The sequence below is a fragment of the Variovorax sp. V213 genome, assembly GCF_041154455.1.
In the GTDB taxonomy this organism is placed as follows: domain Bacteria; phylum Pseudomonadota; class Gammaproteobacteria; order Burkholderiales; family Burkholderiaceae_C; genus Variovorax.
This window is the reverse complement of the sequence record NZ_AP028664.1, coordinates 1,108,336-1,332,241: the sequence shown is the minus strand read 5'-3', so window position 1 is coordinate 1,332,241 and position 223,906 is coordinate 1,108,336. Positions and strand designations below refer to the sequence as shown.

General features: G+C 67.1%; 208 protein-coding genes, 4 tRNA genes and 3 pseudogenes (2 of these 215 running past the window's edge). 105 read left to right on the top strand and 110 right to left on the bottom strand.

Features of this window, described 5'->3' with window-relative positions:
- The 7 genes from ACAM55_RS06495 to ACAM55_RS06465 all read right to left on the bottom strand — a co-directional run.
- Positions 1-2,070, bottom strand: partial view of an SDR family NAD(P)-dependent oxidoreductase gene (locus tag ACAM55_RS06495; RefSeq protein WP_369655219.1) — the 5' end (the start) only. It extends 2,514 nt beyond the left edge of the window; only the first 2,070 of its 4,584 coding nucleotides appear in the window; it begins with the start codon at positions 2,068-2,070; the stop codon falls past the left edge of the window.
- The gene (locus ACAM55_RS06490) at positions 2,070-7,358 is read right to left on the bottom strand and encodes an amino acid adenylation domain-containing protein (protein ID WP_369655218.1); all 5,289 of its coding nucleotides are present in this window, start codon (positions 7,356-7,358) and stop codon (positions 2,070-2,072) included. The genes ACAM55_RS06495 and ACAM55_RS06490 overlap by 1 nt, the downstream gene beginning before the upstream one ends.
- A complete protein-coding gene (locus tag ACAM55_RS06485) occupies positions 7,355-8,047 on the bottom strand; it encodes a 4'-phosphopantetheinyl transferase superfamily protein (protein ID WP_369655217.1) in 693 nt (230 codons plus the stop codon). The genes ACAM55_RS06490 and ACAM55_RS06485 overlap by 4 nt, the downstream gene beginning before the upstream one ends.
- On the bottom strand, positions 8,025-8,762 hold the full coding sequence (locus tag ACAM55_RS06480) for a thioesterase II family protein (RefSeq protein ID WP_369655216.1): 738 nt from the start codon (positions 8,760-8,762) through the stop codon (positions 8,025-8,027). Before ACAM55_RS06480 ends, ACAM55_RS06485 begins: the two co-directional genes overlap by 23 nt.
- A 5-nt stretch (positions 8,763-8,767) precedes the next feature.
- Positions 8,768-9,022, bottom strand: a complete 255-nt coding sequence (locus tag ACAM55_RS06475; RefSeq protein WP_369655215.1) for an MbtH family protein — start codon at positions 9,020-9,022, stop codon at positions 8,768-8,770.
- Positions 9,023-9,121: 99 nt separating this feature from the next.
- Positions 9,122-9,325: a DUF4880 domain-containing protein gene (locus tag ACAM55_RS06470; RefSeq protein WP_369655214.1), complete on the bottom strand. Its 204-nt coding sequence runs from the start codon at positions 9,323-9,325 to the stop codon at positions 9,122-9,124.
- A 90-nt stretch (positions 9,326-9,415) separates the two neighbouring features.
- The gene (locus ACAM55_RS06465) at positions 9,416-9,961 is read right to left on the bottom strand and encodes a sigma-70 family RNA polymerase sigma factor (RefSeq protein ID WP_369655213.1); all 546 of its coding nucleotides are present in this window, start codon (positions 9,959-9,961) and stop codon (positions 9,416-9,418) included.
- A gap of 306 nt (positions 9,962-10,267) precedes the next feature.
- Between ACAM55_RS06465 and ACAM55_RS06460 the strand changes: the two genes are divergently transcribed.
- Positions 10,268-11,119: a plasmid replication/partition related protein gene (locus ACAM55_RS06460; RefSeq protein WP_369655212.1), complete on the top strand. Its 852-nt coding sequence runs from the start codon at positions 10,268-10,270 to the stop codon at positions 11,117-11,119.
- 24 nt (positions 11,120-11,143) lie between these two features.
- On the opposite strand, the gene ACAM55_RS06455 is transcribed toward ACAM55_RS06460, so the two are convergent.
- Both ACAM55_RS06455 and ACAM55_RS06450 read right to left on the bottom strand, forming a co-directional pair.
- Positions 11,144-11,728: a YSC84-related protein gene (locus ACAM55_RS06455; protein ID WP_369655211.1), complete on the bottom strand. Its 585-nt coding sequence runs from the start codon at positions 11,726-11,728 to the stop codon at positions 11,144-11,146.
- 184 nt (positions 11,729-11,912) lie between these two features.
- Positions 11,913-12,857, bottom strand: coding sequence for a LysR family transcriptional regulator (locus tag ACAM55_RS06450; RefSeq protein ID WP_369655210.1), 945 nt, complete (start codon positions 12,855-12,857; stop codon positions 11,913-11,915).
- Between the two features lie 70 nt (positions 12,858-12,927).
- Between ACAM55_RS06450 and ACAM55_RS06445 the strand changes: the two genes are divergently transcribed.
- From ACAM55_RS06445 to ACAM55_RS06430, 4 genes are all read left to right on the top strand, one after another.
- Positions 12,928-14,070 (top strand): DSD1 family PLP-dependent enzyme, encoded by a 1,143-nt coding sequence (locus ACAM55_RS06445; RefSeq protein ID WP_369655209.1) that lies wholly within the window; start codon positions 12,928-12,930, stop codon positions 14,068-14,070.
- 8 nt (positions 14,071-14,078) lie between these two features.
- Positions 14,079-14,465 (top strand): RidA family protein, encoded by a 387-nt coding sequence (locus ACAM55_RS06440; RefSeq protein ID WP_369655208.1) that lies wholly within the window; start codon positions 14,079-14,081, stop codon positions 14,463-14,465.
- Positions 14,466-14,716: 251 nt separating this feature from the next.
- A complete protein-coding gene (locus ACAM55_RS06435) occupies positions 14,717-16,789 on the top strand; it encodes a TonB-dependent siderophore receptor (RefSeq protein ID WP_369656346.1) in 2,073 nt (690 codons plus the stop codon).
- A gap of 82 nt (positions 16,790-16,871) precedes the next feature.
- On the top strand, positions 16,872-18,167 hold the full coding sequence (locus ACAM55_RS06430; protein ID WP_369655207.1) for an ArgE/DapE family deacylase: 1,296 nt from the start codon (positions 16,872-16,874) through the stop codon (positions 18,165-18,167).
- Between the two features lie 12 nt (positions 18,168-18,179).
- Here ACAM55_RS06430 and ACAM55_RS06425 read toward each other — a convergent pair whose 3' ends face one another.
- The 3 genes from ACAM55_RS06425 to ACAM55_RS06415 form a co-directional block, all read right to left on the bottom strand.
- Positions 18,180-18,812 (bottom strand): OmpA family protein, encoded by a 633-nt coding sequence (locus tag ACAM55_RS06425; protein ID WP_369655206.1) that lies wholly within the window; start codon positions 18,810-18,812, stop codon positions 18,180-18,182.
- Between the two features lie 32 nt (positions 18,813-18,844).
- The gene (locus ACAM55_RS06420; protein ID WP_369655205.1) at positions 18,845-19,090 is read right to left on the bottom strand and encodes a GlsB/YeaQ/YmgE family stress response membrane protein; all 246 of its coding nucleotides are present in this window, start codon (positions 19,088-19,090) and stop codon (positions 18,845-18,847) included.
- A gap of 134 nt (positions 19,091-19,224) precedes the next feature.
- Positions 19,225-19,872 (bottom strand): OmpA family protein, encoded by a 648-nt coding sequence (locus ACAM55_RS06415; protein WP_369655204.1) that lies wholly within the window; start codon positions 19,870-19,872, stop codon positions 19,225-19,227.
- Positions 19,873-19,943: 71 nt separating this feature from the next.
- Between ACAM55_RS06415 and ACAM55_RS06410 the strand changes: the two genes are divergently transcribed.
- Positions 19,944-20,660 carry a response regulator transcription factor gene (locus tag ACAM55_RS06410; protein ID WP_369655203.1) on the top strand — a complete coding sequence of 239 codons (717 nt, stop codon included), beginning with the start codon at positions 19,944-19,946 and terminating at the stop codon, positions 20,658-20,660.
- Between the two features lie 24 nt (positions 20,661-20,684).
- On the opposite strand, the gene ACAM55_RS06405 is transcribed toward ACAM55_RS06410, so the two are convergent.
- From ACAM55_RS06405 to gabT, 8 genes are all read right to left on the bottom strand, one after another.
- Positions 20,685-21,122 carry a DUF4019 domain-containing protein gene (locus ACAM55_RS06405; RefSeq protein WP_369655202.1) on the bottom strand — a complete coding sequence of 146 codons (438 nt, stop codon included), beginning with the start codon at positions 21,120-21,122 and terminating at the stop codon, positions 20,685-20,687.
- Between the two features lie 126 nt (positions 21,123-21,248).
- Positions 21,249-22,727 carry an NAD-dependent succinate-semialdehyde dehydrogenase gene (locus ACAM55_RS06400; RefSeq protein WP_369655201.1) on the bottom strand — a complete coding sequence of 493 codons (1,479 nt, stop codon included), beginning with the start codon at positions 22,725-22,727 and terminating at the stop codon, positions 21,249-21,251.
- Between the two features lie 52 nt (positions 22,728-22,779).
- Positions 22,780-23,775, bottom strand: coding sequence for an agmatinase (gene speB, locus ACAM55_RS06395; RefSeq protein ID WP_369655200.1), 996 nt, complete (start codon positions 23,773-23,775; stop codon positions 22,780-22,782).
- The gene (locus ACAM55_RS06390; RefSeq protein ID WP_369655199.1) at positions 23,751-24,569 is read right to left on the bottom strand and encodes an ABC transporter permease; all 819 of its coding nucleotides are present in this window, start codon (positions 24,567-24,569) and stop codon (positions 23,751-23,753) included. Before ACAM55_RS06390 ends, speB begins: the two co-directional genes overlap by 25 nt.
- A gap of 22 nt (positions 24,570-24,591) precedes the next feature.
- Complete coding sequence (locus ACAM55_RS06385) at positions 24,592-25,851, bottom strand: ABC transporter permease (RefSeq protein WP_369655198.1); 1,260 nt, start codon at positions 25,849-25,851, stop codon at positions 24,592-24,594.
- Between the two features lie 14 nt (positions 25,852-25,865).
- Positions 25,866-26,894, bottom strand: a complete 1,029-nt coding sequence (locus tag ACAM55_RS06380) for an ABC transporter substrate-binding protein (RefSeq protein WP_369655197.1) — start codon at positions 26,892-26,894, stop codon at positions 25,866-25,868.
- A gap of 49 nt (positions 26,895-26,943) precedes the next feature.
- Positions 26,944-28,041, bottom strand: coding sequence for an ABC transporter ATP-binding protein (locus ACAM55_RS06375; RefSeq protein WP_369655196.1), 1,098 nt, complete (start codon positions 28,039-28,041; stop codon positions 26,944-26,946).
- Between the two features lie 25 nt (positions 28,042-28,066).
- Positions 28,067-29,359: a 4-aminobutyrate--2-oxoglutarate transaminase gene (gabT, locus tag ACAM55_RS06370; protein WP_369655195.1), complete on the bottom strand. Its 1,293-nt coding sequence runs from the start codon at positions 29,357-29,359 to the stop codon at positions 28,067-28,069.
- Positions 29,360-29,519: 160 nt separating this feature from the next.
- Between gabT and ACAM55_RS06365 the strand changes: the two genes are divergently transcribed.
- Positions 29,520-30,929, top strand: a complete 1,410-nt coding sequence (locus ACAM55_RS06365) for a PLP-dependent aminotransferase family protein (protein WP_369655194.1) — start codon at positions 29,520-29,522, stop codon at positions 30,927-30,929.
- 75 nt (positions 30,930-31,004) lie between these two features.
- Here the strand turns inward: ACAM55_RS06365 and ACAM55_RS06360 are convergent.
- The 9 genes from ACAM55_RS06360 to folC all read right to left on the bottom strand — a co-directional run bounded on the left by ACAM55_RS06360 (position 31,005) and on the right by folC (position 38,282).
- Positions 31,005-31,081 (bottom strand) — tRNA-Asp (locus tag ACAM55_RS06360).
- Between the two features lie 69 nt (positions 31,082-31,150).
- Positions 31,151-31,226, bottom strand: a tRNA-Glu gene (locus ACAM55_RS06355).
- A 54-nt stretch (positions 31,227-31,280) separates the two neighbouring features.
- A tRNA-Ala gene (locus tag ACAM55_RS06350) sits at positions 31,281-31,356 on the bottom strand.
- A 36-nt stretch (positions 31,357-31,392) separates the two neighbouring features.
- Positions 31,393-32,781, bottom strand: coding sequence for a glutamate--tRNA ligase (gene gltX / locus ACAM55_RS06345; protein ID WP_369655193.1), 1,389 nt, complete (start codon positions 32,779-32,781; stop codon positions 31,393-31,395).
- Between the two features lie 8 nt (positions 32,782-32,789).
- The gene (locus ACAM55_RS06340) at positions 32,790-34,010 is read right to left on the bottom strand and encodes an O-succinylhomoserine sulfhydrylase (RefSeq protein ID WP_369655192.1); all 1,221 of its coding nucleotides are present in this window, start codon (positions 34,008-34,010) and stop codon (positions 32,790-32,792) included.
- An 8-nt stretch (positions 34,011-34,018) separates the two neighbouring features.
- On the bottom strand, positions 34,019-35,521 hold the full coding sequence (purF, locus tag ACAM55_RS06335) for an amidophosphoribosyltransferase (RefSeq protein WP_369655191.1): 1,503 nt from the start codon (positions 35,519-35,521) through the stop codon (positions 34,019-34,021).
- A 12-nt stretch (positions 35,522-35,533) separates the two neighbouring features.
- Entirely contained in the window at positions 35,534-36,019 is a 486-nt protein-coding gene (locus ACAM55_RS06330; protein ID WP_369655190.1) for a CvpA family protein, read from the bottom strand.
- Positions 36,020-36,037: 18 nt separating this feature from the next.
- Complete coding sequence (locus ACAM55_RS06325; RefSeq protein WP_369655189.1) at positions 36,038-36,913, bottom strand: SPOR domain-containing protein; 876 nt, start codon at positions 36,911-36,913, stop codon at positions 36,038-36,040.
- A gap of 61 nt (positions 36,914-36,974) precedes the next feature.
- Entirely contained in the window at positions 36,975-38,282 is a 1,308-nt protein-coding gene (gene folC / locus ACAM55_RS06320) for a bifunctional tetrahydrofolate synthase/dihydrofolate synthase (RefSeq protein ID WP_369655188.1), read from the bottom strand.
- A gap of 57 nt (positions 38,283-38,339) precedes the next feature.
- Between folC and ACAM55_RS06315 the strand changes: the two genes are divergently transcribed.
- The 4 genes from ACAM55_RS06315 (at position 38,340) to argG (ending at position 41,194) form a co-directional block, all read left to right on the top strand.
- Positions 38,340-38,696 (top strand): ArsC family reductase, encoded by a 357-nt coding sequence (locus ACAM55_RS06315; protein WP_369655187.1) that lies wholly within the window; start codon positions 38,340-38,342, stop codon positions 38,694-38,696.
- A gap of 57 nt (positions 38,697-38,753) precedes the next feature.
- The gene (locus ACAM55_RS06310; RefSeq protein WP_369655186.1) at positions 38,754-39,371 is read left to right on the top strand and encodes a hypothetical protein; all 618 of its coding nucleotides are present in this window, start codon (positions 38,754-38,756) and stop codon (positions 39,369-39,371) included.
- Positions 39,372-39,506: 135 nt separating this feature from the next.
- Positions 39,507-39,833, top strand: a complete 327-nt coding sequence (locus ACAM55_RS06305) for a pyrimidine/purine nucleoside phosphorylase (protein WP_369655185.1) — start codon at positions 39,507-39,509, stop codon at positions 39,831-39,833.
- A 20-nt stretch (positions 39,834-39,853) separates the two neighbouring features.
- A complete protein-coding gene (gene argG / locus ACAM55_RS06300; RefSeq protein WP_369655184.1) occupies positions 39,854-41,194 on the top strand; it encodes an argininosuccinate synthase in 1,341 nt (446 codons plus the stop codon).
- Positions 41,195-41,267: 73 nt separating this feature from the next.
- On the opposite strand, the gene ACAM55_RS06295 is transcribed toward argG, so the two are convergent.
- Together ACAM55_RS06295 and murB are read right to left on the bottom strand one after the other, a co-directional pair.
- Positions 41,268-42,113, bottom strand: a complete 846-nt coding sequence (locus ACAM55_RS06295) for a hypothetical protein (protein ID WP_369655183.1) — start codon at positions 42,111-42,113, stop codon at positions 41,268-41,270.
- Positions 42,113-43,165 (bottom strand): UDP-N-acetylmuramate dehydrogenase, encoded by a 1,053-nt coding sequence (murB, locus tag ACAM55_RS06290; RefSeq protein ID WP_369655182.1) that lies wholly within the window; start codon positions 43,163-43,165, stop codon positions 42,113-42,115. The genes ACAM55_RS06295 and murB overlap by 1 nt, the downstream gene beginning before the upstream one ends.
- A 45-nt stretch (positions 43,166-43,210) precedes the next feature.
- Here murB and ACAM55_RS06285 point away from each other — a divergent pair, with 45 nt between their 5' ends.
- Positions 43,211-43,696 carry a YajQ family cyclic di-GMP-binding protein gene (locus ACAM55_RS06285; protein ID WP_015866547.1) on the top strand — a complete coding sequence of 162 codons (486 nt, stop codon included), beginning with the start codon at positions 43,211-43,213 and terminating at the stop codon, positions 43,694-43,696.
- 7 nt (positions 43,697-43,703) lie between these two features.
- On the top strand, positions 43,704-44,345 hold the full coding sequence (locus ACAM55_RS06280) for a TIGR02281 family clan AA aspartic protease (protein WP_369655181.1): 642 nt from the start codon (positions 43,704-43,706) through the stop codon (positions 44,343-44,345).
- Positions 44,346-44,354: 9 nt separating this feature from the next.
- Here the strand turns inward: ACAM55_RS06280 and ACAM55_RS06275 are convergent, their stop codons facing one another.
- The 4 genes from ACAM55_RS06275 to ACAM55_RS06260 form a co-directional block, all read right to left on the bottom strand.
- Positions 44,355-44,708, bottom strand: coding sequence for a RidA family protein (locus ACAM55_RS06275; RefSeq protein ID WP_369655180.1), 354 nt, complete (start codon positions 44,706-44,708; stop codon positions 44,355-44,357).
- Positions 44,709-44,721: 13 nt separating this feature from the next.
- Positions 44,722-45,357, bottom strand: a complete 636-nt coding sequence (gene plsY, locus ACAM55_RS06270; protein ID WP_093015637.1) for a glycerol-3-phosphate 1-O-acyltransferase PlsY — start codon at positions 45,355-45,357, stop codon at positions 44,722-44,724.
- Positions 45,358-45,440: 83 nt separating this feature from the next.
- Complete coding sequence (locus ACAM55_RS06265; protein WP_369655179.1) at positions 45,441-45,938, bottom strand: aminoacyl-tRNA deacylase; 498 nt, start codon at positions 45,936-45,938, stop codon at positions 45,441-45,443.
- A complete protein-coding gene (locus tag ACAM55_RS06260; protein ID WP_369655178.1) occupies positions 45,935-46,996 on the bottom strand; it encodes an aldo/keto reductase in 1,062 nt (353 codons plus the stop codon). Before ACAM55_RS06260 ends, ACAM55_RS06265 begins: the two co-directional genes overlap by 4 nt.
- A 115-nt stretch (positions 46,997-47,111) precedes the next feature.
- Between ACAM55_RS06260 and ACAM55_RS06255 the strand changes: the two genes are divergently transcribed.
- Positions 47,112-48,041: an alpha/beta fold hydrolase gene (locus ACAM55_RS06255; RefSeq protein WP_369655177.1), complete on the top strand. Its 930-nt coding sequence runs from the start codon at positions 47,112-47,114 to the stop codon at positions 48,039-48,041.
- A gap of 3 nt (positions 48,042-48,044) precedes the next feature.
- Here ACAM55_RS06255 and ACAM55_RS06250 read toward each other — a convergent pair whose 3' ends face one another.
- Positions 48,045-48,752 (bottom strand): aspartate/glutamate racemase family protein, encoded by a 708-nt coding sequence (locus tag ACAM55_RS06250; RefSeq protein ID WP_369655176.1) that lies wholly within the window; start codon positions 48,750-48,752, stop codon positions 48,045-48,047.
- 44 nt (positions 48,753-48,796) lie between these two features.
- Positions 48,797-49,807: an aldo/keto reductase gene (locus ACAM55_RS06245; protein ID WP_369655175.1), complete on the bottom strand. Its 1,011-nt coding sequence runs from the start codon at positions 49,805-49,807 to the stop codon at positions 48,797-48,799.
- 129 nt (positions 49,808-49,936) lie between these two features.
- Between ACAM55_RS06245 and ACAM55_RS06240 the strand changes: the two genes are divergently transcribed.
- Positions 49,937-50,836 (top strand): LysR family transcriptional regulator, encoded by a 900-nt coding sequence (locus ACAM55_RS06240; protein WP_369655174.1) that lies wholly within the window; start codon positions 49,937-49,939, stop codon positions 50,834-50,836.
- A 45-nt stretch (positions 50,837-50,881) separates the two neighbouring features.
- Here the strand turns inward: ACAM55_RS06240 and ACAM55_RS06235 are convergent, their stop codons facing one another.
- Genes ACAM55_RS06235 through ACAM55_RS06220 form a run of 4 tightly spaced genes read right to left on the bottom strand, consistent with a single transcriptional unit; the run spans position 50,882 to position 53,634 of the window.
- Positions 50,882-51,238: a hypothetical protein gene (locus tag ACAM55_RS06235; protein ID WP_369655173.1), complete on the bottom strand. Its 357-nt coding sequence runs from the start codon at positions 51,236-51,238 to the stop codon at positions 50,882-50,884.
- A 20-nt stretch (positions 51,239-51,258) separates the two neighbouring features.
- The gene (locus tag ACAM55_RS06230) at positions 51,259-52,080 is read right to left on the bottom strand and encodes a MetQ/NlpA family ABC transporter substrate-binding protein (RefSeq protein ID WP_369655172.1); all 822 of its coding nucleotides are present in this window, start codon (positions 52,078-52,080) and stop codon (positions 51,259-51,261) included.
- A 29-nt stretch (positions 52,081-52,109) separates the two neighbouring features.
- Positions 52,110-52,772: a methionine ABC transporter permease gene (locus ACAM55_RS06225; RefSeq protein WP_055803217.1), complete on the bottom strand. Its 663-nt coding sequence runs from the start codon at positions 52,770-52,772 to the stop codon at positions 52,110-52,112.
- Positions 52,765-53,634, bottom strand: a complete 870-nt coding sequence (locus ACAM55_RS06220) for a methionine ABC transporter ATP-binding protein (RefSeq protein WP_369655171.1) — start codon at positions 53,632-53,634, stop codon at positions 52,765-52,767. Before ACAM55_RS06220 ends, ACAM55_RS06225 begins: the two co-directional genes overlap by 8 nt.
- Before the next feature lie 236 nt (positions 53,635-53,870).
- On the opposite strand from ACAM55_RS06220, the gene ACAM55_RS06215 reads away from it, so the two are divergent.
- From ACAM55_RS06215 to ACAM55_RS06185, 7 genes are all read left to right on the top strand, one after another.
- Positions 53,871-54,683, top strand: a complete 813-nt coding sequence (locus tag ACAM55_RS06215; RefSeq protein ID WP_369655170.1) for a MetQ/NlpA family ABC transporter substrate-binding protein — start codon at positions 53,871-53,873, stop codon at positions 54,681-54,683.
- A gap of 204 nt (positions 54,684-54,887) precedes the next feature.
- A protein-coding gene (gene prfB / locus ACAM55_RS06210; RefSeq protein ID WP_369655169.1) for a peptide chain release factor 2 occupies positions 54,888-55,992 on the top strand; the annotation gives its coding sequence in 2 pieces (ribosomal slippage) (positions 54,888-54,968 and positions 54,970-55,992; 1,104 coding nt in all).
- A gap of 3 nt (positions 55,993-55,995) precedes the next feature.
- Positions 55,996-56,685 carry an HAD family hydrolase gene (locus tag ACAM55_RS06205; protein ID WP_369655168.1) on the top strand — a complete coding sequence of 230 codons (690 nt, stop codon included), beginning with the start codon at positions 55,996-55,998 and terminating at the stop codon, positions 56,683-56,685.
- A complete protein-coding gene (gene pepN / locus ACAM55_RS06200) occupies positions 56,669-59,365 on the top strand; it encodes an aminopeptidase N (protein WP_369655167.1) in 2,697 nt (898 codons plus the stop codon). The genes ACAM55_RS06205 and pepN overlap by 17 nt, the downstream gene beginning before the upstream one ends.
- Complete coding sequence (locus tag ACAM55_RS06195; protein ID WP_369655166.1) at positions 59,346-60,188, top strand: hypothetical protein; 843 nt, start codon at positions 59,346-59,348, stop codon at positions 60,186-60,188. The genes pepN and ACAM55_RS06195 overlap by 20 nt, the downstream gene beginning before the upstream one ends.
- Positions 60,189-60,240: 52 nt before the next feature.
- The gene (locus tag ACAM55_RS06190; RefSeq protein ID WP_369655165.1) at positions 60,241-61,251 is read left to right on the top strand and encodes a class 1 fructose-bisphosphatase; all 1,011 of its coding nucleotides are present in this window, start codon (positions 60,241-60,243) and stop codon (positions 61,249-61,251) included.
- Between the two features lie 25 nt (positions 61,252-61,276).
- Positions 61,277-61,352: transfer RNA gene (locus tag ACAM55_RS06185), tRNA-Thr, on the top strand.
- A gap of 519 nt (positions 61,353-61,871) precedes the next feature.
- Here the strand turns inward: ACAM55_RS06185 and ACAM55_RS06180 are convergent.
- Positions 61,872-62,009: a hypothetical protein gene (locus ACAM55_RS06180; RefSeq protein WP_369655164.1), complete on the bottom strand. Its 138-nt coding sequence runs from the start codon at positions 62,007-62,009 to the stop codon at positions 61,872-61,874.
- Positions 62,010-62,027: 18 nt separating this feature from the next.
- Here ACAM55_RS06180 and ACAM55_RS06175 point away from each other — a divergent pair, with 18 nt between their 5' ends.
- The 3 genes and pseudogenes from ACAM55_RS06175 (at position 62,028) to ACAM55_RS06165 (ending at position 66,571) form a co-directional block, all read left to right on the top strand.
- A complete protein-coding gene (locus tag ACAM55_RS06175; RefSeq protein ID WP_369655163.1) occupies positions 62,028-62,429 on the top strand; it encodes a hypothetical protein in 402 nt (133 codons plus the stop codon).
- A 207-nt stretch (positions 62,430-62,636) separates the two neighbouring features.
- Entirely contained in the window at positions 62,637-65,639 is a 3,003-nt protein-coding gene (locus ACAM55_RS06170; protein WP_369655162.1) for a transglycosylase domain-containing protein, read from the top strand.
- A gap of 3 nt (positions 65,640-65,642) precedes the next feature.
- Positions 65,643-66,571, top strand: a pseudogene (locus ACAM55_RS06165) (SMP-30/gluconolactonase/LRE family protein).
- Positions 66,572-66,629: 58 nt separating this feature from the next.
- Here the strand turns inward: ACAM55_RS06165 and ACAM55_RS06160 are convergent.
- On the bottom strand, positions 66,630-67,598 hold the full coding sequence (locus ACAM55_RS06160) for a LysR family transcriptional regulator (RefSeq protein WP_369655161.1): 969 nt from the start codon (positions 67,596-67,598) through the stop codon (positions 66,630-66,632).
- Between the two features lie 87 nt (positions 67,599-67,685).
- Here ACAM55_RS06160 and ACAM55_RS06155 point away from each other — a divergent pair, with 87 nt between their 5' ends.
- Entirely contained in the window at positions 67,686-69,179 is a 1,494-nt protein-coding gene (locus ACAM55_RS06155; RefSeq protein WP_369655160.1) for an MFS transporter, read from the top strand.
- A gap of 30 nt (positions 69,180-69,209) precedes the next feature.
- Here the strand turns inward: ACAM55_RS06155 and ACAM55_RS06150 are convergent, their stop codons facing one another.
- Entirely contained in the window at positions 69,210-70,436 is a 1,227-nt protein-coding gene (locus ACAM55_RS06150; protein WP_369655159.1) for an acetate/propionate family kinase, read from the bottom strand.
- A gap of 89 nt (positions 70,437-70,525) precedes the next feature.
- Here ACAM55_RS06150 and ACAM55_RS06145 point away from each other — a divergent pair, with 89 nt between their 5' ends.
- Positions 70,526-71,545: a LysR family transcriptional regulator gene (locus ACAM55_RS06145; RefSeq protein WP_369655158.1), complete on the top strand. Its 1,020-nt coding sequence runs from the start codon at positions 70,526-70,528 to the stop codon at positions 71,543-71,545.
- A gap of 67 nt (positions 71,546-71,612) precedes the next feature.
- On the top strand, positions 71,613-72,083 hold the full coding sequence (locus ACAM55_RS06140) for an N-acetyltransferase family protein (RefSeq protein ID WP_369655157.1): 471 nt from the start codon (positions 71,613-71,615) through the stop codon (positions 72,081-72,083).
- A 14-nt stretch (positions 72,084-72,097) separates the two neighbouring features.
- On the opposite strand, the gene ACAM55_RS06135 is transcribed toward ACAM55_RS06140, so the two are convergent.
- On the bottom strand, positions 72,098-72,442 hold the full coding sequence (locus ACAM55_RS06135) for a hypothetical protein (RefSeq protein WP_369655156.1): 345 nt from the start codon (positions 72,440-72,442) through the stop codon (positions 72,098-72,100).
- Positions 72,443-72,661: 219 nt separating this feature from the next.
- On the opposite strand from ACAM55_RS06135, the gene ACAM55_RS06130 reads away from it, so the two are divergent.
- The gene (locus ACAM55_RS06130; RefSeq protein ID WP_369655155.1) at positions 72,662-72,808 is read left to right on the top strand and encodes a hypothetical protein; all 147 of its coding nucleotides are present in this window, start codon (positions 72,662-72,664) and stop codon (positions 72,806-72,808) included.
- A 29-nt stretch (positions 72,809-72,837) separates the two neighbouring features.
- Entirely contained in the window at positions 72,838-75,999 is a 3,162-nt protein-coding gene (locus tag ACAM55_RS06125; protein WP_369655154.1) for an autotransporter outer membrane beta-barrel domain-containing protein, read from the top strand.
- Positions 76,000-76,017: 18 nt separating this feature from the next.
- Here ACAM55_RS06125 and ACAM55_RS06120 read toward each other — a convergent pair whose 3' ends face one another.
- The 5 genes from ACAM55_RS06120 to ACAM55_RS06100 form a co-directional block, all read right to left on the bottom strand.
- On the bottom strand, positions 76,018-76,677 hold the full coding sequence (locus ACAM55_RS06120; protein ID WP_369655153.1) for an FABP family protein: 660 nt from the start codon (positions 76,675-76,677) through the stop codon (positions 76,018-76,020).
- Between the two features lie 62 nt (positions 76,678-76,739).
- Positions 76,740-78,089: an adenylosuccinate synthetase gene (locus tag ACAM55_RS06115; RefSeq protein ID WP_369655152.1), complete on the bottom strand. Its 1,350-nt coding sequence runs from the start codon at positions 78,087-78,089 to the stop codon at positions 76,740-76,742.
- A gap of 7 nt (positions 78,090-78,096) precedes the next feature.
- A complete protein-coding gene (locus tag ACAM55_RS06110) occupies positions 78,097-79,071 on the bottom strand; it encodes a VWA domain-containing protein (protein WP_369655151.1) in 975 nt (324 codons plus the stop codon).
- 34 nt (positions 79,072-79,105) lie between these two features.
- On the bottom strand, positions 79,106-80,083 hold the full coding sequence (locus ACAM55_RS06105) for a protein kinase family protein (protein ID WP_369655150.1): 978 nt from the start codon (positions 80,081-80,083) through the stop codon (positions 79,106-79,108).
- A 7-nt stretch (positions 80,084-80,090) separates the two neighbouring features.
- On the bottom strand, positions 80,091-81,401 hold the full coding sequence (locus ACAM55_RS06100; RefSeq protein ID WP_369655149.1) for a hemolysin family protein: 1,311 nt from the start codon (positions 81,399-81,401) through the stop codon (positions 80,091-80,093).
- Between the two features lie 23 nt (positions 81,402-81,424).
- Here ACAM55_RS06100 and ACAM55_RS06095 point away from each other — a divergent pair, with 23 nt between their 5' ends.
- Positions 81,425-82,276, top strand: coding sequence for a symmetrical bis(5'-nucleosyl)-tetraphosphatase (locus ACAM55_RS06095; protein ID WP_369655148.1), 852 nt, complete (start codon positions 81,425-81,427; stop codon positions 82,274-82,276).
- 6 nt (positions 82,277-82,282) lie between these two features.
- Here the strand turns inward: ACAM55_RS06095 and ACAM55_RS06090 are convergent, their stop codons facing one another.
- Positions 82,283-82,999 (bottom strand): GNAT family N-acetyltransferase, encoded by a 717-nt coding sequence (locus tag ACAM55_RS06090; protein ID WP_369655147.1) that lies wholly within the window; start codon positions 82,997-82,999, stop codon positions 82,283-82,285.
- A 120-nt stretch (positions 83,000-83,119) separates the two neighbouring features.
- On the opposite strand from ACAM55_RS06090, the gene ACAM55_RS06085 reads away from it, so the two are divergent.
- The gene (locus ACAM55_RS06085; RefSeq protein ID WP_369655146.1) at positions 83,120-84,601 is read left to right on the top strand and encodes a PLP-dependent aminotransferase family protein; all 1,482 of its coding nucleotides are present in this window, start codon (positions 83,120-83,122) and stop codon (positions 84,599-84,601) included.
- Here the strand turns inward: ACAM55_RS06085 and ACAM55_RS06080 are convergent, their stop codons facing one another.
- Genes ACAM55_RS06080 through ACAM55_RS06045 form a run of 8 tightly spaced genes read right to left on the bottom strand, consistent with a single transcriptional unit; the run spans position 84,602 to position 92,639 of the window.
- Complete coding sequence (locus ACAM55_RS06080; protein WP_369655145.1) at positions 84,602-85,579, bottom strand: ABC transporter substrate-binding protein; 978 nt, start codon at positions 85,577-85,579, stop codon at positions 84,602-84,604.
- A gap of 38 nt (positions 85,580-85,617) precedes the next feature.
- The gene (locus ACAM55_RS06075; RefSeq protein WP_369655144.1) at positions 85,618-86,775 is read right to left on the bottom strand and encodes a cytochrome c; all 1,158 of its coding nucleotides are present in this window, start codon (positions 86,773-86,775) and stop codon (positions 85,618-85,620) included.
- Between the two features lies 1 nt (position 86,776).
- On the bottom strand, positions 86,777-87,565 hold the full coding sequence (locus ACAM55_RS06070) for an ABC transporter ATP-binding protein (protein WP_369655143.1): 789 nt from the start codon (positions 87,563-87,565) through the stop codon (positions 86,777-86,779).
- A complete protein-coding gene (locus ACAM55_RS06065) occupies positions 87,559-88,641 on the bottom strand; it encodes an ABC transporter permease (RefSeq protein WP_369655142.1) in 1,083 nt (360 codons plus the stop codon). Before ACAM55_RS06065 ends, ACAM55_RS06070 begins: the two co-directional genes overlap by 7 nt.
- Complete coding sequence (locus tag ACAM55_RS06060; protein WP_369655141.1) at positions 88,638-89,639, bottom strand: ABC transporter substrate-binding protein; 1,002 nt, start codon at positions 89,637-89,639, stop codon at positions 88,638-88,640. Before ACAM55_RS06060 ends, ACAM55_RS06065 begins: the two co-directional genes overlap by 4 nt.
- Before the next feature lie 23 nt (positions 89,640-89,662).
- Positions 89,663-90,487 (bottom strand): class II aldolase/adducin family protein, encoded by an 825-nt coding sequence (locus tag ACAM55_RS06055; RefSeq protein ID WP_369655140.1) that lies wholly within the window; start codon positions 90,485-90,487, stop codon positions 89,663-89,665.
- A gap of 3 nt (positions 90,488-90,490) precedes the next feature.
- The gene (locus ACAM55_RS06050; RefSeq protein WP_369655139.1) at positions 90,491-91,600 is read right to left on the bottom strand and encodes an LLM class flavin-dependent oxidoreductase; all 1,110 of its coding nucleotides are present in this window, start codon (positions 91,598-91,600) and stop codon (positions 90,491-90,493) included.
- Positions 91,601-91,637: 37 nt separating this feature from the next.
- The gene (locus tag ACAM55_RS06045; RefSeq protein WP_369655138.1) at positions 91,638-92,639 is read right to left on the bottom strand and encodes an ABC transporter substrate-binding protein; all 1,002 of its coding nucleotides are present in this window, start codon (positions 92,637-92,639) and stop codon (positions 91,638-91,640) included.
- Positions 92,640-92,748: 109 nt separating this feature from the next.
- Here ACAM55_RS06045 and ACAM55_RS06040 point away from each other — a divergent pair, with 109 nt between their 5' ends.
- From ACAM55_RS06040 to ACAM55_RS06020, 5 genes are all read left to right on the top strand, one after another.
- Positions 92,749-93,999 carry an acyl-CoA dehydrogenase family protein gene (locus ACAM55_RS06040; RefSeq protein WP_369655137.1) on the top strand — a complete coding sequence of 417 codons (1,251 nt, stop codon included), beginning with the start codon at positions 92,749-92,751 and terminating at the stop codon, positions 93,997-93,999.
- A complete protein-coding gene (locus ACAM55_RS06035) occupies positions 93,996-94,976 on the top strand; it encodes an ABC transporter substrate-binding protein (RefSeq protein WP_369655136.1) in 981 nt (326 codons plus the stop codon). Before ACAM55_RS06040 ends, ACAM55_RS06035 begins: the two co-directional genes overlap by 4 nt.
- Complete coding sequence (locus ACAM55_RS06030; RefSeq protein WP_369655135.1) at positions 94,973-95,602, top strand: cysteine dioxygenase; 630 nt, start codon at positions 94,973-94,975, stop codon at positions 95,600-95,602. Before ACAM55_RS06035 ends, ACAM55_RS06030 begins: the two co-directional genes overlap by 4 nt.
- Positions 95,599-97,230, top strand: coding sequence for a rhodanese-related sulfurtransferase (locus ACAM55_RS06025; protein WP_369655134.1), 1,632 nt, complete (start codon positions 95,599-95,601; stop codon positions 97,228-97,230). The genes ACAM55_RS06030 and ACAM55_RS06025 overlap by 4 nt, the downstream gene beginning before the upstream one ends.
- Before the next feature lie 136 nt (positions 97,231-97,366).
- On the top strand, positions 97,367-97,588 hold the full coding sequence (locus ACAM55_RS06020; protein ID WP_369655133.1) for a hypothetical protein: 222 nt from the start codon (positions 97,367-97,369) through the stop codon (positions 97,586-97,588).
- 133 nt (positions 97,589-97,721) lie between these two features.
- Here the strand turns inward: ACAM55_RS06020 and ACAM55_RS06015 are convergent, their stop codons facing one another.
- The 6 genes from ACAM55_RS06015 to ACAM55_RS05990 form a co-directional block, all read right to left on the bottom strand.
- Positions 97,722-99,188, bottom strand: coding sequence for a DEAD/DEAH box helicase (locus ACAM55_RS06015; protein ID WP_369655132.1), 1,467 nt, complete (start codon positions 99,186-99,188; stop codon positions 97,722-97,724).
- A gap of 130 nt (positions 99,189-99,318) precedes the next feature.
- A complete protein-coding gene (locus ACAM55_RS06010) occupies positions 99,319-100,197 on the bottom strand; it encodes a neutral zinc metallopeptidase (RefSeq protein WP_369655131.1) in 879 nt (292 codons plus the stop codon).
- Positions 100,198-100,338: 141 nt separating this feature from the next.
- Positions 100,339-100,905 (bottom strand): dCTP deaminase, encoded by a 567-nt coding sequence (dcd, locus tag ACAM55_RS06005; protein ID WP_369655130.1) that lies wholly within the window; start codon positions 100,903-100,905, stop codon positions 100,339-100,341.
- A gap of 95 nt (positions 100,906-101,000) precedes the next feature.
- Entirely contained in the window at positions 101,001-102,287 is a 1,287-nt protein-coding gene (gene guaD, locus ACAM55_RS06000) for a guanine deaminase (RefSeq protein ID WP_369655129.1), read from the bottom strand.
- 77 nt (positions 102,288-102,364) lie between these two features.
- Positions 102,365-103,348, bottom strand: a complete 984-nt coding sequence (locus ACAM55_RS05995; RefSeq protein ID WP_369655128.1) for a hypothetical protein — start codon at positions 103,346-103,348, stop codon at positions 102,365-102,367.
- Entirely contained in the window at positions 103,345-103,950 is a 606-nt protein-coding gene (locus ACAM55_RS05990) for a short chain dehydrogenase (protein ID WP_369656345.1), read from the bottom strand. Before ACAM55_RS05990 ends, ACAM55_RS05995 begins: the two co-directional genes overlap by 4 nt.
- Positions 103,951-104,053: 103 nt before the next feature.
- Between ACAM55_RS05990 and ACAM55_RS05985 the strand changes: the two genes are divergently transcribed.
- Positions 104,054-104,935, top strand: coding sequence for a LysR family transcriptional regulator (locus tag ACAM55_RS05985; protein WP_369655127.1), 882 nt, complete (start codon positions 104,054-104,056; stop codon positions 104,933-104,935).
- Here the strand turns inward: ACAM55_RS05985 and ACAM55_RS05980 are convergent, their stop codons facing one another.
- On the bottom strand, positions 104,936-106,036 hold the full coding sequence (locus ACAM55_RS05980) for a BMP family ABC transporter substrate-binding protein (RefSeq protein WP_369655126.1): 1,101 nt from the start codon (positions 106,034-106,036) through the stop codon (positions 104,936-104,938).
- Positions 106,037-106,110: 74 nt separating this feature from the next.
- On the bottom strand, positions 106,111-107,049 hold the full coding sequence (locus ACAM55_RS05975) for a LysR substrate-binding domain-containing protein (protein WP_369655125.1): 939 nt from the start codon (positions 107,047-107,049) through the stop codon (positions 106,111-106,113).
- Positions 107,050-107,147: 98 nt separating this feature from the next.
- Between ACAM55_RS05975 and ACAM55_RS05970 the strand changes: the two genes are divergently transcribed.
- Positions 107,148-108,455, top strand: coding sequence for an MFS transporter (locus tag ACAM55_RS05970; protein ID WP_369655124.1), 1,308 nt, complete (start codon positions 107,148-107,150; stop codon positions 108,453-108,455).
- Here the strand turns inward: ACAM55_RS05970 and ACAM55_RS05965 are convergent.
- Both ACAM55_RS05965 and ACAM55_RS05960 read right to left on the bottom strand, forming a co-directional pair.
- Positions 108,416-109,477, bottom strand: a complete 1,062-nt coding sequence (locus ACAM55_RS05965; protein ID WP_369655123.1) for an adenosine deaminase — start codon at positions 109,475-109,477, stop codon at positions 108,416-108,418. The genes ACAM55_RS05970 and ACAM55_RS05965 overlap by 40 nt on opposite strands.
- A gap of 76 nt (positions 109,478-109,553) precedes the next feature.
- Complete coding sequence (locus tag ACAM55_RS05960) at positions 109,554-110,357, bottom strand: IclR family transcriptional regulator (protein WP_369655122.1); 804 nt, start codon at positions 110,355-110,357, stop codon at positions 109,554-109,556.
- 186 nt (positions 110,358-110,543) lie between these two features.
- On the opposite strand from ACAM55_RS05960, the gene ACAM55_RS05955 reads away from it, so the two are divergent.
- The 4 genes from ACAM55_RS05955 (at position 110,544) to ACAM55_RS05940 (ending at position 114,158) form a co-directional block, all read left to right on the top strand.
- Complete coding sequence (locus ACAM55_RS05955) at positions 110,544-111,314, top strand: ABC transporter substrate-binding protein (protein WP_369655121.1); 771 nt, start codon at positions 110,544-110,546, stop codon at positions 111,312-111,314.
- A gap of 12 nt (positions 111,315-111,326) precedes the next feature.
- Positions 111,327-111,995 (top strand): ectoine/hydroxyectoine ABC transporter permease subunit EhuD, encoded by a 669-nt coding sequence (gene ehuD, locus ACAM55_RS05950; RefSeq protein WP_369655120.1) that lies wholly within the window; start codon positions 111,327-111,329, stop codon positions 111,993-111,995.
- A complete protein-coding gene (locus tag ACAM55_RS05945; protein WP_369655119.1) occupies positions 111,992-112,747 on the top strand; it encodes an amino acid ABC transporter ATP-binding protein in 756 nt (251 codons plus the stop codon). The genes ehuD and ACAM55_RS05945 overlap by 4 nt, the downstream gene beginning before the upstream one ends.
- 127 nt (positions 112,748-112,874) lie before the next feature.
- Positions 112,875-114,158: an NAD(P)/FAD-dependent oxidoreductase gene (locus ACAM55_RS05940; protein WP_369655118.1), complete on the top strand. Its 1,284-nt coding sequence runs from the start codon at positions 112,875-112,877 to the stop codon at positions 114,156-114,158.
- Positions 114,159-114,185: 27 nt separating this feature from the next.
- Here ACAM55_RS05940 and ACAM55_RS05935 read toward each other — a convergent pair whose 3' ends face one another.
- The 16 genes and pseudogenes from ACAM55_RS05935 to ACAM55_RS05860 form a co-directional block, all read right to left on the bottom strand.
- Complete coding sequence (locus tag ACAM55_RS05935; RefSeq protein WP_369655117.1) at positions 114,186-115,370, bottom strand: glycoside hydrolase 100 family protein; 1,185 nt, start codon at positions 115,368-115,370, stop codon at positions 114,186-114,188.
- Positions 115,371-115,539: 169 nt separating this feature from the next.
- Positions 115,540-115,671: a hypothetical protein gene (locus tag ACAM55_RS05930; protein ID WP_369655116.1), complete on the bottom strand. Its 132-nt coding sequence runs from the start codon at positions 115,669-115,671 to the stop codon at positions 115,540-115,542.
- A gap of 165 nt (positions 115,672-115,836) precedes the next feature.
- A pseudogene (locus ACAM55_RS05925) lies at positions 115,837-117,008 on the bottom strand (BMP family ABC transporter substrate-binding protein).
- A 49-nt stretch (positions 117,009-117,057) separates the two neighbouring features.
- Entirely contained in the window at positions 117,058-117,978 is a 921-nt protein-coding gene (locus ACAM55_RS05920; protein ID WP_369655115.1) for an ABC transporter permease, read from the bottom strand.
- A gap of 1 nt (position 117,979) precedes the next feature.
- On the bottom strand, positions 117,980-119,122 hold the full coding sequence (locus ACAM55_RS05915) for an ABC transporter permease (RefSeq protein ID WP_369655114.1): 1,143 nt from the start codon (positions 119,120-119,122) through the stop codon (positions 117,980-117,982).
- Positions 119,115-120,635, bottom strand: a complete 1,521-nt coding sequence (locus tag ACAM55_RS05910; protein WP_369655113.1) for an ABC transporter ATP-binding protein — start codon at positions 120,633-120,635, stop codon at positions 119,115-119,117. The genes ACAM55_RS05915 and ACAM55_RS05910 overlap by 8 nt, the downstream gene beginning before the upstream one ends.
- A gap of 100 nt (positions 120,636-120,735) precedes the next feature.
- Positions 120,736-122,019 carry an NCS2 family permease gene (locus tag ACAM55_RS05905; RefSeq protein ID WP_369656344.1) on the bottom strand — a complete coding sequence of 428 codons (1,284 nt, stop codon included), beginning with the start codon at positions 122,017-122,019 and terminating at the stop codon, positions 120,736-120,738.
- A 197-nt stretch (positions 122,020-122,216) separates the two neighbouring features.
- The gene (locus ACAM55_RS05900; RefSeq protein WP_369655112.1) at positions 122,217-123,218 is read right to left on the bottom strand and encodes a LysR family transcriptional regulator; all 1,002 of its coding nucleotides are present in this window, start codon (positions 123,216-123,218) and stop codon (positions 122,217-122,219) included.
- Positions 123,219-123,344: 126 nt separating this feature from the next.
- Complete coding sequence (gene xdhB / locus ACAM55_RS05895) at positions 123,345-125,795, bottom strand: xanthine dehydrogenase molybdopterin binding subunit (protein ID WP_369655111.1); 2,451 nt, start codon at positions 125,793-125,795, stop codon at positions 123,345-123,347.
- 2 nt (positions 125,796-125,797) lie between these two features.
- Positions 125,798-127,438: a xanthine dehydrogenase small subunit gene (gene xdhA, locus ACAM55_RS05890; RefSeq protein ID WP_369655110.1), complete on the bottom strand. Its 1,641-nt coding sequence runs from the start codon at positions 127,436-127,438 to the stop codon at positions 125,798-125,800.
- A 113-nt stretch (positions 127,439-127,551) separates the two neighbouring features.
- Positions 127,552-127,746 (bottom strand): hypothetical protein, encoded by a 195-nt coding sequence (locus ACAM55_RS05885; protein WP_369655109.1) that lies wholly within the window; start codon positions 127,744-127,746, stop codon positions 127,552-127,554.
- 105 nt (positions 127,747-127,851) lie between these two features.
- Positions 127,852-128,412: a hypothetical protein gene (locus ACAM55_RS05880; RefSeq protein ID WP_369655108.1), complete on the bottom strand. Its 561-nt coding sequence runs from the start codon at positions 128,410-128,412 to the stop codon at positions 127,852-127,854.
- A gap of 62 nt (positions 128,413-128,474) precedes the next feature.
- Complete coding sequence (locus tag ACAM55_RS05875; protein WP_369655107.1) at positions 128,475-129,137, bottom strand: hypothetical protein; 663 nt, start codon at positions 129,135-129,137, stop codon at positions 128,475-128,477.
- A gap of 167 nt (positions 129,138-129,304) precedes the next feature.
- Complete coding sequence (locus ACAM55_RS05870) at positions 129,305-130,279, bottom strand: hypothetical protein (protein WP_369656490.1); 975 nt, start codon at positions 130,277-130,279, stop codon at positions 129,305-129,307.
- A gap of 372 nt (positions 130,280-130,651) precedes the next feature.
- Complete coding sequence (locus ACAM55_RS05865) at positions 130,652-131,905, bottom strand: NRAMP family divalent metal transporter (RefSeq protein WP_307639805.1); 1,254 nt, start codon at positions 131,903-131,905, stop codon at positions 130,652-130,654.
- 53 nt (positions 131,906-131,958) lie between these two features.
- Positions 131,959-132,873 (bottom strand): LysR family transcriptional regulator, encoded by a 915-nt coding sequence (locus ACAM55_RS05860; protein ID WP_369655106.1) that lies wholly within the window; start codon positions 132,871-132,873, stop codon positions 131,959-131,961.
- A 79-nt stretch (positions 132,874-132,952) separates the two neighbouring features.
- Here ACAM55_RS05860 and ACAM55_RS05855 point away from each other — a divergent pair, with 79 nt between their 5' ends.
- The 7 genes from ACAM55_RS05855 to mgtA all read left to right on the top strand — a co-directional run bounded on the left by ACAM55_RS05855 (position 132,953) and on the right by mgtA (position 141,938).
- Positions 132,953-135,112, top strand: coding sequence for a thiamine pyrophosphate-dependent enzyme (locus ACAM55_RS05855; protein WP_369655105.1), 2,160 nt, complete (start codon positions 132,953-132,955; stop codon positions 135,110-135,112).
- 11 nt (positions 135,113-135,123) lie between these two features.
- Positions 135,124-136,746, top strand: coding sequence for an indolepyruvate oxidoreductase subunit beta family protein (locus ACAM55_RS05850; protein ID WP_369655104.1), 1,623 nt, complete (start codon positions 135,124-135,126; stop codon positions 136,744-136,746).
- 35 nt (positions 136,747-136,781) lie between these two features.
- Positions 136,782-137,771: a Bug family tripartite tricarboxylate transporter substrate binding protein gene (locus tag ACAM55_RS05845; protein ID WP_369655103.1), complete on the top strand. Its 990-nt coding sequence runs from the start codon at positions 136,782-136,784 to the stop codon at positions 137,769-137,771.
- A gap of 39 nt (positions 137,772-137,810) precedes the next feature.
- Positions 137,811-138,230, top strand: coding sequence for an acyl-CoA thioesterase (locus ACAM55_RS05840; RefSeq protein ID WP_369655102.1), 420 nt, complete (start codon positions 137,811-137,813; stop codon positions 138,228-138,230).
- A gap of 22 nt (positions 138,231-138,252) precedes the next feature.
- A complete protein-coding gene (locus ACAM55_RS05835) occupies positions 138,253-138,456 on the top strand; it encodes a hypothetical protein (protein ID WP_369655101.1) in 204 nt (67 codons plus the stop codon).
- A gap of 346 nt (positions 138,457-138,802) precedes the next feature.
- Complete coding sequence (locus ACAM55_RS05830) at positions 138,803-139,003, top strand: hypothetical protein (protein WP_369655100.1); 201 nt, start codon at positions 138,803-138,805, stop codon at positions 139,001-139,003.
- Positions 139,004-139,211: 208 nt separating this feature from the next.
- Complete coding sequence (gene mgtA / locus ACAM55_RS05825) at positions 139,212-141,938, top strand: magnesium-translocating P-type ATPase (RefSeq protein WP_369655099.1); 2,727 nt, start codon at positions 139,212-139,214, stop codon at positions 141,936-141,938.
- Between the two features lie 72 nt (positions 141,939-142,010).
- Here the strand turns inward: mgtA and ACAM55_RS05820 are convergent, their stop codons facing one another.
- The 4 genes from ACAM55_RS05820 to xdhC all read right to left on the bottom strand — a co-directional run bounded on the left by ACAM55_RS05820 (position 142,011) and on the right by xdhC (position 147,252).
- Positions 142,011-143,453 (bottom strand): NAD-dependent succinate-semialdehyde dehydrogenase, encoded by a 1,443-nt coding sequence (locus ACAM55_RS05820; protein ID WP_369655098.1) that lies wholly within the window; start codon positions 143,451-143,453, stop codon positions 142,011-142,013.
- Positions 143,454-143,623: 170 nt separating this feature from the next.
- Entirely contained in the window at positions 143,624-144,964 is a 1,341-nt protein-coding gene (locus tag ACAM55_RS05815; protein ID WP_369655097.1) for a glycerate kinase, read from the bottom strand.
- Positions 144,965-145,026: 62 nt separating this feature from the next.
- Positions 145,027-146,232, bottom strand: coding sequence for a urate hydroxylase PuuD (locus ACAM55_RS05810; protein WP_369655096.1), 1,206 nt, complete (start codon positions 146,230-146,232; stop codon positions 145,027-145,029).
- A gap of 213 nt (positions 146,233-146,445) precedes the next feature.
- Positions 146,446-147,252: a xanthine dehydrogenase accessory protein XdhC gene (xdhC, locus tag ACAM55_RS05805; protein WP_369655095.1), complete on the bottom strand. Its 807-nt coding sequence runs from the start codon at positions 147,250-147,252 to the stop codon at positions 146,446-146,448.
- 52 nt (positions 147,253-147,304) lie between these two features.
- On the opposite strand from xdhC, the gene ACAM55_RS05800 reads away from it, so the two are divergent.
- Positions 147,305-147,799: a hypothetical protein gene (locus tag ACAM55_RS05800; RefSeq protein WP_369655094.1), complete on the top strand. Its 495-nt coding sequence runs from the start codon at positions 147,305-147,307 to the stop codon at positions 147,797-147,799.
- A gap of 59 nt (positions 147,800-147,858) precedes the next feature.
- Here ACAM55_RS05800 and uraH read toward each other — a convergent pair whose 3' ends face one another.
- Entirely contained in the window at positions 147,859-148,209 is a 351-nt protein-coding gene (gene uraH / locus ACAM55_RS05795) for a hydroxyisourate hydrolase (protein ID WP_369655093.1), read from the bottom strand.
- Positions 148,210-148,292: 83 nt separating this feature from the next.
- Here uraH and ACAM55_RS05790 point away from each other — a divergent pair, with 83 nt between their 5' ends.
- The 4 genes from ACAM55_RS05790 (at position 148,293) to ACAM55_RS05775 (ending at position 153,105) form a co-directional block, all read left to right on the top strand.
- Entirely contained in the window at positions 148,293-148,967 is a 675-nt protein-coding gene (locus ACAM55_RS05790) for a GntR family transcriptional regulator (protein ID WP_369655092.1), read from the top strand.
- Positions 148,968-149,096: 129 nt separating this feature from the next.
- Positions 149,097-150,062: an allantoinase PuuE gene (gene puuE / locus ACAM55_RS05785; protein WP_369655091.1), complete on the top strand. Its 966-nt coding sequence runs from the start codon at positions 149,097-149,099 to the stop codon at positions 150,060-150,062.
- A gap of 2 nt (positions 150,063-150,064) precedes the next feature.
- The gene (uraD, locus tag ACAM55_RS05780) at positions 150,065-151,867 is read left to right on the top strand and encodes a 2-oxo-4-hydroxy-4-carboxy-5-ureidoimidazoline decarboxylase (RefSeq protein WP_369655090.1); all 1,803 of its coding nucleotides are present in this window, start codon (positions 150,065-150,067) and stop codon (positions 151,865-151,867) included.
- A gap of 11 nt (positions 151,868-151,878) precedes the next feature.
- Positions 151,879-153,105, top strand: a complete 1,227-nt coding sequence (locus ACAM55_RS05775) for an ArgE/DapE family deacylase (protein WP_369655089.1) — start codon at positions 151,879-151,881, stop codon at positions 153,103-153,105.
- 7 nt (positions 153,106-153,112) lie between these two features.
- Here ACAM55_RS05775 and ACAM55_RS05770 read toward each other — a convergent pair whose 3' ends face one another.
- Entirely contained in the window at positions 153,113-153,796 is a 684-nt protein-coding gene (locus tag ACAM55_RS05770; protein ID WP_369655088.1) for a GntR family transcriptional regulator, read from the bottom strand.
- Positions 153,797-153,935: 139 nt separating this feature from the next.
- Between ACAM55_RS05770 and ACAM55_RS05765 the strand changes: the two genes are divergently transcribed.
- The 8 genes from ACAM55_RS05765 to ACAM55_RS05730 are packed head-to-tail and all read left to right on the top strand — an operon-like array spanning position 153,936 to position 161,671.
- Entirely contained in the window at positions 153,936-155,366 is a 1,431-nt protein-coding gene (locus ACAM55_RS05765; protein WP_369655087.1) for an FAD-binding oxidoreductase, read from the top strand.
- Between the two features lie 2 nt (positions 155,367-155,368).
- Positions 155,369-155,914, top strand: coding sequence for a TRAP transporter small permease (locus ACAM55_RS05760; protein ID WP_369655086.1), 546 nt, complete (start codon positions 155,369-155,371; stop codon positions 155,912-155,914).
- Complete coding sequence (locus ACAM55_RS05755) at positions 155,911-157,188, top strand: TRAP transporter large permease (RefSeq protein ID WP_369655085.1); 1,278 nt, start codon at positions 155,911-155,913, stop codon at positions 157,186-157,188. The genes ACAM55_RS05760 and ACAM55_RS05755 overlap by 4 nt, the downstream gene beginning before the upstream one ends.
- Before the next feature lie 27 nt (positions 157,189-157,215).
- Complete coding sequence (locus tag ACAM55_RS05750; protein WP_369655084.1) at positions 157,216-158,235, top strand: TRAP transporter substrate-binding protein; 1,020 nt, start codon at positions 157,216-157,218, stop codon at positions 158,233-158,235.
- A 16-nt stretch (positions 158,236-158,251) separates the two neighbouring features.
- Positions 158,252-159,031, top strand: a complete 780-nt coding sequence (locus tag ACAM55_RS05745) for an SDR family oxidoreductase (protein WP_369655083.1) — start codon at positions 158,252-158,254, stop codon at positions 159,029-159,031.
- Positions 159,028-159,828 (top strand): SDR family NAD(P)-dependent oxidoreductase, encoded by an 801-nt coding sequence (locus tag ACAM55_RS05740; RefSeq protein ID WP_369655082.1) that lies wholly within the window; start codon positions 159,028-159,030, stop codon positions 159,826-159,828. The genes ACAM55_RS05745 and ACAM55_RS05740 overlap by 4 nt, the downstream gene beginning before the upstream one ends.
- A gap of 4 nt (positions 159,829-159,832) precedes the next feature.
- Positions 159,833-160,702: an oxaloacetate decarboxylase gene (locus ACAM55_RS05735; RefSeq protein WP_369655081.1), complete on the top strand. Its 870-nt coding sequence runs from the start codon at positions 159,833-159,835 to the stop codon at positions 160,700-160,702.
- 51 nt (positions 160,703-160,753) lie between these two features.
- Positions 160,754-161,671 (top strand): dihydrodipicolinate synthase family protein, encoded by a 918-nt coding sequence (locus tag ACAM55_RS05730; RefSeq protein WP_369655080.1) that lies wholly within the window; start codon positions 160,754-160,756, stop codon positions 161,669-161,671.
- Between the two features lie 38 nt (positions 161,672-161,709).
- Here ACAM55_RS05730 and ACAM55_RS05725 read toward each other — a convergent pair whose 3' ends face one another.
- The gene (locus tag ACAM55_RS05725) at positions 161,710-163,026 is read right to left on the bottom strand and encodes an aminotransferase class V-fold PLP-dependent enzyme (protein ID WP_369655079.1); all 1,317 of its coding nucleotides are present in this window, start codon (positions 163,024-163,026) and stop codon (positions 161,710-161,712) included.
- Between the two features lie 2 nt (positions 163,027-163,028).
- Positions 163,029-163,922, bottom strand: a complete 894-nt coding sequence (locus tag ACAM55_RS05720) for an amino acid ABC transporter substrate-binding protein (RefSeq protein WP_369655078.1) — start codon at positions 163,920-163,922, stop codon at positions 163,029-163,031.
- A 143-nt stretch (positions 163,923-164,065) separates the two neighbouring features.
- Between ACAM55_RS05720 and ACAM55_RS05715 the strand changes: the two genes are divergently transcribed.
- Both ACAM55_RS05715 and ACAM55_RS05710 read left to right on the top strand, forming a co-directional pair.
- Positions 164,066-164,986 carry a LysR family transcriptional regulator gene (locus ACAM55_RS05715; protein ID WP_369656343.1) on the top strand — a complete coding sequence of 307 codons (921 nt, stop codon included), beginning with the start codon at positions 164,066-164,068 and terminating at the stop codon, positions 164,984-164,986.
- Between the two features lie 59 nt (positions 164,987-165,045).
- Complete coding sequence (locus ACAM55_RS05710; RefSeq protein WP_369655077.1) at positions 165,046-165,516, top strand: SET domain-containing protein; 471 nt, start codon at positions 165,046-165,048, stop codon at positions 165,514-165,516.
- Positions 165,517-165,538: 22 nt separating this feature from the next.
- Here ACAM55_RS05710 and ACAM55_RS05705 read toward each other — a convergent pair whose 3' ends face one another.
- From ACAM55_RS05705 to ACAM55_RS05685, 5 genes are all read right to left on the bottom strand, one after another.
- The gene (locus tag ACAM55_RS05705) at positions 165,539-166,372 is read right to left on the bottom strand and encodes an IclR family transcriptional regulator (RefSeq protein ID WP_369655076.1); all 834 of its coding nucleotides are present in this window, start codon (positions 166,370-166,372) and stop codon (positions 165,539-165,541) included.
- A gap of 103 nt (positions 166,373-166,475) precedes the next feature.
- Positions 166,476-167,195 carry an SDR family NAD(P)-dependent oxidoreductase gene (locus ACAM55_RS05700; protein WP_369655075.1) on the bottom strand — a complete coding sequence of 240 codons (720 nt, stop codon included), beginning with the start codon at positions 167,193-167,195 and terminating at the stop codon, positions 166,476-166,478.
- Positions 167,196-167,208: 13 nt separating this feature from the next.
- On the bottom strand, positions 167,209-168,192 hold the full coding sequence (locus tag ACAM55_RS05695; RefSeq protein ID WP_369655074.1) for a tripartite tricarboxylate transporter substrate binding protein: 984 nt from the start codon (positions 168,190-168,192) through the stop codon (positions 167,209-167,211).
- Positions 168,193-168,248: 56 nt separating this feature from the next.
- Positions 168,249-168,989 carry an SDR family NAD(P)-dependent oxidoreductase gene (locus ACAM55_RS05690; RefSeq protein ID WP_369655073.1) on the bottom strand — a complete coding sequence of 247 codons (741 nt, stop codon included), beginning with the start codon at positions 168,987-168,989 and terminating at the stop codon, positions 168,249-168,251.
- Positions 168,986-169,513, bottom strand: coding sequence for a 2,4'-dihydroxyacetophenone dioxygenase family protein (locus tag ACAM55_RS05685; RefSeq protein ID WP_369655072.1), 528 nt, complete (start codon positions 169,511-169,513; stop codon positions 168,986-168,988). Before ACAM55_RS05685 ends, ACAM55_RS05690 begins: the two co-directional genes overlap by 4 nt.
- A 204-nt stretch (positions 169,514-169,717) precedes the next feature.
- Between ACAM55_RS05685 and ACAM55_RS05680 the strand changes: the two genes are divergently transcribed.
- The 3 genes from ACAM55_RS05680 to ACAM55_RS05670 are packed head-to-tail and all read left to right on the top strand — an operon-like array spanning position 169,718 to position 172,781.
- Positions 169,718-171,211, top strand: a complete 1,494-nt coding sequence (locus ACAM55_RS05680) for an NCS1 family nucleobase:cation symporter-1 (RefSeq protein ID WP_369655071.1) — start codon at positions 169,718-169,720, stop codon at positions 171,209-171,211.
- Positions 171,212-171,236: 25 nt separating this feature from the next.
- Positions 171,237-171,977 carry an aspartate/glutamate racemase family protein gene (locus ACAM55_RS05675; protein ID WP_369655070.1) on the top strand — a complete coding sequence of 247 codons (741 nt, stop codon included), beginning with the start codon at positions 171,237-171,239 and terminating at the stop codon, positions 171,975-171,977.
- A 48-nt stretch (positions 171,978-172,025) separates the two neighbouring features.
- On the top strand, positions 172,026-172,781 hold the full coding sequence (locus ACAM55_RS05670) for a GntR family transcriptional regulator (protein WP_369655069.1): 756 nt from the start codon (positions 172,026-172,028) through the stop codon (positions 172,779-172,781).
- Here ACAM55_RS05670 and ACAM55_RS05665 read toward each other — a convergent pair.
- Positions 172,778-173,470 (bottom strand): TetR/AcrR family transcriptional regulator, encoded by a 693-nt coding sequence (locus ACAM55_RS05665; RefSeq protein WP_369655068.1) that lies wholly within the window; start codon positions 173,468-173,470, stop codon positions 172,778-172,780. The two genes, ACAM55_RS05670 and ACAM55_RS05665, sit on opposite strands and share 4 nt — an antisense overlap.
- A gap of 150 nt (positions 173,471-173,620) precedes the next feature.
- Here ACAM55_RS05665 and ACAM55_RS05660 point away from each other — a divergent pair, with 150 nt between their 5' ends.
- The 3 genes from ACAM55_RS05660 to ACAM55_RS05650 all read left to right on the top strand — a co-directional run bounded on the left by ACAM55_RS05660 (position 173,621) and on the right by ACAM55_RS05650 (position 177,562).
- Complete coding sequence (locus tag ACAM55_RS05660; RefSeq protein WP_369655067.1) at positions 173,621-174,679, top strand: SDR family oxidoreductase; 1,059 nt, start codon at positions 173,621-173,623, stop codon at positions 174,677-174,679.
- 14 nt (positions 174,680-174,693) lie between these two features.
- Positions 174,694-175,950 (top strand): alpha/beta hydrolase, encoded by a 1,257-nt coding sequence (locus ACAM55_RS05655; protein WP_369655066.1) that lies wholly within the window; start codon positions 174,694-174,696, stop codon positions 175,948-175,950.
- A gap of 124 nt (positions 175,951-176,074) precedes the next feature.
- Positions 176,075-177,562 (top strand): nucleobase:cation symporter-2 family protein, encoded by a 1,488-nt coding sequence (locus ACAM55_RS05650; protein WP_369655065.1) that lies wholly within the window; start codon positions 176,075-176,077, stop codon positions 177,560-177,562.
- A 23-nt stretch (positions 177,563-177,585) separates the two neighbouring features.
- On the opposite strand, the gene ACAM55_RS05645 is transcribed toward ACAM55_RS05650, so the two are convergent.
- On the bottom strand, positions 177,586-178,443 hold the full coding sequence (locus ACAM55_RS05645; protein WP_369655064.1) for an aldo/keto reductase: 858 nt from the start codon (positions 178,441-178,443) through the stop codon (positions 177,586-177,588).
- Positions 178,444-178,758: 315 nt separating this feature from the next.
- Here ACAM55_RS05645 and ACAM55_RS05640 point away from each other — a divergent pair, with 315 nt between their 5' ends.
- From ACAM55_RS05640 to ACAM55_RS05600, 9 genes are all read left to right on the top strand, one after another.
- A complete protein-coding gene (locus ACAM55_RS05640; protein WP_369655063.1) occupies positions 178,759-179,841 on the top strand; it encodes a tartrate dehydrogenase in 1,083 nt (360 codons plus the stop codon).
- A 168-nt stretch (positions 179,842-180,009) separates the two neighbouring features.
- Positions 180,010-180,960, top strand: coding sequence for an ABC transporter permease (locus ACAM55_RS05635; RefSeq protein ID WP_369655062.1), 951 nt, complete (start codon positions 180,010-180,012; stop codon positions 180,958-180,960).
- A gap of 22 nt (positions 180,961-180,982) precedes the next feature.
- Entirely contained in the window at positions 180,983-181,858 is an 876-nt protein-coding gene (locus ACAM55_RS05630) for an ABC transporter permease (RefSeq protein ID WP_369655061.1), read from the top strand.
- A gap of 5 nt (positions 181,859-181,863) precedes the next feature.
- Complete coding sequence (locus ACAM55_RS05625; RefSeq protein ID WP_369655060.1) at positions 181,864-182,859, top strand: ABC transporter ATP-binding protein; 996 nt, start codon at positions 181,864-181,866, stop codon at positions 182,857-182,859.
- Positions 182,856-183,671, top strand: a complete 816-nt coding sequence (locus ACAM55_RS05620) for an ATP-binding cassette domain-containing protein (protein ID WP_369655059.1) — start codon at positions 182,856-182,858, stop codon at positions 183,669-183,671. The genes ACAM55_RS05625 and ACAM55_RS05620 overlap by 4 nt, the downstream gene beginning before the upstream one ends.
- Before the next feature lie 51 nt (positions 183,672-183,722).
- A complete protein-coding gene (locus ACAM55_RS05615; RefSeq protein WP_369655058.1) occupies positions 183,723-185,216 on the top strand; it encodes an ABC transporter substrate-binding protein in 1,494 nt (497 codons plus the stop codon).
- 4 nt (positions 185,217-185,220) lie between these two features.
- Positions 185,221-186,621, top strand: coding sequence for an amidase (locus tag ACAM55_RS05610; RefSeq protein WP_369655057.1), 1,401 nt, complete (start codon positions 185,221-185,223; stop codon positions 186,619-186,621).
- Between the two features lie 24 nt (positions 186,622-186,645).
- A complete protein-coding gene (locus ACAM55_RS05605; RefSeq protein ID WP_369655056.1) occupies positions 186,646-188,094 on the top strand; it encodes an aldehyde dehydrogenase family protein in 1,449 nt (482 codons plus the stop codon).
- Positions 188,095-188,098: 4 nt separating this feature from the next.
- The gene (locus ACAM55_RS05600) at positions 188,099-188,992 is read left to right on the top strand and encodes an NAD(P)-dependent oxidoreductase (RefSeq protein ID WP_369655055.1); all 894 of its coding nucleotides are present in this window, start codon (positions 188,099-188,101) and stop codon (positions 188,990-188,992) included.
- Between the two features lie 89 nt (positions 188,993-189,081).
- On the opposite strand, the gene ACAM55_RS05595 is transcribed toward ACAM55_RS05600, so the two are convergent.
- The gene (locus tag ACAM55_RS05595) at positions 189,082-189,969 is read right to left on the bottom strand and encodes a LysR family transcriptional regulator (protein WP_369655054.1); all 888 of its coding nucleotides are present in this window, start codon (positions 189,967-189,969) and stop codon (positions 189,082-189,084) included.
- Between the two features lie 159 nt (positions 189,970-190,128).
- On the opposite strand from ACAM55_RS05595, the gene ACAM55_RS05590 reads away from it, so the two are divergent.
- The 4 genes from ACAM55_RS05590 (at position 190,129) to ACAM55_RS05575 (ending at position 194,431) form a co-directional block, all read left to right on the top strand.
- Positions 190,129-191,319, top strand: a complete 1,191-nt coding sequence (locus ACAM55_RS05590; RefSeq protein ID WP_369655053.1) for a cache domain-containing protein — start codon at positions 190,129-190,131, stop codon at positions 191,317-191,319.
- Positions 191,235-192,302: a sensor histidine kinase gene (locus ACAM55_RS05585; protein ID WP_369655052.1), complete on the top strand. Its 1,068-nt coding sequence runs from the start codon at positions 191,235-191,237 to the stop codon at positions 192,300-192,302. The genes ACAM55_RS05590 and ACAM55_RS05585 overlap by 85 nt, the downstream gene beginning before the upstream one ends.
- Complete coding sequence (locus tag ACAM55_RS05580) at positions 192,299-192,913, top strand: response regulator transcription factor (RefSeq protein ID WP_369655051.1); 615 nt, start codon at positions 192,299-192,301, stop codon at positions 192,911-192,913. The genes ACAM55_RS05585 and ACAM55_RS05580 overlap by 4 nt, the downstream gene beginning before the upstream one ends.
- A 171-nt stretch (positions 192,914-193,084) precedes the next feature.
- Positions 193,085-194,431, top strand: a complete 1,347-nt coding sequence (locus ACAM55_RS05575) for an MFS family transporter (protein WP_369655050.1) — start codon at positions 193,085-193,087, stop codon at positions 194,429-194,431.
- A 19-nt stretch (positions 194,432-194,450) separates the two neighbouring features.
- On the opposite strand, the gene ACAM55_RS05570 is transcribed toward ACAM55_RS05575, so the two are convergent.
- Complete coding sequence (locus tag ACAM55_RS05570; RefSeq protein WP_369655049.1) at positions 194,451-194,696, bottom strand: hypothetical protein; 246 nt, start codon at positions 194,694-194,696, stop codon at positions 194,451-194,453.
- Positions 194,697-194,826: 130 nt separating this feature from the next.
- On the opposite strand from ACAM55_RS05570, the gene ACAM55_RS05565 reads away from it, so the two are divergent.
- The 5 genes from ACAM55_RS05565 (at position 194,827) to ACAM55_RS05545 (ending at position 200,177) form a co-directional block, all read left to right on the top strand.
- Positions 194,827-196,161 (top strand): C4-dicarboxylate transporter DctA, encoded by a 1,335-nt coding sequence (locus tag ACAM55_RS05565; RefSeq protein ID WP_369655048.1) that lies wholly within the window; start codon positions 194,827-194,829, stop codon positions 196,159-196,161.
- Positions 196,162-196,166: 5 nt separating this feature from the next.
- Complete coding sequence (locus tag ACAM55_RS05560; RefSeq protein WP_369655047.1) at positions 196,167-196,871, top strand: GntR family transcriptional regulator; 705 nt, start codon at positions 196,167-196,169, stop codon at positions 196,869-196,871.
- Between the two features lie 106 nt (positions 196,872-196,977).
- Positions 196,978-198,060 carry an AI-2E family transporter gene (locus tag ACAM55_RS05555; RefSeq protein ID WP_369655046.1) on the top strand — a complete coding sequence of 361 codons (1,083 nt, stop codon included), beginning with the start codon at positions 196,978-196,980 and terminating at the stop codon, positions 198,058-198,060.
- 175 nt (positions 198,061-198,235) lie between these two features.
- Positions 198,236-198,667, top strand: coding sequence for a DUF2141 domain-containing protein (locus ACAM55_RS05550; protein WP_369655045.1), 432 nt, complete (start codon positions 198,236-198,238; stop codon positions 198,665-198,667).
- 13 nt (positions 198,668-198,680) lie between these two features.
- A complete protein-coding gene (locus ACAM55_RS05545) occupies positions 198,681-200,177 on the top strand; it encodes a carotenoid oxygenase family protein (RefSeq protein WP_369655044.1) in 1,497 nt (498 codons plus the stop codon).
- Between the two features lie 18 nt (positions 200,178-200,195).
- Here ACAM55_RS05545 and ACAM55_RS05540 read toward each other — a convergent pair whose 3' ends face one another.
- Positions 200,196-201,098: a LysR substrate-binding domain-containing protein gene (locus ACAM55_RS05540; RefSeq protein ID WP_369655043.1), complete on the bottom strand. Its 903-nt coding sequence runs from the start codon at positions 201,096-201,098 to the stop codon at positions 200,196-200,198.
- A gap of 111 nt (positions 201,099-201,209) precedes the next feature.
- Between ACAM55_RS05540 and gcl the strand changes: the two genes are divergently transcribed.
- The 3 genes from gcl to ACAM55_RS05525 are packed head-to-tail and all read left to right on the top strand — an operon-like array spanning position 201,210 to position 204,749.
- Complete coding sequence (gene gcl, locus ACAM55_RS05535) at positions 201,210-203,003, top strand: glyoxylate carboligase (RefSeq protein WP_369655042.1); 1,794 nt, start codon at positions 201,210-201,212, stop codon at positions 203,001-203,003.
- Between the two features lie 17 nt (positions 203,004-203,020).
- Positions 203,021-203,806, top strand: coding sequence for a hydroxypyruvate isomerase (gene hyi / locus ACAM55_RS05530; RefSeq protein WP_369655041.1), 786 nt, complete (start codon positions 203,021-203,023; stop codon positions 203,804-203,806).
- Between the two features lie 34 nt (positions 203,807-203,840).
- Positions 203,841-204,749 carry a 2-hydroxy-3-oxopropionate reductase gene (locus ACAM55_RS05525; RefSeq protein ID WP_369655040.1) on the top strand — a complete coding sequence of 303 codons (909 nt, stop codon included), beginning with the start codon at positions 203,841-203,843 and terminating at the stop codon, positions 204,747-204,749.
- A 9-nt stretch (positions 204,750-204,758) separates the two neighbouring features.
- On the opposite strand, the gene ACAM55_RS05520 is transcribed toward ACAM55_RS05525, so the two are convergent.
- Positions 204,759-206,096 (bottom strand): NAD(P)/FAD-dependent oxidoreductase, encoded by a 1,338-nt coding sequence (locus ACAM55_RS05520; RefSeq protein WP_369655039.1) that lies wholly within the window; start codon positions 206,094-206,096, stop codon positions 204,759-204,761.
- Between the two features lie 239 nt (positions 206,097-206,335).
- On the opposite strand from ACAM55_RS05520, the gene ACAM55_RS05515 reads away from it, so the two are divergent.
- The 9 genes and pseudogenes from ACAM55_RS05515 (at position 206,336) to ACAM55_RS05475 (ending at position 216,172) form a co-directional block, all read left to right on the top strand.
- Positions 206,336-208,639, top strand: a complete 2,304-nt coding sequence (locus ACAM55_RS05515; RefSeq protein ID WP_369655038.1) for an NADP-dependent malic enzyme — start codon at positions 206,336-206,338, stop codon at positions 208,637-208,639.
- 304 nt (positions 208,640-208,943) lie between these two features.
- Positions 208,944-209,858 (top strand): dihydrodipicolinate synthase family protein, encoded by a 915-nt coding sequence (locus ACAM55_RS05510; protein ID WP_369655037.1) that lies wholly within the window; start codon positions 208,944-208,946, stop codon positions 209,856-209,858.
- A 21-nt stretch (positions 209,859-209,879) separates the two neighbouring features.
- Positions 209,880-210,494, top strand: coding sequence for a TRAP transporter small permease (locus ACAM55_RS05505; RefSeq protein ID WP_369655036.1), 615 nt, complete (start codon positions 209,880-209,882; stop codon positions 210,492-210,494).
- A 1-nt stretch (position 210,495) separates the two neighbouring features.
- Positions 210,496-211,760 (top strand): annotated as a pseudogene (locus ACAM55_RS05500) (TRAP transporter large permease).
- 43 nt (positions 211,761-211,803) lie between these two features.
- Positions 211,804-212,802, top strand: a complete 999-nt coding sequence (locus ACAM55_RS05495) for a TRAP transporter substrate-binding protein (RefSeq protein ID WP_369655035.1) — start codon at positions 211,804-211,806, stop codon at positions 212,800-212,802.
- A gap of 213 nt (positions 212,803-213,015) precedes the next feature.
- Positions 213,016-214,050, top strand: a complete 1,035-nt coding sequence (locus ACAM55_RS05490) for an ABC transporter substrate-binding protein (protein ID WP_369655034.1) — start codon at positions 213,016-213,018, stop codon at positions 214,048-214,050.
- Positions 214,050-214,907 carry an ABC transporter ATP-binding protein gene (locus ACAM55_RS05485; RefSeq protein WP_369655033.1) on the top strand — a complete coding sequence of 286 codons (858 nt, stop codon included), beginning with the start codon at positions 214,050-214,052 and terminating at the stop codon, positions 214,905-214,907. Before ACAM55_RS05490 ends, ACAM55_RS05485 begins: the two co-directional genes overlap by 1 nt.
- Positions 214,908-214,914: 7 nt before the next feature.
- Positions 214,915-215,685, top strand: coding sequence for an ABC transporter permease (locus ACAM55_RS05480; protein ID WP_369655032.1), 771 nt, complete (start codon positions 214,915-214,917; stop codon positions 215,683-215,685).
- A gap of 10 nt (positions 215,686-215,695) precedes the next feature.
- Positions 215,696-216,172, top strand: a complete 477-nt coding sequence (locus tag ACAM55_RS05475) for a nucleoside deaminase (protein ID WP_369655031.1) — start codon at positions 215,696-215,698, stop codon at positions 216,170-216,172.
- On the opposite strand, the gene ACAM55_RS05470 is transcribed toward ACAM55_RS05475, so the two are convergent.
- The 3 genes from ACAM55_RS05470 to ACAM55_RS05460 form a co-directional block, all read right to left on the bottom strand.
- Entirely contained in the window at positions 216,169-216,393 is a 225-nt protein-coding gene (locus ACAM55_RS05470) for an oxidoreductase-like domain-containing protein (protein WP_369655030.1), read from the bottom strand. The two genes, ACAM55_RS05475 and ACAM55_RS05470, sit on opposite strands and share 4 nt — an antisense overlap.
- 47 nt (positions 216,394-216,440) lie before the next feature.
- On the bottom strand, positions 216,441-217,337 hold the full coding sequence (lpxO, locus tag ACAM55_RS05465) for a lipid A hydroxylase LpxO (protein ID WP_369655029.1): 897 nt from the start codon (positions 217,335-217,337) through the stop codon (positions 216,441-216,443).
- Positions 217,338-217,480: 143 nt separating this feature from the next.
- Positions 217,481-218,350, bottom strand: coding sequence for an NAD(P)-dependent oxidoreductase (locus ACAM55_RS05460; RefSeq protein WP_369655028.1), 870 nt, complete (start codon positions 218,348-218,350; stop codon positions 217,481-217,483).
- Between the two features lie 124 nt (positions 218,351-218,474).
- On the opposite strand from ACAM55_RS05460, the gene ACAM55_RS05455 reads away from it, so the two are divergent.
- Positions 218,475-218,807, top strand: coding sequence for a winged helix-turn-helix transcriptional regulator (locus tag ACAM55_RS05455; protein ID WP_369655027.1), 333 nt, complete (start codon positions 218,475-218,477; stop codon positions 218,805-218,807).
- A gap of 13 nt (positions 218,808-218,820) precedes the next feature.
- Here ACAM55_RS05455 and ACAM55_RS05450 read toward each other — a convergent pair whose 3' ends face one another.
- Together ACAM55_RS05450 and ACAM55_RS05445 are read right to left on the bottom strand one after the other, a co-directional pair.
- The gene (locus tag ACAM55_RS05450; RefSeq protein WP_369655026.1) at positions 218,821-219,219 is read right to left on the bottom strand and encodes an OsmC family protein; all 399 of its coding nucleotides are present in this window, start codon (positions 219,217-219,219) and stop codon (positions 218,821-218,823) included.
- Positions 219,220-219,275: 56 nt separating this feature from the next.
- Entirely contained in the window at positions 219,276-219,743 is a 468-nt protein-coding gene (locus tag ACAM55_RS05445) for a winged helix-turn-helix transcriptional regulator (RefSeq protein ID WP_093015244.1), read from the bottom strand.
- A gap of 129 nt (positions 219,744-219,872) precedes the next feature.
- Between ACAM55_RS05445 and ACAM55_RS05440 the strand changes: the two genes are divergently transcribed.
- On the top strand, positions 219,873-221,174 hold the full coding sequence (locus tag ACAM55_RS05440) for a D-amino acid dehydrogenase (protein ID WP_369655025.1): 1,302 nt from the start codon (positions 219,873-219,875) through the stop codon (positions 221,172-221,174).
- Positions 221,175-221,186: 12 nt separating this feature from the next.
- Here ACAM55_RS05440 and ACAM55_RS05435 read toward each other — a convergent pair whose 3' ends face one another.
- Positions 221,187-222,269, bottom strand: a complete 1,083-nt coding sequence (locus tag ACAM55_RS05435) for a Rieske 2Fe-2S domain-containing protein (RefSeq protein WP_369655024.1) — start codon at positions 222,267-222,269, stop codon at positions 221,187-221,189.
- Positions 222,270-222,587: 318 nt separating this feature from the next.
- Between ACAM55_RS05435 and ACAM55_RS05430 the strand changes: the two genes are divergently transcribed.
- Entirely contained in the window at positions 222,588-223,622 is a 1,035-nt protein-coding gene (locus tag ACAM55_RS05430) for an ABC transporter substrate-binding protein (RefSeq protein WP_369655023.1), read from the top strand.
- A 7-nt stretch (positions 223,623-223,629) separates the two neighbouring features.
- Positions 223,630-223,906 carry the 5' portion of a nucleoside deaminase gene (locus ACAM55_RS05425; protein WP_369655022.1) on the top strand. 248 nt of this gene lie beyond the right edge of the window, so only the first 277 of its 525 coding nucleotides appear in the window; it begins with the start codon at positions 223,630-223,632; its stop codon lies beyond the right edge, outside the window.

Sequence of the window (223,906 nt, the reverse complement as noted above, 5' to 3'; positions counted from 1 at the left end):
AAGGTCGCAGCCTGCCGCAAGGAAAGGCGCGAGCTCGGCTTCAGGCAGCGGCACCGCGAGCATGGCGCCGGTCGGCAGCGCCTGCACGAGGCGCGCGCGCTGCGCGACGATGCGCAGCGCGTCTTCCAGAGAAAAGACACCCGCCACGCAGGCAGCGACGTATTCGCCGAGGCTGTGGCCCATCATCAGCGCAGGCTTCACACCGCAATGCAGCCACCACTGCGCCATCGCATACTCGACGGCAAAGAGCGCCGGCTGCGCAACCTCGATGTGGAACAGGCGCTCGTTCGCCAGTGCTTCTTCGCCGGCGGCGGGAAACAGCAGCGGGTGCAGGTCGATGCCGCTTTGCGCGCGCAGCAATGCGATGCAGCGATCGAGTGCCTCGCGGAACACGGCGTGCTCGCGATAGAGTGCCGCGCCCATGAAGGCATGCTGGCTGCCGCTGCCCGGAAACATAAAGACCACCTCCGGCGCGCAGACCGGTGCCTTGCGCGGTGCAGCGGCGGGAGCCGACAGCATCTGTGCGGCCATCTCCGGATCGTTCGCCACCACGGCGCTGCGCCATGCAAAGGCGCGGCGCCCGGTTTGCAGCGTGTGGGCCACGTCTTGCAGAGGCTGTGCGGGCTGTGCCTGCAGATGCGCCGCGAGCTGGGTGCGGCCTTGCGCCCAGGCCGCCTCGCTCTTGGCCGACACGGGCAAGACTTGCCAGCCCGGCGCCGTCGCCGCATTCGCGACAACCGGTGCTTCTTCGAGCACGACGTGCACGTTGGTGCCGCCGATGCCGAAAGAGCTCACGCCCGCACGGCGCGGCATGCGCCCGCCGGCCCACGCGCGCGCCTCGGTGTTCACGTAGAACGGGCTCGCCGCGAAATCGATCTGCGGATTGGGCTGTTCGAAATGCAGGCTTGGCGGCAGCACGCGGTGCTTGAGCGCCATCGTCGCCTTGATGAGCCCCGCCACACCGGCGGCCGCGTCGAGGTGGCCGATGTTGGTCTTCACGGAACCGATGGCGCAGAAACCGCGCCGCTCGGTGTCGGCGCGAAACGCCTGGGTCAGCGCGGCGATCTCGATCGGGTCGCCGAGCGTGGTGCCGGTGCCGTGCGCTTCCACGTAGCCGATGGTGTCCGCCGCCACGCCCGCGATGAGCTGCGCCGCGCGGATGACTTCGGCCTGCCCATCCACGCTGGGCGCGGTGAAGCCGACCTTGGCGGCACCGTCGTTGTTGGCGGCCGAGCCCTTGATCACCGCATGGATCGTGTCGCCATCGCGCAGCGCATCGTCCAGGCGCTTGAGCACGACCACGCCGGCACCGCTGCCGATCAGCGTGCCCGCGGCCTTCGCGTCGAAGGCGCGGCAATGGCCGTCGGGCGACAGGATGGCGCCGGCCTGGTAGCGGTAGCCGCCCTCCTGCAGCAGGTTGAGCCACACACCGCCCGCCAGGGCCATGTCGCAGTCGTGGCCCAGCAGCGCCTGGCACGCGGTGTGCACCGCGACAAGCGATGTCGAGCAGGCGGTCTGCACGGTGACCGCCGGACCGCGCAGGTCGAGCTTGTAGGCGACGCGGGTGCACAGCGAGCCGCCGGAGTTGCCGTTCATCAGCCCCAGCAGGTCGGCGATGCCGCTCTCCGCGCCGAGGCCGAAGGATGGAAGCAGGTTGCGGATCAGGTACAGGTTGGTGCCTTCGCCCGCATAGACGCCGACCTTGCCGGGCCAGCGCGCGACGTCGCAGCCGGCGTGTTCGAGCGAAGCCCAGGCGCACTCCAGGAAGACGCGCTGCTGCGGATCGAGGGTCTCGGCTTCGCGCGGCGTGTAGCCGAAGAAGCCGGCGTCGAACTGGTCGAAGCCGTCGAATGCCACGCCGGCCTTCACGTACTCGGGATCGTCCAGCAGGCTCTGCGGCACGCCGCGCGCGCGCAGTTCGTCGTCGGTGAAACGCGACACCGATTCCACGCCACCCTGCACGTTGCGCCAGAAGGCGTCCACGTCGTCGGCACCGGGAAAGCGCCCGGCCATTCCGACGATGGCGATCTCGATGCCCGTCGGTTCGGAGAGGTCTTGGGAGTTGGACATCAGTTCACTCTCTCTGCCGCCTTGCGGCGTTGAAGCATGGCGGCGCGCTGGCGCAACGCCCGGTCGTCGCCGGCCGTTGCCGCGGCGGCGGACGACGCGGCAACGGCCGGCGCCTGCTCGATCCACTGGGCCAGCGATTCGACGGTGGGGTACTTGAAAAGGTTGACCACGGGGATCGCGGCTTGCAGCCGGTCTTCCAGCAGCCGGTGGGCGCGGACCAGCAGCAGCGAGTGGCCGCCGAGATCGAAGAAGTTGTCGTGCTGCCCGACCTGTTCGACCTGCAGCACCTCGGCCCACACCGCGGCCACGGTTTGCGCAACATGGCCCTGTGGCGCTTCGTAGGCAAGCTCGCTGAAGAAGGCCGGTTCCGGCAGCGCCTTGCGGTCCACCTTGCCATTGGCGTTCAGCGGCAGGCCGTCGAGCACGGCGAAGGCGCGCGGCACCATGTAGTCGGGCAGCACCTGTGCGAGGCGTTCCTTGAGCACCGCGCTGTCGACGGCCCGGCCCGCATGCGCCGCGAGGTAGGCCACCAGGCGTGCGCCCGCCGGGCCGTCCTTCGCCACGACGACGGCCTCGCGCACTTCGGGCTGCGCCAGCAGTTGCGCCTCGATCTCCCCCAGCTCGATGCGCAGCCCTCGGATCTTCACCTGGTGGTCGATGCGGCCCAGGTATTCGAGCTGCCCCTCGGCGTTCCAGCGCACCAGGTCGCCGGTGCGGTACAGCCGGCCTCCACCTTCGCTGTCGAACGGATCGGCCACGAAGCGCTCGGCGCTCAGGCCCGGCCGGTTCAGGTAGCCGCGGGCCAGGCTCACGCCGCCGAGGTACAGCTCGCCCGCGACCCCCTGGGGCACGAGGTTGAGTTCGGCATCCAGCACATGGGCGCTGGTGTGGCTGATCGGCTGGCCGATGGGCACGAGGCTCTGGCCATCGTCCCGGCAGGTCCAGCGCGTGACGTGGATGGTGGTCTCGGTCGGCCCGTAGAGGTTCTGCAGCGTGGCGCCCCTGAGGCGCTGCAGCGTCTCCTTCTGCGTCTCGGCCGGCATCGCCTCGCCGCCGCAGATGATGTGGCGCAGCCGCGTGCTGGCCTCGATGCCTTCGTGCGCGAGGAAGGCCTGCAGCATCGAGGGCACGAAGTTGAGCGTGGTGACCTGGTGGCGCTGGATCAGTTCGACCAGCCGGGCCGGATCGCGGTGGTCGCCAGGATTCGCAACCACCAGCCGCGCGCCCGCGGTCATCGGCCAGAACAGCTCCCACACCGAGACGTCGAAGCCGAACGGCGCCTTGTGCAGCACGGTGTCGCCCTGGGTGAGCCCGTAGGTGCGCTGCATCCAGGCCATGCAGCTGTGCAAGGCATGGTGGCGGATGGCGGCGCCCTTGGGCTGGCCGGTGGAGCCGGAGGTGTAGATGACGTAGGCGAGGTTCTCGCCGTGCAGTGCGACCTGGGGATCGGCGTCGGATTCGCCGCCGAAATCGAGGCTGTCGATTTCCAGCGTGGCCAGGCGGCTGCGGTCGTGCAGGCAGGCGTGCGTGGCGCGGTGGGCCAGCAGCAGTTCGATGCCACTGTCCTGCACCATGTAGGCCAGGCGCTCGGCCGGGTAGTCCGGGTCCAGCGGCAGGTAGGCGCCACCGGCTTTCAGAATGCCGAGCAGGCCCACCACCAGTTCGACCGAGCGCTCCATCGCGATGCCCACCAGTGCGTCGGGCTTGACGCCCAGGGCGATCAGGCGGTGCGCCAGGCGGTTGGCGCGGCGGTTGAGCTCCGAGAAGCTCAATGCCTCGTCGGCGAAGAGCAGCGCGGTGGCGTCCGGCTGCAGTCGGGCCTGCCGCTCGATCATGCGGTGCACGGGCTCGGCCCCTGGCTCGCGATGCGTGTTGACACCCCATTGCGCAAGCCGAGCCTGCTCCGGCGCGCCGAGCAGGTCGATGTCGCCCACCGGCTGTTCGGGACGATCGACCAGCGCCCGCAGGATGGCGACATAGTGGCCGGCCATGCGCTCGATGGTGTCGCGCTCGAACAACTCGGCTGCATAGATCATCGCGAGCGACAGATGGCCGTCGGGCCTCTCGCGTGCTTCGAGCGTGAGCTCGAACTGCGCCGCGAGATCGGGCAGTGCATGGTCCTGTGCCGCGATGCCGGGCAGTTGCGCAAACGCGCGGTAGTCCTCGAACAGGTGGTTGAACATCACCTGGAACAAGGGCGTGTGGCTCAGGCTGCGCTCGGGCTGCAGCGTCTGCACCAGCTGCTCGAAAGGCAGGTCCTGGTTCGCCTGCGCGCCCAGCACGGCGTCGCGGGCCTGCGCCAGCACGCGCGACGCGCTCAGGCGGCCGTGGACCGGATTGCGCAGCACCAGCGTGTTGACGAACATGCCGACCACACCTTCGACCTCCATGCGGTTGCGGTTGGCAATGGGCGCACCGATGCGGATGTCTTCCTGCCCCGTGTAGCGATGCAGCAGCGACTGGAAACCTGCGAGCAGCACCATGAAGAGCGTTGCGCCCTGGGTGTCCGCCATGCCGCGCAGCTTGCCGAGCAGGCTGGCCGGCAGCTCGAAGGCATACCGCGCCGCGCTGTAGCCGGCCTGCGCCTGGCGCGGATGGTCGGTGCGCAGGTCCAGCACCGCCTGCGTGTCGCCGAGATGCGCGCGCCACCAGGCCAGTTGCCGTTCGCCCTCGCCTGCCGCAAGCCACTCGCGCTGCCAGAGCGCGTAGTCGGCGTACTGGATGCGCGGCGCAGGCAGTCGCCTGGCTTCTCCACCCAGATGCGAGGCGTAGCCGGCGGCCAGCTCGTCGATCAGCAACTGCATCGAGGCGCCGTCGGAAATGATGTGGTGCATCACCACGGCGAGCACATGGGTGTCGTCGGCGGTGCGGATCAGCGCGGCGCGCAGCAGCGGGCCCTGCGTCAGATCGAAGGGCTCGGCCTTGAGGCGCCGGGTTTCTTCTGTCAATTGCTCCTCGCGCTCCCCGCGCAAGTCGATCATCGCCAGCGGCACGGTGCCGGAGGTCTTGATCCATTGCTCCGCATGGCCATCGGCGCTGGCGCTGAATACCGTGCGCAGCGATTCGTGGCGCATGACGAGGTCATCGAGCGCGGCGCGCAAGGCATCGGCATTCAACGCTCCCGTGAGTCGAAGCGCGCCGCTCATGTGATAGGCCGCGCTTCGGGGATCGACGCGCCAGAGGAACCATTGCCGCTCCTGCGCATGCGAAAGCGGCATCGGCAGCAGCCGCCGTTCTGCCGAGAGCACGGGAATCGGCGCGAGCTGCGGGCGCACGCCTCGCGCCCGCAGTTGCCGGATGGCCGTTGCGCAAGCCTGCAGGCGCGGCTGCTCGAACAGCATCCGCGCCGGGAAGTCGATCTGCCAATGCGCCGAGATGCGCGCGGCAGCCTGCGTGGCCGTGAGGGAACTGCCGCCGCGGTTGAAGAAGTGGGCATCGCGAGCCAGCGCGCGGTCGTCGTCGCCATGTTTCCAGACCTCGCGCCAGATGTCGGCGACGGCCTGCTCGACCTCGTCCAGCGGCGCCTCGGGGGCCGCCCCGCTGGGCCCGCCCCGCACGAAGGCGCCGTGCTGGTAGACCGCATACGCGTCGGCAGTTCCGTCGATCCAGCCCGCGCGGCAGGCGCTGCGCTGCAGCTTGCCGCTGGTGGTCTTGGGAAGGCCGCCCGGGTTGAGCAGCAGCACGACCGACAGGGGCTCGCCGAACACCTCGCTCACGGCTGCACCCAGCGCATCGACCAGCACCTCTGGCGGCACCAGCTTCTGCATGCTGCGCGACACCTCTGCCGCCACGCCGATGCCTTCGCCGCCGGCACCCTGCACCGCAAAGACCGCGACCCGGCTCTTGCGCACCGCGTCGACCTCGGCCTCGATGAGCCGCTCGATGTCCTGCGGATAGATGTTGTGGCCGCGGACGATGATCAGGTCCTTGATGCGTCCCGTGACGTAGAGCTGGCCTTCGTGCATGAAACCGAGATCGCCGGTTCGCAGCCAGCGCCGGCCATCGCGCAGGACGAAGGTCTCGCGGGTCTCGCGCTCCTTGCCCCAGTAGCCGAGGCAGATGCTCGGGCCGCTGGTCCATATCTCGCCGATCTTTCCGGGTGCCGCCGGCAGCAGCGACTCGACGTCGACGATCTCGACGAGATGGCCTGGGGCCGCGACGCCGCAGCCGACCAGCATCGTGCCCTCGTCGGCCGGCGTGCCGGTGCCACGGGCCAAGCCGTCGGTGGAGAAGGTGCGCGCCGTCATGCCGTCGCCGCGCATACCGCCGGTGACGAACAGGGTCCCCTCGGCCAGGCCGTAGCAGGGGTAGGCCGCGCGCGGATCGAAGCCCGCGGCGGCAAAGCGCGCGATGAATTCGGTTTCAGTGTCTTCGCGGACCGGCTCCGCACCTGTGTAGGCCACGCGCCAGCTCGACAGATCGAGCTGCGCCAGCCGTGCATCGTTCACGCGCTCCAGACAGAGGCGGAAGGAGAAATCGGGCCCGCCGCTGTGAGTGGCGCGATGGCGCGAGATCAGCTCGAGCCAGCGCACCGGGCGCTCGAGAAAATAGCCCGGCGACGTGAGCACCAGCGGAATGCCGTTGTAGAGCGGCAGAAGCAGCCCGCCGATCAGGCCCATGTCGTGATAGAGCGGTGCCCAGCAGACGAACTTGTCTTCGGGCCTCACGCCCATGCCGTGCGTCATGGCCGCTTCGTTGGCGATCAGGTTGCCGTGCGACACCATCACGCCCTTGGGCGCCGAGGTCGAGCCCGAGGTGTACTGAAGGAAGGCAATGTCGTCTTCGGCAGGCTCGAAGGGCTTCCATGTATCGGCAAGCGTCGCGTCCACCGCATCGACGGCGATGATCTCCGCGTCGCCGAACTGGCCGGCGCCCGCGCTCATCGCACGCGAAATGGCGGCGGAGGTCAGCACGCAGCGAGCCTCCGAATCGGCGGCAATGCCGGTGAGCCGCGCCAGGTGCTGCGGCCGCATGGACTCGGGCGGAAACACCGGCACCGCGATCACGCCGCTGTAGAAGCAGGCCAGCATGCACACGGCGTAGTGGTCACCGTTGTCGAGCATGATGAGAGCGCGCTCGCCCTTGGCGAACTGCTGCTGCAGCCGGGCCGCAAGGGCGCGCACGCGGCGCTCGAAGACACCGTAGCTGATCGGGTCTTCGTGGTACTCGCCGTTCACGGTGCCAGCCACGGTGAGCCAGATGTCGCCCGGCCGCGTGCGTGCCAGCGCGCGCAGGTGGCCCACGAAGTTCCTGGGCTGCGGGTTTGCCTTTTGCGGCATCTCGGTCATGTCGTTTCTTCCTTTGCGCGCCAAGCGAGCGCGGCTGCATAGCCGGTGGGCGCCCTGAGCGCCACGGCTTGAAAATTCGTCCATTCGGGAACGGCGCATTCGAGAGCGAAGCGCCCGTTCGTGCCGGGCCGGATGCCGATCGATTTCAGGTGTTCGGCCACGCCGACGCCGATGGCCTTGAGCAGCGCTTCCTTGCCCACCCAGCAGGTGTAGAGCGCATGCAGCCGATCGGCGGCATCGCGTACTTCTTCGCACTCGCGCGCAGTGAATGCCAGTGACGAGATGGCCTCGACGTCGACATCGGCCTTGCACGCTTCGATGTCGATGCCGATCTCGCTCACCGTCCGTGCATCGCCCAGCGCGATGAGTGCATGCGACCCCGAGTGCGAGACGTTGAACTGCGGCGCGCCACCGTCTACACGCTCGATCAGCGGCTTGCCATGCAAGCTCGCCACAAGCGGCACCTCGGCGGGCTTGCAGCCCACGCGCCTTGCAAGCAGATTGCGAAGCGCGGTCCGTGTCGCGGTGAAACGCACGCGGTCGGCGGTTCTCGCGAACCTGTCTGCCTTTGCAAGCTCGTCGGGCGTCAGCACCCGCCGCGCCGCCGGCACCTCGACGGTCAGGCCGAAGTCGAGGCGATACACCTCGATGCCCGCGGGCAGCGGATCAGGCCAGGGCGTGAGATGCATGGCGATCTCGTGCGGCGACCTTGCCGAGGCGCTGCGAGAGCGCCGCCAGGAATGCCGTTTCCTGCTGGCGGAGGAAGAAGTGCCCGCCGCCGAACCAATCGAGCGAAAAGGCGCCACCCGCCTCGGCAGACCACGCGCAGATGCGCTCGGCTTCGATGTCGTCCTCGCGCCCCGCAAAGACATGCACCGGCATTGGCAGCGGCGGCTCGCCCGCGTATCGAAAGCCTTCGCAAACGCGGTAGTCGGCGCCGAGCACGTCGAGGGTGATGCGCATCAACTCGGCGCTGGCAAACACTTCTTCCGGCGTTCCGCCCTGCTTGCGCAAGTCGGCGATCAGCGAGGCTTCGCCGGTCTTGTCCGCGAAGCGGTCGGGATCACGCCGAGACGGCGCGGCGCTGCCCGAAGCAAGCAGCGCAACAGGCAATGCGCGCCCCATCGACCGCCATCGGCACGTCATGCCGTAGGCGAGCAATGCACCCATGCTGTGGCCGAAGATCGCGAACTCGCCACGCATGGGTTCGGCCTGCTCCACGCACAGTTGTGCGACGAGGCTGTCGAAATCCTGAACCAGGCTTTCCGCCAGGCGGCTCCCTCGGCCCGGCAGCTCCACGGGCACGATGCGGATCCAATGCGGCAGCAGGCGGCGCCAGCGCAGGTACATCGTGGCGCTGGCGCCCGCGCACGGCAGGCACAGCAGCGAGACACTCGTCTGCACGTGCGTCAACCGGCCGCGGCTTGGGTGGTCGTCGGATTTTTTTCCTGCTGCGCCATCCACTCGCGCAGCGACCGGGGCCGCATATCGGTCCACGCCTGCTCGACGAAGGCGAGCACGGCCTTCTTGTCGCCGCTCACGCCATCGACCGCGGTCCACCCCTTCGGCACGGCCTTCCAGTGGGGCCAGATGGAATACTGGTCTTCGTGGTTGACCAGAACAATGAAGGTCTCGTCTTCGCGATCGAAGCAGCTCGTCGACATGGATACGTCCTTATACGGTTGAACAGAAGGAGCGAGGCAAAGGCCCGGCGGGCCATCTCTTCGCTCCTGCTCAACAAGACGTTTCAGGACGGGATCTGTTCACTCCGGGGTGGAAGGCGGCACCAGGCCGGCCAGCAGCCACAGGCGGGCTGCCTTGTCGTAGGCCTTGCGATGCAGAGGATCGGCAACGAGCCAGGCCATCATCTCGTCGCGCGCGGCCGCATCGAAGTTCTCGCGGTCGTGCTCGCGCTGCACCCATTGCCATGCGGCGCTCCAGATGGGGTCGTCCTGTTCTTGTGTCATGCGTGAAGGGTGTGTGGCATTGCGCGGCCGCACGATGCGCCGGCGCCAAGGATTTCACCTTACACCAATCCCGCGCGCGTCCGGCCGCGTTCAGTCGTCCTCGAGCAGGCGGCCGCATTCCTTGATCGCCTGCGCCGCTTCGGCGATGAGCCCGTTCACCAGGCCGAGCGCGCAACCCAGGCGCAGCGCAATCTCGCGCTGCGTGAGGCCTTCGAGCCGGTAGAGCTCGAACACCAGCCGCGTTCGCGCGGGCAACGCTGCCAGCACCTTGTCGATCGCATGGATCGCCTGGCGCTCGCGCATCAGGCGGTCCGGCGCAGGAGCGCCGGCCACGTCCAGTGTCTCGACGTCGATATCGAAGGTGCGGTAGCTGGCCTCGACCGTGTGGCGCCGGCAGCAGTCGAGCGCGACGTTGCGCACCACCTGGCAGCAATAGCCGATGGGCCGGTCGGCCTTGCGCACGCAGGGGCCGTCGGCAATCTTCAGGTAGGCGTCCTGCATGACATCGTCGGCGAGCTCCGCAGTGCGGACGATCCTTCGCGCCACGCGCAGCAGCTGCGGACGGTTCGCGATGAAGACCTCCGCGAGCGTGGGTTCGGGCAGATGCAGCGCCATGTCGATGGGTTCTCTCATCATGCGAGGCGGGGCGCAGACCGCCCGGAAGAACGTCGGCGAAGGTGAAGACCTGTGAACATGAAGACGTACTCCTGAACTGCTCAATACAAATGAGAATTATTACTACTTGTGGATACGAAAAAGCTCCATTTCCCAACCCCTTCATGCTCCATACCCAGTAGACGTTTGAGCACGCCAAAGCGAGACAGCCGGCGTGAGGAAATCAGGCAACCAAACGTTCGCCGATGGTGGGACGGCCGCATGACAGAAGGATGATGGCGACGCGCGCGCATCTAGAATTTCGCCCCTTTCCCCGATCCCTCCCTCATGAACATCGTCGTCAACGAAGAACTCAAAGCCTATATCGATCCATTGACTCCGGAGGAACACGAGGCGCTGGAACGCAGCATCCTCACCGAAGGCTGCCGCGACGCGCTGGTGCTGTGGGGCGACGTGCTGGTGGACGGCCACAACCGCTACGGCATCTGCCAGAAGCACGGCCTGCCATTCCAGACGGTGCAGAACACACGCTTCAAGACCATCGAGGACGTGCACCTCTGGATGATCGACCAGCACCTGGGCCGGCGCAGCATCTCCGATTTCCTGCGCGGCGTGCTGGCGCTGCGCAAGAAAGACATCGTCGACGAGCGCCGCGCACGCGCATTGGCCGAGACGGCGCCATCGCACGACGACGATGCGCCATTCGATGCCGACCCGCCCGCAGCCGGACCGTCCGCGGACAACGCCCCTGCCCTGCCCCCGCCCGCGCCTCTCCGCAGCCGCGAAGCCATTGCCCGTGCCGCACGCCTGAGCAGCAACCAGGTCGTGATGATCGAGAAGATCCAGAAGCAGGCCGCGCCTGAACTGGTGGCGGCCGTGAAGTCCGGCGTGATCTCCATCAACACGGCCGCGGCCGTGGCCAGCCTGCCCGCCGAAGAGCAGGTTTCCGCGGCCAACGCGGGCAAGGACGAACTCAGGCAGGCCGCCAAGCGCGTTCGCGAAGCCAGGCGCAAGCCTCGCGAAGAGCCGGCCGAATCCGCGGAATCAAATCCGGTCGATCAGCCCGCAAAGCAGTCCGACGTTGTGCAACTGCTGGAGCAGCGCGTGGCCGAATTGACGGCCGAGAACGACGCCCTGCGCAGGCAAATCGCCGAGCTGGAAGCGCAACTCGTGAACTGACCCGCCTGCCAGGTCGACTGGCGGCTACAGCCGGATCTCGCTGATCTTCGCGCCCGAGATGGAGACGCCGGCTTCGAGGCCGACATTGGTCAGCACGAAGCCGACCACGGGCTGCTGGATCGTGTTGGTGTCGATGCTGCCGTTGGCGCCGAAGGTCGCGGCGGCCACCGTGGCATCGGCGCCGGCCGTCCATCCCTTGCTGCTGCGGAACTTGTCGAGCGCGGCCTGGGTGGTGAACACGTAGATCACCGCCTTCGATTGCGCGCCGGCCTGGAAGCCGATCGAGCCCGCAGTGGTGCTGTAGTAGGCCTGCGTGCGTCCGCCCGCGCGCAGCGCGCCGCGGCCGTACTCGGCGCCAATGCCCATGCTGGCCCCGACCACGGCGGGAAACACCAGCACGCCCTTCGACGAGGCAACCAGTTCGCGCGAGCCCCTGGCGGACTCGTACAGCTTGGACAATGCGGCGTCGACCTGGGCGTCGATCGAAGCGCGCGACGATGCGCTGCTGGCCTGGTCCTGGGGCCGCGTGGTGGTGCAGCCCACGACCGCGATGCCACCGACTGCGACGGCACACGCGAGAGCAAGACTGCGGAGATGAATGGATCGCATGGCGCTCTCCTTTGCAAGTGAACGATAAAGGCCGAGTGTTTTCACGCTGCTCGGCGGCCTGCTGTTCGACTCATGCTAGTTCCGGAAAGTCCTGTGGGAATCGACTTGCGGAATCGGCCTACGTGAAGTCGCGCTCTCGAAGAACCCCGCCCGGCCAGCAGGCCGATGCAGAACAGTGCTTGCTTCAGCGCCGCATTGCCGGCGGCTTCCCAAGCGACTTCTCGAAAAACTGGAGGAGCGCCTGCACGCGCGCCGTGCGGCCCTGGCGCGTGGGCACCAGCGCAGTGACCGGGGCGCTGTCCAATTCCCAATCGTCCAGAACGCGCACCAGGGTGCCTTGGGCGATCGACTCGGCAGCGTCCCACTCGGAGCGCAGCACGAGGCCGAGCCCTTGCTCCGCCCATTCGCGCGCCACCGTGCCGTCATTGCAGGTGTAGGCCGGCACGATGCGCACCGTTTCGCGTGCCTTCTGCCGCTGCGCCGCATCCGCCGCCTGGGCCGCAACCGCCGCCGGACGATGGAAATGCCACAGCGTCACGTCCTCCTCGTTCTCGCGGATGCTGATGCAGCAGTGCTTCAGCAGATCGCGCGGCTCCTGCGGTGCTCCGTGCGTGCGCAGATAGCCAGGGCTCGCGCACAGCCAGCGCTCGTTGAATGCCAGCGTGCGCGCAACCCACGACGAATCGCGCACCACGCCGATGTGGATCACCACGTCGGAATCGTGCCGGTCGGGCCAAGGGGTTTCTCTCAAATCGAGCTGCAGCCCGAGCGAAGGGTGCAGCCGCGCAAAGCGCGCCAGCATGGGCGCGATGCGCTGCCTTCCGTAGCCGAACGGCGCCGCGATGCGCAGTGTTCCGGTCAGCTTGCGGTCGTTGCGCTGGAACGACTGTGGCAGCGCCTCGAGGCCCGCCAGCAAGGCCGCCGCTTCGCGGGCGAAGCGTTCGCCTTCGGGCGTCAGGCGGAGGCGCCTTGCGGTACGGACCGCCAGCGCCAAGTCGAGTGTGGACTCGAGCTTGCGCAACCGCATCGACAGCGCGGGCGGCGTGACGTTGAGCGCCCGCGCGGCGGCGCTCAACGAGGGCGCCTGCGCCAGCGCGACGGCGAGCTGGAGGTCTTCGATGCGGAGCATTCAGCTGGGCTTAACGATTGATGCAGTTTCATTAAACCATGCAAGCCCCTCGAATCCCTACAGTCGGCCCATGCACACACCATCGCACCTCGCGGCGCTCGACACGCCGGCCGCCCTCATCGACCTGCCGCGCATGCAGCACAACATCGACCGCATGCAGGCGCGCATGAACGCGCTCTCCAAGCGCTTTCGCCCGCACGTGAAGACCACCAAATGCACGCCGGTCGTGCGCGCGCAGCTTGCCGCAGGCGCCCAGGGCATCACCGTTTCCACGCTCAAGGAGGCCGAGCAATTCTTTGCAGACGGCATCACGGACATCCTGTATGCGGTCGGCATGGCGCAGCAACGTCTGCCGCAGGCGCTTGCCTTGCGGCGCAAGGGCTGCGACCTGAAGATCATCACCGACAGCGCGGCCTCGGCCGCCGTCATCGCCGAGTTCGGCCGCGCGCATGGAGAGGCGTTCGAAGTCTGGATCGAGATCGACACCGACGGCCACCGCTCCGGCATCAAGCCCGACGAGGCGGCGCTGCTCGAGGTGGGACGCACCTTGCATGCGGGCGGCATGCGGCTCGGCGGCGTGCTCACGCATGCGGGTTCCAGCTATGACCTCGACACGCCCGACGCGCTGGCCGCCATGGCGGAACAGGAGCGCGCGGGCTGCGTGCATGCGGCCGAGCGCCTGCGCGCGGCCGGCCTGCCCTGCCCCGTGGTCAGCGTCGGCTCCACACCCACCGCGCTGTCGGCAGAGCAACTGGACGGCGTGACCGAAGTGCGCGCCGGCGTCTACGTGCTGTTCGACCTGGTGATGAAGAACATCGGCGTCTGCGACACGTCGGACATCGCGCTCAGCGTGCTGACCACCGTCATCGGCCACCAGGCCGACAAGGGCTGGGCCATCGTGGATGCGGGCTGGATGGCGATGAGCCGGGACCGCGGCACGCAGAAGCAGAAGCGCGACTACGGCTACGGCCAGGCTTGCGGCATCGACGGCACGGTGCTCGAAGGCTATGTGCTGAGCGGCGCCAACCAGGAGCACGGCATCCTGTCGCGCAAAGGCATGCCCGACGCGGACATTGCAGCGCGCTTTCCGATCGGCACACAGCTTCGCATCCTGCCCAACCACGCCTGCGCCACGGGCGCCCAGTTTCCCGAGTACCACGCGCTGGCGCAGGACGGAACGCTGGCAACCTGGAGCCGGCTTCACGGCTGGTAAGAGAAACCATGAGCAGCAGCATTCAACCCCTTGCGCCGGCGGCCCTTGCCGCACCGGGCGGACACTACAGCCACGCCACCGTGGCCAACGGCTTCGTCTTCGTCTCCGGGCAATTGCCCATCGCGCCCGACGGCACCCGGCTTGCGGAGGCTTCCTTCGAACAGCAGACGCGCCAGGTGCTGGACAACGTGAAGGCGGCATTGGTGGCCGCCGGAAGCGGCATCGATCGCCTGGTACAAGTGCGCGTCTATCTCGACGCGATCGAGAACTGGCCGGCCTTCAATGCGATCTATGCCGAGTGGGCCGGCGATGCCCGGCCCTCGCGCGCCATCGTGCCGACGGGGCCACTGCACTTCGGCCTCAAGGTCGAGGTGGAGGCCGTCGCGCTGGGCTGAACGTTGCGGGCGGCGCCGCCGCATTGCTGACTTGCGCGCAAGAAACCCGGGCAAATCGAAAGTTCTGCAAGATATCTCCCAATTCCTAATTGATAATGATTGCTATTTACTTTTAGAGATAGCACGTGTTGTCGACCTCAAGATCCAAGGGCACGGCCCGCGCCGGCGCCCGCCTTGCACCAGGAACCCCCTCCCTTCCTCCTTTCCGGAAATCGACTCTCAGCCTCGGCACCGGCGCCACGCTGCTGGTTCTGTGCGCCGCCACGCAAGGCGGGCGCGCCTACGCCCAGGAAGCCACGGACAAGGCCGCGGCGCTGCCGACAGTCACCGCCACGGCGGCGGAAGAAACGCCGCAGCACCTCGGCGCCAAGGTGAGCAGCGGCGCCCTCGGCGCACGCAGCCAGCTCGAGACGCCTTTCTCCACCACCGTGGTCAAGAGCGAAGACCTGGCGGAGCGCCAGGTGTCCAAGCTGGGGGACGTGTTCGCACTCGATGCCTCGGTGTCGGACAACAGCGGCGCCTACAGCAGCTGGGCCAGCTACATCACCGTGCGGGGCCTGCCGCTGGACTGGCAGAACGGCTACCGGATGGACGGCAAGCCCTTCCTGAGCTATGCCATCACCCTGCCCTACGAGCACTTCGAGCAGATCGAGCTGCTCAAGGGATCGTCCGGCTTCATGTACGGCTTCGGATCGCCGGGCGGCATCGTCAACTACGTGACCAAGAAGCCGACGGACCGGCCGCTGCGAAGCATCGAGCTCGGCTACAAATCCAACAGCGTGTGGAGCGAACATGTCGACCTGGGCGGACGCTTCGGCGCCGACGACCGGTTCGGCTACCGGCTCAACGCCACGCATGAAGAAGGCAAGACCTTCAACGACGGCGGCATCCGCCGCGATTCGGTGTCGCTCGCGCTCGACGCCAGGCTGACGCGCGACTTGACCTGGAACTTCGACGCGCTGTACCAGAAGCGCAAGTCGACCGACCAGACCCCATCGATCTCCACCAGCGCCTATACCGGCAGCCGCCTGCCCACCGCCGTGCGCGGCGACGACCAGCGGCTCCTGGGCCCGGGGCAGCACCTCACCACCGATCTGCAGCTCTACTCGACTGGGCTCCAGTACAAGCTGACACCCGACTGGACCCTGAGCACCAGCTACAGCCACAGCACCTCCAAGCGCAGCCGCAACGAAGGCATTCTTTATCTGCAGGATGCCAGCGGCAACTACGACGACTACCGCTCCGACACGCGCGAAGGCCATCGCTTCGACCAGTGGCAGGCCATGGCCGAGGGCAGGCTGCGCACGGGGTCGATCGAACACCAGCTGACGCTCGGCGCGTCGTGGCAGAAGCAGGTGAACGACTACAGCGGCAACAGCGTCTACCAATGGATCGGCACCGGCAGCATCTTTGGGCAGAACACCAATGCCTACGCCAGCACGACCGACCTCAGGCTCTACCGCAACAGCGACATCACGCAACGCGCAATCTTCGCGAGCGACACCCTCAAGCTGTCGGACCGCTGGTCGGTGCTGGCCGGCCTGCGCAGCACCAACTACGAACAGAGCGGGTACGGCACCGACGGCATCAAGACCTCGGAATACGGCAAGAAGGGCGTGCTGACGCCGACGCTGGCGCTGATGTTCAAGCCCGCGCCCGACACCACGCTCTACACGAGCTATGTCGAATCGCTCGAGCAAGGCAGCTCCGTCAGCAGCCTCTACGCGAACAACGGCGAGTTGCTCAAGCCGCTCAAGAGCAAGCAGTACGAGCTGGGCATCAAGACCGACCGCGAGCGCTGGAGCGCCACGGCCGCGCTGTTCCGCATCGAGCGCGGCGCCGAGTACGCCAACAGCGCCAACGCGCTGGTGCAGGACGGCCAGTCCATCTACCAGGGCCTCGAACTCGGTGCCTCCACGCGCCTGGGATCGCAGTGGCAGGTCGGCGCCAACCTGATGTTCCTCGATGCTTCGTACAGGCGCGGCAGCGACAACACCGGCAACCGCGTGGCGGGCGCGCCGAATTTCGTGGCCACGGCGCAGGTGTCGTACGCGGTGCCGCAGGTGCCGGGGCTGAAGCTGTCGGCCGACGCCAAGTACACGGGCAGCACGATGCTGAATGCGTCCAACCAGCTGAGGCTTCCGGGCTACGCCATCGCCAACATCGGTGCGAGCTACGCCACGCGCATCAACGGCCATGACACCACCTTCCGCGTGGCGGTGAACAACCTGACGAACAGGCGCTACTGGGAATACCAGTACGACAACTACATCAAGCCCGGCGACCCGCGCACGTTCAGCCTGAGCGCCAAGCTCGATTTCTAGGCGTCATCGCGGCGCGCTGCCCGGCGGGATGGAAGAATGAGCACCTTCCTTCCAAACTGCCTGAGCCCGCGCTCCGGACGCCATGCCCCATCCCACTGAAGCCCCGATCAGCGAAACCACCATCGTGGAAGCCGCCCATGCGTTGCGCGGGCGGGCGGTTCGAATGCTCGAAGAACTCGTCGCGCACCCTTCGCTGCTCGGGCATGAACAAAGCGCGCAGGCCTTCATGGCGGAGACCTTCGCGAGCCTGGGGCTGCGCGTCCACCAGTTCGAGATCGACGAGCAAAAGATCCGGCAGCATCCGGGCTACTCTCCCTCCATCGTTCCCTACCAGGGGCGCACCAACGTCGTCGGCATTCATCAGCCCGACGGGCCGCACAAAGGCCGCTCGCTGATCTTCAACGGCCATATCGACGTGGTGCCGACCGGCGCCGAAGTGCTCTGGAAGCATCCGCCTTTTCAGCCGGTGATCGAGGGGGACCGGCTCTACGGCCGCGGCTCGGCCGACATGAAGGCGGGCATTGCCGCGTACACCATGGCCTATGCGGCGCTGCAATCCCTGGGGCTGGAACCGGCGTCGCCGGTGTACTTCCAGTCGGTGGTCGAAGAAGAGTGCACGGGCAACGGCGCACTGGCCTGCCTGGTCGAGGGTTATCGCGCCGACGCAGCCATCATTCCGGAGCCGCTCGGCGGCGTGACGACCTGCCAGATGGGCGTGCTGTGGTTCGCGCTCGAAGTGCTGGGCAAGCCGGTGCATGCCTCGGTGGCGCAGACCGGCGTCGGCGCCATCGATTTTTCGCTTTATCTTTTTTCGGAACTCAAGAAGCTGGAGCAGCGCTGGAACGAACCTGCCAACCGCTACCGCAGCTATGCGCACCACGCGCATCCGGTCAACTTCAATCTTGGAAAGATAGAGGGTGGCGAATGGGCCTCGTCGGTGCCCTCGGCCTGCCGCAGCGACATTCGCATCGGCTTTTATCCCGACATGAACGTGGCCCGGGCCAAGGCCGAAGTCGAAGCCGCGCTGGCTTCGGCCTATGCCGCACATCCGGCCCGCGAGAGCCTCAGCTACAAGCTGATCTATGAAGGCTTCCAGGCCGACGGCTTCGATCTCGACCTCGATTCGCCGATCGTGACCGAGCTTTCGAAGTGCTACCAGGACATCGTCGGCGAGCCGCTGGAGCCCCGGGCCTTCACGGGCACGACCGATGCGAAGTTCTTCAACATCTACGGCCAGACCCCTGCCGTCTGCTACGGCCCGACGGGCTCCAGCATCCACGGCATCGATGAGTGGGTTTCCATCGACAGCCTGATGCAGGTGACCGCCGTGCTGGCGGTGTTCATGGCCGGCTGGTGCGGCGTCAATCGCACCGCGTGACCTGGCTGTGATCTATCGCGCAACTGGTTTCAAGAAGATTTCGACACGCCGGTTCTGCATGCGTCCCTCTTCAGTTGCATTGCTTGCCACTTGCTGGGTCTGGCCCCGCCCCTCGGTAGTGAGGCGTGTTTTCGCTACGCCGCGGTCTGCCAGATAGCTTCCCACGCTCTGTGCCCGACGCTGCGACAGCGTCATGTTGTGGTCCGGGTTGCCAGTGCTGTCGGTATGCCCGACCACTTGGGCGTTGATGCCCGGCTCCTGGGCGATGGTCTGGGCCACGCCGTCCAGCACGCTTCGAAACGAAGGCTTGATGGTGGCGCTGTCGCTGTCGAAAGTCACCTGGCTGGGAATATTGACCTTCAGCGAGCCGTCCGGCTGCTCGGTGATCTGTGTGCCGGTGCCTGCCGTCTGGCCGGACAACTTGTTGCGGATCGCTCCCCAGTTGTAGCCCACGCCCGCGCCCACCGCAGCGCCGACTGCCGCACCGATGGCCGTGCTCTTCTTGTTGTGGCCCATCAGGTTGCCGACACCCGCACCGACGACAGCACCTGCGCCCGTGCCCACGGCCGTATGGGTTCCCTGCTCGGTCGCGCAACCCGCGACGAGTGCCGTGGCCATTGCCAGCGAAGCCAGTTTGATGTTCATAGATCCTCCGATTGAGATGCGCAGCGCCCGCGCTATGCGCGCTTGACGAGGCGAACGATGATCAGCAGCACCACGGCACCCGCGGTTGCCACGACGAGGCTGCCGACCAGACCGCCGCCACTGGAGACGCCAAACGTACTGAACATGAAGCCGCCGAAGACGGCGCCGATCACGCCAACGACAAGATCGCCGATGAGGCCGAAGCCACCGCCCTTGACGAGCACGCCGGCTAGCCAGCCAGCGACCAGACCCACAACGAGAAACCACAGCAAACTCATTTATCTACTCCCTTGAATAGGCCGATGCGGCCATGAAGCGGCAAGCGTAGTCGCCACGCGTTCACGAAAAAACAATGGCGCAATCAGCCTGTGATTTATTGCTCTTTGCAGAAGAATTTCTTGTTCGCAGTGCATCACTTCGATGGCGCCTGGCCGGTGATGTCCACCACCACCCGGCGATCCGGCTGCAAGCATGCGATCAGTTCGGGCGTGCGCGCCGTGCCCTTGCAATTCATGGTCACGGGCTCACGCGCACCGCTGGAGCCGACCTGCATGGGCACCCGAAGACCCGCTGCTTTCAGGTAGTCGCGTACCGTGCCTGCGCGGCGAAGCGCCAGCTCCTGGTTGTAGGCCTGGCTGCCAAGCCGATCGGCGTGGCCGGTGATCTGCAGGCTTTGAACTTCCACCCCTTGCCGAAGCAGGGCCCGGGCAAGCTCATCCAGTTCGGCGCGGCCCTTGGGCAACATGTCACTGGCGTCCGACCGGTCGAACGCGAAAAGAGCATCCGCGCTCAAGGTGATGCGCTTGTGCATGACGGGGGCGGGCGCGGCCGCCATTGCCACAGGAGCAGGCGGCTTCAGCATCGCCTCGCAGTCCGGCCCCTTCCAGTGGAAGTCCTGGCTCTTCATGTCCTTGTCGAAATGCACCATGTACTGGCAGGTGATGAACTCGTGTCCCTTGCCCGTGCGAAAGTTGAAGATGTAGTTCCACTCGCGCGGACCGAACAGGCCCTCGCTGAAATGCGGATAGCTGATGAGTTCGCGAACCTGGTTCTTGCTCATGCCCGGACCGATGCGGCCCAGCTGCTCGACGTGTGGCTGTCCAGCTCGCCGGATCTCTGAGGACACAAGCGATGCGAATTGCAGTACTGGACGGCGATGGCGAGGAGCTTGCCCTGATCTCGAGCATTCTCCGACCCCTCGGGCATGACTGCCAGGCTTTCACCCGGGGCAGCGCACTGCAGCGCGAGCAGCTGCGAGAAACCTTCGATCTCCTGGTGCTGGACTGGCAATTGCCGGACACCACCGGACCGGAGTTTGCGCGATGGGCCCGCACCACGTTGAAAGATCGCGTGCCGATGCTCCTGATGACCCAACGGCATGAAGAGGAGGACATCGTGGAAGGCCTGGCCGCAGGCGCGGACGACATCATCGTGAGTCCGATCCGGGCGGGCGAACTCGCCGCGCGAGTTTGCGCCCTCATGCGGCGCGCCTACACACAGCAGCCGCCCGATGACCAGACCTGGGGCCGCTACCACTTCCTGCCCTCGCGCCAGCGCCTGGAAATGGATGGTGTGCCGGTGGTCCTGACGCAGAAGCAATACAACCTCGCGCTCCTCCTGTTCCGCAACATGGGGCGCGTGCTCTCGCGACGGTATTTGCTGGAGTCCGTCTGGGGCATCAGCAGCGCCATGGAGACCGAGCATATGTCGCGCTCCCTGGACACGCACGTCTCGCGCGTGCGCGCGGCGCTCCAGCTGCGCCCGGATAGCGGCTACCGGCTCGCCGCTGTCTACGGCCAGGGCTATTGTCTCGAGGCTGTCGACACCGAAGCGAGCAGCCTTGCGTGAACGATGGGCGAGGCTGTCGCGCTGCTAGCGGGCGTCGCTGCGCACGGTGTAGCCACTCGCACGCCATGTGTTGTCCTCATCGAACCGGAATGACACCAGCTCGCGCACGGTCTTGGTTCCCCCCACCAACGACTCGAACTCGACGCTGCTGTACATCCCTGCCGGAATGGACGCCGTGCCTGCTGCCTGCTGGCGCGAGACCGTGACCCAGTAGCGAACACCCGGGGTACCCAAGGACTGGCGCGAGCGCGTGATTGCCTCCGTGAAGTCCTTTCGCGAGACGCGCTGCTTGACCGCAGCGGACATGCCATCCCACACGGATGCGGCGCGCCCTTCATCGATTTGCTGGACTGTGGCTTGCGCGGCCTTCACCAGCGCCCCGGGGTCCACGTCTTGAGCGGAAGCCGCAGTGCAACAGGTGGCAAGCGTCAATAGGCAGGCGGCAATCGGTCTGATTTTCATGAGGGGACTCCTTTGCAGCGAATACTGCCGTCTCCTCCTCTTGCGCGAAAGAGTTTTGCGAGAATTTGTCAGATTCGAGGGCCATCGGATCCAAAAAGCACGGACTAATGCGCACTTGCGGCGCCCTTATTTCCGGATGTCGCCCAGGCAGAGATACTTGATCTCGACGTAGTCGTCCATGCCATGGTGCGAGCCCTCGCGGCCCAGGCCCGACTGCTTCACGCCGCCGAAGGGCACGTGCTCGGTGGCGATCACGCCGGCATTGATGCCGACCATGCCGTACTCCAGCGCCTCGGCCACGCGGAAGATGCGGCCCACGTCGCGGGTGTAGAAATAGCTGGCGAGTCCGAACTCGGTGTTGTTGGCGGCGTCGATGGCGTCCTGCTCGGTCTTGAAGCGGAACACGGGCGCGAAGGGGCCGAAGGTTTCCTCGCGCGCGCAGAGCATGTCGGGCGTGGCCTCGGCGATCACGGTGGGCTCGAAGAACTGGCCGCCGATCTTGCGTCCGCCCGCCATCACCTTGCCGCCCTTGGCCACGGCATCGTCGACGTGGCGCTGCACCTTGTCGATGGCCGCATCCTCGATCAGCGGGCCTTGCATCACGCCTTCCTCGAAGCCGTTGCCGACCTTGAGCGCCTTGACCTTGGCCGCGAATTTCTCGACGAAGCTGTCGTAGATGCCGTCTTGCACATACAGCCGGTTCGCGCACACGCAGGTCTGGCCCGCGTTGCGGTATTTGCTGGCGATGGCGCCTTCGACCGCCGAATCCACGTCGGCATCGTCGAACACCAGGAAGGGGGCGTTGCCGCCGAGTTCGAGCGACAGCTTCTTGACCGTGGGCGCGCACTGGCTCATGAGAATGCGGCCGACTTCGGTGGAGCCGGTGAAGCTCAGGTGGCGCACGACGTCGCTCTCGCACAGCTCCTTGCCGATGGCGATGCTGTTCTGGCTGTCGGCCGTGAGCACGTTGAGCACGCCCGCTGGAATGCCCGCGCGCACCGCCAGCTCGGCCGCGGCCAGTGCGGTGAGTGGCGTGAGTTCGGCGGGCTTGATGACGACGGTGCATCCGGCGGCGAGCGCCGGTGCCACCTTGCGAGTGATCATGGCGAGCGGAAAATTCCACGGCGTGATGGCCGCGCACACGCCGATGGCCTGCTTCATCACCAGGAGGCGCCGGTTGTTGTCGAACTGGGGCAGCACCTCGCCGTTCACGCGCTTGGCTTCTTCGGCAAACCACTCGATGAAGCTGGCGCCGTAGGCCACCTCGCCCTTGGCCTCGGCAAAAGGCTTGCCCTGCTCGGCGGTCATCAGGCGGCCCAGGTCTTCGGTGTTGGCGATCAGCAGGTCGAACCACTTGCGCAAAACGATGCTGCGCTCCTTGCCGGTCTTGCCGCGCCAGGCCGCGAGCGCCTGGTTGGCGGCGGCAATCGCCATGGCCGCGTCCGTGCGCGCGAGGTTGGCGACGTCGGCCAGCTTCTGGCCGGTAGCCGGGTCGTTCACATCGAATCGGCTCGCGCCCGTGATCCATTCGCCGGCGATCAGCGCATCGGTCTTGAGCAGGCTCGGGTCGTTCAGCAATGCGAGGGGGGATGTCTTCATGTTCATGGCGTTCTGTTGTCTCGGGAAAAAAACAGGCTGGCCAGGCCGGTCACATGCGTCAGCGGTAGGGCACGCCGGGGAGCACGCAAAGCATCTCGTAGAGAAGATTGGCGCCGAGCAGCGCGGTGTTTCCGCTGGGGTCGTAGGGCGGGCTGACTTCCACCAGGTCGGCGCCCACCACGTTCAGGCCGCGGCAGCCGCGCACGATCTCCAGTGCCTGCGGCACGGTGAGTCCGCCGATCTCGGGCGTGCCGGTGCCACCGGCGAATGAAGGATCGATGCCGTCGATGTCGAAGCTGATGTAGACCGGATGCGCCGGGCCGATGCGCTCGCGCACCTGCGCCATCAGCGGGGCCAGCGACTGGTACCAGACCTCGTGGGCCTGCACCACGGTGAAGCCCTGTTCGCGCGGCCAGTCGAAATCGTCGGCGGCATAGCCGGTGCCGCGCAGGCCGATCTGCCAGACCTTGTCAGAGGCCAGCAGGCCTTCTTCGACGGCACGGCGGAACGGGGTGCCGTGCGCGATGCGCTCGCCGAACATGTCGTCGTTCACGTCCGCATGCGCATCGACATGCACCAGCGCGACCGGCCCGTGCCGGCGCGCCAGCGCGCGCAGGATGGGCAGCGCAATGGTGTGGTCGCCGCCCAGCGTGAGCGGCGCGCAGCCGGCGGCCAGCACCGTGTCGTAGAAGGACGAGATGATGGCTAGCGATTTTTCGAGCGAATAGGTATTGATGGGCACATCGCCCAGGTCGGCCACGTTCAGCCGATCGAACGGCGCCGCACCGGTCGCCATGTTGTAGGGGCGCAGCAGTGCCGATTCGGCGCGTATCTGGCGCGGCCCGAAACGCGCGCCCGGGCGGTTGGAGGTGCCGATGTCCAGCGGCACGCCGATGAATACCGCATCCAGCCCCTGTGCAGACGTTGCAACGGGCAACCGCATCATCGTGCCGGGGCCGGCAAAGCGCGGCATTTCGTTGCCGCCGAGCGGCTGGTTTGGTGTGGTGGCGGCCGTCATTGCGTACCGGCTCAGCGCCGCCGGCCGCGCAGCCATTCGAGCGCGAGCAGCAGCGTGGTGGTGAAGATGATGAGCAGCGTTGCCACGGCGGCGATGGTGGGCGAGATGTTCTCGCGGATGCCGGTGAACATCTGGCGCGGCAGCGTGACCTGGTCGGGCCCTGCGAGGAACAGCGTGACCACCACTTCGTCGAAAGAGGTGGCAAAGGCGAACAGCGCACCCGAGATCACGCCCGGCGCAATCACCGGCAGCGTGATGCGCATGAAGGTCCTGAACGGTGTCTCGCCCAGGCTCAGCGATGCGCGCACCAGGTTGTGGTTGAAGCCGGCCAGCGTGGCGAGCACGGTTGTCAGCACAAAAGGTGCGCCGAGCGCCGCATGCACCACGATGAGCCCGAAGTAGGTGTCGGCCAGGCCGATGGGCGCGAAGTAGAGGTAGGTGGCAACCCCCACCACCACGATGGGCACCACCATCGGCGAAATCAGCACGCTCATGAGCAAGCCCTTGAACGCGAAGTTCGTGCGCGACAAGCCCACCGCCGCCAGCGTGCCCAGCACGGTGGCCAGCACCGTGGCAGCCGGCGCGACGATGAAGCTGTTGCGCGCCGCGCGCGCCCACTCGGGCGACTCGAACAGGTTGCGATACCACTTGAGCGACCAGCCCGGGATCGGGTAGGCCAGAAAGGAACTGTCGGAAAACGACAGCGGAATCACCACCAGGATGGGCGCCAGCAAGAAGGCCAGCACCGCGACACAGCCGCCGCGCACCAGCCACCAGCCGAGCTTGTCGGCAAAGGTGGCATAGGCAGGGAATTGGGGAAGCTTCAGCATGCTTGTTTGCCTTTCGTGCCGTTCAGCCGAGGCTCAGCTCGGCCTTGCCGATGCGGCGGTACACGGCATACAGCACCAGCGTGGCGACGAGCAGCACGGCGCCCAGCGCGCAGGCCATGCCCCAGTTGATTTCCACATTGGTGTAGCGCGCGATGTAGTAGCTCAGCATCTGGTCGTCTGCGCCGCCCAGCAGCGCGGGCGTCACGTAGTAGCCGATGGCCAGGATGAACACCAGCAGCGCGCCGGCGCCGATGCCGGGATAGGTCTGCGGCACATACACGCGAAAGAAAGCTGCCAGCGGCGAGCTGCCCAGCGAGACTGCGGCGCGCAGGTAGGTGGGCGGCACGCTCTTCATGACGCTGTAGAGCGGCAGGATCATGAAAGGCAGCAGGATGTGCACCATCGCGATGATCACGCCGGTGCGGTTGAACAGTAGCGCCAGCGGCTGGTCGATCAGGCCGATGCCCATGAGGCCGCGGTTGACCAGGCCTTCGGACTGCAGCAGCACGATCCATGCGGCCACGCGCACCAGGATGGAAGTCCAGAACGGCACCAGCACCAGGATCATCAGCACGTTGGCCTTGCGCGCAGGCAGCGTCGACAGCCACCAGGCCAGCGGATAGGCCAGCAGCAGGCAGAAGAAGGTGACCACGGCGCTGATGTTGAAGGTGCGCAGAAGGATGCCGGCAAAGGCGCGCTGGTCGGCGGGCATGCGCTCCACCTCGCCCGCCACATCGCGCCGCAGGTCGACCGAGGCGAGCAGGTAGTCGGGCGTCCAGCGCGAACCGTTCTTGGCGATGGCCTGCCAGAACGGCGCCTCGCCCCAGCGCGGATCGAGTTCCAACATGCGCGCCTTGATTTCTTCCGGCGTGCCGGCAATGGGCAGCGCCCGGAAGGCGCCCATCACGAGCGAGCGGGCGCCCGCGATCTCGGTGTTGAGGCGGCGCGCCAGCGCGCCCGCATCGGAGCTGTCGGGCAGTTGGCCGAGGTCGGCCGCGATGGCGGCATAGGCCGCGGGCGCGGGCGCCTCCTTGCGGTTCCAGCCATCGAGCGCGCGCACGGTGCGCGGCAGCGCGTTGGCCACCTCGGGGTTCTCGACCGCGCGCTGCAGCAGTGCCACGATGGGCACCAGCAGCGTCAGCAGCAGGAAGACCAGCAGCGGCAGCGTGAGCGCAAAGGCGCGCCACTTGCGGCGCGACTCGGCGCGCGCCAGCGCACGCCGGAGCTCGCCGGGCGGCGCCGCTTCTGCCAAGACCTGGGGGACAGACATTGCCGCGTGCATCGTCTCTTGCCTGCTTACTGCGTGGCCCAGGACGCGAAGCGCTTCTCGAGCGCCTCGCCCTGGTCAGCCCAGAAGCCGACGTTGAACTGCAGCGCGTCCTTGGCGTTGGCTGCCGAGGTCGGCAGGTCGGCCAGCACCTTGGGGCTGAGCGCAGCCAGGGCCTTGGTGTTGGTCGGGCCGTAGGCGATGTTCTGGGCATAGACCGTCTGGTTGGCCGGCTGCATCGCGAACTGGATGTACTTCAGCGAAGCCTCCTTGTTCGGCGCGCCCTTCGGAATCACCAGGTAATCGAGGTCGTAGATGCCGCCGGGCCAGTAGATCTTGAGGTCGCGGCCTTCGCGGTTGGCCGCGTCGATGCGGCCGTTGTACACGGTGGTCAGCACCACGTCGCCGGCCACCAGGAACTGCGGCGGCTGGGCGCCGGCTTCCCACCACTGGATGTTGGGCTTGAGTTCGGTGAGCTTCTTGAACGCGCGGTCGGCGCCTTCCTTGGTGCCCAGCACCTTGTACACGTCGGCGGGCTTCACGCCGTCGGCCATGAGCGCGAACTCGAGGTTGTAGCGCGCGCCCTTGCGCATGCCGCGCTTGCCCGGAATCTTCTTCACGTCCCAGAAGTCGGCCCAGCTGGTGGGCGCGGTCTTGAGCTTTTCGCCGTTGTAGGCCATCACGGTCGACCACACGAACAGGCCCACGCCGCAATCGGTGACCGCGGCCGGCAGGAAGTCGGCCTTGTTGCCGATCTTCGAATAGTCGAGCTTCTCGAACAGGCCTTCGTCGCAGCCGCGCGCGGCGTCGGGCGATTCGACCTCGACCACGTCCCAGGTGACCTTCTTGGTCTCGACCATGGCCTTGATCTTGGCCTGTTCACCGTTGTATTCGACCGGAATGATCTTGGTGCCGGTCTTCTCGTAGGGCTCGTAGTAGGCCTTCTTCTGCGCGTTGGCGTTGGCCCCACCGAAGTTGACCACGGTGAGCTGCTGCTGGGCGAATGCAGGCAGCGCGAAGCTGGCGGCGACGGTGCAGGCGATGAGAGACTTTTTCATGGTGGATGTAGTCCTGGGTGATGAACGGGGAACGAGAAAACAGATGGGTTCAGAGCGCATACATGCGCGCATGCGCAACCGGAAATTCGAGCGCCACCGATTCGCCGGCCTGCGGCGTGGCGGTGCCGCCCGCGCCGGTCAGCGGCAGCTTCACGGTGGCCTCGGCCTGGCCGCCGCCCACGCTGCAAAGCAGCCGCAGGTGATCGCCGAAGTAGATGACGCGCGCCACCACGGCGGCGAGCATGTTGGCGCCCTGCGCATCCGGCCGGCGGTGCAGCACCACGCGCTCGGGTCGGATACAGGCCTCGACGGCAGAGCCCGCGGCCGCGCCGCTGACGTTGAGCCCATGCAGCACGCGGCCATCGGGCAGCGTCATTTCGGCCTGCTCGCCGCCCCGGCTCAGCTGCCCCTTGAGCACGGTGTTGTCGCCGACGAAACCGGCCACGAAACGGTTGGACGGCGTCTCGTAGAGACGGCCGACGGTGTCCAGCTGCTGGATCACGCCTTCGTTGAACACCGCCACGCGGTCGCTCATGGTGAGCGCCTCGCCCTGGTCGTGCGTCACGTAGACGAAGGTCACGCCGAGCTGGCGATGCAGGTCCTTGAGCTCGATCTGCATGTGCTCGCGCAGCTGCTTGTCGAGCGCGCCGAGCGGCTCGTCCATGAGCACCAGCTGGGGTTCGAACACCAGCGCGCGCGCCAGCGCCACACGCTGCTGCTGGCCGCCCGAGAGCTGGCCGGGCAGGCGGTCGGTCATGCCGCGCAGCTGCACCATGTCGAGCGCGCGCTGCACGCGGCGCTGCTGCTCGTCCTTGGACACCTTGCGCACGGTGAGCGGATAGGCCACGTTCTGGCCCACGCTCAGGTGCGGAAACAGCGCGTAGTTCTGGAACACCATGCCGAAGTGCCGCTTGTGCGGCGGCGTGCCGGTGATCGGCTTGCCGTCGAGCAGGATCTCGCCGGAGGTGGGCGACTCGAAGCCGGCCAGCATCATCAGCGTGGTGGTCTTGCCCGACCCCGAGGGCCCGAGCAGGCTCAGGAACTCGCCGCGGTGGATGTCCAGGTCGAGCTGGCGCACCACCAGGTGTTCACCGTCGTAGGTTTTCTGGACGCGCTGGAAACGCACCAAGGGTTCTGCTGTGGTCATGGAGGAGCTCAAGAAAAGGGACCGTTCAGCGCAGCGCGGCGAAGCTGTCCGCGAGAAGCGCCAGGCCTTCGTCCACAAGCAAGTCGGATGCCGTCAGCGGCACCAGCACGCGAATTACATTGCCGTAGGTGCCGCATGACAGCAGGATTAACCCGCGCCGCGCGGCTTCCGCCACCACCTTTCGGGTCAGCGCGGCATCGGGCCGCGCGGTGTCGCCCTCTTCGAACAGCTCGATGGCCACCATGGCACCGAGCCCCCGCACGTCGCCGATGGCCGGCTCGCCGGCCGCGATGCGGCGCAGGCCGGCCGTGAGCCGCTCGCCCAGCGCCCGGCTGCGCGCAAGCAACTGCTCGTCGTCGAACACCTTGAGCACCGCCAGCGCCGCGGCGCAGCCGATGGGGCTGCCGGCATAGGTGCCGCCCAGGCCGCCGGGCGCGGGCGCGTCCATCACCTCGGCGCGGCCCACCACGCCGGAGATAGGAAAACCGCCCGCCATCGACTTGGCGGTGGTGATCAGGTCGGGCGCCACGGGCCATTGCTCGCTGGCAAACCAGGTGCCGGTGCGGCCGGCGCCGGTCTGCACTTCGTCGGCAATGATGAGGATGCCGTGGCGGTCCGCCAGCGCGCGCAGGCCTTCGATGAAGTCGTTGGGCGCCACGTAGAAGCCGCCCTCCCCTTGCACCGGCTCCAGGATGAAGGCCGCCACGCGCTCGGGCTCGATGTCGTTCTTGAACAGCAGCTCAACCGAGTGCAAGGCGTCGTCCACGCTCACGCCGTGCAGCGCGTTCGGGTAGAGCGCATGGAACACCTCGCCCGGGAACGGGCCAAAGCCGACCTTGTAGGGCGCGACCTTGCCGGTCAGGCCCAGCGTCATCATCGTGCGGCCGTGGTAACCGCCCGTAAAGGCAATGACGCCCGGCCGGCGCGTGTAGGCGCGGGCAATCTTCACCGCGTTTTCGACCGCCTCGGCGCCGGTGCTCAGGAAGATCGATTTCTTTGCGAATTCGCCTGGCGCCAGCGCGTTCAGGCGCTCGGCAAGTTCCACGTAGGGTTCGTACGCCACCACCTGGAAGCAGGTGTGCGAATAGAGATCGACCTGCGCCTTGACGGCGGCGCTGATCTCCGGATGGCAGTGGCCGGTGTTCAGGACCGCGATGCCGCCGGCAAAGTCGATATAGCGGCGGCCCTCGACGTCCCAGATCTCGGCGTTGGCGGCGCGGCTGACAAAAATTTCATGGGCCTGGCCTACACCGCGTGCCACTGCCGCGCTGCGGCGGGCCATGAGGGCGGCGTTGCTGAGATGGGGTTCGCGCTGCATGGATTCGACCTGTGCCTGAATGAAGAAGCAGGCACTTTAGATTTCAGCTCCAGAGCCGACCATGTACAACGGAAGCGATGATTTTGCGGACTGTGCTGGTCTTGTATCCTGTACATACTTTCCTCAATATGGTGCAGATCGGCCTGCCGGGATACTCGCGATGCTCATTCTTCACCCCGAACAGCCGACTCCGCTCGTGAGTCAGATCGTGGAGGGACTCCGCGGGCTGATCGGTGCCCAGAAACTCAAGCCCGACAGCAAGCTGCCCTCGATCCGGGCCTTTGCCGCGGCGCATGGCGTCAGCGTCTTCACGGTGGTCGAGGCCTACGACCGGCTGGTGGCGCAGGGCCTCCTGGTGTCGCGGGCCAATGCGGGTTTCTTCGTCAAGCGGCGAAGCGACGACGCCCCCGGGAGCGGGCCCACGGTGCCGCAGCCCGACCCGCGCTTCGATGCGCGCTGGTATCTGCGGCAGATCTTTGAGAACCGCAACCTGCCGCTCAAGCCGGGCTGCGGATGGCTGCCGCACGACTGGCTGTTCGAGGACGGCATGCGCCGCAGCCTGCGCAGCCTCGCCGCGGGCGGCACCGACATCGGCGGCTACGGCCTGCCCTTCGGGCACATGGCGCTGCGCATGGCGGTGGCCGATTCGCTCGTCGAACGGCAGATCGCGGTCGAGGCGGGCCAGGTGCTGCTCACCCAGGGCTCGAGCCAGGCGCTCGACCTGGTGGCGCGCCAGTTGCTGAAACCGGGCGACGATGTGCTGGTGGACGATCCCGGCTATCCCAACCTGATGTTCATGCTGCGCTTTCTCGGCGTGCACATCATCGGTGTGCCGCGCACGCCCACCGGCTACGACCTGCCCGCGCTGGAAGCGCTGCTGGCGCTCCACCGGCCCAAGGCCTTCTTCACGCAGCCGCGGCTGCAGAGCCCGACCTGCTCGCTGGCGTCGATGCCGCAGCTCGTGCGCCTGCTCCAGCTCGCGCAGGAGCATCAGTTCATGCTGGTCGAGAACGACATCTACGCCGACATGGACGCCTCGTCGCGCCCCTCGCTGGCGAGCCTCAGCCAGTTGCGCCAGGTGATCTACGTCGGCAGTTTTTCCAAGACCATCTCACCGAATCTGCGGGTCGGCTACGTGGTGGCGCAGCCCGGGTTGATGGAAGACCTGGCCCAGTTGAAGATGGTCTCGGGGCTCACCTCGTCGGACATCACCGAGCGGCTGGTCTTTGGCGCCGTGACCGACGGGCGCTGGCGCAAGCACCTGAAGTCGCTGCGCGAACGGCTCGCGCAGGCGCATTCGAATGTGGCAAGGCGATTGGAAGCCCAGGGCTTCGAGCTTTTTCACGAGCCCGCGGCAGGCTTGTACCTGTGGGCGCGCCATCCGGACATCACCGATGCCGCGGACTTGTCGCGGCTCGCGGCCATGGAGGGAATCATGCTCGGCCCAGGGCAGTTGTTTCTGGTGAACCCCCGCCCCACCGGGTGGCTGCGCTTCAACGTGGCCTTCAGCGAGGACGAGCGTCTTTGGCAGTTTCTCGCGCGCAGCATCGAGGAGCGCAAAGGGGAGTGAGGCGGGGCTGCTCGAATGCGAGTCCGAAAAGACAAAAGGGTTAGCAGACGTTAATCTGCTAACCCTTGTCGGAACTGGCGGAGTGGACGGGACTCGAACCCGCGACCCCCGGCGTGACAGGCCGGTATTCTAACCAACTGAACTACCACTCCTGGTAGACAACGTTCACTCCTTGCGGAGCCAAGTGCTGACGACTTGTGCCTGCTTCACTTGCGCGAAACTGGCGACCCTACGGGGATTCGAACCCCGGTAGCCACCGTGAAAGGGTGGTGTCCTAGGCCTCTAGACGATAGGGTCAAAACCTTAGGAACCGTGCTGCGATCAGCACTTCTTCTCTTCTCGACACTTTGATGGTGGAGGTAAACGGGATCGAACCGATGACCTCTTGCATGCCATGCAAGCGCTCTCCCAGCTGAGCTATACCCCCGTGTGGGTGTCGAGCCTCAAATTATAGCCTGAAAAATCAGGCTCTTTTCAAACGCTCGATGACTTTTTCGCGAGAAAAAATTGCGAGCACTGAATCGAGGGATGGTGTCTGCGCAGTTCCCATCACGAGGACGCGAACCGGCATGGCCAACACAGGCATTTTCACAGAATGTGCGGCCAAAACTTCCTTGATGCCTGCAGCAATCGAAGTTTTTTCCCAGTTCACGCTCGCGAGCTTTTCGGCCAGCGTGGCGATGACGGGCTTCACCGCGTCGGTGATGTGCTGCGCGCGATCGGCTTCGCTCACGGTCACGTCGGCATAGAACGCCGCAGCCCAGTCGGCCAATGCGACCGTGGTCTCACAGCGGTCCTTGAAGAGTGCGCAGATCGCGGGCAGTCGTTCGTCGGCGGTGAGGCCGCGCTTCTGCAGCTGCGCTGCGACCAGCGGCGCGAGTTCATCGTCGGCCTTGGCCTTGATGTATTGCGCATTGACCCACGACAGCTTGGCGGCGTCCCACTGGGCGGGACTCTTCGACAGGTGCGAACCGTCGAACCAGCTCACCATCTGCTCGCGCGTGAAGAGCTCGTCGTCGCCATGGCTCCAGCCAAGGCGCGCCAGATAGTTGAGCATGGCTTCCGGCAGGTAGCCGTTCTCTTCATAGGCGGTGACGCTCACGGCGCCGCGGCGCTTGGAGAGCTTCTGCCCGTCGTCGCCCAGGATCACCGGCACATGGCCGAACGCAGGCAGCGGCGCACCCAGCGCGCGGAAGATGTTGATCTGCCACGGCGTGTTGTTGATGTGCTCGTCGCCGCGGAACACGTGCGTGATGGCCATGTCCCAGTCGTCGACCACCACCGCGAAGTTGTAGGTGGGCACACCGTCGGGCCGCAGGATGATGAGGTCGTCGATCTCGCGGTTGTTGATGGTGATCTCGCCCTTGACGAGGTCGTTCCACGTCACGTCGCCTTCGGGCGGGTTGCAGAAGCGCACCACGGGCGGCACGCCTTCGGGCACGGGCGGCAGCACCTTGCCGGGCTCGGGGCGCCAGCGGCGGTCGTACAAGGTCTTTTCGCCGCGGGCGCGCTGGGCTTCGCGCATTTCGTCGAGCTCGGCCGGCGTGCAGTAGCAGTGATAGGCCGTGCCGGCCGCGAGCATTTGCGCAATGACTTCGCGGTAGCGCGGGAGGCGCTGCATCTGGTAGATCGGGCCTTCGTCGTAGTCGAGGCCGAGCCAGTGCATCGACGCAAGGATCTGGTCGGTCGAGTCTTGCGTGGAGCGGGCCACGTCGGTGTCCTCGATGCGCAGCACGAACTCTCCGCCATGGTGGCGCGCGTAGGCCCACGAGTAGAGCGCGGTGCGGGCCGTGCCCAGGTGAAGAAAGCCGGTGGGAGACGGAGCGATGCGGGTGCGAACTTTGCCGGTCATGGGAACGATCAGGATTTCAGGGTGCCAAGGCCGCGAAGCAAGTCGGCCTTGATGTCGTCGATGTACTCGAGGCCGACCGCGACGCGAATGAGCCCCTGGCTGATGCCGGCGGCCTGGCGCTGCACTTCGGTCAGGCGGCCGTGCGACGTGGTGCCGGGATGCGTGATGATGGTCTTGGTGTCGCCCAGGTTGGTAGCAATGCTCACCACGCGCGTGCTGTTGATCACGTGGAAGGCATTGGCGCGCGCCGTCTCGGGATCGTTGCCGACCACGTCGAACGACACCACCGCCCCGCCCTGCCCCGACTGCTGGCGCATGGCCAGATCGTGCTGCGCGTGCGAGGCAAGGCCTGGGTAGTAGACGCGCGCAACGCCGGGCTGCGTTTCGAGCCACTGGGCCACGGCCAGCGCATTGGCGCACTGCGCCTGCATGCGGATGCCCAGCGTTTCCAGGCCCTTGAGCACGACCCACGCGTTGAACGGCGACAGCGCCATGCCGGCGGTACGCACCACCGGGCCGAACACGTCGACGATGAGCTTCGACGGACCGCAGATCGCGCCGGCCATCACGCGGCCCTGGCCGTCGAGATACTTGGTGCCGGAATGAATGATGAGGTCGGCGCCCATCTCGGTCGGGCGCTGCAGCGCGGGCGTGCAGAAGCAGTTGTCGACCGCGAGCAGCGCACCGGCGCCATGCGCCAGGTCGGCCAGTGCACGGATGTCGCACACCTCGGTCAGCGGATTGGTCGGCGTTTCGGCAAACAGCAGCTTCGTGTTGGGCTTGATGGCCGCACGCCACTCGCTCACGTCGGTCTGGGAGACGAAGGTGGTTTCGACGCCGAACTTGGCGAACTCCTTGCCGAACAGGTTCAGCGTGGAACCGAACACCGAGCGCGAGCAGATCACGTGGTCCCCCGCCTTCAGCAGGCCCATGCACATCATGAGGATCGCGCCCATGCCGGTGGAAGCGCCGATGGCGGCCTCGGTGCCTTCCATTGCCGCAAGGCGCTGCTCGAAGCTGGTGACCGTGGGGTTGGAAGTGCGCGAGTAGGTAAAGCCCGCTTCGGTGCCGGCAAAGCGGCGCGCCGAGGTTTCGGCGTCGGGCTGCACGAAGCCGCTGGTCAGGAACAGCGCTTCGGAGTGCTCGCCGTGCTGGCTCGGCGCCAGGCCGGTGCGCAGCGCAAGCGTGTCGCGATGCAGTCCGGGCGGCAGGGTGCGTTCGTCGGTCAATTCAGCCCTCACTCGCTGTGATTGGGAAGCGCGAGGCGCGAAGAATCTTCCTCGGTCTCTTCGATGCGGGGACGGTTGCCGTTCATGCGCGAGATCGCCTCGGTGTCGATGTCGCCGGTCACGTACACGCCGTCGAAGCAGGAGGCGTCGAAGCCATCGAGCTTGGGGTTGAGCGAACCGATGGCGCGCTTCATGGCATCGACGTCTTGATAGATGAGTGCGTCGCAACCGATCAGCTCGCGGATCTGCTCGATGGTGCGGTCATGCGCCACCAGTTCGTCCTTGGTGGGCATGTCGATGCCGTAGACGTTGGGGTAGCGCACCGGCGGCGCGGCGCTGGCGAGGTAGACCTTGCGTGCGCCGGCATCGCGTGCCATCTGCACGATTTCGCGGCTGGTGGTGCCGCGCACGATCGAGTCGTCGACCAACAGCACGTTGCGGCCCTTGAACTCGCTCGCAATCACGTTGAGCTTCTGGCGCACCGACTTCTTGCGCACGCCCTGCCCCGGCATGATGAAGGTGCGGCCGACGTAACGGTTCTTCACGAAGCCTTCGCGGTAGGGCACGCCGAGCAGGTGCGCAAGCTGCGTGGCGCTCGGTCGGCTCGATTCCGGAATCGGAATGATCACGTCGATCTGGTTCGGCGGCACGGTGGACACCACGCGCTTGGCCAGCGTCTCGCCCAGGTTGAGCCGCGCCTGGTACACCGAGATGCCGTCGAGCACCGAGTCGGGCCGCGCCAGGTACACGAATTCGAAGATGCAGGGGTTGAGCGTGGGCGCCTCGGCGCACTGCATCGAATGCACGTTGCCCTGCAGGTCGATGAACACGGCTTCGCCGGGCGCGATGTTGCGCTCGAACACATGGCCCGATCCTTCGAGCGCCACCGACTCGCTGGCCACCATCACGGTGCCGTCGGCGTTGCGTCCCATGCAGAGCGGGCGAATGCCGTAGGGGTCGCGGAAAGCCAGTAGCCCGTGGCCGGCGATCAGCGACACCACGGCATACGAGCCGCGCAGGCGCTTGTGCATGTTCTTGACCGCGGCAAACACCTCGGCCGGGTTCAGCGGCACGCCGCGCGATGCGCGCTCAAGCTCGTGCGCGAGCACGTTGAGCAGCACTTCGGAGTCGCTCTCGGTGTTGGTGTGGCGGTGGTCGGTGGAGAACAGCTCCGAACGCAGCGCATGCGCGTTGGTCAGGTTGCCGTTGTGCACCAGCACGATGCCGAACGGCGCGTTGACGTAAAAGGGCTGCGCCTCTTCTTCGCTGTAGGCGTTGCCCGCCGTCGGGTAGCGCACCTGGCCCAGGCCCACGTTGCCCGGCAGCGCGCGCATGTTGCGCGTGCGGAACACGTCGCGCACCATGCCCTTGGCCTTGTGCATGAAGAACTTGCGTTCGAGCAGGGTGACGATGCCGGCCGCGTCCTGGCCGCGGTGCTGCAGCAGCAGCAAGGCGTCATAGAGCAGCTGATTGACGGGTGCGTTGCTGACAACGCCGACGATTCCACACATGAACGATTCCTCTCAGGGCAGGTAGCTTGCCAACTTTTCAGGCAGCGCGGGTTTCAGGCCCTGCAATGCCGCATCGAGAACATTGGCGCTGCGCGATTCGTGCCACCAGGCACTGTCGCTCAACGCCAGCAAATGAACAATGACCGCCAGAACGAGCAGGGCAACCGCACCCCGCGCCGCTCCGAAGGCCCCACCCAATATCCGGTCCACCGGCCTGAGGCCGACAGCTGCAATCAACTTTCGCGTCAGCGCCGCCACCAGGCCCACGCCGAACACCACCGCCACGAACACCAGCACGAAGGCCAGCGGATAGCGCCAGGCGGCCTGCGGGTCGCCGAACGGCAGCCAGGCCGCCACATCCGAAGCCAGCCACTGGGCGGCGATGAATGCAGCCACCCAGCCCGCCAGCGAAATCACTTCGAACACCAGGCCTCGCATGAGGCCGAGCAGCATCGACACGACGATGAGCGCGACGGCGATCCAATCGAGCAGGGCCACGGCAGCGGGCGATGGCTACTACAACGTGAGGATGGCGGCCGACAAAGACAAGCCCTTGACCTTCTCCGCGGCCTTGTCCGCCTCGGCGCGCGAGCTGAACGGGCCGACACGCACACGCGTGCGTTCGCCGTCGGACGTCTTGGCCACGTGCACATAGGTCTTCAGGCCTGCCTTCTCGAGTTTCTGCCGCACTTCGCGTGCCTTGTCGGCATCGGCAAAGGCACCGACCTGCACCACGAAGCGGCCGCCATCTTCGGCTGCGGCGGGCTTGGTGCTGGTGTTGGAAGGCTTGCCCTCGAGCAAGGCGCGCGCGCGGTTGCCGTCCTCGGCCGAGGCCGGCTTGGGCGCCGCGGGCTTGGGTTCGGGTTTGGCTTCCGGTTTGGCCTCGGGCTTTGGCTTCGGCTCGGGCTTGGGTTCGGGTTTGTGTTCCGGCTTCGGCTCGGGCTTGCGTTCCGGCTTGGCTTCGGCCGTGGGCCGGGTTTCGGCCGGAGGCGTGCTGGCGGCCGGCTTGCCGGATGGAATCTCGGTGCCGTCGGCCGTCTCGGTGATCATGCCGCCGGTCGACGTCGAAGGGGATGCCGCCGCCACGCGGGCGCCGCTGTCGGCCGCGCCGGTCGTGGGCGCAGCGGGCACGGGCGTTGCAGGCACCGGCAATGGCTTGACCTTGTTGCGGTCGGGAATCTCGATGGGGATGTCGACCGAGACCGGGCGCGGCTGGGTGTCGAACAACAACGGAAATCCGATGACGCCAAGCAGCACCAGAACGGCCGCGCCCACCAACCGGTGCCGCGCGCGGCGACGCATGGTTTCGACACTTTCCGCGGGGACGGCAGCTGGTGCGCTGCGTCCTTCGTTGCCTTGCGGGCCGCGCGTGCGGAACTTGAAAAACGCCATGAAGTTCGATCCCTGAAGGAGTGCAGCGAGGTGGTGCCAGATGGTGCGGACGGTCCGGCGATCAGCCGCCGGGCAGCAGGTGTTTGGCTTGCAGCCGCGGAGTGCCGTGCTCCAGCACGCCACCCACGGTGAAGAACGATCCGAAGACCACGATTCTATCAGCGGGGTCCGCGTGCTCGATGGCCGCGCGCAGCGCTTCCATCGGCCCGGAATGCACGCTTGCGGAGGCGTCGGCGCGCGTGTTTTGCGCCTGCCAGCTCGCGAGCAGATCGCTGGCCCTGGCGGCGCGCGGCGTCGGCAGATCGGTGAAGTACCAGCGGTCGATCATGGGGCCGATGCGCGCGAGGATCGGGGCCAGGTCCTTGTCGGCCATGACGCCGAAGACGCCGTGCGTGGTGGGATAGAAACCCATCGCGTCGAGGTTCTCGGCCAGCGCGGCGACCGCATGGGCGTTGTGCGCCACGTCGAGCACCAGCGCGGGCTCGCCCGGAACGATCTGGAAGCGGCCGGGCAGCTCGACCATGGCGAGCCCCGTGCGCACGGCCTGCGCGGTGATGGGCAGTTGCGGCCGCAGCGCTTCGAGCGCCGCAAGCACGCCCGCGGCATTGAGCAGTTGGTTGGCGCCGCGCAGCGCCGGATAGGCCAGCCCGCTGTAGCGCCGGCCGCGGCCCGACCAGCCCCACTGCTGCTTGTCGCCCGAGACGTTGAAATCGTGTCCGAAGCGCCAGAGGTCGGCGCCGATGGCGGCCGCATGGTCGATCACGCTTTGCGGCGGCATCGGGTCGCTCACGATGGCGGGCTTGCCCGGGCGCAGGATGCCGGCCTTCTCGAAACCGATGCTCTCGCGGTCGGGACCGAGGTAGTCCATGTGGTCGAGGTCGATGCTGGTGATGACCGCGCAATCGGTGTCGATGATGTTGACCGCGTCGAGCCGGCCGCCGAGCCCGACCTCGAGAATGGCCACGTCCGGCTTCTCCTCGATCATGCAGCGCAGGATGCCCAGGGTGGTGAACTCGAAGTACGTCAGGGGCATGTCGCCCCGGGCCACCTCCACCGCCTCGAAGTTTGCTATTAATTTTGAAGCATCGACTGCTTCGCCCGCCAGCCGCAGCCGTTCCTCGAAGCGCACCAGGTGCGGCGAAGTGAAGACCGCCGTACGGTAGCCCGCATGCGTGAGGATTGATTCGAGCATGGCGCAGGTCGAACCCTTGCCATTGGTGCCGGCCACGGTGATGACCGGGCAGTCGAAGCGCAGGCCCATCCGGGCGGCCATCTCTTTGGCGCGCTCGAGGCCGAGCTCGATGTTCTTCGGATGGAGTTGCTCGGCGCGTGCGAGCCAGTCGTTAAGGGTTTCCATGGAGCCCGGCATTGTCGCCGACCCGGAAAGCGCCCGGCGCCCCACGTTTTATCGGCATCATTGGCGTCCATGACAACCCTCTACGGCATCCCGAACTGCGACACCGTCAAGCGCGCCCGCGCCTGGCTCGACGAACATGGCGTCGCCTACACCTTCCATGACTTCAAGAAGCAAGGCGTGCCCGAGGCCGAGCTCGACCAGTGGCTCAAAAAGCCGGGCTGGGAGGCCCTGGTCAACCGCCGCGGCACCACTTGGCGCAAACTCGACGAAGCCACCCGCAACGCGGTGGCAGACGCCGCATCCGCCCGCGCCGCGCTGCTGGCCAACCCCAGCCTCATCAAGCGGCCGGTGGTCAACTGGGGGGCCAAAACCGGCGTTACGACAGGGTTCGACGCCGAAGCCTGGGCTGCTGTGAACGCCGTGTAAACCCCGGAACCCGTCTCGCCGGCCGGCCTCCAACCCCGATCTGCAGGAGAGAACACCATGAACAGACAAGTCTTTCGCACCCTCGCGGGCCTTTCTGTGGCCGGCCTTCTGACGGCCGGCGCCGCCGGCGTCGCGCAGGCCCAGCAAGTGGTCCAGGCCCGGGTGATTTCCGCCACGCCGGTTCGCGAAACCACCGGCAGCGACGTCAGCTACAACGTCACTTACGAATACAACGGCCGCCAATACACCACCCGCACCAACAGCCGGCCGGGCGCCACCATTGCGGTCGAGGCCGGCGCCTATGGCGTGACGACGGCACCGGTCGCGCCCCAGCCCCAGTTGCAGCCCTATCCGGTCGAAGCCGACAGCGGCCAGCAGCAATACCAGTATCAGTACCAGCAGCCCCCTCAATACGCACAACCAGGTCAATACGCACCGCCAGGCGGATCGGCTTGGGACAGCGTGGTGCCCGAGCCCGGCGTGGTGGTTTCCAACGCGCCGCCGGCACCGGTCTACGCGCAGCCGGCGCCGGTGTACCCGGCCCCCGTCTATGTGCAGCCGACCTACGTCTACCCGCAGCCCTACGTCTATCCGCCGGTCGGCATTTCGCTGAACCTGGGGTACTCCAGGGGCTGGGGCGGCTATCGCGGATACGGCTACCGTCACTGGCGCTGAGCCGCCCGATGCGGCAGCCGGGCTGCCGGTTGCCGGCCAAGCCCTAAAATCGAGGACTTTTCCAACCCCTGAGGGGTGCGCCGCCGCGGTGGCGCGTCCTCGACAAGCCGACCGCGCATGCGCCGGCGCCATCCAATGACGACGACTACCGACACTCTCAACAGCGCCGCAGTGGCGACCAAGGCCAATGTGTATTTCGACGGCAAGTGCGTGAGCCACAGCCTCACACTGGCCGACGGCACGAAAAAATCGGTGGGCGTGATCCTGCCGTCCACCCTGACCTTCAAGACCGGCGCGCCCGAGATCATGGAAGGCACCGCAGGCAGCTGCGAATACCAGCTGGCTGGAACCAGCGAATGGATTTCCTCCGGCCCCGGGCAGAAGTTCAGCGTGCCGGGCGACTCCAGCTTCCAGATCCGAGTGACCGGCGAGCCCTATAGCTACATCTGCCACTTCGGCTGAACCGCGAACCGGACACCCACATGTCGACCATTCTCCAAAACGTTCCCGCCGGCCAGAAGGTCGGCATTGCCTTTTCGGGCGGCCTGGACACCAGCGCGGCACTGCACTGGATGAAGCTGAAGGGCGCGATTCCCTACGCCTACACCGCCAACCTCGGCCAGCCCGACGAGCCCGACTACGACGAGATCCCGCGCAAGGCGATGCAGTACGGCGCCGAGAAGGCCCGGCTGATCGACTGCCGCAGCCAGTTGGCCGCCGAAGGCCTTGCCGCGCTGCAGGCCGGCGCCTTCCACGTCACCACTGCCGGCGTCACCTACTTCAATACCACGCCGCTCGGCCGCGCGGTCACCGGCACGATGCTGGTCAGCGCGATGAAGGAAGACGACGTCCACATCTGGGGCGACGGCAGCACCTACAAGGGCAACGATATCGAGCGCTTCTACCGCTACGGCCTGCTCACCAACCCGGCGCTGAAGATCTACAAGCCCTGGCTCGACCAGCTCTTCATCGACGAACTGGGCGGCCGCGCCGAGATGTCGGCCTTCATGACAGCCGCCGGCTTCGGCTACAAGATGTCGGCCGAGAAGGCCTACAGCACCGACTCCAACATGCTGGGCGCCACCCACGAGGCGAAAGACCTGGAGCACCTGAACAGCGGCATCAAGATCGTCAACCCGATCATGGGCGTCGCCTTCTGGAAGGACGAGGTCGAAGTCAAGCGCGAAGAGGTGCGCGTGCGCTTCGAGGAAGGCCGCCCGGTCGCCCTCAACGGCAAGGAATACCCCGACCTGGTCGAGCTCATCCTGGAAGCCAACCGCATCGGCGGGCGCCACGGCCTGGGCATGAGCGACCAGATCGAGAACCGCATCATCGAAGCCAAGAGCCGCGGCATCTACGAGGCGCCCGGCCTCGCGCTGCTGTTCATCGCCTACGAGCGCCTGGTGACCGGCATCCACAACGAAGACACCATCGAGCAGTACCGCGACAACGGCCGCAAGCTCGGCCGCCTGCTCTACCAGGGCCGCTGGTTCGACCCGCAGGCCATCATGCTGCGCGAAACCGCCCAGCGCTGGGTGGCACGCGCCATCACCGGCGAAGTGACGGTCGAACTGCGCCGCGGCAACGACTATTCGCTGCTCAACACCGAGTCGGCCAACCTGACCTACAAGCCCGAGCGCCTGAGCATGGAAAAGGTCGAGGGCGCCTTCACGCCGCTCGACCGCATCGGCCAGCTGACCATGCGCAACCTGGACATCATCGACACCCGCGACAAGCTGGCGATCTACAGCAAGACCGGGTTGCTGTCGACAGGCCAGGGCGCCTCGCTGCCCAAGCTCGCGAACGACGACGAGCGCGAGTAGGCAACGCGTTCCCCATGACAAACGGGCCCTTCGGGGCCCGTTTGCATTGGTGCGCGTCGTGCATGCCTGCCGGTCAGTCGCCGCCGCCTCCTCCGCACCCGCCGCCGCAACCGCCGCCGCCGTCTCCCGAGGAATCGCCTCCCCCGCTGCCGCCGTCGCTGCTGCCGCTCGATTCACTGCCGCCAAAGCCGTGAGCATCGCCCGAGCTGCCGCCATCCGATGACGACGACTCGCCGAAGCTGGTGCCGCAATGGGCGCCGGAGCCGTCGTGCCGGTCGACCGCCTTGCAGTCGGGCACGTAGTCGAAACCGCCCGGAATGCCGAACTTCACGTCGAGCGCAAACAGGAGCGGCAGGCGCGCCGGCTTGCGCGGATCGATGCTTTCTTCCTTGCAGGCCCAGTACCAGCTGCGGCGCAGGCCGTCGTTGCGCTTCGGGTCCCGGCCCAGCACCTCGGCCGGGCTGTGGTGCAGCATGCCGCCAAAGGCCGCCTTGCACCAGTTCTGGTAGCCCTGCGTGTGCAGGATGAACTCGTGCCAGGCCGTGTCGACCACCTTGGACGGCATGGCCACGAACTTGCGGCCGCTGCGCAGGTGGGCCATGAAGAACTGGCGCAGCCCGCGCAGCACCAGTTCGGCGTCGCGCCGGCTGAGCCCCGGGTGCGCCGCGCGCAGCTTGCCGATCAGGAAAGGCGGCATGCGCGCCTCGCGGATGAACTGGCGGCGCAGGCTGGTTTCCATGAAGCCCAGCGTGGCGGCAAGAAGCCATCCACCCAGGACCAACGGCACCAGCACAAATCGGCCGCCACTTCGGAAGGTGAAGAACACCGCGACGAAGGCGCCCAGCACAATTGCCCGGCGGGCCCAGATCAGCGCGGCAATGCGCCGCCGGTAGTTCAGGTGCAGGAAGTCGAGGTCCATCAGACGACCACCGGCTCCGGCTCCAGCCGGATGCCGAAGCGCTCGTACACGCTCGTCTGTATGGCCTTGGCCAGCGTCATCACCTCGCCGCCCGTCACCGGGTTTTCGAGGCCGCCGCGGTTCACCAGCACCAGCGCCTGCTTTTCGTAGACGCCGGCGTTGCCGACCGACTTGCCCTTCCAGCCACAGGCGTCGATGAGCCAGCCGGCCGCGAGCTTGATGCTGCCGTCGTTCATCGGGTAGTGCACGATCTTCGGGTCGCGCGCGATGATGTCGGCGCACTGTTCGGGCGTGACGGTCGGGTTCTTGAAGAAGCTGCCGGCATTGCCGAGCACGCGCCAGTCGGGCAGCTTGGCGCGGCGAATGGCGCAGACCCAGTCGAACACGTCGGTGGCGCTGGGGGTGAAATTGCCGGCCTCCTCCATCTTGCGCTCCAGGTCGAGGTAGCCCACCACCGCCTTCCAGGGCTTGGGCAGGCGAAAGCGCACGCGGGTGATCAGCGCCCGCCCCGAGAGCCCGAAATCGTTCGGCCCGCTGCGCACGTGCTTGAACACCGAGTCGCGGTAGCCAAAGGCGCATTGCGCGGCATCCAGCGTGAAGCTGCGCCCGGTGTCCAGGTCGATGGCATCGAGCGAGTCGAAGCGGTCTTGCAACTCGACCCCATAGGCGCCGATGTTCTGCACCGGCGCACCGCCCACCGTGCCCGGAATGAGCGCCAGATTCTCGAGCCCCGGGTAGCCGTTCGCGAGCATCCACTGAATGGCGTCGTGCCAGACTTCGCCTGCGCCGGCCTCCACGATCCAGGCGCGCGGGGTTTCCTCGACCAGCCGCAGCCCCTTGATCTCGACTTTCAGCACCAGCGGCTTCACGTCGCCCGTGAGCACGATGTTGCTGCCGCCGCCCAGCACGAAACGGGGCGCGTCGCGCCAATGGGGGTCGGCCCGCAGCTCGGCCACGTCCCCCTCGCTGGCGATGCGCACCAGGTTCTGCGCGCGCGCGACGATGCCGAAGCTGTTGTACGGCTGCAGCGGGACGTTGTTCTCCACGATCATGGGAGAATTGTCGCATCCAGCACCCGCGAATCCAGGAGGAGCCCAATGCCGTCTTTCGATACCGTCTGCGAACCGAATCTGCCCGAAGTGAAGAACGCGGTCGAAAACACCGCCAAGGAAATCGCAACGCGTTTCGATTTCAAGGGCACGGCCGCCGCCGTCGAGCTCAAGGACAAGGAAATCACCATGATCGGCGACGCCGAGTTCCAGCTCGTGCAGGTCGAGGACATTCTTCGCGCCAAGCTCACCAAGCGCAGCGTCGACGTGCGCTTTCTCGACAAGGGCGACGTGCAGAAGATCGGCGGCGACAAGGTCAAGCAGGTCATCAAGGTCAAGAGCGGCATCGAATCCGAGCAGGCCAAGAAGATCACCCGCATCATCAAGGACAGCAAGCTCAAGGTGCAGGCCGCCATCCAGGGCGACGCGGTGCGCATCACCGGCGCCAAGCGCGACGACCTGCAGGCGGCCATGGCGCTCATCAAGAAAGACGTGCCCGACATGCCGCTGTCGTTCAACAACTTCCGCGACTGAGCTCCGAATGAAATCCCTGGTCGTCGCAGCGCAGTTGCTGGCTGCCGCTGCAGGGGCGCATGCGGCGAGCTCCGTCATGCTGACCGGCACCATCGGCAGCCGCGCGATCCTGATCGTCGACGGCGCACCGCCCAAGACCGTGGCCGTCGGCGAGACCTTCCAGGGCGTCAGGCTCGTGTCGCTGCAGGCCGACCAGGCGGTGGTCGAACTCGAGGGCAAGCGCCTCAACCTGCGCATGGACACGCCCGTGAGCATCGGCGGCGGAGGGGGCACGGGCGGCGGCAGCCGCATCGTGCTGCCGGCCGACAGCCGCGGCCACTTCATGACGCAAGGCGCCATCAACGGCCGCCCCGTCACCTTCATGCTCGACACCGGCGCCACGTCGATCGCGTTGTCGGCCGCCGATGCGCAACGCATCGGGTTGGACTACAGCAAGGGCCAGCGCGTCCAGATGAACACCGCCAACGGCGTGTCCCAGGGCTACAAGCTGCGGCTGCAGTCGGTGCGCGTGGGCGACGTCGAGGTGTACGACATCGACGCCATCGTCTCGCCGCAGCCCATGCCCTTCGTGCTGCTGGGCAACAGCTTCATCAACCGGTTCTCGATGCGGCGCGATGCCGACCAGATGGTCTTGGAGAAGCGGTACTGAGCGTCAGCGTCAGGCCTGCGCGGCCGTGACCACGATCTCGATCTTGTAGGCCGCGTTGGCCATCTTGGCCTGCACCGTGGCGCGCGGCGGCGTGTTGCCGGCGGGAATCCACGCATCCCAGACCTCGTTCATGGCCGTGATGTCGTCGATGTCGGCCAGGAAGATCTGCGTCATCAGGATGCGCGACTTGTCGCTGCCGGCCTCGGCCAGCAGGCGGTCGACCATGGCCAGCACCTGCGTGGTCTGGCCGCGGATGTCCTGCGTGGTGTCGTCGGGCACCTGGCCTGCCAGGTAGATAGTGCCGTTGTGCACGGCCGTTTCAGACAGGCGCGGGCCGACGTGAAAGCGAGTAATGGATGCCATGGTGTTCTTTCTCTCAAGCCTTTTTCTTCGAGCCGAGTTTCGACTCCGTGCCGGCCGCGAGCCGGCGGATGTTTTCGCGGTGCCGCCAGATCAGCAGCAGGCTCATGATGATGATCGCAATCAGCACCGTGCGGTCGAGCGGCCACGCAATGTTTCCGCCCAAAAGGTAATACGCCGGCGCAAAAAAGGCTGCCACCAGCGACGACAGCGACGAATAGCGGAAGAACACCGCGATGATCAGCCAGGTGGCGCCGGTGGCAAGCCCCAGCCAGGGCGCGATGCCCACCAGCACGCCCGCCGCGGTGGCCACGCCCTTGCCGCCCTGGAAGCCGAAGAACACCGGGTACAGATGGCCCAGGAAGGCCGCGAGGCCCGCCAGCGCGGCCACGCCCTCCCCCAGCCCCCACTGCGCGCCAAAGTGGCGGATCAGGAACACCGGCAGCCAGCCCTTGAGCGCATCGAGCAGCAATGTGGCCAGCGCCGCACCCTTGTTGCCCGAGCGCAGCACGTTGGTCGCACCGGGGTTGCCGCTGCCGTAGCTGCGCGGGTCGGCCATGCCGAGCGACTTGCTCACGATGACCGCGAAGGACAGCGAGCCGATCAGGTAGGAGGCCACGATGGCCAGGAGGGAAGGCAGATGAAAGCTCAAGGCGGCGCTCCACGAAGGATGGATGTTCTTATTCGCTGGTTCGGACAGAGGGGTATGCCGCCGGTCTCAGGCCGGCGGGCCGGCTATTCTGCCAGCGCGCACTGCACCGGCCTGGCGCCCAGCAATGCCACGCACACCTGCGGGTCGATGCCCACCAGGTAGCCGCGCCGCCCGCCGTTGATCGCGATCTTCGGCAGCTCGAGGATGGTCGACTCGACGTAGACCGGCATCTGGCGCCGCGTGCCGAAGGGCGAGGTGCCGCCCACCATGTAGCCGCTGTGGCGCTGCGCCATTTCGGGCCTGCAGGGCTCGACCGACTTGGCGCCGATCTGCCGCGCCAGGTTCTTGGTCGACACCGTGCGGTTGCCGTGCATCAGCACGATGAGCGGCCTGGCGTCCTGGTCCTGCATCACCAGCGTCTTCACCACCGTGAAGGGGTCGAAGCCCAGCACGGCGGCGCTGTGCTGGGCACCGCCGTGCTCCAGGTACTCGTACGGATGCTCGGTGAAGGCGACCTTGTTCGCGCGCAGCAGCTGCGTCGCGGGGGTTTCGGAAACGTGGGAATTTTTATTCTTGCTCACGCCGCCGGGTCCCGGATCTCCCACCGGATCCTGTCGATCTCGGCCAGCACCTCGGGCGAGAGCGTGGTGCCGAAGGCGTCGATGTCTTCGTCCAGCTGCGCCAGCGTGGTCACGCCGATGATCGTGCTTGCCACCTGCCACTTGGTGTAGCAGAAGCCCAGCGCGAGCTGCACCGGCGTCAGGCCGTTGTCGCGCGCGAGCTGGTTGTACAGGCGCGCGGCCTTCAGCGCGTCGGGGCGGCCCCAGCGTTGCTTGCGCACCGACTCGTAGCTCGAAATGCGCGCGCCCTTCGGTGCGTCCGGCCCCTCGATGCCGCTCTGGTCGTACTTGCCGGTCAGCAGGCCGAAGGCCAGCGGCGAATACGCCAGCAGCGACACGCCCAGCCGGTGCATCGTCTCGTCGAGCCCGTTCTCCAGGCCACGGCTCGCCAGGTTGTAGACGTTCTGCACCGTGGCCACGCGCGGCAGTTCGTGCTGCCCGGCCAGCCGCACGAACTCGTGCACGCCGTAGGGCGTCTCGTTCGAGAGGCCGATGGCGCGCACCTTGCCGGCCTTCACCAGCTTGCCGAGCGCCTCGAGCTGGTCGTGGATCGGCGTCTTCGAGCTTTCCTTGGCGGGGTCGTAGTAGATGCTGCCGAAGGCCGGCACATGGCGCTCGGGCCAGTGGATCTGATAGAGGTCGATGACGTCGGTCTTCAGGCGCTTCAGGCTCGCATTGCACGAGGCCTCGATGTCTTCGGGCGTCATGCCGCTGCCTGCGCGCACCCAGGGCATGCCGCGCGACGGGCCGGCCACCTTGGTGGCCAGCGTGATCTTCTGGCGCGCACCGGGGTTGGCCGCAAACCAGTTGCCGATGATGGTCTCGGTGACGCTGTAGGTCTCCTGCCGCGCGGGCACCGAGTACATCTCGGCCGTGTCGATGAAATCGACGCCGCGCTCGAGCGAGCGGCTCAAGATGGCATGGGAAGTGGGTTCGTCCACCTGTTCGCCGAAGGTCATGGTGCCCAGGCAGATCGGGGTGACGTGCAGGTCGCTCTGGCCGAGTTGGATTTTTTTCATGCGCGGGATGCTACCGCCCTCCCCGGCAATGTGCTGGCCGTGGGCCAAAAAACCGGGCGCCAGCTGTCCTGTGCCGGACTGCGCGCCCGCGCCGGGCTCCTTATCATCGACGCCCATGTACCAAGCTCTTCGTCCCTCGCGCAGCGAATTCGTGCCCGTGCGCAACCTCAGCTACCACGTGCGCCTCTGGGGCGAGCCCTCGGCCGCGCGGCCGCCGCTGGTGCTGGTGCACGGCTGGATGGACGTGGCCGCCTCCTGGCAGTTCGTGGTCGATGCGCTGGCCGAAGAGCGCTTCATCGTCGCGCCCGACTGGCGCGGCTTCGGCCTCACCGAGGGCGGCGGCGTCGACAACTACTGGCTGCCCGACTACCTTGCCGACCTCGAATGGCTGCTCGACCACTACGCGGGCGAAGGCGATGCGGCGCGGCCGGTCGACCTGGTCGGCCACAGCATGGGCGGCAACGTCGCCATGCACTACGCGGGCGCAAGGCCCGAGCGCATCCGCCGCCTCGTCAACCTCGAAGGCTTCGGCATGCCTGCGCGAAAGCCGGAGGAAGCGCCCGTGCGCTACGGCCAATGGATCGACGACCTCAAGCGACTGCACCGCGGCGAGATGGCGCTTGCCAGCTACTCCGCCGTGGACGGCGTGGCGCGCCGGCTCATGAAGACCAACCCGCGCCTCACGCCCGACAAGGCCAACTGGCTTGCGAGCCACTGGTCGGCGCCGCACGCGCAGGCCGACGGCAGCGAGCGCTGGCAGATCCTGGGCGACTCCGCGCACAAGATCATCAACGCGAACATCTTCCGGGTCGATGAAACGCTCGCGCTCTACGCGCGAATTTCGGCGCCCACGCTGATGGTCGAGGCCTCGGACGACAGCCTGCACGGCTGGTGGAAAAACCGCTACACGCTGGACGAGTTTCATGAGCGCCTGAAGTCCGTGCCTTCGGTGCGCGTCGAGCGGCTCGACGACGCGGGCCACATGCTGCACCACGACCAGCCGCAGCTCGTGGCCGGGTTGATCGAGCAGTTCCTGGCAGGCTGAGCGTCAGCCCCTGGCGCGGCCCTGCACCGTGCGCCGCAGTGCCGCGCGCGCCAGGAGCCGCGTCGAATCGAGCGTCGGCAGCGGCGAGTTCACGTCGTTCATGATGAGCGGAATCTCGGTGCAGCCGAGCACGACCGCATCGCAGCCGTCCTCGTCCTTCATGCGCTGGATGACGCGGCGGAACGCCGTGACGGCATCCGGCGTGAAGACACCGCAGACCAGCTCTTCCATGATGATGCGGTTGATCTCTTCGCGCTCTTCCATGGTGGGCCGAACGTATTCGAGCCCCTTGGCCGAGAGCTTCTCGGGATAGACCTCGCTCTCGACCAGCCAGCGTGTGCCGGTGATGGCCAGGCGCCGGAAACCGCGCTGCGCGGCTTCGTCGGCCACGCACTGCGCGATGTGCAGCCACGGCAGCGGCGAGCGTCCCTCGATGAAGGGCAGCGCCTGGTGAATGGTGTTGTCGGGGCAGACCAGAAAGCTCGCGCCGATCTTCGCGAGCTTGTGGGCCGAAGCGAGCATCACTTCGCCCACGCCGCGCCAGTCGTTGCGGTAGATGTGCGCCATGTAATCCGCGAGCGAGGGCGTGTGCATCGAGACTTCGGGGTGCGCATGCGGGCCCAGCAGTTGGGCGCCCTCCACGCAGATGGTCTGGTAGCAGAGCGCCGCGCCTTCGGCGGAGCATCCGACGATTCCGATGTGCTGGGTCATGGCGCATCCTACAAAAAAGAATGCCACCATGCCCGCCTGACCGCTCAGGCGTGGCTCGCCTCGCTGTCCAGATGGGCCATCTGCGCGGCGGCGTAGCGCTCGCCGGCCGCGGCGCCCTTCGGCACTGCGCGTTCGATGGCTGCGAGATCGTCCGCGCTCAAGGCAACGCCGAGCGAGCCCAGCGCTTCCTGCAGGCGCGTGCGCTGCCGCGCGCCCACCAGCGGCACGATATCTTCGCCCTGCGCCGCCACCCAGGCAATGGCAATCTGCGCGACCGTCACGCCCTTGGCGTTCGCGATCTGGCGCAGCGCATCGACCAGCGCCAGGTTGCGCTCGACGTTCTCGCCCTGAAAGCGCGGGCTGTGCGTGCGGAAATCCGTTGCGCCCGCGCCCTCTTTCTTCCAGTGTCCGCTGATCAGCCCGCGCGACAGCACGCCATACGCCGTGATGCCGATGCCGAGCTCTCGGCAGGTCGCAAGAATGTCATCCTCGATGCCGCGCGAGATCAGCGAATATTCGATCTGCAGGTCGGCAATCGGGTGCACGGCCGCCGCCTTGCGAATGGTGTGCGAGCCCACTTCCGAGAGCCCGATGTGCCGCACGTAGCCGGCCTTCACCATGTCGGCAATGGCGCCCACGGTGTCTTCGATCGGCACGTTCGGGTCGAGCCGCGCCGGGCGGTAGATGTCGATGTGGTCCACGCCGAGCCGTTGCAGCGAATAGACCAAAAAGTTCTTCACCGCTTCGGGCCGCGCGTCGTAGCCGCTCCAGCCGCCAGCCGGATCGCGCAGCGCACCGAATTTCACGCTGACCAGGGCCGCGTCGCGCTGCGAGCCCTTGAGGCCCTTGAGCGCTTCGCCGATCAGCATTTCGTTGTGGCCGCTGCCGTAGAAGTCGCCGGTGTCGAGCAGCGTGATGCCCGCGTCCATGGCGGCGTGGATGGTGGCGATGCTTTCGGTGCGGTCCGTCGGGCCGTACAGCGCCGACATGCCCATGCAGCCGAGGCCGATGGCGGAGACCTGCGGGCCCGTGGCCCCGAGTTGACGTGTGTTCATTGCAGCTTCCTTTCGTTGAGGTCCGCATGCGGTTGCAAGCGGCATGGCGGTAGTCTGGAAGCAAGCGGCCCGTTCGATAATCCACCCATCACCGCACGAGCTGTGCAAAAAACCGCACAATCGGCTTTCATGACCGACCCCGATCTTTCGGACCTCGGCGCCTTCGTGGCAGTGACGCGGGCACGCAGCTTTCGCGGTGCCGCCGCGCTGCGCGGTGTGTCGCCCTCCTCGCTCAGCGAAGCCATGCGCCGGCTCGAGGCGCAGCTGGGCGTGCGGCTTTTGAACCGCACCACGCGCAGCGTGACGCCCACCGAGGCCGGCCAGCGGCTGCTGGAGCGTATCGCGCCGGCGCTCGACGACATCTCGGGCGCGCTCGACACACTCAACAGCTTTCGCGACAGCCCCACCGGCACGCTGCGGCTCAACGTGCCGACCATCGTGACGCAGCGCGTGCTGCCGCCACTGGCCAGCCGCTTCCTGGCCGCACACCCCGGCATCACGCTGGAGGTGACGACCAACGACACTTTCATTGATGTGCTCGCAGCCGGCTTCGACGCCGGCATTCGCTACGACGAGAGCATCGCGCGAGACATGATTGCAGTGCCGCTCGGCCCGCGCGTGCAGCGCTTCGTGGCCGCCGCGTCACCGCGCTACCTGGCGGCGCATGGCACGCCCAGGCACCCGACCGACCTGCTGCAGCACGCCTGCATCGGACACCGCTTTCCGAGCGGCGTGCTCGCGGCCTGGGGCTTTGTGCGCAAGGGCAAGACCGTCCGCATCACGCCGAGCGGGCCGCTGGTGGCGTCGATGATCGATCTCGAACTGCATGCGGCCGAGTCGGGCCTGGGCCTCATCTACACCTTCGACGAATACCTGCGGCCCTCGCTCGACAGCGGTGCGCTGGTGCCGGTGCTGGAGGATTGGTGGCAGAGTTTTTCGGGCCCGTTTCTCTACTACCCGAGCCGCACGCACATGCCGGCGCCGCTGCGGGCCTTCGTCGACTTTCTCAAGAACGAGGCGAAACACTGAGGCGCAAACGGCGGGCGGCCAAGGGCCGCGCCATCACTCATGCACTCACGCGTCGTCGTCGGCGTCGTTGCCCGTGAGGGACAGCACTTGTTCGACGAAGGCCTCGAACAGCGGCAGTGCGGCGGGCAATCCATCGAACGACTCCGCCTCGCCGGCATCGAAGAAGTGCGGCTTGTCGGCCGGCAGCGCCACCCATTCCCCGGCTTCGAACAGCAGGCCCAGATAGCCGTCTTGCGTGGGCAGGTAGACAAGCGCCGCGCGGTCGAGCACCTGCTGCCCTTGCGGCGCGGCTTCGCGCCCCCAGGCCACCCCCTGCCGAGCCAGGTGCTCGTTGATCCAGCCGTCGCACACATGCGTGTCGCGCCAGTTTCCTTCGGCGTCGAAAAGAGCGAGCACGGGCATGGGCGTCCTTTGGTTGAGAGTTATTGCAGGAAGCTGGGCTTGGCATAGCCCTGGAACTTGCTGTCGACCACGGCCTTGAAGTCCTTCGAATGGTAGGCCTCCACAATGTCCTTGGCCCAGGCAGTGTTCTTGTCGGCGCTCTTCACGGCCACCACATTGAGGTAGTGGTCGGGCGTCTTCTCCAGCGCCACGGCCTCGGTGAGCTTCAGGCCCGACGAGATCGCGAAGTTGCCGTTGACGATGGCGTATTCGGTGTCGCCCAGCGAGCGCGGCAGCTGCGCGGCCTCAAGTGGAATGAACTTGAGCTTCTTCGGGTTCTCGGCCACGTCTTTTTCGGACGCGCGCAGCGGATCGACGCCGGGCTTGATGGTGATGAGCTTGTTCTGCTCCAGCAGCACCAGCGCACGGGCCAGGTTGCTCGGGTCGTTGGGGAGCGTGAAGCGGTCGCCCTCTTTCACCTCGGCCAGGGTCTTGCGCTTGGTGGAGTACACGCCCAGCGGCGCGATGGGGCCTTGCACCAGTTCGGCCAGGTCGAGCTTCTGGTCGGCCGAGAACTTCTTCAGATAGACCTGATGCTGGAAAAAGTTGGCGTCGAGCGAGCCCTGCGCGAGCGCGAGGTTGGGCTGCACGTAGTCGTTGAACTCGACCAGCTTCACCTTGTAGCCCTTTTTCTCGAGGATGGGCACGATGCCTGCCTTGAGCTGGTCGATGTTGGAGCCGGCGGTGCCGCCGATGACGAGATTCTTCTTGGCTTCCTGGGCCCCTGCCAGCGAAAGCCCGCCGAACGAGAGGGCAACCAGGGACAGGGCAAGGACGGAGCGGCGCAGCAGTGCGGTTTTCATGAGATAAAAAAAGAGAAGGGAACAAAAATTCAACGCTTGTCCAGCCTGCGCGCCGTGGTGTTGCCCACGAATTGCAGGATCTGTACCAGCACCACGAGCAGCGCCACGGTGAGCACCATCACGTCGGTCTGGAAGCGGTAGTAGCCGTAGCGGATGGCCAGGTCGCCGATGCCGCCGCCGCCTACCACGCCGGCAATGGCCGAGTAGGAGAGAAAGCTCACCGCCAGCACCGTGAGCGCCAGCACCAGGCCCGAGCGCGCCTCCACCACCAGCACGCGCCAGACGATCTGCAGCTCCGACGCGCCCATGGCGTGCGCCGCCTCGATCACGCCGCGTGGCACTTCGCGCAGGCACTGGTCGACCAGCCGCGCAAAGTACGGAATGGCCGCGAACGACAGCGGCACCGCAGCCGCCAGCGGGCCGATGGAGGTGCCCGCAATCACGCGCGTGAACGGCACCAGCGCCACCAGCAAAATGATGAAGGGAAACGAGCGCACGGTGTTCACGATCCAGTTGAGCACCAGGAACGCCGGCTTGTTTTCGAGCGACTGGCCCGGCCCCAGGAGGAACAGCAAAATGCCCAGCGGCCCGCCGATGAGCACCGCGGCCGAGAGGCCGATGGCCAGCATCAGGAAGGTCTGGCCGGTGGCGGTCCAGAGCTCGGGGAGGATGGGGGCGATGTTCTCAAACATAGGCCACCTCCTGCGGCCTGCGCTGCAATGACGGCGGGCGGGGCTCGACGGGTTCGCGCGCCTCGCGTTCGCGGCGGCGCACCAGTTCATCGATCTCGCGGCCCAGTGCCGTCTTGCGCTCTTCGCTCGGCGCATCGACCGCGAACTGTTCGACCAGCCGGCCCTTCTCGAGGATGGCCACGTTGCGGCACAGCACCTCGACCACCGGGAGTTCGTGCGTGACGATGACGATGGTCACGCCGATCTTCTGGTTGATGTCGCGCAGCGTTTCGAGCAGCGCGCGCGTGGTTTCGGTGTCGAGCGCCGAGGTGGGCTCGTCGCACAGCAGCACCTGCGGCCGCGGCGCCAGCGCGCGCGCAATGGCCACACGCTGTTTCTGCCCGCCCGAAAGCTGCGCCGGGTAGGTGTCGATCTTCTCGGCCAGGCCCACGAGGGCCAGGCATTCGCGCACCCGTGCGTCGATCTCGTTGCGCGAATGCCGGCCGTGGATCTTCAACGGGAAGGCCACGTTCTCGAACACCGTGGCGTTCTGTAGCAGGTTGAACTGCTGGAAGATCATGCCGATGTTCTGGCGCGTGTCGCGCAGCTCGCGGCGAGAGAGCGTGGTGAGGTCGCGCCCGCCGACGAAGACCTTGCCCGCATCGGGCCGCTCCAGCAGGTTGATGAGGCGCAGCAGGGTCGACTTGCCCGCGCCGCTCTTGCCGATCAGGCCGAACACGTCGCCCTGGTGGATGTCGAGCGAAAGCGACTGCACGGCGTCGAACACCTCGCCATTCGGCAAGGCGAAGGATTTCTGCACCGATTGAAGACGGATGACCGGCGCCGCGTTGCCGCGGGCTGCATCAGGCGAAGGGTAGGTCATGGGAAAGAAGCGCGGCCCGCGTGAAAGCGCGGTCGCGGAGTTCGCAAAAAGGTGCCGAGTATGAAAACAAAGGCGGCAAAAGAGAACGAACAAATCGGCGCTTGCTTATGCATGAAAACGCATAAGACTTTGGGAGCGTGCGCCGCGAACGCCATATCGATATGCGCATTGGTTCGTTCCCAAATGCCGGCGGCAATGCCACATTCGCGCCTTCTTTTTTTGTGATTTCGCGCACCATGCACACCACTTTCCGCCGCCGCACCCTCGCCCTCGCCACGCTGGCTGCCGCCCTTTTCACCGGCAGCACCGCCCTGGCCCAGGACAAGAACACACTCAAGGTCGGCGTCTCTGTCGGGAACGGCGAACAGATCTTCGAAGTGGTCAAGAAGGTCGCCGCCAAGGACGGCCTGAACATCCAGGTCGTGGTATTCAACGACTACCAGTTGCCCAACGCTGCGCTGGCCTCGGGCGACCTGGATGCCAACGCCTTCCAGCACCAGCCCTTTCTGGACAACCAGAACAAGGCGCGCGGCTTCGACATCGTGCCCGTGGGCCTGACCATCACCGCGCCGCTGGGCTTCTATTCGCGCAAGATCAAGTCGATCGACCAGTTGCCCGAGGGCGCATCGGTCGGTATCCAGAACGATCCGTCGAACGGCAACCGCGCCCTGTTGCTGTTGCAGTCGGCCGGCCTCATCACCCTGAAGCCCGAAGCCGTGAAGAACAACACCGCCACCCCGCTCGACGTGGTGAGCAACCCCAAGAAGCTGAAGCTGGTCGCGCTCGATGCCGCGCAACTGCCGCGCTCGCTGGATGACCTGACCATTGCCTCCATCAACAACGACTACGCCGAGAAGGCCGGCCTTTCGCTCAACAAGGACGCGGTCATCAAGGAATCGGCCAAGAGCCCGTATGCCAACCTGATTGCCGTGCGCCGCGCCGACAAGGACAAGCCCTGGGCCAAGCGCCTGGTGGCGGCTTACCAGTCGCCGGAGGTGAAGAGCTTCATCGAAACACAATTCAAAGGCTCGCTGGTCCCCGCCTTCTGACTTTACCTTCCTCCCTCCCCTCCCGGGGGAGGGCCGGGGCGGGGGGCACGCGGCGCATAAAACAAAGGCCGCTGCCAAACACGGGAGCCGCCCCCATCCCAGCCTTCCCCCAGAGGGGGAAGGAGCAATACAGGGGCCTTCCTGGGCGGGTCATCGGTCCATGAGAAAATGTCCGGTTTCCCCCGAACACAGTCAGGACACCCCATGGACGCAGAACAAATCAACCAAATCGGTGCAACTCTTGCGGACCTGAGCGCCCGCACGGCCGATTTACGGAGGTATCTTTGACTACGATGCCAAATCCGAACGTCTGAGGACGGTCAACGCATCGCTCGAAGATCCCAACGTCTGGAACGACCTCAAGAAGGCCCAGGAGCTGGGCCGCGAGAAGAAATCGCTCGACGACGTGGTCGTGACGCTCGACCGCCTCACCAGCGGCCTGTCGGACAACACCGAGCTGTACGAGATGTCGAAGGAAGAAGGCGACATGGACGGCTTGCAGTCCATTGCCGATGACGCCGCCGCGCTCGAAGCCGACATCAAGCAGCTCGAATTCCGCCGGATGTTCAACAACCCGGCCGATCCGCTCAACGCCTTTGTCGACATCCAGGCCGGCGCCGGCGGCACCGAGGCCTGCGACTGGGCCAGCATGCTGCTGCGCCAGTACCTGAAGTACGCCGAGCGCAAGGGCTTCAAGACGCAGATCGAAGACGAAACCCCGGGCGACACCGCCGGCATCAAGGGCGCGACCATCAAGGTGGAAGGCGACTACGCCTTTGGCCTCTTGCGCACCGAGACCGGCGTGCACCGCCTGGTGCGCAAGTCGCCGTTCGATTCGTCGGGCGGGCGCCACACCAGCTTTGCCTCGATCTTTGTGTACCCGGAAATCGACGACTCCATCGAGATCGAGATCAACCCGTCCGACGTGCGCACCGACACCTTTCGCGCATCGGGCGCAGGCGGGCAGCACATCAACAAGACCGACTCGGCTGTGCGACTGACGCACATCCCGACCGGCATCGTGGTGCAGTGCCAGGACGGCCGCAGCCAGCACAGCAATCGCGACGTGGCGTGGAAGCGCCTGCGTTCACGCCTGTACGACCACGAGATGCGCAAGCGCCAGGAAGAACAGCAAAAGCTCGAGGACAGCAAGACCGACGTGGGCTGGGGCCACCAGATTCGCAGCTACGTGCTGGACAACAGCCGCATCAAGGACCTGCGCACCAACGTCGAAGTGTCGGCCACGCAGAAGGTGCTCGACGGCGACCTGGACGTGTTCATCGAAGCCTCGCTGAAGCAAGGCGTGTAATCGATGACCCTGACCCACGACAAGGTCGAAGCCTTCATCTTCGACATGGACGGCACCATGATCGATTCCATGCCCTGGCATGCGCGATCGTGGGTGGAATTCGTGGCGCGCCACGGCCTCAAGCTGGACGTGACCGGCATTCTTGCGCGCACCACGGGCCGCACCGGCACCGAGTGCATGCGCGAGCTGTTCGAGCGCGAGCTTTCCGACGAAGAGTGCCGCGTCATGGTGCACGAGAAAGAAGAAATCTACCGTGCCCTCTTTCACGACAACTTCACCGAAGTGGCGGGCTTCACGGCCTTTGCCAAGGCCGCCGTGGCGCGTGGCCTGAAGGTGGCCGTGGGCACGGCGGGCGACAGGCACAACATCGAATTTGCGATGTCGCGCCTGAAGATGGACCCGCTGCCGCTGGCCATTGTGGGCGGCGACGAAGGCTTTGCCGGCAAGCCCACGCCCGAGATTTTTCTGGAGGCCGCACGCCGCATTGGCGTGGCGCCCGAGCGCTGCATCGTCTTTGAAGATGCGCCCTTCGGCATCGAGGCCGCGCGGCGCGGCGGCATGCGTGCCGTGGCCGTGTGCAGCACCCATTCCGCCGCCGAGCTTGCCGGCCCCCATGTGATTGCCGCGGTTCGCGACTACGACGAACTCGCCCATTCGAACTTTCTGGAGACACTCGATGCTGCTGCAGCGTGACGCCCAAGGGCAACCGATTGCCATTCGCCGCGAAGACTATGCCGCTCCGGCTTTCTGGATCGACACCGTCGACCTGACCTTCGACCTGGACCCCGCCAAGACCCGCGTGCTCAACCGCATGCAACTGCGCCGCAACCCCGACGCGCCGGCCCAGCCCCTGCGCCTGGACGGCGACGAGCTGAACCTGGCGCGCGTGCTGGTCAACGGCCAGGGCGCCTCTTTCCGCATGGAAGGCGACCAGCTCGTGATCGATGGGTTGCCCGATGCCTTCGAGCTCGAGATTTTCACGACCTGCTGCCCCATCAAGAACACCAAGCTGATGGGCCTGTTCGTGAGCGAAGACACCTTCTTCACGCAGTGCGAGGCCGAAGGCTTCCGCCGCATCACGTATTTTCTCGATCGCCCCGACGTGATGGCGATGTACACCGTGACGCTGCGCGCCAACAAGGCCGCGTATCCGGTGCTGCTGTCGAACGGCAACCTGGTCGAGCAAGGCGAGCTGCCCGAAGGCCGCCACTTTGCCAAGTGGGTCGACCCCTTCAGGAAGCCCTGCTACCTGTTCGCGCTGGTGGCCGGCAAGCTGGTGGCGCGCGAGCAGCGCATCACCGCGCGCAACGGCAAGGAGCACTTGCTGCAGGTGTACGTGCGCGCCGGCGACCTCGACAAGACCGAGCACGCGATGAACTCGCTGGTCAACTCCGTGCTGTGGGACGAAGTGCGCTTTGGCCTGCCGCTGGACCTGGACCGCTTCATGATCGTGGCCACCAGCGACTTCAACATGGGCGCCATGGAAAACAAGGGCCTGAACATCTTCAACACGAAGTACGTTCTGGCCAACCAGGCCACCGCCACCGATGCCGACTACAGCAACATCGAAAGCGTGGTCGGCCATGAATACTTTCACAACTGGAGCGGCGACCGCGTCACCTGCCGCGACTGGTTCCAGCTGTCGCTGAAAGAAGGCCTCACCGTCTTCCGCGACCAGGAGTTCAGCCAGGATTTGTGCGCCGACGCCTCGGCCCGCGCCGTGAAGCGCATCGAAGACGTGCGCGTGCTGCGCACCGCGCAGTTCCCCGAAGACGCCGGCCCCATGGCCCACCCGGTGCGGCCCGACAGCTACATCGAGATCAGCAACTTCTACACCGTCACCATCTATGAAAAGGGTGCCGAGGTGGTCCGCATGATGCAGACGCTGGTCGGCCGCAAGGGCTTTGAAAAGGGCATCACCCTTTACTTCGAACGCCACGATGGCCAGGCCGTGACCTGCGACGACTTTGCGCAAGCCATTGCCGACGCCAACCCCGATTCGGAGCTGGCCCGCCTGCTGCCGCAGTTCAAGCGCTGGTACAGCCAGGCCGGCACTCCGCGCCTTGCCGCCCACGGCGTGTACGACGCGCAGAACCGCAGCTACACCCTCAGCATCGTGCAAAGCTGCCAGCCCACTCCGGGCCAGCCGACCAAGGAACCCTTCGTCATTCCGCTGAACATTGGCCTGCTCGATACCAGCGGGCGCGAACTGCCGATGCAGATCGAGGGCGAAGAGCAGATCACGCACGGCACGCGCACGCTGGTGCTTTCGCGCGCCGGCGAGCAGATCACCTTTGTGGGCCTGGACGCCGAGCCCGTGCCGTCGATCTTGCGCGGCTTCAGCGCGCCAGTGATCCTCGACTTTGAATACACCGACGCCCAGCTGCTCACCCTGCTGGCCAACGACCCCGACCCGTTCAACCGCTGGGAAGCCGGCCAGCGCCTGGGCCTGCGCGCCGCGCTGCAGGGCATTGGGGCGCTTGCGACCGACACCACCCCGGTGCTGAACGACGCCTACCTTGAAGCCATGCGCAGCGTGCTGCGCAACCCCAAGCTCGACGCCGCCTTCAAGGAGCTGGTGCTCACGCTGCCGTCGGAAACCTACATTGCCGAGCAGCTCGACGTGGTCGATCCGCAGCGCGTGCACCTGGTGCGCGAAGCCATGCGCGCCCAGCTGGCCACCGCCCTCTTCTCTGATTGGCAACAGGTCTACGAAGAAAACCACGACACCGGCGCCTACAGCCCCGACCCGACCTCGTCGGGCCGCCGCGCGCTGGCCGGCATGGCGCTCAACTTCTTGTGCCTGGCGGCGCGCTCATCGGGCGACACCGTGTGGCCCGGCAAGACGCTGCAGCGCTTCAAGGACGCGGGCAACATGACCGACCGCTTCAACGCGCTCAACGCGCTGGTGTCGTCGGGCCACACCCTGGCCGCGCAGGCGCTCGCGCGCTTCCACGCCATCTTCAAGGATGAAGCGCTGGTCATCGACAAGTGGTTCTCGCTGCAGGCCGGCGCGCCCGACCGCGGCGGCGACATCCTGCCGCTGGTGAAGCAGCTGATGAAGCACCCGGATTTCTCCATCAAGAACCCCAACCGCGCCCGCAGCGTGATCTTCAGCTATTGCAGCGCCAACCCCGGAGCATTCCATCGCCCCGACGCGGCTGGCTATGTGTACTGGAGCGAGCGCGTCATAGAGCTGGACGCCATCAACCCCCAGGTGGCCGCCCGCCTTGCCCGGGCGCTCGACCGCTGGAGCAAGCTGGCCGAACCGTACCGCAGCGCCGCGCGCGAAGCCATTGCCCGCGTGGCCGCCAAGCCCGACCTGAGCAAGGACACGCATGAGGTAGTGACGCGTGCGCTGGCCGGCAACTGAACGACAACCGGTGCGGCCTGCGCTGGCGTTGCTGATGCTTTGCGTGGCGCTGGCCGGCTGCGCGGGCGGCAGCAGCTCGCGACAGCCCTGGATCAAGACCTCGCAACTGGCCACCCTGCCCGGGTCGACCGTGCAGGTGGTCGTGCCCGGAATCGGCGTCGAGGTGGAAAGCGACCCCGACGCTGGCTCCAAGCGCATGCGCGTCATCGGTGCCGGCATGTCGGCGATTCCCGGCGTGGGCATCATCGGAGCCATGGCCCTCGGCGGCGCGACGGGCGCGGCCAACCAGAGCTACCAGGCCTCGGTCCAGCAGGAGATCCAGTCGCGATCGGCCCTCTACCTGGCGGTGGTGGGCAACTACGAGCTGGCACCGCAGCTCAGCACCCGCCTCGAAAAGGCATTGCGCACCAGCCCCCACTACCAGGGCGCCACTTACCGCGAGCCCGCCACCAGCATGTTCAGGGGCAGCCCGCTGAACCCCGACAGTGCCCAGACCGTGGTCGAAGGCTGGGCCAACGTTTCCGACGACGAGGATGAAGCCGTGGTGCGCGCCAACGTACGCATCAGCTCCCCCGACAAGCGAACGCTCTGGCATGAGTATTCGTACCGCTCGACCGTGAGCCTCTCGGACCTCGTCGGACCTTCGCTGAAGCAGGAGTTGCGCGGCAAGGACGCCAACACCCAGCGCAGCACCCGCCGCGCGCTTTGGCTGGCAAACCAGGGCAAGCTGCTGCACGAAGGGCTCGCCAAGGCGACCACCGACGTTGCAACGCGCATCGCCTACGACCTCGGCGCCCCCTGGCCCGAAGACAACGCCGACTGACCCCGGCCAACCACGACATCGCAACCGAACCCCATCCAGGAAGCAGAACCGTATGACCCAGAAGATCTCCCTCACCCGCTACCTCGTCGAAAAGCAGCGCGCCGACGGCCTCATTCCAGGCCAGCTGCGCCTGCTGCTCGAAGTGGTGGCCCGCGCCTGCAAGAGCATCAGCCAGGCCGTCAACAAGGGCGCGCTGGGCGGCGTTCTGGGCACGGCCGAGAGCGAGAACGTGCAGGGCGAGATCCAGAAGAAGCTGGACATCATCGCCAACGAAGTGCTCATTGAAGCCAACGAATGGGGCGGCCACCTCGCGGCCATGGCCAGCGAGGAAATGGACAGCATCTACGTGGTGCCCAACCGCTACCCGCAGGGCGAATACCTGCTCATGTTCGACCCGCTCGACGGCAGCAGCAACATCGACGTGAACGTGAGCATTGGCACCATCTTCAGCGTGCTGAAGAAGCCCGACGACCACCCCGGCGTGCAGGAAGCCGACTTTCTGCAGCCCGGCACCCAGCAGGTGGCCGCAGGCTATTGCATCTACGGCCCGCAGACCACCCTGGTGCTCACCGTGGGCAACGGCGTGGCCATGTTCACGCTCGACCGCGAGCAAGGCAGCTTCGTGCTCACGCAGGAAGACATCCAGATTCCGGCCGATACGAAGGAATTTGCCGTCAACATGAGCAACATGCGCCATTGGGACGAGCCCATGAAGCGCTACATCGAAGAGTGCCTGGCCGGCAAGGACGGCCCGCGCGGCAAGGACTTCAACATGCGGTGGATTGCCAGCATGGTGGCCGACGTGCACCGCATCCTGATGCGCGGCGGCGTCTTCATGTACCCGTGGGACAAGCGCGAGCCCGAAAAGGCCGGCAAGCTGCGCCTGATGTACGAGGCCAACCCCATGAGCTGGCTCGTCGAGCAGGCCGGCGGCGCCGCCACCAACGGCAAGCAGCGCATCCTCGACCTGCAGCCCACCAAACTGCACGAGCGCGTGAGCGTGATGTTGGGTTCGCGTAACGAAGTCGAGCGTTTGACCAAGTACCACACCGAAAAGGCCTGAAGGTCTTGCTATAATCGCGGGCTTAGCCGGTGTAGCTCAGTCGGTAGAGCAGCTCATTCGTAATGAGAAGGTCGGGTGTTCGATTCATCTCTCCGGCACCAATCGCAGTAAAAAATCCCGCTATCCAGAAGATAGCGGGATTTTTTGGTTTCTGGGTGCTTGTGGGTGACCTGTAGGCAAGTACGCATTCCGCGGGCCGGTGGCGCCAAAAATATGCGCCTCTTTCCGGCAGCGTGAACATGTCCGGGTCGCCCGCGGGACGTTGAGGTCGCTGCGGCATTCAAAGCATTCGTGAAAGACTCACGTTGACTCGGCAACGAGCAGTTTCGCGTGCGCGGCGGTCTGAAATGCCCGGGGCCGGAATCTAACCGGCACACCTTTCGATGGGGGACCTTGAGTCCCATGCTCGTTTCGCGCGGAACGAGCCTCAGAGCAGAATGCCATGAGCTCCAAGGACCACGGATGGCTTGGTGCGGAGTGAAGGCGGACTCATGAAACTGACTGCCGCGCAGCCATGCACATTGCACGGCGCTTGAGGAAGATCAACACCCTGCCCAATTGCGGTCATATGCTGGCGGCGTAGCTCTGTCACTACGCCATGCAGATGGGTGGGCCTCATGTCAAAACCCTGCAAGAGACAAACGCGGTTCGCAATCACACGCCTCGCGGCAATGAGAGTTGCTTTTTTCGGCGTACTCCTTCTTGCCGTCGCAGGTCTGAATGGATGCGGCGGCGGCGGTGGCGGTGGCGGCGACCATGCAGTGCCAGTCCCTGTGATGTTTTCCGACGAGACATTGGTCCAGTTTCGTCCGTACGCGCAAGGCGAGTACGTCATCCGTACCCGCGCAGAACTTCAAGCAGCTTGGGCGGCGGCGCCGTTTGCAGTCTTTCCTGTTGGAATTGTCTTGTCCGAGCCGGCATTTCCGGAGTACGACTTTCAGTCGTCGATGCTGGTCGGCGTTTCGCTCGGTATCGGCAAGTGGTGCTTCAAGCCGGTCATCACCAACGTCTGGCTTTTTGGCCCCCACATGGAAGTTGATTACAAGGTGCCGACTTCCTCGACTCTGGCGTGTCTTCGAGACGGACCGTTGATATCGTTTGCGTTGGTTCCCCGCTTTGCCGGCACGGTCGCCTTTCGGAACATCAGCGAGCCGACGCCACAAGCCCCAGCGTCGTGATCCTCCAGCGCTGAGGCGGTGGGCTGAGGAAGTACCAGCTTCGTTTCCAATGGAAACAAAAGAACTACACCTTGTATGCCAATGCAGCAATGATCCGCCATAGGTAGTTCTCCCGGCATACAAGACCGCCACGCGGACAAGCCAAGTGGCCGCGGAAAGCGCATCATCTCCATGGACGGACCCCCGGTTCAGACTGTGTGAGGCAGCATGACAAGGTTCAAAAAGGTCTTCTGGATCAGCGGCGGGCTCGCCGTGCTGGGTGCGCTTGCCGCATTTGCGCTCATTAACGAGCTGAAGACTTCCCGATGGCAATCGGGCCTGTGGCGCGACTTTGCCAAAGGTGCCGGCTACACCGTCGAGGCGGGTGCCAGCAATGCCATCCGCTTTCCCCACACCGGGCCGTACGACGAGCGGATGGGCTACCACGATCTGCCCGACTTCATCCAGCGCCTGCAGCCAGAAGGCTACGTCATCACCCGCCAGGCGCGCATGTCGCCCCGGCTGATCGAGCTTCAGGAGCGCGGGCTTTTTATCCCGTATCGCGAGAAAAACCAGGCCGGCCTGACCGTGCGCGACTGCCGCAATACGGCGCTGCTGCACACGCGGGTGCCCATGCGTGCGTACGAGCGCTTCGAAGAGGTGCCGCCGCTCCTGGTCAGCGCCTTGCTGTTCGTGGAAGACCGTCACCTGCTCGACGCGGAGCCGGCGCAGCGCAACCCCGCCCTCGACCCGGAACGCTTTGCCAAGGCCGCGGCCGAGCAGGCGCTGCGGGTGTTCAACCCGGGGGGGTCGGCGACGGGCGGCAGCACGCTGGCCACCCAGATCGAGAAGTACCGCCATTCGCCGCACGGCCGCACGGTGTCGGTCCGCGAAAAGCTGCGCCAGATGGCGTCGGCCTCTGTGCGGGCCTACCAGGACGGCGACGACACGCTGGCGCGGCGCCGCCAGATCGTGGTCGACTACCTCGACACCGTGCCGCTGGCCGCACGCCCGGGCATGGGCGAGGTGCACGGCCTGGGCGACGGCCTGTGGACCTGGTACGGACGCGACTTCAGCGAAGTGAACCGCCTGCTGGTCGACAACGCAGAAGGGGCCGCGCCCACGCCCGAAGCGCTCCAGCGCCAGGCGGAGGCCTTCAAGCAGGCCCTTTCGCTGATGATTGCGCAGCGCCGCCCGTCGCAGCACCTGCTGAGCGACGGCACGGGCCTGGCGCGGCTGACCGACAGCTACCTGCGGCTGATGGCGGAGGCGGGCTTGATTTCGCCCGTGCTGCGCGATGCGGCGCTCGCCGTGCCCTTGCGCCTGCGGCCTCCACTGCCGGGCACGCCCCGGCCGGACTTTGTGCAGCGCAAGGCCGCGACCGCGTTGCGCACCCACATTTCCACCTTGCTCGACGTGCCGCGTGCCTACGACCTGGAACGCCTCGACCTGGAGGCCGAGACCAGCCTGGACGGTGAAGCACAGGCCTTGGCAGCGCGGGTGCTGACCAGCCTGCGCACGCCCGCCGCGGCCAAGACGGCGGGGTTGTACGGCTCCCACCTGCTCGATGCGGGTGCGAACCCGGCCCCGCTGATCTACAGCTTCACGCTGTTCGAGCGCGGCGCCCAGGCCAATCTGCTGCGCGTGCAGGCGGACAACATCGACCAGCCCTTCGACGTGAACCAGGGCGCACGGCTGGACCTTGGCTCGACCGCCAAGCTGCGCACGCTGGTGAGCTACCTCGAGCTGGTGGCCGAGCTGCACGGCCGCTGGGGCGAGCTGAGTACGGCCGATTTGTCGGCGCTGAAGCCGAGCCCGCGCGACCCGCTGGGCGAGTGGGCGCGGCAGTACCTGTTGCGCGCCAAGGATCGCCGTCTCACGCCAATGCTCGAAGCGGCCATGGAGCGAAAGTATTCGGCGGACCCGGGCGAGGTCTTCTTCACCGGTGGCGGCCTGCACCAGTTCGAGAATTTCGAGCGCTCGCGCAACAGCGAATCGATGACGGTGCGCGAGGGCTTCAAGCATTCGGTCAACCTGGTGTTCATTCGCCTGATGCGCGACCTGGTGCGGCACCGCATGTTCGGCGGCGCCTCGGACGCCGAGAGCATGCTGCAGGACCCTGCCGACCCGCGCCGGCGCGAACTGCTCGCGCGCTTTGCCGACCGCGAGGGCTCGGCCTTCCTGATCCGCTTCTACCGCAAGTACCAGCGCCTGCCGGCCGCCGACGCCGAGGCACTGCTGCTGCGCGGCCTCAAGCCATCGGCGCCACGCCTTGCGAGCGCGCTGTTCACCATCGAGCCCGATGCCAGCGAAGCACGGCTCGACGAGCTGCTTGTGCAGCGGCTGGGCCGCGGCGCCCCTTCGCCGCGCGCTTTGCGGGCGCTGCGCACCACCTACTCCGGCTTGTCGCTTGCCGATCGCGGCTACGTCGCGCGCGTACATCCGCTCGAACTGTGGCTGGTCGGCTACCTTCGGCAGCACCCTGGCGCCACGCTGACCGACGTGCTGAACGCGAGCGCGAGCGAGCGCCAGGAGGTGTACGCCTGGCTCTTCAAGACGCGCCACAAGAGCGCGCAGGACAAGCGCCTGCGCGAGCTGGTCGAGCTCGACGCGTTCGCGCAGATCCATCGCTCGTGGCAGCGCGTGGGGTATCCGTTCGAATCGCTGACGCCGTCTTACGCAAGCGCCATTGGCGCCTCGGGCGACCGGCCGGCGGCCCTGGCCGAACTGATGGGCATCATCGCCAACAACGGCGAACGGCGGCCGACGCAGCGTGTGGGCGCGCTGCACTTTGCGCGCGAAACGCCCTACGAAACACGCCTGGAGCAACGCAACGCCAGCGTCGAACAGGTGCTACCCGCCGAGGTGGCCTCGACGGTGCGCCGCGCGCTCTTCGAGGTGGTGCAAGACGGCACGGCACGGCGCCTGAAGGGCTCGCTGGTGGACGCCAACGGCCGCATCATCGAGATCGGCGGCAAGACCGGAACGGGCGACCATCGCTACGGGCACAACGGCCGCGGCGGACGCACGGGCGCGGAGCGCAAGATCAGCCGCTCGGCCACTTTCGTCTTCATGATCGGCGACCGCTACTTCGGCACCATCATGGCCTACGTGGGCGAGCCCTATGCCGCGCGCTACCGCTTCACGAGCGCACTGCCCACCCAGTTGCTGAAGTCGCTGGGGCCGCAGCTGCTGCCGGTGCTCGATCGCGGGGCGTGCGGTGGCGATTGATTGATGCAGATTCGCGAACTCGCCACCGGCCTGCAGTTTCCCGAAGGGCCCGTTGCCATGGACGACGGCTCCGTGCTGCTGGTCGAAATTGCCCGCGGCACGCTCACGCGCGTGCGGCACGACGGCCTGGTGCAGGTGGTGGCCGACCTGGGCGGCGGGCCGAACGGCGCAGCCCTGGGCCCCGACGGCGCGGTGTACGTGTGCAACAACGGCGGCTTTCGCTGGCACACCGAGGCCGACGGCTGCCATCGGCCGGTGGGCCAGGCCGATGACTATTCGGGCGGGCGCATCGAGCGCGTGAACCTGACCACGGGCCGCGCCGAACGGTTCTACGACATGGCCGACGGCGGTGCGCTGTGCGGGCCCAACGACATCGTGTTCGACGCGCAAGGCGGCTTCTACTTCACCGACCTGGGCAAGACCCGCGAGCGCGACATGGACCGCGGCGGCGTGTTCTACGGCCACAGCGACGGCAGCGGCGCGCATGCCATTGCGCGGCGGTGATGACGCCGAACGGCATCGCGCTGTCGCCCGACGGCCGCACGCTCTACTACGCCGAGACCGAAGGCGCACGGCTCTGGGCCTTCGACATCACCGCGCCGGGGCGCGTGCGCAAGGAGGGCTGGCCTTCACCGCACGGCGGCCGCATGCTGTGCGCATCGCCGGGCGGGCACTACCAGCGCTTCGACTCGATGGCGGCCGATGCGCTGGGCAACCTGTGCGTGGCCACGCTGCTGCACGGCGGCATCACCATCGTCGCGCCCGGCGGCAGCAGCTGCGAGCACGTGCCGCTGCCCGACCGCTACACCACCAACATCTGCTTTGGCGGGCGCGACATGCGCACGGCCTACATCACGTTGTCGGGCAGCGGCCGGCTGGTTGCCATCGACGATTGGCCGACGCCGGGGCTTCGGTTGAACTTCCAGGCCTGAAGCCGCACGTGGGCCCGCATGCGTCGTCCGGCCACGGCGATGCATCGGCCGCGCCGCTTCACACCACGCCCTTCTTCGCACTCCCCGTCAGCGACGCGACCGAAGGCACGATCCATTGCCGGTCATTGAGCACCCGCCGGATGCGCTCGCGCAACCACTGATGCGCCGGGTCGGCGCGGTGACGCGGGTGCCAGGCCATCCGCAGGGGTTCGGACTGCGCCGCAACTGGCAGCTCGAAAACCGCCAGGCCGAGCGAAGCGGCCATGCCCCGTGCGGTGCGTTCGGGAACACTGGCCACGAGTTCGGTACGCGAGGCGGCGATCAGCGCCGAGAAGGTGCTCGGCACGAGCAACGCCACCTGGCGCTGCAAGCCCAAGTGGGCCAGGGCCGTGTCCACCGGCGAGGGCTCGCCTTGGCGCGGCGTGACACCGACGTGGCGCGCGGCTGCATACCGCCCTGCCGTCATGGGCGTTTTCTTCAGCCCCTTGAGCAGCGAATGCCCGGCGCGTACCGCGCCCACCAGTGTCTGTTCGGACAGCACCTGGGTTTCGGTTTCGGGATCGGTGCCCCGAAAGCTCCCCACGTCCAGGTCGATGCGCCCTTCGCGCAATGCGCCGGGGTCCGCGTGGGTTTCGGGCAGGAACTGGAGCGAGGCCAGCGGCATTTCGACCTCCAGCGCCTGCGACAGGCTGGCCCCGAACACCACCGCAATGCCCTCGGGTGCCCGCACGACAAAGCGGCGCCGCAGGGTAGCCAGGCTTTCCGCGTCCGCGGGTGCGCGCAACGCCTGTGCCTGTGCGAGCAAGGCGCGCACAGGCTCTGCCAACGCAAGGGCGCGCGGCGTGGGCACAAGCTTGCGACCGGCGCGCACGAGGATCGGATCGCCGAACGACTCGCGGATGCGCGCCAGGGTGTGGCTCATGGCGGGCGTGCTCAGGTGCATACGCGCCGCGGCGGCCGTCACGCTGCCGGTGGACAGCAGCGCATCGAGCGCGGTCAACAGGTTGAGGTCGTATGTGTTCGCCATACGAAATCATATGTTCAATACATTGCACTGTACAAAATCATTGCCGCTCCCGACACTGGCGCCCCTTGCCATGATCGAAACGGTTCCATGAAAGCTTTACGCACTTCTTCGCCCCTGCTGCCATTCGCCATGCTCGTGCTGACGCTCATCCTCGCGGCGCTCGACCAGACCATCCTGTCCACCGCGCTGCCCGTCATTTCACGCGAGCTCACCGGGGGCTGGCCGCTCGCGTGGGTGTTCTCGGCCTATCTGCTGGCAGCCACGGTGGTCATTGCGTTGTACGGGCGCCTGGCCGATGTGCTGGGCAAGAAGCCGATGCTGCTGTTGGCCATCGGCTTGTTCCTGGCGGGTTCGCTGGCCTGCGGGGCGAGCCAGGATGTGCAGCAGCTGGTGCTTGCGCGCGCCCTGCAAGGCGCAGGTGGCGGCGGCCTGATGACGCTCACCATGCTGACCGTTCCCGACCTGTTCGCACCCGACCAGCGTGGCCGCTACCAGGCGCTGCTCGGCGCGGCATACGGTGTGTCCACCATGTTCGGTCCGCTGTTGGGTGGCGCACTGGTGGAGCACCTGTCGTGGCATTGGGCTTTCTGGATGAACGTTCCACCGGCCGCGCTGGCCTGGGGCGTGCTGGCATCGACCCTGCCATCGAAGCCGACGCCGGCGCACGCATCGGCTTCGGAAGGCCGGCAGCGCGCGCGCATCGACTGGCTCGGCGCAGTGCTCCTCACGGCCGCTCTCGTTTTGTTGTTGCTCGCCACCCAGCACGGCCACCTCGATCTGCCCGAGCGCGTTTCGCTGTGGCTGCTGTTGGCTGTGGGGGCCGCGTTCACGCTGGCTTTCGTCTGGCGGCAGCATCGCGCCGCACACCCATTGCTGCCGCTGTCGCTGTTCGCCCGCCCGGCCTATGCGGCGGTCAGCTTCATCGGGATGGCCAGCGGCGTTGCACTCTACGCCGCCGTGGTGTTCCTGCCGCAATATCTGCAGATCGGCCTGCACCTGTCGCCCACGGGTTCTGCCTGGCACTTGCTGCCCTTGATGGCAGGCATCACAGTGGCGGCCGTGACCAGCGGCAAGCTGCTGCGCGCACAAAAGCCCGCCGTCTCGATGGCGCGGACGGCCTGTGCACTGATGTTGTTGTCCTTTGGCCTGATCGTGTGTGCGCTGCACTGGCTTCCCGGCGAACCCCTGGCGCTATCGGCCGGGCTGCTGCCGCTGGGACTCGGGCTTGGGCTGCTCTTTCCCATCGTCACCGTGGTGGCGCAGCGCGTGTCGCCTGCGCAGCACATGGGCATCGCCACGGCGGCACCCATCATGCTGCGCAGCCTTGGCGGTGCGGCGGGTGTGGCGCTGCTGGCTGCGCTGCTCACGCACTTGGTCAAGCAAGAGCTGGCCACGGCGGGTGCCTTGGCACACCGTGGAGCAGCGGATGCTGTCACGGCGGCGCTGGGCCACGGGCTGCAATCCGTATTCGGCTGCGCCGCGGTGGCCGCGCTGCTTGCGTTGGTCGCTTCGGGCTGGCTGGTGAAGACACGGCCGCACGAAGGGCCTGCGAAGGATGGCCTTCTCGAACCGACGTCGTAAAGCAATCCGCGATCGCGCGCTCAGAGCAGCTCATCGATGCGCCGGATGCCCACCCTGATTGCGCAACACGCGCGCCGTGTGCCGCGCAATCACCGCCTCTTCGTCGGTCTTGAACACCCATGCGCTGACACGGCTTTGCAGCGTGGTCAGCCTCGTGCCACCGGCAGCGTCGGCGCCCGCATCGACATCGATACCAAGCCAGCCGCACTCCCTGAGAATGCGTTCGCGCAGAGAGGCGGCGTTCTCGCCAATGCCGCCGGTGAACACGATGGCATCGACACCACGCAGCGCCGCGGCAAGGCTGCCCATGTGCTGCACCACCTGCTCGGCGAAATGCGTGACGGCTTCCGCCGCGGCGGGCAACTTGGAGGCTTCGAGCTCGCGCATGTCGCTGGACACGCCTGAAAGCCCCAGCAGGCCGGACTCGCGGAACAACAGCTTCTCGACCGCGTCGGCCGACATGCCGCGCGAGCGCATCAGGTACAGCACCACAGCCGCATCCAGATGCCCGCAGCGCGTGCCCATGGTAAGGCCGTCGAGCGGAGAAAAGCTCATCGTCGTCGCGACCGACCGGCCCTGCGCCATGGCGCACATCGAAGCGCCGTTGCCAAGATGCGCGACGATCACGCGTTGCTGCGCGAGTTGCGGCGCCAGTTGCGCGAACTGCGCCACGATCGATTCGTAGGACAGGCCATGAAAGCCGTAGCGCTGCACGCCCGCGTCGTGCAGATTGCGCGGCAGCGCAAAGCGGCGGTTCACGTCGGGCTGCACCGCATGAAACGCGGTGTCGAAGCACAGCACCTGTGGCACGCTGCCAAAGGCCTGCATCGCGGCGCGCACGCCCGCGAGGTTGTGCGGCTGGTGCAGCGGCGCCAGCGGCTCCAGCGCGGTCAGCTCGTTCAACACCGCTTCATCGGCGCGCACCGGCTCCACGAAGTTCACGCCGCCATGCACGATGCGATGCCCGACCGCGGCGATGCGGCCGCCGCCGCCCTGCCGCGCATGCCAGTCGAGCAGCGCGGCAAGCGCCCCTTGGTGCGAACGCTGGTCGCCTTCCAGGGCGGCATCGTGCAGCGTGCGGCCTTCCGCATCGCGCACCCGCAGCCTTGCCTCGAGCCCCGCGCTCAGGCCATCGGCCTCGCCCGACCATCGGGCAGCGGGCAGCGCGCCGCCGTCGTCGGTGCCGTCCGCATCGAACAGCGCCACCTTGATCGACGACGACCCGGCGTTCAGCGTGAGCAGCAGCGAATCGGCCATGGCCTACTTTAATCCGCATCGGCTTGCGATAACCCTTCATAGCCCCAGGGCCGCGGTCCGTTCCGGGAAACTGGAACAATGCAGACACCATGGACGGCCTCGATCTCATCAAAACATTCCGCGAAGTGGCGTTCCGGCGCAGCTTCTCCCGCGCAGCCATCTCGCTCGGCATGTCGAAAGCCACCGTCAGCCGCTACGTAGCCGAACTGGAAGAGCGCAGCGGGGTGCGCCTGCTCAACCGCTCCACGCGTTCGCTGAGCCTCACGGATGCCGGCCAGGTGCTGCTCGACCGGAGCGCCGAACTCGTGAACATGGCGGAGGCCACGCTGAACGACCTGCAGGCCCATGCCTCGCATCCGCGCGGACGCCTGCGCATGAGCGCGCCGCACGGGCTGATCGCGGGCTGGCTCTCCGACGTGATCGCCGAGTTCATCAAGCTCTATCCCGACGTCTACGTGAGCCTGGTGTTCACCAACAGCGAGATCGACCTGATCGAGGAAGGCATCGACATTCACCTGACGGGCGGGCGCATCGACGACATGAACCTGATCGTGCGCCGGCTGGTGCCGTTCGACATGGTGGTCTGCGCAAGCCCCACCTACTGGGCCCGGCGCGGCATTCCCAGGGAGCCCGAAGACCTGGCACGCCACGACGTGCTGAGCTATTCGGCCAAGCCCACCACCCACCTGCCCTTCGAGACCGACGGCAAGGCCGTCGACGTGCCGGTGCACAGCCGCATGGAGGCCAACGACGCGGTCGCGCTCATCGAGCTGGCGCTGCGCGGCGCGGGGGTGGCGTATGTGCCGGAGCCGCTGGCGCAGTCGCACCTGGAGCGCGGTGCGCTGGTGCCGGTGCTGCGCGAGCACATGCCGCACGACCACTGGCTGTATGCGGCCTACTCGCAGCGCCGCCACAACAGCGCGGCCATGCGCACGATGCTCGACTTTCTGGAGCAGTCGATGGGGCCGGCCGGCGAACCGCCAGTGTTCCCACCGCTGCCGCGCGTGCAAGCCTCTGCGTGCACTCGTTCCAGGGCACCAGACATCGCGCAAGCCACCGCACCGGCAGCACCGGCAGATCGAACGGAAAAGCTGCTGCGCCAATCATGATGATTGGCCATGGCAAGGCCGTGCCGTGTTGCAATCGCATGTTTTCAAACGTGCACGCAACCGACGCATGACGACCTCTTCTCCTTCTCTCCTGATTCGCCCTCCGACGCGGGACGACTACGCGGCATGGAAGCCGCTGTGGGACGGCTACAACGCCTTCTACAAGCGCGAGGGCCCCACCGCGCTGCCCGACGAGATCACGCAGGCCACCTGGCAGCGCTTCTTCGATGCCTATGAACCGGTGCATGCGCTGGTGGCCGAGCGCGACGGCCAACTGGTGGGCCTGACGCACTACCTGTTTCATCGAAGCACGACGCGCATCGAGCCGAACTGCTACCTGCAGGACCTGTTCACGCTGCCTTCGGAGCGGGGACGGGGCGTGGGGCGCCAGTTGATCGAGGGTGTGTGCGCGCACGTGAAGGGCGTGGGCGCGCACCGCCTGTACTGGCAGACGCACGTCACCAACACGGCCGGGCGCAGGCTCTACGACAAAGTTGCCAGCCACGACGGATTCATCGTGTACGGCACCTTCGTCTGATCGGCGCGGCTCTCTCAGTACTTGATGGTCACACCGGCCTTCACGCCGTTGTTGTTCTTGCCGTCCGATAGCACACCGCCCGTGAGCGACACGTTGCCGCCCGTGCTCGCGCCCAGCGAGTAGGTGGGCCGGGGCGTGGAGGTGTCGGTGCCTATGTAGGTGCCGCTGCCGTCGGGCCGCTGCACGCCGACGGTGGCGCCCTTGGTGTAGGCCGAGGTTTCGGTGGGGTTGACGTTGGGCGCCACGTAGATGGTGCCCTTCTCGTCGCTGTCGATGGGCACCTTCACGGGTTCGGCCATTGCAGCGGCGGCGGCCGACCACACGGCCGCGCCAAGGCACGCAAGGATCAGTTTGCTCATGCCCCCATCCTCGGGGCAAATCGCCGCCGTGCCTGTAGGACGCAGGCGATTTGTCACGCTTGTGGGCGGCGGCCGCGGGGCGCTTGTCTCGCCCGGGAAGGGGCGCACCGCTCATGTGCGCGGGCGGCGCAGTTTCTACAGTGACTCCACCGGCGAAGTGCCTGGGCCCAATGCGGGGACCGAGCGGCGCCGGTCGGCCACCGTCACTGGGAGACACGCATGGAACCGCTCGACCTGCAGCCAAGAAATCTAACGAACCTGCTGCATGAAGAAGCGGGGATGTCGTTCATGGAGTTCGCTCTGCTTGCTTCGCTCGTGGTGGTCGTGTGTTTGCTCCTGCTGCTTGCAGCGCGGCGTGCCACCTGAAGGCGCAACAGATCAGCAAAGGTGAAACCATGAACAGAATCTTCCGGACGCTCTGGAATCCCGCACGCGGCGCCTGGGTGGCTGCACCCGAAATTTCGCGCGGCCACGCGCGCTCGGCCAGCACCGGCAGCGGCCAGCGCGCGGCCGCTTTGGTCAGCTTGCATGCCATTGCGATCGCGGTGCTGTACCTGAGTGCCTCGGCGGCACTGGCCGCGGGCGGCGCGGGCGGCCAGCCCGTCAGCACCGCACTGCACGGCGGGGCCGGCGGCAGCAACGGCAGTGGCGGCGCCGGTGCCCTCAACGATGTCTATCTGGGCGCGCACGGGGGCGACGGCGGATCGTCGACCGATGCCGGCGTGGCGGCGGGTTCCGCCGCCGACATCGGCTCTTTCGCTGGCGCCACCGCGGGCGCAGGCGGGGCGGCGGGAGCCTCGCCGGGAGCCGACGGTGCCGCGGGCGAATCGCATACCGGCGGCTTCGGCGCCGGGAACGGATATGGCGGCGGAGGCGGCGGCGGCTACTACGGCCTGGCGATGAGTTCGGGCACCGCCTCGTCCTTCGGGAGCTTCACGGGAGGCCGCGGAGGCGCGGGCGGCAATGGGTTCTGGGCCGCCGGCGGCGGCGGCGCGGGAGGCTATGGGTCCACGCTGATCGGACCCGCCGGCGACTACCACGCCTTCGGCACTTCCACGGGCGGCGCGGGCGGCAAGGGTGGCGACGCCTACTCGCAGGGCGGTGGCGGCGGCAGCGGGGGCGGCGGATTCTTCATGCGCGCGACAACGCCGGGACTCACGTTCATCAACAGCGGCACCCTCGCGGGCGGAGTTGGCGGAGCCGGCGGCTCCGAGCTGCTGCCGGCCCGCTTCAACGCCGCGGGCGGCGGCGGCGGTGCCGGCGGGCACGGCGCCACGCTGGCGGGCAGCAGCGTGACCGTCAATAACACCGGCCAGATCACTGGGGGCTCCGGTGGCGCGGGCGGTGCCGGCGGCGGCGGAGCGGGCGGCACCGGCGCGCCCGGCGGCGGCGGCGACGGCGGCATCGGGCTCCGGTCCACCGGGGCCGGCGCAACGCTCATCAACGGCGGCACCATTGCCGGTGGAACCGGCGGCATCGGCGGGGCCAACAGCAACGGCGGCGCAAGCGGAGCCAACGGCGCCGGTGGCGAGGGCGTGATGGGTGCCAACCTGGCCATCACCAACAACGGCACCATTGCCGGCGGCCTGGGCGGCAACGGCGTCACGCGCGCTTCGGCCGTGAAGTTCACCGGCGGCAGCAGCAGCCTGACCGTGAATGCGGGCTCATCGCTCGCGGGCGCCATTGCCATCGACAGCGGGGCCACCGCCACCGTCATCGCCGGAGCCGATGGCCTGAGCCTGGCCAATGCCTTGCGGCTGGACGGCACGGGCACCATCGACACCAACGGCCACGGCATGGGCTGGTCGGGCCCGATCTCGGGCCGCGGTGGCCTGGTGAAAGACGGCGCGGGCACCCTGACCCTCAGCGGAGCCAACACCTACAGAGGCAGCACCAACGTCGCCGAGGGGACCCTGCGTGCCGGTGCGGCCAATACCTTCAGCCGCGCCAGCGACTACACGGTCGCCCCGGGCGCCACGCTCGACCTGGCCGGCCACAGCCAGACCATCGCATCGATGGCCAACGGCGGCACCGTCTCGCTGCTGAGCAGCGTGCCCGGCGCCACTCTCACGGTGCACGGCCCCTGGGTGGGCAACGGCGGCACGCTGCGCCTGGGCACGGCGCTCGGCACGAGCAGCAGCTTGAGCGACCGGTTGATCCTCAGTGGCTGCACCGCCATTGCCAGCGGCTCGACCTTCATTCAGGTCACCAACCTGGGCGGCCTGGGTGCGCTGACCACCGGCAGCGGCATCGAGGTGGTGACCGCGATCAACGGGGCCACGACCACCGCCCAGACCACCCGCAGCGCCTTCACTCTCGCGGGCGGCCATGTCGACGCCGGTGCCTACGAATACCGGCTGCACGCCGCCGACGCCGCTGGCGCGGGCGAGAACTGGTACCTGCGCTCCGGCATCATCGTCGCGCCTCCGCCTCCGCCTCCGCCTCCGCCTCCTCCACCGGCCCCACCGGCGCCCCCTGCGCCTCCTGCGCCTCCTGCACCACCTGCACCGCCCGCGCCACCGCCGAATGACGGCGACCCGCTGAGCGATGACGGCGGCACGCCATCGTCCGCAGGAGGTATGACGGTGCCAACCTACCGCGTCGAAGTGCCGTTGTATGCCGCGCTGCCGGAGCAGTTCCGCCAGGCCAACCTGGCCATGGTGGGCAACCTGCATCAGCGAGTCGGCGACGATACGGCCGGCGCCATCACCGCAACAAACGGCCAGGGCTACCGGCAGGTCTGGGGACGCCTCATCAGCATGGACCGCACCATCGGCCAGGCCGGCACCGTGAGCCCACGCAGCGAAGGGCGCCTCACGGGCTTCCAGGCCGGCGCAGACCTGTGGGCCAACCCCCATTGGCACGTGGGCCTCTACGTGGGCGAGCTCGAAGGCCACATGGACGTGAACGGCTTCGCGCGCGGCCTGCCGAACTACGCCGTCGGTTCCAACGAGCTCCGAAGCCAGTACCTTGGTGCGTATGCCACCTGGAAGAACGAGAGCGGCCTGTACCTGGACGGCGTGCTGCAGGCCGGCCGCCACCGCTACACCGCATCGACCGCGCTGGGCTCCGCCGGTTCGGGCAAGGGCGACAGCCTGCTGGCCTCCATCGAGGTCGGCCAGGGCTTCCATATCACGCCGGACTGGATCGTCGAGCCCCAGCTGCAGTTGGTGCACCAGCGCGTGAGCCTGGACGACGCCCGCATCATCGGCGCCGTGGTGCAGCAGGACAGCCACAGCGGCTGGCTGGTGCGCGCCGGCGTCCGCATCAAGGGCGAAATGACCAGCAGCGCCGGCCCGCTGCAACCCTATGCGCGGCTGAACCTCTACCGCAGCAGCAGCGGTACCGACGTCACCCGCTTCATCGGTCCGGCGGCATACACCGACATTGCCACCCGCACCGGCGGCACGAGCACCGAGCTGGCCGCGGGCGCCACGCTGCGCCTGACGCCGGGCATGAGCCTCTACGGAGAGGCGGGCAAGCTGTGGGCCTCGGGCGGCGGGGCGCGCGTGAAGAGCGGGCTCAACGCCAGCGTGGGCCTGAAGGTGCGCTGGTGAGGCGCACCGCCGCCTCCGCTACCTTGGCTGCGCGACCACAGCCGCTGACGCTTCGGGCATCGCCAGCGGGTTGAGGCCCGGCGCCCCGACACGCGTCAGCGTGTTGCGGTCGGTGTGATGGAACGGCTCGGCCTGCCCCTGGATCTGCATCACCGTGTCCTGGTCGTACGACCAGGTGCCGTCGGCATTGATGTTCACCGTGATGTTCCACGCCAGCGTGGTGAAGGCGTGCTCGATGAACGGGTTGGACACGATGCCGTTCATCAGGCTGCCGCGCTCGGCACTGAGCGTGAAGCGCGTGTCGCCGGCCTTGGCGTGGCCGCTTGCCATGGCCACTTGCCCGCGCGGAATGGCCAGCGTGTGCAGCACGGTCTCGGTGGCGGGCTCCCAGAGCCAGTAGCCCACCTGGTCGTGATACATCTTGGTGAGCCCGGGCTTGTGGATGTAGGTGTGGTAGCGCAGGCCATACAGCAGCTGGGGGCCGTTGGTCTGCGGATCAATCGGCTGCAGCTCGTAGCGCTCGACGTAGACCTGCGTCTTCGGGCCTTCGCGCTTGGGCTTGACGTCCACCCCGCGGCTGCCCTCCCAGATGCCGGCCATGGCGCGCAGCGGGCCGAGGTTGGCAAGCGTGTCGGGGTCGGCGTTGGGCTCGGTGTAGATGTCTTCGGTCGGGTTCATGCTGGACTGTCGATCGTGGTGATGGCTTCGGATTCTGCTTGAGGGTGCTTGCGGCCGGTTTTTCAAACGTCGCCAATGGCATGCAAGGACCGCACCGCGCCGCGCGCAGGTCCGAACGCGCCGTAGCGCACGCGCCGGCCGCTCAGGGCTTCGACGCGCTCGATCCATGCTTCGGGGGTGGCGATGCCGTCGGGCACGTAGAGCGGCTTCGCGCCTTGCAGCAACTGCGTCAGCCGCTGCTGCTGCTCGAGGTCCGGCGCGTCGCCTCCGAACGGCAGCGAGGCGAGGCTGACGCCGTCGGCGGTGCGATAGCCGGCGCACCAGCGCAGGCCTGCGCCCTCCACCGCATCGAGATGGCTGGCCACCAGCCCGTCGAGCGGGCCGACCGCGGCGAGCGCATAGTGCAGGAGCACCGCATCGGGATGGCCGCGGCGGAACACGCCTTGCCAGCCCTCGTCAGCGTTGTGCGGTTCGGCCAGCCGCGCGTCGAGTGCCCGGTCGTGCGTGGGCAGCGGCCCGGGGCCGTGGCGCGTGATGTAGCTGCGCAGCACGCCAAGATGTTGAACGGGTGCACCGATGCCGGCGTCGCGCAGCACGGCTTCGACGGCGGCAGTGGAGATGGTGCTCCACGTGGTATGCGGATGAAAGCCGCGCCACTCGTCGAGCAGCACGCCCTGCGCGCCTTCGAACAGCACGGCGCCGGGGCGCGCAAGGCGCTGGCCGATGGCGTCGGCGCTTGCGGGAGGCGACAGGCGCAGGCACGGCGCCGCGGCGTCGAGCCAGCGCCGTGCAAGCGTCGCGTCGCCGAGCAGGGCCAGCTCCCCTGCGGCCTCGGCATGCGGAGGTGCCGCGTGTTCGAGTTCGCGCCGCAGCGCGATGCGCAGGGCTTCGAGCTTTTCGAGCGCCCGCGCGGGGTGCCGCATGTCGCCGTAGTGCAGGGCCGCATCGGGCTCGGCCAGCGCCTGCCGCACCGTTTCGCCGACGCCCACGCCGCAGCTGCCGTGCGCCGCCGCTCCCCTCGCCCATTCGCGCAGCCGGCCTGCGGCCTGGTGGAACGGCGTGGTGACGCGGCAGCGCGCATCGATCAGCAAGCGCGCGAAGGCGTCGTTCACGCCCATCCGGCGCAACGCTTCTTCCTCGACGCGCAGCGCGGTCGGGTGCACCACCACGGGGCTCGCGAGCACGGTCGCCACGCCAGCGTGAAAGCTGCCGGCGCCGAACTGCGAAAAGGTGTGGTGGCGGCCGTCGGTCAGCACCACGTTGTGGCCCGCCTGCGCGCCGCCGTTGAAGCGCACCACGGTGTGGGCCTGCAGCTCGCCGCACAGGTGGTCGGTGAAGCGGCCCTTGCCGCAGTCGCCGAAACCCAGGCCGAGCAGCGAGACGTAGCGCGTCGGGTGTGCCGGGGAGCTCACACGGCCGTCAACCGAAGAGCCGCTTCCACCACGAGGAACGCGGCGCCGAGGCCGCGGCGGCGGGCGGCGCGCGCCGCGGTGCATGGGGATCGAGCAGCGCGGCATAGCCGTCGAGCGCGTGCAGCACGCCGGCGACGCGCTGCTTCTCCATGCCGGTGGCGGCCATCACCTTGGCCAGGCCGTCGAGATCGGGCACGGCCTTCTCGGTGAGCGCCACGATGCCGGCGGCCACCGCGCAGGCGTCGTCGGGCGAGTCCATGCAGATCACGTGGTCGCCAAGCAGTTCGCGCCAGCGCGGCTCGCAGCGGCGGCGGCGCTGCGCGTCGGGAATCAGGAAGAACAGGTGGCAGGTTTCGGCCGCGGCGGCAATGACTTCCTCGATGGGAATGTCCTCGTCGAGCTTTTCGCCGATGAGCCCCTCGACCTGGCGGCGCGAGACGGCGGGATACGGCAGCTCGTCGCCGGTCACGAACAAGTAGCCGCGCTTCTTGCGCTTGACCCAGCAGTCCATGTCGGTGTGCTGGGCCATCACGTAGAAGGCCAGCTCGTAGCTTTCTTCGCCGCTGCCGCCGCCCCCGCCTTCGAGATAGCTCCAGGTCAGCCACTGGTCCATGAGCGGCGCGGTCGATTCGAACTGGCCCACCTGCAGCGAAGCCTGGTCGGAATTCGCATCCCCGATGGCCATGAACATGAGCTGCGGATCGGCCACGCCGCAATCGGTCAAGAGCTTCATGAAGGTGGGCAGCTCGCGGCGCGCGAGGATCTGCGGGATGTCGCCCATCGAGCCCGTGACGTCGAGCGCGAATGCAATGCCCAGCGAGTTGGGGTGGTCGGCGTTGTCGCGCGACTCGCGCACCTTGAGCCCGTGCGGGTTCATCAGCGGGTGCGTGGCGGTCTGGGTGAACACCTCGGAGCCGGGCTTGGCGGCGCGGTCGGCAATGAGTGCCGTGTGAGCGGCGTGCGAGTAGTTTCCGTAGCCCATGGGTGCTTGCTCCTCTGTTTTTCGATGGTTGTATTCAGGCGCCGGGCGCCGGGTCGAAATGGACGAACTGCGGCGCGCCGAAGGCTTCGTGCGATGCAGCGGACAACGCCTGCTCGATGCCGCGCGCACCCAGCCGCCGGCATTCGGCGGCGTCTTCGCTGCATCGGCGCAGCAAGGCGGCGAGCGGCGCGGGCGTGTGGGCACCCACGCCGGGGCTGTCATCGGGCTTGCCGCCGTGCAGCACGGCGCGCACGGTCCAGGCGCTTTGCATCAGGTCGCGCGCCGCGGCGGCGGCTTGGGCCGGCCCGGACGCCTGCTGCGCCTGCGACCAGCCGACGATCAGCACGCCATGGTCGCGCGGGTGCGCGAGTGCGTGCGCGGGCGACAGGTCGCGATGGGTCCAGCCCGCGTCGTGCACGAAGGCCAGCACCTCGAGCATGCGGCGCCAGAGCCATACGGCATGCCGCGCATCGATGCCCCGCGGGTTGGCCTGCTGCACGTTGTGCAGGCTGCCCCAGAAGCCGGGCGGATGGCGTAGCACCAGCGCCTGGCGGCTACCGTCTGCAAGGCCTTCGGCCAGGCCCGTGCCCACCGGCTGCGGCAGGCGGCGCGTGAAATACGACGCGCCCGGCATGGCGAGCGCCTGCAAGGCCTGCAGCACCGCGGCTTCCCGCAGCAGCACGATGCCGTCCGCGGACTCGCGCGCCAGCTTGACCGTGACGCGCTCCGGCAGCGCACCGAGCCGCTCGGCCAGCAGCACTTCGCTGTGCTCGCCGATGGCCAGCGGTGCCAGCACGCGGTAGCGCGCGCCGCGCCATTGCAGCATGCGCCCGGTGTCGCCGTGGTCCGCATTCGCCCGGCGCAGCGCGGCGCGAAAGCTCTCGCGCTCGACCGTTTCCTCGCCACGCGTGATGGTGGCGCCGCAATAGCTGCAATTGACGGTGCGCCAGCGCGCGGCACGCGGCAAAGGCGCCGAGCATTGCGGGCAGCTGAGGGCGAGCAGCGAGAGCACGGCGGGCCTAGTCGTTCCTGGACGCCGTCTTGTCGGGCGCGGCCAGCACCCGGTCGATGCGGCGTCCCTCGAGTGCGGCGATCTCGAAATGCCAGCCGGCGCAGTCGATGACCTCGCCGGTCCCGGGCAGGTGGCCCGACACGGCCATCAGCAAGCCCGCGACGGTGTTGTAGCGCCCGCGCTCTTCATCGGGCAGCTCGCGAATGCCGAGCCGCGCGCGCAATTCGGAGACGGGCATCAGCCCGTCGAGCTCCCACACGCCGTCGGGCCGCTCGCGCGCCCAGGCATCGGTCAGGGTGCCGGGCTGCAGCTCGCCGGTGATGGCTTCGAGCATGTCGCGCGGGGTCATGAGGCCCTGCACCACGCCGTACTCGTCGACCACGAACACCAGCCGGCCGCCACGTTCGCGGAATTGCTCGAGCAGCTCCATGCCGGTGAGCGTCTCGGGCACGAACACGGCCGGCGCGGCCTCCTGGCCGAGCACGCCGTCATGGCCGGTGCCCAGGCGCAGCAGGTGCGCAACGCTGATGACGCCCACCACGTCGTCGAGCGAATTGCGGCACACCGGGTACCACGAATGCACGATGTTGAGCGCACCAGCATCCGCCACTTTCTGCAGCGCCTCTGCCACGGTGTCGGAGGCGTCGAGCCATTCGATGTCGGCACGCGGGACCATCAGCGACGACAGCCGGCGGTCGTCCAGGTGGAACACGTTGCGCACCATCTGGTGTTCGTGCTGCTCGATCACGCCGGCATCCACACCCTCTTCGAGGCTGGCCGAAATTTCTTCCTCGGTCATGGAACGCGCGGCATTGGCGTCGATGCGAAGCAGCTTCAGCACGGCGGCCGTGGCGCTCGCGAGCAGCCACACGAAGGGCTTGGCGCCTTTGGCCAGCCCCCGCATCGGGCGCGACACCCAGCGCGCCACGGGTTCCGGATAGAGCTGCCCGATGCGCTTGGGCACCAGCTCGCCGAAGATGATGGTGAAGAAGGTGATGCCGGTCACCACCACCGCGGTGGAAACCACGCTGGCCGTGCCGCGGCCCATGCCCAGGGTTTCCATCCAGACTGCGAGCGGCTCCGCAAAGGCGGCCTCGCCCACGATACCGCTGAGCATGCCGATCGACGTGATGCCGATCTGCACGGTCGAGAGGAAATGGGTGGGCTCCTCCATCAGCCTGAGCGCAGCCTCGGCGCCGGCGTCTCCTGTCTCGGCCAGCGCGGCCAGACGTGCGCGCCGGCTGGTTGAAAGGGCCATTTCAGACATCGCGAACAACGCATTCAGCGTGGTCAGCATGGCCAGCAGGAGAACATCCATGGACAGGGGGTGAAAATGAGGACATGGCACTTTACTTGATCGGCGATATCCAAGGCTGCGACGCCGCCCTCCGGAGGCTGCTCGACAAGATCGATTTCTCACCCAGCCGCGACACCATGGTGCTGCTCGGCGACCTGGTCAACCGCGGGCCCGATTCGGCCGCCGTGCTGCGGCGCGTGCAGGGCTACGGCGCCTCCGCGCTGAGCCTGCTCGGCAACCACGACCTGCATCTGCTGGGCGTGGCGCACGGTGCGCGCAAGTCCGGCCGCAAGGACACGCTGGCCGGCCTGCTGGAGGCGCCCGACAGCGAAGCCATGCTCGAATGGGTGCGCCAGCAGCACATGGCGCTGCACATGCAGATCGGCGGCGGCGACCTGCTCATGGTGCACGCCGGCGTGCTGCCGCAGTGGACGGTGGGCGACACGCTGGTGCTGGCGGCCGAGGTCGAATCCGTTCTGCGCGGCCCGGCGCTGGGCGAGTTCCTGCTCACCATGTACGGCAACGAGCCGGCGCAGTGGAGCGACACGCTCACCGGCAGCGCGCGGCTGCGCGCCATCGTGAACGCGCTCACGCGCGTGCGCTTCTGCACCGCCGAGGGCTTGATGGAGTTCGAGAGCAAGGACGGCATGCTGCCCGGCCCCGAGGGCTTCATGCCCTGGTTCGACGTGCCCGGCCGCAAGACCGCGAGTGCCACCGTGGCCTTCGGCCACTGGTCGACGCTGGGCTGGCTTTCGCGGCCCGACCTGCTTTCCACCGACACCGGCTGCGTCTGGGGCGGCTGCCTCAGCGCGGCGCGCATCGGTGCCACGCTGGACGAGCGCGAACTCATCCAGGTGAAGTGCGAGCAGGCGCAAAAGCCCGGCCAGCCGTCCTGAAGGTCGTCAGGAGCGCGGCAGGCGGAAGCGGTCCAGCGCCATGCGCTGCCCGCCTTGCGCATCGAAGTTCTCGGGCGCCAGCCAGCGCTCGAGCGCGGCGCGCACCGCCGGCCACTCGCCGTCGGTGATCGAGAACCACGCGGTGTCGCGGCTACGCCCCTTGTAGATGATCGCCTGCCGGAAGATGCCTTCGAACTGGAATCCCAGGCGCAAGGCCGCACGCTTCGACGGTTCGTTGAAGTTGTCGCACTTCCATTCGTAGCGCCGGTAGCCGAGTTCGTCGAAGGCCAGCTTCATCAGCAGGTACTGCGCTTCGGTCGACATCGGCGTGCGCTTCAGCAGCCGCGAAAAAGTGACGCTGCCGACTTCGATCGCGCCGTGGGCCGGTTCGATGCGCATGAGCGCCAGCGTGCCGACGGCCCGGCCGCCCTGCCGGTCGATGACCGCGAAGTGCAGCGGATCGGCGCTCTGCGCGGCGCGTTCGACGTGGGCGCGGGTGCTTGCCAGGTCGGCAGGCCGCTCGACGAACAGGTAGGTCCAGTCGCGGCCGTCGGACGCCCGGGCGTAGGCGGCATGCAGATCGTCGGCGTGCCGCGCCGCATCCAGCGGCTCGAGCGTGCAATAGCGGCCTTCGACGGGACGGCGCGGTGGCAGCGGGCGCGCCGTCCAACCGGGCACCAGGGGGCCGATCGACTGGCCGTATTCGTTGTGGCGAGCTGACATGGAAGAACTTTCAGTGAGGGAGATGAAGCGGCACTGCCGGAGAGCGCTAAAGTACCTCCGGCGTGGCGCTACAGGAAGCGCCACGATTCGTCGATTTCATGGTGCCACGCCCTCCCGCCAATGAGCCATCCGCCTCGTCCCGCCGCCACCGCCTGGCTTGAATCTCCGCTCGCCAGGGAGCGCGAGGCCGGCTCGATGCAGCGCCAACTGCACGAGCGGCTGAAGCGCGCCATTCTCGACGGTGGCCTTGCGCCGGGCAGCCGGCTGCCCGGTTCGCGCGCGCTGGCCGAGGCACTCTCGATTTCCCGCAACACCGTCACTGCGGCCTACGAGCACCTTGCGGCCGAAGGCTACGTGCAGCCCGATCGGCAGGGCACGCGCGTGACCGAACTGTCGCCGCCCGCACGGGCCACGCGTGCGGCCACGCCGGACGCGACGCCGGCCACCGCGTCGCGCCTCGCCCGAATCCAGCCCGGCGGGCCGCGCGCCGAGATGGACGCCGCCCTGCGGCCCGGCATGCCCGCGCTGTCGCACTTTCCTGCAGCTGCATGGCGTCGCGCCGTCGACCGCGCGATCCGCGACGCCAGCCCGGCCACGCTCGGCTACGGCGATCCGCTGGGCGAAGCACCGCTGCGCGCGGCCATCGCGCGGCATCTGGCCATTGCGCGCGGCGTGCGCTGCGAACCGCGCCAGGTCGTGATCGCCGAAGGCGCGCAGGAAGCCATTTCGCTTTGCGTGCGGCTGCTGTCCAATCCCGGCGACACCGGGTGGGTCGAAGACCCGGGCTACCGCGGCGCGAAGGCCGCCATGCACGCGGGCGACATGCGCATCGCGGCGATGCGAGTCGATGCCGAAGGACTGTGCGCGAGCGAGCGCGACTGGCAGAAGCACCCGCCCCGGCTGGTCTACACCACGCCCTCGCACCAGTACCCGGCCGGCGCGGTGCTGAGCATCGCGCGCCGCCTGGCGCTGATCGCACAGGCGCGCAAGCACGGCACATGGATCATCGAGGACGACTACGACAGCGAGTTCCGCCACACCGGCGAACCCATCGGCGCAATGCAGGGCCTGGTGGACGATGCGCCGGTGCTCTATGTGGGCACCTTCAGCAAGACGATGTTCCCATCGCTGCGGCTGGGCTTCGTGGTGCTGCCCGCGCCGCTCCTGGCCGCGGTGCAGAAGCCGCTCGAGGAAATGCTGCGCGGCGGGCACCGCCACGAACAGCTCGCAATGGCCGACTTCATCGAGAGCGGCCAGTTCAGCCGGCACCTGGGCCGCATGCGGCGGCTCTATCGCGAGCGGCAGCAGGCGCTGAGGCTGGCGCTGAACCGGCATCTCAAGGTTCCGCACGAGATCGACGGCGGCCATTGCGGGCTGCACCTCACGGTGCGGCTGCCGCCGCGCTTCGACGACCGCCAGATCGCGGCCGAAGCGCTGCGCCACCGGCTCGCCCCTGCCGCCTTGTCGAGCTTCGCGATCAGGCCGTTGCCCGCGGACAACGGGCTGGTGCTCGGCTACGGCAACACCTCGGCGGAGCTCTTCGAGCCGCTGGTCAAGCGGCTGTCGCAACTGGCGCGGGCCGCCGAGCGCGGCCGCGCGTGATCAACCCTGCGCCGCGACGCCGAAGCCCGTGTCGAAGGTGGTCTTCACATCGAGCGGCTGCCTGATGAGCCCCACCTGGCGGTAGAAGTCCGCCGTGCCTTGCTGGTCGGCAATGACCTGCGCATCGATGGGCACCCACTTCTGCTGGCGGCGCTCGAACTGAAGCTTCGCTGCCTCGGGCGGAATGCCGATGATGCGGGCGAGCACGGCCGAGTAGGCATCGACGTTGCGGTACGACCAGAGCTGCGCCTTCACCACGCGCTGCAGAAAGTCCTGCAGCAACGGCCGCTTGGCGGCGATGGCCGCATCGGTGGCCGCGAGGTAGCTGAGCCCCGGCAGCAGCCCGCGCCCGCTGACGAGCACGCGCGCATGGTGGCTGACCTCGGCCAGCGCGGTGTAGGGCTCCCAGGTGGCCCAGGCATCGACAGAGCCTTGCGTGAGCGCGAGCTTGGCGTCGGCCGGCGCAAGAAAGCGGATGTTCACCTCCTCGGGTTTGAGGCCGGCCGCAGTGATGGCCTTGAGCGTGACGTAGTGGCCGATGGAGCCGCGGTTGGTCGCGATGCTCTTGCCCTTGAGATCGGCGGCGGTCTTGAGCGGCGAGTCGGGCCGCACCAGCACCGCCGTGCCGTAGGAATCCGAGCGGTTCGCACCGATGGCCTTGACGCGCGTGCCGGCGGCAAGCGCAAAGATGAGCGGCGCATCGCCGATGGGGCCGGAATCGACCGCGGCGGCGTTGAGCGCTTCGGCCAGCGGCGCGGCCGCGGGAAATTCAGACCACTGGATGTCGTAGCCGAGGCCTTCGAGCCCGCCTGCTGCTTCGAGCAGCGCGCGCAACCCGCCCTTCTGGTCGCCGGCCTTGAGCACCGGGCGGCCCTGTGCGCGGGCCTGCAACGAGAAGGCGGGCAAGGCCACGGTTGTGGCGGCGGCGAGCCCTTGCGCGAGAAGCCGCCGGCGCGATCGGTCGAGGTGTGAGTCCATGGGTTCTCCGTGTTCGGTCGAGGAAAGAAAAAAGAAAGTCAGTGGATGAAGCCGCCCTTGACGAAGCGCACCGGCTGCGCGTCCATGCGCGCGATCAGCGCGCCCAGGCCGTCGGCCGGCAGGGCTGCGCCGCCCTGCTCCGCCGCGCGTTCGCTGCGGCAAAGCAGGTCGTCGTCCGACCAGCCCGCCTTGTCGGGCTGGCCGCGCGCGCGCAGCCAGCCGTCGCGATCGGCGATGAGTTGGGTGCCGGCAAGCTGGTCGGTGCCGGCGATCAGCGCCAGCGCCTCCCATGCGGCGGCTGAATCGGCCACGCAATCGGCGGCTGGTGCCGCAGCGCCTGCCGGCGGCACCAGCCGCACGGTCACAAGCCGCGGGTCTTCGGCCGGCGCAGCATCGCCCGCCACGATGCGCACGCGTTGCCCGCGCCAGCTCGCCAGCAGGCGCGGCGGCTGCGAGCCACAACGCACCGCCATGTCGGGCAGGCCGACGGGCTGCGGCCAGCTGCCGAGCGCGCGCAGGCTTTGGCCCGCGCCCAGCGCCTTCATGTAGTCGATCAACGCCCAGGCGTCGGCCTCGTCGAGCTTTTCGACGAAGCCGGGCATCGTGGGTTGGCCGCCCTCCCGCGCGTCGCGCGTGCCGTGAAGAATGCGCCAGAGCAAGTCGCCGTCGGCACGCCGCCAGAGCAAGGGGCCATTGAGATTCGGTGGCCACACCGCAAGCGAGGCCGCAAGCGGCCCTTCGCCCTTGCCGTCCGCACCATGGCAGGCCACGCAGTTCTGTTCGTAGAGCGCGCGGCCCTTGGCGATGGAGGCGGCCGTGAAGCCGGTTGGCGAGTTCTGGAAGCTCGTGGGCGTTGCCGGCACCAGCACCACGCGCGCCTCGGGCCAGGGCGCCGCGATCAACAGCATCGGCACCAGCGCGAGAAAGTAGAAGCGCGGACGTCGCCAGAACAGCGCGAGCAGCAACGCGAGCACCGCCGCGGCGACGAACACCAGCGTCCACGCGAGGCTGCGCGCCTGCCCCAGGTCGATCAGCAGGTTCTCGCCCGACAGCCGGTGCGCCCACGGCCAGGCCGGCTGGCCATGCACATGCGACGCGAGCCCGAGTGCATCGAGCATGCGCAACAGCTGCAGCTGCGCGCCCTGGAGCAGGCCGATCAGCAGGTTGAGCCAATCGGCCTCGGGTGTGCCGCTCATGTCACCAGGTCGCGTCGAGCCCCAGGTGCCGCAACGCTTCGTGCCGCAACTCGGCAAGCCGCGCATGGCCGCGATGCCGGGGATACGGCAGGTCGACCACGATCTCCGTCGCGATGCGCGCCGGCCGGTCGCTCAGCACGATCACGCGGTTGGCGAGGAACAGCGCCTCCTCCACGTCGTGCGTCACCAGCAGCGCCGAGAAGCCCGCGCGCTGCCACAGGTTGACCAGCTCGCTCTGCATGGCGATGCGCGTGAGCGAATCGAGCTTGCCCAGCGGTTCGTCGAGCACCAGCAGTTGCGGATCGTTGACGAGTGCGCGCGCCAACGCCACGCGCTGCGCCATGCCGCCCGAAAGCTGGTGCGGAAAGGCTTTTGCAAAGTCGGTGAGGCCGACGAGCTTGAGCGCCTCGTCGACACGCCCGCGCTGCGCCTTGAGCACGCCGCGCGCCTGCAGGCCCAGCGCCACGTTGTCCCACACGCTGCGCCAGGGGTAGAGCGTCGGGTCCTGGAACACGACGATGCGCGAAGGGTCGGGCCGCGTGATCGGCGCATCGTCCTGCGTGATGCGGCCGGCCGTCGCGGGCTCGAGCCCGGCCACGAGGCGCAGCAAGGTCGACTTGCCGCAGCCGCTCGGCCCCAGCAGCGCGACGAACTCGCCGGGCTTCACCGTGAGGTCGATGTCGTCGAGCACCTGCAGCGGCCCCGCCGGCACATCGAACCAGTGGCTCACGCCGCGGATGTCGATGTGCGCTCCGGCCTGGCGCACGCCCGCTTCAGCAATGGCTACCACTTCACGGTCCCCTTCTGCCACGACAGCACGCGGTCGCGCACCTTGAAAAGCAGCGTGATCAGGCCCGAGCACAGCACGGCCATCACGATCAGCGCCGCGTACATGTTCGAGTACGAGGCCCAGCCCTGCGCCCACGAAAGATAGAAGCCGAGCCCGGCCTTCACGCCCATCATCTCGGCCGTGACCAGCACCGAGAACGCCGCGCCCAGGCCCATGAAGAGGCCCACGAACACTTGCGGCAATGCTGCCGGAATGGCCACGCGCAGCACCAGGAAGCGCTCGCTCGCGCCCATGGTGCGCGCCACGTCGTAGTAGTTGCGGTTGACGCCCGCCACGCCGGACCAGGTGAGCACCGCGACCGGAAAGCCCGTGGCCAGCGCAATCAGGAACACCGCGGCCGCATAGCTCGACGGAAAGAAGAAGAACGCCAGCGGCAGCAGAGCCGAAGCCGGCACCGGCCCCAGGAAGCGCAGCACCGGATGCACCCAGTAGCCCGCAATGCGCGACCAGCCGATGGTCACGCCCGTGAGAAAGCCAGCGAGCGCGCCCAGCACGAAGCCGTGTGCCAGCAGACGCGCCGAGTGCAGCAGGCTCTCGCCGAGGCGGTGCCAATCGTCGATGTAGGTTTCGACCAGGCTCTGCGGCGGCGCGAAGAACGGCGTGGGGAGCCATGCGAGCTTGGCGGTCGCGATCTCCCAGATGGCAAAGAGCAGCGGCAGCGCGACGAGCCAGGGTCCGGCGGGCCGCAGCGCGCGTGCAATGCGGCCGGCACGCGGCCCGAGCAGGGCGACGACCAGCAACAGCGCACCGGCCACGATGGCGGAGATGCCGAACTCGTCGGTGTAGGCCCAGTCGCTGAAGCCCACGGCCTTGTTCGGCCAGTAGATCGTCAGGAGGCCCAGGGCGAACCATGCGGCGGCGGCGGCGAAGCCGATACGCCATGCAGGCAAGGTCGCTGGCGTTCGGGCCGGTGTCGGGGCAGGAGCCGACGCGCGTGCGGGCACCGCGGCCTTCACCCTGGCCCTCCCCCTGAAGGGGAGGGAATCGAAGCCGAATGCGGGATCAGGTGTGCTCATGCGAGTGGGTCATAGGAGACGTGCTCGGCGAAGCGCACCGGATCGGTGGTCTTCTTGAGCACGCCGACGCCGCGGAAATCGCGCGCATAGAACTCCACCTCGTCGCGCAGGTTCTTGCCGAGCGGATGGTGGTTGTGCGTGAGCGTGCCGAGCAGCGCGCGCAGGTCTTCCACGGGCACCTTGGGCGAATACTTGGCAAAGAGCTTGGCCGACTCGTTCGGGTTCTCGGCCACGTAGTCGGAGGCTTGCGCAATGGCGCGCACCAGCGCGGCCACGGCGGGTTTGTCCTTTCGCACGAGCTCGCCGCGCGCACCGACGATGCAGCAGACCTTGTCCTTGTATTCGCCCGAGAGGTTGCTCGCGATCTCGACGAAAGCGCCCTTGTTGCGCTTCTCGATCAGGTAGACGTTCGGGTCGCCGTCGGCAATGGCGTGGATCTCTCCCTTCTGCACGGCAATGTCCAGGAGGTCCGCGGGGTACTGGCGCCAGGTCACGTCCTTGTCGGCGTCGACGCCGTTCTTGGCCAGCAGGATCGAGAAGAAGTTCTTGCCCGGGCTCGCAATGTCCGACACGCCGATGATCTTGCCCTTCAGGCTTGCGATGCTGGTGGCACCCGCGGCCTTGGCGCCCACCAGCCGCACGCAGCCGCCGTGCGAGCTGCCGACGATCTTCACGTCGAAGCCGGACTCCAGCGGCTTGAGCCAGCGGTGGATCATGCCCACGGCCGCATCGGCCTTGGCCGTGGCCAGCGACTCCAGCAGCTGGTCGGTGGAGCCGGTGTAGTTGATCAGGTCCACCTGGAGCCCGTTGCGCTCGAAGTAGCCGCGCTCCTGCGCGACGACGACGGGCGAGAGGCAGAACGCGGCGGCGTTCCACGCGAAGGTGAGCTTGCGGGCCTGCTGCGAAAACGCCTGAGAGGCGATCAGGCCGCCCGAGGCGACCACGGCGGCGGCGCCGCCCGCGCGCAGAACGCTGCGGCGTGAAAGGGATACGGTCATCGAGAACTCCGTTGGTTTTTTCTTCAGAGCAGCAGCTCGGGTTCTGCTTCGACCAGGCCTTCATAGAGGCTGTCGAAAGAATGGATGGCCCCCTCCGGCCCTCCGATCTGGCTGTGCGTGTGGCGCGCCGTTGCCTCGTCGATCGGCTGTGGCTTGCCGGCGGCTTCGGCCAGCAACTGCGTGTGGCAGGCGTTGTCGAGCGCGATGTACCACCAGGCGGCGGCCTCCACCGTCGGGCCGGCGGTCAGGATGCCGTGGTTCTTGAGGATCGCGCCCTTCCTGTCGCCCAGCGCCTCTGCGATGCGGTCGCCCTCGCTGGTGTCGACCACCATGCCGGTGAAGTCGTCGAACAGCGCCACGTCGTCATGGAACACGCAGCTGTCCTGCGTGAGGGTGTCGAGCTTGCGGCCGAGCGTGGACCAGGCCTTGCCGTAGGTCGAGTGCGTGTGGGCGGCCGCAATGATCTTCGGGTTGTGCTCGTGGATCGCCGCGTGGATGGCGAAGGCGGCCTTGTTGAGCGGCCGGTCGCCAATCACGGTCTCGCCCTTCGAATTGACGAGCAGCAGGTCGGATACCTTGATGCGCGAGAAGTGGATGCCCAGCGGGTTGACCCAGAAGTGATCGGTGAGCTCCGGGTCGCGCGCCGTGATGTGGCCCGCGAGGCCCTGCGCAAAGCCGAAGCGTGCGAACAGGCGGAAGGCGCCCGCGAGGCGCTCCTGCCGATGGCGGCGCTCGGCCTGCACGCTGGTGCGTGGCGGGATCGGGTCGAACCAGTATTTCTGCTGCGGGTTGGGGTTGAGTTTGAGCGGTTGGACCGCGTTGCGGTCGATCGAAAGAACGGCGCTCATCGCTCAGGCCGCCTTGCGTTGCGTTTGCAAACGTTGAGCCACCAGCTCCCGCGTGCGCGGAATCAGCTCACGGCCATAGTCGGTCGCGTCTTCCAGCGGATCGAAGCCGCGGATCAGGAAGGTGGTCACGCCCAGGTCGTAGTAGTCGAGCAGCGCATCGGCCACCTGCTCGGGCGTGCCGACCAGCGCGGTGCTGTTGGAACGGCCGCCGATTTCCTGCGCAACCGCGGTCCACAGCCGCTTGTCGAGCCGCGTGCCTTTTTCGGCCGCGGCCAGCAGGCGCTTCGCGCCTTCGCTCTGCTGCGGGCCGCCGCGGTTGTAGCCCTGCACCACGCGCAGCCGCCGGGTCTCGGCCAGGATGCGGTCGGCGCGCGCCCATGCGGCCTCTTCGGTCTCCGCGAGGATCGGGCGGAACGACACCGAGAAACGCACGCTGCGGCCGTGCTTCGCGGCTTCGGCGCGCACGCGGGTCGTGAGCTCGCGCGCCTGGTCGAGCGATTCGCCCCACAGCGCATACACGTCGGCGTACTTGCCGGCCACGGGAATCGCCGCCTCCGACGCGCCGCCAAAATACACCGGCACATGCGGCTTGCCATTGCGCGTCTGCACCGGCTTCACTTCCGAGAACGCGTTCTGGAAGCGGTAGTGCGCGCCTTCGTGGTCGAAGGGCTTCTCGCCGGTCCACACCTTGTGCAGCACTTCCAGGTATTCGTCGGTGCGGGCATAGCGCTGGTCGTGGCCCAGCCAGTCGCCGTCGCGCCGTTGTTCTTCGTCGGAGCCGCCCGAGATGTAGTGCACCGCGAGCCGGCCGTCGCTGAACTGGTCGAGCGAGGCGAACTGTCGCGCCGCCAGCGTGGGCGCCACGAAGCCGGGGCGGTGCGCGAGCATGAAGTGGATGCGCTCGGTGACCGACGCTGCGTAAGACACGGTGAGCGTGGCGTCGGGGCCGGTCGAGTGGTGCGGCACCAGCACGCGGTCGAAGCCCGCGTTCTCGTGCGCCTGGGCAAAGGCGCGCACATAGTCGCGGTCGATGGCCGGGCCCTTGGCGGCATGGATCTCCGAGACCTTCTGGCCCTGGATCATGCCGATGAATTCAACGTCGTTCTGGCTCATGGTGTCCTCGTGTTTTTCAGGATGGATGCGGGGTTGTTCAGGCGGCAGGCAGGCGCAGTACGCTTTCGAAGCTGCGGTCCCACAAGGGCTTGACGTCGGCCGGGCCGTCGAGAACGCCGATCTTCAGGAAGGTGTTGGCCACCTCCTGGTGGCTGCGCACCACGGCGTCGGTGACGGGGCCCAGGCTGTAGTCGCCGCTGCGGCCGTTGAAAAGCTCGACCAGGTCGCCGACCGGCACGCGCGTCTCGGCCGACTGCGCGCGCGCATAGGCCAGGAAGTTGCCGTTGATCCATGCGAAGGCGCGCTGCAGACGCTGCAACAGGTCGCTCAATGCCGCGCGTCGCAGCGCATCGTCCAGAGCGCGCGGGTTGGCGTAGATGGGAAAATTGCCGGAGAGATAACCCACGCCGGTCTTGATGGTGCGGGCTCCGTACTGCGTGCGCGCAAGCTGGCCGTTGTAGCCATAGATGGCCCAGGCATCGAGATCGCCGCGCGCAAAGGCCGAAAGGCCGTCCGACGGCGTGAGGCTCACGGCCTGGATGTCGCTGAACGAGAGGCCCGCCTCGGCCAGCTGTTTGGCCAGGTAGTAGTGGGAGGTGGTGGCGCGCACATAGCCCACGCGCTTGCCCTTGAAGTCGGCAATGCTGCGGATCGGCGAATCCTTGCGCGCCAGCGTGGCCTGGTTGTTCAGGTCTTCGTGCGTCACGGCCACCAGCTTCACGCTCGATTTCTGGCGCGCGGCGAACACCGGCGGGATCTCGCTGCCCGAGCCCAGGTCGAGTGCGTCACCATTGATGGCCTCGATGTGCAGCACGCCATTGTTGAGCTCTCGCCAGTCGATCTTGTAGGGCGTGCTGGCCTGGCCGGAAGCCTGCAGCAGCGGCCGCCAGAGGCCCTTGTAGGTGCCCACGCGCAGGATCACGCCCGAAAGATCGCGTGCCGGCGTTGCGGCCTGGGTTCCGCCTGCGGCGGCGATCGTGCTCCAGCCCGCGGCGGCCTGGAGCAGGCGGCGTCGATCCCTGAGGAAATCAGATTTCATGGTCCGGACCGTACCGAGACCAGCGCCGAAAGCGAACGCAGAAAAACGAGTTTGCATATGCGGGATGCGTCGTTTTCGGCGCGGCGCGGCCCCGCTAATGTGCCGGACCATGAGTGCACTCCCCTTGCGCCGCCCGCCGGTCACGAATGAACAAGAAAACCCGACGCCCCGCGTCGTCGAGGCCGAAGTCGATGCCGCCGTGCTGGCGCGGCTGTCGTCGCAGTTCGCCGCCACCGCGGCCGACCACGACCGCAGCGGCGCCTTTCCGCATCCGAACTTCGAGGCGCTGCAGTCGCACGGCCTCATCGGCCTGGTGGCGCCCGCGGCGCACGGCGGCGGGGGCGCCACGCTGGCGACGGCGCGGCGCGTGATCGCGGCCGTGGCGCACGGCGAACCGGCCACCGCGCTGATCCTGACGATGACCTACCTGCAGCATCACGCGCTCGCACGCAGCGACAGCCGCTGGCCGCAGCAGCTGCGCGAACGCGTGTTGCGCGACGCGGTCGATCGCGGTGCACTCATCAACGCGCTGCGCGTGGAACCTGCGCTCGGCTCGCCCGCGCGCGGCGGGCTGCCCGCGACGATCGCCCGCCGCGAAGGCGGCGGCTGGAAGATCGACGGCCACAAGCTCTACACGACCGGCATCGAGGGCCTCTCGTGGCTCGCCGTGTGGGCCCGCACCGACGAGCCCGCGCCGCGCACCGGCGTGTTCCTGGTGCCGCGCGATGCACCCGGCGTGCGCGTGATCGCGAGCTGGGATCACCTGGGCCTGCGCGCTTCGGGCAGCCACGAGGTGGTGTTCGAGAACGTGGCGATCGAGCACGATCACGCCGTCGACCTGCGCACCCCGGCCGACTGGGCCCCCGATGCCGGCAGCCAGACCGACATCGACGCCCATGCCACGCAGCAGGCCTGGATGACAGTGCTGCTCGGCAGCCTCTACGACGCAGTGGCGCAGGCCGCGCGCGACTGGCTCGTAAGCTTCTTGAACCAGCGCGCGCCCGGCAGCCTGGGTGCGCCGCTCGCAAGCCTGCCGCGCGTGCAGGAGCACGTGGGCGAAATCGCCGCGCTGCTGCGCACCAACCGCGTGCTGCTCGACGATGCCACCCGCGCCGTGGACGAGGGCCGCGCGCAGCCAGCCACTGAAAGCGGCCTGCTCAAGTACACCGTGACCAGCAATGCGATCCGTGCGGTCGAGCTGGCGCTGCAGCTGAGCGGCAATCACGGCCTCACGCGGCAGAACCCGCTGGAGCGGCACTACCGCGACGTGCTGTGCAGCCGCATCCACACGCCGCAGAACGATGCGATCCTGGTCGCAGCGGGCGCGCGTGCATTGCTGCTCTCGGGAGCCGCAGCATGACCGACCTGCTCTTCTCCAAGGCCTCGCGCCGCAGCTGGCTCAAGCAGGGCGCGGTGCTCTCGCTCACAGCCGCCGGGGGGCTGCGCGCATGGGCGCAGCCGCAGGCTACGCTGGTGCTCGGCGACCAGGCCGGCGGCCTGCGCGCATTGTTCGAGGCCTCGAAGGCCCTGGAGGGCGTGCCCTTTGCCTACCGCTGGGCCAATTTCCAGGGCGCGGCACCGCTGTTCGAAGCGCAGCGCAGTGCGGCCGTCGACACGGCGGTGGCCGGCGACCTGCCGGTGCTGGCCGCCGCCGTCGGCCGGACGCCGCTGAAGATCGTCGCCACGCGCGTGGGCAAGGCCGATGCGCTCGGCATCGTGGTGCAGCCCGATTCGCCCTTGCGCAAGGTGGCCGACCTGCGCGGCAAGACGGTGATCGTTTCGTCCGCGCGCGGCAGCATCTCGCAGTACCAGCTGTATGGCGCGCTCGAAGAAGCCGGCGTGCGGCGCGACGAAGTCACGGTGAAGTTCGTGCTACCGACCGATGCGGCCGCGGCCTTCGCTTCGAAGCAGATCGACGCCTGGGCCGTTTTCGACCCCTACTACACAATGGCGCTGCAGCAGGGCGGGCGCGTCCTGCGCGACGGGCGCGGCATCAACACGGCGCTGGGCTTCATCACCGCGAGCGAGCCTTCGCTGGCCGACCCCGCAAAGCGCGCGGCCATCGTGCAGTTTCTCGACCGGCTGGCGCGCGCCGGCGAATGGGCGCTGGCCAATCCCGAGGCGTATGCGCAGGCCTACAGCCAGCTCACGCGGCTGCCGCTCGAATCGGCCCGGATCATCACCGCGCGCGCCTCGGTCACCGGCCGCCCTGTGTCCGAGGCCGACATCGTCGCCTTGCAGGTGGTGGCCGACCGCTCGGCGCGCGACGGCATCCTGCCGGTGCGCGTGGACGTGCGCGCCATCACCGACGCGCAGGTCTGGAAACGTCCGGCGTGAGCGCAGCATCCGGCATTGCGCCTCTGCGCGAGTTCGTCGGCGAGTTCGTCGGCGCGTTCGGCCGCCTGCTCGATGGCGGCCCGGACGAGCCGCGCATTCTTTCCGAAGGCGGCGCGCTGCTTCGCACGCTGGTGGCGCAAGGCGACTGGCTGCCCGACGCCTTTGCCCAACCCGACCCGGCGCGCTACCAGCAGTTCCTGCTGCATGCCGACAGCACCGAACGCTTCTCGGTCGTGAGCTTTGTCTGGGGACCGGGGCAAGCGACGCCGGTGCACGACCACACGGTGTGGGGCCTGATCGGCATGCTGCGCGGCGCGGAGTACAGCCAGGGCTATGCCCTTGGGCCCGATGGCCAGGCACGGCCGCAAGGTGCCGCGGTGCGGCTCGACGCCGGCGACGTGGAGGCTGTGTCGCCGACCTTGGGCGACCTGCACCGCGTGCACAACGCACATGCGGACCGCGTGTCGATCAGCATCCACGTGTATGGCGCCAACATCGGAGCCGTGCGGCGGCATACTTACCCCGCCGAGGGCGGACGCAAGCCCTTTGTCTCGGGCTACTCCAACACGCTTCTTCCCAACCTGTGGGACCGCTCCGCCGAACTGAGATCGACGACCTCCGCATGACGACCACCAACGCCTTTCCCCTTGCCGTGCCTTTTGCCGCCGTGCGCGCGCGCCTGCTCGCGCGCGACGAAACCGCGCTGCTCGACGTGCGCGAGGAAGACCCCTTCGCGCAGGAGCACCCGCTGTGGGCCGCGAACCTGCCGCTCTCGCGCATCGAGATCGAAGCCTGGCGGCGCATTCCGCGGCTGGACACCTTCATCGTGCTGTACGGCGCGCATGACGGAACCGATCTGGCGCCGCTGGCCGCGCGCACGCTGGCCTCGCTGGGCTACACGAACCTGCACCTGCTCGAAGGCGGCCTCGAAGGCTGGCGCGCGGCCGGCGGCGAGCTGTTCCGCGACGTGAACGTGCCGAGCAAGTCCTTCGGCGAACTGGTCGAGCACGAGCGGCACACGCCATCGCTCTCCGCACCCGAGGTGAAGGCGCTGGTCGATGGCAAGGCCAACGTGGTGGTGCTCGATGCACGGCGCTTTGATGAATACCGCACGATGAGCATTCCATCGGCCACCAGCGTGCCCGGCGCGGAGCTGGTGCTGCGCGTGCGCGAGCTGGCGCCCGATCCCACTACGCAAGTGATCGTCAATTGCGCGGGCCGAACGCGCAGCATCATCGGCACGCAATCGCTGGTGAATGCGGGCATTCCGAATCCGGTGGCGGCGCTGCGCAACGGCACCATCGGCTGGAAGCTCGCGGGGCAGGTGCTCGACCACGGCGCGGACCGGAAGGCGCCGGCCTCGGTGTCCGATGCGCATCGCGCGCAAGCACAGGCCGACGCGCGCCGCGTGGCGGACAAGGCCGGCGTGCGCCGCATCGCGCTCGACGCGCTGCATACGCTGGAAGCACCGGGGCGCACGGTGTACCGCTTCGACGTGCGCACGCCGGAGGAATACGAGGCAGGCCACCTGCCCGGCTTCGCGAGTGCGCCCGGCGGCCAGCTGGTGCAGGAAACCGACCACCAGGTGCCGGTGCGCGGCGCGCGCATCGTGCTGGTGGACGACGACGGTGTGCGGGCGTCGATGAGTGCGTCGTGGCTCGCGCAGATGGGGTGGGAGGTCTATGTGCCCGACGCGGTGCCGGCCGCCTCGGCCTTCACCGAAACGATCGCGTCGCCGGCCGTCTATCCGCTGGCCGCGGTTGCCATTCGCGAGATCTCGCCCGACGACCTGGCAGCCCTGCTGGAGCAGCAGGCCGCCGCGGCGGTGATCGACGTGACCACCAGCGCCAACTACGTGAAGCGCCACATCCCCGGCGCCTGGTACGCCATTCGCGCCCAGCTTGCAGAGGCCGTCGGCACGGCCATTCCGCGGGCGCGGCGCTATGTGCTGACCTGCGGCAGCAGCCTGCTCGCACGCTATGCGGCGGCAGACCTGCGCCAGCTGCTCGACGCGCGCGGCCAGAGCGACGTGGAAGTGCTGGTGCTGGCCGGCGGCAACGCGGCGTGGTTCGCGGCGGGCCTCGAAGCCGAATTGGGCGAGACGCGGCTCGCGACGCCGCGCACCGACCGCTACCGGCGGCCCTACGAAGGCACCGATGCGCCGCCGGAAGCCATGCAGGCCTACCTCGACTGGGAATACGGCCTCGTCGCGCAACTGGGTCGCGACGGCACGCACCATTTCAACGTGATCTGAGAGCGCGGCAGCGCGCTGCGCAGGGGCCCGGCCTGCAACGGCCGGTCACATTATTTCGCCCGGGTAAAGGAGGTCATCCACCGATGGCGAGGGACGTTTCTTGGGAATACCGATCAACTCGTCCCAGGAGCATCCCATGAGACTGCCTGTACTCGCCCTCTCGGCCGCCGCGCTGGCGGCCATCCTGACCGGCTGCGTGGTCGCACCGGCGCAACCGGTCTATGCCGCGCCGCCGGGTGTGGCCTATGTGGCGCCGACCTACGTGTCGCCGGGCGTGGGTTTCGTCTGGAGCTACCACCCGCGCTACGGATATGGCTGGCACCACCCGCGCTACGGGTGGCACCGTGGATGGAGGTAATAGGCTCGCCCCCAGTCTTCGCGCACTTCGTGTCGCTTCGCCAACCCCCTACCGGGGGCAACACCAGCGGCCCGGCGAAGCCGGTTCCGCCGTGTTCCACGAAAATAACAAAGCGCCAAAAGAGGGGCTTCAATTAGTTGGTTTCGGCGCTCTTGAAGAGGGCCGCGACCTTGCGCTTGGTCTTGATGTTGCTCGAGATGCCGCGCGCGGGGGCTGCCTTGGCGGCGGCTTCCCAGGCCGGGGTGGCGTCGGCCTGGCCCGGTTCGTAGGGCTTGTCGAAGAACGGGTCGCGCGGTGCTGACGGTGCGCGGTGGGGACGCCCGCCGCCGCGGCGCGCTTCGGCGCCCATGCTGCCGCGTTCGCGCGGCTGGTCTAGCACGTCGCGCGCGTCGCCGGCCTCGCCTTCTTCGCGCCAGTGGCGGCGGCCGTCGTTGATGCGGCCGCGCGGATTGTCTTCCTCGAACTCGACGGGTTCGAGCTCGATCTTCTTCTTGATCAGCTTCTCGATGTCGGCCACCAGGCGCACGTCGTTGCCGCCGCTGGCAAAGCTCACGGCCAGGCCCGACGCGCCGGCACGGCCGGTGCGGCCGATGCGGTGCACGTAGTCTTCGGCGTTGAACGGAATGTCGAAGTTGAAGACTGCCGGCACATCCTTGATGTCGAGGCCGCGGGCCGCGACGTCGGTGCACACCAGCAGGTCGACTTCGCCGGCCTTGAACGAGGCGAGCGCCTTCAGGCGTTCGTCCTGGCTCTTGTCGCCATGCAGTGCGGTGGTACGCAGACCCTCGCGCTCCAGCGAGCGTGCGAGGCGCGCGCATCCGAGCTTGCTGTTGACGAACACGAAGGCCTGCGTGATGCCGCGCTGCTTGACGATCTGCTTGAGCGCGCGGCGCTTGTCGTCGTCGGACACGCTGTAGAAGTGCTGCTCGACGGTGGACGCCGTTTCATTCGGCCGCGCCACCTCGATGGTGACCGGGTTCTGCAGGTAGCTGCTGGCAAGCCGCTTGATCTCGGGCGAGAAAGTGGCCGAGAACAAGAGCGTAGTGCGCTGCTTGGGCAGGTAGCTCAGGATGCGCTGCAGGTCGGGCAGAAAGCCGATGTCCAGCATGCGGTCGGCCTCGTCGAGCACCACGTACTCCACCTGGTTGAGCACCGCGTTCTTGGCCTCGATGTGGTCGAGCAGCCGGCCCGGCGTCGCCACCAGCACTTCGACGCCCTTCTTGAGCTCGAGGGTCTGCGGCTTCATGTCGATGCCGCCGAACACCACGGTGCTGCGCAGGTTGGTGTACTTGGCGTACAGCTTGACCTGCTGGGCCACCTGGTCGGCCAATTCGCGCGTGGGCAGCAACACCAGTGCACGCACCGGGTGCCGCGCGGGCGAGGTGGACGAGTTCTCGTGCTTGAGCATGCGCTGCAGCAAGGGCAGCGAAAAAGCCGCGGTCTTGCCGGTGCCGGTCTGCGCGGCCCCCATCACGTCCTGGCCCGAAAGCACGACCGGAATGGCCTGCTCCTGGATGGGAGTCATGGTCTCGTAGCCCATTTCGGCCACGGCGCGCGCCAGCGGTTCCGCCAGCGATAGATTGGAGAAGGAGCTTGTCATTAAGCCTTCTATTGTCGCACTGCCGCAAAAAATGGCAGTGACGGCGGCGTGACAACGTCCGCGCCGCCGGCATTGCTATTTAATTAATAGCATCGAAGCCAGAAGGCATCAGCCTTCCAGATCCAGGCACTCAAAGATTGCGGGCGTTGAAGGTGTCGCAGGACTTGACATCGCCGCTCTGATAGCCGGCGCCGAACCACCGTTGGCGCTGCGCGCTGGAGCCATGGGTGAAGCTGTCGGGCACCACGGCGCGGCCCGCGGAGCGCTGCAATGCGTCGTCGCCGATCTTCTGCGCGGCGTTCATGGCGGCCTCGATGTCGCCCGGGTCGAGCCACTTCTTGGACTCTTGCGAATGGTGCGCCCAGATGCCGGCAAAGCAGTCGGCCTGCAGCTCGACGCGAACGCTCAGCGCGTTGTTCTGCGACTGGCTCAGTCGGCCCCGCATGCCGTCTACCTTGGCGGTGACGCCGAGCTCGTCCTGCACGTGGTGGCCGACCTCGTGCGCAATCACGTAGGCCTGCGCGAATTCGCCGGGCGCGCCGAGCTGGTTCTTCAGCGTGTCGTAGAAGCCGAGGTCGATGTAGACCTTCTTGTCGCCGGGGCAGTAGAACGGCCCCATCGCCGCCTGGCCGGTGCCGCATGCCGTGGGCGTGGCGCCGCGGAACAACACCAGCCGGGGAGGCTGATAGGCGCCGCCGTTCTGCCGGAAGATGTTCGTCCAGACCACCTCTGTGTTCTTGAGCACGGTCGAGACGAAGGCCGCCTCGCGGTCGCCCGAAGGCGGCTTGGGCGCGGGCCCCTGTTGCTGCTGCACCTGGACCTGCTCGCCACCGCCGCCGCTCAACAGGCTGAGCACGGTCAGCGGATTGATGCCGAAGACCCAGCCCGCGATCAGTGCGACGGCGATGGTGCCGATGCCGATGCTTCGCCCGCCGATGAAACCGCCACCGCCACCCTCACCGCGGCGGTCTTCGACGTTGTCGGATTGTTCGTTGCCTTCCCATCTCATCGCGGTCTCCTTGCCGGCCTTGCAGAAGTTTTGCCGGAGCGTCGCAGGATGGTACTTTGTCCGTGCCGGAGCCTTGTAAGCAAAACAGGCATTTGCATGCCTGCGGGGACGCCGTCGGCCACCGGCTGCCTCAGGGGTACCTCAGGTCTTGGGAAGCGTGACGCCGCGCTGGCCCTGGTACTTGCCGCCGCGGTCCTTGTAGCTCGTTTCGCAGACCTCGTCGCTCTCGAAGAACAGCACCTGCGCGCAACCCTCGCCCGCATAGATCTTGGCGGGCAGCGGCGTGGTGTTGCTGAATTCGAGCGTCACGTAGCCTTCCCATTCGGGCTCGAACGGGGTCACGTTGACGATGATGCCGCAGCGCGCATAGGTGCTCTTGCCAAGGCAGATGGTGAGCACGTTGCGCGGGATGCGAAAGTACTCGACCGTGCGGGCCAGCGCGAAGCTGTTGGGCGGAATGATGCAGTAGTCGCCGTGCATGTCGACGAAGCTCTTCTCGTCGAAGTTCTTCGGATCGACCACGGTGCTGTGAATGTTGGTGAAAACCTTGAATTCGGGTGCGCAACGGATGTCGTAGCCGTAGCTCGAGGTGCCGTAGCTGATGATCTTGTGGCCGGAGGCCTCACGCACCTGGCCGGGCTCGAAGGGCTCGATCATGCCGGTCTCTTCGGCCATGCGCCGGATCCATTTGTCGCTCTTGATGCTCATATGCGGTCGCTGATGCTGCTGCGGGGGGAATGGCGCGAATTGTGGCATGCGCCACCGCCCTGCCCCGCCCTTGGCGTCCTCGCAAGCCTCCGGGGCTACCCCGCCTGCGAAATCACCGTGCGTTCGACCAGCCGGTCGTCGCCCAGCACGATCATCGAGAAGAGCAGTTCCTCGAGGTTGTTTGCCAGCGCGGTCTTGCGCGCCAGCAGCGGCGTGGCCGCCGGGTTGAGCACCAGGAAGTCGGCTTCGCAGCCGGGCTGCAGGTTGCCTACCACGCCATCGAGGCCCAGCGCGCGCGCCGCGCCGCCGGTGTGGCGCCACCAGAGCTGCGAAGGGGCGATGCTCAGGCCGGTCTTGGTCTGGCCCTCCCGGCCCACGTAGTAGGCCGCCATCATCGTGTGGAAGGGGCTGAAACTGGTGCCGCCGCCCACGTCGCTGGCCAGGCCGTAGAGATAGCCGACGCGGTCGGCCGCGTCGAAGTCGAAGAAGCCGCTGCCCAGGAACAGGTTGCTGGTCGGGCTCACGGCGGCCGCCGTCTTCGTGTCGCGCAGCAGCGCGCGGTCGGTATCGTCCAGGTAGATGCAATGCGCGTACACGGCGCGTTCGCGCATGAGGCCGAAGCCGGCATACACGTCGAGGTAGGAACGCGCCTGCGGATAAAGCTCGCGCACCCACGCCACCTCGTCGCGGTTCTCGGCCACGTGCGACTGGATCCAGGTGTCGGCGTATTTCGCGGCCAGCTCCCCCGCGCCGCGCATCTGGGCGTCGGTGCTCGCGGGCGCGAAGCGCGGGGTGATGGCGTAGCCCAGGCGGTCGACGTTGTGCCACTTGCGGATCAGCGACTCGGAATCGATGAGGCTCTGCTCGGTCTGGTCGCGCACGCCGTCGGGTGAATGCCGGTCCTGCAGCACCTTGCCGCTGATCATGCGCAGGCCGCGGCGCTGCGCGCCCTCGAAAAAGGCATCGACAGAAGCGACGTGCGAAGTCGCGAAGGTGAGCGAGGTGGTCACCCCGTTGCGCAGCAGCTCGTCGAAGAATACGCCGGCCACTTCGTTCGAATGCGCCGGGTCGGCGAACTTTGCTTCCGCGGGGAAGGTGTAGTTCTCGAGCCAGGGCAGGAGCCCCGGCGACGGCGCGCCGATGATGTCGGTCTGCGGAAAGTGGATGTGCATGTCCACGAAGCCCGGCGCGAGGATGCGCCCCGGCAGATGCGTGACATCGGCCTCGGGGTGGCGCGGCGACACGGCGGCATGGCTGCCGGCATCGAGCACGCGCTGGCGGCCGGCACCGTCGGGGGCTACGACCAAGAGGCCGTCTGCATCGAAAACCGGCAGGCCGGCATCGTCGAATCGCAGGAGGGAGGCGCGGTAGGCTTTTTTCATCGTTGCTGCGGAGGGTAATCCAGGCCCGGCCCGCCGCAATTTCCATGCGCGTATGAGTGCTATATGCCGTCCAGACTTCAATCCGGCGGCAAGGCACGCGACTGGATGTCGAAGGGCACGCCGAGCGGAACCGCCGCATCGCTGTCCTTGCGCTGGGTCAGCAGCGGGTACTTCGATTCGATGAAGTAGACCCGGTCGCCCAGCACCGCGCCCGACGATGGGTCGTTGAGCCCCGCCACCACCGTCTGCAGCGCCAGCTTCGCGCCGTCGGCGCGCGCCACGGTGACCTGTCCACCGTAGGGGCCGTCGCCGAAGGCATTGCTCTCGAACAGCACCAGCCGCCCGGGTTTCCAGGCGCGGATCGCGTCGACGTTCTTCATCACGCGCGGGGCCTCGATGCGGGTGACGCCACCGGCGCGGCCGTCGGTGCCGAGGTCGACGCGCAGCAGGTAGGAGGCGGCCGCCACGAGGCTCACGTACACATTGCGCCCGCTGTCGATCGCAATGCCGTTCAGGCCCTTGTAGGGGCCGGGGCCGGCCAGCGCCGGATCTTCCTTCCAGACCGTGAGCGCGGCAGCGCCCGGCGTGAACCGCAGCACGCGCGGGTGCAAGGAATCGGTCACGTAGATATTGCCGCGCGCATCTTGCGCAAGGTCGTTGCAGTAGCCCGCATCGGGCATGGCATAGCTTGCGCGCGGCGCGCCCGTGGCCAGGTCGTAGCGCTTGAGTGCGCTCGGCGTCTGCGGCACGGTGGTGAAGCCGATGTTGCCCGAGCAAACCCAGAGGGCCTGATGCCTGGCATCCACCAGCACGCCTTGCCCGTTCGCCAATCCATTGGCGCCGGGCTTCACGAGAACCTCGGCCTTCGGCGCGAGACCCGGCTTCAATTTGGCCACCGCGCCCTGGCGCCAGCTGCCGACGTAGAACGAACCATCCGGACCGATGGCGACGCTTTCCGGATACCAGTCCTCGGGCAGTGCCTGTACGGCGGCAGGTGCAGCGCTTGCCGCCGTCGTGGCGAGCGCGAGCAGCGCGCCCGCCAGTCGCGTGTGCCTGCTCATTGCCACACGCGAAACACGCGCCCCGTCAATGGGCCTTCAACGCTGCGCACATAGGCCAGCGCCACGCGCGCGGCCGGTACGGTTTCGACGCCCGGAAAGAGCGCGCCATACGCTGCCAACGATTCGGTCAGCAGCGTCGGACTGACCGCATTGATGCGCAGGCCGCGCGTCAGCTCGATGGCTGCGCCTTTCACAAAACCCTCGACCGCCGCATTCACGGCAGCCGCATTGCCGCCCCCGCGAACCGGATCGTCGGCCGCCACGCCCGTGGTCAGAGTGATCGAGCCGCCATCGGCCAGAACGTGCTGTCCCAGCAGCGCAAGCCGCACCTGACCCAGCAGCTTGTCCTGCAGGCCGACGTTGAAATCGGCCGGCCGCATTTCGACCAGCGGCCCGAAGAACAGGCCCCCAGCCGCCGACACGATCGCATCGACACGCCCCACCGCGGCATACAGCGCTTCGACGCTCGCATCGCTCGTGATGTCGACTTGCCGGTCGCCGCGCGTGCGGCCCGCGCGAACCACTTCGTGCCCGCGCTCGGTCAGCGCCTGCGCCACCGCGCTGCCCACGGCGCCCGTCGCGCCCACAACAAGAACCTTCATGTAAACCTCGCCAAGAATGAATAGTGAAGGCTCATTGTTTTGCGAATCGATAGTTTGATAAATTGCCATCCGGTTCGGCAATTCGAAACTTTGAGTTCTCAATATGGACAAGCTGCGCGCCATGGAGGTGTTCGTCGCGACAGTGGACGCGGGGAGCTTTGCCGCCGCCGGCGAGGCGCTCGAACTCTCGGCCGTGATGGTGGGCAAGCACATCCGCGCGCTCGAGGAACAGCTTGGCGCCCGCCTGCTCGAACGCACCACGCGACGCCACGCCCTGACCGAGATCGGCGCCGCCTACCTGGAGCGCTGCCGCGACGTGCTCGCGAGCGTGCACACGGCCGACGGTGTGGCGGAATCGCTGCGGGCCATGCCGCAGGGCGTGCTGCGCGTGACAGCGCCCGTGGCCTATGGCGCGCATCGGCTCACACCCGTCATTGCCGAATACATCGCCGCCTATCCGCAGGTGAAGGTGGATCTGAGTCTCAACGACCGCGTGGTCGATCTTGCCGAAGAGGGCTTCGACTGCGGCGTGCGATCGGGCGCGGCCGTCGACGAACGGCTCATTGCCCGGCCGCTCGCATTGGCGCGCATGTTCGCGGTTGCAAGCCCGGCGTGGGTCGCGCGCCACGGCCGGCCCCGGCATCCGTCGGAGCTCGAAGCCTTTCCGCTGCTGGGCTTTGCGGCCTGGGGGGCGAACCATTCATGGCGCTTCACGCAGGGCGGCCAGACGGTGCATGTCCCCGTGCGCGGCCCGTTTTCCACCAACAACGGGCAGGCGTTGCTGGCAGCCGCGATAGCAGGCGTGGGTGTGATCGTGCAGGCCGATGCGTTGCTCGGCCCCGCGCTGGCTTCGGGCCAAGTGGTTCAACTGCTGCCCGACTGGGAGCTGCCGACACGCCAGGTGCACATCATGCGACTGCCCGAAGCCCGTCCCAGCGCCAAGCTGCGCACCTTTGTCGACTTGGTCGTCGAAAGGCTGGGCTAGCTATCGCCCAACGCGCCCCTGCACGCCCTCGACGAGCCAGTTCATCTTCAGGATCTGCTCGTCGTTCAGCTGGACGCCCTTGGCGATGACGACACGGCCCTCGTTGTCGCGCACGTCACCCGCCGCCGCGCGGAACGGCTGCAGCTTGCCCGCGGCAATGTCCTTCTGCCGCGCCAGCACCTCCTGCTGCACGGCCTGGGGCACCTTGCTGCCGAAGTCGCCGACGCGGATCATTCCGTCCTTCACGCCGCCCCAGACATTGCCGCTCTTCCAGCTGCCGTCGAGCACGGCTTGCGCGCGCTGCGTGTAGTAGCCCCCCCACTGGTGCGTGACGGCGACGATCTGCGCATCGGGCGCGATCTTGCGCATGTCGGAGTGATAGGCGACGGCCATCTTGCCGCGCTCCTGCGCCGCGGCCATCACGGCGGTGGAGCCGGTGTGGAAGGCGACCACGTCGGCGTTCTGGTTGAACAGCGCCATGGCGGCGTCGCGCTCCTTCGGCGGATCGAACCACTCGTTGAGCCACACCACGATCACCTTGGCATTCGGATTCACCGAACGCATGCCGAGCGTGAACGCGTTGATGCCCTGCAGCACCTCGGGAATCGGAAAGCCCGCCACATAGCCCGCCACGTTCGTCTTCGTCATGCGGCCGGCCGCAATGCCCGCGAGATAGCGGCCCTCGTAGTAGCGTGCATTGGCGGTTGCCACATTGGGCGCGGCCTTGTAGCCGGTGATCGATTCGAACTTCACGTCGGGGAAGTCCTTCGCCACCTTCAGCGTTGGCTCCATGTAGCCGAAGCTGGGCGTGAAGATCAGCCGGTTGCCCTGCTGCGCCAGATCGCGAATGACGCGTTCGGCATCGGCCCCTTCGGGCACGTTCTCGACGAAGGTGGTCTTGACCTTGCCGGCCAGCGCCGCTTCCACGGCCTTGCGGCCTTCTTCATGCTGGCGCACCCAGCCGGCGTCGGTCACCGGCGTCACGTAGACGAAGCCGATCTTCAGCGGCTCTTTTGGAGCCTGCGTTTGCGAAAAGGCGGGAGATAAAAAACAGGCGGCTGCCCACGCCAGAACGGCGCGGCCCGCGAGGTTTTTGTACATGGTGGTCCTCTACATGGCCCCGGAAAATCAAAAACCCGCAGCCAGCCGGGACGCCCGGCTGCGGGGTGCGGATTTTAGTGCGCCGGGGCCGCCTGCACATGCTGTCGCACCGCCTCGAGCAGCAGCGTGGCCAGCCGGCCCACCGGCGCCTCGGCCGCGGCCTGCGCGCGATAGAGCATGAGCGACATCTGCGGCAGCGCCGGAAGGCCGACGGCCGTCCGGTCGATGGCGCGCACATGCGCGGGCAGGCCGAATGGCGTGCGCACCGAGAGCCCCAGCCCGGCCGATGTGGCAGCCCATAGCGCGGCAAGGCTGGCGCTGGTGAATGCATGGCGCCACGGCGTGCCCGCGCGATCGAGCGCGGCGGTGACGATTTCGCGCAGCGGGCATGGCGCATCGAGCAGCACCAGAGGCAGCGGCTCCCTGCTCTTGCGCGCGCCGGGGCGGCGTTCGCGCTCCTTCCACCAGGCCGCGTCGAGCGCATCGGGCGCCCGGGGACCGATCCATTGCAAAGGCAGGCGCGCCACGCGCTCGCCGTGCGGCGTCATCTGATCGCCGGTGTCCCACACCAGGGCAAGGTCGAGCTGCCGGAGTTCGAGCCGCTCGCGCAATTCCGCGCTGCGCGCCACGCAGGCCTCGATGCGCACCTTGGGGTGCGCGCGCGAAAAGCGGCCGAGCACGGCGGGCAGCAGCGTCTCGCCGAAGTCTTCCTGCAGGCCGAGCCGCACCCAGCCCTGCAGGTCGGCGCCGCGCATCGCCGCGCCGGCTTCCTCGTTGAGCTCGAGCATGCGGTGCGCATAGGCGAGCAGCGTCTCGCCCGCGTCGGTGAGCTCCAGCCCGCGGCCCGCCTTGCGGAACAGCACGGCGCCGGCCTGCGCCTCGAGCTTCCTGAGCTGCGCGCTCACGGCCGACGTGGAGCGGCCCAGCTTGTCGGCCGCGCGTGCGTAGCTGCCGAGCGCAATGCCGGTGGAAAAACTGCGCAGCACGTCGAGATCGAACATCACCTGGGACATGGATTTCTTCCTTCCGTGATCGTCCTGTTTTTTCGAACGATTGGCTCATTATTTTCTGATTTTCAAAACCTTTGCAACGGCGGACACTGCGCCGCAACATGACCCACCCGACCGCCTCCCCTTCGTATTCGCCCCGCCATCGCTGGAAAGTGCTGGCCGCGGGCGTGGCCGCCAACGCCGCCTTCTCCGTGGCCTTCAGCGGCATTCCGATGACCGCGGTGCTGATGCGCACCGGCTACCAGCTCGACAACGCCACGCTCGGGCTGGTGCTCGGCCTCATGGGCCTGGGCATCGCGGTGAGCGAGCTGCCATGGGGCCTCTTGACCGACCGCTGGGGCGACCGGCCAGTGCTGCTCACGGGCCTTGGCAGCACCGCGGCCGCGCTGGTGGCGATGGCGCTTTGGGCCGCCCCGAGCGCGCAGCACGTTCCCGGCCTCGGCTGGCTGAGCGGCGGGCTGCTGCTGGTCGGCCTGCTGGGCGGCAGCGTCAACGGTGCCAGCGGGCGCGCAGTCATGACGTGGTTCGACGCCGGCGAGCGCGGGCTCGCGATGAGCATCCGGCAGACCGCCGTGCCGCTGGGCGGCGGCATCGGCGCGCTGGTACTGCCGTTCGTCGCATTGCACTTCGGCTTTGCCGCGCTCTATGGCCTGCTGGCGGTGCTGTGCGCGCTGAGCGCGGCGTTGAGCTGGGCCTGGGTGCACGAGCCGCCGATCGCGCCGGTTGCGCCGGGCACCAAGCCCACCGGGATATCAGGCGCGCCGAAGGGCAGCGGCCCGCTGCGCGACGCGCGCGTCTGGCGCATCGTGGCCGGCATCGGCATTCTGTGCGCGCCGCAGTTCGCGGTGCTGTCCTTCGGCACCGTGTTCCTGCACGACTTTGGCCACGCGGGCCTCGCGGCCATCACGGCCACCATGGTCTTCGTGCAGGTCGGCGCGATGGTCATGCGCGTGTGGAGCGGCCGCTGGACCGACCGGCGGCGCAACCGCCCGGCCTACCTGCGCGCCTGCAGCGCCCTCAGCGTGCTGCTGTTCGCGGGGCTCGCGCTGCTGGTGATGGCCGCGGGCACGCACACCGCCGACTCATCGGTTCTGCGCATGGCGCTGGTGGCGCTGCTGGCGGCCAGCGGGGTCTGCGTGTCGGCATGGCACGGCGTGGCCTACACCGAGCTGGCCACGCTGGCCGGCGCGGCCCGCGCGGGCACGGCGCTCGGCATGGCGAACACCAGCGTGTTCCTGGTGTGCTTTGTGACGCCCTTCTCCATCCCGTACCTGCTCACGCTGCAGGGCTGGCCGCTGGTGTGGCTCGCGGCCAGCGCGTGCGCGCTGGTGGCGATGCCGTTGCTGGTGCCAAGGCCCGGCGTTGCCGGTCAGAAGGTTGCGAAGACGGCGTTGAGCCGGTCGACGTAGGCGCGCTTGGCCGCCGTGTCGATGAAGCTGCCTTCGAAACTGTTGGCCGCGAGCTGCCAGGCCTGCTGCACGCCGAGGCCGGTGGCCGCGAAAGTCTGCGTGAAATTCTGGTTCATGTAGCCGCCGAAGTAGGCCGGGTCGTCCGAATTGACGGTGGCGACCAGCCCCGCGTCGAGCAACGCGCCGAGGTTGTGCTGCGCCAGGTCGGGAAACACGCAGAGCTTGAGGTTCGACAACGGGCACACGGTGAGCGGAATGCGGTCTTGCGCGAGCCGCTTCATCAGCGCCGGGTCTTTGGCGCTCTGCACGCCGTGGTCGACGCGCTCGACCTTCAGCACGTCGAGCGCACTCCAGACGTACGCCGGCGGGCCCTCTTCGCCCGCATGTGCGACGAGGTGCAAGCCCAGCTCGCGGCAGCGCGCGAACACGCGCGCGAACTTCTCGGGCGGATGGCCGACCTCGCTCGAATCGAGGCCCACGCCAATGAACTTGTCGCGCAGCGGCAGTGCCTGCTCCAGCGTTTCGAAGGCCTCTTCTTCGCTCAGGTGGCGCAGGAAGCACAGGATGAGCGCAGCGCTCACGCCGAGCTTCGGCTGGGCATCGGCGCACGCGCGGTGCAGGCCGTTGACCACGACCTCCATCGGCACGCCGCGCGCGGTGTGCGTCTGCGGGTCGAAGAACATCTCGGTGTGCACCACGTTGTCGGCCGCGGCGCGCTCCAGGTAGGCCCAGGCCATGTCGTAGAAGTCCTGCTCCTTCAGCAGCACGCTGGCGCCGGCATAGTAGATGTTCAGGAAGCTCTGCAGGTTGGTGAAGGCGTAGGCCTTTCGCAGGTCTTCGACGCTCGCATAGGGAATGGCCACCCCGTTGCGCTGCGCGAGCTCGAAGATCAGCTCGGGCTCGAGCGAACCTTCGATGTGCATGTGCAGCTCGGCCTTGGGCATGGCGCGCAGCAGTTCGGGCAGGCGGTCGGCGGGGATCTTGCCGAAGCTCTTGTCGAAGGCGGGTCGGAAATCGGTCATGGTGGGAAATCGACGTTGTGATTTCGCACAGCATAAGCGCAGCCGCCCGGCGCGGAATGCGCCAAACCGTATACGTTCAATCGATCCCGCGCGCCGAACTGGTGAGCGAGCGCGCGCACATCAGCAGCGTGGGCGCCAGCTTGCGCACGGCCTCCTCCATGCTCCAGCGGCTGGTCGGCGCCACCACGTGCACCGACGCGACGGGCCGGCCCTGGCTGCCCACCACGGGCGCCGCAATCGTCATGTCGCCGAGGAACAGTTCCTCGGCGTTGGTGGCAAACCCCTGCAGCCTTGCCTGGCGCAGGGCCTCGAGGATCTCGTCCACACGGGTGCGAGTGTGGGCGGTATGCGCCACGCGGTCGGAAGCCTCGATCAGCGCCCGCGCCTCGTCTTCGGGCAGCGCGCTCAGGTAGGCGCGCCCGGAAGCGGTGCAGTACATGGGAATGCGGCTGCCGATCGGCATGTGGACCGGCACGAACTGCGCGCTGACGAAGCGCGCCACGTAAACCATGTCGAGCCCGTCGGGCTCGGTGAGGCACGAGGTCTCGGTCGTCACCTTGGTCAGCTCCGACAGGAACGGATTGGCCACGTCGATCAGCGGATTGGCCGCCAGGTAGTTGAAGCCGATTTCCATCACACGTGGCGTGAGCTGGTAGCGCCGCGTCTGGGGGTGCTTGCGCACGTAGCCCAGCTTTTCCAGCGTGAAGACCATGCGCTGCGCCGAACTCTTGGTGATGTCGGTGGCCGCGGCCACGTCGGCCAGCGTCATGGTGCGCCGGCGGGCGCTGAAGGCCTGCAGCACGGCCAGGCCCTTCTCCAGCGACTGGTTGAAAAGCAGGCTGGGGCTTTCGGCGGAGGCGGCTTCGGGTGTGGCGTCCATGGCTGCGGAGTATACGCATATCGGTTTGAAATATCGCATATCGATACATTCAACTCGTCTAGTGGTTTCTATTTATTGATATGAGATTCAAAAGAATCGATTATTGGCATGCATGTTGCATCGTCCGCCGAGCCATTTCTTCTTTTTTTCCTCTCGCTCTTTCCACATTCTTCGAGGAGTGCTTCCATGAATCGCATCGTTCGCCACCTTCACCGCTTTGCCCTGGGCCTCTGTGTCGCGGGCGCCGCCTCGCTGGCCGGCGCGCAGGGCGCCGCGCCCGCCACCTACAACGTGGGCGCCACGGCCACGGGCGTACCGTTCACCTTCCTGGATGTGAAGACCAACACCATTCAGGGGATGATGGTCGACACCGTCACCGCCGTCGGCAAGGCTGGCGGCTTCGGCGTCAACGTGCAGCAGACGGTGTTCTCGGCACTCATCCCCTCGCTCACCGCCCGCAAGATCGACATCGTCTCGGCCGCCATGCTGAAGACAGCGGCGCGCCAGGAGGTGGTCGATTTCAGCGACCCGGTCTACTCCTACGGCGAGGGCCTGATCGTGAAGAGCGACGACACGCGCGCGTACGTCTCGCTCGACGAGCTCAAGGGCGAGGTGGTCGGCGCGCAGGTCGGCACCGTCTTCCTCGACATGCTCACCAAGAAAGGCATCTTCAAGGAGGTGCGCAGCTACGACTCGGTGGCCGACATGACGCGCGACCTCTCGCTGGGCCGCATCAAGGCCGGCCTGGGCGACCAGCCCATCATTGCCTACCAGCTGCGGCAGAACAATTTTCCCGGCGTGAAGCTGGTCGAGAGCTACAAGCCCGTGAACGTGGGCGACGTGTGCCTGGTGGTGCGCAAGGGCGATGCCGAGACGCTGGCCCGGCTCAACAAGTCCATCGCCGCGATCAAGGCCGACGGCACGCTCGCCAGGATCGTGCAGAAGTGGGGCATCTGACGCATCGCACCCATGGCCGCTTCTTTCCTCCAGAACGCGCAGGATTTCCTGCCGATCCTCTTGCAGGGCGCCGTCGTCACGGTGCAGGTCACCGTGCTCTCGTTCCTGCTCAGCAGCGTGCTCGGCCTCGGGCTCGCATTGATGAAGCTCTCGCCCGTGCGCGCGCTCTCGTGGACGGGCACGGTGATCATCAACGTGATCCGGGGCCTGCCCATCATCGTGCAGCTCTTCTACATCTACTTTGTGTTGCCGGAATTCGGGGTGCAGCTCACGGCCTTCCAGGCCGGCGTCATCGGCCTAGGCATTGCCTACTCGGCCTACCAGGCCGAGAACTTCCGCGGCGGCATCGAGGCCGTGGACGCGGGCCAGCGGGAGGCCGCCCAGGCCATGGGCATGCGCTCGGCGCTGATCATGCGGCGTGTGATCCTGCCGCAGGCCTTCCGCATCGCGCTGCCGCCGTACGGCAACACGCTGGTGATGATGCTCAAGGACTCCTCGCTCGTTTCGACCATCACGGTGGCCGAGATGACGCGTGCCGGCCAGCTCATTGCTTCGTCGACGTTCCAGAACATGACGGTCTACACGCTGGTCGCCCTGCTCTACCTGCTGATGAGCCTGCCGCTGGTCTACGGGCTGCGGCGGCTCGAAAAGCGCTTCGGCGCCGGAAGGAAACACCCATGATCCGCGTCGACGGACTGGAGAAGCGCTTCGGTACGCATCGCGTGCTGCAGGGCGTGAGCCTGCATGTCGATGCCGGCGAGGTGGTGTGCCTGATCGGCCCGTCGGGCTCGGGCAAGTCCACGGTGCTTCGGTGCATCAACGGGCTGGAATCGTACGAAGGCGGAGAGGTGCGCGCATTTGGCGAACGCGTCGACCGCAACGACAAGAGCATTCACCGGCTGCGCAGTCGCATGGGCATGGTGTTCCAGCGCTTCAACCTGTTCCCGCACCGCACCGTGCTGGAGAACGTGATGGAGGGTCCGGTCTACGTGCTGGGCCACAAGCCCGCGCAGGCGCGCGAGGAAGCACTCGCGCTGCTCGCCAAGGTGGGGCTTGCCGAAAAGGCGCAGGCCTACCCGGCCCAGCTCTCGGGCGGCCAGCAGCAGCGCGTGGCCATTGCCCGCGCGCTGGCCATGAAGCCCGAGGCCATGCTGTTCGACGAGCCCACCTCGGCGCTCGACCCCGAGCTGGTCGGCGACGTGCTCGGGGTGATGCGCGCCCTGGCCGACGAAGGCATGACCATGATCGTGGTCACGCACGAGATGGGCTTTGCGCGCGAGGTGGCCGATCGCGTGTGCTTCCTGCACAGCGGCAGCATCGTGGAGGAAGGCCCGGCCGCGCAAGTGCTGGGCGCGCCACGCCAGCCGCGCACGCAGGATTTCCTGCGGCGCGTGCTGCATCCCTCGGCGGCACCTGCCGAGGTCCGGCCATGAGCGCCGTGCCGGGCCGCCCCCAAGCAAGCTCGCACCGCAGTGCGAAGCACGAAGGTACTCCAATAAGCCCCCGCCCGGCCGTTCCGAAGGGGGCTCGCACCGCAGTGCGTAGCACGGAGGTTGCCCAATGAGCGCGGCGCACGCGCTGCCCGCGTCGCTATGGGCAGCCACCGCGCCGCCCGCACCGCCAACGCCGCCCTTGACCGAATCGCGCAGGGCCGACGTACTGGTGGTCGGCGGCGGCTTCACCGGCCTGTCGACCGCGTTGCACCTGGCCGAGGCGGGTGTGCAGGTGTGCGTGCTCGAGGCGCACGAGCCCGGCTGGGGCGCCTCCGGGCGCAACGGCGGGCAGGTCAATCCCACGCTGAAGCATGACCCCGAGGACTTGGTCCGCATTTACGGCGCTGAACGCGCCGTGCCGCTGATCGACGCCGTCTCCCGTTCGGCCGACGTGGTGTTCGACCTGATCGCGCGGCATGGCATCGAGTGCCAGCCGGTACGCAACGGCTGGCTGCAGGTCGCCTACTCGCCCAAGCACGTGGCGGGCCTGCATGCGCGCGCCGCCCAATGGGCCACGCGCGGCGTGAATACCGAGATGCTCGACCACGCGGCCGTCAGCGCACGCCTGGGCACCGAGGCCTTCGCGGGCGGCTGGCTCGACCCCCGGGCCGGCGGCATCCAGCCCCTGGCCTACACCCGCGGCCTGGTGCGGGCCACGCAAGGCTTCGGGGCCGCGGTGCACGGCGGCACACAGGTGACCGCGCTGGAGCGCCGGGGCACGCAATGGCACGCCAGCACCTCGACCGGCGCCACCGTCATCGCCGACCAGGTGGTGCTCGCCACCAACGGCTACACGGGGCCGTTGTGGCCGGGGCTGTCGCGCACCGTGCTGGCCGCCAACAGCTTTATCGTGGCCACGACACCGCTCGAAGCCACTGCCGCCGACGCGATCCTGCCGCACGGCGAAACGGCCTCGACCTCGCAACGCCTGCTGCTGTACTTCCGCAAGGACGCGGAGGGCCGCTTGCTGATGGGCGGCCGCGGCCACTTTGCCGATCCGTCCGGCCCCGCGGACTTCGCGCACCTGGAACGCTCGCTCGAATTGCTGTTCCCCCAACTGGGGCCGCTGCGCTACGAGTACCGCTGGGCCGGCCGCATCGCGGTCACGCGCGACTTCATGCCCCACGTGCACACGCCGGCGCCGGGAGTGACCATTGCGCTTGGCTACAACGGGCGCGGCATTGCGCTGGCCACCAGCATGGGCAAGCACCTGGCCGCGCGGCTCGTCGATGCGGGGGCGGATTTTCCGTATCCGGTGACGCCCATCCAGCCGATACCGCTGCATGGCCTGCAGCGGTTTTATGTAGCTGGAGGAGTGGCCTGGTACAGCCTGCTGGATCGGATGGCCTGAGCCGCTTTTCGGAATTTTTCCTGGCTGTCACCAAGCCGCCGCGCTGCCCAGCAGCGCACGCCGGGCGAGCAGAAAGGTGGCGGCGTTCCAGCTCTGGCCGGCCATGCCCATCGGCGCCAGCGTGCGGCCGTGAAACCATTCGGTGAAACGCCAGCCGCCGAGTTCGTTCACGCGCGCCAGCCGGGCGAGCTCGGGCCAGGCCATCTCTTGCAGGCCCATGCGGGCGAGCGCCATCACCCAGAAACCGCCGACGAACGGCCAGATGCCGCCGTTGTGGTACTGGTGCACGATGTTCTGCCGGTGGCGCTCCATGTAAGGCCGCCACAGTGCGTTCTGCCGCGTCAGCGGATGCAGCACCACGCGCACCGGATAGGGCTCGCAGGCATGCGCGGCGACGATGGTCTTGACGATGCGGCCCGCCATGGCGGAATTGGCCAGCCCGCTCTGTATGGCCAGCACGTTGCCGAACACGTCCCCTTCGTTGCCGACGAAGGAAAGATTCACAAAGCTGAGGTACAGGCCCGGGTCGCGCCGGCCGCGGCGCGCGTAGTGCCGCAGCAGCCGCGCCCGGTGGTATTCCGGCAGATCGCGCTGGAACGGATTGAACAGGTGGTTGAAGTGATGCTCGGTGGCTTCGGCGTGGTCCAGCGCGAAGCGGCGCTTCACGTCGTACCAGAGCGCATTGGTGTACAGCACGTAGCCCGAGCGCGGCATGATGTCGGCCCAGTCGCTGGCCTCGTTCTGCTGCAGCAGCCGGAAGTGCTGGTGCTCCTGCGCCAGCAGCCAGCCGATCGCGCGCTCCACCTCGCGGCTCCAATGCGAGGAGCCGACGCGGCCATGGCGCCGCACGTGGTCCACCGCGATCAGCCACCACAGCGTGGCGTCGATGCAGCCCAGGTACCAGAAGTCGGCATCGCGCCCTTCTGGGTCGACGTATTTGGGAATCTGCCCGTTGGCCGCCTGCTGTGCCGCAAGCGCATCGAGGCTGGCCACCGCACCCTGCTCCAGCGCGGGAACGCCGCTGCCGCACATCGCCATCACGCAGATGGCGGCGTCGCGCCCGAAGATGCGCGTGTAGCGCCGCGCCACGGCCGCCTCCGTCCGACTGGCGGCCAGGATGCCGTGCGGCGTGAGGTTGCGTTCCAGGAGTTGGATCGAAGCTCGGGTGCAGTCGTCGATCAGCGCGAGGCTGGAAGCGTCAAGATGGGTCATGGGTTCGATAGGCTTGCGGCGCTGGCTGTGCAGCCACCCCGCCGCACACGCACTCTCGATGGTCATCAAGGGGTGGCGGTGTCGAGATTACTACGAGTGCCAGCGGCGGCACATATCGATCGTGGCAGTGGCGCCGGCAGCCCTGCGCAGGCGCCGCGGCGGCCCAGAATCAATCGACCCGGATATTGCGCGCCTTCACCAATGCGTTCACCCTCCCCGTTTCGTCCTGCACGAACTTTGCAAAGGCCTCGGGCGTGGTGCCGGCGGGCTCCAGGCCGAGCTGCAGCAGCTTCTGCTTCACCTTGGGTCGTTGACCGCCGCCTGCACCGCCTTGCCGAGCTGCTGATCCAGGACTTTGTCGACAGCGCGCGAATGGTGACCGAAGGGAAGCCGCGCGGCGTGAACCACAAATAAAAAAGGGCCGCCCGCAGGCGACCCTTTTTCGTGCGCGCAATGCGCGCAGCGATTACTTCTTGTCGCCGCCCGGGACCTTGCCTTCCACGCCCTTGACGTAGAAGTTCACGCCCGACAGGAACTTGTCGTCGGCCACGGCGTCCTTGGCGACCACTTCCTTGCCGTCCTGGCCCAGGATCGGGCCCTTCCAGATCACGAAGCTGCCGTCCTTCAGGCCCTTCTTCACGGCCTCGACCTTGGCCTTGGTTTCGGCCGGCACGTCCTCGGCGATCGAGACGATGTCGATGGCGCCTTCCTTCACGCCCCACCAGCTCTGGCCGGTGGCCCACTTGCCGTCGAGCGCGTCCTGCGTGGCCTTGATGTAGTACGGCGCCCAGTTGATGGTGGCCGACGCCAGGTGGGCCTTGGACCGTAGGCGGTCATGTCGGAATCCCAGCCGAAGGCGCGCTTGCCCTTTTCCTGCGCGGTCTTGAGCACGGCGGGCGAGTCGGTGTTCTGGAACAGCACGTCGGCGCCGCCGTTGATGAGCGCGGTGGCGGCTTCGGTTTCCTTCGGTGGGCTGAACCATTCGTTCACCCACACCACCTTGGTGGTGATCTTCGGGTTGACCGACTGCGCGCCGAGCGTGAAGCTGTTGATGTTGCGCAGCACCTCGGGAATGGGCACCGAGCCCACCACGCCGAGCGTGTTGCTCTTGGTCATGGCACCCGCGATGACACCGGCCATGTAGGCACCTTCATAGGTGCGGCTGTCGTAGGTGCGCATGTTCTCGGCGGTCTTGTAGCCGGTGGCATGCTCGAACTTCACGTCCTTGCTGTCGGCGGCCACCTTGAGCATCGGCTCCATGTAGCCGAAGGTGGTACCGAAGATCAGCTTGTTGCCCTGCCCGACCATGTCGCGGAATACGCGCTCGGCGTCGGCGCCTTCGGGCACGCTCTCGACGAAGGTGGTCTTGATCTTGTCGCCGAATTCCTTCTCGAGCGCCTTGCGGCCGTTGTCGTGCGCGAAGGTCCAGCCGCCGTCTCCCACCGGGCCGATGTAGGCGAATGCGACGTTGAGCGGCGCAGCCGGTGCCGGTGCGGCGGCCGTGGGCGCCGGCGCCGGTGCGGGGGTCGCGGCCGGTGCAGCGGCTTCCTCTTTCTTGCCACAGCCGATCAGGGCTGCCGAAGCGACCGCCGTGAGGGCGGCCAGCTTGAGCAGGGAGCGCTTGTTCAGATCATTCATTGTCGGAAATCCTCAAAAAGGACAGGTTGGCGGAAAACGAGAAGCGAGATTATGAGCCGGGGTAGAACGGCTTCCCAATCGAGGCCGGCATGTTGATGCGAATGAAGGCAGGATTGCGCGAAATCAGCGCCAGTACCACGATGGGCGCGATGTACTGCAGCATGCTGAGAAACTGCGGCGGCACGTCGACGCCGCTGCTCTGCAGATGGAAACCCAGCATCGAGACGCCGCCGAACAGGTAGGCGCCCAGCAGCACGCGGATCGGCCGCCAGGTGGCAAAGGTGGTGAGCGCCAGCGCGATCCAGCCGCGGCCCGCCACCATGCCCTCGACCCACAGCGGCGTATAGACGGTCGACAGGTACGCGCCCGCCAGCCCGCACAGCGCGCCGCCAACGATCACCGCGAGAAAGCGGATGCGCCGCACCGGGTAGCCCAGCGCATGCGCCGATTCCGGCGACTCGCCGACCGAACGCAGCACCAGCCCGGCGCGTGTGCGGTAGAGAAACCAGATGAGGCCGAAGGTCAGCGCCACCGCAAAATAGACCATCGGGTGATGGCGGAACAGCGCCGGCCCGACGAGCGGAATCTCGCTGAGCACCGGCACCGCGTAGGAGACGCTCTCGGGCAGCTTGGCCTGCACGAAGTTGATGCCGACGAACGCCGAAAAGCCGACGCCGAACAGGCTGAGCGCGAGCCCTGTAGCGTACTGGTTGGTGTTGAGCCAGATCACCAGCACGCCGAAGAAGGCCGCGAGCAAGGCGCCCGCCGCCATGCCGGCCAGGAAGCCGAGCCAGGGGTTGTGCGTGATGACCACCGTCGCAAAGCCCGCGATGGCGGCGCAGAGCATCATGCCCTCAGCGCCAAGGTTCACGATGCCGGCCTTCTCGTTGATGAGAAGGCCCAGTGCCGCAATGGCGAGCACGGTGCCGGCGCTCAGGGTGGAACCCAGCAGGAGTGCGTAGCTGTCCATGTCAGAGGGCTCCCTCGGTCGGCCGCGCAACCGGCGCGGTCAGCGGCGTGCTGGCTTGCAGCGAACTCGTCGTGAGAATGGCTTTGGCAGCCACCTTGCGGCGGATGCGGTAAGCGATGAGCGTGTCGCAGGCCAGCAGCGTAAAGAGCAGCAGCCCCTGGAACACACCGGTCAGCGACTTGGGCAATCCGAGACGCGATTGCGCCAGTTCGCCGCCGATGTAGAACATGCTCATGAGGATGGCCGAGAACACCATGCCCACCGGATGCAGCCGGCCGACGAAGGCCACGATGATGGCCGCGAAGCCGTAGCCCGCCGGCACGTACGGCGTGAGCTGGCCCAGCGGTCCCGCCACTTCGAGCGCGCCGGCCAGGCCCGCCGCGCCGCCCGAGGTGAGCAGCGCGATCCAGATTGCGCGCCGCGCCGAGAAGCCCGCATAGCGCGCGGCCGCCGGCGCGAGCCCGCCGACCTGCTGTGCAAAACCCGCCCGCGTGCGGAACAGGAACACCCAAAGCGCGCCCACGCCCAGCAGCGCGATGATCAGCCCGATGCTCACGCGCGAACCCTTGAAGAGCCGCGGGATCTGCGTCACCGCCTCGAAGGTCTTGGACTGCGGAAAGTTGTAGCCGTGCGGATCCTTCCAGGGGCCGAAGACCATGTAGCCGAGCAGCAGCGTGGCCACGTACACCAGCATCAGGCTCACCAGGATTTCATTGGCATTGAACTTGTCGCGCAGGAAGGCCACGATGCCGGCCCACACCATGCCCCCGACCGCGCCCGCGACCAGGATGGCCACCACGATCCACGACCCGGTGTTCTTGTCGGCCATCAGCGCGACCCCGCCTGCGGCGATGGCGCCGAACACGAACTGGCCCTCGGCGCCGATGTTCCAGACGTTGGAGCGGAAGCACACCGCCAGCCCGAGCGCGATGATGAGCAGCGGCGTCGCCTTGATCGTCAGCTCGCCGATCGCGTAGCCGCTCTTGATGGGTTCGTAGAAGAACACCAGCAGGCCCTTGACCGGGTCCTTGCCGAGCGCGGCGAACAGCGCCACGCCGATCAGCACGGTGATGAGCAGCGCAAGGATCGGGGAGGCAAAGGTCCAGAAGCGCGAAAGCTCCGGACGGGGTTCGAGCTTAAGCATGGGCCGCCTCCTTCTTCTTTTCCCAAAGACCGCTCATCCATTCGCCGATCTGCGGCAGCGTGGCGGCCGCGCGGTCGATCGACGGTGACAGCCGGCCCTTTGCAATCACGTGCAGACGGTCGCTGATGTCGAAGAGTTCATCGAGCTCCTCGCTGACCACCAGCACCGCGCAGCCGGCATCGCGCAGCGCAAGGATCTCGCCGCGGATCAGCGCGGCCGCGCCCACGTCCACGCCCCAGGTCGGCTGCGAGACGATGAAGAGCTTGGGGTTGGCATCGATCTCGCGGCCGACGATGTATTTCTGCAGGTTGCCGCCCGAGAGCGAACGCGCCGCCGCGCCGGGCCCACCGGCCTTGACGTTGAAGCGCGCGATGATGGCCCTGGCGTGCTTCTCGAGCGCCGCCGTGCGGATCCACCCGCCCTTGCCCACCGCATTGCCGCGAGTGAGCAGCAGGTTGTGCGCCAGCCCGAGCGTGGGCACCGCGCCGCGGCCCAGCCGCTCCTCGGGCACGAAGTGCAGGCCCATGGCGCGCCGCGCGCGCGGCCGCAGCCGGCCGACCGGCTTGTCGAACACCTGCACCATGGCCGCTTCGGCCCGCACGTCCTCGCCCGAGAGCGTGTAGAGCAGTTCCTTCTGGCCATTGCCGGACACGCCCGCAATCCCGACCACTTCGCCGGCACGCACCTCGAACGAGATGCCGTCGAGGTCGACGCCGAACTGGTCTTCGCGCGCCAGCGTGAGCCCGTCGACGCGCAGCGCCACCGCGCCCGCATGCACCGGCCGGTGCTGCAAGGGCGGCGGCTCGCTGCCGATCATCAGCCGCGAGAGCGACTCGTTGCTTTCGTTCTGCGGATTGCACACGCCAGTGACCTTGCCGCCGCGCAGCACCGTGCAGGCCGTGCACAGCTCGCGGATCTCGTGCAGCTTGTGGCTGATGTACAGGATGCTGCAGCCCTCCGAAGCCAGCTTGTTCAGCACGCCGAACAGCTTGATCACCGCCTGCGGCGTGAGTACCGAGGTCGGCTCGTCGAGGATCAGCAGCTTGGGGTTGGTGAGCAGCGCGCGGATGATCTCGACCCGCTGCATCTCGCCCACCGACAGCGTGTGCACTGGCCGCGAGGGATCGATGTCAAGCCCGTATTCGCTGGCCTTGGCCGTGATGCTGCGCGCCACTTCGGCCAGCTGCAGCGACTTGTCCAGGCCCAGCCACACGTTCTCGGCCACCGTGAGCGTGTCGAACAAGCTGAAGTGCTGGAACACCATGCTGATGCCCAGCGCCCTAGCCTGCTGCGGATTGCGCAGGGCGACCGCCTGGCCGTCGAAGGTGACCGTGCCCTCGTCGGGCTTGACCGAGCCGTAGATGATCTTCATCAGGGTCGATTTGCCGGCGCCGTTCTCGCCGAGCACGGCATGAATCTCGCCGGGCGCCACGGCCAGCGAAATGTCGCTGTTCGCCACCACCGCCGGATAACGCTTGGTGATGTTCGCGAGCTGGAGTCTGGGGGTTGTCATGCCGGGTTTCGTGGGTTTGTCTCGTTCAACAGCTACAAGCGGAAAAACACAGCTACAAGTTTAATAGCGTGCCCGCAACCATCGGCGCCCGCGGCTCCGCTCAGTGTCCTCCTACATAGGCGAACTTGAACAGGAAAATCGCCGCGATCACCCACACCATCGCATGCACTTCCCGTGCCCGGCCGGTGAACAGCTTGAGCACTGCATAGGTGATGAAGCCGAAGGCCAGCCCGTTGGCGATCGAGTAGGTAAAAGGCATGGCCAGCGCGGTCACGACCGCCGGGATCACCTCGGTCGTGTCTTCCCATTCGAGCTCGACCAAGTCGCGCAGCATCAGGCAGCCCACGAAGAGCAGCGCCGGTGCGGTGGCGTAGGCCGGCACAGAGCCCGCGAGCGGCGAGATCATCAGACACGCGAGGAACAGCGCCGCCACCACCACGGCCGTGAGGCCGGTGCGCCCGCCGGCCTGCACGCCGGCCGCGCTTTCCACGTAGGCGGTGGTGCTCGAGGTGCCGAGCAGCGAGCCCGCGAAGATGGCGCCGCTGTCGGCCAGCAAGGCCTTGTTCATGCGCTCCATCTTGCCGGGCACGAGCAGGCCGGCGCGCTTGGCCACGCCCATCAGCGTGCCGGTGGCATCGAACATTTCCACCAAGAAGAACACCAGCACCACGTTCAAAATACCGCCCTTGAGCGCACCAAGGATGTCGAGCTGCAAGAAGGTGGGCGCGATGGACGGCGGCGCGTCGAACACGCCGTGGAACTTGTTGCCGCCGAAGAAGAACGACAGCACCGTCACCAGCATGATGCCGATCAGGATGGCGCCGCGCACCTTGAGCCGGTCGAGCACCACGATCACCAGAAAGCCCAGCGTCGCCAACACCACAGGCGCCGAATGCAGGTCGCCCAGCGTCACGAAAGTGGCCGGCGATGCCGCCACCACGCCCGCGCTCTTGAGCGCGATGAGCGCCAGGAACATGCCGATGCCCACGGTGATCGCTGTTCGCAGCGACTGCGGTATGCCTTGTATGAAGAGCTCCCGCAATCCCGTGACCGTGACGATCAGGAACAGGCAGCCCGAGATGAACACCGCACCCAGCGCCACCTGCCACGTGTAGCCCATGCCCAGCACCACCACGTAGGCGAAGTAGGCATTCAGGCCCATGCCCGGCGCCATGGCGATCGGGTAGTTGGCATAAAGACCCATGATCAGCGTGCCCAGCGCCGCGATCAGGCAGGTGGCCACGAAGACCGCACCCTTCGGCATGCCCGCGTCGCCGAGGATCGATGGATTGACGAAGATGATGTAGGCCATCGTCAGGAAGGTGGTAAGCCCCGCGATGACTTCGGTACGCACCGTGGTGTTGTGCTCTGTCAGCTTGAACATGCGTTCAAGCCAGTTCGCGCTCTGCGGCGCGCTGCCGGTTGCGGTACGCGGGCGCGCGGCCTCGATGCTCCCCGAGACGCGGGGATCGGTGACCTTGGGCACCTCTTCAAACCTGTTCATGTCGCTTGTCTCCAGCTGTTTTATGTGGCGGTTCGTTCATCGTTGCTTCGGCCACGCCGCCAGCGCGGCCGAAGGCTTCAGGGCGGATCCGGGATTTCGGTCAACGAAGCCTGCGGGGCGTGCGAGGCATTCGAGGCATGCGTCGAGGGCGCGGGCCGCAGCGACGACGCCACGCCCTTGATGCATTCGCGCAGCCAGCGCGCGGAGCTCGACGAATGGGTGCGTTCGTGCCAGAGCTGGTAGTACATGAGGCGCGGCAGCGCCACCGGGCAATCGAGGATCTTCACCGGCAGCCGCGCCACGAAGCGTTCGCAGTACTGGCGCCCCGTGGTCAGCACGAGGAGGCTCGAGGCCACCATGTCTGGAATGAGGCTGAAGTGCGCGCAGCGCGCCGTGATGTTGCGCTGCCGCCCGAGCTCGTCGAGCATCTGGTCGATGATGCCGCGCCCGCCGGGGTGCATGGGCGTGGGCGCAATGTGCTCGGCCGCGAGCCAGGTCTCCAGGTCCCAGCCGCGGCGCACCGCCGGATGGTCCTGGTTCACCAGCGACACCACCTCGTCCCCGAAGAGCCGCGCCATGTGCAGGTCTTCCGGGGGCTTCTGCCAGTTGCCGATCACCAGGTCGACCTGGCCGAGCGCCAGATGGCCGTGGTAGTCCGAGTCGGGAGAGAGCGCGTGGATCTCGATTTGGCACAGCGGTGCCTCGCGCTTCACGTGCGCCACCAGCATCGGCAGGAAGAGCGGGTCCATGTAGTCGCTCGCGGCAATGCGAAAGGTGGTGGCCGCCGACTGCGGCTCGAAGCCGCGCGCATCGGAGAACAGCATCTCGGCCGCGCGCAGGATGCTTGCCGCGGGCTCGATCATCCGCAGCCCCGCATCGGTCGGCACCATGCCCGAGCCCGAGCGCACCAGCAGAGGGTCGCCCGACAGCTCGCGCAGGCGCTTCAGCGCGGCCGAGACGGCCGGCTGGTACATGCCCAGGCGGATGGCGGCGCGCGAGACGCTGCGGTCGGTCAGCACGGTGTGAAGCACCCGGATCAGATGGAGATCGATCTTGTCGAAGAGGGCCTGATCACGCATGGCATTCCCCTACGGCAGCGGGCCGCAATCCCGGCGAAGCATGGCCGGTTCCGCGGTGTTTCGCGAAGGGGGTCGGGGCGTAGGGCATGGCGAGGACTTTGGACATGCGCCAAAGTCTATGGTTGGCTATGCGGACTGGACGGCGGTGACCGCGCGCAGGATCGACTCGCTCGTGGCCGGTGCCTGGAGCGGTGGATCGACTCTGTGGCCGCCGACCGCCGACACCGCGTCGCGGATCGCGAAGAACACCGAGAACGGCAGCAGGAGCGGCGGCTCGCCGACGGCCTTGCTGCGGTGGATCGAGTCCTCGAAGTTCTGGCCTTCGAACAGGCGCACGTTGAACACCGGCGGGCAATCGTTGGCGGTCGGGATCTTGTAGGTGCTGGGGGCGTGCGTGGTGAGCATGCCGCTTTTCGGATGCCACACCAGCTCCTCGGTCGTGAGCCAGCCCATGCCCTGGATGAAGGCGCCTTCGACCTGGCCGATGTCCACGGCCGGGTTCAGCGACTTGCCCGCGTCGTGCAGGATGTCGGCGCGCAAGAGCTTCCATTCGCCGGTGAGCGTGTCGACGATCACCTCGCTCACCGCCGCGCCATAGGCGTAGTAGTAGAACGGGCGGCCCTGCATCTTGTCCTTGTCCCAGCTGAGGCCCGGCGTGGCGTAGAAGCCGTCAGACCACAGCTGCTTGCGGTCGAGGTACGCCTCGCCCACCACGGTGCTGAAGGCCAGCGAGCGGCCGTTGACCTCGACCTTGTCGTTGGCGAAGCGCACCTCGCTCGCCTTGCCGCCGTGGCGCTCGGCCGCGCTCTCGGCCAGGCGCTCGCGGATTTGGCGTGCGGCATCCTGCGCCGCCTTGCCGTTCAGGTCGGCGCCGGTCGATGCGGCCGTGGCCGAGGTGTTGGCCACCTTGGTGGTGTCGGTCGCGGTGACGCGCACGCGCTCGAAGCTCACGCCCAGCTCGTGCGCCACCACCTGCGCCACCTTGGTGTTGAGGCCCTGTCCCATCTCGGTTCCACCATGGTTCACGAGGATCGAGCCGTCGGTGTACACGTGGACCAGCGCGCCGGCCTGGTTGAAATGCTTCACGTTGAACGAGATGCCGAACTTGAGCGGCGCCAGCGCCAGGCCGCGCTTGAGCACCGTGCTCTTCGCGTTGAAGGCGGCGATCTCTTCGCGCCGCGCGCGGTAGTCGCTGCTGGCTTCGAGGTCGGCCACCAGTTCGTGCACGATGTTGTCGGTCACGGTCTGGCGATACGGGGTGACGTTGTTCTCCGCCTTGCCGTAGAAGTTGATGCGCCGCACGTCGAGCGGATCGCGGCCCAGTGTGCGCGCCACCGAGTCCATGATGTTCTCGATGGCGATGGCGCCCTGCGGGCCGCCAAAGCCGCGGAAGGCCGTGTTGCTCTGCGTGTTGGTCTTGCCCGAGTAGCCGTGCATGGCCACGTTGGGCAGCCAGTAGGCATTGTCGAAGTGGCACAGTGCCCGGGTCATCACTGGGCCCGACAAGTCGGCCGAGTGGCCGGCGCGCGAGACCATCACGATCTCGGCGCCGAGGATGCGGCCTTCGTCGTCGTAGCCCACCTCGTACTCGTACCAGAAGCAGTGGCGCCGGCCGGTGATCATGAAGTCGTCGTCCCGGTCGAGCCTGAGCTTCACCGGACGGCGCAACTTGCTGGCGGCCACCGCGGCCACGCAGGCAAAGAGCGCCGATTGAGATTCCTTGCCGCCGAAGCCACCGCCCATGCGCCGGCATTCGACATGCACCTCGTTCGACTGCAGGTGCAGCGCGTGCGCCACCAGGTGCTGCATCTCGCTCGGGTGCTGCGTGGAGCAATGGATGTGCAGTGCGCCGCCCTCCTTCGGAATGGCGTAGCTGATCTGGCCTTCGAGATAGAACTGCTCCTGCCCGCCGACGTCGAGCGTGGCGCTGTGGCGGTGCGGCGCCTTGGCGATGGCCGCGCGCACGGCCGCTTCGTCGCCTTCGTTGGCTGCGCCGCCGCTGCGCACGATGTGCATCGGCGGCACCACGTACTGGCCGCGCGCATGCGCGTCCTGCGGCGTGAGCACCGGCGGCTGCGCCTCGACGGCGATGGCGTCTTTTGCCTTGGAGGCCGCGCGGCGCGCGGCCTCGCGCGTTTCGGCGATCACGGCGAACACCGGCTGGCCCAGGTAGCGGATCTGGCCGCCGTCCTTCAGCGAAAGCAGGATCGGGTCGTCATGCACGATCGAGCCGCAGTCGTTGCTGCCCGGAATGTCGTCGGCGGTGAGCACCGACACGACGCCCGGCATGGCGCGGATCGCATCGAGCGACAGCGCCGTGACACGCCCGTTGGCCGCGGGCGACAGGCCCAGCGCGCAATGCAGCGTGCCGGCAATCTCGGGAATATCGTCGATGTAGGTGGCCTCGCCGGCCACGTGCAGATGCGCCGATTCGTGCGGCCGGCTGATGCCCACGCGAGCGCCTTGGTCGTGCGCCAGGGTTTCGGCGCCCTGGTCGATGCGGGCGGCGGTGTTCTTGAGGTAGTCGGCAAAAGCCTCGGAGGGCTGCAGCAGGCGGGCATCGATGGGTTTGTTCATGGTCAGACCCCTTCCGCGGCCTTGTCGGCCTTGATCGTTGAATGCGGCATGGCGCTCCAGACGCTGGTCTCTTCAAGGGAGAGCGCGTCTTCGGTGCGGGTTTCGAGCCAGAGCCGCTGGATCAGGTTCTGCGCCACCTGGAGGCGGTAGCCGGCCGACGCGCGCATGTCCGACAGCGGCTGGAAGTCCTGCGCAAGCGCCTGCCTGGCAGCGTTCACGCTGGCCTGAGTCCATGCCTTGCCGACGAGCGCGGCCTCGGCATTGGCTGCACGCTTCACGATGGCGGCCATGCCGCCGAAGGCGAGGCGCACCGCCTTGACGGTGTCGCTGCCGGGCTCCAGCTCGATCGCAAAGCCGGCGCACAGCGCCGAGATGTCGCAGTCGAAGCGCTTGCTGATCTTGTAGGCGCGAACCTGGCGCTGCATGGCCGCGAGCGGAACCGCCAGCCCCTGCACGAACTCGCCGGGCTGCAGCTGGTTCTTCATGTAGTCGATGTAGAAGTCGGGCAGCGGCATGCGGCGCACGGTGTTGCCGCGGCGCAGTTCGATCTCGGCGTCGAGCGACATCAGCACCGGCGGCGAATCGCCGATGGGCGAGCCGTTGGCCACGTTGCCGCCCATGGTGCCGGCATGGCGGATTGGCGGCGAGGCAAAGCGCAGCCACACGTCCTCGAGGCTGGGCACGCGCTGCACCAGGGCTTCGAAGGCCGCTTCGAGCGAGGCGCCTGCGCCGATGTAGAGCTCGCCGCCTGTTTCGTTCTGGCGGACTTCGATGGTCTTCATCTCGGCCACGTCGCCCACGTAGATGATGTCGCCCAGGTCGCGGAACTGCTTGTTCACCCACAGGCCGACGTCGGTCGAGCCCGAGAGCAGCTGCGCACCGGGTTTCTGCTCGCGCAACGCTGCCAGCTGTGCCAGCGTCCTGGGGGCATGGAAATGGTCAACCCGGGCGCCGAGCGGCGCGGCGTAGTCGAAGCCGTCGCTGCCGCGCAAGGCCGTGAGCGCGGCCACCACGGGTTCCGTATCGAGCCGCACCGCCGGCAGGTCGAACATGCGCTGACCCGCATCCAGAATCGGCCGATAGCCGGTACAGCGGCACAGGTTGCCCGAAAGCTCGTCGGCCAGCTGCTGGCGCGTGGGCTGGGTGCCTTCGGCCTGGTGGTGCTCGTACGCCGACCACAGCGACATGACGAAGCCCGGGGTGCAGAAGCCGCACTGCGAGCCATGGCAGTCGACCATGGCCTGTTGCACCGGGTGCAGGCGGTGCACGGGATGCGGGCGCTTGTCCTGTCCCTGCACTTCGGTGGCGGCGGGGGCATTGGCGGGGCACTGGTCCTTGAGGTCCTCGACCGTGAAGAGCGCCTTGCCGTGCAAGGTGGGCAAGAACTGGATGCAGGCGTTGACCGTCTGCAGCTGCAGCCCGCCGATGGCGCCGGACGCATCGGCACCGGTGGCCAGCTCGCCGATCACCACCGTGCAGGCACCGCAGTCACCCTCGTTGCAGCCTTCCTTGGTGCCGGTGCAGTGCGCGTCCTCGCGCAGCCAGTCGAGCACGGAGCGGGTCGGATGGACACCGCTGACCTCGACGATCTTGCCGCGATGGAAGAAACGGACCGGTTGGATGTTGTTGCGCTCTGTGCTCATGCTTTTTGGCTCGTGGACGGCCGTTTTCCCGGCCATGCCCGGACGTTAGCCGGTTGCGCCCCGGCCCACATACCGCGTGAACCATATTGCGTATGTCGGCGCGGGTATGCGACCTAGGGAGAAACCCTGAAGAGCGAGAGCAAGTCCCGGGCCATGACCTGTGCTGCACCGGTTGTCGCACGCACCGCAACGCGCCGCTTCTTTACCGTGATTACCCGCTTGCAAATGCTTGCAAGCGCGCCGATGACCACCATACCGTGCTGGACGGTGCCGAGGAATGTCTTGCCGTCGCGCACGTTCGCAAACATGCGCCAGTGAATGCCCAGAAGAATGACGAAGGAGATCTTCCTAATGCAGTACACGAAACTCGGTCGAAGCAAGCCTCGAACTGGGTAAGAAGCTCGCGACCTCCTTCACAGTTCTCCGAGCTTCGCCGCGTCCACTGGCTTTTGCAGCCACTTGGCGATGTCACCGCCCAGCGCATAGGTCACCACGCCCACCATGCTGCAGGTGCTGCGTGGAATGCCGAAGTACATGAACATCTGGCGCTGCGCCGTGAACTGGGCTGGCGCGGCGCCGGGGCGGTCCAGCACGCCGTGCAGCTGAACGATCTTGGGGCCGCCGTAGAGCCCGCCGGCATTGGCCAGGATGTCCGTGATCTCGATGCGCAGGGTCGGTGCGCCAGTCACGTTGGCCGACGGCGACGGCACTGCGAACTCGTACGGCGCCAGCAATTGATCCTGGATGGCCTGGTTCAGCGATGCGGGAACGTCGCACGCGTCGTCGGCCTTGGTCAGTTGCACGCCCTTGGTGGTCTTGCCGTAGCTGATGGCGGGCAGGATCACCGCATTGCGGGCATTGGCCGTGGGCTCCGGCGGTTCGGCTTCGGCAACCCTGGGGCCGCGAGATCCACAGGCGGTAAGCGCTGCGGTGGCCAAGGCGGCAATGACGAAGACGTGTTTGCGGGGACTCATGGATTTTTCCTTTTGAGAGTTGGACGCGACATGCGGGTCGCGCATGGCCGGGCGTCTGTAGATCAGATGGTCGAAGCAGGGAGCGGCGCGTCCGTTGACTGGGCTGCACTTTTGATCCGTGGCCCCAGGCGAGCGAGTACGTCGTCGGTGGCGAACGTCTGCGCGTCCATGTTCTGGAGATCGGACCGCAGCTCAACCAGTAACGACCGCCCTGGCAGCGCAGGTCCCGCTCCGCCGGAAGGTATGTAGATGAACGTAGGGGCCTGGCCCTTGACCATTGGCGTGCGAGGTGGCGCCCGGAAGACCGGCATGGTGCCTGCCATTCGCTGCAGGTAGGGCGCATGGGCACTGGCGGCGCGGTCGCCATCGATCTGCGGCCCTCGGCTCATCTGGCTCACCTCCACGTCGACGAGCGGACTCCCTTGCCCAAAGACGTCGTCGCCCGTGAGCACTGTGGCGTCAATGGTGCCCTCGACGATCTTGAACGCGGGGGCTCCAGCCTCTTTCGCGACTTGGGCGCTGCGGTAGAGCACGAACGCATCGACCCAGCGCAATGGCGTGCGGGTCGACCCCGTGAAGCGCACGCGGTAGAGCTGGTCGGAGAGCTTGCTGCTGGCATAACCGAAGTTGTTGCCCTCGGCACCTGCGGCCCGGTACGGTGTTGGCCCCACACAGGCAGTCAGCGCAGCCGCTGCGATCAGCGTTGCGATTGTCTTTGTGAACATGAGATTCTTCCTGGTCGTCGAGCGCACGGGGTGGGCCTGCGCCGTTTCTGCTTGGATGGGATGCTTGCCTTGGCGTCGCCGATCAGGCGCGCGCTTTGCGCGCCATGCAGGCGCCGCCAGATCGAACGCCGAGCGTTCTGCCTGGAGGCTCGGGCTCCGTTAGCCCATCAAGGCTGCAGCCGCAAGGCGTCCGTCAGCGTGGCCCCGGTGCTGGTACGGGCCAGGAAGGAGAGATAGCGGAAGTAGCCGTTGCTGGTGTAGATGCCGGCCGGCAAGAAAACGATGGCGCTCGGCCCGGTGTAGCTCCCGGTGGTCTCCAGCTTGCAGGCGTCGCTGGCGCTGGGACTGGCCGCTGCGTTGACTGCATTCAGGGTGAGGCCATACATGTTCTTGGCGGTCCCGGGTTCCGACAGGGCGACGGTTCCGGACAGGGTACACGAGCCGATCTGGACGCCGGAGGTGGTGCCGGTGAAGGCGCCGGAAGAATCAACCGTGAGGGAGATCCCTATGCCCAGGGTGTCGCTGGCCGTCCAGGTGCCGGCCACGCTGGCCTGCGAGACGGCCAATGCGTTCGCGGTGCTGTAGCTGACGGGCCCGAACGGGGCTGGCGATCCACCCCCATTTGCGTAGGTGCCGTCCATCGACGTCTTAGGCGTAAAGGTGCCCGAGCCGGTGGTCGGGGACGCCGTCACGAACAGGAACTCGGTGCCGGGATTGAAGACCCAGTTCAGGCCCGTGACCGCGATCGACCCGAAGAGCGAGCCGACAGTGAACTTGCGCGCGATGGAACCGTCGGCGCCGACGTAGGTGTAGCCGAACATCGATTCGTAGATGCCTTCGTTGCCACCCACCGCGGCGGTCGATCCCGCTTGAGGCGAAGCGAGCGAGGGCCCGGCTTCGCTACCGGCCACCGGCGCCCGGGACGATGGTGCAGGCGCCGGAGACGGAGCGGGTGCGGGTGCGGGTGCGGGAGATGGCGCGGGGGCCGGAGTCGGCGCCGGGGCGGGCGTCTGGTCCGTGGCCCCGGCGACCAGCGGCAGCGCGATACCACCGCCACCACCGCTGCCTCCTCCCCCTCCACAGGCGCTCAGCGCGCCAAGCGCGAGCAATGCCACTGCATGGGCGATGATGTTCTTGTTCATTTTTCTGGTCCTTCCTGGGTTAAAAATTGGAGATGAGGCTGAAGCCGCTCGTGACTTTGGCGGTGCAGTAGCCTTGCCGACGCTGGTCGCCGCCTCAGGAACGGCGAGCCGCATCGCGCGCGCCGCGCTCCAGATCACCCTGAAAAAATTCTTGTTCATCTCGTTCCCTGATCGCCCATGTGACAGCAAGGGAGATTCTGGGATCGAGGGGCAGAAATAAACGTCAACAAACTGTGGCGCGCACAGATTCATGCCGAGGACGCGGCTTATGTCACACCCTCAGTTTTTGCGATGAATGCTTAGGTTTACCGCCGGCGCATTCGGGTGTTGGGCGGCTGCCACGGTTTGAGCCGCTAGCCGATGCCCACCGTCTCAGCGCACCAGATCCCACCCCATCATCAGCGCCGCAAACCCCATCAACGCCGTGCCGCCCCAGCCGAGCCAGCGCGTGCGCCGTCCCGAAGTGAACACGCCCATCACCTTCTCGCGCGTCACCAGCACCATCATGGCCGCCATGATCGGTACCGCGACCACGCCATTGATGACGGCGCTCCAGTAGAGCGCCTTCATCGGGTCGATGGGCGTGAAGTCGAGCGCGGTGCCGACGAGGGTGGCGACTGCGATGATTCCGTAGAACTCCTTGGCCTCGCGCCAATGCCGCTCGAGCCCCTCCTCCCACCCGAAGGCCTCGGCCACCGCATAGGCGGCTGAAGACGCCAGCACGGGAACGGCCAGCAGGCCGGTGGCAATGATCCCTCCGGCAAACAACCAGAAGGCGAAGTCGCCGGCCAGCGGCCGCAGCGCCTCGGCCGCCTGAGCCGCCGAGGTCACGTCATGCACGCCTGCCGCAAACAGTACCGACGCCCCGACCACCATCACGAAGAAGGCGATCAGGTTGGAGAAGGTCATGCCGATCCAGGTATCGAGCCGCACGCGCCGCAGGTCGCGCCGCACGTCGCTCTCGGTGCCGCGCTGTCCGCCCTTCAGCCGCAGTTCCTCGACTTCCTGCGAGGCCTGCCAAAAGAACAGGTAGGGCGAGATCGTGGTGCCGAGCAGCGCGACGATCATCATCCAGTAGTCCCCGCTCCACTGCAGCCGAGGCACGACCAGGTCGTGCAGCACCCGCGCCCATTCCACCTGCACCGAGAACACCGCCGCCACATAGGCGAACAGCGTGAGCGTCAGCCACTTGAGGATGTGGGCCAGTTTGCGGTAGGGCACAAACACCTGCAGCAGCACCGTGACCACGCCGAAGACCAGTGAATAAAAGTGCGCTCCGCCGCCTGCCACCAGTTGCATGGCCTCGCCCATGGCGGAAATGTCGGCCGCGATGTTGATGGTGTTGGCCGCCACGAGCAGCGCCACCAGCACAGCCAGGAAGCCGCGCGGCATGTGCTCGCGCATGTTGGCGGCCACCCCCTTGCCCGTGACCCGGCCGATGCGCGCCGACACCAGCTGGATCGCCACCATGAAGGGCAGGGAAAGAAACACGGTCCAGAGCAGGCCGGTGCCGAACTGCGCCCCCGCCTGCGTGTAGGTGGCAATGCCCGACGGGTCGTCGTCCGCCGCACCGGTGACGACACCGGGACCTACGTGGCGCAGAAAGGAGGGAATGCGTTTCTTCATGGGCGGCGATGGTGGCATCCGAGCCTGACCGCTGCATGAACGGGGGTCCGCCTTCACGAACGCTCCGAGAACAGTGCCGTGATCACCTGGCGCAGCCATCGATTCGCCGGATCGGCCTCGAAGCGCTTGCTCCAGTGCAGCGACACCGTGAAGTCGCGCAGCGGAAAGGGCGGCTCGACGATGGCATAACCGCCCTCTTCCGCGAAGCCGCGCGCGATGTTGCGCGGCATCACCACGGCTAGATCGGTGGCGCGCACGATGGCCGGCAGCACCATGAAGTGCTCGGTAGTGAGGCGCAGGCGGTCTTCCAGATTCAGCAGCTGCAGGATGCGCAGCGTGTCGGCATGCGTGCGCACCGCCACGTAGTCGAGCTCGGGCAGCGCCTCGAGCAGCGCCTGCCCGCTGCGCCGCCGCTTCGCGAAGGGATGGCCCTTGCGCAGCAGCACGATGTAGCGGTCTTTCAGCAGCTGGGCGCGCTGCGTGTCCTTCACCTGGGGCAGGAAACCGAAGGCGAAGTCGACCCGGCCGCTGTCGAGCGCCGCGGCAACGTCGCCGGTGTCCAGCGGCATCGTCTCGATCCGCACGCCCGGTGCCAGCTCGCGCAGCCGCGCCATCAGCGCTGGCAGGAACCGGCCCTCGCCGATGTCGCTCATGTGGATGCGGAACAGCTTGCGCGACGTGGCCGGGTCGAAGCGCTCGGGTTCCGCGAGCGCCTGCTGCAGCATCGCCAGCGCCGCCTGCACCGGCACCGCCAGCCGCTCGGCCCGCGGCGTGGGCGCCACGCCCCCGGGGGTGCGCGTGAAGAGCGCATCGCCCAGCAGCAGGCGCAGCCGCGTGAGTCCGTGGCTGGCCGCCGGCTGCGTGAGACCCAGAGCCTCGGCCGCACGGCTCACGCTGCGAGCCCTGAAGACCGCATCGAAGAGCCGCAGCAGGTTGAGATCCAGCTTTTCAATATGCATGGCATTCATGTCGCATAGCTTGCTTATTTTATTGATGTATGGCGTTGCGGCGACCACACTGCGCAACCCCCAGAACAAAAGAGACACGATGGAAGTTTCATTCAGCAAGGAAGTCGAGTTGCTGCGCCTCGGCGCCGGCGACACCTTTCACGGCGAGGGCATCCTCGCCATCACCAAGGGCCTGCTGCAGTCGGGCGTGGCCTACGTGGGCGGCTACCAGGGCGCGCCGGTGTCTCACCTGCTCGACGTGATGGTGCAGGGCAAGGCCTACATGGACGAACTCGGCGTGCATGTGGAGGCCTGCTCCAACGAGGCCTCGGCTGCGGCGATGCTCGGCGCGTCAATCCACTATCCGCTGCGCGGCGCCGTGACGTGGAAATCGATCGTCGGCACCAACGTGGCGGCCGATGCGCTCTCCAACCTGTCGTCGCCGGGCGTGACCGGCGGCGTGCTGGTGGTGGTGGGCGAGGACTACGGCGAAGGTGCCAGTGTGATCCAGGAGCGAACGCATGCGTATGCGCTCAAGTCGAGCATGTGCCTGCTCGATCCGCGGCCCGACCTGGGGGTGATGGTGCGCATGGTCGAACACGGTTTCCAGCTCTCGGAGGCCTCGAACATGCCCTGCCTCATGGAGCTGCGCATCCGCACCTGCCACGTGCGCGGCAGCTTCGAGTGCAAAGACAACATCGCGCCTGCCGTGTCGACCCGCGCGCTGATGAGCGAGCCCGCGGGCTTCGACTACATGCGGCTCGCGCATCCGCCCGTGACCTTCCGCCATGAAAAGCTCAAGGGCGACGAGCGCATTCCGGCCGCACGGCGCTACATCGTCGAACAAGGCCTCAACGAACTGATCCCGGGCGGCCGGCATGCCGACCTCGGCATCGTGGTGCAGGGCGGGCTCTACAACGCGCTTGTCCGCAGCCTGCAGCAGCAGGGCCTGGCCGATGCGTTCGGCGAGACGGACATTCCGATCCTGGTGCTCAACGTGACCTACCCGCTGGTGCCCGAGCAGGTGGCCGACTTCTGCGTGGGCAAGCGCGCGGTGATGGTGGTGGAAGAAGGCCAGCCCGAATACATCGAGCAGGACATTGCCACCCTGCTGCGCCGGCGCGACATCCAGACGCCGCTGCACGGCAAGGACATGCTGCCTTCGGCCGGAGAATACGGCGTCGAGGTGCTCTCGGGCGGCATCGGCAGGTTCGCCGCAAAGTACATCGAAGCCGGCGAAGCCTTGTCGTCCGCCGAGGCCTGGCTGGCCGGCAACCGCGAACGCCGCGAGGCAGTGGCACGCCAGCTCTCGACGCCCTTGCCCAACCGGCCGCCGAGCTTCTGCATCGGCTGCCCCGAACGCCCGGTGTTCTCGGCCCTGAAGCTCGCGCAGCAGGAGACCGGGCCGGTGCACATCGCGGCCGACATCGGCTGCCATGCCTTCGGCACCTTCGAGCCTTTCTCGATGGGACATTCGATCCTGGGCTACGGAATGAGCCTGGCGAGCCGCGCGGGCGTGGCGCCGATGATGAACCGCCGCACGCTGTCGATCATGGGCGACGGTGGCTTCTGGCACAACGGCCTGCTCACAGGCGTGCAGAGTGCGCTCTTCAACGACGACGACGCGGTGCTGCTGATCTTCAAGAACGGCTACACCTCGGCCACCGGCACGCAGGACATCATCTCCACGCCCGACGACGAAACGAAGGAACGCGCGGTCGACAAGCAGCAGAGCCTGGTCGACAAGAACCAGACCATCGAAGCCACGCTCACCGGCCTGGGCGTGAAGTGGATGCGCACCGTGACCACCTACGACGTGGAGCGCATGCGCAAGACGCTGACCGAGGCGCTCACCAGCGACTTCAACGGCCTCAAGGTAGTGATTGCCGAAGGTGAATGCCAGCTCGAGCGCCAGCGCCGCATCAAGCCGTGGATTGCAAGCCTCTTGAAAAAAGGCGAGCGCGTGGTGCGCGTGAAATACGGCGTGGACGAAGACGTGTGCAACGGCGACCACGCCTGCATCCGCCTCTCGGGCTGCCCCACGCTCACGCTCAAGGACAACCCGGATCCGCTCAAGGTCGACCCAGTGGCCACCGTGATCGACGGCTGCGTGGGCTGCGGCCTGTGCGGCGAGAACGCGCACGCGGCCACGCTGTGCCCGAGCTTCTATCGCGCCGAGGTGGTGCAGAACCCGAAGTGGCACGAGCGCCTGCTGCATTCGCTGCGCGGCGCATTCGTGCGCGCCCTGCAACCCGCATGAAGGGCGAAGATATGGAACGCAACCGACCCATCACCCTCCTCGTCTGCGCCCTGGGCGGCGAAGGCGGCGGGGTACTCACCGAATGGCTGGTCGACATCGCCCGCCATGCCGGCTACGCCGCGCAGAGCACCTCGATTCCGGGCGTAGCGCAGCGCACCGGCGCCACCACCTACTACATCGAGGTGTTTCCGGTGCCGCTCGCCCAGCTCGGCGGCAGGCGCCCGGTGTTCAGCCTGAGCCCGGTGCCGGGCGCACTCGACGCGATCGTGTCGTCGGAGCTGCTCGAGACCGCGCGACAGATTGGCAACGGCATGAGCGCGCCGCTGCGCACGCTGGTCATCAGCTCGTCGGCGCGCATCTTCACCACGGCCGAGCGCATGCAGCCCGGCGACGGCCGCGCCGATGCGCAGCAACTGCTCGACGTGGTCAAGGCCTTCAGCCGCGAACGCCATGTGTTCGACATGAATGCCGTGGCACGCGAGGCCGGCACGGTGGTCAGCGCGGCGATGCTCGGCGCCATTGCGGGCAGCGGCCTGTTTCCGTTCCCGCGCGCGGCCTACGAACACGTGGTGCGCGGCGGCGACACCGGCGCGCCCCAGAAGCTCGGCAAGATGGCGGCCGCCAGCCTGCGCGGCTTTGCCGCCGCCTTCGACGCGGTGAGCGCGCCGCGCGCACAGGCCGCCTTCGTGAGCAGCGTGATGGCCGGCGACACCAGCGATGCGCCGCCACCGCCGCGCGCCCTGCCCTATGAGCTGGCGCGGCGCTTTCCGCCCGCCGTGCACGACATGCTCGCGCTCGGCCATGCGCGCGTGCTCGACTACCAGGACGCCGCTTACGCCGAGCTCTACGCCGCGCGGCTGGCCAAGGTGCTGGATGCCGAGCGCGCCGCCGATCCCGCAGGCGCACGAGGCTTCTCCGTCACCCGCGAAACCGCGCGCTGGCTCGCGCTGTGGATGGCCTTCGACGACATCGTTCGCGTGGCCGCGCTCAAGGGCCGCGCCAGCCGTGCGCAACGCGTGCGGCAGGAAGTGCGTGCGGCCGATGAAGACCTCGTGAAGGTCTACGACCACTTCAAGCCCGGCACGGCCGAGTTCGCCGCGCTGCTGCCGCCGGGCCTCGCACGACGCGTGCAGGCCTGGGACCGGCGGCGCCAGGCGCGCGGCCGCGAGCCCTGGGCGCTGCCGCTCAAGGTGGGCAGCCACTCGGTGTTCGGCATGGCATCGCTGCGGCTCCTTTCTTCGCTCAAGTGGCTGCGCCGCCGCGGCCAGCGTTTTGCCGAGGAGCAGGCGTTGATCGAACGCTGGCTCGCAGCCGTGGAGGCCGGCACGCGCGACGCCTGGGCGCTGGGCCGCGAGCTGGCGCTGTGCGGCCGGCTCATCAAGGGCTACGGCAGCACCAACGAGCGCGGCAAGCACAACCTGCTGCACGTGATCGACGAACTCGCCGGCCGCGCGGCCTTGCCGGCGCCAACGCGCGCCGAAGCCATTGCCGCGGCGCGCGAGGCGGCCCTGGCCGACGAAGGCGGCAAGGCGCTCGACGCCGCACTGGTGCGCCACGGCGCCGCGCCGCGGCCGGTGCAGGCTCAGCCTATCCGCTGGATGAAGCGGCCGCCGTCCGCCACCACCCTCACCTGATCCCGATTTCATAACAACGCAGGAGACACGACCCCATGCCCCACCACGCCCTTCCCTGGCGACGCCGCCTTTTGCTCTCCGCCGCCTGCGCGCTGCTGGCCTGCACGCACGCACAGACCCATGCCGACACCTGGCCCTCCAAGCCGATCAAGGTGATCGTCAACTTTCCGCCCGGCGGCGCCGCGGACCAAATCGCGCGCGCAGTCTCGCAGCCGCTGCAGGAGGCGCTCAAGCAGCCGGTGGTGATCGAAAACCGCGCGGGCGCCAACGGCAACGTCGGCGGCGAGGCGGCCGCGCGCGCGCCGGCCGACGGCTACACGCTGCTGATGAGTTCGGGCGGCATGGTGTCGGTGAATCCGCACCTGTATGCGCGCATGAGCTTCGATCCTTCGAAGGATCTGGTGCCCGTGGCGGCGGCCGCGCGCGTGCTGGTGTTCCTGGTCACCAAGCCCTCGCTGCCGCCCGCCAACGTGCGCGAGTTCATCGCCTACCTCAAGGCCAATCCGGGCAAGCTCTCGTACGGCTCGCCGGGCAATGGGAGCTCGCCGCACCTGGCGGGCGAAATGTTCAAGAGCCAGGCTGGCGTCTTCGCGCTGCACGTACCTTACCGCGGCGCCGCGCCCGCGCTGCAAGACCTTCTGGCGGGCCAGATCGACTACGCCTTCGATCCCGGCATCGGCCTGCAGCAGGTGCGCGCCGGCAAGCTCCGGCTGCTGGCGGTGGGGAGTCCGCGTCGCTCGCCCCAGTTCCCGGACGTGCCCACGCTCGACGAAGCGGGTTTGCGCGGCTTCGATGCCGACACCGTGTTCGGCTTCTACGCGCCCGCGGGCACGCCGCCCGAAGTGGTGGCGCAGCTGAATGCGCAGATCAACCGCGCGCTTGCGCTGCCGGCCGTGAAGGAGCGCATCGCTTCGCTCGGCGGCGAAGCGGTGCCGGGCTCGCCGGCCGAGTTCCACCAGCGCGCCGCGGCGGATTCGCAGCGCTTCGGCGCGCTGATCCGCGACCGCAAGATCGTCGCGGACTGAGCACGCACCTGGCCCGTGGTTGCCGACGAAAATGAGCCGATGAGCACCAGCAAGGAAATCACCTACACCGCACGCGTCGAGTTCGGCGACTGCGATCCCGCCGGCATCGTCTGGTTCCCCAACTTCTTCCGTTGGATCGACGCGGCCTCGCGCCACTTCTTCGCGGAATGCGGCGTGCCGCGCTGGGAAGAAACGGCAGAGACACTGGGCGTCATCGGCACGCCGCTGGTCGACACGCACACGCGCTTCGTCAAGGCCGCGAGCTACGGCGACACGCTGCAGATTGCGGTGCGCATCGCCGAATGGCGCGACAAGAGCTTCGTGCAGACCTACCGCGTCACGCGCGGCGACGAGCTGATTCTCGAATGCGAGGAGGTGCGCATCTTCGGAGCAAAGCGGGAGGGCGGCGGCATCCGCGCGGTGCCGATTCCGCCGTCGATTCGTGCGCTTTGCGAATAGACGCCGGTCTTAGAATGACCCGATGAACTGGCGCACTCTTCTTCCGCTTGCCTTGCTTGCCACCGGCTGCTCGTCACCCCCCAACGAGGTGGTGCCGTTCCGCGATGGCGCCTTGCGGGCCCCCACGTACACCCAGGCCGCCGACTATTGCAGCGCCAAGGGCGCAACGCCGCGCTGGCTCGGCAGGGCGCCCGCGGAATCCGGCGTTCTGTTCCAGTGCAACTGAGCTTCGCGGGCTTCGGCACGACGCCATAGCCCCGCGGAATGCCGAGCCAATGGGTTGACGACCCTCATGACGCGGTGCAACAATCCCATATCTTTACTTCGGAGCCCCGTGCGTGGACAGTGCCAGTTGGATCAGTGACAAGACGCGTGCCTCGGCAGGCGTGACACCCCCGGCCCTCTAGCGCAGGCTCTTTTGCGCTGCGGCCGCCCGTGCACGCAGCGTGACCCGTTCGCCATTCAGGCAAGCGGTTCTCCCCTCCCGAATCCCGTCGTTCTGCGTCACTGACTTTTTCAGTCAGCTTGCGTGTGTCCGTGCACGAGGCCCTTCATCGCGAAGGAGCCTTGCCATGCGTCAAATCCAATCTCGTCAGCAGCAGCCGGTGCAGGAATCCGTTCGCCCGTCGGCGCACGTGCCCGCGCGCGCCACGGCCACGAAGCAGGACGTCGAGAACGAAATGCTGGACCGCGCGGCCGCGCTCTGGACCACGCGGCGCATCCGCAGCTTCTTCCTGCTGCTCGAGCAACCCTCCCGCACGACACACCGCTGACGCGTCGCCCCGCACCGCAGCGCCCGGCAAGCAAGAAACAAGGAGGCCTCCTCATGGATCCCGCTTCTCATTGGCGCCCCTGCGCGCCACCCATGTTCCGACCGATCGATGACAACGAAGTGCAGCGCGCCGCGCCGCAGGGGGGCTCCCACGCCTGATTGACGCGGGAGGTTCTTCCCTTCGCGGCCCGCGCCGCGAAGGAAAAAAAGTGAAGAACGTCCTGAAGTCCTTTTTCGAAAGCTTTCTGCGCAGCCGCCGCATGCTGCATCACTTCGAGCGCTGGCAGACGCTGCTGGGCTCGAAGCCGGTGGGCGCGGCCTCGGCCGCCATGCCGGCCGACATCGCCAAGGCACTGGCCGGCGCATCGCGCACCGATGCCGGCGAACTGCTCGCAAGGCTCGACAGTTCGCCGCAGGGCCTTGGCGAAACCCAGGCACACGTGCTGCGCAGGCGCCTCGGCAGCAACGAGGTGCGCCACGAGCAGCCACTGCCGTGGTGGACGCATCTGTGGCAGTGCTACCGGAATCCGTTCAACCTGTTGCTGACGGTGCTGGCGCTGACCTCGTACGTGACCGAGGACATGAAGGCCACGCTCGTGATCGGCAGCATGGTGGCGCTGTCGACCGTGCTGCGCTTTTTTCAGGAGTCGCGCTCCAACAAGGCGGCCGAGCGGCTCAAGGCGATGGTGAGCAACACCGCCACCGTGCTGCGGCCCGAAGCCGACGCAGCCGCGGGCGCGCGCCGTGTCGAAGTACCGATGCGCGACCTGGTGCCGGGCGACGTGATCGCGCTCTCGGCCGGCGACATGATCCCGGCCGACTGCCGCCTGCTGGGTGCCAAGGACCTGTTCATCAGCCAGTCCGCCCTGACGGGCGAGGCCATGCCCGTGGAGAAGTTTTCCATCGACCGGGGCAACCTTGAAGCCGGCGTGCTGGAGCGCGAGAACCTGCTCTTCATGGGCACCAACGTGATCAGCGGCACCGCCACTGCGGTGATCGTGCACACCGGCGGCCGCACCTTCTTCGGTGCTCTCGCGCAGCGCGTGTCGGCCGCCGACAGTGGCACCAGCGCGTTCCAGGCCGGCATCAACCGCGTGAGCTGGGTGCTGATCCGCTTCATGCTGGTGATGGCGCCGCTGGTGCTGGTGATCAACGGCGTGGCCAAGGGCGACTGGTGGGAGGCGGCGCTGTTCGCGCTGTCGATCGCGGTCGGCCTCACACCCGAAATGCTGCCGATGATCGTGACCGCCACGCTCGCCAAGGGCGCGGTGGTGATGTCGCGCCGCAAGGTGATCGTGAAGCGGCTCGAGGCCATTCACAACTTCGGCGCCATGGACGTGCTGTGCACCGACAAGACCGGCACGCTGACGCAGGACCGCATCGTGCTGGAGCGCCACACCAACGCGTGGGGCGAAGTGTCGGACCACGTGCTGCAGCTCGCCTATCTGAACAGCTTTCATCAGACGGGCCTGAAGAATCTTCTGGACAAGGCCGTGCTGAACCACGCTGAGATGCAGCCCGGGACGCAGCTGCAGACGGCCTGGCGCAAGATCGACGAAGTGCCCTTCGACTTTTCTCGCCGCCGCATGTCGGTGGTGGTGGAGAACGGCGGCAGCGAGCACCTGCTGATCTGCAAGGGTGCGCTGGAAGAAGTCCTGTCGGTGTGCATTTCCGTCGAGCGCGGCGCCGAGGTGCTGGCGCTCGATGCCGAGCTGCTCGCGCGCATCCACCGTGTGGCGTCGGAGCTGAACGCGCAGGGGCTGCGCGTGGTGGCGGTGGCCAGCCAAACGTTGAAGGCCGAAGCGCGCAAGCCCGCCTACGGCGTGGCCGACGAATCAGGGCTCACGCTGCTGGGGTACGTGGCGTTTCTCGATCCGCCGAAGGAATCCACTGCTCCCGCGCTGCGCGCGCTGGCCGAACACGGCGTGACGGTGAAGGTGCTGACGGGCGACAACGAACTGGTCACGCGCAAGGTCTGCGGCGACGTGGGCATCGAAGCCGGCCACATCGTGCTGGGCCGCGAGATCGAGGATCTGCGCGATGAAGAACTGCGCGCGCTGGCCGAGCGGCACCAGGTGTTCGCCAAGCTCACGCCCGCGCACAAGGAGCGCATCGTGTGCGCCCTGCATGCCAACGGGCGGGTGGTCGGCTTCATGGGCGACGGCATCAACGACGCGCCGGCACTGCGCGCCGCCGACATCGGCATCTCGGTGGATGGCGCGGTGGACGTGGCCAAGGAGTCGGCGGACATCATCCTGCTGGAGAAGAGCCTGATGGTGCTGGAGCAAGGCGTGGTCGAGGGCCGCCGCACGTTCGCCAACATGCTGAAGTACATCAAGCTCACCGCGAGCTCGAACTTCGGCAACGTATTCTCGGTGCTGGTGGCGAGCGCGTTCCTGCCCTTCCTGCCGATGCTGCCGCTGCACCTTCTGGTGCAGAACCTGCTGTACGACGTGTCGCAGATCGCGATTCCGTTCGACAACGTCGACCCGGAGTTCCTGCGCAAGCCGCAGAGCTGGAACCCCACCGACCTGGGCCGCTTCATGGTGTTCTTCGGGCCGCTGAGCTCGGTGTTCGACATCATGACCTACGCCGTGATGTGGTTCGCGTTCTCGGCCAACACGGTGGCGAACCAGACGTTGTTCCAGTCGGGCTGGTTCGTCGAAGGCCTGCTGTCGCAGACGCTGATCGTGCACCTGATCCGCACGCGAAAGATCCCGTTCCTGCAAAGCCGCGCGGCCTGGCCGCTGCTGGCCATGGGCGCCGCCATTGCCGCGGCCGGCATCTGGCTGCCGATGGGGCGGCTCGCGCACTACTTCCGGCTGCAGGCGCTTCCGCTGGCCTACTTTCCATGGCTGGCAGCCATGCTGGCCGGCTATGCCTCTCTGACGCAAACGGTCAAGGGCTGGTATGCGCGGAGGTATGGATGGCAATGACCAGGAAAAAAAGGCGGCATCGCAGTGAAGCGATGCCGCCTTCCCAGAACGGGGCAGATCAGGCTCGGCGCCTTACACGCTCATGATCGACACGGCCTTGGTGTTCAGGTAGGCCTCGAGTGCCTCGGGGCCGCCTTCGGAGCCGTAGCCCGAATCCTTCACGCCGCCGAACGGCATTTCGGGCGAGGGCGCTGCGGGCTGGTTGATCCACAGCATGCCGAGCTCGAGCTTCTGGCTCAGCAGGTGCGCGTTCTTGATCGACTTGGTGAAGGCGTAGCCGGCCAGGCCGAACGGCAGGCGGTTGGCTTCGGCAATGGCTTCCTCGAGCGTGTCGAAGCCGCGGATCGCCGCGATGGGGCCGAAGGGTTCGTTGTTGAACACGTCGGCATCGAGCGGCACGTCGGTCAGCACGGTGGGTGCGAAGAAGTTGCCCGTGTCGCCGACGCGTTCGCCGCCGGCGGCCACGGTGGCGCCCTTCTTGCGCGCATCGTCCAGCACGTGGGCCATGGCCGTGAGGCGGCGCGCATTGGCGAGCGGGCCGAGGGTCGTGCCTTCGGCCAGGCCGTCGCCGAGCTTCAGGCCTTCGGTGTACTTCACGAGCGTGCGGGCGAATTCCTCGCGCAGGCTGTTGTGCACCAGGAAACGGGTGGGCGAGATGCAGACCTGGCCCGCATTGCGGAACTTGGCGGCACCCGCTGCCTTGACGGCCAGCGCCACGTCGGCGTCTTCGGCCACGATGACCGGCGCATGGCCGCCCAGCTCCATGGTGACGCGCTTCATGTGCGAGCCGGCCAGCGCGGCCAGCTGCTTGCCGACCGGCGTGGAACCCGTGAAGGTCACCTTGCGGATGATCGGGTGCGAGATCAGGTAGTTCGAAATCTCGGCCGGGTTGCCGAACACCAGGCCCACGGTGCCGGGCGGAATGCCGGCATCGACAAAAGCCTGCAGCAGCGCGGCGGGCGATGCCGGGGTTTCCTCGGGCGCCTTCACCAGGAACGAGCAGCCGGTGGCCAGCGCTGCGCCGAGCTTGCGCACGATCTGGTTGATGGGGAAGTTCCAGGGCGTGAACGCGGCGACGGGACCCAGCGGCTCCTTGATCACCAGCTGCTGTGCAGCCAGGTTGCGCGAGGGCACGATGCGGCCGTAGACGCGGCGGCCTTCGTCGGCGAACCATTCGATGATGTCGGCGGCGGCCAGCGTTTCGCCCTTGGCTTCGGCCAGCGGCTTGCCTTGTTCCTGCGTGAGCAGCTTGGCGATTTCGGGGGCGCGTTCGCGGATCAGGCCGGCGGCGCGGCGCATGATGGCGGCGCGCTCGTTGGCGGGGGTGTTGCGCCACTTTTCAAAGCCGCGCTGGGCGGCGGCCAGGGCGCGATCGAGGTCGGCGATGCTGGCATGCGCCACCTTGCCGATGGCCTTGCCGGTGGCCGGGTTCACGACGTCCAGCGTCTTGCCGCCAGTGGCGTCGACCCATTCGTTGTCGATCAGCAGGCGGGTGTCGGTGTAGGTGGCGGTCATGGCGAACTTTTCCTTCGAGGACTGGATGGTGAAAAGGGGGAAATCTGGATGCGCGGCGCGGCACCCCGGAGGGTGCGCCTTGCGACAGCGGCGGCAATTTGCCGCCGGGTGCATAGATTAACCCGAGTTCGCGAAGCCCGCCGGAGCCGGGAATCCGGCCCCTCCTGCCGCTACAGGATCAGGAGCGCGCGGAAGTCGTTGACGTTGGTGTTCGTGGGGCCGGTCACGAACAGATCGCCGATGGCGTCGAAGTAGCCGTAGGCGTCGTTGCGGTCGAGGTGGTCCGACAGCTTCTTGCCCGCAGCGGCGGCGCGGGCCAGCGTGTCTGGCGCCACGAAGGCGCCGGCGTTGTCTTCCACGCCGTCGATGCCGTCGGTGTCGGCGGCCAGCGCCCACACCCGCGGCTGGCCCATGAGCGCGCCGGCCAGCCCCATGCAAAGCTCGCCGGCCCGGCCGCCGCGGCCCTTGGCCTGGCCAGGCTGGCGCGGGCGGATGGTGACGGTGGTTTCGCCGCCCGAAAGAATGACGCAGGGCCGCGCGAAGGGCTGGCCCCGGTGCGCCACGGCGCGCGCCAGCGCGGCATGCACCTTGCCGACCTCGCGCGATTCGCCTTCGATCTCGTCGCTGAGGATGTGCGCCTCGATGCCGGCTTCACGCGCCGCCTTGGCCGCGGCTTCGAGCGATTGCTGCGGCGTGGCGATCAGGTGGACTTCGTGGCCCGCGAACACCGCGTCGCCCGGCTTCGGGGTTTCGAGCGCTGCGCTTTCGAGTTGGGCGCGCACCGGCGCAGGCACCTCGATGCCGTAGCGCTCGAGGATGGCGAGCGCATCGGCGCAGGTGGTCGCGTCGGGCACCGTGGGGCCGCTCGCGATGACGGCGGCGTCGTCGCCCGGCACGTCGCTGATGGTGAGCGTCACCACGCGCGCTGGCGCACAGGCCGCGGCCAGCCGGCCGCCCTTGATGCGCGACAGGTGCTTGCGCACGCAGTTCATCTCGCCGATGCCGGCACCGCTGTCGAGCAGCTGCTTGTTGATGCGCTGCTTGTCGGCCAGCGTGAGGCCTTCGGCCGGCAAGACGAGCAGCGAAGAGCCACCGCCCGAGATCAGGCACAGCACAAGGTCGTCGGCCGTGAGGCCCTGGGTCAATGCCAGGATGCGCTCCGCGGCCTGCTGCCCCGCTGCGTCGGGCACCGGATGCGCGGCCTCGACGAGCTCGATGCGTTGCGGCACGCCTTCGGGGCGTGGCGGAATGTGGTCGTAGCGCGTGACGACCAGGCCCGACAGCGGCGCATCGGCCGGCCACAGGGCTTCGAGCGCCTGCACCATCGAGCCGCCGGCCTTGCCGGCGCCGAGCACCAGCGTGCGGCCCTTGGGCGGCGGCGGCAGGTGGGCGCCCAGCGTGGACAGCGGCAGCGCGCGGTCCACCGCCACGCGGTAGAGGTGTTCGAGAAAGGCGCGCGGGGCTTCGCGCGGGTCGGGTGCGGGCACTGAGGCCAGGTTCGATGCGGTCATGGCTTGCTTGTCTCCAACCGGCGATTGTGCGGCGAACGGCGGCCCGCCTCCTTGACCGCGGTCTAGTTTGTCTTCGCGCCGGCTTGGAACCAGCGGCCGATCAGGGCGCGCTCGTCGTCGGTGATACCCGTCGCGTTGTTCATCGGCATGATCTTGGTCACCACGACCTGCTGGTAGATCGCTTGCGCATGCGCCGCCACCTGGTCGGGCGTGTCGACGCGCACGTTCTTCATCTGCACGGCCGCGCCATGGCACATGAAGCAGCGCTGCTCCAGCACCTTCTGCACGTCCTTGTAGGCGACGGCGGGCGCCGCGGCGGCGGCCACGGGGGCGGCGGCCGGCTCGGGCTTCATCCAGACGATGCTGAGGCCCAGCACCACGATGCCGATCAGCGCGTAGGGCAGCGGATTGCCCGCGTTGCCGAGCTTGAAGCGGTGGCGCACCACGAAGAACTGCCGGATGGCCGCGCCGCCGAGCATGATCAGCAGCAGCACGATCCAGTTGTATTTGTGCGTGTAGGTGAAGCTGTAATGGTTGCTGAGCATCGCAAACAGCACCGGCAGCGTGAAGTAGGTGTTGTGCACGCTGCGCTGCTTGCCGCGCTGCCCGTGCACCGGATCGACCGGCCGGCCTTCGCGCAGCGCCTGCACGTTCTTTCGCTGGCCCGGAATGATCCAGAAGAACACGTTGCCGCTCATCGTGGTGGCCATCATGGCGCCCACCAGCAAGAAGGCCGCGCGGCCCGCGAACCACTGGCAGGCGAGCCAGGTCGCGAACACGATGAAGACGGCGATCAGCACGCCGACGATGGTGTCGCCGTTCTTGCGGCGGCCGAAGAGCTGGCAGATGCCGTCGTAGACCATCCAGAACACGACGAAGAAAGCCAGCGCCACCCCGATGGCGGCGCCGGGCTGCCAGTCCATCTTCGACTTGTCGATCAGGTAGGTGCTGGCGTTCCACAGGTACGACATGGTGAAGAGCGCAAAGCCCGTGAGCCAGGTGCTGTAGCTCTCCCAATATGACCAGTGCAGGTGGTCCGGCAGCTTCCTGGGCGCCAGCGCGTACTTCTGCATGTTGTAGAAGCCGCCGCCGTGCACGGCCCATTGCTCGCCGCCCACGCCCTTGTCGAGCGATTCGGGGTCCTGCGGCTTCTCGAGGCTGTTGTCCAGCATCACGAAGTAGAAGGAGGCGCCGATCCAGGCGATGGCGGTGATGACGTGGACCCAGCGCAGCAGCAGGTTGGCCCAGTCGAGGTAGTAGCTTTCCATGTGCTCTCTCTCAACCCTTCAGGCGCGTGGGGCGCCGCAAAGGGGTTTCAGCCTGCTCACCACTGCGGGCGCTGTAAGCAGAGAAAGTGCCGCGAACGCAGGCTCCATGGAATGGGCCTCGCTCCGCTGCGGCTTGTTGTGGACCGAAAGTGTATACAGTTTTGGCAAGAGGCGGAATGCTTTTTTGGGGCGTCACCGCCGGGAAAACCCTGTTCAGCCCAGCGATTGCAACAACTGTGCCGCCACCGCGACTGCGATCACTTCAGGCTCCTTGCCGGTGATGCCGGGCACGCCGATGGGGCAGGTGATGCGGGCCAGCTCTTCGGGCGTGAAGCCGCGCGCCTCGAGCCGGTGGCTGAACGTGGCCCATTTGGTCTTGCTGCCGATCAGGCCGATGTACGGCAGGTCGCCTTGGGTGCGCAGGCGCTTGAGGCAGGCGATGACGATGTCCAGGTCTTCGGCGTGGCTGAAGCTCATGATCAGCACCCGGCTGCCCGGTGAGAGGCTGGCCACGGCGTCCTGCACGGGCTCGGAATGCTCGGTGTCGATCTGCGCGGGCAGCGCCTCGGGGAACACGCCGTCGCGGCTGTCGATCCAGCGCACGGTGAACGGCAGGCTGGCCAGAAGCCGCGCCAACGCTGCGCCCACATGGCCGCCGCCAAACAGCGCCACCGGCTTGAGCTGCGCGACCAGTTCGCGCTGCAACGCCGCCGCATCGGCGGACGTGATGCGGCTATAGGCGAGAAACACCACGCCGCCGCAGCACTGGCCCAGGCTCGGGCCGAGCGGATAGCGCTGGATGCCGTCGATCGCGCGCTGGCCGGCGAGCAATTCGCGCGCCTCCTGCGTGGCCTGGAATTCGAGCTGGCCGCCGCCGATGGTGCCCGTGAGTCCTTCGGCCCACACCGCCATCCAGGTGCCTGCCTCGCGCGGCGCCGAGCCCTGCGTCGATTCGACGCGCACCAGCACTGCGTCTTCGCGCGCGAGACGGGCCAGCAGTTGATCGACCAAGCCGTTCATTTCCGATACCTTCGGTTGCGGGTTTGCACGAGACTCACGGTATAACCCGACGATGAACCGTCAGCTTACGCCGCGCCGCCTTGCATTGGCGGCATCCGTTCTTTCTGCCGCACTCTGGCTCGCCGGCTGCGGGAGCCCTGCCGCCGTTCCCGGTCAGATCAGCGAGGTCAAGGCCGAACGGAGCGTGATCGCTGCCGTGCCGCGCGGATCGAACGCAGCCACCGCGCGCGAGTACCGCCGCGATGCCGCGCGCCACATCTACGAGGCCAACAAGTCCCGCATCTTCAGCGGCCAGCTGCCGCCCATGCTCTATGCCGTCGGCACGCTGCAGGTCAACCTCGATGCCGGCGGCAAGGTGGTGTCGCTGCACTGGATGCGCGCACCCAAGCACGCCCCCGAGGTCATCGCCGAAATCGAGCGCGCCGTCCTGCAGGCCTCGCCCTTCCCTCCCGCCACGCGCCTCGGTGCGGTCACGTGGACCGACACCTGGCTCTGGGACAAGAGCGGGCGCTTCCAACTCGACACCCTGACCGAAGGGCAGCAATAACAGGCTCACCCCCGGTCTTCGCGCACACATGCGTCGCCGCATGAGGACGGGACCAGCGATCACGACCCGCGGTAGGTGGAATAGCTCCACGGGGTCACGAGCAGCGGCACGTGGTAGTGCTGGTCGGTGTGCGCCACGCCGAAGTCCAGCGACACCTTATTGAGGAAATTGGGCTCGGGCAGCTTCACGCCGCGCGCCTTGAAATAACCCGCCACGTCGAACACCAGCCGGTAGGTGCCGACCTTGAGCGAGTCGTTGTCGTAGAGCGGCCCGTCGCTGCGGCCGTCCGAATTCAGCGTGAAGCGCTTCACCAGCGTGGCGGCGTCGCCTTGGGTGGTGTAAAGCGCCACCTCCATGCCGGCCGCGGGGCCGCCGTGCATCGTGTCGAGTACGTGGGTGCTCAGGCCCATGGGGCGCTCCTTCATCAGAACAAAAATCGTGCGGGAAATTCCGGTGGACAAAAGTGTATACAGTTACCGGCTTTGGGTCTATCATGAAAAACATGGAGTCCTCCACCACCCGTTCGATCGTCGACGCGCTGACCAAGGCGATCGTCGAGCACCGGCTGCAGCCCGGCACCAAGCTGGCTGAGCAAAAGCTGGCCGACCACTTCGGAGTGTCGCGCACGCTGGTGCGCCAGGCGCTGTTCCAGCTGTCGCAGAACAAGCTCATTCGCCTGGAGCCGGCGCGCGGCGCCTTCGTGGCCGCACCCGCGGTCGACGAGGCCAGGCAGGTGTTCAAGGTACGGCGCATGCTCGAAGCCGAGATGACGCGCGAGTTCGTGCGCACCGTCACGCCCGCGAAGATCAAGGCGCTCAAGGAGCATGTGGCGCTCGAAAAATCGGCCGTGTCGGGCGAAGACATCTCGGGCCGCACCGAGTTGCTCGGCGACTTCCACGTGCGCATGGCCGAGCTCATGGGCAACACGGTGCTGGCGCAGATCCTCGGCGAACTCATCTCGCGCTGCGCCCTCATCACGCTCATGTACCAGAGCGCCAGCGCGGCCGAGCATTCCAACGACGAGCACGCCGACATCGTGAAGGCGCTGGCCGCGCGCGACGAGGAGCGCGCCGTGCGCCTCATGACCGAACACCTGGAGCACGTCGAGGCCAACCTGACCTTCGACCGCAAAGTTCCGACCAACGACATCTCGCTGGCGCTGTCATGACCCACCCCCGTTGCTGCTCACTTCGTGTAGCCGCCTCCCCCTCAAGGGGGCAACACCAGTGGCCCGGCAAAGCCGGTTCCACGGTGTTTCCCGAATGAGCCGCGACCACCTGACACGATCGCTCTTGATATGACCGTCTACGACACCACCCTGCCCTACCCGCGCGACCTCGTCGGCTACGGCCGCAACCCGCCGCACGCCCAATGGCCCGGCGGCGCGCGCATCGCGGTGCAGTTCGTCCTCAACTACGAAGAGGGCGGCGAGAACGCCACGCTGCACGGCGACGCGGGCTCCGAACAATTCCTCTCCGAGATGTTCAACCCGGCGAGCTTCCCGGACCGGCACATCAGCATGGAAGGCATCTACGAATACGGCTCGCGCGCCGGCGTGTGGCGCATCCTGCGCGAGTTCGAGAAGCGCGGCCTGCCGCTCACCGTCTTCGGCGTGGGCATGGCGCTCGCGCGCTACCCCGAGCTGGCCGCGGCCTTCAAGGAGCTGGGCCACGAGATCGCCTGCCACGGCTGGCGCTGGATCCACTACCAGAACCTCGACGAGGCCACCGAGCGCGAGCACATGCGCCTGGGCATGGAAGCCATCGAGAAGCTCACGGGCGAACGAGCCCTGGGCTGGTACACCGGCCGCGACAGCCCGCGCACGCGCCGCCTCGTGGCCGACTACGGCGGCTTCGAATACGACAGCGACTATTACGGCGACGACCTGCCCTTCTGGATGAAGGTGCAGAAGACCGACGGCACGGTGGTGCCCCAGCTCATCGTCCCCTACACGCTGGACTGCAACGACATGCGCTTTGCGCTGCCGCAGGGTTACTCGCACGCCGACCCGTTCTTCCAGTACATGAAAGACACCTTCGACGCGCTCTATGCCGAAGGCGATCCGCAAGGCGACAACAGCCCCAAGATGATGAGCATCGGCATGCACTGCCGGCTGCTCGGGCGGCCCGGCCGCATCACGGCGCTGCAGCGCTTTCTCGATCACATCGGCCAGCACGACGGCGTGTGGGTCTGCCGGCGCCTGGACATCGCACGCCACTGGAAGCAGGCCCATCCGTTCGAAACGGCCACCAAAGGAAGCTGACCATGAGCCTCACCATCGAACAACTCAACGCAGCCGCGCCGGCCGAAGCCGTCGCGCTGCTCGACGGCATCTACGAGCACTCGCCCTGGATCGCCCAGCGCGCACTGGCCGCACGCCCCTTCCGCTCGCTCGCGCACCTCAAGCATGCGCTGGTGCAGGCGCTGGCCGCGTCGTCGGCCGATGAGCAGATCGGCCTGATTCGCGCCCACCCCGAACTCGCGGGCAAGGCCATGGTGAGCAAGACGCTGACCGCCGAATCGACCAACGAGCAAAGCAAGGCCGGCCTGACCGACTGCACGCCCGACGAGTTCGCGAAGATCCAGCAGCTCAACGCCGACTACAACGCGAAGTTCGGCTTTCCGTTCATCCTCGCGGTGCGCGGGCCGCGCGGCACGGGCCTGTCCAAACGCGAGATCATCGACACCTTCGAGCGCCGGCTGTTCAACCACCCGGCCTTCGAGCTCGGCGAAGCGCTGCGCAACATCCATCGCATTGCCGAGATCCGGCTCGACGACAAGTTCGGCGCCAACATCTCGCTCGGCAACGACGTGTGGGACTGGCAGGAAGCGCTCTCGGTGCACACCGATCCCGGCTATGCCGAAAAGGGCCAGCTCACCGTCACCTACCTGACCGACGCGCACCGCGCCTGTGCCGCGCAGATCTCCGGCCTGATGCGCGAGTGCGGCTTCGACTCGGTGCACATCGATGCGGTCGGCAACGTGGTGGGCCGCTATGAAGCCGCAGGCTTCATCGAAGGTTCTGGCGTCACGCCCGATGCGAAGGCCCTCCTCACCGGCTCGCACTACGACACCGTGCGCAACGGCGGCAGGTACGACGGCCGCCTGGGCATCTTCGTGCCGATGGCCTGCGTTCGCGAGCTCAAGCGCCAAGGCAGGCGCCTGCCCTTCGCTTTCGAGGTGGTGGGTTTTGCCGAAGAAGAAGGCCAGCGCTACAAGGCCACCTTTCTAGGGTCGGGCGCACTCATCGGCCACTTCGACCCGCGCTGGCTCGACCAGAAGGATGCCGACGGCGTCACCATGCGCGAGGCCATGCAGAACGCGGGCCTCAGGCCGGAAGACATTCCGAAGATCCAGCGCGATCCGGCGCGCTACCTCGGCTTTGTCGAGGTGCACATCGAACAGGGGCCGGTGCTCACCGAACTCGACCTGCCGCTGGGCATCGTCACCTCCATCAACGGCAGCGTGCGCTACGTGGGCGAAGTGATCGGCATGGCCAGCCACGCCGGCACCACGCCGATGGACCGCCGCCGCGACGCGGCCGCCGCGGCGGCCGAACTCATTCTGTACACCGAGCAGCGCGCCGCGAAAGACGGCGACTCGGTCGGCACCGTGGGCATGCTCGAAGTGCCCAGCGGCTCGATCAACGTGGTGCCGGGCCGCTGCAAGTTCAGCCTCGACCTGCGCGCGCCCAACAACACCCAGCGCGATGCGCTTGCCACCGACGTGGTCGACGAACTGAAAGCCATCTGCGAGCGCCGCGGCGTGCGCTATGAGCTCGAGGAGACCATGCGCGCCGCCGCCGCGCCCAGCGCGCCCGCCTGGCAGCAGCGCTGGGAGAAGGCCGTCGATGCGCTGGGCATTCCGCTCTTCCGCATGCCCAGCGGCGCCGGCCACGATGCGATGAAGCTGCACGAGGTGATGCCGCAGGCCATGCTCTTCGTGCGCGGCATCAACTCGGGCATCAGCCACAACCCGCTCGAATCGAGCACCAACGACGACATTCAATTGGCCGTGCAGGCCTTCCAGCACCTGCTGGACAACCTCGCCGCCGAACAAGCTCACTGAAAAGAAAAAACATGACCGACTACGCCAAGCTCGACGCCTGGATCGACGCCCACTTCGACGAGGAAGTGCAGTTCCTGCAGCAACTGGTGCGCGTGCCCACCGACACGCCGCCCGGCAACAACGCGCCGCATGCCGAGCGCACGGCCGAGCTGCTGAAAGATTTCGGCCTTGAGGCCGAGAAGCATGCCGTGCCGGCACAGGAGGTGAAGGACTACGGCCTCGAATCGCTCACCAACCTGATCGTGCGCCGCCAATACGGGAGCGGCGGCCGCACCGTGGCGCTCAACGCGCACGGCGACGTGGTGCCGCCTGGAGACGGCTGGACGCACGACCCTTATGGCGGCGAGATCGAAGGCGGCAGCCTCTACGGCCGCGCAGCCGCCGTGAGCAAGAGCGATTTCGCGAGCTTCACCTTCGCGCTGCGCGCGCTCGAAGCCGCGGCCAAGCCGACCAAGGGCAGCGTCGAACTGCACTTCACCTACGACGAGGAATTCGGCGGCATCCTCGGCCCGGGCTGGCTGCTCAAGCAAGGCCTCACCAGGCCCAACCTGATGATCGCGGCCGGTTTCAGCTACGAGGTGGTCACGGCCCACAACGGCTGCCTGCAGATGGAAGTGACGGTGCACGGCAAGATGGCCCACGCGGCCATTCCGACGACCGGGGTCGATGCCTTGCAGGGCGCGGTGAAGATCCTCAATGCGCTCTACGCACAGAACACGCTCTACCAGCAGGTGACGTCGAAGGTCGAAGGTATCACGCACCCCTACCTCAACGTGGGCCGCATCGAAGGCGGCACCAACACCAACGTGGTGCCCGGCAAGGTGGTGTTCAAGCTCGACCGCCGCATGATCCCCGAAGAGAACCCGGTCGAGGTCGAGGCGACGATCCGCAAGGTGATCGCCGATGCGGCCGCCGAGAGCGCCGGCATCACGGTGGAGATCAAGCGCCTGCTGCTCGCCAATTCGATGCAGCCGCTGGCTGGCAACAAGCCGCTGGTCGATGCCATCCAGAAGCACGGCCAGGAACTGTTCGGCGAGCCGATCAAGGCCATGGGCACGCCGCTTTACACCGACGTGCGCCTCTACGGAGAAGCCGGCATTCCGGGCGTGATCTACGGCGCGGGGCCGCGCACCGTGCTCGAGTCGCACGCCAAGCGCAACGACGAGCGCGTGGTGCTCGAAGACCTGCGCCGCGCCACCAAGGTGATTGCGCGCACGCTGAGCGACCTGCTGGCCTGAGCTTTTCTTACGCGGCGGTCCGCGTCTTCAGGCTGGCGACATAGCTGTTGCGCGTGCCGGTGACGTGGGCGCGCATCAGCTTTTCGAACTTGGCGAAATCGCCGGCACGGAACAGCGCGAGAAGCTGCGAGTGCTGCTCGAAGCCCGCTGTGTGCAGCACATCGGCCGGCGCTGAAAGGTGCGTGCGCAGCGCCGCGATCTTGGTCGCCGCGGTGGCGTAGGCGGCTTGCATGTACGGGTTGCCGCAGTGTTCGAAGAAGGCCTCGTGCAGCCGCGTATCGGCACGCCCATAGCGCACCGCGTCGCGCGCCGCGCGCGCCTCTTCCATCTCGTCGATCGCCGCCTGCAGTGCCGCGGCCGCGGCGTCGCGCGCGTTCTGGTACGCGAGTTCGGCCGCGCGCGGCTCCAGCAGGCAGCGGAATTCGCAAATCGCCGTGATGTCGGCCTCGCTGGGCTCGAACACGTAACTGCCGCGCTGCGGCCGTATCACCACCAGTCCCGCCAGCTGCAGCAGGTTCAGCGCCTCGCGCACCGGCGTGCGGCTGACGCCGAACGAGGTCGCGAGCGACTCCTCCGGAATCATCGCGCCCAAGGCAAATTCGCCGTCGATGATGGCTTCGCGCAGGCGCTGCGCCACCTGGGACGCGAGTGATTTGGGGGCTTCGATCTTGAATCGGGTGGTTGGTGGCACGGCGCAATGGACTGTTGAGACTGGGCGGAAACGACCGGGTTGCTTATAGCCGACCAGCGCCGGCAAACGGAAGTCGGTGCAAATACCGATGTCCTAGTACCTTACATACAAGATGATACCGCCAACTTTCTTCGAACGGATGGCCATGTCTCTTGTGTCCCCTGCGGCTGTGCCACAGCCCCTGCTCGCACTGCGCGATGCCCTCGGCGAGACTTGCGTGCTGATCGGCGAGGCTGTGCCCCAGCGCAACCGCAACGACTGGAGCACCCAGCCGCCGACACACCCGCTAGCGGTGGTCCGCCCGGTCGATGCGGCAGGCGTTTCCGCGGCGTTGAAGGCCTGCCGCGCTGCCGGCCTCTCGGTGGTGCCCCAGGGAGGGTTGACCGGCCTGTGCGGCGGCGCCCGCCCCGAAGACGGCTGGGTGGCCCTGTCGCTGGAGCGCATGGTCGGCATCGAGGAGATCGACCCCGCCAGCGCCACGATGACGGTGCTTGCCGGCACGCCGCTCGAGCTGGTGCAGCGCGCGGCGGCCGAGGCCGGCTTCTATTTCGCGCTCGACCTGGGCGCGCGCGGCTCCTGCGCCATCGGCGGCAACCTGTCGACCAATGCGGGCGGCAACCGCGTGATCCGCTACGGCATGGCGCGCGAACTGGTGCTCGGCCTGGAGGTCGTGCTGCCCGACGGCACCGTGATGACCAGCCTCAACAAGATGCTGAAGAACAACGCCGGCTACGACCTCAAGCACCTGTTCATCGGCAGCGAGGGCACGCTGGGCATCATCACCCGCATCGTGCTGCGCCTGCATCCGCAGCCGGGCTGCACGCTGTCGGCGCTGTGCGCCCTGCCCGACTACGACGGCGTGGTGCGCCTGCTGGGTGCCGCGCGCGGCGGCCTGGGGCCTTTGCTCTCGGCCTTCGAGGTGATGTGGCCCGACTACTGGCAGGTGGTGACCGAGCGGGTGGGCGTGCGCGATCCGCTGACCGGCGTGGCCGGCGGCGCAGGGCACGGGCACTACGTGCTCGTCGAAGTGCAGGGCACCGACGAGGCGATCGACGGCCCGCGCTTCCAGCGCTGGCTCGAGCGGCTGATGGAAGACGGCGCGCTGGCCGACGCGGCGGTGGCGCAGTCGGTGGCCGACACGCAGTCGTTCTGGGCGCTGCGCGATGCCTGTGCCGAGTTCTTTCCCACGCTGGGCCCGCACGTTTCCTATGACGTCGGTCTCGCCGTGAAGTCGATGGACGCTTATGTGCGCGCCTGCAAGGCGGCGCTGGCCGCGCGCATCCCTGGCTGCGAGAGCGTCTACTACGGCCACATCGGCGATGGCAACCTGCACCTGGTGGCGTGGGTTTCCGGCCTCTCCGTGGAGCACCAGCCCAAGGACGCGATGGACGAAGTGATCTACGGCCTGGTGCGCGAGTTCGGCGGCACGGTGTCGGCCGAGCACGGCATCGGCACCGCGAAGAAACGCTGGCTCGGCCATGCGCGCAGCCCCGAGGAGATCGCGCTGATGAAGACGCTGAAGGCCGCCCTCGACCCCACGGGCCTGCTCAACCCCGGCAAGGTGATCTGACCGTGGCCAGCACCTTCATCGACCGGATGTTCAAGGCCACCGAGGCCCTGCTCGCGGCCTTGCTGCTGGGCATGGTGCTGATGGTGTTCGGCAACGTGGTGCTGCGCTACGCCTTCAACTCGGGCATCCAGGTGTCGGAAGAACTGTCGCGCTTCTTCTTCGTCTGGCTCACCTTCATCGGCGCCATCGTCGCGATGCGCGACGGCGCACACCTCGGCATGGACGGCTTCGTCAGCCGGCTGTCGCGGCGCGGCAAGCTGGCCTGCCTGGCTGCCAGCCAGGCGATCGTGCTGGTCTGCTGCGCCATGCTGTTCTGGGGCACCTGGCAGCAGCACGAGGTCAATGCCACCACCAAGGCGCCGGTCACGCAGATCTCGATGATCTGGGTCTTCGGCGTCGGCTACCTGACCAGCCTTGCCATCGGCGCCCATGCGCTGCACGCGCTGTGGCGCATTGCCAGTGGCCGCTTGCGCGACGACGAACTGGTGCAGGTGACCGAGAGCGAGGAGATACCGCACGACACGGCCCACCCCGGAGCTCGGCCATGACGATCGCCGTCTTCACGCTTTCGCTGCTCGGCGCCATGATGCTGGGCACGCCGATCGCGTTCGCCCTGCTGATCTGCGGCGGTGCGCTGATGGTGTCGCAGGGCCAGATCGACACCACCATCCTGTCGCAGAAACTGGTGGAGGGCGCCGACAGCTTTCCGCTGCTGGCGATTCCTTTCTTCATGCTGGCCGGCGAGCTGATGAACGCCGGCGGCATTTCGCGGCGCATCGTCAACTTCGCGCTGGCCTGGGTCGGCCACCTGCGCGGCGGGCTCGGCCTGGTGGCGATCTTCGCCTCGGTGGTGATGGCGGCCATCTCCGGCAGTGCGGCCGCCGACGCCGCGGCCATCGGGGCGATGCTGATCCCGATGATGCGCCAGGCCGGCTACGACGTGCCGCGTTCGGCCGGGCTGATCGCTGCCGGAGGCGTGATCGCGCCGGTGCTCCCGCCGTCGATCGGACTGATCGTGTTCGGCGTCATCGCCAACGTCTCGATCGGCAAGCTGTTCCTGGCCGGCATCGCACCGGGGCTGCTGATGGGGGTTTCGCTGGTGATCGCCTGGCAGTGGGTGGCGCGGCGCGACAAGGTGATCGTGCAGCCGCGCCAGACGATGGCCGCGCGCGGCCGCGCCGCGGTCGACGGCTTCTGGGCGCTCCTGATGCCGCTGGGGATCATCGGCGGCCTGAAGTTCGGCATCTTCACGCCCACCGAGGCCGGCGTCGCGGCCTGCGTCTATGCCTTCGTGCTCGGCGCCTTCGTCTATCGCGAACTGAACTTGCGCCAGTGCTATGGCCTCCTCGTGTCGGCGGCGAAGAGCACCGCCGTGGTGGTGTTCCTGATCGCGGCGGCGCTGGTGTCGGCCTGGCTGATCACCACCTCCGATGTGCCGTCGCAGGTGGCCGCGATGCTCCAGCCCTTCATGGGCAACAAGATCTTGCTGATGTTCGTGATCATGGTCATCGTGGTGATCGTTGGCACCGCGCTTGACTTCGCACCCACGCTGATGATCCTCACGCCCGTGCTCATGCCGGTGGTCAAGCAGGCGGGCATCGACCCGGTGTACTTCGGCGTGCTGTTCATCATGAACAACGCCATCGGCCTGATCACGCCGCCGGTGGGCATCGTGCTCAACGTGATGTGCGGCGTGGCCAAGATCTCGATGAAGGACCTGATGCGCGGTCTGTGGCCCTTCCTGTGGGCCGAACTCTTCGTGCTGCTTCTGCTGGTGCTGTTCCCGGCGCTGGTGCTGGTGCCGCTGAAGTGGCTGAGCTGATTTTTCAATACAACCAGGAGACATACGATGCCGATTCAACCCCGTCTTTCCCGCCTGCTCGCCGTGGCCCTGGCGGCCGGCCTGGCCGCCGGTGCCGCGCAGGCCCAGTTCAAGGAGCGCAGCTTCCGCGTCTCCAACGGCGTGAGCAAGGAGCACCCGATGGGCAACGGCCTTGCGAAGATGGGCGCCTGCACGCTCGAGAAGAGCGGCGGCAAGATGAAGATCCAGCCCTTCTGGGACGGCGCACTCGGCAGCGACCTCACCAGCACGCAGAGCGTGCGCACGGGCTCGCTGGACATGGTGATCACCTCGACCGCACCGGTGGTCTCCATCGTGCCGGAACTGGGCGTGTTCGACCTTCCCTTTCTCTTCAATACCTCCAGCGAGGCCGACAAGGTGCTCGACGGCAAGACCGGCGACTGGTTCGCCGCCAAGCTGCCGGCGGTCGGGCTGGTCAACCTCGCCTGGTGGGAAAACGGCTTTCGCCACACGACCAATTCCAAGCGGCCGATCAACAAGGTGGAGGATTTCGAGGGCGTGAAGATGCGCGTGATGCAGAACACCATCTTCCTCGACACCTTCAAGACCCTGGGCAGCAACGCCGTGCCGATGGCCTTCACCGAGGTCTATTCGGCGCTCGAGACCAAGACGGTGGACGGCCAGGAGAACCCCTTCACCAACATCGAGAACATGAAGTTCTACGAGGTGCAGAAATACCTCACGCTGACCAAGCACGCGTACAGCCCCACACTGGTGCTGTTCTCCCGGAAGATCTGGGACACGCTCTCGCCGCAGGAGCAGACCACGCTGCGCGAATGCGCACTGCAGGGCCGCGACGAGCAGCGCCGCGCCAACCGCGCGATGGAAGCGCGCAGCGTGGACAACCTGAAGGCAAAGGGCATGACGGTCAACGAGATCGCGCCGGCCGAGATGCAGCGCATCCGCGAGCGCTCGAGCGTGATCTACGAGCGCCATGCCAAGGCCATCGGCGACGAGGCGATCACCATGGTCACCTCCGAACTCAAGCGCATTCGTTCCAGCAACTGAGGTGAAGGATCCCGCGATGAGTCTTTCAGGAAAAGTCGCCTGGGTCACGGGCGGCGGCAGCGGCATCGGACTGGCCGGCGCGACCGATCTGGCACGAGCCGGCTGCAGGGTCGTCATCTCCGGGCGCAAGGCGCCCAAACTCGACGCAGCCGTCGAAGCGGCCGAGCGCCTGGGCGCGCCGCGCGGCGCCATCACGGCCGCGCCGCTGGACGTGGCGGATGCGGCGGCCGTCGCGGAGGTGGCGCGGAGGATCGAGGCCGAGCTCGGCCGCGTCGACATCCTGGTCAACAGCGCAGGCATCAATTTTCCCAAGCGGTACTGGTGCGAAACCGACGCGCCCACGTTCGAGCAGGTGGTCGCCGTCAACCTGAACGGCGCCACCTATTGCACGCTGGCGGTGGCCAAGGGCATGCGCGCGCGCCGAGAGGGCACAGTGATCAACGTCGCCTCCTTCGCGGGCTGGCACTACGAGTACATGACCGGCCCGGCCTACACCGCCAGCAAGGCCGCGCTGATGGCGCTCACGCATTCGTTCAACATCGAGGAATGCGTCAACGGCCTGCGCGCGACCGCGCTGTGTCCGGGCGAAGTCGCCACGCCGATCCTGAAGAAGCGGCCGGTGCAGCCCAGCGAGGCGGACAAGGCGCGCATGCTGCAGGAGGCCGACCTCGGGCGCACGATCCGTTTCATCGCCGAGATGCCGCCGCACGTGTGCATCAACGAGCTGGTGATCTCGCCGGTGTGGAACCGCACCTACGTCGCGGGCGAGGCGTTGAAACGCAAGGCGGCGCCATGAGGCAGACCGCCTGCGAAGGGCCGGTGGTGGCGATCACCGGGGCCGGCCAGGGCATCGGCCGGGCGCTGGCACGGGCCTTCCATGCACAGGGCGCCCGGGTGGTCGTTTCGGACATCGATGCCGCGTCCTGCGCGGCCGCGGCGGACGAACTGCAAACGCTGGGCGTGCCGGCCGACGTGACGCGCGCCGAGCATTGCGCCGCGCTGGTCGAGCGCACGGCCTCTGAATTCGGCCGCCTCGACGTGATGGTTTGCAACGCCGGCATCATGCAGCTCAAGCCGCTGCTCGAGCTGGACGGCAGCGACTGGGACCGCATGCTCGGCGTCAACGTGAAGGGCAGCTTCCTCACGCTGCAGGCGGCGGCGCGGCAGATGCTGGCGCAACCGCCGCTCGCCGAAGGCCGGCCGCGCGGCAAGATCCTGCTGATGGCCTCCATCGCCGGGCGCAGCGGCGCCGGCCCGATCGCGGCGGTGATACCGCACTACCGCGCCAGCAAGGCGGCGGTGATCAGCCTGACCCAGTCGGCGGCCATCACCTTCGCGCCGCAGATCACCGTCAATGCGATCTGCCCCGGGCTGGTGGAGACCGACATGTGGCAGCGCATGGACCGCGACTGGACCGCACTGCAAGGCGTGCCGCAAGGCCAGGCGTGGCAGCAGCGCGTGGCCGCCGTGCCGATGGGCCGCGCGCAGACCCCCGACGACGTGGCCGACCTGGCGATGTTCCTCGCCTCGCAGGCGGCCGACTACATGACGGGCCAGTCGATCAACATCGACGGCGGCCTCATGATGAATTGAAGCCATGGCCTCGCATCCCGCACTGTCCCTGAAGGCGCTGCTCGCCGCCGGCCCCATCGTCCAGGCGCCCGGCGCCTACGACGCGCTGAGTGCGCGCCAGATCGAGCGCGCCGGCTTCCCGGCCATCTACATGACCGGCTTCGGCGCTACCGCATCGCGGCTGGGCCAGCCCGACATCGGCCTCATGACGCAGACCGAGATGACCGGCCACGCACGCGACATGGTGCGTGCCGTCGGCGTGCCGGTGATCGCCGATGCCGACACCGGCTACGGCGGCCCGTCGAACATCGAGCGCACCGTGCGCGAGTACGTCCAGTCCGGCGTGGCCGCCATTCACCTCGAGGACCAGGTGGCGCCCAAGCGCTGCGGCCAGATGGCCGGCATCCGGCTGATCGACGCGCGCGAGAACGAGCGCCGGCTGCGCTGCGCGGTGGCCGCGCGCGGCAGCGACCCGATGCTGATCATCGGGCGCACCGACGCATTGCCCGCCGCCGGCATCGACGAGGCGCTGGCGCGCGCCAAGCGCTGGCAGGACGCGGGCGTCGACCTGGTCTTCGTCGACGGCATCAAGAAGATCGCCGAGGTGGAGGCCGTGGCCAGGCGCCTGCCCGGGCCGAAGATCGTCTCCATCGTCGACGGCAACGAAACCACCGCTCTGAGCGCAGCCGACCTGCAGGGCATGGGCTTCGCCGTGGTGCTGTATGCAGTGACGGCCCTGTTCAGCGCTGCGCTGGCCGTCGAGCAGGCGCTGGCCCGCCTGCGGCGGGACGGCACGCCGCGCGACGTGCCCTCGCTCGCCTATGCCGACTTCACCCGCATCGTCGGCCTGCCGGCCCATCAGCAACTCGACGCGCACTTTGGCGCCGAGGGCTGAAACGCACTTCGTCTTCCTTGTCCCCAACCCTTCATCTTCGAAAGCCCGATCTTGAACACCCCCTCCACCGTTCCCTACACCGGCATCTGGCCCGCCCTGCTGACCCCGCTCGACGAGAAGCTCGGCATCGACACCCCCCGCTTCGCCGCGCACGCGTTGCGCCTGCTCGACGCCGGCTGCACCGGCGTGACGCCTTTCGGCACGACCGGCGAAGGCCCGTCCTTCAGCGTGAGCGAACGGATGAATGCACTGGCCGGCCTGGTCGCCCACGGCGTGCCTGCCGGGCGCATCCTGGCTTCCACCAGCTGTGCCGCGCTGCCGGATGCGTTCGCGCTGACCCGGCATGCGGTGGAGCTGGGCGCCTACGGCTGCCTGCTGCTGCCGCCCTTCTTCCTCAAGGGCGTTCCCGACCAGGGAGTGATCGACGCCTACCGATGGATCATCGACGGCGTCGCCGATTCGCGGCTGCGCATCGTGCTGTATCACATCCCGCAGGTGGCGGGCGTGGGGCTGAGCCACCACGTGATCCGTACGCTGAAGACGCTGTACCCGGAGACAATCGTGGGCCTGAAGGACAGCGGCTGCAAGCGCGAGGATTCGCTGGCCTACGCCGAGGCGTTCATGCCGCCGATGCAGGTGTGGGTAGGCAACGAGCCGGACCTTCAGACGATGGCCGCACGCGGCAGCCTCGGCGCCGTCAGCGGCATCGCCAATGTGATGCCGCGCCTCGTGCAGCGCCTGGTCGGAGGCTCCACGCAGCCCCAGGTCGACCAGCAGCGCGTGCTGGACCTCCTCAAGATTCTCGGCGGCTACGGATTGACGGCCGCCTTCAAGGGCTTGATGGCTGCCCTCGACGATGCGCCGGGCTGGATGCGGGTGCGGCCGCCGCTGGTGGCGCTGGATGCGGCCGAGTACGAACGGCTGGCGGCCCAGCTGCGCGCCTTCGGCATCGATCGCGACCGCGACTGAGGCCAGCCCTCGCGCCGTAACCCGACCATGGCACGAGGTCAGCCGGCTTCTTTTCGCGACCCGTTCGCGCTGGCAGCAATCTCCCGCGTCACCTGGAGAAACTTCTCCACGTCGGCGGCCGAGTGGCAGTGCAGCGGCGAAACCCGCACCGTGCCTTCGAGGCCGAAGGAGTCGAGCATGCGCTTCGAATAGATGCTGCTCGCCGCGCGCTCGTACACGGTGACGCCGCGCTTTCCGTACTCGACCACCGCCTGCGTGCAGTCGAGGCGCTCGAAGCCGATGCCGATGATCAGGTCGCGCTTGGTCAGGTCCGGATGATCGAGGAAGACCCTGACGCCTTCGATCCGGCGCAAGCCCCTGGCCTTGCCGCTCCCGTCGAGCAGCGCCGCGAGCAAGGCCCGCTCGTGCAGCTCGATGTGCGCGATGCCCGCCTCGAACAGCGCGCGGCGCCCGGTGGCGTCCGAAAAATGGCCGCCGAGCCAGCACACGTAATCCACGATTTCGGTGAGCACGGCAAACTGCCAGGGCGCGGAGCTGCCCAGGTCCCAGAAGTCGGGCTTCTTGCCCGCGAGCTTGTGGTGCGGCAGCAGCGCTGCGCGGTCCGACACCCATGAGAGCCCCGAGCCACGGCAGCCGAAGAATTTGTAGGGCGCCATGTTGATGCCATCCACAGGCGTCTTCTGCAGGTCGATCAGGCCGTGCGGCGCATGCTGCACGGCGTCCACCACGATGTAGAGATCGGGCTTGATCTCGCGCGCGCGCCGGACGATCTGTTCCATGTCGAGCTTGGCACCCGAGATGTTCGATGCATAGATCACGTTGAGCAGGCAGGTGTTTTCGTCCACCAGCCGGACGATCTCGTCGGCATCGACGCCGCCGGTCTCGGGATTGCTCTTTGCCACCCGCAGTTCGCGGCCGGATTTGCCCGCGTAGAGACTCATGGCGTCGAACGACGAGGGGTGCTCGAGCACGGTGGTGACCATGTTCGTGCCCGGCACGTTCTCGGCCACCGCGCGCACCATGTCGAACATCGCGCCCGATGCCGTCAGCGATGCATAGACGCTGCCGCCCCGCGCATTGAGGATGGTGCGCACGTCGGCCGCAGCCCTGGCCTGGATTTCCTGGAGCTCGACGGCCGTGGCGTGAATGCGCTCCGCGTTGTCGGGAATGGCGTCGACCTGCGCGAAGCGCTCGACCGCCGCCTTCAGCCGGAACGAGCCGCCCGCGTTGTCGAAGTAGAGGCGCTCGCGCCCGTGGTGGTCGTGGTCGACATGGAGAAAGCGCTGCTTCACCTCGCGCATCAGCGCGTCGGGAAACGCCAGCCCGTTGGCATGGTTCGGTTGTTGTTCCGACATCCTCAAACGCCCTTGTTGTTCGGGTTCTTGTAGACCTCGCGCACGGCGTCGGACATCGGGAAGTTGAGGTTCACGTTGCGCGGAGGAATGGGCGCCATGAACCACTTGGCATAGAGCTTGTCGATGGCGCCCGACTTCATCATCTCGGTCACGGTCTGGTCGACGATCGCCTTGAACTCGGGGTCGTCCTTGCGCATCATGATGCCGTAGGGTTCCTGCCGCAGCACGTCCTTCAGCAGCTTGTAGTCGGAGGCGTTGGGCTGGTTGGCGATGAGGCCGGCCAGCTGTACGTCGTCGAGCACGTAGGCCACGGCGCGGTCGCTCGCGAGCAGCAGGAAGGCGTCGGCCGTGTCCTTGCCCGCAATTTCCTGCACCTCGATGTTCTCGGTCTTGCGGAAGCCGCGCAGCAGCTGCATCGAGGTGCTGCCGGCCACCGTGGCCACGGTCTTGCCCTGCAGGTCGGCGATCGAGTTGATGCCCGAGTTCTTCTTCACTGCGGCGGTGATGTTGGTGACGAAATGGCTCGGCGCAAAGTCGACCTGCTGCTGGCGCTGCACCGTGTTGGTGGTGGTCGCGCAGTCGAGGTCGACCGTGCCGTTCTGCACCAGCGGAATGCGGTTGGTCGAATTGAGCAGCGTGTAGCGCACCTCGATCTTCTGCAGGCCGAGCTTGGCCTTGATGGCGTCGACCACCTTCAGGCAGATCTCGTTGGTGAAGCCGATGGGCGCGCTTTCGGCGCCGGTCTTGTAGGAAAACGGAATCTGCGTGTCGCGGCTGCCGATCTGCACCGTGCCGGTTTCCTTGATCTTGCGCAGCGTCGGGCTCTCTTGAGAGGCGGCAGCACCGCAGAACAGCGCAATGCTGGCGCCGAGCACGAGGGACTGTTTGAGGTTCATGGAATGTTCCTTTGAAGATGAGGCAGGAAGTACACAGGGCAGGACCGGAGCGAATCTTCTGCGCACCTTCAAATTTCTAAAAGCGATTTTTTGTGATTGAATAACATGAATAAAAGTATTCAATCCAAAGGGCACGCACCGTGATGACCTTCAAGCAGCTCGAAGCCCTGTACTGGATCGCCAAGCTCGGCGGCTTCGCCCAGGCGGCCAACCAGCTTCACACCTCGCAGTCGGCCGTGTCCAAGCGGGTGCATGAACTCGAGCTGCTGTTCGACACGGAGCTTTTCGACCGCAGCCAGCGCGCCGCGCGCCTGACCGAAAAAGGCGAAGAGATGTTCGTCCTCGCGGCCAGGCTGCTCGAGCAGCGCGACGCCGCCGTCGAGCAGTTCGGCAAGCCGGGCGTGGTGGAGCGCCGGCTGCGCATCGGCGTGACCGAACTGACTGCGATGACATGGCTGCCGCGGCTCGTCGGCCTGATCCAGCAGCACTATCCCAAGGTCATTCTCGAGCCCGACGTCGACGACAGCCTGCAATTGCGCGACAAGCTGCTGGCCGACGAACTCGACCTGGTGATCGTGCCCGACACCTTTGCCGATTCGCGCATGCAGAGCAAGGCCATCGGCCAAGTGGAAAGCGCCTGGATGTGCAAGCCCGGCGTGGTGCCAGCCACCGGCAGCATGCGGCTGCACGAACTCGCGCGGCACCGCATGCTGGTGCAGGGCAAGAACTCCGGCACCGGCCGCGCCTACGACGCCTGGATGAAGGACCAGGGCGTGCAGCCGTCCGACACCATCGTGGTGAGCAACCTCGTGGCGCTGACCGGGCTCACGGTGTCCGGGCTGGGCGTGAGCTACCTTCCGCGCCAGTGCCTGGACCCGCTCGTTTCGGCCGGCATGCTCGCCGTGATCGACGTGGTGCCTGCCCTGCCGGTGGTGCGCTACGTGGCCATGCACAAGGGCGAGCACCGCAGCGCGCTCACATCCTCCATCGTGATGCTGGCGCAGGAATGCTGCGATTTCACGCGCATGTTCCAGGCCCAGGCCGACGAAGATCCCGACAGATGAGCAAGCTGCTGGTGCACACTTGCCACTCGCCTTGTCTCCCACCCCCGCCTCTTCCGCACATGAAACCCCGCAAGCAAACCTCGTCCACACCCAACATCCGGGTCGCGCCCAGCGGGGTGCACGGGCTCGGTGCATTTGCGGCGTGCGACCTGCCGGCCGAGGCATTCCTCGGCCTCTACGAAGGCCGGCGCTACACACCGCAGGAGATTGCGGCCAAGTCGTGGAACGACCAGCTCACCTACCTGTTCACGCTCTCCAACCACGAGACGATCGACGGCGCCAAGGGCGGCAACGGCACGCGCCACCTGAACCACGCCTGCGATCCCAACTGCGAGGCGGTCGAGGAATACGACGACGCGGGCGAGCTGATGCTCAAGTTCCAGACCCTCGTGCCGGTGGACGCGGGCGACGAGCTGTTCATCGACTATTCCCTGACCGCGGACGATGGTTCGCCGGCCGAAAAATACCCCTGCCGTTGCGGCTCGCCGAACTGCCGCGGGACCATGCTCGCGCCGCTGGAGGCGGACTGAGCGGGCGCCGCAAGAGCGCCGGCTAGAGCATGTCGCCGGCCGAGAGCGAGGGCGTCTGGGCGATGCGCTCCGAGATCACGCGGCAGGATTCCAGCAGCGGCGCCACATAACTCTGCAGCGGATCTTCCTTCTGGCGGAACACCAGCGTGCTGACGCTGATCGCAGCCACCGGCGCACCGCCCGTGCCACGGATGACGGCCCCGAAGCAATAGATGCCGGGTTCGTTTTCCTCGTTGTCCACCGCCCAGCCGCGCTCGCGGACCTCGCGGATCACTGCCTGCAGCTGCGCTGGGTCGACCGGCGTGTTGGCGGTGTAGCGCGGCATCGGCAGGTCCTTGAGCAGCGCCTTGACCGCGCCGTCGTCGAGCGCTGCCAGGTAGGCCTTGCCGACGGCCGTCGAGTGCAGCGACACGCTGGTGCCGATGCGCGAGGCCATTCGCACGGCACTCGGGCTCTCGAGCTTCTCGATGTAGACCATGCTCGTGCCGTTGGGCACGGCCAGGTGCACCGTCTCGCCGGTCACGTCGCGCAGGCGCTTGAGTTCGTCCACCGCCGCCAGGCGCAGCTCGGAGCGGCCCCAGCTGCGGCTCGCCAGCTGGATCAGGCGCGGACCCAGCGCGAAGGTGGCGCCATGCGACTGCTCCGCCAGCAGGCGCTCGGCCACCAAGGCAGCGACGATGCGATGTACCGTGGGCCGCGGAAAGCCGGTCGCGCGCATCAGCGCCGCAACGTTCATCGGCTCTTGCGCATCCGCCACCAGTTGCAGCACCTGCATGAACTTGGAGAACGCGGCGGTGCCCGCCACTTGCGGCTGCACGCGCGCCGGCGGGGCACGGGAACTGGAGGATGCGGGCATCGAACGACGATTGGAAGGAAGTGGGCTCGGGCGGTGGCCTTCGATTATCCCCACGAACTTCCGGGCGCCCTCCCTTCGTCCAGGTCGGATTGGCGAGCCGCGCTCAGCTCACCATGTAGCCGCCGTCGACCGGCAGGATCACCCCGGTCATGAAGGCCGCGGCCGGCGTGCACAGGAACATCGCGGCGCGCGCCACGTCGTCCGGCGTGCCCCAGCGGCCCATGGGCGTGCGTGCCAGGATGGGGCCGGCGCGCGCCGGGTCGTCCTGCAGCGCCTGTGTCAGTGGCGTCGCGATCCAGCCCGGTGCCACCGCGTTGACGCGGATGCCATCGGCCGCATAGGCGATCGCCAGCGACTTGGTGAGTTGCGCCACGCCCCCCTTGCTGGCCGCATAGCCAGGCACCAGGCCGCCGCCGAAAAAACTCAGCATCGAAGCCATGTTGACGATGCAGCCGCCGCTGGCCTTGAGCCGCTCGCGCGTTGCGCTGCACACCCGCATGGTGCCGGTGAGGTTCACCGCGAGCACCTTCTCGAACACTTCGAGATCGTGCTCGGCGCCGCGCTGGATGATGCCGGCGCAGTTGAAGACAATGTCGAGCCGGTCGATGCCTGCCAACGCTGCGTCGAGGCTTGGCGCCGAGGTCACGTCGGCCTCCTTCACCTCGACGGCGGCATCCAGCGTACCGTCGCCCTTGCCCAGCCCGATGGCGGTGACCCGGGCACCCAGCGCGGCCAGGTGGTTGGCGATGACAGCGCCGATGCCCTGGGTTGCACCGCTGACCAGCGCGCGCTTGCCATTGAAGAGTCTTGCTTGGTAGGTCATGGCGCCGGCACTCTCAGTTCTTGATGTCCAGCTTGCCCATCAGCGCCTTGAAGTAGGCGTTGTCCCTGGCCATGTTGGCCTTGAAGGCCACGTCGTCGGCATACGAGAAGCCCAGATTCTGCTTGTCCAGCACCTCGCGGAAGGCCGGCTCGCTGGCCGCCTTCTGGCTCAGGTTCTTCAGGTAGGCCACGACTTCCGGGGGCGTGTTCTTCGGCGCCGCGATGCCCCGCCAGGTACCGATAACCAGGTCGATCCCACGCTCCTTCAGGGTCGGCACCTTGTCGAAGCCCTTGACGCGCTGCTCGGCCATCACCGCCAGCGTCTTGAGCTTGCCGGCCTGCACGTACGTCGTCACTTCGGCTGGGCTCACTGCGACGGCGTCGATGTGGCCACCCAATAGCGCCAGCACAGCCGGGCCGGCACCCTGGAACGGCGTGTGGTTGAACTTGGCACCGGTCTTGTCTTCCAGCGCGGCGGCGGCGAGATGCCAGATGGAGCCATTGCCGGCATTGCCCATGCTCAGTTTGCCGCTGTCCTTCCTAGCCGCGGCAAGGAATTCCTCGACGGTGTTCCACGGTGCGTCCGCGCGCACGGTGATGGCGGATTGGTCCGCGTTCAGGCGGGCAATGGGCGTCAGGTCCTCATAGGTGAATTTCGCGAGGCCCATGTGCGGCAGCGTGGTGAGTTCCACCGTGACGACCGCCAGGCGGTAGCCGTCGGGCCTGGCATTGACCACGTCCTGCCAGCCGATCGCGCCACTGGCGCCCGGCTTGTTGACGATGATCATGCTCTGCGGCATGTGCTTGCGGGTGGCATCGGCAAAGGCACGTGCCAGGGCGTCGGTGCCGCCGCCCGGCTGGAAAGGCACCACCAGCTCGACGGGCTTGCTGGGGAAGTCGCGCGCCTGGGCCGATGCCGGACCGGCGGCAAGCAGGCCCGCGGCGGGCAGCAACGAAAGCACCGCCAGGCGGCGCAGGTTGCGGGCGAATCGAATCATGGAATGTCTCCGTGAGGTGAAAGAGATGAGGAAGGAAAAAAAGGGAGTGCAACGACTCAGTAAGTCGCGCGCCCGCCTGAAAGGTCGAACACCGCGCCGGTGTTGAAGCTGCACGATCCCGAGCAAAGCCAGGCCACCATTTCGGCCACTTCGCTGCTTTCGCCCAGCCGCTGCATGGGGCTCTTGTCGATCATGGCCTGCACGTGGGCGGGCGACATCTGCTCGAGGATGGGCGTGCGCACGGCGGCTGGCGCGATCGCATTCACCAGGATGCCGGTGCCCGCCAGTTCCTTGCCGAGCGACTTGGTCAATGCCAGCACGCCCGCCTTGGCCGAGCTGTAGGCGGAGGCGTTGGGCGTGCCCTCCTTGCCGGCCAGCGAGGCGATGTTGACGATGCGCCCTGCCCCGGCCCGGCGCAGATACGGCACCAGCGCGCGGCAGACGTGAAAGGTGCCGAGGAGGTTGACATCGACGATGCGGCGCCACGTCTTCGGGTCGTACTCGGCCAACGGCATGGTGGGGCCGGCAAGGCCGGCGCTGTTCACGACGAAGTCGATGCGGCCGAAACGGGCCGCGGTATCGCGGGCCGCGTCCTCGACGCCGGCCAGGTCGCTCACATCGACGCGCCAGGCGTCGTCGCTTGCAGCAGGCTCGGCCAGGTCCCACACGGCGACACGCGCTCCGCTTTCTCGCAAGCGTTGGACGACCTCCGCGCCGATACCGCTGGCGCCGCCGGTCACGACACCGGCCCGGCCCGCGAAGTCGTAGCGGGCCATTGCAAGGCGTCCGCCGGTCATCGAATGAACTGCTTGACGTAATCCGCACCCAGGCCGACGGCATCGAAGTGCTTGCGGCACATGTCGATCTTGGTGAACACGTCCTCGTAGCCGATGCCCTTGCCCCATGGATCGGTGTAGTACATGACCCCGTTGACCTGGAAATACGTGATCATTTCCTCGACGTCTTCGGGCACGTAGAGGGTGTGCGTTTCACCCGGCGGCTCGAAGACGTAGCTGCCTTCGGTCGCTTCCCAGTCATGTTCGAGGTAGCGCCAGCGGCCCTTCAGCACGAAGCCATGCACCGCCTGCGGATGGCGATGGCGGCTGAGCACCCCCGACTTGCGCACGCGCAGCAGATTCATCCAGTAACCCTGGCTCGCGTTCAGGCACAGCGGGCGGAACCACACGTTCTCGGCCTGCGGCACCCACAGGCGCTCGTCCGTCGGAATGGCGTGCGGCACCACGATCTCGGGCAGTGCGTCGGGCGGGTTCGGGTATTGGTAAGGGGTCTTCGGGTTCGGGTCGGAATCATCGAGTGGCATGCGGATTCGTCCATATTGTGGATGTATGTCCATATTATAGATTTCAACACCCCAGCCTCACCCCCGGGAATCTACGGATATATGAATTGCCGGATGGCCTTGATTGCACACTGTTTTTGTATACAAATAACGCACCCGATACCCGGCGCGAAATTCGCGCCGGAAAAACGGCCCCTCAACCCACCATTCGCACGAGGAAAGACCATGAGCACAGTCGTCAGCCAGGCCCCCGCGGGGGCGAGCGAAGCCGGCCATGCGCCGCATGCCGAATCCAACGCGCTGATCAAGCCCGGCTACCACCCGCGGCTGACCAACGAAGACCTGGCCCCGCTCAAGAAGCAGACCTGGGGCCAATACAACATCTTTGCGTTCTGGATGTCCGACGTGCACAGCGTGGGCGGCTACATCACGGCCGGCAGCCTGTTCGCGCTGGGCCTGTCGAGCTGGCAGGTGCTGGTGTCGCTGCTCGTGGGCATCGTGATCGTGCAGTTCTTCTGCAACCTGGTGGCCAAGCCGAGCCAGGTGACGGGGGTGCCCTACCCGGTGGTTTGCCGCGCCTCGTTCGGCGTGCTGGGCGCCAACATCCCGGCCATCATCCGCGGACTGATCGCGGTGGCCTGGTACGGTGTGCAGACGTATCTCGCATCGGCCGCCTTCATGGTGCTGGCGCTGCACATGTTCCCCAACCTCGCGCCGTATGCCGACGTGGCCCGGCACGGCTTCGCGGGCCTGTCGACACTGGGCTGGGTGGCGTTCATGATCATGTGGGTGCTGCAGGCCTTCGTGTTCTGGCACGGCATGGAAGCCATTCGCAAGTTCATCGACTGGGCCGGCCCGGCCGTGTACGTGGTGATGGCCGTACTCTGCGGCTGGCTGGTGTGGAAGGCAGGCTGGAGCAAGATCGACCTGAACCTGGGCGGCATCAAGTTCCAGGGCTGGGACGCGCTGCCGGTGATGCTCTCGGCCATTGCGCTGGTGGTGAGCTACTTCAGCGGCCCGATGCTCAACTTTGGCGACTTCTCGCGCTACGGCAAGAGCTTCGACGCGGTGAAGAAAGGCAACTTCTGGGGCCTGCCGATCAACTTCGTCTTCTTCTCGCTGCTGACGGTGATCACCACGGCCGCCACGCTGCCGGTGTTCGGCGAGCTGATCACCGATCCGGTGCACACCGTGGGCAAGATCGACAGCACCACCGCCGTGGTGCTGGGCGCACTGACCTTCATGATCGCCACCATCGGCATCAACATCGTCGCCAACTTCGTCTCGCCGGCCTTCGACTTCTCGAACGTGGCGCCGCAGCACATCAGCTGGCGCACGGGCGGCATGATCGCCGCGGTGGGCTCGGTGTTCCTGACGCCCTGGAACCTCTACAACAGCCCCGAGGTCATTCACTACACGCTCGATGTGCTGGGCTCGTTCATCGGGCCGCTGTTCGGCATCCTGATTGCCGACTACTACATCGTGCGCAAGCAACGGATCGACGTCGACGCGCTCTACACCATGAGCAAGCAGGGCAAGTACTGGTACAGCGGCGGCTACAACCCGAAGGCGATCCAGGCGCTGATCCCCTCCGCGCTGGTGCCGATTCTTTGCGTGATGGTGCCGGCGCTGCGCGGTGGCGCGAACTATGCATGGTTCATCGGCATGGGTCTGGGCTTCGTGCTCTACGTGCTGCTGAACCGCAACAACAAGACCTGAAACACTGAAAGAGAAGGAACGCGCCGTGCGCATCAAGATCATCAATCCCAACACCACCTGGAGCATGACCGAGAAGATCGGCGCCTGCGCCCGCGCGGTGGCGCACGCCGGCACGGAAATCGTCGCGGTCAGTCCGGCCATGGGCCCGGTCTCCATCGAGAGCCACTACGACGAGGCGCTGGCCGTGCCAGGCCTGCTGCAGGAGATCGCGGCCGGCGAGCGCGACGGCATCGACGGCTACGTGATCGCCTGCTTCGGCGATCCGGGCCTGAAGGCCGCCCGCGAACTGGCGCGCGGCCCGGTGGTGGGCATTGCCGAGGCCGCGATGCACATGGCCAGCATGGTGGGCAGCCGCTTCAGCGTGGTGACCACGCTGGGCCGCACGATGGGCCAGGCCTGGCACCTGGCCGAGATCTACGGCATGGAACGCTTCTGCGCCAACGTGCGCGCCTGCGAGCTGCCGGTGCTCGAACTCGAAGAGCCCGGCTCCAACGCGCGCGAGCGCATCGTCCGGGAATGCAGGCGCGCGCTCGAGGAAGACGGCTCCGACTGCATCGTGCTCGGCTGCGCGGGCATGACCGACCTGTGCGAGCACATCGGCGGCCTGCTCGGCGTGCCGGTGATCGATGGCGTGGCCGCGGGCACCAAGCTCATCGAATCGCTGGTCGCGCTGAAGCTTTCGACCAGCAAGCGCGGCGAACTGGCCCATCCGCTGCCCAAGCGCATGACGGGCGCGCTCGAGGGCTTCACCCTGGCCGGCCCGTAAGAAGGATGTGCGGGCGCGCCGGCAATCCCGCTGAGCCACAATCCCGCCATGCCCCGCGCCAGTTCCAAATCTTCCGCCTCCCCTGCCACCGCCGCTCCCGCCGAGAACGGTGCGGCTGCCGCCGACAAGGGCAGCTCCATCGAGAGCATCGCGCAGGACATCGCCACCGCCATCGTCGAGAAGCGCCTGCCGCCCGGCACCTGGCTGCGCGAGGAGGCGCTGGGTCGCGTCTATTCGGTGAGCCGCACCAAGATCCGCGCGGCTTTGCTCATGCTGTCGAAAGACAAGCTCATCGAGATGATTCCCGACAAGGGCGCGTTCGTCTGCCAACCCACGGTGCAGGAGGCACGCGAGGTGTTTGCGGTGCGACGCATCCTCGAAAGCGAAGTGGTGCGCCTGTTCATCGCCAATGCACGGCCGCGCGACTACCAGGTGCTGGAGCAGCACATCCGCTTCGAGCGCACCGCGCTGCGCCAGACCACCACCACGGGCACCGTGCGCGAGAAGGTGCTGGGCGATTTCCACGTGGCGCTGGCCGAGGCCACCGGCAACAAGACCCTGGCCGAGCTGGTGCGCGAGCTGGTGGCGCGCAGCTCGCTGATCGCCATGCTCTATCACTCGTCGAACGACCCGCATTGCTCGTCGGACGAGCACTCCGAGTTCCTGCGCATCTGCCGCAAGGGCGACGCGGAAGGCGCGGTGGCTTGCATGATCGACCACCTGGAGCGCATCGAGGCCAGCCTGGAGCTCGGCACCGAGAAGCCCGACCGCCAGCTCGACCTGGTGAAGGCGCTGCTCGCCTAGTCTGGGGAGGGTCTGCGTTTTTTCAGCTCGCGCGAAGAGGAGTCAGTCGGCGCGACAGCCGTGGTTCCCAGGCGTTCCGCACCTGCGATCAGTCCGCGCAGGAACACCATGATCAACCGTCCCGAGGGATCCGAACGGGTGGTCGTCCGCTGCAATGCCAGCCCGTGCGACAGTGCCATGAAGGCAGCGGCCAGTTCGTCCGGTGCGGCAGGAGGCATGCGCCCGAGTTTGTTGAACAGCTGGCCGATCACGCCGCCGATCTCGGACCGGTGCTTGTCCCACACCTTCTGGTACTCCGCAGCGAAGGTTTGACTGCGGTTGGCATGCAGCTGCAGTTCGATGGAAAGCATGCACCAATCGGCATCGTGATTGAGCGTGGAAGCCCAGGCTTCCAGTTCGGCCAGCATCTGCTCGGGCTTTTGTCGGTCGTTGCCCATGACCTTGGATAGCTGCGCCGCTTCCGCTTCCATATGCCGTCGCAGCAACTCCAGCAGGACGTCCTCCTTGCTCGAAAAGTTCGAATAGAAGGCGCCTTGGGAGTAGCCCGCCTTGTCCGCGATGTCGCGGATCGACGCGCCCCCATACCCGTTCGACACAAACAAGTGCTGCGCGGTTTCGATCAGACGCTCGCGCGTCTGCGCCCGGCTTTCCTCGCGGGTCAGGCGCTTTCTTGCTGTCGCTGGGCTCATGTCTCAAAAGATATCACATGAACTTTGGATATCGACTGGCGGTCGCGCTTTCCGAAAACAACGCCGAACATCGAGGCTCAGATATCACTTGATATTTCAAAATGGCAGAGATACATTCAAAGATCATTTGATCTTTGAAATTCAATCGATATGGAAAAAACCAGAAACCTGAGGTCCGCGTTTGTCACCGGCGCTACCGGCCTTCTCGGCAACAACCTTGTACGCGAGCTCCTCGTGCGAGGCGTCTCTGTCAAGGCCCTCGTCCGCTCGGAGGCCAAAGGTCGACAACAGTTTGCAGGGGTGAAAGGCGTCGAGCTGGTGCTGGGCGACATGGCGGATGTACCCGCTTTCTCCAACGCACTGCAAGGATGCGACGTGGTGTTCCACACCGCCGCGTTCTTCCGGGACAACTTCAAGGGCGGCAGCCACTGGGGAGAGCTCAAGCGCATCAACGTGGACGGCACGCAGCAGCTCATCGAGCAGGCCTACTGCGCCGGCATCCGGCGCTTCGTTCAGACCTCGTCCATCGCGGTGCTGAATGGCGAGCCGGACATGCCCATTGACGAAACCTGCCTGCGTGACCTGGCAGATGCCGACGACGACTACTACCGCAGCAAGATACTGGCCGATCAAGTCGTGTCGGCCTTTCTTGCGAGGCACCCGGACATGCATGCGAGCTTTGTCCTGCCAGGATGGATGTGGGGGCCGGCCGATATCGGCCCTACTTCGTCGGGACAATTTGTCAACGATGTGGTGCTCGGAAAATTACCTGGGTTGCTGCCCGGCAGCTTTTCCGTTGTCGACGCCCGCGATGTGGCGAGGGCGCAAATTTCGGCGGCGGAGCAGGGGCAGCGCGGTGAACGCTATCTGGCTGCCGGCCGCCACATGACGATGCAGGAATTGGTGCCCCTGGTGGGGAAGATCGCGGGCATCAAGACGCCGACACGCCATTTGTCCTTTGCGCTCCTGTATCTCTTGGCGGCGGTACAGGAACTCTATGCGCGGATCAGCGGCAAGCCCATCCTGCTCAGCCTGGCGACTGTCCGGCTGATGCGCAAGGAGGCGGGGCGCAGCCATTTCAATCACACGAAGAGCGAGCAGAAGCTTCAACTGAAGTTTCGCCCGATTGAGCAAACCGTTGCCGATACGGTCGCCTGGTATCGCGGCAATGACTGGCTGCCAAGCATGTCGACCCAAATCGAGTCCTGAGCAAGGGAAAGACCGTGACGAACAGATTGATCTTGAAACTCCTGACGGCCTTCGCAGCTGTTCTTTCCATCGCGGCAGCGCCGCAGGAATCCGCAGCGCAGAGCATTCCTTCGGCCAGGGCTGCAGACAGCATGGCCGAGTTCTGCAGAGAAGGACAGGCGGGGTACCCGGGAGGCATCGCTCGCATGCATCCTTCGTTCAAATTCAACATCTGCTGGTGGCTCGAGGATGCCGGCATCAAAGCAAGCGCGTTCGACGACATCGTCCGAGCGCTGCCAGAACACGCCGGGCCTTCGCAGGCGGTCTGGCAAGCGACTTTCAGCAAGCCCGCTCAGGTGCATCTGGAACGAGCCCGCGTGGCCGAAGAGCGTGGCGACAGCACTGCTGCATCGGCCGAATACAAGAAGGCCGCTTTCTACCTGCGGATGAATCGGCTTCCCAAGCGTGTCCCCGCCGCGGATCTGCAGGCGACCGAACGAGCCCACGCGCTTCTGGGAAAACCGCTCCAACGGATCACGTTCAAGACCGGAGAGAAAGAATTCGTCGGCTACTTCCGGGCACCGTCGACACGACACCGCAGCAACGAAAAGCTGCCGGTGCTGGTTGTTCTCGGCGGCCTCGACAACTTGAAGACGGAGATGATCCGGCACAGCGACTACTTCATGAGTCGCGGTTTCGCCACCATCATTGTGGAAAATCCAGACACTGGGGAGAACCAGCTTGGATTCCGTCCGGAGTCCTCTGTGATGTTCGACACGGTTGCCGACTACATCAAGACCCGCGGCGACCTGGACTCGAGCCGAGTGGCCGTCTATGGCTGGAGCATGGGGGGCTATCTGGGAACGCTTGGCGGGCTGAGGAACGACTTCTACAAGGCGATTGTCAACATAGGCGGCCCCAGCGATTCGAGCTTTGGACAGGCGCATTGCAAGATTGCTCCTGCATGGATCGTCGCACCCTACACCGTGTTTGCGAACATGAATCCGCAGACGGCACCTCGTCAAGCAATGTGCGAATACTACGAAGCATTCCAGCTCTCACGTCAATTGAAGACGCCGACTACGGTGCAATTGAGCAAAGCCATTCTCATGGTGAACGGCGCTCGCGAAGATCTCGTCTCCAGGGATGAACCTGCTTCTCTTGCGGCTCTTGGCTTCAATGTGACGCAACTGGTGTTTGGGGATGATGGTCACACGGCGGAGCTGAACATGCGAGAGCACTTCGAGTTCACCGCGAACTGGCTCATGCGGCGGCTGAAGATGGAAGATTGATGCGGGTTTTCCTGCATCCAGATTGCAGCATAAATTGTATACAGTTTGGCGTACACAACGAGTGGACGCCACGGACACCGCGCCGTCCACACACCTTTCCCCTCGCCGCTGCAGGAGAAACTCAATGACGGCCGACACCCTTTCCACAGTCCATCCGGTGGACCAGCGCCTGCCTGCGGGCAAGCTCGCGGCCCTGGGCCTTCAGCATGTGCTGGTGATGTATGCGGGCGCCGTGGCGGTGCCGCTGATCGTCGGCCGCGCGCTCAAGCTCTCGCCCGACGAGGTGGCGCTGCTGATCTCGGCCGACCTGTTCTGCTGCGGCATTGCCACGCTGATCCAGGCGCTGGGCGCCACCCAGTGGTTCGGCATCAAGCTGCCGGTGATGATGGGCGTGACCTTCGCATCGGTCGCGCCGATGGTGGCCATTGCCAATGCCAACCCCGGGCAGAACGGCGCGCAGCTGCTGTTCGGCGCCATCATCGGCGCGGGCATCGTGTCGATACTGATCGCGCCACTGGTGAGCCGCATGCTGCGTTTCTTTCCGCCGGTGGTCACGGGCACCATCATCGCGGTGATCGGCATCAGCCTGATGCGCGTGGGCATCAACTGGATCTTCGGCAACCCCGTGGGCCCGACGGCGCCGGCGCTGGTCGATCCGGTCTACGCGAAGTGGCTGGCCGAGGTGACTTCTCCGGGCAGCTCGATTCCCGCGGTGCCCAAGGGCTTCGCCATCATGCCGACGGTCCCGAACCCCAAGTACGCGGACCTCTCGGGCTTCGGCGTGGCTGCGCTGGTGCTGGTGTCCATCCTGCTGATCGTCAAGTACGCCAAGGGCTTCATTGCCAACATCTCGGTGCTGCTGGGCATCGTGATCGGCGCGGCGGTGGCTTCGGCGACGGGCCTCATGACCTACGAGAAGGTGGGCAAGGCGGCCTGGGTGGACGTGGTGCTGCCCTTCCACTTCGGCATGCCGCAGTTCGACCCGATCCTGATCCTCACGATGACGCTCATCATGATCGTGGTGATGATCGAATCGACCGGCATGTTCCTCGCGCTCGGCGAAATGACCGACCGGAAGATCGGCCAGAAGGACCTGGCGCGCGGGCTGCGCACCGACGGCCTCGGCACGCTCATCGGCGGCATCTTCAACACCTTTCCGTACACCAGCTTTTCGCAGAACGTGGGCCTGGTGGCCGTCACGGGCATCAAGAGCCGCTATGTCTGCGTGGCCGGCGGCGTGATCCTGGTCGTGCTCGGGCTGCTGCCCAAGATGGCTGCGCTGGTCGAGTCGCTGCCCACGGTGGTGCTCGGCGGCGCGGGGCTGGTGATGTTCGGCATGGTGGCCGCCACGGGCATCCGCATCCTCTCTGGGGTGGACTTCAAGGGCAACCGCCACAACGCGATGATCGTCGCGGTGTCGATCGGCATCGGCATGATTCCGCTCATCGCACCCAACTTCAAGCAGTGGATGCCGCATGCGATCCACTCGCTGATCGAATCGGGCATTCTGCTGGCGTCGATTGCGGCGGTGCTGCTGAACCTGTTCCTCAACGGCGCGAAGCACGACGAGCAGGCCGTCATCGCAGCGGCCAAGCAGGCCGAAGCCCACTGAGTCCTTGGCAAGGACTGTTCACCCTAAATCATCGCCAGCGGCCTCTTGCGCCGCGGCGGCGGATGCAGCCGGTCGAGTTCCTCGAGAGTTGCCGCATCGAGCTTCAGCTCTGCGGCGGCCAGGTTCTCCTTCAGGTGCGCGCTGCGCACCGCCTTCGGGATCGCCGCCACGCCGGGCCGTGCGATCACCGAGGCCAGTGCCAGTTGCGCAGCCGTCACGCCAAGCCGCGCAGCCAATTCACCCAGCCCTTCGTCCTCAGCCAGCGCGCCCTGATCGATCGGGCTATAGGCCATCAGCGGCACGCCGCGCTCGCGCTGCCACGGCAGCAGGCTGAACTCCGGGCCGCGCTCGCCCAGCGACAGGTTAACCTGGTTGGCCGCGCAGACCGGGCCGTCGCCGACAGCCTGCGCGAGTTCCTCCATATCGTCGGTGTCGAAGTTGCTCACGCCCCAGTGGCCGATGCGTCCGTCGTCCACCAGCGACTGCATCGCGGCGACCGTCTCGCGCAGCGCATGGCTGCCCCGCCAGTGCAGCAGGTAGAGGTCGATGGCGTCGAGCCCCAGCCGTTTCAGGCTGCGCTCGCAGGCATCGCGCGTGCCGCGCCGGCTGGCGTTGTGCGGGTAGACCTTGCTGACGACGAAGAGCGCTTCGCGCCGCACGTCGCCCGCGCGCAAGGCCTCGCCGATGGCCTGGCCAACGACAGTTTCCGCCCCACCTTCGCCGTACATCTCGGCGGTGTCGACGAGCCGGTAGCCGAGCGCGATGGCCTCGCGCACCGCCTTCACTTCGGCTGCGCGATGGCCCGCATTTTCGCCCATGCGCCAGGTGCCGAGGCCGAGAACCGGCATCTCGCCGCCGGTGGGGAGTTGGAGTGTTCGCATGGGGCCATGGTACGAGGGACCCAAGGTCCTGTCAGCCCATCGACACAACCTTCATGAACCGGTTTTGGAAGCCGACAGGCGGTGGCCGCGAGTGCTCCAACCCTTCTAATTTTTTGAAGTCGAGGTCAATTTCATGACAGGGAATTCTTGAATTCCCCAGTGAAGGCATCCCGCTTCGCCTTCTTATTTTGTCAAGGCGATTTGAGTGCCAACCCCCTCTTCAGGCCCGCTTCTCGCTTCTAGAATTTTTCGAAAGCCCCGTGTCACGAGCGCTGGCGCCCCCCGAACGAAACGAACTTGGAACAGGTTGAGTCAATGCAGAAAAAGCACAGGATTGCCGTCATTCCCGGAGACGGAATCGGCGTCGAAGTCATGCCCGAAGGGTTGCGCGTGCTCGACGCGGTCGGTCGCCGCTTCGGCATCGATTTTTCGCACGACCACTTCGACTGGGGCTCCGACCACTATGTGCGCACGGGCCTGATGATGCCGGCCGACTGGGCCGACAAGATCCAGGGCCACGACGCGATCTACTTCGGCGCGGTGGGCGCGCCCGACAAGGTGCCCGACCACATTGCAGTGTGGGGCCTGCTGATCAAGATCCGCCGCGACTTCGACCAGTACGTGAATCTGCGCCCCGTACGCCTGATGCCCGGCGTGCCCGGCCCGCTGGCGCACCGCAAGCCCGGCGATATCGACTTCCTGGTGGTGCGCGAGAACACCGAGGGCGAATACACATCGGTGGGTGGGCGCCTGTTCGAAGGCACGCCGCGCGAGATGGCCATCCAGGAAGCGGTGTTCACGCGCGTTGGCGTGGACCGCATCATCGAATACGCGTTCGAGCTCGCCGGCCGCCGCAAGCGCAAGAACCTCGTGGCGGCCACCAAGTCGAACGGCATCTCGGTGACCATGCCCTATTGGGACGAGCGTCTGGCCGAGATCGCCAAGCGCCATCCGGACATCGCAACGAGCAAATACCACATCGACATCCTGTGCGCGCATTTCGTGCAGCACCCCGACTGGTTCGACGTAGTGGTGGCTTCCAATCTGTTCGGCGACATCCTGTCCGACCTGGGCCCGGCCTGCACCGGCACCATCGGCATCGCGCCCTCGGCCAACCTGAACCCCGAACGCAAATTCCCTTCTCTGTTCGAGCCCGTGCACGGCTCGGCGCCCGACATTGCGGGCAAGGGCATTGCCAACCCGATCGGACAGATCTGGTCGGCCGCGCTGATGCTCGACCATCTTGGCAACAACGACCCTGTGTACGCAGAGGCTTCGGCCGCGGTGATCTCGGCCATCGAGACCGTGCTGAGCGAAGGTCCGCGCACTCGCGACATGGGTGGCACTGCGTCGACCGTGGATGTGGGCCGCGCGATTGCCAGCTGCATCTCGGCATGAAATCCTGCTCTTGTTCAGAACGTGATCACGCCGACCGCATGCTCTGCTCCGCGAATGTCTCCGCCCTGCGGCCTCCTCCTTCATTTCGCTGCGGGGAGCGCCCGGTGCCAATCGCACGCGCCCTGACCAAGAACACCCCGCGACACGACGCACAGCGGAGTCACTGAGATGGGCTTGTTCCTTCTGAAACGTACGCTGACGCTGATCGGCACCCTGGTGGGCGCGTCGATCATCGTGTTCCTGGTTCTGGAAATTCTTCCGGGCAATGCAGCACAGATGTTGATGGGACCGGATGCTTCGCCCGAGGCCGTGGCCGCCCTCGCCACCAAGCTCGGCCTCGACCAGCCCGCATGGACACGCTACTGGCACTGGATTGCCGGCCTCCTGACCGGCAACCTGGGCGACAGCTACGCCTACAGTTCGCCGGTGCTCGACCTGATCCTCGAACGCCTTGCGCTCACCGTGCCCCTTGCCCTGCTCGCGATGGCCTTGACCACGGTGCTCGCGCTGCTGGTGGGCGTGACCGCCGCTGCGCGCCACAACAAGCTCGGCGACGTCGGCCTGATGGGCCTCACGCAGGTGGGCATCGCCATTCCCAATTTCTGGTTCGCGATCCTGCTGATCCTGGTGTTCTCGGTTCAGCTGCAGTGGTTTTCCGCCGGCGGCTTCGAGGGCTGGGGTGAAGGCATCTTCGCAGGCATCAAGTCGCTGCTGCTGCCGGCCCTGTCGCTCGCGGTGGTGCAGGCCGCGATCCTCGCGCGCATCACGCGTTCGGCCGTGCTCGAGGTGATGCGCGAAGACTTCGTGCGCACCGCGCGCGCCAAGGGCGTTTCGCAGCGCGCCGTGCTCTGGACCCACGTGCTGCGCAACGCGATGATCCCGGTGGTCACGGTGATGGGCATGCAGTTTTCCGAGCTGCTGGCCGGCACCATCGTGGTCGAAAACGTGTTCTACCTGCCGGGCCTGGGCCGGCTGATCTTCCAGGCCATCAGCAACCGCGACCTGATCGTGGTGCGCAACTGCGTGATGCTGCTCGCGGCCATGGTGGTCATCGTGAATTTCGTGGTCGACGTGCTTTACGCGGTGATCGACCCGCGCATCAAGGCCAGCGATATATGAGCGCAGCGCCAAGGGTGCATCTATGAGCGCCATACCCATTCCGAGCGCAGCGGCGCTCAAGGTGCCGGGCTTCTGGCGCCGTGCCCTCCAGCACCGCAGCTTCGTGCTCGGCGGCGCGCTGACCCTGCTCCTGCTGCTTGCCGCCCTCGTCTCGCTGGTGTGGACGCCCTGGTCGCCCTACGAGATGGACATGGCCAGCAAGCTGAAGCCGCCGTCGGGCTCTCATTGGCTGGGCACCGACACCTACGGGCGCGACGTGGCTTCGCTGCTTCTCGTGGGCGCGCGGGCTTCCATCCTGGTGGGCGTGATCGCGGTGGGCATCGGCCTCGTCGTGGGCACGGCGCTGGGCCTGCTCGCGGCGGCGCGGCGCGGCTGGGTCGAGGAAGCGATCATGCGGCTCACCGATTTCTCGCTCGCCTTCCCGGCCATCCTGTCGGCCATCATGATGACGGCCGTGTTCGGCGCCGGCATCGTCAACGCGATCATCGCCATCGGCATCTACAACATCCCGACCTTCGCGCGCATCACGCGGGCGTCGGCCAACGCCATCTGGTCGCGCGAGTACGTGGCCGCCGCGCGCGCCTGCGGCAAGGGTTCGTTCGCCATCACGATGCAGCATGTGCTGCCCAACATCTCGGCCGTGCTGATCGTGCAGATCACCATCCGCTTCGCCATCGCGATCCTCGCCGAGGCCGCCCTCTCCTACCTCGGCCTGGGCACCCAGCCGCCGCAGCCCTCGTGGGGCCGCATGCTCAGCGAGGCGCAGACCCTCATGTTCCAGCAGCCGCTGCTGGCCGTCTTCCCCGGCATGGCGATCGCTTTCGCGGTGCTCGGGCTGAACCTCCTTGGCGATGGGTTGCGCGACTTGCTCGACCCCCGTCTCGCCAGAGCCCGGTAAGCGCCATGCCCCTCCTCGAAGTCAACAACCTCCAGATCGGCCTGCAGACCCAGCGCGGACCGGCGCAGGCCGTGCGTGGCATTTCGTTCTCGCTGGAGCGCGGCGAAACGCTGGGCATCGTCGGCGAATCGGGTTGCGGCAAGTCGATCACCGTGATGTCGCTCATGGGCCTGCTGCCGTCCAGCGCCAAGGTCACGGGCAGCATCAAGTTCGACGGTCAGGAGCTCGTCGGACTGCCCGAAAAGCAGATGTGCCAGATCCGCGGCAACCGCATCGGCATGATCTTCCAGGAGCCGATGACGGCGCTGAACCCGGTGCACACCATCGCGCGCCAGGTCGGCGAGCCGCTGCAGCTGCATCGCGGTCTGACGAAGGCGCAGGCACGCAAGGAAGCACTGAGCCTGCTCGACCGCGTGGGCATTCCCGACGCGGCCTCGCGGCTCGACGCCTACCCGCACCAGTTCTCCGGCGGCCAGCGCCAGCGCATCGGCATCGCGATGGCCCTGGCCTGCGGGCCCGACCTGCTGATTGCCGACGAACCCACCACCGCGCTCGACGTCACCATCCAGAAGCAGGTGCTCGACCTGATCCAGGGCCTGGTCAAGGAAATGGGCATGGCGCTGATCCTGATCTCACACGATCTCGGCGTGATCGCCAACAGCGTGAAGCGCATGCTCGTGATGTACGGCGGCAGCGCGGTGGAGAGTGGCCCGACCGATACGGTCTTCGCCGGCCGCGCCCATCCCTACACGCGCGGCCTGTTCGCGGCGCGGCCCGCCATCGGCGCGGTGCGCGCCGGCCGGCTGCCCACGATCCGCGGCAGCGTGCCCGAGCTGGTCGACATGCCGCGCGGCTGCGCCTTTGCCGGCCGCTGCGCCCACACCGTCGACCTGTGCCAGAGCACGCGGCCGCGCGAGACGCTGCTGCCGAACGACCACGCGGTGCGCTGCCTGCGACTGGGCGAGATCGCTGAATCAAATGCCAAGGCGGCCACCGCATGAGCCACCCCACCACCGCCCGCCAGCCTCTGCTGGCCGTGAACAACCTCTATCGCCACTACGCGCTGCCGCGCGAAAAGCTCTTCGGCCCGCCGCCGACCGTGAAGGCGCTCAATGGCGTGAGCTTCGAGGTGCAGGCCGGCAAGAGCGTGGGCATCGTCGGCGAATCGGGCTCGGGCAAATCGACCATCGCGCGCCTGGTGATGGCGCTCGACACACCCACCTCGGGCAGCGTGCGCATGCTGGGCCGCGACCTGCACCAGCTGCCCCGGAGCGAGCTGCGCGTGGCGCGGCGCGATTTCCAGATGGTGTTCCAGGACCCTTACGGCTCGCTCGATCCGCGCCAGACCGTGGCGCGCATCGTGGCCGAGCCGCTCGAGGCGCTGGCCGAAACCAGCCGCGCCGTGCAGCGCGAGCGCGCCTCGGAGGCGCTGGCGGCCGTGGGCCTGCGCACCACCGACATGGACAAGTACCCGCACGAGTTCTCGGGCGGGCAGCGCCAACGGATTGCAATTGCGCGCGCGCTCATCACGCGCCCCAAGCTCATCGTGGCCGACGAACCCGTGAGCGCGCTCGACGTATCGGTGCAGGCCCAGGTGCTCAACCTCATGCAGGACCTGCAGCAGCAGTTCGGCATCAGCTACCTGCTCATCAGCCATGACCTCGCGGTGGTGAACCACCTGTGCGACGAGGTCTGCGTGGTCTTCAAGGGCCGCATCGTCGAACGGGGCCGCCCGGCCGACCTGTTCCAGCACGCCCAGCACGAGTACACGCGCACCCTGCTTTCCGCTGTTCTGCACACGCCGTCCCGCTAGCCGGGACGGACGGTCTTTTCCTCCACCACCCTCACCTCCAGGAACTATCGAATGTTGAAGCGACGCACACTCATGACTTCCGCCATGGCCGCGGCAATCCCGGGTGTCTTCCTGCCCCAGGCGCGCGCGCAGGCCGGCAAGAACACGCTGACGATCGGCATGCCGCTCGAACCGCCAGGCTTGGACCCGACGAGCGGCGCCGCATCGGCCATCGCGGAGATCACGCAGTACAACATCTTCGAAACGCTCACCAAGGTGAATGCCGACGGCTCGGTCACGCCGATGCTGGCCGAGAGCTGGTCGTCTTCGCCCGACATGAAGACCTTCGTCTTCAGGCTGCGCAAGGGCGTTCGCTTCGAGAACGGCCAGCCCTTCAACGCGTCGGCGGTGAAGTTCTCGTTCGACCGCGCGGGCGGCGCCAAGAGCACCAACAAGGACAGGCGCTTCTTCAGCGAAATCAGCACCGTGGTGCTCGACGAGAACACGGTGGGCGTCAACAGCACGCTATCGAACCCCGACCTGCCTTTCATGCTGGGGCAATCGACAGCCTGCATCGTGGAGCCCAAGAGCGCCGAGACCAACGTCACCGCGCCGGTCGGCACCGGCCCGTACAAGCTGAGCGCCTGGCAGCGCGGCGCCTCTTGCACGCTGGTGAAGTCGCCGACCTACCGCGACCCGAATCTCGCGAAGACCGAGCGCTTCGTGTTCCGCTTCATGTCGGACACGGCCGCGCAGACCGCCGCGCTGATGGCGAACGATATCGACATCTTCCCGCGCGCGGGCACACGATCGGTGAGTCAGTTCAAGGGCAATCCGCGCTTCCAGGTGATCGAGGTCGGCACGCGCGGCAAGGTGATCCTGACCATCAACAACCGCAAGAAGCCGCTGGACGACGTGCGCGTTCGCCGCGCGATCCTGGCGGCCATCGACCGCAACGCGATCATCCAGGGCGCGGCGGACGGCTTCGGCAGGCCCATCGGCAGCCACTACGCCCTGGGCGCGCCGGGCTTCATCGACACCACCGCGATGAACCCCTACGACATCGAGAAGGCGAAGAAGCTGCTGGCCGAGGCCGGCGTGAAGACGCCGCTCGAACTGCGCCTGCAATTGCCCCCGCCCTCGTATGCACGCCAGGGCGGCGAGATGCTCGCAGCGCAACTCGCGCAGATCGGCATCGACGTGAAGATCCAGAACGTCGAATGGGCCCAGTGGCTCAGCGGCACCTTCGGCGGCGCGCACGACTTCGACCTGACGATGGTCGCGCACGTGGAGCCCTTCGACCTCGTGAAGTACACCGAGCCCGACTACTACTGGGGCTACGACTCGAAGAAGTTCCGCGACCTGTTCGTCGCCATCCAGAACGAAGAGAACAAGAAGCGCCGCGCCGACCTGCTGGCCGAGGCCCAGCGCCAGCTGGCGGCCGACGCGGTCAACGGCTTCCTGTACCAGGCGGTGTTTCCGACCATCGCGCGCAAGGAAGTGAAGGGCCTGTGGCCGAGCATGCCGATCGTGGTGAACGACCTGGCCGCGATCTACTGGGCCTGACGCGATGACGAAGCCTCTCTATGCCCTGAGCGTGCAGGAGCTGCACGCAGCCTATGCCGCCAAGGAACTCTCGCCGGTGGAAGTGGCGCGCTCGGTCAACGAGCGCATCGCAGCCTGCGAGCCCGAACTGCACGCGACCTGGCTGTTCCGCCCCGAGCTCGCGCTCGAACAGGCCCGCGCGTGCGAAGCGCGCTGGCTGGCCGGCACGCCGCGCGGCACGCTCGACGGCGTGCCCGTGACCATCAAGGACAACCTCGCGACCGAAGGCGACCCGATGCCGCTGGGCACCGCAGCTTACGACCTGGTGCCGATGGCGCAGGACTCCCCGCCCGCCGCGCGCCTGAAGGAAGATGGCACGGTGCTGGTCGCCAAGACGACGATGCCCGACCTGGGCATGCTGTCGTCGGGCCTGTCGAGCTTTCACGAACTCTCGCGCAACCCGTGGGACCTGTCGCGCACGCCGGGCGGCTCCAGCGCGGGCGCGGGCGCTGCAGCTGCCGCAGGCTATGGTCCGCTGCACGTGGGCACGGACATCGGCGGCTCGCTGCGCCTGCCGGCCAGCTGGTGCGGCATCTACACGCTCAAGCCCAGTTTCGGGCGCATTCCGCTGAGCACGCCCTACATGGGCCGCTGCGCCGGACCGATGACGCGCACTGTGGCCGACTCGGCGCTGATGATGGCCTCGGTCGCGCAGCCCGACGACCGCGACTATTCGGAACTGCCGGCGCCGGGCATCGACTGGACGACCTTCGAAGTCGACCCGTCGTTCCTCAGGGACAAGCGCGTGGCACTGCACATGGACGCGGGCTGCGGCCTGCCGCTCGACTCGCAGATCGCCGAAGCGGTGCGCCGCGCGGCGAAGCGCATCGAGGCGGCAGGCGCGCTGGTCGAGGAGATCAAGCCTTTCATGACGCCGAAGATGCTGCAGGGCATGGACCACTTCTGGCGCATGCGCTCGTTCATCGACACGCAGGCCATGGCCGCCGAGAAGCGCGCGAAGATCCTGCCGTACATCCGCGCCTGGGCCGAGAGCGCGGCCGGGTTCTCCGGCGAGCACATCTTCGACGCCTACAGCCAGTTCATCGCCACGCGCGCGGCCACCGTCGCCGCCACCAAGGCCTACGATTTCGTGATCTCGCCGGTGTCGCCGAACATGCCCGCCCCCGCTGACCATGCCTCGCCGACCAACAACCCGCTGCTGTCGATGGAGCACATCGGCTTCACGGTGCCCTACAACATGTCGGAGCAGCCTGCTGCTTCGATCAATTGCGGCTACTCGGCCGAGGGCCTGCCCATCGGCCTGCAGATTGCCGGCCGCCGCTTCGACGACCTTGGCGTGCTGCAGTTCAGCCGCGCCTTCGAGCAGATCCGCGAAGCGCAAAAGCCCTGGCCGGAACCGAAGTGATCCGCCACAAGGAGACATGACCCCATGCACGCCACCCACTACATCGACGGCCGCCACGTGCCGTCCGAAGGCAACGCCACCATCGACGTGATCGACCCGAGCGACGGCCAGAAATTCGGACAGATCGCGCGCGGCACGGCCGCCGACATCGACACGGCCGTGCGCGCCGCCCGCCAAGCCATGGGCGCGAACTTCGACGGTCCCTGGGGCGCAATGACCGCGCTGGAGCGTGGCCGGCTGCTCGCCAAGCTGGGCGCCGCCGTGATGCAGCACCACGAAGAACTCGCGCAGCTCGAAGCCCGCGACACCGGCAAGGCGCTGCGCGTGGCGCGCAACGACGCGACCGCGCTGGCCCGCTACATGGAGTACTACGCCGGTGCCTGCGACAAGCTGCACGGCGACACCCTGCCCTACGAGCGCGGCTACACCGTGCTGACGGTGCGCATTCCGCATGGCGTGACGGGCCACATCATCCCCTGGAACTACCCGATGCAGATCGCGGGCCGCAGCGTGGGCGCGTCGCTCGCCGCGGGTAACGCCTGCGTGGTGAAGCCGGCCGAGGACGCGAGCCTCTCTCTGCTGCGGCTGGCCGAGATCGCGACCGAAGTGGGCTTCCCGGCCGGTGCGCTCAACGTGGTGACGGGCTACGGCAAGGAAGCCGGCGCCGCGCTATGCGAGCACCCGGGCATCGACCACATCTCGTTCACCGGCTCGACCACGACGGGTCGCAGCGTGGGCCTGGCCGCGGCCGGGCGCCACTGCCCGGTAACGCTGGAGCTGGGCGGCAAGTCGCCGCAGATCGTGTTCGCCGACGCCGACCTGGACGCGGCCGAACCAGTACTGGTCAACGCCATCATCCAGAACGCCGGCCAGACCTGCTCGGCGGGCAGCCGCGTGCTGGTCGAGCAATCGGTCTACGAAGAGGTGGTGCAGCGGCTCGCGAAGCGCTTCGCGGCCGTTCGCGCGGGCACGCCTGCCGAAGACCTCGACATGGGTCCGCTCATCAACGAGAAGCAGTTCCGCCAGGTGCGCGACATGGTCGCGACGGCCGAGGCCAACGGCCTGAAGGTGGCGGCGCGGGGCACGGTGTCCCCCAACGCATCGGCCACCGGCTACTACCAGGAGGCCGTGCTGTTTCGCAACGTGCCGCACGAAAGCGACCTGGCGCAGCGCGAGATCTTCGGCCCGGTGCTGGTCGTGATGCCCTTCGCCGACGAGGCCGAGGCGGTGCGCCTGGCCAACGGCACAGAGTTCGGCCTGGTGGCCGGCGTGTGGACCCGCGACGGCGCGCGCCAGTTGCGCATGGCGCACAGGCTGCACTGCGGCCAGGTCTTCGTCAACAATTACGGTGCGGCGGGTGGTGTAGAACTGCCTTTCGGCGGCGTGAAATCCAGCGGCTTCGGCCGCGAGAAGGGCTTCGAGGCCCTGCTCGGATTCACGACCCTCAAGACCATCGCCATCAAGCACGGATGAATCAATGACAAGCACTGAACAGCAACAAGCCCCGCGCCGCGTGGGCCTCGTCGGCGTCGGCCTGATGGGCCACGGCATCGCCAGCAACATCGTCAAGCACGGCCACCAGCTCACCGTGCTGGAGCACGCGGGCAACCAGCCCATCGACGGCCTGCTGAAGGCCGGCGCCACTTCGGTGAAAGACGTGGCCGCGCTGGCCGCGCAGGTCGACGTGTTGATCCTCTGCGTTACCGGCACGCCGCAGGTCGAGGCTGTGATGCTGGGCGACAAGGGTGCATTGACTGCGTTGCGCCCCGACACGGTGGTGATCGACTGCTCGACGGCCGTGCCCGCCTCCACTGCCAAGGTGGCGGAAGCGGTGAGCGCCAAGGGCGGCAAGTTCATCGATGCACCGATGACCCGCACCGCGAAGGAAGCAGCCGAAGGCCGGCTGAACCTGCTGGTGGGCGGCGACGCCGAGGTGCTGGCCTCGTGCCTGCCGCTGCTGCGCTGCTTTGCCGAGAACATCACGCACGTGGGCGGCATCGGCGCGGGTCATGCGATGAAGCTGCTGCACAACTTCGTGTCGCTGGGCACAGTGGCACTGCTGTGCGAAGCCGCGGCTTGTGCAGAACGTGCCGGCGTGAAGGCCGATGTGTTCGTCGACGTGCTCGCCAGGGGCGGTGGCAACGGCGTGGCGCTGGAGCGCGTCAAGCCCAAGCTCTTGACCGGCAGCACCGACTCGCTGAAGTTCTCGATGGCCAATGCCAAGAAGGACCTGGGGTACTATAACGACATGGCGGAGCAGTCGTCTGCCAGCCACGGCATCGCGCAGGCCGTCGATGCGCTTTTGACGCACGGCGTCGAGAAGTTCGGGCCTGACCGGATGGTGCTCGATCTGGTTGAAGCGCTGCGCTGATCGTTTCCTGGTGCGTTCGTTCGAGGCGGGTCACCTGGTACTCCCCTGCGCGAATGTCCACGTCGGCGTGATCGCACCCCGGGTGCCTCCTAAGGCATCCCACGCGCCAGCAAGTGATCGACAAGCCGGCGCTGCGGAAAACTCAACGCCTCCTGCCGCGTGCACAGGTACATGCGGCGTGACGCCCACGCGTCGGTGAGATTGATGAAGCGCAGCTTCATCTCCTTGCGGTAAGTCACCGCGGCCCCCTCGGGCAGGATGCCCACGCCCATGCCTGCCTCGATCATCCGGCACACGGCCTCGAAGCTCTTTACCCGCACTCGCAGCTTCAGCACCTTTCGCGCGCTCATGGCGGCGTCTTCCATCGTGCGGGAGATGGCCGAGTCGTCTTCCAGCCCCACGAAATCGAAGTCGAGCAGTTCCTCGAACGACACCTCGCGCCCGCGCCACGGATGCTTCTGCCGCACGATGGCCACCAGCCTGTCGGTGCGGTAGGGAATGAAGTTGAGCGCGGGGTCTGCCGCCTCGCTGGTGATGACGCCCACGTCGGCCTGCCGGTCGCGAATGGCCTGCACGATGTAGACGCTGCGGTGCTCTTCCACGCTCACGCGGATCTCGGGGTAGCGCTGGCGAAAGCTCGCCACGTCGTCGGGCAGGAACTGGCCCATGGCCGATGCATTGGCATGCAGCCGCACGCGGCCGGTGGCACCCTGGGCGTAGTCAGACAGGTCGGCGCGCATGCGGTCGACGTCGCGCAGGATCTGGCGCGCATGCATGGCGAGCGATTCGCCGGCACCGGTGGGCGTCACGCCCTTCGAGGTGCGGTTGAGCAGCGCAACGCCCAGGTGGCCTTCGAGAATGGCCAGGCGGCGGCTCGCGGCCGACAGCACCATGTGGCTCTCGGCGGCGGCCTTCGACAGGCTGCCGTGCTCAATGGCGCGCAGGAAAAGCGCCAGCGAATCGAGGTCGGGTCTCATCGGATTCTCGTCGTGCTGCGGGGGCCGCCATTGTCGGGCCGGCGGGAGGCGCCGAGTCGGCCGAAGCATTGGACAACGCCCGCGCGCCTGCGGCATCCGGGGGCCTTCCGGCGATCAGGGCAAAATTCTGCTCGCCGCGCCGGTCGGCCCCTGTCTTCCATGCCGCCCATCACGCCCGCCCCTGCGCCACCCCCAACCCGCCCGCGCCGCCGCTACCGGGCGATAGCCGCATGGGCGGCCGCCCTTGCACTGGCGCTGCTGCTGATCGGTCTCGCAGCCCAGTGGGCCGCGAGCCGCGAAGCGAACTTCCAGGCCGACTCGATCCGCCGCGCCATGGAAGTCCATGCACTGGGCCTGCGCGATGCCGCCGGAAAGTACGGCTACCTCCCGCGCACCGCGGGCATGCACCCGGACGTCTTCGGCGTGCTGGCCCATCCGCGGGACCCCGCGGCGCAGCAGCGCGCCAACCGCTACATCGAGGAAGTGAATCGCCACGCGGGCTCGGACGCGCTCTACCTGATCGACCTGGAGGGGCTCACTCTGGCGGCAAGCAACTGGGCAACGCCGCAGAGCTTTGTCGGCGAGTCCTATGCCAACCGGCCCTACTTCATCGACGCGCGCGCGGGCCGCAGCGGCCTCTTCTACGGCGTGGGGCAGACCACCGGCGAGCCGGGGCTCTTCATGTCCGCGCCGGTGCGCTCCGATGCCGGCACCGTGCTGGGCGTGCTGACGGTCAAGATCAGCCTGCGCCAGCTCCAGGAAGCCTGGGCCTTCGCGCGCGAACCGATCCTGCTGACCGACGCGCGCGGCATCGTGTTCCTGAGCTCGGTGCCGGCATGGATGTACCAGGCCACGCGGCCCCTCGGCGCCGCCGACCTGGACGGCATGAAGCGCGACCAGCAGTACGGCGCCCGCGCCGGCTTCTCGCCGCTGCCATGGACGGTGGAGCGCAAGAACGGGGAGCCAGGGTACCTCGTGCGAACCGACATCGGCGGCAAGACGCGCCGCTTTCTCGCGCTCGACGAGCCGCTGCCGGACCTGGGCTGGACGCTGACGGTGATGGCCGACCATTCGGAGGTCACCCGCGCACGCGAACGCACCTGGATGCTGGGCCTGCTGTGCGCGGGCGTGCTGCTGCTGGGCGGGCTGTACTGGCAGCTGCGCGAGCGGCGCTTCGCCGAACAGCGCGATGCGCGGCGCGACCTGGAACTGCGCGTGCGCGAGCGCACCCACGAGCTCGACGAGGCCACGCCTTCCGCAAGGCGATGGAAGACTCGCTGCTGGTGGGCATGCGCGCACGCGACCTGGAGGGCCGCATCATCTACGTCAACCCCGCCTTCTGCGAGATGACCGGCTACGGCGCCGACGAACTGCTCGGCCGGCTTCCGCCCTACCCCTACTGGCACCCCGACGACGTGGCGCAGCACTGGCGCCACTACGACGCCATGATGAGCGGACAGCCCACGCGCTCCGGTTTCGAGTCGCGCCTGCGGCATCGCGACGGGCACGAGGTGATCACCATGGTCTACACCGCACCGCTCATCGACGCCGACGGCGAGCACAGCGGCTGGATGAGTTCGGTGGTGGACATTACCGAGCAGAAGCGCGCAGAACTGCGCCAGCGCCAGAACGACGAGCAGTTGCAGCATGCCCAGCGCCTCGCCAGCCTGGGCGAGATGGCCTCCACCCTGGCCCATGAGCTGAACCAGCCGCTGATGGCGCTGAGCAATTTCGCGAGCGCCGCCAAGGCCTTTGCGGAGCAAGGCAACCAGTCGCTGCTGGTCAGCAGCCTCGACGAGACCATGGCCCAGGCCCAGCGCAGCGCCGAGATCGTGCGGCGCATCCGCGGCTTCGTGCGCCAGCGCACCGTCGGCACCGAGGATTGCGCGGTGGCGGCGCTGGTCGCCAACGCGCTGGCGCTGCTGCAGGGGGAGATGCGGATACGCCAGGCGCGCGCCGAGGTTCGCATGCCTGCGGGGCTGCCCGAGGTGCGCGGCGACCGTGTGCTTCTGGAGCAGGTGCTGCTGAACCTGCTGTCCAACAGCCTGCATGCCATGCAGGCCACGCCGCCGGAACAGCGGCTCGTCGAGATCGAGGCCGAGGTGCGGGAAGGACGCATGCACATCCGCGTGGCCGATCGCGGGCCGGGCATCGACGCCGCGCTGGCCGAGCAGGTGTTCGCGCCCTTCTTCACCACCAGGACCGGCGGGCTGGGGCTGGGCCTGAACATCTGCCGCACCATCGTCGAGGCCCATCGCGGCCGGCTGTCCTTTGCCAACCGGGCCGGTGGTGGCACAGTTTTCACCCTCGAACTGGAAATCTCACCCCCGTGACCGCTCTTGCCAACAACCTGTGCGTGGTGGACGACGACGAGGCCGTGCGCCGCTCGCTGGGCCTGTTGCTGCTGTCGCGCGGCTACGCGGTGCAGACCTTTGCCTCCGGCGAGGCCTTCCTGGCCGGCGCCGACCTGCAGCGCGCGGGCTGCGTGATCCTGGACCTGCGCATGGAAGGCGTGAGCGGGCTGCAGGTGTTCGATGCGCTGCGCGCGCAGGACAGTCCGCTGGTCGCGATCTTCCTGTCCGGCCATGGCGACATTCCCATGGCCGTCGAGGCGGTGCAGAACGGCGCCTTCGGCTGGCTCGAGAAGCCCTGCAACGACGAACGCCTGCTCGACAGCATCGCCAGGGCCCTGCAGAAGGCCGAGGAGATCGCCGTGCGCCGGCAGGCCCGCCAGGCGGCGCAGGCGCTGTGGGCCAAGCTCACGCCGCGCGAGATGCAGGTGGCCCGGCTGGTGGCCGAGGGCAAGCCCAACAAACAGATCGCCCTGGAGCTGGCACCGCTGGAGCAGCGCACGGTGGAAACCCACCGCGCCCACGTGTTCGCCAAGCTGGGGCTGGCGAACAGCCACCAGCTGGACCGGTTTCTGCGCGAACACGCTCTCTAGCGCCTCCGCGTCGCGCCCGCAAGCATTTCTAGGTATTTACCCTTGCGTACCGCTACGTAGCCCCGCGGCGGCCGGCTACGGACGACAGCACGGCGGCAGCCGGACAGACTCGGCGGAACGGCTTCGCGTGGTTTCGCGGCAGGCCGCAGCCAGAGACAAGGACCCCTTTCCATGACCGCCATCGCAAGTGCGAGCACCGCCGGCGCCTCCAGCCCCGACGCGACCGCCGCCAACAACACCCCCTACACCTTCGAAGAAAAGCGCAAGCGCATCTTCGCCATCTTTGCCGCCTCGTCCGGCAACCTGGTGGAGTGGTTCGACTTCTACGTCTACGCCTTCTGCGCCATCTATTTCGCGCCGGCGTTCTTCCCCAAGTCGGACCCCACCGTGCAACTGCTGAACACCGCCGGCGTGTTCGCCGCCGGTTTTCTCATGCGCCCGATCGGCGGCTGGCTGTTCGGGCGCCTGGCCGACCGCAAGGGCCGCAAGACTTCGATGGTGACCTCGGTCGTCATGATGTGCGTGGGCTCGCTGGTCATCGCCTGCCTGCCGACCTATGCGCAGATCGGTGCCGCCGCGCCCGCGCTGCTGCTGGCCGCGCGGCTGCTGCAGGGCCTGTCGGTCGGTGGCGAATACGGCACCACCGCCACCTACATGAGCGAAGTGGCCATGCGCGGCCAGCGCGGCTTCTTCTCGTCGTTCCAGTACGTCACGCTGATCGGCGGGCAACTGCTGGCGGTGGTTGTCGTGGTGGTGCTGCAGCAGGTGCTCGACGAAGCCGAGCTCAAGAGCTGGGGCTGGCGCATTCCCTTCGTCATCGGCGCCATCGCCGCGGTGGTCGCCCTCATGCTGCGCCGCACGCTGACCGAAACCGCCAGCACCAAGACCCGCGCCGCCAAGGGCGCGGGCACGATGCGCGAACTGTTCACGAACCACAAGCGCGCCTTCTTCGTGGTGCTGGGCTACACGGCCGGCGGCTCGCTGATCTTCTACACCTTCACCACCTACATGCAGAAGTACCTGGTGAACTCGGCCGGCATGTCGATCAAGACCGCCAGCAACGTGATGACCGCCTGCCTGTTCATCTACATGTGCATGCAGCCGCTGTTCGGCGCGCTGTCGGACCGCATCGGCCGCCGCAGCAACATGCTGCTGTTCGGTGCGCTGGGCGCGCTGATGACGGTGCCGGTGCTGAGCAACCTGCAGAACGTCGGCAGCCCGCTGGTGGCCGGCATGCTGATCACGCTCGCGCTGGCAGTCGTCAGCTTCTACACCTCGATCAGCGGGATCGTGAAGGCGGAGATGTTCCCGCCCGAGATTCGTGCGCTGGGCGTGGGCCTGTCGTACGCGATAGGCAATGCCATCTTCGGCGGCAGCGCGGAATACGTGGCGCTGGGGCTGAAGTCGATCGGGCACGAGTCGTACTTCTACTGGTACGTGACGGCGATGATGGGGGTGGCGTTCCTGGTGAGCTTGCTGTTGCCGAAGCAGGCGACGTACCTGCATCACGACAAGTAGGCGAAGAAGCTGCAGCGATTCAGAACGCCACGGTCGCCTGCGCCCACAGCCGCGCGCCGCGGCGGCCATCGCTGGCCCGGCCCTCGGTGGCCCAGGCCGAGGTGAGCGAGAACGCCAGCTTGTCCGTCGCCCAGCCCACACCCAGACCGGCGCCAGCCAGATGCGCGCGGTTGCTGCTGGTGCTGCCGGTGCGGTTCCACGCGCGGTGGTTGAGTTGCACGCCTCCCGCGTCGTAGAAAGTCCAGAGCTTTATTCCCCAGTCCACAACTTAATTCCCCGTAGGCAGGGGGTCGAGCCCGGGAATACCCTCTCCCCGGCCGGGGCAGCTGTTGCCTACATTGCTTGTATGCAAGATTTGGTTGATCTTGCATTCAACTGCTTGGAAGGTTCTTCCCATGCCCCGCTTCGTCAAATCCTTATTCGGCCAGGTCGTCATCGCGCTGGTGCTCGGCGTGCTGGCCGGACTCTTCGTGCCGGAATTCGCCGTCAAGCTCAAGCCGCTCGGCGACGGCTTCATCAAGCTGATCAAGATGATCATCCCGGTGCTGGTGTTCTGCGTGGTGGTGCACGGCATCGCCGGAGCGGGCGACCTGAAGCGCGTGGGCCGGGTCGGCGTGAAAGCGCTGATCTACTTCGAGGTGCTGACCACCATCGCGCTGGCGATGGGCCTGGTGCTGGCCTTCGTGTTCCAGCCCGGCGTGGGCATGAACGTGGACCCGGGCAAGCTCGACGCCACCGCCATGAGCGCCTATGCCTCGAACGCCGACAAGCTCACGAGCGGAGGCACGGTCGAGTTCCTGATGAAGCTGATTCCCACCACGGTGGTGAACGCCTTCGCCACCGGCGACGTGCTGCAGGTGCTGCTGTTCGCGGTGCTGTTCGGCTGCGCGCTGTCGCTGCTGGGCGATCGCGGCAAGCCGGTGGGCGTGGTGGTGGACGCGCTGTCGCTGGTGCTGTTCAAGATCATGGGCATCATCATCAAGCTGGCGCCGCTCGGCGTGCTGGGCGCCATTGCCTTCACCGTGGGCAAATACGGCATCGGCTCGCTCAAGCAGCTCGGCATGCTGGTCGCCCTCTTCTACGGCGCGGTGCTGATCTTCGTGTTCGTGGTGCTCGGGCTGGTCATGCGCATGTCTGGCTTCAGCCTGTGGAAGCTGCTGCGCTACCTGCGCGAAGAGCTCGCCATCGTGTTCGCCACCACCTCGTCGGACAGCGTGCTGCCGCAGATCATGGCCAAGCTGCGCCGCATGGGCATCCGAGATTCGACGGTGGGCCTGGTGATTCCCACCGGCTACTCGTTCAACCTGGACGCGTTCTCGATCTACATCACACTGGCGGCCGTGTTCATCGCGCAGGCCACCAACACGCCGATCTCGATGGCGGACCTGCTGACCATCCTGGCCATTGCGCTGGTCACCTCCAAGGGCGCACACGGCGTGCCGGGCTCGGCCATCGTGGTGCTGGCGGCCACGCTGCATGCGATTCCCGCCATTCCCGCCATCGGGCTGGTGCTGGTACTTTCGGTCGACTGGTTCATGGGCATCGCCCGCGCGCTGGGCAACCTGATCGGCAATTGCGTGGCCACGGTGGCTATCGCCGCCTGGGAAGGCGACATCGACCGCGAACGCGCCCACGCCGTGCTCAACGGTACCGACTCGCCCGACGACGAGCCGCTGGCCGAGCCCGAACTTCCGGCGGCGCCTTTGGGCGCGGGCGCCGGCGGCCGCTGAAACCGATGAGCACCGACGTCACTCCCACGTCCATCGCGGAGCGCGTGGTCGAGGCCATCCTGGCGCAAAAGCTCGCGCCCGGCGAGCGGCTTGGCGAGCAGGCGCTGGCCGAGAACTTCGCGGTCAGCCGGACCATGGTGCGCGAGGCGCTCATGCAGCTGCAGGCACGCGGCTTCGTCGAGGTGCAGTCGCGCCGCGGCTGGTACGTGGTGGAGCCCTCGGCCGAAGAAGCGCGCGATGCCTTCTCGGCGCGGCGCATCGTCGAAGCGGGCATCCTGGCCGAAAGCGAAGGCCGCCCGCTGCAAAAGGTGATTCGCAAGCTGCGCGACCACATTGCCGACGAGCGGCGTGCCATCGAGGCCGCCGACGCCGCCACCCGCGCTTTCCTGCTGGCGGACTTTCATGTCTGCCTCGCCGAGCAGATGGGGCACCAATTGCTGGTCGACGTGCTGCGCGACCTGACGGCCCGCACGACGCTGGCGGCCACGCTCTACCAGTCGAAGCACGAAGCCGGGCAATCGTGCGCGGAGCATGGCGCCATCGTCGCCGCACTGGAGGCCGGCGACACGGCCAGGGCGCGCACGCTGATGATCGAACACATCGGCAATGTCGAACGCTCGCTCGAGGTGGAGACCGCGGCCGAGCCCGACGCGCCGGCCCGGCTGCGCGCCACGCTGGCGCCGGTGGCGCTGCCGCGCGCCCGGCGCTGAAGCGCCGCAGCGGGCTGCGGCCCGGCCCGCCGGCGCGGCCACAAGGACAAGTGCATGCCGACCGACACGGGCGTGCGTTCCGGCTCGGCTACAGTCCGAATCACCTATGAACTCACCCCAACTCCAGCGCGGCGTGTTCCTCGCCCTGCTCGCCGTCGTCACCGTGGCCTTTCTCTGGGTGCTGATGCCGTTCTTCGGCGCGGTGCTGTGGGGCGTTGCGCTGGCGATTCTGTTCACACCGCTCTACAAGCGGCTGCTCAAGAAAATGCCCGGCTGGCACAACGCCGCGGCGCTCTCGACGCTGGCCATCTGCCTGTTCATCGTGATTCTTCCGCTGGCCATGGTCGGGGTGTCGCTGGTGCAGGAAATCGTGCAGGTCACGCAGAACATCCGCTCGGGGCAGATCAATTTCGCGGCCTACTTCCAGCAGATCCTCAACGCCGTGCCGCAATGGCTTCTGAGCATCTTCGACCGCTTCAACCTCGGCGACATGGAAGCCTGGCAGGCCCGCATTTCCGCAGGCGCCGCGCAAGGCAGCCAGCTCATCGCAGGCCAGGCGCTCACCATCGGCCAGAACACCTTCGACTTCGTCATCAGCTTCTTCGTGATGCTGTACCTGCTGTATTTCCTGGTGCGCGACGGCGCGGCGCTCTCCAAGATGATGCGCGAAGCACTGCCGCTGGCCAAGCCGCACACGCACTACCTGCTCAACAAGTTCACCACCGTGATCCGCGCGACCGTGAAGGGCAACGTGGCGGTGGCCATTGCGCAGGGCGCCATCGGCGGGCTGGCGTTCTGGCTGCTGGGCGTGCAGGGCGCGCTGCTGTGGGCCGTGCTGATGGCCTTTCTCTCGCTGCTGCCCGCCGTGGGCGCGGCGCTCATCTGGGGGCCGGTGGCCATCTACTACCTTGCCACGGGCCATTTCTGGCAGGGCGGCATCCTGATCTTCGTCGGCGTGTTCGTGATCGGGCTGGTCGACAACATCCTGCGCCCGGTGCTGGTGGGCAAGGACACGCAGATGCCGGACTACATCGTGCTGATGTCGACCATCGGCGGCATGGCGATCTTCGGCATCAACGGCTTCGTGATCGGACCGGTGATCGCGGCGCTGTTCATGGCGGCGTGGAGCCTGTTCGTGGAGTCGGGCCAGCTCGAAGCCAGCCCCGGCGACGACAAGCACAACGGCTGACACAAGCCCTTGAAGGCCGTCCAGGCGAGGTGGCCCCGGGCACCGAGGCGGGTGCGCCCCGCGCCTGCTGCGTGCATTTCGCGCGCGCGTTTTCCCATTCCGTCGCATGGTGCTGGCGAGCGCGTGCCGGCTGCGAGATCGTCGAGGCCTCCAACTTCCAGAAGAGGTCTTGCCAATGAACTTTCTACTGCCCCGACCGGGTGTGCGCGCCCTGTGCACCGCCGCGCTCCTCTCCCCGCTGGCCGCGCTGGCGGCCGACCTGAGCCTGAACGTGGCCGACGGGCCGGCCGCCGAAGCCACGCTCTACGTGGCGCTGTACAACGACGCCGCCAGCTACGCCGACAGCAAGGCCCTGGCGTCGCAGACCGCGCCGATGCAGGGCGGCAAGGCCCGGCTCGTATTCACGGGACTGGCGCCGGGGCGCTACGCGCTGCGGGCCTTCGCCGACGAGAACGGCAACGGCAAGCTCGACACCAACCTCATGGGCATGCCGACCGAGCGCTACGGCTTCTCGAACGACGCGAAGGGCAACCGCGCCGCGCCCGCCTTCGAAGCCGCGGCCTTCAGCGTCGAGGCCGACCTGCAGACCGTCATTCACCTGCGCTGAGGAGAAGACCGCCATGGAACGACGCGAACTCCTGCGCCTGCTGGCTTCGGCCGGCGCCCTGCCCCTCTTGGCACCGCTGGCCCGCGCGGCCGGCACGGAGGACTGGCAAGCCCGGTTCGAAGCCGCCGGCGCGCCGTGGAAGACCGGCTTCGCGACGCCCGTGGACGACCTGCCGCTCACCCGCGCCACAGTGCGCGGGCGGTTTCCCGATGCCGTGGCCGGCACGCTGTTTCGCATCGGCCCGGCCGGCCACGACCTGGGCGGCGAACGCTACCACCACTGGTTCGACGGCGACGGCATGGTGCACCGCTTCGCGATCGAGGGGGCCGAAGTGCGGCACCAGGGCCGCTATGTCGCCACGCCCAAGCGCGTGGCCGAGGTGCGGGCCGGCCGCCGCCTGTTCGAGGCCTTCGGCACCATCCCGCCGGGCGTCGAGCCGCCGACCTCGGCCGACAGCATCAACGTCGCCAACACCAGCGTACTGCCGATGCAGGGCGAGGTGCTGGCGCTGTGGGAAGGCGGCTCGGCCACGCGCGTCGACGCGCGCACGCTGGATACGCTGGGCGTGAAGACCTGGCGCGCCGACCTCGCGGGCATGCCGTTCTCGGCCCATCCCAAGGTCGATCCGGACGGCACCGTCTGGAACTTTGGCGTGAGCTCCGGCCAGGGTCTGCTGGCGCTGTACGAGATCGCGCCCGAAGGCGCGCTGCGCCGCGTGGCCGTGGTGCCGGTGGCCGACATGCCGATGGTCCACGACTTCGCCGTGACCGAGCGGCACCTGGTGTTCCTGATGCCGCCGCTGGTCTACGACGGCAGGCGCAAGGAGGCCGGCGCGAGCTTTCTCGATGCCCACGTCTGGCGGCCGGAACTTGGCATGCGCGCGCTGGTGATCGACAAGCAGAACTGGGAGCGGCGCCAGATGCTTTCGCTGCCGGCCGGCTTCCTGTTCCATGTGGGCAATGCCTGGGAAGAAGACACGCCGCGCGGCACGCTCGTGCACATCGACTACGTGCGTTCGGACAACGCCGATTCGGTGTTCACGACCAACCGCGAAGTGATGCGCGCGCGCCGCGTGAAGAGCACCGACCCGCGGCTGACTGTCGCCACGCTGAACCTCGGCACCGGCAAGGCCACGCAGCAGGCGCTGGCGCAGGAAGCCGAGTTTCCGCGCATCGACCCGCGGCGCGTCGGCCTGCGCCATCGCCATGTGGTTCACGCCGCGCAGACGCGCCTCGATGTGCCGGGCTTCGGCGCGATCGCGCGAACCGATGTCGAAAGCGGCCGCAGCCAGCGCTTCAGCTACGGCACGCAGGCCATGGTGGAAGAGCATGTCTTCGTGCCGGACGGCACCAGGCCGGGCTGGGTGCTGGGCACGGTGCTCGATTTCGGCCGGCAGAAGACGGTGCTGTCGTGCTTCGCGGCCGACCACCTGGCGGCAGGACCGGTGGCGCAGGCCACGCTGCCCTACGCACTGCCGCTGGGCCTGCACGGCGCCTTCGTGCCGGCCTGAAGCGCATCGCGGGCGCGCTCAGGCCGCCCACCACCCTTCGGCAAACCGCCCCTGCAGGAAGGCCACGAAGCCCGACACCTTGCCCGGCACCAGCTTGGGCGAGGGGAAGACGGCGTGGATCTCCTGCTCGGGCAGGGCATGGTCGCCGAGCACTTCGACCACCTTGCCCGAGGCCAGCGACTCGCTCGCCACGTAGCGCGGCATGAGCGCAATGCCCAGGCCGTCGCGCGCCGCGGCCAGCACGGCCGAAAGGTTGTTGGAGCGGAAGCGGCCCGAGACAGGCACCGTCACCGCGTCGCCCTTGGGCGTGTGCATGCGCCAGAACTCGTCGCCCACCACGCTGCTGTAGATGAGGGCCACGTGCGCGCTCAGGTCCTGCGCCCGCCTGGGCGTGCCGTGCTTCTTCAGGTAGCCGGGCGCCGCGACCATCGCCCAGGGGTTGGTGCCGAGATAGCGCGCGCCCAGCGAGGAATCGGCCAGCTTGCCCATGCGGATGGCCACGTCGATGCCCTGCGCGATGAGGTCGACATAGCGGTCCTCGAAGCTCAGGTCGAGCTGCACCTGCGGATGCCGGCGCATGTACTCGAGCGCCAGCGGCACCACCACGCGGCGGCCGAAGGCCACCGAGGTGCCCACGCGCAGCAGCCCCTGCGCCTGGTTCTGGCGCAGTTGCACGATGCTCTCGGCTTCCTCGGCCTCGCGCACGATGTTCTTGCACTTCTCGTAGTAGAGCGCGCCTGGCTCCGTGAGGCTCACGCCGCGCGTGTTGCGGTTGAGCAGCCGTACCTTCAGGCGCGCCTCGGTGGCCGCGACCTGCTTGGTGACGGTGGGCTGCGTGGTGTGGAACTCGAGCGCTGCTTTCGAGAAGCTGCCGGTCTCGACCACGCGCACGAACATTTCCATTGCGAGCAATCTGTCCATGGCCGGATCGTACTGACTTATTCCGCTGTGGAATAGGTTTTATGGCCTGCAGCCGTCTTCTTCGAATGGCCTGCGCTTCCTACAGTGGACCTCACTCAAGGAGACAGTCCCATGGCAAAAATGAAAGCGGTCCAGGCCGCCGTGCTGGTGATGGAAAAAGAAGGCGTGACGCAGGCCTTCGGCGTGCCCGGCGCGGCCATCAACCCGATGTATTCCGCGCTGCGCCAGCGCGGCAGCATCGGCCACATCCTCGCGCGCCACGTCGAAGGCGCCTCGCACATGGCCGAGGGCTACACGCGTGCCGTGGCCGGCAACATCGGCGTGTGCATCGGCACCTCGGGGCCGGCGGGCACCGACATGATCACGGGCCTGTATTCGGCCTGGGCCGATTCGATTCCCATCCTCTGCATCACCGGCCAGGCGCCGCGCGCACGGCTCTACAAGGAGGACTTCCAGGCGGTGGACATCGAGTCGATCTCCAAGCCGGTCACCAAGTGGTCGGTCACGGTGCGCGAGCCGGGCCAGGTGCCGCAGGTGTTCCAGCAGGCGTTCCACCTGATGCGCTCGGGCCGCCCGGGCCCGGTGCTGATCGACCTGCCCTTCGACGTGCAGATGGCCGAGATCGAGTTCGACATCGACAGCTACGAGCCGCTCACGCCCTACAAGCCGGCCGCCACGCGGGCCCAGATCGAGAAGGCGATCGCCATGCTCAACGCGGCCGAGCGCCCGCTGATCGTGGCCGGCGGCGGCGTCATCAACGCCGATGCGTCCGACCTGCTCGTGCGCTTTGCCGAGGCCACCGGCGTGCCGGTGATTCCCACGCTGATGGGCTGGGGTTCGATCCCTGACGATCATCCGCTGATGGCCGGCATGTGCGGCCTGCAGACCAGCCACCGCTACGGCAACGCGACCATGCTGGCGAGCGACTTCGTGCTGGGCATCGGCAACCGCTGGGCCAACCGGCACACGGGCTCGGTCGACGTCTACACCAAGGGCCGCACCTTCGTGCACGTGGACATCGAGCCCACGCAGATCGGCCGCGTGTTCACGCCCGACTTCGGCATCGTGTCGGACGCCAAGGCCGCGCTCGCGCTCTTCGTCCAGGTCGCCGAGGAGATGAAGGCCGCGGGCAAGCTCACCGACCGCCGCACCTGGGCCAAGTCGTGCATCGAGCGCAAGAAGACCATGCTGCGCAAGACCAACTTCGACAGCGTACCGATGAAGCCGCAGCGCGTGTACCAGTGCATGAACAACAACTTCAGCAACGACACCTGCTACGTGAGCACCATCGGACTCTCGCAGATCGCGGCCGCGCAGTTCCTGCACGTGTACAACCCGCGCCACTGGATCAACTGCGGCCAGGCCGGCCCGCTGGGCTGGACCATTCCCGCGGCGCTAGGCGTGCGCGCCGCCGATCCGACGCGCAAGATCGTCGCGCTTTCGGGCGACTACGACTTCCAGTTCATGATCGAAGAGCTGGCCGTAGGTGCGCAGTTCAAGCTGCCGTACATCCACATCGTGGTCAACAACTCCTACCTCGGCCTGATCCGCCAGGCGCAGCGCGGCTTCGAGATGGACTACTGCGTGCAGCTCGCGTTCGACAACATCAATGCGGGGCCCGACGCCGGCATCGAGAGCAGCTACGGCGTGGACCACCTCAAGGTAGTGGAAGGCCTGGGCTGCAAGGCGATCCGGGTGAACAAGCAGGAAGAGATCGCGCCGGCCATCCGGCGCGCCGAAGCGCTGATGGCTGAGTTCAGCGTGCCGGTCGTCATCGAAGTGATGCTGGAGCGCGTGACCAATATCGCGATGGGCACCGAGATCGACAACATCACCGAGTTCGAGCCGCTGGCCGAGCACCCGGCCGATGCGCCCACCGCGGTCGCGGCCGAGATGCTGGACTGAGCGAGGAGACACGCACCATGCCCAAGTTCGCAGCCAACCTCACGATGCTCTTCACCGAGCTGCCGTTCATGCAACGCTTCGAGGCCGCCGCCAAAGCAGGCTTCGAAGCGGTGGAATACCTCTTCCCCTACCCCTTCGAGAAAAAGGAACTCGCCGCAGCCCTTCGCACCAACGGCCTGCAGCAGGTGCTGCACAACCTGCCGGCCGGCGACTGGGACAAAGGCGAGCGCGGCATCGCCTGCCATCCGGACCGCACCGGCGAGTTCCGCGAAGGCATCGCGATGGCCATCGATTACGCCACCGCCCTGGGCTGCCCGCAGCTCAACTGCCTGGTCGGCAAGGTGCCGGCCGGCGTGAGCACAGAGGCCGCGCACAAGACCGTGGTCGAGAACCTGCGCCTGGCCGCCGGCGAGCTCGAGGCGGCGGGCCTGCGCCTCTTGATCGAGCCGATCAACACCTTCGACATCCCGGGCTTCTTCCTGACGCGCACCGACCAGGCACTGGCGCTGATCGACGAGGTGGGGTCGTCCAACCTGCGGGTGCAATACGACATCTATCACGCGCAGCGCATGGAAGGCGAACTCGGCAACACGCTGTCGAAGAACCTCGCGCGCATCGGCCACATCCAGCTGGCCGACAACCCCGGGCGCGGCGAACCGGGCACGGGCGAAATCAACTATCCGTGGCTCTTCAGGCACATCGATTCGATCGGCTACGACGGCTGGATCGGCTGCGAATACAAGCCGCGCGCCACCACCGCCGAAGGACTCGGATGGCGGCAGGCCCTGACGCAGCAGAAGTGAACCCAGACAACAGCATCCAAGGAAACCTAAAGACATGTCGCAATCGCAAAAAATCGGATTCATCGGCCTCGGCATCATGGGCGCGCCCATGGCGGGCCATCTGCTCGACGCGGGATACCAGCTTTTCGTGAACACCCAGGGCAACACGCCCGAGCCCTTCATCTCGAAGGCGACCATCTGCGCCTCGGCGGCCGAGGTGGCGCGCCAGGCCGACGTCATCTTCATCATGGTGCCCGACACACCGGACGTGGAAAAGGTGCTGTTCGGCGAGCCGGGCACGCCGGGCGTGGCGGAGGGCCTGAAGGACTCGCGCGGCAAGATCGTGGTCGACTGCAGCTCCATCGATCCGATTGCCACCAAGGGCTTCGCCAAGCGCATCATCGCGCTCGGCTGCGGCTATGTCGACGCGCCGGTCTCCGGCGGCGAAGTGGGCGCCAAGGCCGCGAGCCTCACCATCATGTGCGGCGGCGACGAAGGCACCTTCGGCCAGGTGCGGCCGCTGCTCGAGAAGATGGGCAAGAACGTCACGCTGGTCGGCAACGTGGGCGACGGCCAGGTCTGCAAGGTGGCCAACCAGATCATCGTGGCGCTGAACATCGCGGCGGTGGGCGAGGCGCTGCTGTTCGCTTCCAAGGCCGGCGCCGATCCGGCCAAGGTGCGCCAGGCGCTGATGGGCGGTTTCGCCAGCTCGCGCATCCTCGAGGTGCACGGCGAACGCATGATCAAGCGCACCTTCGCGCCGGGCTTCCGCATCTCGCTGCACCAGAAGGACTTGAACCTCGCGCTGCAGAGCGCCCGGGCACTGGGCGTGGCCCTGCCGCAGACAGCCGGCGCGGCGCAGCTCATGAACGCCTGCGCGGCGCTGGGCCACGGCCAGCAGGACCATTCCGCGCTGGTGCGCGCGCTCGAAGCGCTCGCCCAGCACACCGTCACGCCAGACTGAGCCTCCGGCTCAGTTCTTCGCGGCTTCCAGGGACTCCTTGAGGTTGCGCCGGCGCCATGCCCAGGTCTTCACGGCCTGCGGCAGGATGCCGAGGCAGGAGGCGTAGTAGGTCACCTTGAAGCCCCAGAAGCGCGGGCCGATGGGCGTGTTGCGGAACAGGTCGCCCGCCAGGATGGACAGCAGCGCCTCCTGCATCCGCCAGATGTTGCGCGGCGCCATGAACAGCCGGCGAATGGCCGGCGAGGTGATGCGGTAGATGAACCACGAGAACATCTTCGGTCCGCGCTTCATCACCTTCTCGTAGTGGCGGAAGGCGCGCTCGGCCTCTTTCGCCTCACCCTTGAGCCAGTGGTCGGCCGCCGTGGCGGCCTCGAAGCCGCTGTTCATGGCCAGGTACACGCCCGAAGAGAACATCGGGTCGACAAAGGCATAGGCGTCGCCCACCATCATGAAGCGGTCGCCGCGGCAGAACTTGGAGTCGTAGGCGTAGTTGCCGGTGGAGGTGGCGCCTTCCATCAGCGTGGCGTTCTTCAGGCGTTCGGCCAGCTTGGGGGCGAGCGCAATGGTTTCCATCAGGAACTCTTCGAGCGAACCCTTGCGGCGCTTGAAGTAGGCTGGCGAGGCCACCGCGCCGACGCTCACAGTGCCGTCCTTCAGCGGGATGTACCAGAACCAGCCGTGGTCGAACCAGAACAGCGTGATGTTGCCCTCGAAGCGGCCGGGCCTGCGCTCGGCATTGGCGAAGTGGCCATAGAGCGCCGCGCTCGCATGCTTGCGGTTGCGCTGCTTGGCGTCGAACTGGTTCGACAGCAGCGTGTCGCGCCCGCTCGCGTCGATCACGAAGCGCGGGCGCCAGCTGGTTTCGGTGCCGTCGTCGGCCTTGACCTTCACCAGCGGACGGTTGTCGGGGCTGCCCTTGCCGGCGTCCATGTCGACGCCGGTGACGCGCTGTCCCTCGAACGTGCGCGCCCCGCGCTTGCCGGCGTGACGGAACAGCAGTTCGTCGAATTCGGAGCGGCGCACGTGCACGGCGTATGGAAAGCTCTTGTCCATCGCCTCGGCGAAGTGGAAGTGGCTGCTGTGGTCGTGCCAGGGCGAGACGAACTCGGCACCGTGCTTGCGCAGGCCGATGGCCTCGACCTCGGTGCGGACGCCCAGCCGGTCGAACAGCGGCATGTTCATGGGCAGCAGCGACTCGCCGATGTGAAAGCGCGGGTGCTGCGCCTTCTCGATCAGCACCACGTCGTGGCCCTTGTCCGCGAGCAGCGCGGCCACGGTGGAGCCCGAAGGCCCGCCGCCGATGACCACGACATCGGGGTCGGTGGTGGTGAAAGCTCCGGGTGTCATGCGCTGCCCCTCCATTGTCATTGTGTGTTTGGGTTGACGATGGCCGGCCGCGCTGGCTGCGCGGCGTTGCATTGCCTTGTTTAACCTTGGTTCACCTTGGTTAACACTTTCGGAGTTTAGCGAACCGGCGTGGCGTTCCATGCAAGCTATGGGATCAGGCGTTTTCGGCATTCCCCCTCTCTGAACAGGCCCCGCTTTTGCGGTAGCCTCATTGCCCGTCAGAAACAAGGAGACTTTTCATGGCTGCACCTCTCTCGCCCGCAGAAGAAGCTCTTCGCGAAGCAGCGCGCGAATACCACCGCTCGCCCGTCAAGGGCAAGATCTCGATCACGCCGACCAAGCCCCTGTTGAACCAGCGCGACCTGTCGCTGGCCTATTCGCCGGGCGTGGCCTACCCCTGCCTGGACATCGCCGCCGATCCGTCGCTGGCGGCAGACTTCACCGCGCGCGGCAACCTGGTGGGCGTGGTCACCAACGGCACGGCGGTGCTGGGCCTGGGCAACATCGGCCCGCTGGCCGCCAAGCCGGTGATGGAAGGCAAGGGCTGCCTGTTCAAGAAGTTCGCCGGCATCGACGTGTTCGACATCGAACTGGCTGAAAACGACCCCGACAAGCTGGTCGACATCATCGCGGCGCTGGAGCCCACGCTGGGCGGCATCAACCTCGAGGACATCAAGGCGCCCGAGTGCTTCTATATCGAGAAGAAGCTGCGCGAGCGCATGAACATCCCGGTGTTCCACGACGACCAGCACGGCACGGCCATCATCTCGGCCGCGGCGCTCATCAACGGCCTGGAGCTGGTCGGCAAGAAGATCGAAGAGGTGAAAGTCGCCGTCTCGGGCGCCGGCGCGGCCGCCATTGCCTGCCTGGACGTGATGGTGGGCCTGGGCGTCAAGCCCGCCAACATCTACGCCTGCGACTCCAAGGGCCTGATCTACATGGGCCGCGCGGGCGGCTTCGACGAATCCAAGGCGCGCTACGCCCAGAAAGACACCGGCGCCCGCACCCTGGCCGACGTGGTCAAGGACGCCGATGTGTTCCTGGGCTGCTCCGCGCCCGGTGTGATGAGCGCCGACATGGTGAAGACCATGGCCGGCCAGCCGATCATCCTGGCGCTGGCCAACCCCGAGCCCGAAATCCGCCCCGAGCTCGCGAAGGCCGTGCGGCCCGACTGCATCATTGCCACCGGCCGCTCGGACTACCCGAACCAGGTCAACAACGTGCTGTGCTTCCCGTACATCTTCCGCGGCGCGCTCGACTGCGGCGCCAGCAAGATCACGGAAGAAATGAAGCTGGCCTGCGTGCGCGAGATCGCCGAGCTCACCAAGGCCGACATCAGCGAAGAGGTGGCCACGGCCTATGCGGGCCAGGAGCTGTCCTTCGGGCCCGACTACATCATTCCGAAGCCCTTCGATTCGCGCCTGATCCTGCGCATCGCGCCGGCCGTGGCCAAGGCGGCCGCCGCCTCCGGCGTGGCCGCACGGCCCATCGAGGACATGGATGCCTACCGCCAGCACCTGACGCGCTTCGTCTACCAGACCAGCATGTTCATGCGGCCGGTGTTCGGCGCCGCCAAGATCGCCGCTTCCAAGCGCGTGGCCTACGCCGAGGGCGAGGACGAGCGCGTGCTGCGCGCCGCGCAATGGGCCGTCGACGAAGGTCTGGCCCAGCCCATCCTGGTGGGACGCCCCGCCGTGATCGAGGCACGCATCCAGAAGGCCGGGCTGCACATTCGCGCGGGCACCGACTTCGAGATCGTCAACCCCGAGGACGATCCGCGCTTTCGCATCTACTGGGAAAGCTTCCACAAGATCATGGGCCGCCGCGGCGTGACGCCGGAGGCCGCCAAGACCATGGTGCGCCGCTCCAACACCACCATTGCGGCGCTGATGATGCACCTGGGCGATGCCGACGCCATGATCTGCGGCCTGGTCGGGCGCTTTGACGTGCACCTGGAGCACATCCGCAACCTCATCGGCCTGAAGCGCGGCGCGCCGGGCTTTGCCACGCTGAACGCGCTCACGCTCGAAAAGCGCACGGTCTTCATCACCGACACCAACGTGAACGAAGACCCGAGCGCCGAGCTGCTGGCGAGCATTGCGCTGATGGCGGCCGAAGAGGTGCGGCGCTTCGGCCTGCCGCCGAAGGTGGCTTTTCTCTCGCACTCGAACTACGGCACCTCGAGCCGCGGCTCGGCGCGCAAGATGCGGATGGCGCGCGACCTGTTCGCGCAGATGGCGCCCGACATCGAATGCGACGGCGAAATGCACGGCGATGCGGCGCTGTCGGAAGAAGTGCGCCGCACCGCGCTGCCCGAGAGCACCCTCACCGGCGAGGCCAACCTGCTGGTGTGCCCGAACCTCGACTCGGCCCACATCCTCTACAACGTGCTGAAGATGACCGGTGCCAACGGCATCACGGTCGGCCCCATCCTGCTGGGCGCCGCGGGCTCGGCGCACGTGCTCACGCCCTCGTCGACGGTGCGGCGCGTGGTCAACATGACGGCGTTGGCGGTGGCTAACGCGACCACGGCGCTGAAGTAGGCGCTCCCCGCTTTCTTCTCTTCGCCCGAACGCCCCGCTGCGCAACGCAGCGGGGCGTTTTTCATTGCGGGCCGATCAGGTGCACGCCGTGCCTCGATGCGGCGCGTCCGCACGCGCCAGAAGGGCGCGCCGGGAGCGCTGCAGCCGCCGCTGAAGCCGTTTTCCGCCTGCCCATCATTTTTTGGGCTGGCATGCAATCTGCTAATACCCTGAGCGGATATTTTAAATATCTTATTAATATATTTATCGAAGCGACGGCCCCTCCGGGCTCTCCATCCACCCTCTCCGACTCCAGAAGCAACCCATGACCCATCCCCGCTGGCAAGGCATCTTCCCCGCCATCACCACCAAGTTCCACGCCGACGAAAGCATCGATGCCGAAGGCACCGCTCGCCACATCGACTTCCAGATCCGCAACGGCATCCACGGCCTCGTGACCTGCGGCTCGCTGGGCGAGGCCAGCACGCTTTCGCTCGAAGAGAAACTGCAGGTGGCCCAGATCGCGCTGGAAGCGGCCGACGGCCGCATCCCGGTGCTGGCCAATGTGTCGGAAACCAGCACCCGCGAAGCGCTGCGCTATGTGGACGGGGCCAACCGGCTGGGGGTGGCGGGCTTCATGGTGATGCCCTCGGTGATCTACGTGGCCGATGCGCGCGAGGCGATGCTGAATGTGCGCACCATCGCCAACGCCGCCCAGAAGCCGGTCATGGTCTACAACAACCCGGTGGCCTACCGGGTGGACCTGAAGCCCGAGCACATGCTGGAGCTAGCCGACTGCGAATGGATCGCGGCGATCAAGGAGAGCACGGGCGACATCCGCCGCATCACGGACCTGCGCAACACGGTGGGGACCCGCTACCAGCTGTTCCTGGGGGTGGACGACCTGGCCTACGAAGGGCTGGCGCTGGGCTGCGATGGCCTGCTGGCCGGGGTGGGCTGTGCGTTCCCGCGGGAAACCGTGGCGCTGTACGAACTGATGAAGGCCGGCAAGTTCGCCGAGGCGCTGGCGCTGTACCAGTGGATGACGCCGATGCTGCACCTGGATGTATCGAACAAGCTGGTGCAGAACCTGAAGCTGATCGACGTGCTGGTGGGCGTGGGCAGCGAGCACATGCGCCGCCCGCGGCTGCCGCTGGTGGGCGAGGAGCGCGCGGCCGTGGAGGCGATCGTGAAGAAGGCGCTGGCCACGCGGCCTGTGCAGTACCAGTCGGTTGCCTGAAGGCGCGATTCTCTTCTCACCATGGAAGAACACACCTTGGAACGCCGGGGCTTCTCCCGCCGGGTGCTCGACGCGTCGGACTTCGTCCTTGGCTGCGAGCGCCGCCTCCTCTCGGGCCTGATGGGCCTGCTCATCGTGCTGGTTCTGCTGAACGTGGTCACGCGCTACGGCGGCGTGCCGCTCTACTGGGTCGACGAGGCCTCGGTGTACTGCGTGGTGTGGCTCACCTTCATCGGCGCCTCCGCGATGACGCGGCTGCGGCTCGACTTTGCAGTGACGCTGCTCACCGACAAGCTGGGCGCAAAAGCCGCGCGCATCGCCAAGGCCGGCGCCTCCGGCGGCGTGCTGCTGCTGGGCCTTGCGCTGCTGGCGATGTGCTGGCTCTACATGGACCCCGTGGGCATCGTGCGCTGGGGCTTCGATGCCAAGGAATACGCCGCCGAGTCCTTCAACTTTCTCTATACCGAGCGCACGCAGACGCTGAACTGGCCGACCTGGGCCATCCAGCTCATCCTGCCGATCTTCTCGGCCACGCTCAGCCTGCATGCGCTGGCCAACCTCGTCGAAGACCTCGGCCTGCAGCCCCGGCGCACGCACACCGAGTTCCACGTGACCAACGCAGACGCGGTGAACTGACATGCTGACTTCCGCATTCTTTCTATTGATCATGCTGGTGGGCGTGCCGATCGGTGCCTGCCTGTGCCTTGCGGGCATCGTCTACATCCTCGACTCGGGCGACACCGTGCTGTTCCAGTCGTTCCCGGTGCAGATGTTCGGCGGGGTCGACAGCTACAGCCTCATCGCGATTCCGCTGTTCATCCTGATCGGCGAAATCATGAACGGCGGTGGCATCACGAGCGGCTGGTCGATCTCGCGCTGGCCTTCATCGGCTCGGTGAAGGGCGGCCTTGCGTACGTGAACATCCTGGCCAACATGCTGGTGTCGTCGATCATCGGATCGGCCACCGCGCAGGTGGCGATCATGAGCCAGATCATGGTGCCCGAGATGGAGAAGCAGGGCTACGACAAGACCTTTGCGGCCGGCATCACAGTGTACGGCGGCATGCTGGGGCCGATCATTCCGCCCTCGGTGATGTTCGTGGTGTACAGCGTGCTGGCGCAGGTGGCGGTGGGCGACATGCTCATTGCCGGCATCATTCCGGGCGTGATTCTCACGGTGCTGTTCTTCATCGTGATTGCGTGCATGGGGTTCATCTACGACTACCCGCGCACAGCCAAACGAACCATCCGGCAGCGGCTGCACACGATGCTCACGGCCTGCCCCACGCTGCTGATCCCGATCGTGATCGTCGGCTCGATCCTGGGTGGCATCGCCAATCCGACCGAGTCGGCGGCGGTGGGCGCAGTGGCCGCGGTGCTGGTGGGCCGCTACGTGACGAAGGAATTCCGCTTCGGGATGATTCCTCAGATCCTGCTGAAGTCGGCGATCTACTCGGCGGTGGTGCTGTTCCTGGTGGCTGCGGCCGCCGTGTTCTCGTGGCTCCTGATCTACGGCAAGGTGCCGCAGGGCACGGCCACGTGGATCCAGACCGTGGCAAAGGACCCGATCGCCTTCCTGCTGCTCGTGAACCTGATCCTGCTGGTGATCGGAACGGTGATCGACGGCATTCCGGGCCTGATCATGACGGTGCCCATCCTGCTGCCCATCGCCACCGAGATCTACGGCATCGATCCACGCCACTTCGGCGTGGTGGTGGTGATCAACCTCGTGCTCGGGCTGATGACGCCGCCCGTGGGCCTGAGCTTCTTCGTGGCTTCCGCCGTGACCGGCGCCAAGCCCGGAAAGATGTTCATCGTCACGCTGCCCTTCTTCCTGATCTGCTGCGCCGCGCTGGTGCTGCTGTCGCTGTTCCCGAGCCTGTCGCTCGCGCTCATCAAGTAAGTCCCGCCTCCCTTCCTTTCCCTTCACCCAACCGGAGCCTCGCATGTCCCTTTCCCGCCGCAAATTCGTCCAGGCCGCCGCCGGAACCGCCGCCGCGTCGTCCGCTCTCTTCACCACCGTGTCGCGAGCCGCGGCCGCCAAGGAATTCCGCCTCGGCATCATCACGCCGGCCGGCCACTCGTGGAACCGCGCCGCGGTGAGCTTCGGCGAGTCGCTCAAAAAGGCCACGGACGGCCGCCTGAGCGCCACCGTGTTCCATTCGGGCCAGCTGGGCAACGAGTCGGCCATGATGCAGCAGCTGCAGTCCGGCGCGCTGGACATGGGGTGGATCCAGGCCGCCGAACTCGGCTCGCGCGTGTCCAGCGTGGCAGCCATCAACGCGCCCTACCTCGTGCGCTCGACCACCAACGTGGCTTCGCTGGTCCGCACGCCCGCCGCGCTGAAGCTGCTCGACGTGCTGCCGCGTGAAACCGGCACCATCGGACTGGGCTGGGGCATCACCGGCATGCGCGTGGTGTTTTCCACCAAGCCCATCTCGGCGCCCACCGACCTCAAGGGCATGAAGCTGCGCATCAACCCGACGCCGGTGTACCGCGACTTCTACCAGCTGCTCGGTGCCGCGCCCACGCCCATTCCGACGCCGGGCGTTTTCGACGCCATGTCCAACGGCCAGGTCGATGGGCTCGAGGCGGATATCGAGTTCTCGTGGAATCAGCGCTTCGACCGCGTCGCCAAGACGATGCTGCCGATGAACGCGCTGTTCATGCCCTTCGCGCCGCTGGTGTCGGGCCGCATCTGGCAGACGCTCGACGCCAAGGACAAGGCGCTTATCACCGACCTGGTGAAGCAATCGCTGGACGCGCAGATCAGGGACATCGTGACCACCGAACTCGGACTGGTCGACAAGTTCAGGGCCAGCGGCATCACCATCAAGAGCGACGCCGGCTACAACCCCGCGCCGATCATTGCGGAGTTCGACAAGATCTGGCTGCCCAAGGCGCCGCAGATCGCCGAGCTGCGCAAGATCGGCGCGGCGCTCTGAGCCAAGGGTGTCCGGGGGCCGGCAACCATGCTTGCGCCCCATGCTGGTTCAAACCTCAGGCTCCTTGAGGCTGGAAACATGCGAGAACTCCCAAAGAGGGTGCGACATTGCCCCCGCTGCGCACCGCGACAGTTCCGCGGAAGGGTTCGCACCAATCGCGTGCGGGCACCGTTTTTGCTTGAATGCTGAAGCATTCACCTTCACGGATCTCGCATGAACAAGCGCCAACTGCTCCAGTCCTTCCTCGCCGCCTCGGCCCTCAGCTTCGGCCTTTCCTCGGCCCTTGCCCAGCCCGCGACGCCGATCAAGTTCCAGCTCGACTGGCGCTTCGAAGGACCGGCCGCGCTGTTCCTGCACCCTGCCGCCAAGGGCTACTTCAAGGCCGCCGGGCTCGACGTGACCATCGACGCGGGCAATGGCTCGGGCGGCACGGTCACGCGCGTGGCCTCGGGCGCCTACGACATGGGCTTTGCCGACCTGGCGGCGCTGATGGAATTCCACGCCAACAACCCCGACAGCCCGAACAAGCCCGTCGCGGTGATGATGGTCTACAACAATACGCCGGCCTCGGTCATGGCGCTCAAGAAGAGCGGCATCGCCAAGCCGGCCGACCTGGCCGGCAAGAAGCTCGGCGCGCCGGTGTTCGACGCAGGCCGCCGCGCGTTCCCGATCTTTGCCAAGGCCAACAACATCGGCGCCGTGAACTGGACCGCCATGGACCCGACGCTGCGCGAAACCATGCTGATCCGCGGCGACATCGATGCGATCACGGGCTTCACCTTCACCTCGCTCCTGAACCTGGAGGCGCGCGGCGCCAAGGCCGCCGACATCGTCGTGCTGCCCTACCCCGACCACGGCGTGAAGCTCTACGGCAACGTGATCATCGCGTCACCCAAGCTCATCAAGGAGAACCCCGAGGCGGTGAAGAAATTCCTCTCGGCCTTTGCCAAGGGCGCGAAGGAAGTCATCGCCAACCCGGCGGTCGCCATCGAATCGGTCAAGGCGCGCGACGGCATCATCGACAGCAAGCTCGAGACCCGCCGCCTGCAGCTGGCCATCGACACCGTGATCAACAGCGCCGACGCGCGCAGCGAAGGCTTCGGCGCGGTGAACGCAGGCCGCATGTCGCTGATGGCCTCGCAGGTGTCGGATGCGTTCAACACCAAGACGCGTGTGAGCCCCGACGCCGTGTGGACCGCCGCGCTGCTGCCGCCGGCGGCCGAACTCAACGGCGTGCTGCGCAAGTGATGGCGGACGCATCGGGCGCGGCTGCTGCTCCCTTCGTCGATTTCCAGGACGTCTGGCTCGCCTACAACGAAGAGCTGCTGCGCGCCAACCACTTCGCGGTCGAAGCCATCGACCTGCAGGTGAAGCGCGGCGAGTTCATTGCCATCGTCGGCCCCTCGGGCTGCGGCAAGTCGACCTTCATGAAGCTCACCACGGGTCTCAAGATGCCGTCGATGGGCAAGATCCGCATCGACGGCCAGCCCGTGACCGGGCCGCTCAAGATCTCTGGCATGGCCTTCCAGGCGCCTTCGCTGCTGCCGTGGCGCACCACGGTCGACAACGTGCTGCTGCCGCTCGAAATCGTCGAACCCTACCGCTCGAACTTCAAGGCCAGGCGCAAGGAATACGTCGAGCGCGCGCGCAAGCTGCTGCAGAAGGTGGGCCTCGCGGGCTACGAAGACAAGTTTCCGTGGCAGCTCTCGGGCGGCATGCAGCAGCGCGCAAGCATTTGCCGTGCGCTCATCCACGAGCCCAAGATGCTGCTGCTCGACGAGCCTTTCGGGGCGCTCGACGCCTTCACGCGCGAGGAGCTCTGGTGCATCCTGCGCGACCTCTGGACCGAGCAGCAGTTCAACGTCATCCTGGTGACGCACGACCTGCGCGAATCGGTGTTCCTGGCCGACACGGTGTACGTCATGAGCAAGAGCCCGGGCCGCTTTGTGGTCAAGCGCGAAATCGAGCTGCCGCGTCCGCGCGAGCTGGAGCTCACCTACACCAAGGAATTCACCGACATCGTGCTGGAGCTGCGCGGGCACATTGGCGCCATCCGCAATACGGGCATCAGCGCGGCGCAAACCGCTGCCGCAGCGTCTCACTGAGCGCGCCATGAAGAACACCAAGCAACTCGAACGCTGGTCGCCCTGGCTGCTGCTCATCGCAGTCATCCTGCTGTGGCAGGTAATCTGCGCGGGCTTCGGCGTGTCGGACTTCATCTTTCCGAGCCCGCTGCGCATCTGGACCCAGTTCTGGGAATTCAAGGAAATCATCGCGGGCCATGCGTGGCGCACCTTCTGGGTCACGATGGCGGGCTTCGGGCTGGCCATCGTGGTGGGCGTGCTGCTGGGCTTCGTGATCGGCAGTTCGCGCATCGCGTATGCGGCGATCTATCCGCTCATGACGGCCTTCAATGCGCTGCCCAAGGCGGCCTTCGTGCCCATCCTCGTGGTGTGGTTCGGCATCGGCGTCGGCCCGGCCATTCTCACGGCCTTCCTGATCAGCTTCTTCCCGATCATGGTCAACATCGCGACCGGCCTCGCCACGCTGGAGCCCGAGCTTGAAGACGTGCTGCGCGTGCTCGGCGCCAAGCGCTGGGACGTGCTCATGAAGATCGGCCTGCCGCGCTCCATGCCCTACTTCTTCGGCTCGCTGAAAGTGGCGATCACGCTGGCGTTCGTCGGCACCACGGTGAGCGAGATGACCGCGGCCAACGAAGGCATCGGCTACCTGCTCATCTCGGCCGGCTCGGCCATGCAGATGGGCCTGGCCTTCGCGGGCCTGATGGTGGTCGGCGCCATGGCCATGCTGATGTACGAACTCTTCAGCGTGATCGAGAAGCATACGACCGGCTGGGCGCATCGAGGCTCCCAGAACCAATGATGCGCGGCGAATGACACGCGACCAGATCATCCGCGCACTGCGCCGCGCCGACGAGGTCGCCCGGCGCGCCATGGCCATCGGCCGCCATCCCTTCGGCGCCGTGCTCGTTGCGCCCGACGGCGAAACCATCCTGGCCGAGCAGGGCAACATCGACACGGTGAACCACGCGGAAGCCACGCTGGCGCGCCACGCCGCGCAGAACTGGCCGGCCGACTACCTCTGGCAATGCACGCTGGTCACGACCTTCGAGCCTTGCGCGATGTGTGCGGGAACCAGCTACTGGGCCCACATCGGCCGCATCGTCTATGGCGCCGAGGAAAGCGCCCTGCTCGCGCTCACGGGCGACCACCCCGAGAACCCCACGCTGAGCCTGCCCTGCCGCGAGGTGTTCGCGCGCGGACAGAAGAAGATCGAGGTCATCGGCCCGGTGCCCGAGGTGGCGGAAGAGATGATCGCCACGCACCGCGGCTTCTGGGAATCTCGCTAAGCCAGCAGCAGAGACGCCTCGTCGCGCCAGTACGCGATGGCCGCGAGCCAGCCCTCCCACACGCAGCCGTTGCAGCCGCGCCCGCAGCAGGTGGTGGGCTCGGGCGGGGGCACGCGCAAGGCGAGCCGCTGCGCCGCGGCTTCGGACTGTACGGCCTCGATCAGCGCCTGGGCGCTGGCACGGTCGATCGGCAGGGGCAGGTGTTTGTCTGCGAGGGACATGGGCTGGCCGCGGTGGCCGGCGGGCACCGCGAAGCGCGGCTTGCGCCTTACCAGAAGATCCAGAGGGCGAGGCCGCCGAAGATCGACCACTTCACGAGGTAGTACACGCGCTTGTCCCAGGCCTTGAGCCGCTTGCCGACCACGCGGATCTGGTAGATGTACTTGAACGCGCGGTTGATACCGCCCGTCTTGTCGCCTGCCTCGTTGGGCGAGCTGGCGGCGGCGAGCAGGTTCTTGGCGAACCAGCGGTTCACGGCGCTGGCCCAGCGGTACTTCAGCGGGCGCTCGATGTCGCAGAACAGGATCACGCGGTCGTGATCGGTCGTGTTCTCGGCGTAGTGAATGTAGGTTTCGTCGAACACCACGGCCTCGCCGTCGCGCCAGTGGTAGCGCTGGCCGTCCACGTCGATGTAGCAGCCCTCTACGCCCGGCGTCCACAGGCCCAGGTGGTAGCGCAGCGAACCGGCGAAGGGATCGCGGTGGCGCACGAGGCGGCTGCCTGGCGGCAGCTCGGCGAACATAGCCGCCTTGATGGTACCGATGCCCTTGAGCAGCTCGGTGGTGCGCGGGCACAGCACGGCCGCCGAGGGATGCGCCTCGTCATACCACTTGAGGTAGAAGCGCTTCCAGCCGCTCTTGAAGAAGGAGTTGAAGCCCACGTCGTTGAACTGGCTCGAGGCCTTGATGCTGCCGCCGTTGCGCATGGCGAGCGCCTCTTCGCGGATGACCTGCCAGTTCTCCTCGAGCACGCGCATTTCGGGAAACTGCGCGGGCGACAGGTACGGCGTGCTCGGCACCTTCGAGAAGATGTACATGAAGGCGTTCAACGGCGCCAGGAAGGTCGAGTGATCAGACAGCTGCCTGAAGAAACGATGCCGGACCTGGCCGCGGAAATGAACGTAGAGCGCGCTGAGCGCGAAGATGGCAAGAATGACCCACTTCATTGTTGAAAGTGTCCTGTAGACGGCGCGGGGGTAGCCGGCTAGTGTAATTCGTCGCCCCAAATTGGACCTGACCACGCCTTTTGGCCGTGCCCCGGGGGAGGTTTCAGGTGCACCGCATGGGCGGGGGCGGGTCGCCCGCCGTGTCAGCGCAGCAGCTTGATCAGCGCCGCGATCTCCTCGCCGCCGAGCCCCGCCGCATCGGCGCGCTTGAAAAGGCCCGCGGCGAAAGCGGGGAATTCGGTGCTGATGCCCGCCTCCTTCGCCGTCTGCAGGATGCGTTGCGTCGCCTCGACCGAGATGCGCATCGGACTCTGCGAGACTGCGAAGTCGCCGGACTGGATCACGGCGCCCTCGTGCTGAAGGAAGGCAGCGAAGGTCGGCATGATCCCGGCCACGATGCGGCCGTACTCGGCCACGTCGAACCCCTCGTGCTCGGCGATGCGCGCGCCGTGCATGAACCCGAGCAGCGTGCCATAGATGGTGGAGAGCGTCGCCAGGTCCATGGCCGCCGCGGCGCTGGCCTTCTCGCCCAGGTACACGATGCCGCCGCCCAAAGCCTTCAGCAGCGGCTCGGCCTCGCGGAAAACGGCTTGCGCGCCCGACATGAGGATTGGGGTGTCGGGCTGCCCCATCTGGTCCGGCGCGGCCTGGATCGCGCCTTCGAGATGGCTGGCGCCATGCCGATGGGCCCAGGCCTCGGCCGCGAGCGCGTCGCGGGGGCTGCCGGTGGTCAGCTGGACCAGCAGGCGGCCATCCATCGCCGCGGCGACGCCGTCCGATGCAAGGATCGCATCGGCGGCGCGGTAGTCGTAGACGCACATCACCGCGACCTTCGCGGCGCGCACCGCTTCGGCTGCGCTGCGCGCCGGCACTGCGCCTTTCGCGGCCAGCGCATCGGCTTTCTCCGCCGTGCGGTTCCACACCGTGACCTTGTAGCCCTGGTCCAGATAAAGCCGTGCGATGGTGCTGCCCATCGAGCCCAGGCCCAGAACGGAAACCTCCTCGTTGCTCATGGTGATTCCAGTGCAGATACTGTAGGTTGTGATGACGCCTGCATCGTAGGAATACCACTTGCCAATGGTCAAGTACCTACCATAAAGTGAGGTACTTACCAAAACGTATGTATTGGAACGACGCATGAAGGCAAAGAAGCCCTACAACTGCGGCATCGGGCCCGCGTTCGAGGTCATCGGCGGCAAGTGGAAGGCTGTGATCCTCTGGGAGCTCCATGTGCAGGCGCGCCGCTTCGGCGAGCTGAAACGGCTCTTGCCCGACATCAGCGAGAAGATGCTGATCCAGCAGCTGCGCGAACTGGAGGCGGACGGCCTCGTGCACCGCGAGGTGTTCCACGAAGTGCCGCCGCGGGTGGAATACTCCGAGACCAGGCTCGGCGCATCGCTCAATGCAGCGCTCGGCCCCCTGGCCGATTGGGGCGAGCGCTACGCCAGGCGCGCGAGCGCTGCGGGCTGAGTGAGCGGACCGCTCAAGCCCAGCCGGTTTCGATCTCCGTCTTCACCTCGGTCATGAGCCGGTGCACCGGGCACTTGCCCGCGACGCGCAGCAGCTCGTCGCGCTGCGCCTCGGTGAGTTCGCCGGTCAGGCGCAGGCTCGACTTCAGGCGGTAGACGCCCTTGCGTTCCTCGCTGTCGTCGCGATCGACCACCACCTCGATGTCCTCCACCGGCATGCCCTTGCGGCGCGCGTAGAGCAGCACGGTGAGCGCCTTGCAGGCGGCCAGCGAGGCGTCGTACAGGTCGTGGGGCTCGGGCCCCGCATCGCTGCCGCCGCCGGCCGGCGAGGCGTCGATGGCAATTTCATGGTTGCGGATCTTGAGAATGTGACGCGTACCCGTGGTGCCGTCGCGCCGGACCGTGATGCTCATGCCGATGTCCTTGTGGGGTGTGAATGCAGCGCCATCGTAGCCCGCAGGAAACTCGCTCAGCGGTCCACCGCGAGCATCAGCGTTTCCTTGATCTCCTCCATCACCACGTAGCTGTGCGACTCGGCCGCCACCGGCAGCTTCTTGAGGATGTCGCCCAGCAGGTGCCGGTACTCGCTCATGCCCCGCAGGCGCGCCTTCACCAGGTAGTCGAAGCTGCCCGAAACCAGGTGGCATTCGAGCACCTCGGGCATGTGCAGCAGTTCCTTGCGCACCTTGTCGAACACGTCGCCCGACTTGGCCGACAGCTTGATTTCGACGAACACCAGCAGCGTCTTTCCCAGCGCCTCGGGCGATACATGCGCGTGGTAGCCGCTGATGACGCCCTCGCGCTCCATGCGCTTCACGCGCTCGGCACAAGGCGATGCCGACAGGCCGATGCGCTCGGCGAGTTCGGTCATGGAAATGCGGCCCTGGCGCTGCAGCAGGTCGAGGATCTTGCGGTCGATGCGGTCGAGTTCGGGCATTTCACTTCGCACGGGGCATGAAGGCGATTCTTCGCAGTGGATTTCACTGCAGAACCAATAAAAACAATGAAATCCACTGCATTGTGCACTTTAGATTCCATGCATTCACCTTCATTCGCGTAATTACCCATGAAAGTCATCGTTCTCGGCGGCGGCGTGATCGGCACCACGACGGCCTACTATCTCGCGCGCTCGGGCGCCGACGTGACGCTGCTCGACCGGCAGGCCGGCCCCGCTGAAGAAACCAGCTTCGGCAATGCCGGGCAGGTGTCGCCGGGCTATTCGACGCCATGGGCCGCGCCGGGCATTCCGCTCAAGGCCATCAAGTGGATGTTCCAGAAGCACGCGCCGCTGTCGATCCGCCCCGATGGCACGCTGTTCCAGCTGCGCTGGATGGCCGCGATGCTGCGCAACTGCTCGCCCGAGCGCTACGCGGTCAACAAGGAACGCATGATGCGCGTGGCCGAATACAGCCGCGGCTGCCTGCAGCAACTGCGCGCGGACACCGGCTTGCACTACGAGCACCGCACCGGCGGCACGCTGCAGCTGTTTCGCACCCAGGCGCAGCTCGACGCGGTGCAGCGCGACATCGCGGTGCTCGAGGAATGCGGCGTGCCCTACGAACTGCTCGACCGCGATGCGCTCGCGCGTGTCGAACCCGCGCTGGCCGGCGCTCGCGACCGGCTCACCGGCGGCCTGCGCCTGCCGAACGACGAGACCGGCGACTGCCACTTGTTCACCCGGGGCCTCGCAGACATCGCGCGCGGCATGGGCGTGGACTTCCGCTTCGGCCAGGCGGTCGAAGGCCTGGAGATGGCGGGCGACCGCATCACAGGTGTGCGCACCAGCGCCGGCAAGATCCTCACGGCCGACCGCTACGTGATGGCCTTCGGCAGCTATTCGCGCGCCGCCATCGCATCGCTGGGTCTCGACATCCCGGTGTACCCCGTCAAGGGCTACTCGCTCACCGTGCCCCTGGTCGATGAAGCGCTGGCGCCGCAATCGACCGTGCTCGACGAGACCTACAAGGTGGCCGTCACGCGATTCGACAACCGCATTCGCGTGGGCGGCATGGCCGAACTCGGCGGCTTCGACCTGCGGCTGAATCCGCACCGCCGCGCCACGCTCGAAAAAGTGGTGAGCGACCTGTTCCCCGGCGGCGACCTGCCGCGCGCCACCTTCTGGACCGGCCTGCGCCCGATGACGCCCGACAGCACGCCCATCGTCGGCGCCACGCGCTATGCGAACCTGTTCCTCAACACCGGCCACGGCACGCTCGGCTGGACCATGGCCTGCGGCTCGGGCAAGCTCATCTCCGACCTCGTGACCGGCCAGCGTCCGGAGATTCGCACCGACGGATTGGCGATGGACCGCTACGAGCAGGGCTCGCCGCGCGCAACGCGCCCGAACCCGGCAACCGCCCACGCCTGATGCAGCGGCCGCTCAGGCGGCCTTTGCAATCGGAATCGCCGCGCCGTTCATGCCGCGATAGACCTCCGCCTCGCCGTGCTTCGCCAGCAGCTGCATCAGGTGCTTGCGGATCAGCATGCCGGGCCGGTCCGATTCCATCGAATACTCGACGCCGCGCCGGCGCGTGTCCACCAGTGCATCGGGATCGGTGGATTCGAGAATGTCCTTGTCCTCGCGCGTCACCGCCTCGTCGAAGTCGATCAGCATCTGCGCGGTGCAGTCGGCCTCGGTGTCGTTGCGGAACAGCCATTGGCACAGCTGCATGCGGCCGTCGTCGATGGGCGTGAAGCAGTTGATGATGATGTGGCGCACGCCGCTCGGATATTCGATGTCGAGCCGGCGCGAGAACGGCAGGAAGTAGGCGTTGCGCATGTGGCGTGTGGTGATCGGTTCGGTCACGCCGCTGATGGCCTGGAACTTGACCGGGTTGACCGCCTCGATGACGGTCTCGGCGTAGAAGCCGCCCTCGTTCTCCACCAGTTCGTACTTGCTCGGCTTCGGGCTCGCGGCCACGCCGAAGGTGGCCCGGTGCACGAAGCTGAAATGCGAGTTGTCGAACGAGTTCTCGAGCGCGCGCATCGGGCTGGTCTGCCACTCTTCATAGAACTGGAAGATGGTGCGGTAGCCAGGGTCGTCGAATTCCGGAATGGCGGGAATGTCGGCAATGGGTTCTTCGAGCGCCACCCACGCGTAGCCGTAGCGCGCGGTGCAGCGGTAGGCGGTGGTCTTGTACTCCGGCGAGATCTTGCGGTCTACCTCGTACTGCGGAATGCGGATCACCTGCCCGCTGCGGTCGTAGGTCCAGCCGTGGTAGCCGCACTGGATGGCACCCTGGCCGCAGGCCTGGCCTTCGGTATCGACGCACCAGCCTTTCGAAAGCCTGGCGGTGCGATGGCAGCAGCGGTCGCGCAGCGCGGCGGGCTGGCCGGCGGCATCGAGAAACAGAACGATGTCTTCGCCCAGCAGCGTGAAAGGCCTGGGGCCGTTGGCCAGTTCGGTGAGCGGCATGACGGCATGCCAGAACTTGCGGAAGACGGGTTGTTGGGTGACGAGCATGCGTGGACTCCTTCTGTTGCGCGTGGGTACGAACGAACCTGAAAGAGCAATTTCCTGCCGCTGGGGCTGAACGCTTCTACTCTGCGCCACTTGCCATGCAAATTGCGCGCCCGCATTGTGGCGCGGGCCGGCTCATCTTCCAAGCCCTTCGCAAGTCCCTGATCGCAATGGCCTGGCATGGGTCGTGCATGAACTCGCGCAAGAGTAGAAGCGTTCAGCAGCGCACGCACCACTGTTGTGCGCTCGCCCGGAAATTGCTCTTGAAGTGCCTCTGCCTTGTGCGGGGGATTCAAGACTCCAATGATTCCGAGGCCCCACATGCAACGTCGACTTTTTCTTGCGGCCAGTGCCGCCACCCTGCTCCCTCTCGGCGCCCCTGCCGTGTTCGCCCAGAACGGCGGCAAGCTGACCCCGCTCAAGTTCACGCTCGACTTCCGCATCAACGGGCAGACCGCGCCGTTCTTTCTTGCGCACAGCAAGGGCTACTACAGGGACGAGGGGCTCGACGTGGCCATCGACACCGGCGCCGGCTCGGTCGCCTCGATCACGCGCATTGCGAGCGGCGTCTACCAGATGGGCCTGGGCGACATCAGCTCGCTGGTGGAGTTCAATGCGCAGAACCCCGGCACCCCGATGGTCCAGGCCGTGTACCAGTACTACAACCGCGCGCCCTTCGTGATCATCGGCCGCAAGGACCGCGGCGTGACGAACGATTTCAAGAGCCTGGCGGGCAAGAAGGTGGCGGCCGCGGCCGTCGAATCGACCCGCCGCGCGTGGCCGATGGTGGCGCGCAAGCAGGGCATGCGCAGCGATGCCTTCCAGTGGCAGACCACCGACTTCAGCGCGCGCGACAACGTGATGGTGCGCGGCGACGTGGATGCCGCCACTTACTTTCACGATTCCGCGATTTCGCTCTTCGCGCGCATGAAGCCCGAGGAGCTGTCGGTGCTCAAGTATGCGGACGCCGGCGTCAACCTGTATGGCAACGCCATTCTCGCGAGCAGCAACCTGATCGCGCAGAACCCCAGGCTGGTTGCGGCCTTTCTGCGCGCCACCAACCGCGCCATCGTCGAGACCTTTGCCAACCCCGCACCCAGCATTGCAGCCATGCGCCAGCGCGAACCCATCCTCGACGAAAAGATGGAGCTTGAACGCTGGGGCGTCACGGCGCAATATGTAGGTGCCGCCGACACGCGCAGCCACGGCCTGGGCGACATCAAGAAGCTCACGCTCGAGCAGCAGGTCGACGAGGTCGTCGACGTATTCGGCCTCAAGATCAAGCCCGCGTCCGACGCCATCTTCAATACTTCGATGCTTCCATCGCGCGGCGAACGAACCTTTCTCAAGACATAGCCAAGACATGAACGCCGGCAGCAGCCATACCGAACTCCCTGAAGAAACCACGCTCGACGAACGCGACGGGCGCTATCTGCGCAAGGCCATCGTCTGGTCGCACGCGGCGCGGCGCCGCGGCAACCGGCCTTTCGGATCGGTCATCGTCTCGGCCGCGGGCGAAGTACTGGCCGAAGCCGGCAACAGCAACGCCGAGACCGGCGATTGCACGGCGCATGCGGAGGTCAACGCCCTGCGCGCGCTCGCGGGGCGCGGCCTCACGCGCGAAGAGCTCGCCGGCGCCA

Excerpts from the sequence above, each read along its gene's own strand:
- ACAM55_RS06490 (WP_369655218.1), bottom strand. The coding sequence starts at position 7,358 with ATGACCGAGATGCCGCAAAAGGCAAACCCGCAGCCCAGGAACTTCGTG.
- ACAM55_RS06485 (WP_369655217.1), bottom strand. The coding sequence starts at position 8,047 with ATGCATCTCACGCCCTGGCCTGATCCGCTGCCCGCGGGCATCGAGGTG.
- ACAM55_RS06475 (WP_369655215.1), bottom strand. The coding sequence starts at position 9,022 with ATGTCGACGAGCTGCTTCGATCGCGAAGACGAGACCTTCATTGTTCTG.
- ACAM55_RS06470 (WP_369655214.1), bottom strand. The coding sequence starts at position 9,325 with ATGACACAAGAACAGGACGACCCCATCTGGAGCGCCGCATGGCAATGG.
- ACAM55_RS06465 (WP_369655213.1), bottom strand. The coding sequence starts at position 9,961 with ATGATGAGAGAACCCATCGACATGGCGCTGCATCTGCCCGAACCCACG.
- ACAM55_RS06460 (WP_369655212.1), top strand. The coding sequence starts at position 10,268 with ATGAACATCGTCGTCAACGAAGAACTCAAAGCCTATATCGATCCATTG.
- ACAM55_RS06455 (WP_369655211.1), bottom strand. The coding sequence starts at position 11,728 with ATGCGATCCATTCATCTCCGCAGTCTTGCTCTCGCGTGTGCCGTCGCA.
- ACAM55_RS06450 (WP_369655210.1), bottom strand. The coding sequence starts at position 12,857 with ATGCTCCGCATCGAAGACCTCCAGCTCGCCGTCGCGCTGGCGCAGGCG.
- ACAM55_RS06445 (WP_369655209.1), top strand. The coding sequence starts at position 12,928 with ATGCACACACCATCGCACCTCGCGGCGCTCGACACGCCGGCCGCCCTC.
- ACAM55_RS06440 (WP_369655208.1), top strand. The coding sequence starts at position 14,079 with ATGAGCAGCAGCATTCAACCCCTTGCGCCGGCGGCCCTTGCCGCACCG.
- ACAM55_RS06430 (WP_369655207.1), top strand. The coding sequence starts at position 16,872 with ATGCCCCATCCCACTGAAGCCCCGATCAGCGAAACCACCATCGTGGAA.
- ACAM55_RS06425 (WP_369655206.1), bottom strand. The coding sequence starts at position 18,812 with ATGAACATCAAACTGGCTTCGCTGGCAATGGCCACGGCACTCGTCGCG.
- ACAM55_RS06420 (WP_369655205.1), bottom strand. The coding sequence starts at position 19,090 with ATGAGTTTGCTGTGGTTTCTCGTTGTGGGTCTGGTCGCTGGCTGGCTA.
- ACAM55_RS06415 (WP_369655204.1), bottom strand. The coding sequence starts at position 19,872 with ATGAGCAAGAACCAGGTTCGCGAACTCATCAGCTATCCGCATTTCAGC.
- ACAM55_RS06410 (WP_369655203.1), top strand. The coding sequence starts at position 19,944 with ATGCGAATTGCAGTACTGGACGGCGATGGCGAGGAGCTTGCCCTGATC.
- ACAM55_RS06405 (WP_369655202.1), bottom strand. The coding sequence starts at position 21,122 with ATGAAAATCAGACCGATTGCCGCCTGCCTATTGACGCTTGCCACCTGT.
- ACAM55_RS06400 (WP_369655201.1), bottom strand. The coding sequence starts at position 22,727 with ATGAACATGAAGACATCCCCCCTCGCATTGCTGAACGACCCGAGCCTG.
- speB (WP_369655200.1), bottom strand. The coding sequence starts at position 23,775 with ATGGCTGCGCGGCCGGCGGCGCTGAGCCGGTACGCAATGACGGCCGCC.
- ACAM55_RS06390 (WP_369655199.1), bottom strand. The coding sequence starts at position 24,569 with ATGCTGAAGCTTCCCCAATTCCCTGCCTATGCCACCTTTGCCGACAAG.
- ACAM55_RS06385 (WP_369655198.1), bottom strand. The coding sequence starts at position 25,851 with ATGCACGCGGCAATGTCTGTCCCCCAGGTCTTGGCAGAAGCGGCGCCG.
- ACAM55_RS06380 (WP_369655197.1), bottom strand. The coding sequence starts at position 26,894 with ATGAAAAAGTCTCTCATCGCCTGCACCGTCGCCGCCAGCTTCGCGCTG.
- ACAM55_RS06375 (WP_369655196.1), bottom strand. The coding sequence starts at position 28,041 with ATGACCACAGCAGAACCCTTGGTGCGTTTCCAGCGCGTCCAGAAAACC.
- gabT (WP_369655195.1), bottom strand. The coding sequence starts at position 29,359 with ATGCAGCGCGAACCCCATCTCAGCAACGCCGCCCTCATGGCCCGCCGC.
- ACAM55_RS06365 (WP_369655194.1), top strand. The coding sequence starts at position 29,520 with ATGCTCATTCTTCACCCCGAACAGCCGACTCCGCTCGTGAGTCAGATC.
- gltX (WP_369655193.1), bottom strand. The coding sequence starts at position 32,781 with ATGACCGGCAAAGTTCGCACCCGCATCGCTCCGTCTCCCACCGGCTTT.
- purF (WP_369655191.1), bottom strand. The coding sequence starts at position 35,521 with ATGTGTGGAATCGTCGGCGTTGTCAGCAACGCACCCGTCAATCAGCTG.
- ACAM55_RS06325 (WP_369655189.1), bottom strand. The coding sequence starts at position 36,913 with ATGGCGTTTTTCAAGTTCCGCACGCGCGGCCCGCAAGGCAACGAAGGA.
- folC (WP_369655188.1), bottom strand. The coding sequence starts at position 38,282 with ATGCCGGGCTCCATGGAAACCCTTAACGACTGGCTCGCACGCGCCGAG.
- ACAM55_RS06315 (WP_369655187.1), top strand. The coding sequence starts at position 38,340 with ATGACAACCCTCTACGGCATCCCGAACTGCGACACCGTCAAGCGCGCC.
- ACAM55_RS06310 (WP_369655186.1), top strand. The coding sequence starts at position 38,754 with ATGAACAGACAAGTCTTTCGCACCCTCGCGGGCCTTTCTGTGGCCGGC.
- ACAM55_RS06305 (WP_369655185.1), top strand. The coding sequence starts at position 39,507 with ATGACGACGACTACCGACACTCTCAACAGCGCCGCAGTGGCGACCAAG.
- argG (WP_369655184.1), top strand. The coding sequence starts at position 39,854 with ATGTCGACCATTCTCCAAAACGTTCCCGCCGGCCAGAAGGTCGGCATT.
- ACAM55_RS06295 (WP_369655183.1), bottom strand. The coding sequence starts at position 42,113 with ATGGACCTCGACTTCCTGCACCTGAACTACCGGCGGCGCATTGCCGCG.
- murB (WP_369655182.1), bottom strand. The coding sequence starts at position 43,165 with ATGATCGTGGAGAACAACGTCCCGCTGCAGCCGTACAACAGCTTCGGC.
- ACAM55_RS06285 (WP_015866547.1), top strand. The coding sequence starts at position 43,211 with ATGCCGTCTTTCGATACCGTCTGCGAACCGAATCTGCCCGAAGTGAAG.
- ACAM55_RS06280 (WP_369655181.1), top strand. The coding sequence starts at position 43,704 with ATGAAATCCCTGGTCGTCGCAGCGCAGTTGCTGGCTGCCGCTGCAGGG.
- ACAM55_RS06275 (WP_369655180.1), bottom strand. The coding sequence starts at position 44,708 with ATGGCATCCATTACTCGCTTTCACGTCGGCCCGCGCCTGTCTGAAACG.
- ACAM55_RS06260 (WP_369655178.1), bottom strand. The coding sequence starts at position 46,996 with ATGAAAAAAATCCAACTCGGCCAGAGCGACCTGCACGTCACCCCGATC.
- ACAM55_RS06255 (WP_369655177.1), top strand. The coding sequence starts at position 47,112 with ATGTACCAAGCTCTTCGTCCCTCGCGCAGCGAATTCGTGCCCGTGCGC.
- ACAM55_RS06250 (WP_369655176.1), bottom strand. The coding sequence starts at position 48,752 with ATGACCCAGCACATCGGAATCGTCGGATGCTCCGCCGAAGGCGCGGCG.
- ACAM55_RS06245 (WP_369655175.1), bottom strand. The coding sequence starts at position 49,807 with ATGAACACACGTCAACTCGGGGCCACGGGCCCGCAGGTCTCCGCCATC.
- ACAM55_RS06240 (WP_369655174.1), top strand. The coding sequence starts at position 49,937 with ATGACCGACCCCGATCTTTCGGACCTCGGCGCCTTCGTGGCAGTGACG.
- ACAM55_RS06235 (WP_369655173.1), bottom strand. The coding sequence starts at position 51,238 with ATGCCCGTGCTCGCTCTTTTCGACGCCGAAGGAAACTGGCGCGACACG.
- ACAM55_RS06230 (WP_369655172.1), bottom strand. The coding sequence starts at position 52,080 with ATGAAAACCGCACTGCTGCGCCGCTCCGTCCTTGCCCTGTCCCTGGTT.
- ACAM55_RS06225 (WP_055803217.1), bottom strand. The coding sequence starts at position 52,772 with ATGTTTGAGAACATCGCCCCCATCCTCCCCGAGCTCTGGACCGCCACC.
- ACAM55_RS06220 (WP_369655171.1), bottom strand. The coding sequence starts at position 53,634 with ATGACCTACCCTTCGCCTGATGCAGCCCGCGGCAACGCGGCGCCGGTC.
- ACAM55_RS06215 (WP_369655170.1), top strand. The coding sequence starts at position 53,871 with ATGCACACCACTTTCCGCCGCCGCACCCTCGCCCTCGCCACGCTGGCT.
- ACAM55_RS06205 (WP_369655168.1), top strand. The coding sequence starts at position 55,996 with ATGACCCTGACCCACGACAAGGTCGAAGCCTTCATCTTCGACATGGAC.
- pepN (WP_369655167.1), top strand. The coding sequence starts at position 56,669 with ATGCTGCTGCAGCGTGACGCCCAAGGGCAACCGATTGCCATTCGCCGC.
- ACAM55_RS06190 (WP_369655165.1), top strand. The coding sequence starts at position 60,241 with ATGACCCAGAAGATCTCCCTCACCCGCTACCTCGTCGAAAAGCAGCGC.
- ACAM55_RS06180 (WP_369655164.1), bottom strand. The coding sequence starts at position 62,009 with ATGGTCGCCGCCACCGCCACCGCCGCCGCCGCATCCATTCAGACCTGC.
- ACAM55_RS06175 (WP_369655163.1), top strand. The coding sequence starts at position 62,028 with ATGTTTTCCGACGAGACATTGGTCCAGTTTCGTCCGTACGCGCAAGGC.
- ACAM55_RS06170 (WP_369655162.1), top strand. The coding sequence starts at position 62,637 with ATGACAAGGTTCAAAAAGGTCTTCTGGATCAGCGGCGGGCTCGCCGTG.
- ACAM55_RS06160 (WP_369655161.1), bottom strand. The coding sequence starts at position 67,598 with ATGGCGAACACATACGACCTCAACCTGTTGACCGCGCTCGATGCGCTG.
- ACAM55_RS06155 (WP_369655160.1), top strand. The coding sequence starts at position 67,686 with ATGAAAGCTTTACGCACTTCTTCGCCCCTGCTGCCATTCGCCATGCTC.
- ACAM55_RS06150 (WP_369655159.1), bottom strand. The coding sequence starts at position 70,436 with ATGGCCGATTCGCTGCTGCTCACGCTGAACGCCGGGTCGTCGTCGATC.
- ACAM55_RS06145 (WP_369655158.1), top strand. The coding sequence starts at position 70,526 with ATGGACGGCCTCGATCTCATCAAAACATTCCGCGAAGTGGCGTTCCGG.
- ACAM55_RS06140 (WP_369655157.1), top strand. The coding sequence starts at position 71,613 with ATGACGACCTCTTCTCCTTCTCTCCTGATTCGCCCTCCGACGCGGGAC.
- ACAM55_RS06135 (WP_369655156.1), bottom strand. The coding sequence starts at position 72,442 with ATGAGCAAACTGATCCTTGCGTGCCTTGGCGCGGCCGTGTGGTCGGCC.
- ACAM55_RS06130 (WP_369655155.1), top strand. The coding sequence starts at position 72,662 with ATGGAACCGCTCGACCTGCAGCCAAGAAATCTAACGAACCTGCTGCAT.
- ACAM55_RS06125 (WP_369655154.1), top strand. The coding sequence starts at position 72,838 with ATGAACAGAATCTTCCGGACGCTCTGGAATCCCGCACGCGGCGCCTGG.
- ACAM55_RS06120 (WP_369655153.1), bottom strand. The coding sequence starts at position 76,677 with ATGAACCCGACCGAAGACATCTACACCGAGCCCAACGCCGACCCCGAC.
- ACAM55_RS06110 (WP_369655151.1), bottom strand. The coding sequence starts at position 79,071 with ATGGGCTACGGAAACTACTCGCACGCCGCTCACACGGCACTCATTGCC.
- ACAM55_RS06100 (WP_369655149.1), bottom strand. The coding sequence starts at position 81,401 with ATGGATGTTCTCCTGCTGGCCATGCTGACCACGCTGAATGCGTTGTTC.
- ACAM55_RS06095 (WP_369655148.1), top strand. The coding sequence starts at position 81,425 with ATGGCACTTTACTTGATCGGCGATATCCAAGGCTGCGACGCCGCCCTC.
- ACAM55_RS06090 (WP_369655147.1), bottom strand. The coding sequence starts at position 82,999 with ATGTCAGCTCGCCACAACGAATACGGCCAGTCGATCGGCCCCCTGGTG.
- ACAM55_RS06085 (WP_369655146.1), top strand. The coding sequence starts at position 83,120 with ATGAGCCATCCGCCTCGTCCCGCCGCCACCGCCTGGCTTGAATCTCCG.
- ACAM55_RS06080 (WP_369655145.1), bottom strand. The coding sequence starts at position 85,579 with ATGGACTCACACCTCGACCGATCGCGCCGGCGGCTTCTCGCGCAAGGG.
- ACAM55_RS06075 (WP_369655144.1), bottom strand. The coding sequence starts at position 86,775 with ATGAGCGGCACACCCGAGGCCGATTGGCTCAACCTGCTGATCGGCCTG.
- ACAM55_RS06065 (WP_369655142.1), bottom strand. The coding sequence starts at position 88,641 with ATGAGCACACCTGATCCCGCATTCGGCTTCGATTCCCTCCCCTTCAGG.
- ACAM55_RS06060 (WP_369655141.1), bottom strand. The coding sequence starts at position 89,639 with ATGACCGTATCCCTTTCACGCCGCAGCGTTCTGCGCGCGGGCGGCGCC.
- ACAM55_RS06055 (WP_369655140.1), bottom strand. The coding sequence starts at position 90,487 with ATGAGCGCCGTTCTTTCGATCGACCGCAACGCGGTCCAACCGCTCAAA.
- ACAM55_RS06050 (WP_369655139.1), bottom strand. The coding sequence starts at position 91,600 with ATGAGCCAGAACGACGTTGAATTCATCGGCATGATCCAGGGCCAGAAG.
- ACAM55_RS06045 (WP_369655138.1), bottom strand. The coding sequence starts at position 92,639 with ATGAAATCTGATTTCCTCAGGGATCGACGCCGCCTGCTCCAGGCCGCC.
- ACAM55_RS06040 (WP_369655137.1), top strand. The coding sequence starts at position 92,749 with ATGAGTGCACTCCCCTTGCGCCGCCCGCCGGTCACGAATGAACAAGAA.
- ACAM55_RS06035 (WP_369655136.1), top strand. The coding sequence starts at position 93,996 with ATGACCGACCTGCTCTTCTCCAAGGCCTCGCGCCGCAGCTGGCTCAAG.
- ACAM55_RS06025 (WP_369655134.1), top strand. The coding sequence starts at position 95,599 with ATGACGACCACCAACGCCTTTCCCCTTGCCGTGCCTTTTGCCGCCGTG.
- ACAM55_RS06020 (WP_369655133.1), top strand. The coding sequence starts at position 97,367 with ATGAGACTGCCTGTACTCGCCCTCTCGGCCGCCGCGCTGGCGGCCATC.
- ACAM55_RS06015 (WP_369655132.1), bottom strand. The coding sequence starts at position 99,188 with ATGACAAGCTCCTTCTCCAATCTATCGCTGGCGGAACCGCTGGCGCGC.
- ACAM55_RS06010 (WP_369655131.1), bottom strand. The coding sequence starts at position 100,197 with ATGAGATGGGAAGGCAACGAACAATCCGACAACGTCGAAGACCGCCGC.
- dcd (WP_369655130.1), bottom strand. The coding sequence starts at position 100,905 with ATGAGCATCAAGAGCGACAAATGGATCCGGCGCATGGCCGAAGAGACC.
- guaD (WP_369655129.1), bottom strand. The coding sequence starts at position 102,287 with ATGAAAAAAGCCTACCGCGCCTCCCTCCTGCGATTCGACGATGCCGGC.
- ACAM55_RS05995 (WP_369655128.1), bottom strand. The coding sequence starts at position 103,348 with ATGAGCAGGCACACGCGACTGGCGGGCGCGCTGCTCGCGCTCGCCACG.
- ACAM55_RS05990 (WP_369656345.1), bottom strand. The coding sequence starts at position 103,950 with ATGAAGGTTCTTGTTGTGGGCGCGACGGGCGCCGTGGGCAGCGCGGTG.
- ACAM55_RS05985 (WP_369655127.1), top strand. The coding sequence starts at position 104,054 with ATGGACAAGCTGCGCGCCATGGAGGTGTTCGTCGCGACAGTGGACGCG.
- ACAM55_RS05980 (WP_369655126.1), bottom strand. The coding sequence starts at position 106,036 with ATGTACAAAAACCTCGCGGGCCGCGCCGTTCTGGCGTGGGCAGCCGCC.
- ACAM55_RS05975 (WP_369655125.1), bottom strand. The coding sequence starts at position 107,049 with ATGTCCCAGGTGATGTTCGATCTCGACGTGCTGCGCAGTTTTTCCACC.
- ACAM55_RS05970 (WP_369655124.1), top strand. The coding sequence starts at position 107,148 with ATGACCCACCCGACCGCCTCCCCTTCGTATTCGCCCCGCCATCGCTGG.
- ACAM55_RS05965 (WP_369655123.1), bottom strand. The coding sequence starts at position 109,477 with ATGACCGATTTCCGACCCGCCTTCGACAAGAGCTTCGGCAAGATCCCC.
- ACAM55_RS05960 (WP_369655122.1), bottom strand. The coding sequence starts at position 110,357 with ATGGACGCCACACCCGAAGCCGCCTCCGCCGAAAGCCCCAGCCTGCTT.
- ACAM55_RS05955 (WP_369655121.1), top strand. The coding sequence starts at position 110,544 with ATGAATCGCATCGTTCGCCACCTTCACCGCTTTGCCCTGGGCCTCTGT.
- ehuD (WP_369655120.1), top strand. The coding sequence starts at position 111,327 with ATGGCCGCTTCTTTCCTCCAGAACGCGCAGGATTTCCTGCCGATCCTC.
- ACAM55_RS05945 (WP_369655119.1), top strand. The coding sequence starts at position 111,992 with ATGATCCGCGTCGACGGACTGGAGAAGCGCTTCGGTACGCATCGCGTG.
- ACAM55_RS05940 (WP_369655118.1), top strand. The coding sequence starts at position 112,875 with ATGAGCGCGGCGCACGCGCTGCCCGCGTCGCTATGGGCAGCCACCGCG.
- ACAM55_RS05935 (WP_369655117.1), bottom strand. The coding sequence starts at position 115,370 with ATGACCCATCTTGACGCTTCCAGCCTCGCGCTGATCGACGACTGCACC.
- ACAM55_RS05920 (WP_369655115.1), bottom strand. The coding sequence starts at position 117,978 with ATGGACAGCTACGCACTCCTGCTGGGTTCCACCCTGAGCGCCGGCACC.
- ACAM55_RS05915 (WP_369655114.1), bottom strand. The coding sequence starts at position 119,122 with ATGCTTAAGCTCGAACCCCGTCCGGAGCTTTCGCGCTTCTGGACCTTT.
- ACAM55_RS05910 (WP_369655113.1), bottom strand. The coding sequence starts at position 120,635 with ATGACAACCCCCAGACTCCAGCTCGCGAACATCACCAAGCGTTATCCG.
- ACAM55_RS05905 (WP_369656344.1), bottom strand. The coding sequence starts at position 122,019 with ATGTTCAAGCTGACAGAGCACAACACCACGGTGCGTACCGAAGTCATC.
- ACAM55_RS05900 (WP_369655112.1), bottom strand. The coding sequence starts at position 123,218 with ATGCGTGATCAGGCCCTCTTCGACAAGATCGATCTCCATCTGATCCGG.
- xdhB (WP_369655111.1), bottom strand. The coding sequence starts at position 125,795 with ATGAACAAACCCATCGATGCCCGCCTGCTGCAGCCCTCCGAGGCTTTT.
- xdhA (WP_369655110.1), bottom strand. The coding sequence starts at position 127,438 with ATGAGCACAGAGCGCAACAACATCCAACCGGTCCGTTTCTTCCATCGC.
- ACAM55_RS05885 (WP_369655109.1), bottom strand. The coding sequence starts at position 127,746 with ATGTTTGCGAACGTGCGCGACGGCAAGACATTCCTCGGCACCGTCCAG.
- ACAM55_RS05880 (WP_369655108.1), bottom strand. The coding sequence starts at position 128,412 with ATGAGTCCCCGCAAACACGTCTTCGTCATTGCCGCCTTGGCCACCGCA.
- ACAM55_RS05875 (WP_369655107.1), bottom strand. The coding sequence starts at position 129,137 with ATGTTCACAAAGACAATCGCAACGCTGATCGCAGCGGCTGCGCTGACT.
- ACAM55_RS05870 (WP_369656490.1), bottom strand. The coding sequence starts at position 130,279 with ATGAACAAGAACATCATCGCCCATGCAGTGGCATTGCTCGCGCTTGGC.
- ACAM55_RS05865 (WP_307639805.1), bottom strand. The coding sequence starts at position 131,905 with ATGAAGAAACGCATTCCCTCCTTTCTGCGCCACGTAGGTCCCGGTGTC.
- ACAM55_RS05860 (WP_369655106.1), bottom strand. The coding sequence starts at position 132,873 with ATGAATGCCATGCATATTGAAAAGCTGGATCTCAACCTGCTGCGGCTC.
- ACAM55_RS05855 (WP_369655105.1), top strand. The coding sequence starts at position 132,953 with ATGGAAGTTTCATTCAGCAAGGAAGTCGAGTTGCTGCGCCTCGGCGCC.
- ACAM55_RS05850 (WP_369655104.1), top strand. The coding sequence starts at position 135,124 with ATGGAACGCAACCGACCCATCACCCTCCTCGTCTGCGCCCTGGGCGGC.
- ACAM55_RS05845 (WP_369655103.1), top strand. The coding sequence starts at position 136,782 with ATGCCCCACCACGCCCTTCCCTGGCGACGCCGCCTTTTGCTCTCCGCC.
- ACAM55_RS05840 (WP_369655102.1), top strand. The coding sequence starts at position 137,811 with ATGAGCACCAGCAAGGAAATCACCTACACCGCACGCGTCGAGTTCGGC.
- ACAM55_RS05835 (WP_369655101.1), top strand. The coding sequence starts at position 138,253 with ATGAACTGGCGCACTCTTCTTCCGCTTGCCTTGCTTGCCACCGGCTGC.
- ACAM55_RS05830 (WP_369655100.1), top strand. The coding sequence starts at position 138,803 with ATGCGTCAAATCCAATCTCGTCAGCAGCAGCCGGTGCAGGAATCCGTT.
- ACAM55_RS05820 (WP_369655098.1), bottom strand. The coding sequence starts at position 143,453 with ATGACCGCCACCTACACCGACACCCGCCTGCTGATCGACAACGAATGG.
- ACAM55_RS05815 (WP_369655097.1), bottom strand. The coding sequence starts at position 144,964 with ATGACCGCATCGAACCTGGCCTCAGTGCCCGCACCCGACCCGCGCGAA.
- ACAM55_RS05810 (WP_369655096.1), bottom strand. The coding sequence starts at position 146,232 with ATGGAAAGCTACTACCTCGACTGGGCCAACCTGCTGCTGCGCTGGGTC.
- xdhC (WP_369655095.1), bottom strand. The coding sequence starts at position 147,252 with ATGAACGGCTTGGTCGATCAACTGCTGGCCCGTCTCGCGCGCGAAGAC.
- ACAM55_RS05800 (WP_369655094.1), top strand. The coding sequence starts at position 147,305 with ATGAACCGTCAGCTTACGCCGCGCCGCCTTGCATTGGCGGCATCCGTT.
- uraH (WP_369655093.1), bottom strand. The coding sequence starts at position 148,209 with ATGGGCCTGAGCACCCACGTACTCGACACGATGCACGGCGGCCCCGCG.
- ACAM55_RS05790 (WP_369655092.1), top strand. The coding sequence starts at position 148,293 with ATGAAAAACATGGAGTCCTCCACCACCCGTTCGATCGTCGACGCGCTG.
- puuE (WP_369655091.1), top strand. The coding sequence starts at position 149,097 with ATGACCGTCTACGACACCACCCTGCCCTACCCGCGCGACCTCGTCGGC.
- uraD (WP_369655090.1), top strand. The coding sequence starts at position 150,065 with ATGAGCCTCACCATCGAACAACTCAACGCAGCCGCGCCGGCCGAAGCC.
- ACAM55_RS05775 (WP_369655089.1), top strand. The coding sequence starts at position 151,879 with ATGACCGACTACGCCAAGCTCGACGCCTGGATCGACGCCCACTTCGAC.
- ACAM55_RS05765 (WP_369655087.1), top strand. The coding sequence starts at position 153,936 with ATGGCCATGTCTCTTGTGTCCCCTGCGGCTGTGCCACAGCCCCTGCTC.
- ACAM55_RS05755 (WP_369655085.1), top strand. The coding sequence starts at position 155,911 with ATGACGATCGCCGTCTTCACGCTTTCGCTGCTCGGCGCCATGATGCTG.
- ACAM55_RS05750 (WP_369655084.1), top strand. The coding sequence starts at position 157,216 with ATGCCGATTCAACCCCGTCTTTCCCGCCTGCTCGCCGTGGCCCTGGCG.
- ACAM55_RS05745 (WP_369655083.1), top strand. The coding sequence starts at position 158,252 with ATGAGTCTTTCAGGAAAAGTCGCCTGGGTCACGGGCGGCGGCAGCGGC.
- ACAM55_RS05740 (WP_369655082.1), top strand. The coding sequence starts at position 159,028 with ATGAGGCAGACCGCCTGCGAAGGGCCGGTGGTGGCGATCACCGGGGCC.
- ACAM55_RS05735 (WP_369655081.1), top strand. The coding sequence starts at position 159,833 with ATGGCCTCGCATCCCGCACTGTCCCTGAAGGCGCTGCTCGCCGCCGGC.
- ACAM55_RS05725 (WP_369655079.1), bottom strand. The coding sequence starts at position 163,026 with ATGTCGGAACAACAACCGAACCATGCCAACGGGCTGGCGTTTCCCGAC.
- ACAM55_RS05720 (WP_369655078.1), bottom strand. The coding sequence starts at position 163,922 with ATGAACCTCAAACAGTCCCTCGTGCTCGGCGCCAGCATTGCGCTGTTC.
- ACAM55_RS05715 (WP_369656343.1), top strand. The coding sequence starts at position 164,066 with ATGACCTTCAAGCAGCTCGAAGCCCTGTACTGGATCGCCAAGCTCGGC.
- ACAM55_RS05710 (WP_369655077.1), top strand. The coding sequence starts at position 165,046 with ATGAAACCCCGCAAGCAAACCTCGTCCACACCCAACATCCGGGTCGCG.
- ACAM55_RS05705 (WP_369655076.1), bottom strand. The coding sequence starts at position 166,372 with ATGCCCGCATCCTCCAGTTCCCGTGCCCCGCCGGCGCGCGTGCAGCCG.
- ACAM55_RS05700 (WP_369655075.1), bottom strand. The coding sequence starts at position 167,195 with ATGACCTACCAAGCAAGACTCTTCAATGGCAAGCGCGCGCTGGTCAGC.
- ACAM55_RS05695 (WP_369655074.1), bottom strand. The coding sequence starts at position 168,192 with ATGATTCGATTCGCCCGCAACCTGCGCCGCCTGGCGGTGCTTTCGTTG.
- ACAM55_RS05690 (WP_369655073.1), bottom strand. The coding sequence starts at position 168,989 with ATGACCGGCGGACGCCTTGCAATGGCCCGCTACGACTTCGCGGGCCGG.
- ACAM55_RS05685 (WP_369655072.1), bottom strand. The coding sequence starts at position 169,513 with ATGCCACTCGATGATTCCGACCCGAACCCGAAGACCCCTTACCAATAC.
- ACAM55_RS05680 (WP_369655071.1), top strand. The coding sequence starts at position 169,718 with ATGAGCACAGTCGTCAGCCAGGCCCCCGCGGGGGCGAGCGAAGCCGGC.
- ACAM55_RS05670 (WP_369655069.1), top strand. The coding sequence starts at position 172,026 with ATGCCCCGCGCCAGTTCCAAATCTTCCGCCTCCCCTGCCACCGCCGCT.
- ACAM55_RS05665 (WP_369655068.1), bottom strand. The coding sequence starts at position 173,470 with ATGAGCCCAGCGACAGCAAGAAAGCGCCTGACCCGCGAGGAAAGCCGG.
- ACAM55_RS05660 (WP_369655067.1), top strand. The coding sequence starts at position 173,621 with ATGGAAAAAACCAGAAACCTGAGGTCCGCGTTTGTCACCGGCGCTACC.
- ACAM55_RS05650 (WP_369655065.1), top strand. The coding sequence starts at position 176,075 with ATGACGGCCGACACCCTTTCCACAGTCCATCCGGTGGACCAGCGCCTG.
- ACAM55_RS05645 (WP_369655064.1), bottom strand. The coding sequence starts at position 178,443 with ATGCGAACACTCCAACTCCCCACCGGCGGCGAGATGCCGGTTCTCGGC.
- ACAM55_RS05640 (WP_369655063.1), top strand. The coding sequence starts at position 178,759 with ATGCAGAAAAAGCACAGGATTGCCGTCATTCCCGGAGACGGAATCGGC.
- ACAM55_RS05635 (WP_369655062.1), top strand. The coding sequence starts at position 180,010 with ATGGGCTTGTTCCTTCTGAAACGTACGCTGACGCTGATCGGCACCCTG.
- ACAM55_RS05630 (WP_369655061.1), top strand. The coding sequence starts at position 180,983 with ATGAGCGCCATACCCATTCCGAGCGCAGCGGCGCTCAAGGTGCCGGGC.
- ACAM55_RS05625 (WP_369655060.1), top strand. The coding sequence starts at position 181,864 with ATGCCCCTCCTCGAAGTCAACAACCTCCAGATCGGCCTGCAGACCCAG.
- ACAM55_RS05620 (WP_369655059.1), top strand. The coding sequence starts at position 182,856 with ATGAGCCACCCCACCACCGCCCGCCAGCCTCTGCTGGCCGTGAACAAC.
- ACAM55_RS05615 (WP_369655058.1), top strand. The coding sequence starts at position 183,723 with ATGTTGAAGCGACGCACACTCATGACTTCCGCCATGGCCGCGGCAATC.
- ACAM55_RS05610 (WP_369655057.1), top strand. The coding sequence starts at position 185,221 with ATGACGAAGCCTCTCTATGCCCTGAGCGTGCAGGAGCTGCACGCAGCC.
- ACAM55_RS05605 (WP_369655056.1), top strand. The coding sequence starts at position 186,646 with ATGCACGCCACCCACTACATCGACGGCCGCCACGTGCCGTCCGAAGGC.
- ACAM55_RS05600 (WP_369655055.1), top strand. The coding sequence starts at position 188,099 with ATGACAAGCACTGAACAGCAACAAGCCCCGCGCCGCGTGGGCCTCGTC.
- ACAM55_RS05595 (WP_369655054.1), bottom strand. The coding sequence starts at position 189,969 with ATGAGACCCGACCTCGATTCGCTGGCGCTTTTCCTGCGCGCCATTGAG.
- ACAM55_RS05590 (WP_369655053.1), top strand. The coding sequence starts at position 190,129 with ATGCCGCCCATCACGCCCGCCCCTGCGCCACCCCCAACCCGCCCGCGC.
- ACAM55_RS05585 (WP_369655052.1), top strand. The coding sequence starts at position 191,235 with ATGGAAGACTCGCTGCTGGTGGGCATGCGCGCACGCGACCTGGAGGGC.
- ACAM55_RS05575 (WP_369655050.1), top strand. The coding sequence starts at position 193,085 with ATGACCGCCATCGCAAGTGCGAGCACCGCCGGCGCCTCCAGCCCCGAC.
- ACAM55_RS05565 (WP_369655048.1), top strand. The coding sequence starts at position 194,827 with ATGCCCCGCTTCGTCAAATCCTTATTCGGCCAGGTCGTCATCGCGCTG.
- ACAM55_RS05560 (WP_369655047.1), top strand. The coding sequence starts at position 196,167 with ATGAGCACCGACGTCACTCCCACGTCCATCGCGGAGCGCGTGGTCGAG.
- ACAM55_RS05555 (WP_369655046.1), top strand. The coding sequence starts at position 196,978 with ATGAACTCACCCCAACTCCAGCGCGGCGTGTTCCTCGCCCTGCTCGCC.
- ACAM55_RS05550 (WP_369655045.1), top strand. The coding sequence starts at position 198,236 with ATGAACTTTCTACTGCCCCGACCGGGTGTGCGCGCCCTGTGCACCGCC.
- ACAM55_RS05545 (WP_369655044.1), top strand. The coding sequence starts at position 198,681 with ATGGAACGACGCGAACTCCTGCGCCTGCTGGCTTCGGCCGGCGCCCTG.
- ACAM55_RS05540 (WP_369655043.1), bottom strand. The coding sequence starts at position 201,098 with ATGGACAGATTGCTCGCAATGGAAATGTTCGTGCGCGTGGTCGAGACC.
- gcl (WP_369655042.1), top strand. The coding sequence starts at position 201,210 with ATGGCAAAAATGAAAGCGGTCCAGGCCGCCGTGCTGGTGATGGAAAAA.
- hyi (WP_369655041.1), top strand. The coding sequence starts at position 203,021 with ATGCCCAAGTTCGCAGCCAACCTCACGATGCTCTTCACCGAGCTGCCG.
- ACAM55_RS05525 (WP_369655040.1), top strand. The coding sequence starts at position 203,841 with ATGTCGCAATCGCAAAAAATCGGATTCATCGGCCTCGGCATCATGGGC.
- ACAM55_RS05520 (WP_369655039.1), bottom strand. The coding sequence starts at position 206,096 with ATGACACCCGGAGCTTTCACCACCACCGACCCCGATGTCGTGGTCATC.
- ACAM55_RS05515 (WP_369655038.1), top strand. The coding sequence starts at position 206,336 with ATGGCTGCACCTCTCTCGCCCGCAGAAGAAGCTCTTCGCGAAGCAGCG.
- ACAM55_RS05510 (WP_369655037.1), top strand. The coding sequence starts at position 208,944 with ATGACCCATCCCCGCTGGCAAGGCATCTTCCCCGCCATCACCACCAAG.
- ACAM55_RS05505 (WP_369655036.1), top strand. The coding sequence starts at position 209,880 with ATGGAAGAACACACCTTGGAACGCCGGGGCTTCTCCCGCCGGGTGCTC.
- ACAM55_RS05495 (WP_369655035.1), top strand. The coding sequence starts at position 211,804 with ATGTCCCTTTCCCGCCGCAAATTCGTCCAGGCCGCCGCCGGAACCGCC.
- ACAM55_RS05490 (WP_369655034.1), top strand. The coding sequence starts at position 213,016 with ATGAACAAGCGCCAACTGCTCCAGTCCTTCCTCGCCGCCTCGGCCCTC.
- ACAM55_RS05485 (WP_369655033.1), top strand. The coding sequence starts at position 214,050 with ATGGCGGACGCATCGGGCGCGGCTGCTGCTCCCTTCGTCGATTTCCAG.
- ACAM55_RS05480 (WP_369655032.1), top strand. The coding sequence starts at position 214,915 with ATGAAGAACACCAAGCAACTCGAACGCTGGTCGCCCTGGCTGCTGCTC.
- ACAM55_RS05475 (WP_369655031.1), top strand. The coding sequence starts at position 215,696 with ATGACACGCGACCAGATCATCCGCGCACTGCGCCGCGCCGACGAGGTC.
- ACAM55_RS05470 (WP_369655030.1), bottom strand. The coding sequence starts at position 216,393 with ATGTCCCTCGCAGACAAACACCTGCCCCTGCCGATCGACCGTGCCAGC.
- lpxO (WP_369655029.1), bottom strand. The coding sequence starts at position 217,337 with ATGAAGTGGGTCATTCTTGCCATCTTCGCGCTCAGCGCGCTCTACGTT.
- ACAM55_RS05460 (WP_369655028.1), bottom strand. The coding sequence starts at position 218,350 with ATGAGCAACGAGGAGGTTTCCGTTCTGGGCCTGGGCTCGATGGGCAGC.
- ACAM55_RS05455 (WP_369655027.1), top strand. The coding sequence starts at position 218,475 with ATGAAGGCAAAGAAGCCCTACAACTGCGGCATCGGGCCCGCGTTCGAG.
- ACAM55_RS05450 (WP_369655026.1), bottom strand. The coding sequence starts at position 219,219 with ATGAGCATCACGGTCCGGCGCGACGGCACCACGGGTACGCGTCACATT.
- ACAM55_RS05445 (WP_093015244.1), bottom strand. The coding sequence starts at position 219,743 with ATGCCCGAACTCGACCGCATCGACCGCAAGATCCTCGACCTGCTGCAG.
- ACAM55_RS05440 (WP_369655025.1), top strand. The coding sequence starts at position 219,873 with ATGAAAGTCATCGTTCTCGGCGGCGGCGTGATCGGCACCACGACGGCC.
- ACAM55_RS05435 (WP_369655024.1), bottom strand. The coding sequence starts at position 222,269 with ATGCTCGTCACCCAACAACCCGTCTTCCGCAAGTTCTGGCATGCCGTC.
- ACAM55_RS05430 (WP_369655023.1), top strand. The coding sequence starts at position 222,588 with ATGCAACGTCGACTTTTTCTTGCGGCCAGTGCCGCCACCCTGCTCCCT.